Source organism: Aliiglaciecola sp. 3_MG-2023 (assembly GCF_030548205.1).
Classification (GTDB): domain Bacteria; phylum Pseudomonadota; class Gammaproteobacteria; order Enterobacterales; family Alteromonadaceae; genus Aliiglaciecola.
Genome location: NZ_JAUORV010000003.1, coordinates 1 through 230,686 on the forward strand (window position 1 = coordinate 1; position 230,686 = coordinate 230,686).

General features: G+C 40.0%; 188 protein-coding genes and 2 tRNA genes (1 of these 190 cut by a window edge). 121 read left to right on the forward strand and 69 right to left on the reverse strand.

The window, feature by feature from the left end:
• Nucleotides 1-77, forward strand: a tRNA-Asp gene (locus tag Q4574_RS03760).
• 157 nt (nt 78-234) lie between these two features.
• Here the strand turns inward: Q4574_RS03760 and Q4574_RS03765 are convergent.
• Entirely contained in the window at nt 235-1,077 is an 843-nt protein-coding gene (locus Q4574_RS03765) for a D-hexose-6-phosphate mutarotase (protein ID WP_303471696.1), read from the reverse strand.
• Nucleotides 1,078-1,222: 145 nt separating this feature from the next.
• The gene (gene gap / locus Q4574_RS03770; RefSeq protein ID WP_303471697.1) at nt 1,223-2,218 is read right to left on the reverse strand and encodes a type I glyceraldehyde-3-phosphate dehydrogenase; all 996 of its coding nucleotides are present in this window, start codon (nt 2,216-2,218) and stop codon (nt 1,223-1,225) included.
• Nucleotides 2,219-2,665: 447 nt separating this feature from the next.
• Here gap and malQ point away from each other — a divergent pair, with 447 nt between their 5' ends.
• The 10 genes from malQ (at nt 2,666) to Q4574_RS03820 (ending at nt 17,893) form a co-directional block, all read left to right on the forward strand.
• On the forward strand, nt 2,666-4,858 hold the full coding sequence (malQ, locus tag Q4574_RS03775) for a 4-alpha-glucanotransferase (RefSeq protein ID WP_303471699.1): 2,193 nt from the start codon (nt 2,666-2,668) through the stop codon (nt 4,856-4,858).
• A 75-nt stretch (nt 4,859-4,933) separates the two neighbouring features.
• Nucleotides 4,934-7,117, forward strand: a complete 2,184-nt coding sequence (glgB, locus tag Q4574_RS03780; RefSeq protein WP_303471702.1) for a 1,4-alpha-glucan branching protein GlgB — start codon at nt 4,934-4,936, stop codon at nt 7,115-7,117.
• Nucleotides 7,118-7,121: 4 nt separating this feature from the next.
• Nucleotides 7,122-9,206, forward strand: a complete 2,085-nt coding sequence (gene glgX / locus Q4574_RS03785) for a glycogen debranching protein GlgX (protein WP_303471705.1) — start codon at nt 7,122-7,124, stop codon at nt 9,204-9,206.
• Nucleotides 9,207-9,236: 30 nt separating this feature from the next.
• Nucleotides 9,237-9,623, forward strand: coding sequence for a peptide-methionine (R)-S-oxide reductase MsrB (msrB, locus tag Q4574_RS03790; RefSeq protein ID WP_303471708.1), 387 nt, complete (start codon nt 9,237-9,239; stop codon nt 9,621-9,623).
• Between the two features lie 254 nt (nt 9,624-9,877).
• Nucleotides 9,878-11,323 (forward strand): glyceraldehyde-3-phosphate dehydrogenase, encoded by a 1,446-nt coding sequence (locus Q4574_RS03795; protein ID WP_303471710.1) that lies wholly within the window; start codon nt 9,878-9,880, stop codon nt 11,321-11,323.
• Between the two features lie 204 nt (nt 11,324-11,527).
• The gene (locus Q4574_RS03800) at nt 11,528-12,655 is read left to right on the forward strand and encodes a M14-type cytosolic carboxypeptidase (protein WP_303471712.1); all 1,128 of its coding nucleotides are present in this window, start codon (nt 11,528-11,530) and stop codon (nt 12,653-12,655) included.
• A gap of 66 nt (nt 12,656-12,721) precedes the next feature.
• Nucleotides 12,722-14,395, forward strand: coding sequence for a sodium:alanine symporter family protein (locus Q4574_RS03805; RefSeq protein ID WP_303471714.1), 1,674 nt, complete (start codon nt 12,722-12,724; stop codon nt 14,393-14,395).
• A gap of 84 nt (nt 14,396-14,479) precedes the next feature.
• Nucleotides 14,480-14,806: a hypothetical protein gene (locus Q4574_RS03810; protein WP_303471717.1), complete on the forward strand. Its 327-nt coding sequence runs from the start codon at nt 14,480-14,482 to the stop codon at nt 14,804-14,806.
• The gene (locus Q4574_RS03815; RefSeq protein ID WP_303471720.1) at nt 14,806-15,087 is read left to right on the forward strand and encodes a YeaC family protein; all 282 of its coding nucleotides are present in this window, start codon (nt 14,806-14,808) and stop codon (nt 15,085-15,087) included. Before Q4574_RS03810 ends, Q4574_RS03815 begins: the two co-directional genes overlap by 1 nt.
• Nucleotides 15,077-17,893 (forward strand): DUF349 domain-containing protein, encoded by a 2,817-nt coding sequence (locus Q4574_RS03820; protein ID WP_303471722.1) that lies wholly within the window; start codon nt 15,077-15,079, stop codon nt 17,891-17,893. Before Q4574_RS03815 ends, Q4574_RS03820 begins: the two co-directional genes overlap by 11 nt.
• Before the next feature lie 25 nt (nt 17,894-17,918).
• On the opposite strand, the gene ansA is transcribed toward Q4574_RS03820, so the two are convergent.
• Nucleotides 17,919-18,932 carry an asparaginase gene (gene ansA / locus Q4574_RS03825; protein ID WP_303471724.1) on the reverse strand — a complete coding sequence of 338 codons (1,014 nt, stop codon included), beginning with the start codon at nt 18,930-18,932 and terminating at the stop codon, nt 17,919-17,921.
• A 211-nt stretch (nt 18,933-19,143) separates the two neighbouring features.
• On the opposite strand from ansA, the gene Q4574_RS03830 reads away from it, so the two are divergent.
• From Q4574_RS03830 to Q4574_RS03855, 6 genes are all read left to right on the forward strand, one after another.
• Nucleotides 19,144-20,454: a M24 family metallopeptidase gene (locus Q4574_RS03830; protein WP_303472317.1), complete on the forward strand. Its 1,311-nt coding sequence runs from the start codon at nt 19,144-19,146 to the stop codon at nt 20,452-20,454.
• Nucleotides 20,455-20,575: 121 nt separating this feature from the next.
• A complete protein-coding gene (locus Q4574_RS03835; protein ID WP_303471726.1) occupies nt 20,576-22,423 on the forward strand; it encodes a DUF885 family protein in 1,848 nt (615 codons plus the stop codon).
• A 152-nt stretch (nt 22,424-22,575) separates the two neighbouring features.
• Nucleotides 22,576-23,703: an exonuclease SbcCD subunit D gene (locus Q4574_RS03840; protein WP_303471729.1), complete on the forward strand. Its 1,128-nt coding sequence runs from the start codon at nt 22,576-22,578 to the stop codon at nt 23,701-23,703.
• Nucleotides 23,704-23,713: 10 nt separating this feature from the next.
• Entirely contained in the window at nt 23,714-26,776 is a 3,063-nt protein-coding gene (locus tag Q4574_RS03845) for an SMC family ATPase (RefSeq protein ID WP_303471731.1), read from the forward strand.
• 97 nt (nt 26,777-26,873) lie between these two features.
• Nucleotides 26,874-27,158 (forward strand): putative quinol monooxygenase, encoded by a 285-nt coding sequence (locus Q4574_RS03850; RefSeq protein WP_303471734.1) that lies wholly within the window; start codon nt 26,874-26,876, stop codon nt 27,156-27,158.
• 18 nt (nt 27,159-27,176) lie between these two features.
• Nucleotides 27,177-27,608 (forward strand): MarR family winged helix-turn-helix transcriptional regulator, encoded by a 432-nt coding sequence (locus tag Q4574_RS03855; RefSeq protein ID WP_303471736.1) that lies wholly within the window; start codon nt 27,177-27,179, stop codon nt 27,606-27,608.
• A 92-nt stretch (nt 27,609-27,700) separates the two neighbouring features.
• Here Q4574_RS03855 and Q4574_RS03860 read toward each other — a convergent pair whose 3' ends face one another.
• The 14 genes from Q4574_RS03860 to leuS all read right to left on the reverse strand — a co-directional run bounded on the left by Q4574_RS03860 (nt 27,701) and on the right by leuS (nt 42,028).
• The gene (locus Q4574_RS03860; protein ID WP_303471738.1) at nt 27,701-28,552 is read right to left on the reverse strand and encodes a peptidylprolyl isomerase; all 852 of its coding nucleotides are present in this window, start codon (nt 28,550-28,552) and stop codon (nt 27,701-27,703) included.
• Between the two features lie 85 nt (nt 28,553-28,637).
• On the reverse strand, nt 28,638-29,600 hold the full coding sequence (lipA, locus tag Q4574_RS03865) for a lipoyl synthase (protein ID WP_303471740.1): 963 nt from the start codon (nt 29,598-29,600) through the stop codon (nt 28,638-28,640).
• On the reverse strand, nt 29,593-30,243 hold the full coding sequence (gene lipB, locus Q4574_RS03870; RefSeq protein ID WP_303471743.1) for a lipoyl(octanoyl) transferase LipB: 651 nt from the start codon (nt 30,241-30,243) through the stop codon (nt 29,593-29,595). Before lipB ends, lipA begins: the two co-directional genes overlap by 8 nt.
• Nucleotides 30,244-30,261: 18 nt before the next feature.
• Nucleotides 30,262-30,525, reverse strand: a complete 264-nt coding sequence (gene ybeD / locus Q4574_RS03875) for a DUF493 family protein YbeD (protein ID WP_303471745.1) — start codon at nt 30,523-30,525, stop codon at nt 30,262-30,264.
• A gap of 45 nt (nt 30,526-30,570) precedes the next feature.
• Complete coding sequence (locus tag Q4574_RS03880) at nt 30,571-31,743, reverse strand: serine hydrolase (protein WP_303471748.1); 1,173 nt, start codon at nt 31,741-31,743, stop codon at nt 30,571-30,573.
• Between the two features lie 287 nt (nt 31,744-32,030).
• A complete protein-coding gene (locus Q4574_RS03885; RefSeq protein WP_303471751.1) occupies nt 32,031-32,849 on the reverse strand; it encodes a septal ring lytic transglycosylase RlpA family protein in 819 nt (272 codons plus the stop codon).
• Nucleotides 32,850-32,851: 2 nt separating this feature from the next.
• On the reverse strand, nt 32,852-33,853 hold the full coding sequence (gene mltB, locus Q4574_RS03890; RefSeq protein WP_303471754.1) for a lytic murein transglycosylase B: 1,002 nt from the start codon (nt 33,851-33,853) through the stop codon (nt 32,852-32,854).
• 46 nt (nt 33,854-33,899) lie between these two features.
• Nucleotides 33,900-35,018 carry a rod shape-determining protein RodA gene (gene rodA, locus Q4574_RS03895; RefSeq protein WP_303471757.1) on the reverse strand — a complete coding sequence of 373 codons (1,119 nt, stop codon included), beginning with the start codon at nt 35,016-35,018 and terminating at the stop codon, nt 33,900-33,902.
• Nucleotides 35,019-35,027: 9 nt separating this feature from the next.
• On the reverse strand, nt 35,028-36,941 hold the full coding sequence (gene mrdA / locus Q4574_RS03900) for a penicillin-binding protein 2 (protein ID WP_303471760.1): 1,914 nt from the start codon (nt 36,939-36,941) through the stop codon (nt 35,028-35,030).
• A 2-nt stretch (nt 36,942-36,943) separates the two neighbouring features.
• Nucleotides 36,944-37,414, reverse strand: coding sequence for a 23S rRNA (pseudouridine(1915)-N(3))-methyltransferase RlmH (gene rlmH / locus Q4574_RS03905; RefSeq protein ID WP_303471763.1), 471 nt, complete (start codon nt 37,412-37,414; stop codon nt 36,944-36,946).
• Nucleotides 37,415-37,444: 30 nt separating this feature from the next.
• Nucleotides 37,445-37,762, reverse strand: a complete 318-nt coding sequence (gene rsfS, locus Q4574_RS03910; RefSeq protein ID WP_303471766.1) for a ribosome silencing factor — start codon at nt 37,760-37,762, stop codon at nt 37,445-37,447.
• A gap of 120 nt (nt 37,763-37,882) precedes the next feature.
• The gene (gene holA / locus Q4574_RS03915) at nt 37,883-38,905 is read right to left on the reverse strand and encodes a DNA polymerase III subunit delta (protein WP_303471768.1); all 1,023 of its coding nucleotides are present in this window, start codon (nt 38,903-38,905) and stop codon (nt 37,883-37,885) included.
• Complete coding sequence (gene lptE / locus Q4574_RS03920) at nt 38,905-39,420, reverse strand: LPS assembly lipoprotein LptE (RefSeq protein ID WP_303471770.1); 516 nt, start codon at nt 39,418-39,420, stop codon at nt 38,905-38,907. Before lptE ends, holA begins: the two co-directional genes overlap by 1 nt.
• A gap of 4 nt (nt 39,421-39,424) precedes the next feature.
• Nucleotides 39,425-42,028 carry a leucine--tRNA ligase gene (leuS, locus tag Q4574_RS03925; RefSeq protein ID WP_303471772.1) on the reverse strand — a complete coding sequence of 868 codons (2,604 nt, stop codon included), beginning with the start codon at nt 42,026-42,028 and terminating at the stop codon, nt 39,425-39,427.
• A gap of 246 nt (nt 42,029-42,274) precedes the next feature.
• Here leuS and Q4574_RS03930 point away from each other — a divergent pair, with 246 nt between their 5' ends.
• The 3 genes from Q4574_RS03930 (at nt 42,275) to Q4574_RS03940 (ending at nt 46,179) form a co-directional block, all read left to right on the forward strand.
• A complete protein-coding gene (locus tag Q4574_RS03930; RefSeq protein WP_303471774.1) occupies nt 42,275-44,662 on the forward strand; it encodes a Lon protease family protein in 2,388 nt (795 codons plus the stop codon).
• 27 nt (nt 44,663-44,689) lie between these two features.
• Entirely contained in the window at nt 44,690-45,172 is a 483-nt protein-coding gene (locus Q4574_RS03935; protein WP_303471777.1) for a peptidylprolyl isomerase, read from the forward strand.
• 203 nt (nt 45,173-45,375) lie between these two features.
• Nucleotides 45,376-46,179: a peptidoglycan-binding protein gene (locus tag Q4574_RS03940; protein WP_303471778.1), complete on the forward strand. Its 804-nt coding sequence runs from the start codon at nt 45,376-45,378 to the stop codon at nt 46,177-46,179.
• A gap of 10 nt (nt 46,180-46,189) precedes the next feature.
• On the opposite strand, the gene Q4574_RS03945 is transcribed toward Q4574_RS03940, so the two are convergent.
• The 5 genes from Q4574_RS03945 to yhbY all read right to left on the reverse strand — a co-directional run bounded on the left by Q4574_RS03945 (nt 46,190) and on the right by yhbY (nt 50,136).
• Nucleotides 46,190-47,935, reverse strand: a complete 1,746-nt coding sequence (locus Q4574_RS03945) for a GGDEF domain-containing protein (RefSeq protein ID WP_303471781.1) — start codon at nt 47,933-47,935, stop codon at nt 46,190-46,192.
• Nucleotides 47,936-47,937: 2 nt separating this feature from the next.
• Nucleotides 47,938-48,159 (reverse strand): hypothetical protein, encoded by a 222-nt coding sequence (locus tag Q4574_RS03950; RefSeq protein ID WP_303471787.1) that lies wholly within the window; start codon nt 48,157-48,159, stop codon nt 47,938-47,940.
• Nucleotides 48,160-48,271: 112 nt separating this feature from the next.
• Nucleotides 48,272-49,078 (reverse strand): SAM-dependent methyltransferase, encoded by an 807-nt coding sequence (locus Q4574_RS03955; RefSeq protein ID WP_303471789.1) that lies wholly within the window; start codon nt 49,076-49,078, stop codon nt 48,272-48,274.
• Nucleotides 49,071-49,619: a GNAT family N-acetyltransferase gene (locus tag Q4574_RS03960; protein WP_303471791.1), complete on the reverse strand. Its 549-nt coding sequence runs from the start codon at nt 49,617-49,619 to the stop codon at nt 49,071-49,073. The genes Q4574_RS03955 and Q4574_RS03960 overlap by 8 nt, the downstream gene beginning before the upstream one ends.
• 220 nt (nt 49,620-49,839) lie before the next feature.
• Nucleotides 49,840-50,136, reverse strand: a complete 297-nt coding sequence (gene yhbY / locus Q4574_RS03965) for a ribosome assembly RNA-binding protein YhbY (RefSeq protein ID WP_303471793.1) — start codon at nt 50,134-50,136, stop codon at nt 49,840-49,842.
• 531 nt (nt 50,137-50,667) lie between these two features.
• On the opposite strand from yhbY, the gene ftsH reads away from it, so the two are divergent.
• From ftsH to Q4574_RS03995, 6 genes are all read left to right on the forward strand, one after another.
• Nucleotides 50,668-52,611: an ATP-dependent zinc metalloprotease FtsH gene (gene ftsH, locus Q4574_RS03970; protein ID WP_303471795.1), complete on the forward strand. Its 1,944-nt coding sequence runs from the start codon at nt 50,668-50,670 to the stop codon at nt 52,609-52,611.
• 93 nt (nt 52,612-52,704) lie between these two features.
• Nucleotides 52,705-53,532: a dihydropteroate synthase gene (gene folP, locus Q4574_RS03975; RefSeq protein ID WP_303471797.1), complete on the forward strand. Its 828-nt coding sequence runs from the start codon at nt 52,705-52,707 to the stop codon at nt 53,530-53,532.
• A 4-nt stretch (nt 53,533-53,536) separates the two neighbouring features.
• Nucleotides 53,537-54,877 carry a phosphoglucosamine mutase gene (gene glmM / locus Q4574_RS03980; protein ID WP_303471800.1) on the forward strand — a complete coding sequence of 447 codons (1,341 nt, stop codon included), beginning with the start codon at nt 53,537-53,539 and terminating at the stop codon, nt 54,875-54,877.
• A gap of 97 nt (nt 54,878-54,974) precedes the next feature.
• Nucleotides 54,975-55,721 (forward strand): triose-phosphate isomerase, encoded by a 747-nt coding sequence (gene tpiA / locus Q4574_RS03985; RefSeq protein WP_303471802.1) that lies wholly within the window; start codon nt 54,975-54,977, stop codon nt 55,719-55,721.
• Between the two features lie 9 nt (nt 55,722-55,730).
• Nucleotides 55,731-56,078 (forward strand): preprotein translocase subunit SecG, encoded by a 348-nt coding sequence (gene secG, locus Q4574_RS03990; protein ID WP_303471804.1) that lies wholly within the window; start codon nt 55,731-55,733, stop codon nt 56,076-56,078.
• A 23-nt stretch (nt 56,079-56,101) separates the two neighbouring features.
• Nucleotides 56,102-56,186 (forward strand) — tRNA-Leu (locus Q4574_RS03995).
• A gap of 668 nt (nt 56,187-56,854) precedes the next feature.
• Here Q4574_RS03995 and Q4574_RS04000 read toward each other — a convergent pair.
• Complete coding sequence (locus Q4574_RS04000; protein ID WP_303471806.1) at nt 56,855-58,126, reverse strand: O-acetylhomoserine aminocarboxypropyltransferase/cysteine synthase family protein; 1,272 nt, start codon at nt 58,124-58,126, stop codon at nt 56,855-56,857.
• Nucleotides 58,127-58,317: 191 nt separating this feature from the next.
• Entirely contained in the window at nt 58,318-59,052 is a 735-nt protein-coding gene (locus Q4574_RS04005; RefSeq protein WP_303471809.1) for a hypothetical protein, read from the reverse strand.
• A 317-nt stretch (nt 59,053-59,369) separates the two neighbouring features.
• Here Q4574_RS04005 and pnp point away from each other — a divergent pair, with 317 nt between their 5' ends.
• The 7 genes from pnp (at nt 59,370) to Q4574_RS04040 (ending at nt 68,564) form a co-directional block, all read left to right on the forward strand.
• On the forward strand, nt 59,370-61,481 hold the full coding sequence (gene pnp, locus Q4574_RS04010) for a polyribonucleotide nucleotidyltransferase (RefSeq protein ID WP_303471811.1): 2,112 nt from the start codon (nt 59,370-59,372) through the stop codon (nt 61,479-61,481).
• A gap of 85 nt (nt 61,482-61,566) precedes the next feature.
• On the forward strand, nt 61,567-61,875 hold the full coding sequence (locus tag Q4574_RS04015; protein WP_303471813.1) for a DUF1244 domain-containing protein: 309 nt from the start codon (nt 61,567-61,569) through the stop codon (nt 61,873-61,875).
• A 120-nt stretch (nt 61,876-61,995) separates the two neighbouring features.
• Complete coding sequence (locus tag Q4574_RS04020; protein ID WP_303471815.1) at nt 61,996-63,333, forward strand: M14 family zinc carboxypeptidase; 1,338 nt, start codon at nt 61,996-61,998, stop codon at nt 63,331-63,333.
• 172 nt (nt 63,334-63,505) lie between these two features.
• Nucleotides 63,506-65,560 (forward strand): S9 family peptidase, encoded by a 2,055-nt coding sequence (locus Q4574_RS04025; RefSeq protein WP_303471817.1) that lies wholly within the window; start codon nt 63,506-63,508, stop codon nt 65,558-65,560.
• Between the two features lie 4 nt (nt 65,561-65,564).
• Entirely contained in the window at nt 65,565-66,623 is a 1,059-nt protein-coding gene (locus Q4574_RS04030) for a CNNM domain-containing protein (RefSeq protein ID WP_303471819.1), read from the forward strand.
• Nucleotides 66,624-66,633: 10 nt separating this feature from the next.
• Complete coding sequence (lolD, locus tag Q4574_RS04035; RefSeq protein WP_303471822.1) at nt 66,634-67,326, forward strand: lipoprotein-releasing ABC transporter ATP-binding protein LolD; 693 nt, start codon at nt 66,634-66,636, stop codon at nt 67,324-67,326.
• Nucleotides 67,323-68,564: a lipoprotein-releasing ABC transporter permease subunit gene (locus Q4574_RS04040; RefSeq protein ID WP_303471825.1), complete on the forward strand. Its 1,242-nt coding sequence runs from the start codon at nt 67,323-67,325 to the stop codon at nt 68,562-68,564. Before lolD ends, Q4574_RS04040 begins: the two co-directional genes overlap by 4 nt.
• 36 nt (nt 68,565-68,600) lie before the next feature.
• Here the strand turns inward: Q4574_RS04040 and Q4574_RS04045 are convergent, their stop codons facing one another.
• Nucleotides 68,601-69,962 (reverse strand): dicarboxylate/amino acid:cation symporter, encoded by a 1,362-nt coding sequence (locus Q4574_RS04045; protein WP_303471827.1) that lies wholly within the window; start codon nt 69,960-69,962, stop codon nt 68,601-68,603.
• Between the two features lie 123 nt (nt 69,963-70,085).
• Here Q4574_RS04045 and Q4574_RS04050 point away from each other — a divergent pair, with 123 nt between their 5' ends.
• Complete coding sequence (locus Q4574_RS04050; protein WP_303471829.1) at nt 70,086-72,269, forward strand: Ig-like domain-containing protein; 2,184 nt, start codon at nt 70,086-70,088, stop codon at nt 72,267-72,269.
• Nucleotides 72,270-72,342: 73 nt separating this feature from the next.
• Here the strand turns inward: Q4574_RS04050 and astB are convergent, their stop codons facing one another.
• A complete protein-coding gene (gene astB, locus Q4574_RS04055) occupies nt 72,343-73,683 on the reverse strand; it encodes an N-succinylarginine dihydrolase (RefSeq protein ID WP_303471832.1) in 1,341 nt (446 codons plus the stop codon).
• A gap of 333 nt (nt 73,684-74,016) precedes the next feature.
• Between astB and topA the strand changes: the two genes are divergently transcribed.
• The 3 genes from topA (at nt 74,017) to Q4574_RS04070 (ending at nt 77,796) form a co-directional block, all read left to right on the forward strand.
• Nucleotides 74,017-76,653 carry a type I DNA topoisomerase gene (gene topA / locus Q4574_RS04060; RefSeq protein WP_303471834.1) on the forward strand — a complete coding sequence of 879 codons (2,637 nt, stop codon included), beginning with the start codon at nt 74,017-74,019 and terminating at the stop codon, nt 76,651-76,653.
• A 77-nt stretch (nt 76,654-76,730) separates the two neighbouring features.
• Nucleotides 76,731-77,294 (forward strand): DUF2058 domain-containing protein, encoded by a 564-nt coding sequence (locus Q4574_RS04065; protein ID WP_303471836.1) that lies wholly within the window; start codon nt 76,731-76,733, stop codon nt 77,292-77,294.
• A gap of 46 nt (nt 77,295-77,340) precedes the next feature.
• The gene (locus tag Q4574_RS04070) at nt 77,341-77,796 is read left to right on the forward strand and encodes a YaiI/YqxD family protein (protein ID WP_303471838.1); all 456 of its coding nucleotides are present in this window, start codon (nt 77,341-77,343) and stop codon (nt 77,794-77,796) included.
• Here Q4574_RS04070 and Q4574_RS04075 read toward each other — a convergent pair.
• The 5 genes from Q4574_RS04075 to Q4574_RS04095 all read right to left on the reverse strand — a co-directional run bounded on the left by Q4574_RS04075 (nt 77,793) and on the right by Q4574_RS04095 (nt 83,476).
• Entirely contained in the window at nt 77,793-79,037 is a 1,245-nt protein-coding gene (locus Q4574_RS04075) for a DEAD/DEAH box helicase (RefSeq protein ID WP_303471840.1), read from the reverse strand. The genes Q4574_RS04070 and Q4574_RS04075 overlap by 4 nt on opposite strands.
• 184 nt (nt 79,038-79,221) lie before the next feature.
• Nucleotides 79,222-80,412, reverse strand: coding sequence for an amino acid aminotransferase (locus Q4574_RS04080; protein WP_303471843.1), 1,191 nt, complete (start codon nt 80,410-80,412; stop codon nt 79,222-79,224).
• An 83-nt stretch (nt 80,413-80,495) separates the two neighbouring features.
• Entirely contained in the window at nt 80,496-81,263 is a 768-nt protein-coding gene (locus Q4574_RS04085) for an NRDE family protein (protein WP_303471845.1), read from the reverse strand.
• Nucleotides 81,264-81,266: 3 nt separating this feature from the next.
• Entirely contained in the window at nt 81,267-82,232 is a 966-nt protein-coding gene (locus Q4574_RS04090) for an FHA domain-containing protein (RefSeq protein WP_303471847.1), read from the reverse strand.
• Entirely contained in the window at nt 82,223-83,476 is a 1,254-nt protein-coding gene (locus Q4574_RS04095) for a serine protease (protein WP_368411632.1), read from the reverse strand. Before Q4574_RS04095 ends, Q4574_RS04090 begins: the two co-directional genes overlap by 10 nt.
• 370 nt (nt 83,477-83,846) lie before the next feature.
• Here Q4574_RS04095 and Q4574_RS04100 point away from each other — a divergent pair, with 370 nt between their 5' ends.
• Both Q4574_RS04100 and Q4574_RS04105 read left to right on the forward strand, forming a co-directional pair.
• A complete protein-coding gene (locus Q4574_RS04100) occupies nt 83,847-84,335 on the forward strand; it encodes a 1-acyl-sn-glycerol-3-phosphate acyltransferase (RefSeq protein ID WP_303471851.1) in 489 nt (162 codons plus the stop codon).
• Nucleotides 84,325-85,566 (forward strand): cystathionine gamma-synthase family protein, encoded by a 1,242-nt coding sequence (locus tag Q4574_RS04105; protein ID WP_303471853.1) that lies wholly within the window; start codon nt 84,325-84,327, stop codon nt 85,564-85,566. Before Q4574_RS04100 ends, Q4574_RS04105 begins: the two co-directional genes overlap by 11 nt.
• A 282-nt stretch (nt 85,567-85,848) precedes the next feature.
• Here Q4574_RS04105 and Q4574_RS04110 read toward each other — a convergent pair whose 3' ends face one another.
• Nucleotides 85,849-86,391 carry a glutathione peroxidase gene (locus Q4574_RS04110; protein ID WP_303471856.1) on the reverse strand — a complete coding sequence of 181 codons (543 nt, stop codon included), beginning with the start codon at nt 86,389-86,391 and terminating at the stop codon, nt 85,849-85,851.
• Nucleotides 86,392-86,543: 152 nt separating this feature from the next.
• Here Q4574_RS04110 and Q4574_RS04115 point away from each other — a divergent pair, with 152 nt between their 5' ends.
• Complete coding sequence (locus tag Q4574_RS04115; RefSeq protein ID WP_303471859.1) at nt 86,544-89,048, forward strand: prolyl oligopeptidase family serine peptidase; 2,505 nt, start codon at nt 86,544-86,546, stop codon at nt 89,046-89,048.
• Nucleotides 89,049-89,061: 13 nt separating this feature from the next.
• On the opposite strand, the gene rrtA is transcribed toward Q4574_RS04115, so the two are convergent.
• Nucleotides 89,062-89,718 carry a rhombosortase gene (gene rrtA, locus Q4574_RS04120; protein ID WP_303471861.1) on the reverse strand — a complete coding sequence of 219 codons (657 nt, stop codon included), beginning with the start codon at nt 89,716-89,718 and terminating at the stop codon, nt 89,062-89,064.
• A gap of 101 nt (nt 89,719-89,819) precedes the next feature.
• Between rrtA and ggt the strand changes: the two genes are divergently transcribed.
• From ggt to Q4574_RS04140, 4 genes are all read left to right on the forward strand, one after another.
• Complete coding sequence (ggt, locus tag Q4574_RS04125) at nt 89,820-91,568, forward strand: gamma-glutamyltransferase (RefSeq protein ID WP_303471863.1); 1,749 nt, start codon at nt 89,820-89,822, stop codon at nt 91,566-91,568.
• A 252-nt stretch (nt 91,569-91,820) separates the two neighbouring features.
• On the forward strand, nt 91,821-92,438 hold the full coding sequence (locus Q4574_RS04130) for a hypothetical protein (RefSeq protein ID WP_303471866.1): 618 nt from the start codon (nt 91,821-91,823) through the stop codon (nt 92,436-92,438).
• A 170-nt stretch (nt 92,439-92,608) separates the two neighbouring features.
• Nucleotides 92,609-92,893, forward strand: coding sequence for a pyrimidine/purine nucleoside phosphorylase (locus Q4574_RS04135; RefSeq protein ID WP_303471869.1), 285 nt, complete (start codon nt 92,609-92,611; stop codon nt 92,891-92,893).
• Nucleotides 92,894-92,973: 80 nt separating this feature from the next.
• Nucleotides 92,974-93,333, forward strand: coding sequence for a Fis family transcriptional regulator (locus Q4574_RS04140; RefSeq protein WP_303471872.1), 360 nt, complete (start codon nt 92,974-92,976; stop codon nt 93,331-93,333).
• A 24-nt stretch (nt 93,334-93,357) separates the two neighbouring features.
• Here Q4574_RS04140 and Q4574_RS04145 read toward each other — a convergent pair whose 3' ends face one another.
• From Q4574_RS04145 to cysK, 3 genes are all read right to left on the reverse strand, one after another.
• The gene (locus Q4574_RS04145) at nt 93,358-93,996 is read right to left on the reverse strand and encodes an NUDIX hydrolase N-terminal domain-containing protein (RefSeq protein ID WP_303471874.1); all 639 of its coding nucleotides are present in this window, start codon (nt 93,994-93,996) and stop codon (nt 93,358-93,360) included.
• Between the two features lie 12 nt (nt 93,997-94,008).
• Entirely contained in the window at nt 94,009-94,473 is a 465-nt protein-coding gene (locus Q4574_RS04150) for a hypothetical protein (RefSeq protein ID WP_303471876.1), read from the reverse strand.
• Between the two features lie 111 nt (nt 94,474-94,584).
• The gene (cysK, locus tag Q4574_RS04155; protein ID WP_303471879.1) at nt 94,585-95,553 is read right to left on the reverse strand and encodes a cysteine synthase A; all 969 of its coding nucleotides are present in this window, start codon (nt 95,551-95,553) and stop codon (nt 94,585-94,587) included.
• A 245-nt stretch (nt 95,554-95,798) separates the two neighbouring features.
• On the opposite strand from cysK, the gene Q4574_RS04160 reads away from it, so the two are divergent.
• From Q4574_RS04160 to Q4574_RS04205, 10 genes are all read left to right on the forward strand, one after another.
• On the forward strand, nt 95,799-96,635 hold the full coding sequence (locus tag Q4574_RS04160; RefSeq protein ID WP_303471881.1) for a MoxR family ATPase: 837 nt from the start codon (nt 95,799-95,801) through the stop codon (nt 96,633-96,635).
• Nucleotides 96,635-97,813 (forward strand): VWA domain-containing protein, encoded by a 1,179-nt coding sequence (locus Q4574_RS04165; protein WP_303471883.1) that lies wholly within the window; start codon nt 96,635-96,637, stop codon nt 97,811-97,813. The genes Q4574_RS04160 and Q4574_RS04165 overlap by 1 nt, the downstream gene beginning before the upstream one ends.
• Before the next feature lie 17 nt (nt 97,814-97,830).
• The gene (locus Q4574_RS04170) at nt 97,831-98,901 is read left to right on the forward strand and encodes an RDD family protein (RefSeq protein WP_303471885.1); all 1,071 of its coding nucleotides are present in this window, start codon (nt 97,831-97,833) and stop codon (nt 98,899-98,901) included.
• A gap of 10 nt (nt 98,902-98,911) precedes the next feature.
• Nucleotides 98,912-99,922 carry an XdhC family protein gene (locus Q4574_RS04175; protein WP_303471887.1) on the forward strand — a complete coding sequence of 337 codons (1,011 nt, stop codon included), beginning with the start codon at nt 98,912-98,914 and terminating at the stop codon, nt 99,920-99,922.
• Entirely contained in the window at nt 99,919-100,530 is a 612-nt protein-coding gene (locus Q4574_RS04180) for a nucleotidyltransferase family protein (RefSeq protein ID WP_303471888.1), read from the forward strand. Before Q4574_RS04175 ends, Q4574_RS04180 begins: the two co-directional genes overlap by 4 nt.
• Before the next feature lie 15 nt (nt 100,531-100,545).
• Nucleotides 100,546-101,028 (forward strand): (2Fe-2S)-binding protein, encoded by a 483-nt coding sequence (locus Q4574_RS04185; RefSeq protein ID WP_303471890.1) that lies wholly within the window; start codon nt 100,546-100,548, stop codon nt 101,026-101,028.
• Nucleotides 101,025-103,268 carry a molybdopterin cofactor-binding domain-containing protein gene (locus tag Q4574_RS04190; protein ID WP_303471892.1) on the forward strand — a complete coding sequence of 748 codons (2,244 nt, stop codon included), beginning with the start codon at nt 101,025-101,027 and terminating at the stop codon, nt 103,266-103,268. The genes Q4574_RS04185 and Q4574_RS04190 overlap by 4 nt, the downstream gene beginning before the upstream one ends.
• A 265-nt stretch (nt 103,269-103,533) precedes the next feature.
• Nucleotides 103,534-104,244: a sulfotransferase family 2 domain-containing protein gene (locus tag Q4574_RS04195; protein WP_303471893.1), complete on the forward strand. Its 711-nt coding sequence runs from the start codon at nt 103,534-103,536 to the stop codon at nt 104,242-104,244.
• Nucleotides 104,245-104,371: 127 nt separating this feature from the next.
• The gene (locus Q4574_RS04200) at nt 104,372-105,124 is read left to right on the forward strand and encodes a rhomboid family intramembrane serine protease (protein ID WP_303471895.1); all 753 of its coding nucleotides are present in this window, start codon (nt 104,372-104,374) and stop codon (nt 105,122-105,124) included.
• Complete coding sequence (locus tag Q4574_RS04205; protein WP_303471896.1) at nt 105,125-105,580, forward strand: thioesterase family protein; 456 nt, start codon at nt 105,125-105,127, stop codon at nt 105,578-105,580. It abuts the gene before it with no gap.
• A 122-nt stretch (nt 105,581-105,702) separates the two neighbouring features.
• Here Q4574_RS04205 and rne read toward each other — a convergent pair whose 3' ends face one another.
• Nucleotides 105,703-108,783, reverse strand: a complete 3,081-nt coding sequence (rne, locus tag Q4574_RS04210; RefSeq protein ID WP_303472319.1) for a ribonuclease E — start codon at nt 108,781-108,783, stop codon at nt 105,703-105,705.
• Between the two features lie 724 nt (nt 108,784-109,507).
• On the opposite strand from rne, the gene rluC reads away from it, so the two are divergent.
• Nucleotides 109,508-110,467, forward strand: a complete 960-nt coding sequence (gene rluC, locus Q4574_RS04215; RefSeq protein WP_303471898.1) for a 23S rRNA pseudouridine(955/2504/2580) synthase RluC — start codon at nt 109,508-109,510, stop codon at nt 110,465-110,467.
• 9 nt (nt 110,468-110,476) lie between these two features.
• Here the strand turns inward: rluC and Q4574_RS04220 are convergent, their stop codons facing one another.
• A complete protein-coding gene (locus Q4574_RS04220; RefSeq protein ID WP_303471900.1) occupies nt 110,477-111,055 on the reverse strand; it encodes a nucleoside triphosphate pyrophosphatase in 579 nt (192 codons plus the stop codon).
• A 109-nt stretch (nt 111,056-111,164) separates the two neighbouring features.
• Here Q4574_RS04220 and yceD point away from each other — a divergent pair, with 109 nt between their 5' ends.
• From yceD to Q4574_RS04305, 17 genes are all read left to right on the forward strand, one after another.
• Entirely contained in the window at nt 111,165-111,698 is a 534-nt protein-coding gene (yceD, locus tag Q4574_RS04225) for a 23S rRNA accumulation protein YceD (protein ID WP_303471902.1), read from the forward strand.
• A gap of 10 nt (nt 111,699-111,708) precedes the next feature.
• On the forward strand, nt 111,709-111,879 hold the full coding sequence (gene rpmF / locus Q4574_RS04230) for a 50S ribosomal protein L32 (RefSeq protein WP_216046542.1): 171 nt from the start codon (nt 111,709-111,711) through the stop codon (nt 111,877-111,879).
• A gap of 2 nt (nt 111,880-111,881) precedes the next feature.
• Nucleotides 111,882-112,913: a phosphate acyltransferase PlsX gene (gene plsX / locus Q4574_RS04235; protein WP_303471909.1), complete on the forward strand. Its 1,032-nt coding sequence runs from the start codon at nt 111,882-111,884 to the stop codon at nt 112,911-112,913.
• A 3-nt stretch (nt 112,914-112,916) separates the two neighbouring features.
• Nucleotides 112,917-113,876, forward strand: a complete 960-nt coding sequence (locus Q4574_RS04240; RefSeq protein ID WP_303471910.1) for a beta-ketoacyl-ACP synthase III — start codon at nt 112,917-112,919, stop codon at nt 113,874-113,876.
• Nucleotides 113,877-113,911: 35 nt separating this feature from the next.
• Nucleotides 113,912-114,841, forward strand: a complete 930-nt coding sequence (gene fabD, locus Q4574_RS04245; protein ID WP_303471912.1) for an ACP S-malonyltransferase — start codon at nt 113,912-113,914, stop codon at nt 114,839-114,841.
• Between the two features lie 12 nt (nt 114,842-114,853).
• Nucleotides 114,854-115,594: a 3-oxoacyl-ACP reductase FabG gene (fabG, locus tag Q4574_RS04250; protein ID WP_303471913.1), complete on the forward strand. Its 741-nt coding sequence runs from the start codon at nt 114,854-114,856 to the stop codon at nt 115,592-115,594.
• A 178-nt stretch (nt 115,595-115,772) separates the two neighbouring features.
• Complete coding sequence (gene acpP / locus Q4574_RS04255; protein WP_008844663.1) at nt 115,773-116,012, forward strand: acyl carrier protein; 240 nt, start codon at nt 115,773-115,775, stop codon at nt 116,010-116,012.
• A gap of 77 nt (nt 116,013-116,089) precedes the next feature.
• A complete protein-coding gene (gene fabF, locus Q4574_RS04260) occupies nt 116,090-117,328 on the forward strand; it encodes a beta-ketoacyl-ACP synthase II (protein ID WP_303471915.1) in 1,239 nt (412 codons plus the stop codon).
• A gap of 86 nt (nt 117,329-117,414) precedes the next feature.
• Nucleotides 117,415-118,248 carry an aminodeoxychorismate lyase gene (pabC, locus tag Q4574_RS04265; protein ID WP_303471917.1) on the forward strand — a complete coding sequence of 278 codons (834 nt, stop codon included), beginning with the start codon at nt 117,415-117,417 and terminating at the stop codon, nt 118,246-118,248.
• Complete coding sequence (gene mltG, locus Q4574_RS04270) at nt 118,241-119,254, forward strand: endolytic transglycosylase MltG (RefSeq protein WP_303471919.1); 1,014 nt, start codon at nt 118,241-118,243, stop codon at nt 119,252-119,254. The genes pabC and mltG overlap by 8 nt, the downstream gene beginning before the upstream one ends.
• A 4-nt stretch (nt 119,255-119,258) precedes the next feature.
• Complete coding sequence (tmk, locus tag Q4574_RS04275; RefSeq protein ID WP_303471921.1) at nt 119,259-119,897, forward strand: dTMP kinase; 639 nt, start codon at nt 119,259-119,261, stop codon at nt 119,895-119,897.
• Nucleotides 119,882-120,778 (forward strand): DNA polymerase III subunit delta', encoded by an 897-nt coding sequence (gene holB, locus Q4574_RS04280; RefSeq protein ID WP_303471925.1) that lies wholly within the window; start codon nt 119,882-119,884, stop codon nt 120,776-120,778. Before tmk ends, holB begins: the two co-directional genes overlap by 16 nt.
• A 14-nt stretch (nt 120,779-120,792) precedes the next feature.
• Nucleotides 120,793-121,566, forward strand: a complete 774-nt coding sequence (locus Q4574_RS04285) for a TatD family hydrolase (RefSeq protein ID WP_303471928.1) — start codon at nt 120,793-120,795, stop codon at nt 121,564-121,566.
• Nucleotides 121,567-121,635: 69 nt separating this feature from the next.
• Nucleotides 121,636-122,421, forward strand: coding sequence for a glycoside hydrolase family 75 protein (locus tag Q4574_RS04290; RefSeq protein WP_303471929.1), 786 nt, complete (start codon nt 121,636-121,638; stop codon nt 122,419-122,421).
• 46 nt (nt 122,422-122,467) lie between these two features.
• Nucleotides 122,468-123,319, forward strand: a complete 852-nt coding sequence (locus Q4574_RS04295; protein WP_303471931.1) for a 5'-nucleotidase, lipoprotein e(P4) family — start codon at nt 122,468-122,470, stop codon at nt 123,317-123,319.
• Nucleotides 123,320-123,554: 235 nt separating this feature from the next.
• Nucleotides 123,555-125,009 carry an amidohydrolase gene (locus tag Q4574_RS04300; protein WP_303471934.1) on the forward strand — a complete coding sequence of 485 codons (1,455 nt, stop codon included), beginning with the start codon at nt 123,555-123,557 and terminating at the stop codon, nt 125,007-125,009.
• Between the two features lie 84 nt (nt 125,010-125,093).
• Nucleotides 125,094-126,977, forward strand: a complete 1,884-nt coding sequence (locus tag Q4574_RS04305; RefSeq protein ID WP_303471937.1) for a DUF885 family protein — start codon at nt 125,094-125,096, stop codon at nt 126,975-126,977.
• 387 nt (nt 126,978-127,364) lie between these two features.
• On the opposite strand, the gene Q4574_RS04310 is transcribed toward Q4574_RS04305, so the two are convergent.
• The 11 genes from Q4574_RS04310 to Q4574_RS04360 all read right to left on the reverse strand — a co-directional run bounded on the left by Q4574_RS04310 (nt 127,365) and on the right by Q4574_RS04360 (nt 141,583).
• The gene (locus Q4574_RS04310; protein ID WP_303471940.1) at nt 127,365-129,896 is read right to left on the reverse strand and encodes a TonB-dependent siderophore receptor; all 2,532 of its coding nucleotides are present in this window, start codon (nt 129,894-129,896) and stop codon (nt 127,365-127,367) included.
• Nucleotides 129,897-130,338: 442 nt separating this feature from the next.
• Nucleotides 130,339-130,809, reverse strand: a complete 471-nt coding sequence (locus Q4574_RS04315; RefSeq protein ID WP_303471943.1) for a YchJ family protein — start codon at nt 130,807-130,809, stop codon at nt 130,339-130,341.
• Between the two features lie 279 nt (nt 130,810-131,088).
• A complete protein-coding gene (locus Q4574_RS04320) occupies nt 131,089-131,469 on the reverse strand; it encodes a hypothetical protein (protein ID WP_303471946.1) in 381 nt (126 codons plus the stop codon).
• A 62-nt stretch (nt 131,470-131,531) separates the two neighbouring features.
• Nucleotides 131,532-132,155 carry a protein-methionine-sulfoxide reductase heme-binding subunit MsrQ gene (gene msrQ, locus Q4574_RS04325; RefSeq protein WP_303471949.1) on the reverse strand — a complete coding sequence of 208 codons (624 nt, stop codon included), beginning with the start codon at nt 132,153-132,155 and terminating at the stop codon, nt 131,532-131,534.
• On the reverse strand, nt 132,156-133,157 hold the full coding sequence (gene msrP / locus Q4574_RS04330; RefSeq protein ID WP_303471952.1) for a protein-methionine-sulfoxide reductase catalytic subunit MsrP: 1,002 nt from the start codon (nt 133,155-133,157) through the stop codon (nt 132,156-132,158).
• A gap of 94 nt (nt 133,158-133,251) precedes the next feature.
• On the reverse strand, nt 133,252-134,571 hold the full coding sequence (locus Q4574_RS04335; protein WP_303471955.1) for an anti-phage deoxyguanosine triphosphatase: 1,320 nt from the start codon (nt 134,569-134,571) through the stop codon (nt 133,252-133,254).
• Between the two features lie 285 nt (nt 134,572-134,856).
• Nucleotides 134,857-135,504: a response regulator transcription factor gene (locus tag Q4574_RS04340; protein ID WP_303471958.1), complete on the reverse strand. Its 648-nt coding sequence runs from the start codon at nt 135,502-135,504 to the stop codon at nt 134,857-134,859.
• Nucleotides 135,504-136,814 (reverse strand): sensor histidine kinase, encoded by a 1,311-nt coding sequence (locus Q4574_RS04345; RefSeq protein ID WP_303471960.1) that lies wholly within the window; start codon nt 136,812-136,814, stop codon nt 135,504-135,506. Before Q4574_RS04345 ends, Q4574_RS04340 begins: the two co-directional genes overlap by 1 nt.
• Before the next feature lie 337 nt (nt 136,815-137,151).
• Nucleotides 137,152-139,320, reverse strand: coding sequence for a TonB-dependent receptor (locus Q4574_RS04350; protein WP_303471962.1), 2,169 nt, complete (start codon nt 139,318-139,320; stop codon nt 137,152-137,154).
• A gap of 231 nt (nt 139,321-139,551) precedes the next feature.
• Nucleotides 139,552-140,154, reverse strand: coding sequence for a 5'-deoxynucleotidase (yfbR, locus tag Q4574_RS04355; RefSeq protein ID WP_303471963.1), 603 nt, complete (start codon nt 140,152-140,154; stop codon nt 139,552-139,554).
• A 211-nt stretch (nt 140,155-140,365) separates the two neighbouring features.
• The gene (locus Q4574_RS04360) at nt 140,366-141,583 is read right to left on the reverse strand and encodes a pyridoxal phosphate-dependent aminotransferase (RefSeq protein WP_303471965.1); all 1,218 of its coding nucleotides are present in this window, start codon (nt 141,581-141,583) and stop codon (nt 140,366-140,368) included.
• A 187-nt stretch (nt 141,584-141,770) separates the two neighbouring features.
• On the opposite strand from Q4574_RS04360, the gene Q4574_RS04365 reads away from it, so the two are divergent.
• From Q4574_RS04365 to rmf, 33 genes are all read left to right on the forward strand, one after another.
• Nucleotides 141,771-142,298 (forward strand): hypothetical protein, encoded by a 528-nt coding sequence (locus tag Q4574_RS04365; RefSeq protein ID WP_303471968.1) that lies wholly within the window; start codon nt 141,771-141,773, stop codon nt 142,296-142,298.
• A gap of 219 nt (nt 142,299-142,517) precedes the next feature.
• Nucleotides 142,518-143,312 carry a DUF2189 domain-containing protein gene (locus tag Q4574_RS04370; RefSeq protein ID WP_303471971.1) on the forward strand — a complete coding sequence of 265 codons (795 nt, stop codon included), beginning with the start codon at nt 142,518-142,520 and terminating at the stop codon, nt 143,310-143,312.
• Nucleotides 143,313-143,688: 376 nt separating this feature from the next.
• Complete coding sequence (locus Q4574_RS04375) at nt 143,689-144,882, forward strand: thiamine pyrophosphate-dependent dehydrogenase E1 component subunit alpha (RefSeq protein WP_303471974.1); 1,194 nt, start codon at nt 143,689-143,691, stop codon at nt 144,880-144,882.
• Nucleotides 144,875-145,852 carry an alpha-ketoacid dehydrogenase subunit beta gene (locus Q4574_RS04380; protein ID WP_303471980.1) on the forward strand — a complete coding sequence of 326 codons (978 nt, stop codon included), beginning with the start codon at nt 144,875-144,877 and terminating at the stop codon, nt 145,850-145,852. Before Q4574_RS04375 ends, Q4574_RS04380 begins: the two co-directional genes overlap by 8 nt.
• Before the next feature lie 14 nt (nt 145,853-145,866).
• A complete protein-coding gene (locus tag Q4574_RS04385; protein ID WP_303471982.1) occupies nt 145,867-147,495 on the forward strand; it encodes a dihydrolipoyllysine-residue acetyltransferase in 1,629 nt (542 codons plus the stop codon).
• Between the two features lie 111 nt (nt 147,496-147,606).
• Nucleotides 147,607-148,473 (forward strand): 23S rRNA (adenine(2030)-N(6))-methyltransferase RlmJ, encoded by an 867-nt coding sequence (locus tag Q4574_RS04390; protein ID WP_303471984.1) that lies wholly within the window; start codon nt 147,607-147,609, stop codon nt 148,471-148,473.
• 15 nt (nt 148,474-148,488) lie between these two features.
• Nucleotides 148,489-150,315, forward strand: a complete 1,827-nt coding sequence (locus Q4574_RS04395) for a protein kinase (protein ID WP_303471986.1) — start codon at nt 148,489-148,491, stop codon at nt 150,313-150,315.
• A 25-nt stretch (nt 150,316-150,340) separates the two neighbouring features.
• On the forward strand, nt 150,341-151,201 hold the full coding sequence (gene tesB, locus Q4574_RS04400) for an acyl-CoA thioesterase II (RefSeq protein WP_303471988.1): 861 nt from the start codon (nt 150,341-150,343) through the stop codon (nt 151,199-151,201).
• A 21-nt stretch (nt 151,202-151,222) separates the two neighbouring features.
• Nucleotides 151,223-151,741 (forward strand): gamma carbonic anhydrase family protein, encoded by a 519-nt coding sequence (locus Q4574_RS04405; RefSeq protein WP_303471990.1) that lies wholly within the window; start codon nt 151,223-151,225, stop codon nt 151,739-151,741.
• Between the two features lie 466 nt (nt 151,742-152,207).
• On the forward strand, nt 152,208-153,341 hold the full coding sequence (locus Q4574_RS04410; protein ID WP_303471993.1) for an alanine--glyoxylate aminotransferase family protein: 1,134 nt from the start codon (nt 152,208-152,210) through the stop codon (nt 153,339-153,341).
• Nucleotides 153,342-153,474: 133 nt separating this feature from the next.
• A complete protein-coding gene (locus Q4574_RS04415; RefSeq protein ID WP_303471995.1) occupies nt 153,475-154,704 on the forward strand; it encodes a nucleoside recognition domain-containing protein in 1,230 nt (409 codons plus the stop codon).
• 39 nt (nt 154,705-154,743) lie between these two features.
• Nucleotides 154,744-155,001 carry a DUF3862 domain-containing protein gene (locus Q4574_RS04420; protein WP_303471997.1) on the forward strand — a complete coding sequence of 86 codons (258 nt, stop codon included), beginning with the start codon at nt 154,744-154,746 and terminating at the stop codon, nt 154,999-155,001.
• A 1-nt stretch (nt 155,002) separates the two neighbouring features.
• Entirely contained in the window at nt 155,003-155,686 is a 684-nt protein-coding gene (locus Q4574_RS04425; protein WP_303471999.1) for an SIMPL domain-containing protein, read from the forward strand.
• A gap of 210 nt (nt 155,687-155,896) precedes the next feature.
• Nucleotides 155,897-156,367: a GAF domain-containing protein gene (locus tag Q4574_RS04430; RefSeq protein ID WP_303472001.1), complete on the forward strand. Its 471-nt coding sequence runs from the start codon at nt 155,897-155,899 to the stop codon at nt 156,365-156,367.
• Nucleotides 156,364-156,666: a hypothetical protein gene (locus Q4574_RS04435; RefSeq protein WP_303472003.1), complete on the forward strand. Its 303-nt coding sequence runs from the start codon at nt 156,364-156,366 to the stop codon at nt 156,664-156,666. Before Q4574_RS04430 ends, Q4574_RS04435 begins: the two co-directional genes overlap by 4 nt.
• 12 nt (nt 156,667-156,678) lie before the next feature.
• Complete coding sequence (proQ, locus tag Q4574_RS04440; RefSeq protein WP_303472005.1) at nt 156,679-157,329, forward strand: RNA chaperone ProQ; 651 nt, start codon at nt 156,679-156,681, stop codon at nt 157,327-157,329.
• 4 nt (nt 157,330-157,333) lie between these two features.
• Entirely contained in the window at nt 157,334-159,379 is a 2,046-nt protein-coding gene (prc, locus tag Q4574_RS04445) for a carboxy terminal-processing peptidase (RefSeq protein ID WP_303472008.1), read from the forward strand.
• 257 nt (nt 159,380-159,636) lie between these two features.
• Nucleotides 159,637-160,974 carry a sodium-dependent transporter gene (locus tag Q4574_RS04450; protein WP_303472009.1) on the forward strand — a complete coding sequence of 446 codons (1,338 nt, stop codon included), beginning with the start codon at nt 159,637-159,639 and terminating at the stop codon, nt 160,972-160,974.
• A 13-nt stretch (nt 160,975-160,987) separates the two neighbouring features.
• Entirely contained in the window at nt 160,988-162,475 is a 1,488-nt protein-coding gene (nhaC, locus tag Q4574_RS04455) for a Na+/H+ antiporter NhaC (protein ID WP_303472010.1), read from the forward strand.
• 51 nt (nt 162,476-162,526) lie between these two features.
• Nucleotides 162,527-165,115 (forward strand): aminopeptidase N, encoded by a 2,589-nt coding sequence (gene pepN / locus Q4574_RS04460; RefSeq protein ID WP_303472012.1) that lies wholly within the window; start codon nt 162,527-162,529, stop codon nt 165,113-165,115.
• A 6-nt stretch (nt 165,116-165,121) separates the two neighbouring features.
• Nucleotides 165,122-165,343, forward strand: coding sequence for a DUF2835 family protein (locus Q4574_RS04465; protein ID WP_303472014.1), 222 nt, complete (start codon nt 165,122-165,124; stop codon nt 165,341-165,343).
• Nucleotides 165,344-165,521: 178 nt separating this feature from the next.
• A complete protein-coding gene (locus Q4574_RS04470) occupies nt 165,522-167,600 on the forward strand; it encodes a DUF1302 domain-containing protein (protein ID WP_303472016.1) in 2,079 nt (692 codons plus the stop codon).
• A gap of 12 nt (nt 167,601-167,612) precedes the next feature.
• Nucleotides 167,613-168,980, forward strand: coding sequence for a DUF1329 domain-containing protein (locus tag Q4574_RS04475; RefSeq protein ID WP_303472017.1), 1,368 nt, complete (start codon nt 167,613-167,615; stop codon nt 168,978-168,980).
• A gap of 60 nt (nt 168,981-169,040) precedes the next feature.
• The gene (locus tag Q4574_RS04480) at nt 169,041-170,072 is read left to right on the forward strand and encodes a YCF48-related protein (protein WP_303472019.1); all 1,032 of its coding nucleotides are present in this window, start codon (nt 169,041-169,043) and stop codon (nt 170,070-170,072) included.
• Nucleotides 170,069-172,384, forward strand: coding sequence for an RND family transporter (locus Q4574_RS04485; protein WP_303472022.1), 2,316 nt, complete (start codon nt 170,069-170,071; stop codon nt 172,382-172,384). Before Q4574_RS04480 ends, Q4574_RS04485 begins: the two co-directional genes overlap by 4 nt.
• 252 nt (nt 172,385-172,636) lie before the next feature.
• Nucleotides 172,637-177,475, forward strand: a complete 4,839-nt coding sequence (locus tag Q4574_RS04490) for an NAD-glutamate dehydrogenase (RefSeq protein ID WP_303472024.1) — start codon at nt 172,637-172,639, stop codon at nt 177,473-177,475.
• Nucleotides 177,476-177,557: 82 nt separating this feature from the next.
• Nucleotides 177,558-178,568: a quinone-dependent dihydroorotate dehydrogenase gene (gene pyrD / locus Q4574_RS04495; RefSeq protein ID WP_303472027.1), complete on the forward strand. Its 1,011-nt coding sequence runs from the start codon at nt 177,558-177,560 to the stop codon at nt 178,566-178,568.
• 59 nt (nt 178,569-178,627) lie between these two features.
• Nucleotides 178,628-179,182: a cell division protein ZapC domain-containing protein gene (locus Q4574_RS04500; protein WP_303472030.1), complete on the forward strand. Its 555-nt coding sequence runs from the start codon at nt 178,628-178,630 to the stop codon at nt 179,180-179,182.
• Nucleotides 179,183-179,294: 112 nt separating this feature from the next.
• A complete protein-coding gene (rlmKL, locus tag Q4574_RS04505) occupies nt 179,295-181,394 on the forward strand; it encodes a bifunctional 23S rRNA (guanine(2069)-N(7))-methyltransferase RlmK/23S rRNA (guanine(2445)-N(2))-methyltransferase RlmL (RefSeq protein WP_303472032.1) in 2,100 nt (699 codons plus the stop codon).
• Between the two features lie 19 nt (nt 181,395-181,413).
• Nucleotides 181,414-181,647, forward strand: a complete 234-nt coding sequence (locus Q4574_RS04510; RefSeq protein ID WP_303472034.1) for a glutaredoxin family protein — start codon at nt 181,414-181,416, stop codon at nt 181,645-181,647.
• The gene (locus Q4574_RS04515; protein ID WP_303472035.1) at nt 181,644-183,533 is read left to right on the forward strand and encodes an ABC transporter ATP-binding protein; all 1,890 of its coding nucleotides are present in this window, start codon (nt 181,644-181,646) and stop codon (nt 183,531-183,533) included. Before Q4574_RS04510 ends, Q4574_RS04515 begins: the two co-directional genes overlap by 4 nt.
• 68 nt (nt 183,534-183,601) lie before the next feature.
• On the forward strand, nt 183,602-185,356 hold the full coding sequence (locus Q4574_RS04520; RefSeq protein ID WP_303472036.1) for a DUF3466 family protein: 1,755 nt from the start codon (nt 183,602-183,604) through the stop codon (nt 185,354-185,356).
• Nucleotides 185,357-185,667: 311 nt separating this feature from the next.
• Nucleotides 185,668-185,844, forward strand: coding sequence for a ribosome modulation factor (rmf, locus tag Q4574_RS04525; RefSeq protein ID WP_303472038.1), 177 nt, complete (start codon nt 185,668-185,670; stop codon nt 185,842-185,844).
• A 68-nt stretch (nt 185,845-185,912) separates the two neighbouring features.
• On the opposite strand, the gene fabA is transcribed toward rmf, so the two are convergent.
• A complete protein-coding gene (fabA, locus tag Q4574_RS04530) occupies nt 185,913-186,431 on the reverse strand; it encodes a 3-hydroxyacyl-[acyl-carrier-protein] dehydratase FabA (protein ID WP_303472040.1) in 519 nt (172 codons plus the stop codon).
• Nucleotides 186,432-186,567: 136 nt separating this feature from the next.
• Here fabA and Q4574_RS04535 point away from each other — a divergent pair, with 136 nt between their 5' ends.
• The 4 genes from Q4574_RS04535 (at nt 186,568) to Q4574_RS04550 (ending at nt 193,332) form a co-directional block, all read left to right on the forward strand.
• The gene (locus Q4574_RS04535) at nt 186,568-186,822 is read left to right on the forward strand and encodes a hypothetical protein (protein WP_303472042.1); all 255 of its coding nucleotides are present in this window, start codon (nt 186,568-186,570) and stop codon (nt 186,820-186,822) included.
• A 185-nt stretch (nt 186,823-187,007) separates the two neighbouring features.
• The gene (locus tag Q4574_RS04540; protein WP_303472044.1) at nt 187,008-187,649 is read left to right on the forward strand and encodes an ABC transporter substrate-binding protein; all 642 of its coding nucleotides are present in this window, start codon (nt 187,008-187,010) and stop codon (nt 187,647-187,649) included.
• 311 nt (nt 187,650-187,960) lie between these two features.
• The gene (acnA, locus tag Q4574_RS04545; RefSeq protein ID WP_303472046.1) at nt 187,961-190,690 is read left to right on the forward strand and encodes an aconitate hydratase AcnA; all 2,730 of its coding nucleotides are present in this window, start codon (nt 187,961-187,963) and stop codon (nt 190,688-190,690) included.
• A 611-nt stretch (nt 190,691-191,301) separates the two neighbouring features.
• On the forward strand, nt 191,302-193,332 hold the full coding sequence (locus Q4574_RS04550; RefSeq protein ID WP_303472048.1) for a metallophosphoesterase: 2,031 nt from the start codon (nt 191,302-191,304) through the stop codon (nt 193,330-193,332).
• Nucleotides 193,333-193,414: 82 nt separating this feature from the next.
• On the opposite strand, the gene Q4574_RS04555 is transcribed toward Q4574_RS04550, so the two are convergent.
• Both Q4574_RS04555 and Q4574_RS04560 read right to left on the reverse strand, forming a co-directional pair.
• Complete coding sequence (locus tag Q4574_RS04555) at nt 193,415-193,714, reverse strand: chaperone modulator CbpM (protein ID WP_303472049.1); 300 nt, start codon at nt 193,712-193,714, stop codon at nt 193,415-193,417.
• 1 nt (nt 193,715) lies between these two features.
• On the reverse strand, nt 193,716-194,663 hold the full coding sequence (locus Q4574_RS04560; protein WP_303472051.1) for a DnaJ C-terminal domain-containing protein: 948 nt from the start codon (nt 194,661-194,663) through the stop codon (nt 193,716-193,718).
• Between the two features lie 250 nt (nt 194,664-194,913).
• Between Q4574_RS04560 and Q4574_RS04565 the strand changes: the two genes are divergently transcribed.
• Nucleotides 194,914-196,008 (forward strand): glycerol dehydrogenase, encoded by a 1,095-nt coding sequence (locus Q4574_RS04565; RefSeq protein ID WP_303472053.1) that lies wholly within the window; start codon nt 194,914-194,916, stop codon nt 196,006-196,008.
• 4 nt (nt 196,009-196,012) lie between these two features.
• Here Q4574_RS04565 and Q4574_RS04570 read toward each other — a convergent pair whose 3' ends face one another.
• Nucleotides 196,013-197,635 (reverse strand): Na/Pi cotransporter family protein, encoded by a 1,623-nt coding sequence (locus Q4574_RS04570; protein WP_303472055.1) that lies wholly within the window; start codon nt 197,633-197,635, stop codon nt 196,013-196,015.
• A gap of 318 nt (nt 197,636-197,953) precedes the next feature.
• Here Q4574_RS04570 and Q4574_RS04575 point away from each other — a divergent pair, with 318 nt between their 5' ends.
• Nucleotides 197,954-198,148 carry a CsbD family protein gene (locus Q4574_RS04575; RefSeq protein WP_303472057.1) on the forward strand — a complete coding sequence of 65 codons (195 nt, stop codon included), beginning with the start codon at nt 197,954-197,956 and terminating at the stop codon, nt 198,146-198,148.
• 1,060 nt (nt 198,149-199,208) lie between these two features.
• Here the strand turns inward: Q4574_RS04575 and Q4574_RS04580 are convergent.
• The 4 genes from Q4574_RS04580 to Q4574_RS04595 all read right to left on the reverse strand — a co-directional run bounded on the left by Q4574_RS04580 (nt 199,209) and on the right by Q4574_RS04595 (nt 202,094).
• A complete protein-coding gene (locus Q4574_RS04580; RefSeq protein ID WP_303472059.1) occupies nt 199,209-199,670 on the reverse strand; it encodes a hypothetical protein in 462 nt (153 codons plus the stop codon).
• 116 nt (nt 199,671-199,786) lie between these two features.
• A complete protein-coding gene (locus tag Q4574_RS04585; RefSeq protein WP_303472061.1) occupies nt 199,787-200,194 on the reverse strand; it encodes a hypothetical protein in 408 nt (135 codons plus the stop codon).
• Between the two features lie 85 nt (nt 200,195-200,279).
• A complete protein-coding gene (locus Q4574_RS04590; protein ID WP_303472063.1) occupies nt 200,280-200,729 on the reverse strand; it encodes a hypothetical protein in 450 nt (149 codons plus the stop codon).
• A 123-nt stretch (nt 200,730-200,852) separates the two neighbouring features.
• A complete protein-coding gene (locus Q4574_RS04595) occupies nt 200,853-202,094 on the reverse strand; it encodes a trans-acting enoyl reductase family protein (protein WP_303472064.1) in 1,242 nt (413 codons plus the stop codon).
• A gap of 560 nt (nt 202,095-202,654) precedes the next feature.
• Between Q4574_RS04595 and Q4574_RS04600 the strand changes: the two genes are divergently transcribed.
• The 4 genes from Q4574_RS04600 to Q4574_RS04615 all read left to right on the forward strand — a co-directional run bounded on the left by Q4574_RS04600 (nt 202,655) and on the right by Q4574_RS04615 (nt 208,757).
• Nucleotides 202,655-205,132 carry a YdbH domain-containing protein gene (locus tag Q4574_RS04600; RefSeq protein ID WP_303472066.1) on the forward strand — a complete coding sequence of 826 codons (2,478 nt, stop codon included), beginning with the start codon at nt 202,655-202,657 and terminating at the stop codon, nt 205,130-205,132.
• Complete coding sequence (locus Q4574_RS04605; protein WP_303472068.1) at nt 205,129-205,308, forward strand: YnbE family lipoprotein; 180 nt, start codon at nt 205,129-205,131, stop codon at nt 205,306-205,308. The genes Q4574_RS04600 and Q4574_RS04605 overlap by 4 nt, the downstream gene beginning before the upstream one ends.
• Nucleotides 205,309-205,317: 9 nt before the next feature.
• Nucleotides 205,318-205,635 carry a YdbL family protein gene (locus Q4574_RS04610; protein ID WP_303472069.1) on the forward strand — a complete coding sequence of 106 codons (318 nt, stop codon included), beginning with the start codon at nt 205,318-205,320 and terminating at the stop codon, nt 205,633-205,635.
• Nucleotides 205,636-206,042: 407 nt separating this feature from the next.
• Entirely contained in the window at nt 206,043-208,757 is a 2,715-nt protein-coding gene (locus tag Q4574_RS04615) for a cation-transporting P-type ATPase (RefSeq protein ID WP_303472071.1), read from the forward strand.
• A 120-nt stretch (nt 208,758-208,877) separates the two neighbouring features.
• Here the strand turns inward: Q4574_RS04615 and Q4574_RS04620 are convergent, their stop codons facing one another.
• The 7 genes from Q4574_RS04620 to Q4574_RS04650 all read right to left on the reverse strand — a co-directional run bounded on the left by Q4574_RS04620 (nt 208,878) and on the right by Q4574_RS04650 (nt 218,810).
• Nucleotides 208,878-209,831: a universal stress protein gene (locus Q4574_RS04620; protein ID WP_303472073.1), complete on the reverse strand. Its 954-nt coding sequence runs from the start codon at nt 209,829-209,831 to the stop codon at nt 208,878-208,880.
• A gap of 15 nt (nt 209,832-209,846) precedes the next feature.
• Nucleotides 209,847-211,535, reverse strand: a complete 1,689-nt coding sequence (locus Q4574_RS04625) for a cation:proton antiporter (RefSeq protein ID WP_368411633.1) — start codon at nt 211,533-211,535, stop codon at nt 209,847-209,849.
• Between the two features lie 277 nt (nt 211,536-211,812).
• A complete protein-coding gene (locus Q4574_RS04630; protein WP_303472076.1) occupies nt 211,813-213,555 on the reverse strand; it encodes a potassium/proton antiporter in 1,743 nt (580 codons plus the stop codon).
• A gap of 153 nt (nt 213,556-213,708) precedes the next feature.
• Nucleotides 213,709-214,833, reverse strand: coding sequence for an ABC transporter permease (locus tag Q4574_RS04635; RefSeq protein ID WP_303472077.1), 1,125 nt, complete (start codon nt 214,831-214,833; stop codon nt 213,709-213,711).
• A 3-nt stretch (nt 214,834-214,836) separates the two neighbouring features.
• On the reverse strand, nt 214,837-217,608 hold the full coding sequence (gene rbbA, locus Q4574_RS04640) for a ribosome-associated ATPase/putative transporter RbbA (protein ID WP_303472078.1): 2,772 nt from the start codon (nt 217,606-217,608) through the stop codon (nt 214,837-214,839).
• Nucleotides 217,608-218,633: an HlyD family secretion protein gene (locus tag Q4574_RS04645; RefSeq protein ID WP_303472080.1), complete on the reverse strand. Its 1,026-nt coding sequence runs from the start codon at nt 218,631-218,633 to the stop codon at nt 217,608-217,610. Before Q4574_RS04645 ends, rbbA begins: the two co-directional genes overlap by 1 nt.
• Before the next feature lie 39 nt (nt 218,634-218,672).
• Complete coding sequence (locus Q4574_RS04650; protein ID WP_303472083.1) at nt 218,673-218,810, reverse strand: hypothetical protein; 138 nt, start codon at nt 218,808-218,810, stop codon at nt 218,673-218,675.
• A 429-nt stretch (nt 218,811-219,239) separates the two neighbouring features.
• Between Q4574_RS04650 and Q4574_RS04655 the strand changes: the two genes are divergently transcribed.
• Nucleotides 219,240-219,767 carry a GNAT family N-acetyltransferase gene (locus Q4574_RS04655; protein ID WP_303472085.1) on the forward strand — a complete coding sequence of 176 codons (528 nt, stop codon included), beginning with the start codon at nt 219,240-219,242 and terminating at the stop codon, nt 219,765-219,767.
• Between the two features lie 120 nt (nt 219,768-219,887).
• Here the strand turns inward: Q4574_RS04655 and glgC are convergent, their stop codons facing one another.
• The 4 genes from glgC to Q4574_RS04675 form a co-directional block, all read right to left on the reverse strand.
• A complete protein-coding gene (glgC, locus tag Q4574_RS04660) occupies nt 219,888-221,195 on the reverse strand; it encodes a glucose-1-phosphate adenylyltransferase (protein WP_303472087.1) in 1,308 nt (435 codons plus the stop codon).
• Nucleotides 221,196-221,801: 606 nt separating this feature from the next.
• Complete coding sequence (locus Q4574_RS04665; RefSeq protein ID WP_303472089.1) at nt 221,802-222,410, reverse strand: response regulator transcription factor; 609 nt, start codon at nt 222,408-222,410, stop codon at nt 221,802-221,804.
• Nucleotides 222,403-224,829: a PAS domain S-box protein gene (locus tag Q4574_RS04670; protein ID WP_303472091.1), complete on the reverse strand. Its 2,427-nt coding sequence runs from the start codon at nt 224,827-224,829 to the stop codon at nt 222,403-222,405. The genes Q4574_RS04665 and Q4574_RS04670 overlap by 8 nt, the downstream gene beginning before the upstream one ends.
• Before the next feature lie 241 nt (nt 224,830-225,070).
• Nucleotides 225,071-225,484, reverse strand: coding sequence for a hypothetical protein (locus tag Q4574_RS04675; RefSeq protein ID WP_303472093.1), 414 nt, complete (start codon nt 225,482-225,484; stop codon nt 225,071-225,073).
• 292 nt (nt 225,485-225,776) lie between these two features.
• Here Q4574_RS04675 and Q4574_RS04680 point away from each other — a divergent pair, with 292 nt between their 5' ends.
• The 3 genes from Q4574_RS04680 to bfr (Q4574_RS04690) all read left to right on the forward strand — a co-directional run bounded on the left by Q4574_RS04680 (nt 225,777) and on the right by bfr (Q4574_RS04690) (nt 228,436).
• Nucleotides 225,777-227,351: a cation:proton antiporter family protein gene (locus Q4574_RS04680; protein WP_303472095.1), complete on the forward strand. Its 1,575-nt coding sequence runs from the start codon at nt 225,777-225,779 to the stop codon at nt 227,349-227,351.
• A 137-nt stretch (nt 227,352-227,488) separates the two neighbouring features.
• Nucleotides 227,489-227,965, forward strand: a complete 477-nt coding sequence (gene bfr, locus Q4574_RS04685; RefSeq protein WP_303472097.1) for a bacterioferritin — start codon at nt 227,489-227,491, stop codon at nt 227,963-227,965.
• Nucleotides 227,966-227,968: 3 nt separating this feature from the next.
• Nucleotides 227,969-228,436, forward strand: coding sequence for a bacterioferritin (gene bfr, locus Q4574_RS04690; RefSeq protein ID WP_303472099.1), 468 nt, complete (start codon nt 227,969-227,971; stop codon nt 228,434-228,436).
• A gap of 11 nt (nt 228,437-228,447) precedes the next feature.
• On the opposite strand, the gene Q4574_RS04695 is transcribed toward bfr (Q4574_RS04690), so the two are convergent.
• The gene (locus Q4574_RS04695) at nt 228,448-228,714 is read right to left on the reverse strand and encodes a hypothetical protein (RefSeq protein ID WP_303472101.1); all 267 of its coding nucleotides are present in this window, start codon (nt 228,712-228,714) and stop codon (nt 228,448-228,450) included.
• A 491-nt stretch (nt 228,715-229,205) separates the two neighbouring features.
• On the opposite strand from Q4574_RS04695, the gene ccoN reads away from it, so the two are divergent.
• Nucleotides 229,206-230,651, forward strand: a complete 1,446-nt coding sequence (gene ccoN / locus Q4574_RS04700) for a cytochrome-c oxidase, cbb3-type subunit I (RefSeq protein ID WP_303472103.1) — start codon at nt 229,206-229,208, stop codon at nt 230,649-230,651.
• A gap of 11 nt (nt 230,652-230,662) precedes the next feature.
• On the forward strand, nt 230,663-230,686 hold the beginning of the coding sequence (ccoO, locus tag Q4574_RS04705) for a cytochrome-c oxidase, cbb3-type subunit II (protein ID WP_303472105.1). The gene runs 582 nt beyond the window's last position; the window shows 24 of its 606 coding nt (coding positions 1-24); the start codon lies at nt 230,663-230,665; the stop codon falls past the right edge of the window.

The following is a 230,686-nucleotide window of genomic DNA, read 5'->3' on the forward strand; positions in this document are numbered from 1 at the left end:
GGAGTGGTAGTTCAGTTGGTTAGAATACCGGCCTGTCACGCCGGGGGTCGCGGGTTCGAGTCCCGTCCACTCCGCCATTTAAAACGAAAGTCATTTCCTATGAGTCTTTACCCAAGTGTGTTGTTACGGCTCTGTATTTCCCAACTTGATTCATTTTTTAAGACCCTTTCTAAATAGTTTTTATGATTGTTACCTCTAACCTTTCCCAATACATTGTTTGCTAACAGCAGATAATTAAATTATCTGCTGTTTAACGATTACCTCTTCCTTGCTTTTGACTATCTTTCCTTGAGTGATCGCTGTTTCAACACAAATCATGCTTTCAAAACTATCTTCGTGCATATCTTTCATTCTTAGACAGTTGTCTCTCCATGGGTTCCAAACAACGATGCTGTCATGTCCTGTAGAGCGTACGCTAATATTACGACCATTGTTAATCTCAACTAGCACCGCTGGATGCAAGTGTACACGATCGGTTTCTTGTTGAATTTTATACGTCTCAGGGGGTTCAAATTCTTCGTAACCTTTGGTTTTATCTAAATATGGCCCCGTCAAACCCACCAAGGAAACTTGATCAATATCATCGATACGAAAGTAACTATGCAAAGCACAGCCAAGATTCATATCCTGAGGGTCTAAATTGCGCGTGATCAACTCCACGACTAATGTTTTACCCACAGTAACCCTTAGCTTTAATGTGCTCTTATATGCCCAACCTGGTCCTTGCGTGCTTTTGGGGCTTAATACCAATTGGGTGCCCTGATTACTTTCCTGTGCTGAATCTAGGGACCAGGTTTGGGTTCGAACAAAACCGTGTGAGGGGAGGTCATCGCGATCTTGCTTATGTCCATCGCCAAACCATGGCCAACAAATGGGAATACCACCTCGTATTGCCGTTTTATTATCAAATATTGCTGCATCACTCACCCAAAGCCTGTCAATGTTATCTGTTTTTGGGATGAAACTTAAAATATGCCCACCGAATAAAGAAATTGTAGCTTTCGCAAAATCATTGTTAATTTCTAATATATCGTTCTCACCTCGTTTCGCAGTGGAGATACTAGATGGTGTGTTCATATTCAGATACCTATTTAAAAGTGGGTTAATTAAGAAGTCTGGAGTAGCTAATATATGATCGAAAAATCATAATTACTAAACTTGATTGGAATAACATAAAAAAAGCGACCCTAAGGTCGCTTTATGTGAACAATTGCAAGTGTATTTATTGACTAACGTGAGCGACTAAATCCAGAACTTTGTTGGAATAGCCAATTTCGTTATCATACCAAGACACAACTTTTACAAAGGTGTCTGTTAAGGCAATACCTGCTTTGGCATCAAATATAGATGTTCTCACATCGCCAATAAAGTCTTGGGATACCACTGCATCTTCGGTATAACCTAAAATGCCAGCCAATTCGCCTTCTGACGCTTCCTTCATTGCAGCACATATTGCTTCATAAGTAGCAGGTTTTTCTAAATTAACAGTCAAATCAACGACAGACACGTCTGCTACAGGCACTCTAAATGCCATACCGGTTAATTTGCCATTTAATTCAGGAATTACTTTTCCTACTGCTTTTGCTGCACCTGTTGAAGATGGGATGATATTTTGGCTTGCCCCTCGGCCGCCTCGCCAATCTTTATGGGAAGGTCCATCTACGGTTTTTTGTGTCGCAGTCGTTGCATGCACTGTCGTCATTAATCCGTCAACGATACCAAACTTATCATTCAGTACTTTAGCCAGTGGCGCTAAGCAGTTGGTGGTACAAGACGCGTTAGAAACGATGTCTTGACCAGCATAAGATTCGTGGTTAACACCCATAACAAACATAGGCGTAGCATCTTTAGATGGGGCAGAAAACACCACCTTTTTTGCGCCTGCTTGAATATGTTTACGGCCAGTTTCATCAGTAAGAAATAAGCCTGTACATTCAACGACCACATCAACATTCACCTCATCCCACTTCAAATCAGCAGGATCACGCTCTGAGGTAACACGTACTGTATTGCCATTTACGACTAAGTGACCGTCAACGACTTCAACCGTACCTTTAAATTTTCCATGAGTAGAATCATATTGAAGCATGTAAGCCATATAATCCGGATCTAAAAGATCATTGATTGCTACAACTTCAATATCAGAGCGTTCGCACGCAGCTCTAAATACAAATCGTCCAATGCGGCCAAAGCCATTAATTCCAATTTTGATTGCCATGAAGGTTCCTCAATTTTACATTTGGTTGTAAGATAATTACAAAAATTATGGATCATTATTGCCTATAAGGCAAAAAAAACCCGAATATTTGTTGTTTTATTACGATATATTCACTGCAAACGTATTCAATAACGATTTATTAACATTCTGAAGGATAATGTAGCTACCATCATAGCAAAGTTTGCGGTTAAAATTACTACCAACTTGGTTGTCAGTTTTATTTTTGTTGTGAAACGCGACGCCATTTATTAGCCTAAAAAGGTCAATCAAAAAGATTTGTGACCCTATGAGGGTAAGTCTTTCAATTCCTTAGGTAGGTTGTAGGTAACTACTCAACAACATAATTATAGGTAAATTTACCACCTGTCAGGTAAAATTTCAGTTTCATATGAGACGAGTTTTTCTAAAAACTCGTTAAAGTACTATATTAATAGGACATAAAGCGACATGACTTCTCCTCTTATCGATAAGCTTGTAGATATAAAAGGTGTAGAAACGAACTACATTGATGCTTGGGGCAACCCCGAAATTATTAGCGAACAAAGTAAATGCAAATTATTAGGCGCGATGGGCTACCAAGTTGACAATGAAGAATTGTTAATTAATCAGGTAGAAAAGGAGTTTCAACAGGTTTGGATGTCGCCACTTAATCCAGTACAGGTAAATCGAGAAAGTGATGAATTATTTATTACAGTTAGGCTCCCCATCGAGTTAGTCAATGACGATTTTGTTATCAACATTGAGTGTGAAAATAACAATTTTTTAGAACAGAAGTTTGTTCCTATTGATGGTGATTTAATTAATGCGACCATTATTGAAGATATCGAATTTCAAGAATACCTGATCAAAATTAATCACACTTTACCTCTTGGTTATCATCAACTTAGGTTGTTGGCAGATGATGGTGATCAAATTGCATCCATGCGAATGATAATGGCACCAACGTCATGTTATCATCCCCAGTCCATTTTAGATGGCAATAAAGTGTGGGGGTTAAGCGTCCAACTTTATTGTCTGCGAAGTCGGAATAATTGGGGAATCGGCGATTTTTCTGATTTGGCTCAGCTGGTTGAATCTGCAGCCAAAAATGGCGCTCAATTTATTGGTTTAAACCCCATTCATGCCCTTTATCCTGCTAATCCAGAGGCTTGTAGCCCTTATGGACCATCTTCCAGACGATGGCTTAATTTTATTTATTTAGATGTTACTGCGATTGACGGTTACCACACTCATGACGTTCAATCATTGGTGAATGATGTGGAATTCCAACGTAGTTTAGATAACGCGCGTAATGTCGAATACGTGGATTATGAGGTGGTTACTCGCTTAAAGTTACAGGCACTTGATCGGGTTTTCGCCTATCAAAATTCGAAATTCTTAAGTAAAAATACTAAGCAAAATAAAGCATTCAAAACCTTTGTCACCCAAGGGGGCGAGAGTTTGCAAATGCTAGCAACCTATGATGCTTTACAAGAGCATTTAGCCAGTGAAGGGAAACCCTCTTGGGGCTGGCCGGTTTTTCCTAAGGAATACGCAGATTTTCAATCTCCTGCGGTGTCCAAGTTTGTTAAAAAGCATAAAAATAGAATTAAATTTTATTTGTTTCTACAATGGCAGGCTGCTTTGCAACTAGAAGCTGCGAATCAGGTCGCGAAAGAAAATAATATGTCCATCGGGATTTATCGTGATTTAGCAGTAGGAGTGAGTGAAGGTAGTGCAGAAATTTGGGGAAATAAAGATTTATATTGCACCCAAGCAAGTGTGGGAGCTCCGCCTGACGTACTGGGTCCCTTAGGTCAAAACTGGGGCTTACCGCCCATGGATCCAGAAAAACTGTATGAACAGCAATATCAGCCAATTATCGATTTGTTTGACTCAAATATGAAGTCTGCCGGTGCTTTACGTATTGATCATGTGATGGCGTTACTGCGTTTATGGTGGGTTGCCAAAGGTGACGATGCTAAAGAAGGTGGCTACGTTTATTATCCTGTTGATGATCTTTTAGGTATTTTAGCCCTTGAAAGCCAACGCCATAGAAGTTTGGTAATCGGTGAAGATTTAGGCACAGTGCCTGAAGAAATTCGAGTTAAGTTGGCGGAAAACGGTGTCTATTCATATAGGGTGTTCTTTTTTGAGCAAGCCAAAGACGGCGGTTTTTATTCACCTTCCGATTACCCAATTCAATCGATGTCAACCTTAACCACCCATGATATGCCAACCCTATCTGGATATTGGCATTGCTACGATTTAGAACTGGGCAAAGAGCTAGGATTGTATCCGACTGAGGAGATTTTGTCGGGATTGTATGCCAGTAGACATAATAACAAGCAGCAAATTCTAGATAGTCTACATGGGCATCATGCGATTCCAGAGTGGATAGATCGCAAGGTAGATAATCTTGGTATGAGCAAAGAGCTAAACTATGACATGCAAATTCATATGGCTACCGGGTCTAGTGCTTTACTCAGCCTACAACTTGAAGACTGGTTACAAATGAATAAACCTGTCAACATACCAGGAACCTTTAAAGAATACCCAAATTGGAAGCGCAAATTAAACCAAGATTTAGAACATATATTCTCTGATCCGGAAATGACGCTTTTGGCGAAAAAATTAACTGAGGCAAGAGACAACGCATAGTAATTCTGTAATTATACTTTACTTAAACGGTTAAGGTTCTATATTTGAACTGACGTTAACCCAAAAGGCGAATCAATGTTGATAGAAGAAGAATTAAAGCAAGCGAATTGTACGGAACCATTTGAGTTTTTAGGTAAGAAAACCATTGAAGATTTAACCCAATTTAATGTGTGGTTACCGGGAGCAAAAAATGTCAGCGTGTTTGATTTAGATTCTGGAAAAAACATTGGTAAGCTTAAAAGGAAAAACAAAACAGATTTGTTTTGTGGGCAATTTAAACAGGTTAAAGATAACCTAGTTTATGCTTTGAAAGTTGAAACCAAAGAGACCACTTACGACCTTATCGACCCTTACCAATTTCAAGAACAAGCGTTTCATGCCGTGCATTACGTTGATCACGCTCCAGAAAATGTCTATCAACAATTAGGTGCACAGCTTGTTTCTTTAGAGGTTGGATTAGACGAAAAAATAGAAGGCACACGGTTCGCCGTTTTCGCCCCTAATGCTAAGGCTGTTTCAGTCATCGGTGACTTTAATTATTGGAATGGTAGTTGTCATCCAATGCAGAAAACGTCCATGGGATACTGGGTTTTAATTATTCCCGGCTTAACTGCTGGGCAAAGATATAAATATCAAATTAAAGACTCCCAAGGCAACCAACTACCTCATAAAGCCGATCCTGTCGGCTTCAGTGCAGAACAGTATCCATCCCATGCGTCTATTATATTCAATCAAAATGATTATCAATGGAGCGATGCTGATTGGTTGGAAAAATCGAAGGCAGATAAATATTCGCAGCCAATGAGTATCTACGAAGTGCATCTTGGGTCATGGAAACGACCATCTGATCCAACTAAAACCTATTTAACCTATCGAGAATTGGTCGATGATCTCATTCCTTATGTAAAGGACATGGGATATACCCATCTTGAAGTTTTACCCATTTCTGAATTTCCTTTCGACGGCTCATGGGGCTATCAGCCTGTCGGTCTGTTTTCACCCACAAGTCGTTTTGGCGATCCAGACGACTTTAAGTTTTTTGTTGATCAATGCCACCAAAATGACATTGGTATCATCATCGATTGGGTGCCAGCTCATTTTCCTGAAGACGGTCATGGATTGGCGCGTTTCGATGGTACCCATGTTTATGAATATGAAGATCCTCGAAAGGGCTGGCATCCTGATTGGAACTCTTGTATTTATGATTTTGGTAAAGATACGGTGCGACAGTTTTTGGTGGCAAACGCGTTGTTCTGGATAGAGCACTTCCACGTAGATGGTTTGCGTGTTGATGCCGTTGCATCCATGTTGTATCTCGATTATTCACGCAAAGATGGGGAGTGGATCCCGAATGTTGATGGTGGCAATGAAAACTATGAGGCCATTAGCTTTTTACAATGGATGAACAAGGCAGTCTATGAGAAATTTCCTCGCGCCATGACTATTGCAGAAGAATCCACTTCGTTTCCTAAAGTCTCTAAACCTGTATTTGAAGGTGGTTTAGGTTTTGGCTTCAAGTGGAATATGGGGTGGATGCACGATTCGTTACATTACATTAGTAAAGACCCATCCTATCGCCGTTATCATCACGGTGAAATTACCTTCAGTATGGTTTATTCCTTTAGTGAAAGTTTTGTCTTACCCATCTCCCATGATGAGGTCGTTCATGGCAAAGGTGCTCTACTAAGAAAGATGCCCGGCGATGAATGGCAACAAGCGGCTAATCTTCGTTGTTATGCAGGGTTTATGTATGCTCACCCAGGTAAAAAATTAAACTTTATGGGGAATGAAATTGGCCAAAGTGCCGAATGGAATCACGATGGGTCGTTGCAGTGGAATTTATTGGATTTCGAAAAACACCAAGGTATTCAATCTTTGTATCGAGATTTAAACCATATTTATCGCAATTATCCCGCGTTATACGAAAGTGATCATGAGCCCGGTTGCTTTGCATGGATTGATCATGGCAATGCTGAACAGTCCATACTTTCCTTAATGAGAACCTCTAAGGATGGAAAGCAAACAGTGATTGCCGTGAGTAATTTTACTCCGGTACCAAGGAGTGAATTTAGGATTGGTGTTCCTGCACAAGGTGAATATCATTTAATCATGAATTCCGATGATAAAAAGTACTGGGGAAGCGATTATAAGGTACTTAAAAAAGTACAATCTGAAGCAGTAAAATGGAATAATCAACCTTATTCCATTCTCGTCAATATGCCTCCTTTGGCGACATTGATGTTACAAATAACAGAGTAAAGATTTGGCTAATTCACTAAAACACGATTTTTCAGTAACGGAAGGTAAGTGCCTTCCTTTGGGCGCAACGTTAACAAAAGACGGCTGTAATTTCGCCGTACACAGTCCAAATGCCCAGCAAGTTTTACTCTGTTTGTTTAAATCAGATACTGAAGAACCATTTGAGTATATTGAATTAAAAGCAAAAACCGGTGAAGTTTGGCATGGGCACGTTGAGGGTATTAGAGCGGGGCAGTTATATGGATACCGTACCCAAGGCGAAAATAAACCCTGTAATGGTAATGCTTTTCATCCAGAAAAATTATTAATTGACCCTTATGCTAAGAAGCTAAACCGTGCACTGCATTGGAATCGTAAAAAGTACCAAGGTGATAGTGCATTGATGATGCCCAAGTGCGTTGTGGTGGAAAATAACAATCCTCCTTTAACAGACGACCACAATAGACCTCATACACCATTAAGTGACACCATTGTTTACGAGGCCCACGTAAAAGGTTTAACCCAACTTCATCCTGATGTACCTAAGAATATCAGAGGAACTTACCTAGGTGCGTGTCATCCAGCGATTATCCAACACTTAAAAGATCTCGGTGTTTCAGCCGTACAATTCTTGCCTGTAATGGCATTCATGCCAGAGCCATACATAACTGAGAAAGGCCTTACGAATTATTGGGGTTATAACCCAATTAATTATTTCTGCCCCGAAATGCGCTATGCCATTGACGATCCCATTGCTGAATTTAAAACCCTAGTAGAAAAGTATCATGAGGCTGGTTTAGAGGTCATATTGGATGTGGTCTTCAATCACACAGCGGAAGGGGGGCACGATGGTCAAATCTTATCTTTTAAAGGCTTTGACAATAGCAATTTTTATCTCTTTGAAAAAGATCAGCATGGCCTCAGGGATTTTGAGCAATATGTTAATAATTCAGGATGCGGTAATAGTGTAAACACGGCTTCCCCATATGTCATGAAAATGGTGATGGATGCACTACGTTATTGGGTGAGCTTTATGGGGGTGGATGGTTTTCGATTTGATTTGGCAGCCGGTTTAGGTCGTGATCCTTATGAGTTTTCTAGTTCTTCTGGTTTTTTAACTACCCTTAGACAAGATCCAATTTTATCAGGGGTTAAATTAATCGCGGAGCCTTGGGATATTGGTTATGGTGGCTATCAGTTGGGGCAATTTCCTGCTAATTGGCAAGAAGTAAACGACAAGTATCGGGATACGGTTAAAGGTTTTTGGCGTGGAGACGTAGGTTTAACCGGCGACTTTGCCACACGATTATTAGGATCTAGAGATATATTCCCAAAAGGGCGACGTTCTATACAGTCATCGGTGAATAATGTGACTTACCATGATGGTTTTACCTTGCATGATTTAGTGTGTTATTCGAGTCGTCATAATGAAGCAAATTTAGAAGATAATAGAGATGGCCATGGCCATAATCTTTCAGCCAACTACGGTGTTGAAGGCCCGACAAAAGATGAAAATATTAATATTTTGCGGGAGAAGCAGAAACGGAATTTGTTTGCGACCTTAATTCTCTCACAAGGTATTCCACATATATTGGGTGGAGATGAATTGAGTCGAACGCAGTTAGGAAATAACAATGCGTACTGCCAGGACAACGAAGTTAATTGGTCAAAGTGGACATTAAATGAATCGCAACAAGATTTCTTAGAGTTTTGTAAGCAGGTTATTGCGTTACGTAAAAGCAGTGTTATTTTAACCGATTTATCCCTAAAAGATGATGATTATAATCTTCATCACAACGTTGATGAAGTGAATTGGTATCGACCAGACGGTGAAAATAAATTGGACTCAGATTGGCAAGATCCCCATAAACAATCTTTCGCTGTTGAGTTAAAAGGCTGCCCTAAACATACTGATGAACATTTGTTAATGATTTTTAATACATACGATCACGATGTACGCTTCCACCTACCCGAACTTAAATCGGGTTATTGGTCGTTAGAATTAGATACCCGTTATAAAAAAATATCGTTACAACCCAAAACCAAAATAGCTAACGTGTTCCTGCAAGCCTATCGAAGTGTTACTGTATTTAAACGGACCTACGATTAAACCTAAATGAAGTCAACTTGGGAGAGGGTAATGAAATTAACTGATGAACAATGGCGAGAAAAGTTAACCGATGAAGAGTACAGAGTTTGCCGACAGAAAGGGACAGAACGACCTTTTACCGGTGAGTTACTGCATAATAAAGAAACGGGAAACTACACTTGCACATGTTGTGGCAGTATTCTTTTCTCATCCGAAGACAAATTTGACTCTGGTTGTGGATGGCCTTCATTTTCTGCACACACAAAACATGATAATGTCGCGTTTCATGAAGATAACTCCTTGGGTATGCAGCGAATTGAAATAGTTTGCAAAAATTGTGATGCCCACCTTGGCCATGTTTTCCCTGATGGTCCAGCACCGACAGGCCAACGTTATTGCGTTAATTCTATTTCTGTTAGGTTTTCCCCACAAAATTAGCCTTAAACAGGCCTTTATATAAAATAGTTTAAAATATTTTTTGTAATATACTTACAGAAAATCCTATCAAAATTAGCGCAATAATGATTGTTCTCCCTAATAAGCCAATTTTATGGGGTAAAATTACATTCAATATCAGTGTTCATTACTATTTTGTCTAAAAGATGAAACTTTATACCAGTTTGGTGATATGGATAACTGCCTTTAGAATAGCCGCGTTTTTTGATGCTATTAACAAATTAGGGTAGTAAAGAATGAATCAGCAGTTTGAACAGGAACTCATGGGCAGTTGGCAGGAGCGTCAAGAATACGCTGAATTGATGCAGCCAGTACTGGGTAAATTATATCGTGATTGTGCTGTTGAAATCTCAATTTTTGGCAGACCTATGTTAGGGGCCAGCGCAATTGATATTATCAAATCACATCGCAAAGTTAGACGCCATACTGGTGACAAACTTAGACTAAGAGAAAGTTGGCCAATTCTAGAAGAAATGAGCAAACTTCAATTAGCACCAGCTCACATTGATTTAGGTAAGTTAGCTTACGCTTATCACCATGATGACAAATTCAAAAATATGGACATCAAAACCTATCTTGCTGAACAACTTGCGACTATTGCTGGTAAGCAAGATAATCATCCCGTGCAAGATGTGGTGCTTTACGGTTTTGGTCGTATCGGCAGACTCCTGGCCCGTTTACTTATCGAACGCCAAGGTAAAAACAATAAATTACGTCTTAAAGCAATTGTTGTTAGAGGCGGAAAAGACGGTGACCTAGAAAAACGTGCAAGTTTGTTGCGTAGAGATTCTGTCCATGGTCCATTTAGTGGCAGTATTACTGTTGATCATGAGCGTAACGCGATAAAAGCTAACGGCTCATTTATTCAAGTTATATACGCAGACTCCCCAGACAGCGTTGATTACACCCAATATGGTATTGAAGATGCGATTGTCATTGATAACACGGGGATATGGCGTGACCGCGATGGTTTAGGGCTGCACCTAAAAGCCAAGGGGACTAAAAAAGCCATATTGACCGCACCAGGTAAAGGCGACGTTAAAAATATTGTTTACGGTGTGAATCACAACGATATCACCAGTGATGATACTATTCTTTCCGCTGCGAGTTGCACAACCAATGCGATTACACCTGTTCTTAAGGCCCTCGATGAGCAGTTTGGTATTGAAAATGGACATGTTGAAACGGTTCACTCATTTACCAACGACCAAAACCTTATCGATAACTTTCACAAAGCAGAACGTCGCGGCCGCAGTGCAGCATTGAATATGGTGATTACTGAAACCGGCGCAGCAAAAGCGGTTTCAAAAGCCTATCCCCAATTAGAAGGTAAATTAACTGGTAATGCGATACGGGTGCCAACCCCCAATGTATCCTTAGCCATTTTGAATTTAAACTTAAATAAGTCATCTGACAAAGAAGAAATGAATAACTTCCTGCGAGACTTATCTTTGTTTTCATCCTTGCAACACCAGGTTGACTTTACTTCTTCCATTGAAATTGTATCTACTGATTTAGTTGGTTCTCGTGCTGCTTCTGTGGTGGACTCTCAAGCAACAATTGTTGCTGGTAACCGAGCAACCTTGTATGTATGGTATGACAATGAATTTGGTTATAGCTGTCAGGTAATGCGAGTTGTACAAGCTATGGCTGGTCTCGTTTATCCCACCATTCCTGCTTAAAAAATAAACCAATGGATTCGCCGCTTTTAGTACTTAAAAGCGGCAAACTATGTTTCCCCATTCCATTTCTACTATTACCTGCTTTTACTAAGTTATATTTATAAGCTAATTTAATTTTTTTATTTAAATTAGTGACTCATGCTGACCCATTTTTTATGAGATTATGGTAGATTGAACTCGGTTAAAATATCAGTGAGTCTGAATGTGAAAATAAGCAGCAATTTTGATTCTGGCAATATTGTCGTAATCAATGCAGAAAACCCCAAACAAATCGAATTACAAATACGCAATGACAACCAGTCTGATTTTTATCAATGGTTTCATTTCAAACTAGATTCCACACCTTTCGTAGAGCATAAAATTAATATTGGTGACTTGGCCAACTCAGCATACCCAGAAGGGTGGGAGGGCTATCGAGCTGTTGCCTCGTACGATCGACAAGAATGGTTTAGAGTGGATAGTGTTTTTGACGGTGATAATCTCAGCATTTCCTTTACGCCTGAACATAATCACACGTATTTTGCTTATTTCGCGCCCTACGGTTACGAAAGGCATTTAGATTTATTGGCAAGTGCGCAAGTTAACGACCATTGTCAACTGCACCATTTAGGTGAAACCTTGGATGGTCGTGATATGTCAGTGCTAGAAATCGGGCAACCTGAAACGGATAAACCGGTAATTTGGATAACCGCACGGCAACATCCCGGTGAATCCATGGCTGAATGGTTAGTCGAAGGGTTATTAATCCGCCTTTTTGATGCAGATGACGGTGTGGCCAGAAGTTTGCTTGATAAAGCCGTGTTTTATGTTGTTCCTAATATGAATCCTGATGGTTCAGTTCGAGGTCACTTACGCACTAACGCGGTTGGTACGAATCTAAATAGAGAGTGGCAATCGCCAAGTATGGATAAAAGCCCTGAAGTATTTTTAGTTATGCAAAAAATGCAAGAAACAGGGGTAGATTTGTTTTTAGATATTCATGGGGATGAGTCTTTGCCCTATAACTTTGTCGCGGGTTCAGAGGGCAACCCTGGTTATAATGAACGTATTGAAAGATTAGAGAATGCGTTTAAGTCTGCTTTGTTAACCGTGACGCCCGAATTCCAAGACGAATTTGGATACGATAAGGATGCGCCAGGTAAGGCGAATATGACAGTGGCAACTAATGCTGTAGGCCAATTGTACGATTGTTTAGCCTACACCCTGGAAATGCCATTTAAAGACAACGCGCTATTGCCCGACGATGATTATGGCTGGTCTCCTCAAAGGTGTAAACAGCTAGGTGAAGATTTATTAGTCGCAGTCAACGCGGTATTAAAAGATTTACGTTAGATAAAAGAAAAACACAATTAGAAACTTGTATTAAACACCATATAACAATAAAAAAAGGGGAATCGTTTGGAAGTTTTTCATGATTTTTTAAAGCTATTAGATAGCTATTTAGGGGGCAATGCCCTGTTTCCATTTATCTTACTGGGAACAGGTTTGTTTTTTACGATTTTTCTAGGGTTTCCACAGATTCGTTACTTTAAACACGCGTGGAAAGTGGTTACTGGCAAGTTTGATAGCGATGATTCCCCTGGTGATACTAGCCATTTTCGGGCATTAACTACGGCGTTGTCAGGTACAGTGGGTACCGGAAATATCAGTGGTGTGGCCTTTGCCATTTTTCTTGGTGGGCCTGCAGCGCTGTTTTGGATGTGGGCTACTGCATTTTTTGGTATGACCACAAAGTTTGTTGAGGTCACCTTGTCTCACAAATACCGCGAGAAGACCGAAGATGGAACTATGGCCGGTGGCCCCATGTACTACATGGATAAACGTTTAAATATGAAGTGGCTAGCAGTGGCATTTGCCATTGCAACGGTCATCAGTTCTTTTGGTACAGGAAACTTACCTCAAAGTAATGGTATTGCAACTAGTATTGAAGAAACTTTTGGCTTTGAACCTTGGATTGTCGGTAGTGTTTTAGGTATTTTGCTTGCCTTAGTCATTTTAGGTGGGATACAGCGTATTGCTGCAGTGACATCTAAAATTGTTCCTTTTATGGCCTTAGTTTATTTAATTGGTGCCTTAGCCGTTATATTTGCCAATTTAGAAAATATCGGTCCTTCATTTACCTCAATATTTGCAGACTTATTTACCGGTTCAGCGGCAACAGGAGGCTTCCTTGGCGCTTCAATTGCGTACGCCTTTAATCGTGGTGTGAATCGAGGTTTGTTCTCCAATGAAGCGGGGCAAGGTTCTGCTCCCATTGCCCATGCTGCAGCTAAGACCAAAGAACCTGTTTCTGAAGGTATGGTTTCCATCCTAGAGCCTTTCATCGATACTATTGTCATTTGTACGTTAACCGGTTTAGTGATTCTCTCTTCCGGAGTTTGGAAAGATAAACATATCAATGAATTTGAACGCTCCAGTCTTGAAATAGTTGCCGGTACTTATTCTGAAGATGATCAACAGGATCGTGAAAACCTTTATCATTATTTAAACCATATCGGTAATTCAAATGTGGAAAAATACACTGGTGATATTCAGGTTGTGTCAGGTAAAGCCGTGAGTAGCGGATTTACTATCATCCATGCCCGATCATTAGCTGAAGATGTGGTCTTTACTGTTGGTGGTAATGAAGATTTATTCACCGGATCCGTTAAAGTTGTAGATGGCGGCATCGTAAAAGACAATTTAATTTTAACCGGTAAATCCTTAGTCCACTCTGCCCGTTTAACGACGATAGCCTTTACCAAAGGATTTTTTGGTGACTTTGGTCAGTATATCGTTTCCATCGGTTTACTATTGTTTGCTTTCTCAACGGCAATTGCTTGGTCTTATTATGGTGATAGGGCAATGACCTATCTATTAGGTTCACGTTCGGTTATGCCTTATCGAGTCGTCTATGTTGCAGGTTTTGTCTGGGCTTCATTTTCTGACACAGAATTGGTCTGGACCTTAGCAAGTGTTGCTATTGTGGTTATGACCTTACCAAACTTGTTCGGCATTTTGATGCTAAGCAAAGAAATGAAAAGCTCAGTAAAAGATTATTGGGAAAGATTTAATAAGGAAAATAAATCTTAATCCAGTACAATATTCTTAATAATTAATTTGTGTAGCGTTGACGCTAGGAAACTAGCGTCAACGTTTTGTATTTGGAGTTTGAATATGGCACTAATAGAATGTCCAGCATGTAATAAGAAAATTTCTGACAAAGCGGATTCGTGTTCTCATTGTGGTTTTGCTGTTGGGGATGCTTCTGCAGAAGATCTCCTGCGTAAAAAGAACCTCAACAAATTTAAAAAACAACACAGTATTCAAAATCAGTCGATGTTAGCCATGCTGATGTTTGTGGCTGGCTTTGGTTTTATGTATTGGGGTGGGGCACAGCCAGGCGATCTTCAGCATTCCATTGCAATAGCGGTCTCAGTGACAGGGTTTGTTTGGTATGTGGTCAATCGAATTCGATTAATTTTTATAAAGCGAGCTAATTAGTGAGTATCGATGCATTAGTGTCTTCAATGACAAAAGAAACCTATGAAAAGTTGTTGCAAGCAGTAGAAACAGGTAAGTGGCTTGACGGTTTGCCCTTGACAGAAAGTCAACGAGAGAGCAGCATGCAAGCGGTTATGATGTATCAAGCGAAAGTTTTAAAACTTGATCAACATATGACCTTAAATGCTGATGGCCAAATTAATCATAAAAGCCGTCAACAACTTAAAGAGCAGTTCGCTCCACAAAACAGCATAGCACGGTTTAAGCAGGATGATTTTTAAACACTTTTTTCGACCCAAGTATCAAGATCCTAACCCGCAAGTTAGAATTCAAGCGATTGCGAATTTAATTCCAGAAGAATCACAACACAAATCTCAATTGCATGAACTAGCATTCAATGACGAAGATCCTAACGTTAGTCTTGCGGCTTTGACTCGCCTGAACAGTTTTGCACTGTGGTGTAAAATGGCAGACACCGCTAAATCAGAGCGGGTTAAAAAACGTGCTCAGACAATGGTTGAAAATGCCTTATTTGATCAAGGTGATTTGGTCATAACAGATCAAGAAAGAAAACGATTTATTGCCGAATGTAAAAGCAATTCACTGTTAGAAAAATTACTGCAATTACCCTCAGTCAAAAATGATGAATCTGGTTTGTTGTTGACAGTGTTAAACAAGCTAAATAAGCCCCATGTAACCAAACAGCAATTTATCAATAGTAATAATGAGAAAGTGCAGTTGAGTTTATTAGCTTATATAGAGGACGAATCGACCTTGAGCAAAGGGTTAAAAAGAACCTCGTTCTCTGTCGTTGAAGAGGCTATTCGTCTCAAGCTTAAACAAATTGAAGAAGCTAAACTCAAACCAATAGAAATTGAGAAAGATGCGAAGTTAGTGTTGTCTCAATTGTTGGCATTAAAAGATAAGTCTGACTTTGTGCAAATCAAACAGCAAAATGAAGCGTTAGTTAAGTCATTTTTGTCACTTCAACCAGAATTCACTTACCTTAAAGACGAAACTGAAAAGCAATTAAACGCTAGATTTGACGAAATAAAACAAAAAATTTCTCATTTAATTCAACAGTTAGCGCCACAGTTTGAAGCAGCTGAGCGAGCTAATGGGCTTAATAAAGGGCTTAATGAAATCCAACAGAAAGTTAATTCAATATTAGCTGAAGTGAATTTAGAACTTGCACAAGATGTTGAAAAGGTAACCTTAGGCGCCGTTGAATCCTATGAACACGCGCTGCAAGATTGCCAACAACAATTGGCGGGTATATTGCCTGAGTTAACTGACCTCCATTCATTGAAAGAAGTGTGGGATGATATTTCAGCGCAGATTATTCAATGTCGTTCGACTTTAGAGCGGTTACCTGAATTTAAAAAAGCGGTAACCTTAGGTAAAGAATTTATTGAAAAGTTTAAGCGTTTGGAATCGCCTACGGACATTAGTCAGATCAATGCCGCTAAAGAATATTTAGCCGAACAAACTGCTTACTGGCAAGATTTATCTTCCCCCTATGGCTCAGGTTGGCCAAAAGAACTTAATACTCAGTGGCAAGCGTGCCGTAAAGAATTTAACGCAGGTTTAAATAAGCTAATTGCTGGCGTAAAACAAAATGAGAATCGCTGTAAAGCTAAGTTGCGCGCTATAGACAGTTTAATTTCTCAAGGTAAATATAATGCTGCTATGGGCTTGTACTCAAAGGTAATAACTTGGTATGAGCAATTACCTGAGCGAAATCAACAACATATTAGTCGCCAACTAGAATCAATCAAAGAGCAAATTGAAAACCTTAAAGACTGGCAACATTATATAGCTCAACCGCGTAAACCGGCAGTGTTGAAAGAAGCTGAAACCATTGCATTGCATCCTTTGGAAATTGATCAACAGGTTGCCAAGGTGAAACGTTTGCGAAGCGCTTGGAATAGCCTTGGAAATACCGGTGCCGAAGCGGATACTCTTCTTAATAAAGCCTTCGACATGGCGATTGAAAAAGCATTTGAACCCTGCCGTTTGCACTTTGCGGAAATGGAAGCTCAACGCAAAGAAAATGAACAGCTAAAGTTAGGTTTAATTGAACAATCAAAATTACTGCAAACATCAGATAAACCTATTAGTGACATTGCTGACGAGGTTATGCAGATTCAACAGCGTTGGAGACAGGTTGGTAAAGTAGATTACAAGATTTTAGACGCCATTAATCAGGCTTATGCAAATGCACTTAAGCCCCTAAAAGAGCGGGTTCAGAAATTTCATCATGAAAATGCAGAAGCGAAGCAGCTACTCATTAACAAGGCGCAGCTTTTACTTGAAAATGAAGAAATCAATGATGCTGTAGAGCAAGCAAAAAAGCTACAGCTTCAGTGGAAGGAAATCGGCAACGCTGGTCGAAAACAAGATTCATTATTGTGGAAAGAATTTAGAAGTATCAATGATAGTTTATTTGCTAAACGTAATGATCTTCAAGCGAATACTAAACTCGTTCAGCAAAAACAAACTGAAGAAGCAGAGCGTAAACTAGACGATATACTAGGGCTGGCGAACACAGTTAACAGCTTAGGGGAAATTGAGCACGCGTCTGAGCAATTGCAGCAGTTTGCTGCTACTTTTGATATTGGTAACGGAAATAAGGTTTCAAAATCCATTCATCATAAGATCGCTAAAATTGAAAAACTGTTGCTCAGCAAAAAAGATTCACTACATAACGACAAAAAACGGAAAGTGTTAGTGGAGTTGTTTGAGTTGCTGGCAGGTTCGAACACCGAAGGTGAGACGAATGAGTTGCTTGAGCATCTTCCCCAGGCATGGAAACAAGCCTATCTTAACCAAAAAAACAGCGATTTCAATCGTAATGAAATAGCCGTATTATTAGAGATACTCGATTCTCAAGACAGCCCCCAAGAGGATTCGCAGTTACGCAAAAATCTGCAATTACAAATGATGACTGACAAATTGCAACATGGTGAGCAGATTGATAAAGACAATTTGCTAATACAGTTTATTCAGCATGGAAAATTATCATCTGATGCCCCAGACAAAGAGCGTCGGTTGATTGAACGTGTGAAGTCTCACTTTATCCAATAATTACACTATCAAAACGCGCGTTGAATTAACTTAATTCACCGCGCAGATTGGTTATTAATTGATGCTTAATCTCGTCCACTGAAAGATCTTTACTTAATAAATAATGTAACTTGGCTAAGGCAGCTTCTGGCGTCATGTCGTTGCCAGATACCACGCCGACTTCACGCAGCACATGGCCATTAGCATATCCACTCATATTCACTTTACCACTAACACATTGAGTGCAGTTGAGCACAATTATATCGTTCTGTTGGGCTGCTTTTAGTTGCGCCAGTAAGGCTTTATTTTGCGGCGCGTTACCAACGCCATAACTCAGTAGTACCAATGCTTTGACTGGCTGTTGTATGGTGTTTCTGATCACTTCGGCACTGATCCCTGGATATAAGGTAACCACGCCTATAGGTTGCGCATTGACCGGGCTGACTCTCATGATTTTTTGAGTTGGTTGACTGATTTTTCCGGCAATGAGTTCGATATCAATTCCGGCTCTAAGCAATTCAGGATAATTGGGCGAGCCAAAAGCCGCAAAGCCATCAGCGTCTACTTTACGACTACGATTTCCTCGAAAAAGGCGATTGTTGAAATACAGTGATACTTCGGAAATCGGGTAATTTGCAGCGATGTACAGCGCATTCAACAGGTTTACCTGTCCATCTGAACGTAATTCGGCAAGGGGGATTTGTGAGCCCGTCACTATTACCGGTTTACCTAGGTCTTCCAACATAAACGATAAGGCAGATGCGGTATATGCCATGGTATCGGTTCCATGCAAGATAATGAATCCATCATAGTCAGCGTAGTTAGCGCTAATATCATCAGCGATATTTTGCCAATCCGTAGGGCTCATGTCGGAAGAATCAATCAAGCTTTGATACTCATGAATCTTAAACTCTGGCATTTCGGGGCGGTGAAATTCAGGCATATTGTTCAAGGTTTCAGTTAAAAAGCCTGAGACTGGAATATAACCCTGATTAGAAGGCCGCATACCTATGGTCCCTCCGGTATAGGCCACATAAATACGTTTTTTAGTCTGAGTCATCGTTTTTGTTGTCTATTCATTTAATCGCGTCATTCTAACCCAAAAAATTTTTAAATTGATGATATATTCTTGAAATTGGTTTGAATAATCTCAAAAATAATTTAAACGGACTCGTCGCCATTAATCACTAATTGAAGGGACGGGTTGATGGAACTGCTTGTTGGAAAATAAAGGATCAATTTTGGTAAATATAAAAACAATCGCGCCATTACTGCTAATCCTCGCTAGTACACTGTTTGCAGGCTACTCCCAGGCTGAAGTGCTGAGTATGCGGGAGCGCGCTACAGTAATAGATGACATTCTCAAAGATCGCTTGGAAAACATCCTTCCTCAGTTAATGGAGCGGGAAGGAATTGACATGTGGATCCTGATATCCAGGGAATACAACGAAGACCCTGTGTTAAAAACCATGTTGCCAGCGACTTGGTTGTCAGCTCGTCGCAGAACGATATTAGTATTGTTTAACCCCGGGAAAGGGCAACCCATTGAACGTCTTGCGGTGAGTCGTTATGACGTTGATAGTATGTTTAGAAAGGGCTGGAATAAAGAACAACAACCGAATCAATGGCAACGACTCGTTGAGCTAATACAGCAAAAAAATCCACAAAAAATTGCCATCAATAAATCTGATCATTTTGCCTTAGCCGATGGGGTCACTGCGACTGAATACCAAGAGTTAATGGATGCACTACCTAGTGAGTTGTCGAGCAAGGTGGTTTCATCACAAAATTTAGCAATTGCATGGTTAGAAACCCGCAGTCCTAAAGAAATGCAAATATATCCAGAGTTAATTAAAATCGGTCATAGTTTAATCGCCGAAGCCTTTTCTAATCAGGTCATTACACCGGGTAAAACCACTACTGAGGATGTGGTTTGGTGGTTGCGAGAAAAAAGCAGAGAACTAAAATTAATAAATTGGTTTCATCCCTCAGTATCCATTCAGCGTTCAAGCTCTGTAAAATTTGACCACCTAAAAGCGTTTACCGGCACTAATGTTGAACAAGTAATTCAACCTGGAGACCTTTTACATGTGGATTTTGGTTTGGTCTACCTGAGGTTAAATTCTGATCAACAACAACACGCCTATGTACTTAAACCAGGGGAAACAGATGCGCCTAGCTACTTAAAAGAAGCCTTTGCAAAGGCCAATCAATTACAGGATATATTCACCCAGAACTTCAAAGTGGGTAGAACGGGTAATCAAGTTCTTAAAATGTCGCGTCAGCAGGCTATTGCACAAGGCATTAAACCTTCCATTTATACTCACCCTATTGGCTATCACGGACATGCAGCTGGTACCACATTAGGTATGTGGGATTCCCAAGGTGGTGTGCCTGTTACTGGTGATTACCCATTGCATTACAACACCGCTTATTCCATTGAACTGAATGCGGCTAGCTTTATTCCAGAATGGAAAAAAGAGATTCGCATTATGTTAGAGGAGAACGCGTTTTTTGACAAAGCAGGGGTACGTTATTTAGATGGGAGGCAGACAAGGCTTCACCTTATTCAGTCCCAGTAAATTAAGGGAAGTCGAATAAGCATAAAAAATGTTACAGAGTTTGTTTTAACAAGCTAGATGCAAAGTGCTTTGTTATGCTTAACCTTCAATAATAAAAATATGCACTTACACAGGAAAATATATGAAATTCACAGTTAGTAATTTAGCCGTTAAACAGGCTCTGATTGCAATGTCTGTATCTATTGCTTTAGTCGGTTGTGCCGCAAACAATAATGTAAGCAAGACTACTAGTCCAGTTGCTGCGCCACAAGCATCACAGTTAACCGAGTCACAAAAAATTCAAACCTTAGCTGAAAATTATTTTGATGAGAGCATGGCGCTTAACCCGGTCTACTCGACTTTTATGGGAGAAACCAAATATAACGATCAATTTAATGAACCTCTTAGCGATAAAGTTCTAGCTAAACATTTGGCGTTGGATAAAAAATATTTAGCAGCAGTTAATCAAATTGATCCTAGTAAATTGAGAGGTCAAGATTTGCTCAGTTATGAGATTTTGAAACGTGATCTTGAAGTGGATATTCGCGGCTATGAATTACCTGAACACCTGATGCCCATTAGTCAGTTCGGTGGCGTCCATAGTTATTTTGCCATGTTAGGCTCAGGTAGCAGCGCGCAGCCTTTTAATAATGCACAAGATTATCGTAACTTTATGAAACGTTCTGAGGGTTTTGCTGCTTATATGGACAGCGTGATCACCACCATGCAGGAAGGTATCAAAGCAGGGGTAGTGCACCCTAAGCCTATTATTAGAAAGCTTGTTCCCCAATTGAAAGCCCATGTAGTTGATGATGTGAGCAAGAGTGTATTTTACGGTCCTGTTGCCGCATTAGATGATAATGAAAATATTTCCGAAGAAGAGAAAGCCACACTAAAAAGTGAGTATATTGCCGTTATTGAGCAGATTATTATCCCTGCCTATGACAAGGTTGCAACATTTGTGGAAGGTGAGTATCTAGAAAATGGACGAGATAGCGTAGGCTTATCGGCCCTTCCTAATGGCAAAAAGTGGTATGAATACCGTATCGAAACCAACACCACTTTGCCCCTAACTGCTCAAGAAATACATGAGTTTGGTAAACAAGAAGTGGCCCGTATTTTATCAGAAATGGTTAAGGTTAAAGAAACGGTTGGTTTTGAAGGCGATTTACCTGCATTTTTTGAGTTTTTACGCACAGATGACCAATTCTATTTCGACTCTAAACAAGGGATCATTGATGGCTACACAGAAGTAAAAGAAAAAATTAATCAAAAATTGCCATTATTGTTTGAAGTCTTTCCAAAAGCCGATTATGTGGTGAAACCGGTTGAAGCTTACCGAGAAGCCTCAGAAGCCGGAGCTAGTTACATGCCTCCTTCTCCGGATGGCTCCAGACCAGGGATTTTTTATATTAATACGCGAGATCTTAAAGGTCAGCCAAAATTTTCATTGGAAACTTTGAGTATTCATGAAGCTGCCCCGGGGCATCACTTCCAAATTGCCATTCAGCAAGAAGTGGAAGGCTTGCCTAAATTCCGTAAATTTGGCGGTTATACTGTGTTTGCAGAAGGGTGGGCATTATATGCCGAAAGCTTAGGAAAAGAGTTAGGTCTGTTTACTGACCCATACATGTGGTACGGCCGCTTAAGTGATGAACAACTTCGTGCGATGCGTTTAGTTGTAGATACCGGCTTGCATGCGTTTGGCTGGACACGTGAGCAAGCAATTGACTTTATGCTAGAGAATTCATCCATGGCTAAAAGCGATGTGGTGGCAGAAGTTGAGCGTTATATTTCTATCGGTGGGCAAGCCCTTGCGTATAAAATTGGTCAGCGACATATCCGTATGTTGCGCAATAAAGCTTCTGCTGCCCTTGGTGACAAGTTTGACGTACGAAAATTTCATACCCAAGTGTTGATTGATGGCGCGTTACCTATGCCAATTCTAGAAGCTAAAATTGATCGTTGGATTGAGAGCCAAAAAAGTTAATCAAACTCACTACAGGCACAGTAAACAAGGTTTATTTAGCAAACTGCGTTTTTAAGCCCATCGATGATGGGGTAGTATCATAGACGAGACTTTGGTCTCGTCTTTTTGTTGTAATTACATTGTTTCTAACTGCTTTAATTTATAGGATATTCGTGAAGTTTTTACATACCTCAGACTGGCATATTGGCCGCCAATTCCACAACGTCTCTTTGCTTGAAGATCAAGAATATGTCTTAAATCAGTTAATTGATTACATTAAGCAACACGAGGTTGATGCACTCATTATCGCTGGTGATATTTATGATCGCGCTTTACCGCCGGCCAGCGGAGTTGAATTATTAGACACTGTGCTAAGTACCATTTGTATGGACCTAAACATACCTACAATTTTGATCCCTGGTAACCATGATAGTGCCGAAAGAGTCCGATTTGGCGCGAATCAGATGAAACAGTCGGGTTTACATATCCTAGGAGATTTACAGCAGATTACGCAACCAACCGTCATCCAGGTCAAAGGCGTGGAAGTGGCGTTTTACGGTATTCCTTATTGTGAACCGGCGATGGTGAGAAATACCTTTGGTGTGGACGTGGCTAACTATGATGAAGCCCATACTTTCTTGGTTGAGAAAATAAAAAAGGTGATGTCAGAGAAGCAAAAGAATGTGCTTATCAGTCATTGTTTCATTGATGGGGCAACTGAATCTGATTCCGAAAGACCATTGCAAATAGGCGGTGCCGACCGTGTTAGCTATCAGCCTTGTGTCGACTTTGACTATGTGGCTTTAGGGCATCTGCATAGCCCACAGTTTAAAGGTCAAGAACATATTCGTTATTCAGGTTCAATTATGAAGTATAGCTTTTCTGAGCAAAATCAGAAAAAGGGCGTGACCCTTGTTGAGGTGGGCAGTGGTGAATCAGTCTCGATGCAACATTTACCTCTCATTCCACTTAGGGACATGCGTATTATTGAAGGTGAATTAAACACTATTTTGCAGCAGGGAAAAATCGACCCCAATAACGAAGATTACCTTTTAGTTAGGCTATTAGATAAACACGCCATATTAGATCCCATGGGTAAGTTAAGAGAAGTCTATCCTAATGTTTTACACCTTGAAAAACCTGGCATGCTTGAATCTAACGCGACTCAATTGAAACAAGAATCGTTAAAGCAGGGAGAACTCGAAATGTTTCGCGATTTCTACTCACAAATTGCCGGCCAAGAGATGTCAGAAGATCAGGACAAGCTGGTTACTGAATTGATCAATAATCTAACTAAATAAAGGGATAACGATGAAGCCGCTTAAACTCACTGTGCACGCTTTTGGCCCGTTTTCAGGCACTGAAAGCATCGATTTTGCTGATTTAGGTGCCAACCCTTTATTTTTAATCAATGGCCCCACGGGGGCTGGAAAAAGTTCAATATTAGATGCTATTTGTTTTGCGCTATATGGGCAAACAACGGGGGCTGAGCGCTCTGCTTCGCAAATGCGTTGTGACTTTGCAGAGATTAATTTACTCACCCAAGTAACCTTAGATTTCAGCTTGGGCAATAAAGCCTATCGAATATCCCGTATACCCATGCAAGAAAGAGCTAAGAGTGTAGGGGAAGGCACTACGTCGCAAAATTCAAAAGCAACCCTGTGGGAGTTAGATGGTAGTGATAATCATAAACTCTTAGTGTCATCAAGCGTAAAAGAAGCTGATCAGCAAATTAAACGCCTTATGGGTTTAGATGTTGAACAGTTTCGACAAGTTATGGTTTTACCCCAAGGCAAATTTAGAGAATTGTTGTTAGCCGACTCTAAAGATCGCGAAAAAATATTTAGTCAGCTATTTCAAACTTCCATTTATAAAAAGATTGAAGATGCATTAAAAGTCAAAGCTGCAGACATTAAAAAAGCGGTAGAACAACATCAGAATCAAATAAAAGGCATTTTGCAAAGTGCTGATGTCAACTCACAAGAGCAGGTTGATACCAGTATCGCTCAAATCAAACCAGAACTTGAAGTAGCCTTGACTCACAAGCAAGATGCGGAACAGTTGGTTAGACAAACTGAAAAAGCCTTAGATGCAGCCAATCAATTAGGTAAAAAGTTCGTCGATTATGAGCTGAAAAACAAACAATTAGAACAGCACAAAGAACTGACGCCCGAAATAGACAAGCAGAAACATCAACTTAAACTAGGGTTAAACGCGCAAAAGTTATCGCCTTACTACAATGGGAAAAGGGTTGCAGGGTTAAAGTTAACCCAAGGGAAGCATAAACTGAGGGATAGTCAAATTGAATTGGGTAAATGCGACACTTTATTAAAACAAGCGTTAGAAGGTTTTAACAGTGCTCAGATTGAGCAACAACAAGTCGAATCAAAACAAAAACAGCTGTCGGAACTTGAACAATACTTAAACTTAGCACGCAATCTAGAGGTTGCCAAAAAAGTAAAGTCTAAAACCGAAACACAAGCCGCCGAAAGTAAAATGAAGCTTGATGCACAGCACGGTCGAATTCATGCAATCCAATGTGAAATTCAGCTTTTAGAACAACAATGGCATGAACTATCTGAACAGGTTAGCTCCATTGCTGATGAAAAGCTGTTACTTGAAAAACAAACTCAGATATTGACTAAGGCTAAAAAATTACAACGTTTATTTAGTGAATTGAAACAGTTACAACAGCTAAGTGCCAATGGAAAAAGTCGCTACGATTCTGCCCAAAACCATTTATTAGAAAGCTCAACCTTGGTTAAACAAACCGAGATGTCTTGGCATGCTAGCCAAGCGGCCATTTTAGCTAAAGAACTTAGCGATGGAGAGCCTTGTCCTGTTTGCGGTAGTTTACAACATCCTAATATTGCTACCACACAATCGGATATGGAATTTACCAGCAAAGATAAAGTCGAAGAAGTCAGAAATATTGAGCAACAAGCACGTCAAGCCCTGGATATTGCTAAAGCTGAATTTGATACTGCAGTAGCGAATGAAACCGTTAAACAAAGTCTAATTGATAGTTTACAAAAGGAGTTAGGAGAAGTTGCGGTTAAAAAGGTAGAAGTGCTGCAAACTGAACATAATACCCAGCAAAGCAAAGTCACTGAGTTGTTATCGGTGCAAGCAAGATTAAAGGGCGTGGCAGAAAGCCTGCAACTGAATAAAAACAAACTTAAAAAAGAACAAGATAAAAACGCGGCTTTACAGGAAAAATCAGCTCTGGATGAGAAAAACTTAATTACAGCTAATGCGAATGTAGAACAGTTAGAGCAGCAAATACCAGAATCCCAACGCAATATTCCTGAACTTGAATCTCGTATTGATATTTTCAAACAGAAGATTGCTCAGCTTAATCAAACTTTGGTCTCGGCTCGTCAAACCAAAGACAATGCCCAATCTAACTTTGACCAAGAGCATGCTAAAAATAAAGCGTTGCAGGCAAATGTATTTGTACTTGAAACGGAAAGTCACGATGCGGAAAGTGTGTGGAAAAAAGGCTTAAGTGCAAGTGAATTTGTAAATGAGGAGGCGTTTTTAGAGGCACTGCTAAGTGAACAACAGCAAAGTGAGTTACAAAGCAATATTGATGATTTTCAAACTAAGCTAGATACCTTAACAGGTGCGGTTTCGCAACTTCAATCTGAGTTAAAAGATCAATCCAAACCTAACCTAGCATTGATTAACCATGAATTAGCCCAAGCTAAAAGCGTTCTCAATGAAAAAGATACTAAATGGCGTGAATTAGAAGAGCGTAAAAATCAACTCATTTCCGTGCAAGCAAAGTTAATTGCGGCACATAAAAAGAATCAAGCCCTAGAAGTAGAATATCAAACTGTCGGCACCTTATATGAGGTATCCAATGGACTCACAGGGGATAAAGTGAGCTTGCAGCGCTTTGTATTGAGCGTGTTGTTAGATGATGTATTAATACAAGCTTCCCAGCGACTGTCGCTAATGAGCAAAGGACGCTATCAACTTATACGCAAAGAGGAACGTGCTAAAGGTAATAAAGCTTCTGGACTAGAGTTGGAAGTAAATGACGCCTATACAGGTAAGTCTCGACCAGTGGCTACGCTCTCAGGTGGGGAATCCTTTATGGCTGCTTTATCTCTTGCTCTGGGGCTATCTGATGTAGTTCAGTCATATTCAGGGGGAATTCGCCTTGATACATTATTCATTGATGAGGGATTTGGCAGTTTAGATTCTGAATCCTTAGATTTGGCCATACGCACCTTAATCGATTTACAATCCACTGGTCGCATGATTGGTATCATTTCTCATGTCAGCGAATTGAAAAGTCAAATGGCGCTGCGTGTTGACGTGAAATCAGGTAGAGGTGGCAGTCAAATTGAACTCGTTTGTGCATAAATTGACTAACATTAAGTGTTGCTAGTCAATATCTAGGATTGACAATTCCCAGTATATAGTTACCATGGTAACTATATTGTTTATTAAGGACATCATAATGCACTGCATCTTCGCTAGTATTACGCCAAAACCCGAGTATTTTACATCCGCCGAGAAAGCCATTTTGGATATAGTGGAAAGCACTCGTAAAGAAGAGGGGTGTGTGCGATTTGATGTGCACACCAATCAAGGCCTGACGCAGCTCTTTTTATACGAGCAATGGCTAGATGAAGCAGCCCTTGAGCAGCATTACCAGCAAGATTATACAAAAAAGGTATTTTCAGCTTACCAAGAGTGGTTAGCTGAACCTGTTGACATAAAAGCTATGACTTTACGTAAATAGTGGTTTGAGCGTAACAATATGTTTTTCTTAAAAGAGTTGCCTACCCAATCTATGATAAAGCAATATAGTGAGGCGTATTTTCCCGGGCAAACAGAAGAAGTGGCTAATCAGTTACAAGGGTTACGAGAATTCAGCATTTTGCTGCGTAAATTAGAAGACTATTTTGCGTCCCACAACCTGTCTCAACTGCGGTTTTTGGTGTTAATGGTGATTGATCGAGAGCCGGAGCGGAACTACCTTTATGCTCATGAAATAGCAGAACGCTTAGATGTATCTAAGCCTGTGTTGAGCAGAGCAATCAAGACCCTTGCAAAAGATAGTTTATTGACTTCCAAAAAAGATAATCAAGATGCAAGGGCGCTGGTATTATCTCTGACGCCATCCAGTAAAACATTACTGAAGTCCATATTGCCAGGCTATTTTCAAATTCTTAAGAATAAACCCACTTAACTAAACTGATGTTGTTTTACCGTTGGGGCGTTACTTGTTAGTGCTGAGCTTTTAGCCCCTGTGTTTTTATTCTATCTGAATTTATCCGATATTTATTCGTGAATCTGAGCTTTTGGCTTGTAGTAGCACATATCTAAGTTTCCATTGCCTTTAAAATGAAAAAACTCATTTTCTAAATTTCGAGAACTGCGTAAACGCTCTTGAAAAGCTTTTGAATCTTGTTTTTGTATTTCAATTTTGATGCGTTGGTCAGGGGCGATATTCTCAGCCATTTTAATCCATTGTATTTTACTACGTTGCCCACTTTTTTCGATTAAGCCAGTGGCTACATTAACATGTGCGCGTTTTAATGATTGAACAACGTGCATGCCGTAAATGACTTGACCAAAAGAGCTCATATTGCGGTCGAGGTGCCGCGTGGCTTGACCTATGACAATGTAAAAGTGCGTGCTAGCAGAGTCTTTATCTACCTCTCTGGCCATAGCTACATTTCCTGGACAATGCAGCAGCCACTCTTCTTTGGTTTGTAAATCTCGGCCAGCTGGAAATTCATGTAAGTAACCCGTTTCAGGGGCCATGAAATCATTCTTTTGTTCCAATTGAAACGCACTCATTGGCGGGATCGATCGAGTAAACTCCGCCGCTAACTGACGATTAAACTGAGTGGGCTTTTTTTCGTCAACATCACCTGCCTGAGCAACAAAACCATCTATCACTCGATAAAAGTCCAAGCCATCGTAATACCCTTCATTAACTAAGTTTTTAAATCGTTTCACATGATTAGGAGCAATAAAGGGGGCTAGCTCTATGATCACTAAGCCTTCGTCAGTCTGCATATACACTTGATTTTCTAATCGCGGTGCTCGCCATTCAGTTTGTACTTTACTTAAAGCGGAATACGAAAAAAAGGTGAAAATGACGAAGATCGCGCTGAATGTTTTCAATGTCGTTCCTTAAAATTAAAAAGCCCGTTAATGATTACATTAACGGGCTTTAATTCATCCGTAAACTAGTTAGTGCCGTAATTAATTATTTTACTTCAACACCAGCCGCTTGTTTATCTGCATGATAGCTAGAACGAACCATAGGGCCACAGGCCGCGTGAGTAAAACCAATGCTATGAGCATAATCACCCAATTCGTCAAATTCACTTGGGTGTACGTAGCGCTTTAATGGGTAGTGATGTTTACTTGGTTGTAAATATTGACCCAAGGTGAGCATATCAACGTTATGGGCGCGTAAGTCATCTAACACCACACTGATTTCTTGCTTGTCCTCTCCCATACCCATCATCAAACCCGACTTCGTAGGGATTTCAGGGTGCTGCTCTTTGAATTTCTTAAGAAGATCTAAGGACCACTGATAATTTGCTCCTGGACGACATTCACGATAAAGGCGCGGGATAGTTTCCAAATTATGATTAAACACATCTGGAACGCCTTGCTTAAATATCTCTAAAGCACGGTCCATACGTCCACGGAAGTCGGGCACAAGCACTTCAATTTTTGTGGTAGGGCTGTGCTCACGGATAGCATTGATACAATCAACAAAATGTTGAGCACCACCATCGCGAAGGTCATCACGGTCAACAGAGGTGATAACCACATATTTTAAACCCATCTCAGCAATGGTTTTTGCCAGTTTAATGGGTTCTTCTGCACTAGGAGGTAAAGGTTTACCATGGGCAACGTCACAAAATGGGCAGCGACGAGTACAGATATCGCCTAAAATCATAAAAGTAGCCGTACCGTGATTAAAACATTCTGCCAGGTTAGGGCAACTTGCTTCTTCACATACTGAGTACAGGTTATTTTTGCGCAAGGTTTGTTTAATGTGATCAATTTTTTCCGTTGTACGGGGTAATTTAATTTTGATCCACTCAGGCTTACGCAACATTTGCTCCTTTTCTGTAGGAACAATCGTAATGGGAATGTGTTTTACTTTCTCATCATCGCGGAGTTTAACTCCTGCTTGTGGTCGTGCGTTACTCATCAAAACCTTCTTTATATTCTTTGTGATCGATATTTAACAAATTGCAAAAATGCTCAACTAATTTAGTTCCAGCTTCATTCACCGTTTGCGGTCCACCTATAGTTGCGCAATTTATCATTTCAAGCCCCGCATAGCCACAAGGATTAATACGGTTAAATGGAGACAAGTCCATATTTACATTTAAGGCTAAGCCATGAAACGAGCATCCTTTACGAATACGCAGCCCCACTGAACAAACTTTTTTATGGTCAACATATACCCCTGGTGCATCCGCTTTAGGGTAGGCGTCTATTGAATAATCTTGCAACGTATTTACCACACTATTTTCAAGGGCAGTAACTAAGTTTCTAACCCCCAGCTTACGTCGTTTAATATTTAATAGAACATACATGGTTTGTTGGCCAGGACCGTGATAAGTCACTTGACCACCTCTGTCTACTTTTACCACGGGGATATCCCCTGGTGCCAGTAAGTGTTCTTCTTTACCCGCTTGACCTTGGGTAAATACCGGCAAATGTTCAACTAGCCAAATTTCATCTGCAACTGAGGTGTCTCGATTGTCAGTGAAATCTTGCATTGCTTGCCAGATTGGGTGGTAACTTTGTTTACCAAGTTGACGAACAATTAGAGACATATTATACAAAACATCCCACTGCTTTCATTACAGAACAACTCTTACTAATTCCAGATTAGATAGTTCAGTGTAGATGGTTTCCATATGTTCTTTGCTCGTGACTTTTACGCTAATGGATAACGAATGATATGTACCTTTAGAGCTTGGTTTTACCCTTGGACTATAATCACCCGGCGCGTGATTTTGCAAACAAGAAATTACGTCATTAGGGAGTCGCTCATGAGCGACTCCCATTACTTTAAATGTCTGTAAACAAGGAAAATCCAACAATTGATCGAATTTAGTATCCACTTTTATCTCTTAACTATTTTGGGGATTTGAAAATGAGTAGATAAACTACTCATCAAATCCAAGTTGTAATTTTATATAATCGTACGCTCGGTCAAACAAGCCACCTTCTTGCACTTCTTGTAAAGCGACTAAAGGGTATTCAGCAATATCTTCCCCTTCAAGTTGTAAAAATAGCTTGCCTACCACTTCACCTTTGGCGAGGGGAGCTTCCAAGCTTTTTTCCAATTCAAAGTTTGCTTTAAGGTTTTTGACCTGACCTCTAGGTATAGTTATGGGGGTGTCTTGGTTAATTCCCAAGTCTACGGTTTCTTTATCACCCATATAAATGCGATGAGAAACGAAGCTATCTCCAGCTTTATAAGGCGTGATAGTTTCAAAGAAGCGGAAACCATATTTTAGAAGTTTTTTATTTTCATTCTTACGGGCTCTTTCGCTATCGGCTCCCATAACCACCGCAACCAAGCGCATATCACCTTGGGTAGCGGAAGTCACTAAGCTATAGCCTGCATCTGAAGTGTGGCCAGTTTTAATTCCGTCTACATTTAAACTTTTATCCCAAAGCAAACTGTTACGGTTGTATTGTTTTATATCATTGTAAGTGAATTCTTTTTCTTCATATAAGGCGTATTCTTCCGGCACATCATTAATTAGCGCACTGGCTAGAATTGCCATATCCCGAGGGGTGGTATAGTGATCTGCATCATGTAAACCATGGCTGTTTACGAAATGAGTTGAGGTCATTCCTAACTTTTCCGCATGGGCATTCATTAGGCTGACGAAGGCGCCTTCTGTTCCTGCGATGTGCTCAGCCATGGCAACACAGGCATCATTGCCAGATTGAATAATAATACCGCGATTTAAATCGTGCACGGAGACTTGTTTACCTACTTCGATGAACATCTTTGAAGAGTCTGGAAAGTTTTTCGCCCATGCATTTTCAGACACTGTGACCATATCGGATTCTGAAATATTGCCTAGCTTAAGCTCATTTCCAATCACGTAACTGGTCATCATTTTTGTTAAGCTTGCAGGTGCTAGTTGAATATCCGCATTTAACTCAGCTATCACGTGACCCGTATTATGATCCATCAACAAGAAGCCCTTAGCGGCTACGGTCGGAGGAGGGGGGATAACCACTGCTGAGAAGGCACTAACGGAAAATACAGCTGTGCTAACTGAGCAAAATAACCCGAATAAAATAGACTTAAAATTGTTCATTGACCTACCATTTTTATTTATCTTTTGAAAAGTGTTTCGTGAGCGCTGCGTAATATATCATTTCTGACATTTACTTTCGTGAAAAATATCATCAAGTTCGTTTAATCGTTCAGATTTTATGGCGGACGACATCTTTGCAACCAATATAAATATATTGGCTTCAACGTAGAATCAGTAAATGGGCAAATTACTCTGCTTAGTATGACAGTTAAAACCTAAGAAAAGTTTATTGGTCTTTCGGTTTATTCGACGCTACCGGTTTAGAAAGGTTGAATGTGGCTTAGCATTTAAGGGGGAGTTGCCTGACTATAAATGCGAAAAGCACTGCTGTAACCATCTACTTTCAGTTGTTGTAACAGTTGTTCCGCGTGGCTTTCATCATTGAGCGGACCTAAATGCAATCTAAATAGTCCGTTTTCGTTAGGTGTGTTAACGGATACCTGATATTGGCTTTGTAAACCTTGTGCTAAAGCTTGTACTTTTGATTTATCTTGCAAAGCGGCAACCTGGATAAACAACTGTTCTCCGGTGTTATTCGCTACTAAGGTGGCCGGCGGAGGTGTTGGAGTATTACCCACAGTCAAAGTACCCGCTTGGTCCATGTGCAAGACTTCTACTTTCACTTTAGCCGTACCTGTATCTAGCACACCAATTTTCATCGCCGCGGCATAAGATAAATCAATAATTCGATTATGGTGAAAAGGTCCCCGATCGTTGACTCGGACCACTGCAATTTTCCCATTTTCTAAATTTGTTACTTTAGCGATGGATGGAAGGGGTAAGGTTTTATGGGCGGCACTCATGGCAAACATATTGTAAACTTCGCCATTGGCAGTTAAGTGACCATGAAACTTTTGTCCGTACCATGAAGCGATACCTTGTTTAGCGTAGCCTTTACCGGTTTTTAACGGTTTATAGTATTTTCCTAATACGGTATAAGGTCGCATGGATGCAGATAAATAAGGCTCGTAGGCAGGCTTCACATCGCGAAAATCAATATCCTGACTAATTGATTTTGGTTTTGAATCTGAATGTTGGCTATAACGACCCGTATTGCTACACGAGGCAATTAAAATACACAGTATCAAACATCCAATTCTTTTCATGGTTATTCCATAGCTTGCTTTAATTGTTGGCTAAACTGAAATACCGCCATGGCGTACAATGGGCTATGATTGTATCGAGTTATGGTATAAAAGTTAGGTAGGCCTACCCAATATTCGCTATTTTCGGGTTGTTGAAATGCCAGTAGTTTAACACTTTGCTGAGGGCTTAACGTTATGTTTTCATTAAGGCTTACACCTGCAACCTCTAAATCTTGCCATGTATGGGTGTATTTTAAGCTTTTACTGAGTAGATCATCAATATTACTATCAGATGTTAGTACATTAGCCTTATAAGCTACGGGCTCGTTGGGTTTCCAGCCATGGCGTTTAAAATAATTGGCGACACTTCCAATGGCGTCAGTTGGATTATTTAATAAATCGCGAACACCGTCGCCATCAAAATCCACCGCATAATGTCGGTAGCTAGATGAGATAAATTGTCCCCAACCCATAGCACCGGCATATGAGCCTTTTACATCTTGTAAATTAAAGCCTTCTTCTCGCGTAAGTAGGAAATATTCAGCTAACTCACTACGAAAAAATGTCGCGCGGGGAGGGTAGTAAAACCCCAGCGTATAAAGAGCGTCTAATACCGAATATTTACCTTTATAGGTGCCATAAAATGTCTCTACGCCGATGATTGCGACAATGATCTGAGCCGGTACTCCTGTTTCTTGCTCTGCTCGCTGTAAATCTTCTTTATGTTGTTGCCAAAATTCAATACCTTTAGCGAGACGCTTTTCAGTCAAAAAAATGGGGAAATACTGATGCCAAGGTTTCGCTTCCCAAGGCCGAGCAATAGCATCTAAAATTGTTTGGTTTTTATGGGCACTATCCAAGGTTTGTTTTATGACGTCTGGATTAAATTGATGTTTTTCAGCCATCATTACCACGAACTCTTCAATCTGGGCGTCTATCTGTGAGGTATTTGCCGTTTCGGCGGTTACCTTGCTCACGTTAAGACTTAACGCTGAAAAGAATAGAAATTTCGCTAACACTCGCATTCTCTCTCCATGGCCATTCCCGTCGGATTCGCCTCTTTATTTTGTTTTATTGTCTGGAAAGCAGACGTTTTTGTGTACTGATTGCCATTAGAATGCCAAATCCGGCTAATAAAGTCACCATTGAAGTGCCTCCATAGCTCACTAAAGGCAAAGGCACCCCAACAACGGGCAACAAACCAGAGACCATCCCCATGTTAACAAATACATAAACAAAGAATGTTAACGTAATACTACCAGCCAATAGTTTTGCAAAAGCATCTTGGGCACGCATCGCAATCATTAACCCTACCACTATGATGTAACAATATATGGCCAATAACGCTAAAATGCCAAAGAGTCCAAACTCTTCACTAAACACCGCAAAAATGAAGTCGGTGTGTCGTTCAGGTAAAAATTCCAACTGAGACTGTGTACCTTGCAACCAGCCCTTACCACTAACGCCGCCAGAGCCTATTGCTATCTTTGATTGAATAATATGATAACCCGAGCCCAAGGGATCGCTCTCAGGGTTGAGGAAAGTTAATACTCTTTGTTTTTGGTATTCCTTCATCAGGAAAAACCACATGACAGGAGCGAAGGCTGATACTAAACAGGTAACCATCAAAATAAGGCTCCAGCTCATACCGGCAAGAAACAAAACGAATACCCCAGAGCTGGCAATCAATAAAGAGGTACCAAGGTCAGGTTGTTTAGCAATGAGTAAAGTTGGTACAACAACAAACAAAAAACCGATGCAAATATTCCAGATTTTTGGGGGCAGATTGAAACGACTAATATACCAAGCAACCATCATAGGCACGGCTAACTTCATTATTTCGGAGGGTTGAAATCGAACTACGCCTAAATCTAGCCAGCGTTGCGCGCCTTTCCCCGAGACCCCAAAAAGTAACACGGCTAACAGCATAAGCACGCCCGCAATGTAAAAGTAGACCGACATACGTTGATAAGCTAACACCGGAATTTGAGCTAGTATTAGCATTACAAACAAGGCTACACCTAGGCGAATTACCTGCCGTTGTATTAATGCCATGTCCTGACCACCGGCGGAATAAATGGTGACTAGACCAACAGCCATAAGAACTAAGAGTCCAATTAGTAAAGTCAGGTCTATGTGTATTTTAGTAAAAATAGACTGTTTATTGGGTTCTAGTTTGGTTCTTAACATAGGCGCGGCTTATTGTGTTTTCTGATTATCAGTTTCTGGTTCTTCGGCTTTAGCCTTAACCAACTGATGCTGTTTATCTTTAAAGTAAAAATCCATCACCTTACGCGCAATGGGGGCGGCCTGTGAGCTTCCGCCTCCAGCATTTTCTAGGGCAACCGCAATACTTATTTGCGGGTCTTGATAGGGTGCAAAGCCAACGTACATAGCGTTGTCCCGGTGTTTCTCAGCTAATTTTTCAGCATCATATTTTGCGTCTTGAGCAATGGATACCACTTGAGCTGTACCGGTTTTACCTGCGGGCTCATAATTCACATTTTTAAATGCTCCTCTTGCTGTTCCATGAGGCTCATGAATAACACCGTACATAGAGGACAAAACTAAATCCCAATTTTCACTATTTTTAATGGCTATGGGTTGCAATTCTTTTAGAGGATCTAAAATCATTTCGTTATGTACAATTCGGCCCCGTAAAATTTGAGGAACAATTCTTTTACCTTTGTTCACTAGGGTATTCACCGATTTGACTAATTGTAGTGGTGTTGCCGTCCAATAACTTTGACCAATTCCCACTGAAATCGTATCCCCTATATACCAAGGTTCGTTGTACCGTGCTTTTTTCCAACCGCGACTTGGCATATTGCCATCGGACTCTTCGTAAATATCTACTCCAGTGTAATCACCAAAGCCAAATTCAGTCATGGTTTCATTAATACGATCGATACCTAAATGGTAAGCTAAGTCGTAAAAGAAGAAGTCGCAGGAGACTTCAACGGATTTTTTGACATCTACCCAGCCGTGTCCCCATGGGATCCAATCTCGCCACACATGACTGACATTTTTGAGTTTGTAACGTCCATTATCAAATAAGCGAGTTTCACTATCGATGACACCTTCTTCTAAACCTGCAAGGGCTAAATGGGGTTTTACCGTGGATGCTGGGGGGTATTGACCTTGGGTTGCTCGGTTTATTAAAGGTCTGTCTGTTGATTGCAATAATTTGGCGTAGTTTTTACTACTGATACCATGAACAAATAAATTGGGATCGTAACTGGGATTGCTATAAAGTGCTAAAACGCCACCGGTTTTTGCATCCAGTGCAACCACTGAACCTCGGGTATCACCCAAAACACTTTGAATTTCCAATTGCATTTTAACGTCAATGTTGAGGATCAAGTCTTGCCCTGGTTCGGGTGGTTGAAAGTTTAAAGTGCGAATAATGCGGCCCTTGCTATTCACTTCAACTTCTTGATAACCCACAGAGCCATGTAACAATTCCTCATGATATTTTTCAATGCCTAGTTTGCCGATATCATGGGTGGCAGCATAGTTGTCTTCTTGACCGGCTTCACTGAGTTTCTGCAGATCCTTTTTATTGATCCTCGCCACATAGCCTAATGCATGAGTCAGGGCACTGCCAAACGGGTAATGGCGTGTTAATCTAGCCTCAATAGAAACTCCAGGGAATTTGTGTTGACTCGCTGAAAACAGAGCAACTTCATTATTACTCAGTCGATTCCGCAGGGATACCGGCTTAAATCGTCTGACCCGTTTCATATTCTCTTTAAAATCGGTAATTTCATCTTCGCTAAGGTCTAACAGTTCGGTTAGTTCAGCGAGGGTACCATCTAGATCGTCAATTTCTTCAGGAATAAGCTCCAACGAGAATACCGGGCGATTTTCAGCTAACAAAATCCCGTTTCTGTCATAAATTAAGCCGCGGTTGGGCGCAACGGGGAGAACTTTTATGCGATTTCCGTTAGAACGGGTTTGATAATCAGAATGTTTAGATACTTGTAAGTAGTATAAGTTACTTATGATTAAGATCATCGCCACACAAACTAACACCATTGCAATAAAACTTCGTCTTGCAAATAGGTTCGCTTCAGCGGAATGATCTTTAATGGTAACGCGGTTAACTGGCAAAATTACTCTCGGTGATATGGATGATTGGCATTCACCGACCAAGCGCGATACAAGCTCTCAGCAGCTATTATTCGAACCAAAGGATGGGGCAAGGTGAGAGCAGATAACGACCACTTTTGTTCACTCGCTTGAATACATTCTGGTGCAAGTCCTTCAGGGCCGCCAATTAATAAACTGACGTCTCTACCATCCATCTGCCAAGCGGCAAGATTTTTTGCTAATTCAGTTGTGGTCAACGCTTTTCCGGTTACTTCAAGGGTGACTATTTTATTACCTTTGGGTATTGAATTTAAGGTAAGTTCCCCTTCTTTTTGTAAAATACGTTTGATATCCGCATTTTTACCCCGTTTACCCGCGGGTATTTCCGTTAAGGTTAATGCTAAATCGCCATTAAACCGACGTTCATATTCTCGGTAACCTGCGTCTACCCAAGAGGGCATTTTTGTGCCGACCGCAATTAGCTGAATGCGCATTGAAACTATTATCCTAAATAAGTTTAGTCGTTATGCCCAAAGCTTTTCTAATTGATAGAAGTCTCGGGTTTGGTCCTGCATTACATGAACCACAATGTCACCTAAATCCACCAGCACCCATTCTCCCTCGGCTTGGCCTTCAACACTAAGTGGAGGATGGCCCGCTTTTTTCGTTTCATACACCACATTTTGTGCTATTGAAGCCACGTGGCGTTTTGAATTGCCAGAGCAAACTAGCATAGTATCGGTGACTGTAGATTTACCTTTGACATCAATATCAACAATATCTCTGGCTTTAAGATCTTCGATTTTATCGATTACAAATTTTTTAAATTCGTCGCTTTCCAATTGTGTTCCTCTTAACCTGTTTTTTCGAAAGTGAATTGTATCAGAAATAATGACAAACTAGGATAGCTATCTATCACTTCTAAACTAAAGGGATTGAAAGGTTATGCATAACCTTTCATGTTACTCAAGGGGGATGCCATTGAGGTCAAAGGGGACGAATAACAAACACAAATGGCAGAGTTCTACATAAGGACGCATAACTTGCGATTGTTTGATACGTTGATCTAGAACCTGCAGTTTTTGCTGAATATTATCCAAAGTCTTAAAGGACAGTCGTTGCATCGCACCAAGGTAGATATTCTGTCTGGCTTTCCAAATCCTATATTGGTTCCAGTTAATACTTTTTCCTGCTTGTTTATCGGCCAGTAGCGAACTTAATATTTGCCATTCTCGTGTTAGTGCCCAGCACACAATAGTGGGCTCAACCCCTTCAGCCTCTAAACGATAAAGCATTTTAACCATTTTAACTGCATCACCCGATAACATGACATCGACTAACTGAAATACGTTGTATCTCGATTGATCGACCACTGACTCCATTATTTGTTGTTCGGATACCACACCATCAGGAAATAATAATCCTAATTTATCAATTTCTTGCTTAGCTGCGAGTAAGTTACCCTCACTATAATCACTGAGTAGTTTGATAGATTCAGGTCCAGTTTTTATGCCGCTTTCATTCAAATAACCAGCAATCCATTGTTGCAGGTTATTGCCTTCTAATGGAAAGCATGGAATATAAATACCTTGTTTATCGAGGGCTTTAAACCACTTAGCATTTTGTACATCACGACCAATTTTTTGACCATGAATAAGTACGATAGTGTCGTTATGAGAATTTTCTGCTAGCTCGCATAAGGTTTTACTGCCTTCAGTACCGGGTTTCCCTGTGGGTAGTTCCAATTCGATAAATTGCTTCGCGCTAAAAAGGGATAGGGTTTGTGTTGCTTCGATGAGGCTTGACCATTGAAATTGATTATCTACAGATAATTGCTGCCTTTCATCAAAACCTTGCTGTAACGCTTGCTTACGTATGGTTTCAATGCTTAGCATTTTTTGCAGTGGCTCATCCCCAAACACTAAATAAAACGAATGATTATTTTGTTTTACATGTTGTGCTAACCGATTGGGATATACCTGCATTAAAGTTCTCGGCTATCCAAACTAGGCAACATTCTAACTATTCGGTCTGCGGCTTGACTACGCATTTCCCTTAACACTAAATCGAGTTCACGAGACTTCGCCAAAATAGCGTCAGGGTCATCTTGGTATTCACGGGTAACATCAAACTCAACCATTTGTGGCTCTTTATTGGGTAAGATGAATTGCAGTTTAATGGTTAATACCAGTTCATATTCTGCAACTTGCCCGGTACTAAAAAGTGACAGTAGCCGTCTATCCAAGGAGTCTGGATATAAATAAATAGCTAGGGTAGTGTCTTTTTGTTGAATAGGAATATTCGCGACATAGGGAATTTGGTATAGATCAAAGTGTTCCTTCACCGTGCGATTTAACGGTAAATATTCCTGTGAGCCCGCAAGGTATACCTGTTGGATACCTGCGGGTAACGGCTGTGAGCCCCTAAGTTTGAAACCACAACCTTGAATACCAAAGAGCAACAGAAATATTAAAAAAGCACGGTTTGAGAATATTTTCATTAACTTAGTTTGCCACTATGTTTACGAGCTTACCGGGTACATATATGACTTTTCTAAGGGTTTTCCCTTCAGTAAATTGAGTTACGTTGGGTTGTGCCAAAGCATGTTCTTTCACCTCTGCTTCAGGCAGGTCAGCGGCCACTGTCATTTTAGCGCGAACCTTACCGTTAACTTGCACGATGATCAGTTTTTCATCTTCAACTAGTGCCGATTTATCTGCTTGTGGCCAAGCTTCAAAAGCGATTTCTGTGGAGTGACCAAACTGTTGCCATAATTCATGGCAAATATGTGGCGTTATCGGATTCAACATCAGTACCATTGATTGCAAACCTTCGTCTAATAACGCGCGATCTTGAGCAGATTCTTGCGAAGCTTTTTGCAAATGATTTAAAAGCTCCATTATTGCCGCTATTGCAGTATTAAAGGTTTGGCGACGTCCAATATCATCACTCACTTTATCAATGGTTTTGTGAATATGACGACGCAAGGCTTTTTGTTCAGAGGTAAGGTTAGACAGGTCTAAATTCTCTACCGATCCCAACGCCAAGTGTTCTTGGACTAGCTTCCAAAACCGTCTTAAAAAGCGGTTAGAACCATCTACACCTGAATCAATCCACTCAAGTGTTTGCTCCGGTGGCGCGGCAAACATGGTAAACAAGCGGATTGTATCTGCACCATAAATATCAATGACTTGTTGAGGGTCGATTCCGTTGTTTTTTGATTTAGACATTTTCGTCATGCCACCAAATTCAACTTCTGCCCCGTCACTTGCTAACTTAGCACTTACAATGCGACCTTTTTCATCCTTTTCGGTTTCCACATCTGCTGGCGAATACCAATGCTTTTTGCCTTTTTCATCTTCTCGATAGAAGGAATCGGCTAGCACCATCCCTTGGCAGAGTAAACGCTTGTAGGGTTCGCTAGATTCAACTAAACCTTCATCTCTTAACAACTTATGGAAAAATCGCGAATAAAGTAAATGTAAAATGGCATGCTCAATGCCGCCTACATATTGATCAACGGGTAACCAATAATTCGCCTCAGTGGGGTCGAGCATAGCTTGATTATTTTGCGCGCTAGTATAGCGTGCGTAATACCAAGATGATTCCATAAAAGTATCGAAGGTGTCGGTTTCACGCAGGGCTGGTTGCCCTTGATATTCAGTTTTAGCCCATTCTGGATCGGCTTTGATTGGCGAAACCACGCCATTCATAACAACATCTTCCGGTAAAACAACGGGTAAATCTTTTTCAGGAACAGGTACAGACTCACCATTTTCAAGGTTTAACATAGGGATGGGTGACCCCCAGTAACGCTGTCGTGAAACGCCCCAATCACGTAAGCGATAATTGACTTTGCGCTGACCTTTACCGTGGCTTTCCAATTCTTGGCTTATCTTTTCAAATGCCTGTTCTGAGGTTAAACCGTCAAATTGTCCTGAATTAATTAGTTTCCCTTTTTCAGTAAAAGCGGCTTGGCTTAAATCACAAGGTTGCGAGTCGCTATCAATAGGTTCGATAACTTGAGTGATATTTAATTTATATTTAGTGGCAAATTCATAGTCTCGCTGATCGTGACCAGGCACCGCCATAACCGCACCCGAACCATAATCCATTAGGACAAAGTTAGCGGCCCAAACCGGTACTTTTACGCCAGAAATTGGATGGATTGCATATAAGCCTGTAGCACACCCTTTCTTCTCCATGGTCGCCATTTCAGCTTCTGCTACTTTAGTATTTTTACATTCTTCAACAAATGCTGCTAATTCCGGGTTGCTATTTGCTGCTGCAAGGGCAATTGGATGAGTCGCTGCAATACCCACATAAGTGACCCCTAAAAGGGTGTCTGGACGGGTTGTATAAACCTCTAATTGATCTATGTTATCGATTGCTTGGGCAAGTTCAAACTTGATATCAACACCTTCAGAGCGACCAATCCAATTCTTTTGCATGGTACGAACTTGTTCAGGCCAGTCATCCAACTGTTCCAAGTCTTGTAAAAGTTCTTCTGCATAATCGGTGATCTTAATGAACCATTGGGGAATTTCTTTTTGTTCTACCAATGCTCCTGAGCGCCAACCACGGCCATCAATAACCTGTTCATTGGCTAGCACTGTATGATCAACGGGATCCCAGTTTACCGTTGCATTTTTTTTGTAAACTAAGCCTTTTTCATATAAACGAGTGAAAAACCACTGTTCCCAGCGATAATAATCCTGTTTACAGGTAGCTACCTCACGATTCCAATCATAGCCGAAACCAAGAGATTTGAGCTGCTGCTTCATATAATCGATATTGGAGTAAGTCCAATTCGCAGGGGCTGTGTTATTGTTGATTGCAGCGTTTTCCGCCGGTAAACCAAACGCATCCCATCCCATAGGCTGCAAAACGTTTTTACCTTGCATACGATGAAAACGACTGATTACATCGCCAATGGTATAGTTTCTAACATGGCCCATGTGTAATCGACCACTTGGGTAGGGAAACATCGACAAACAATAAAACTTTTCCTTACTGGCATCTTGTTCAGCGCGGAATATGTCATTTTCTTCCCAATGGGATTGTACCTTTGATTCAATTTGTTGCGGGTCGTATTGTTTGTCAGCCATTAACACGGAATTCCAAAAAAATAGTATAATTATCTGTTAAAAGAAGTGAAAAGACCTTCTTAATGTTATTCATGCAAGAATACCTTAGCTAGCCATATGCAAACAACCTGAAATGCAATTTAGAGCAATTAAAAGCGTTTAGTCTGATTATTATTTAGTCGAAACTCAATTTTGCGGTGTGTTTGCCTGTTGACACAATTCAACTTAAAGGGTTCACTGTGGCCAAATTAACTTCAAAATAGTCGTATGCTGGAACATAAATCACTGAGCGTTGAACAATTAACTGCAATCCCGAGCCGTCGTTTAATCAATGAGGCGCTGCGTGATGATGACGCATTATTGGCCACTTTTATTGGCCAGCAGCGAGCCAAGGAAGCGTTGTCTTTCGGTCTGGGTATTCAAGCTAAAGGTTATAATTTGTATGTTATGGGTGAGCATGCCACTGGCCGGTTTACGCTAGTTCAGGAATATATTGCTAAGACGGTTGATAAGGTTCCCACACCAGACGAGTGGTGTTATATCAATAACTTTGAAGAAGAAAGAGAACCCTTTGTTCTGCGCCTAAAACCTGGTGAGAGTAAATTACTGCATAAAGATATGGAAGGGTTAATTGATGAACTTTTAGATACCTTTCCCGCGGCCTATGATAACCCTGGATACCAGAGAAAAAAGGCAGCGATTGGCAGAGCGTTCGATCAACGTTATGACATGGCAATCGATAAGGTTGAGCAATACGCGCAATCTAAACAAGTCGCCTTATTTGAAGAAAATGGCACGATTAGCTTTTCCCCCATTTTAAATGATAAACCTATTACTGATGCCGATTTCGCTAAATTAGACGATCAACAACGTCAGCATTATTATCAATTAATTGATCATTTAGAAGATTATCTAAGTGAAGCATTATTAGAGTTGCCCAAGTGGAAGCGTCATTCTTCTGAACAATTGCGAAAATTAAAACGAGATACCGCTGAACAGGGTATTAAACCTTTACTCAAAGACTTAGAACATAAATATGCTAACGAATTAGCTATTCTGAAGTTTCTAAGGCAATTAAAGTCGCATCTGGTCGACACCATTGTTGAATTACTCGCCGGTGATCTCAAAGATGACAAGCAAGATGAGTACGATAAGCGGGATGTGTTAGAGGAGCAATACTTACCGAATATTTTGGTATCGCATAAAATTCATGATGGTGCACCAGTGGTTTACGAACCTAATCCTACCCATCAAAATTTATTCGGTAAGATAGAATATACCAATGTGCAAGGTTCCATGTTTACCAGTTATCGAATGATACGCAGTGGTGCGCTGCACAAAGCCAATGGAGGGTACCTTTTGCTCGATGCTGATAAAATGATTGATCAGCCATTTGTGTGGGAATCCTTAAAGCTAGCCTTGAAATTTGGTCAGTTAAAAATGGAATTACCACAGCTTGATGTTGGAATGGTTAATTCCATGACATTAATACCCCAGCAAATCCCTCTGAACGTCAAAGTAGTATTGTTAGGCTCAAGAGATTTATATTATTTATTACAAGATTACGATGAAGAATTTGATGAACTGTTTCGGGTTTTAGTGGAATTTGACCATGAGATCCCACTTAATAAACAAACACTTTACGATTTTGTTGGCAGGGTACGTAATCATGTGATTTCCATTGGTTTAAATGGTATTTCCAATAAAGCGATGTACCGATTAGTGGAATATAGTTTACGCCTTGCTGAGCACCAACAGAATTTTTCGGCTCGTTTTTCAGATGTTATTGAATTAATCAATGAAGCCCATTACTTCTGCGTAGTGGAAAATTTAACTGAAATTCAAACAGATCACATTGAAACAGCGTTAAAAGCTAAAATTGAACGGACCGGCCGGGTCAGCCAAGCGTTATTAGAAGACATTAAGCAAGGGCAAATATTAATTGCTACCCAAGGTACATCAATTGGACAGGTTAATGGTTTAACAGTACTTGAGGTTGGGGATAGCGTGTTTGGTACCCCTGCTAGAATTACTTCAACGGTATATGCCGGTGCCAACGGTGTGGTGGATATTGAGCGTGAAGTGGAGCTAGGCCAACCCATACATTCTAAAGGTGTTATGTTGCTTACAGGTTACTTGGGAAACAAGTACGCACAATATTTTCCTTTAACCTTATCTGCTAATATCGCGTTGGAACAATCCTATGGTCATATTGACGGTGACAGTGCCTCACTAGGTGAGCTAGTTGCTTTAATTTCCGCCTTGACCGAAGTTCCCGCTAGACAAGATTTAGCCATTACTGGATCAATAAATCAATACGGTGAAGTGCAATCTATTGGTGGCGTTAACGAAAAAATAGAAGGCTTTTTCACGCTTTGCCAACATCGCGGATTGACAGGTACGCAAGGTGTAATTATTCCCCATTCGAATAAAATCAACTTGATGCTAAACAGTGAAGTCATCAAAGCAGTTAAGGCTGGTGTATTTCACATTTACACAGTGGCCACTGTGGATCAAGCCTTGTCTTTATTGACCGGTAAAGAAGCTGGTGAGTTAAATTCGCGAGGACGATATCCTAAGGGCAGCATGAATTATCTGGCCGTTAATCGCTTGTATAATATCGCGTCTATAGTCAACGGCGCAGACGGTGATTAATTCCTAAACTAAATGTAAGAGTGCAATATGACAATCAGTAAAAACAAAGTAGTCCAGTTCCATTATCGTATAAATGATCTTGATGGAAACGAGTTAGAAGCTAGCGAAGCAGACGCGCCAGTCGCTTATTTACATGGCCACAATAATATGATGGTTGGGGTCGAAAACGCCTTAGAAGGCAAAAGCGCTGGAGATGAGTTTAGTGTCGAACTTCCACCTCAAGAATCCTTTGGTGAAGTGATAAAAAACGCGGAGCAGCGGGTTTCTGTTAAACATTTGCAAGGGGCTAAGAAATGGAAACCTGGCATGAGAGCAGTGTTGCAAACCGAAAATGGGGCTAGGGAAGTGACTATTGTGAAATTAGGAAAGTTCATGGCGACTGTAGACATTAATCATCCTTTAGCGGGCCAGACCCTCAAGTTCGATTTAAAAGTGGAACATGTTCGAGATGCCACTGACGACGAGTTGTCCCACGGCCATGCTCACGGTGTGGGTGGGCATCATCACTAGTTTCTATTGGCAGCATGTTCGCCTTATCGCCACTGGTTTAGGCTAAAATCCTAAAATTTACCCTAAAAATTTAATCATTTTTGAATAATGCGCTATCTTCATTAAGTGCAAAATAGAGAAATCAGCAAAATTTTGTACGAATGGGTAATGCCGCATCGAAGTTTGAATGCACATTTTGTTTTCATAACTTAAGGATATCAAAAATGATTCCAGTGGATGGCGATTTCATACTAGCAGTAGCACCAAGATTTTCAGGTGAAAAAGCAGAAGCACAAATGCGAATAGTCGGTCAGATTTCGGCAATATTTGCTCCAACCTTAGCAAGCTATCAAATTAACACCAGACTGCGAATCGCCCATTTTATGGGACAGGTTACCCATGAATGTGCAGGTTTTCGAACAACAGAAGAGTTTGCCTCCGGTGCGGCCTATGAAGGCAGAAGTGATCTGGGTAATGATCAAATAGGGGACGGTAAACGTTATAAAGGGCGGGGATTGTTGCAATTAACAGGAAGAGCGAATTATCGCCTTTACGGTAAGAAACTCAACTTGCCATTAGAGGATGATCCGGAAATTGCTGGTGATCCTGCGATTTCTCTTAAAATTGCCTGTGAATATTGGAAATCTCGAAATATTAACAGGTTCGCTGATTTAGACGATTTAATTAAAGTAACCAAATTAGTGAATGGAGGTCGACGTGGTCTTGATGATCGGCGAAAATATTTACAGAAAGCTAAAAATGCACTTGCAGCAATTGAAGGAATTCGCGTCGCTTTAAATGAAGGTGAAAATGCAGTTGTTTTAAGGCGTGGCTCTTTCGGTGATAAAGTGGGGGAACTCCAACAATTGCTAGTCGATAAGGGGTTTGTAATCTCCATAGACAACGACTTCGGGGCAGGAACAGAAGGCGCTGTTATTATGTTTCAAAAACAAAATGGCCTTAAAGTCGATGGGATTGTTGGTAAATCTACTTGGGACAAATTAGCTGCGGCAAACAATAGTAAATAAAATCTGCTTATTAGATTGCTTGAGCCTGGTGAGGAGCCGTTTTGTATAAATATACTCGGTTTCTACCATTTTCTTTGGAGTCATATAAAGCCGTATCCGCCCCTGCAAATAGTTTTTCCAAACTGTAGCCGCAGGTCTTAGCATCTGAAACACCAAAGCTTGCGGTTATTTTAAACTGATGCTCGGTTGCCCGAGTGTCGATTTTTTCAATGGCACCTCGGCAAATTTCAGCGACTTTACAAGCTTCATCAACACTGCAACCAGGCAACACAAGACCAAACTCCTCACCTCCCATGCGGCCAATAAGATCGATTGATCTGCACACTTGTTTGGCGGCTTTTACCGCTTCTCTGAGCGCCCAATCTCCTGTTTGGTGTCCGTAGGAATCATTGACTTTTTTAAAGTGATCTAAGTCAAATAAAACAAAACTAATGGGTAGTTGCTGATTTTCAGCATTTTCAATGATGTTTTTTGCTCGATCATTAAAAAAGTGACGGTTGCTGATCCCAGTTAACTCATCCGTTTCAGCCATTTTTCTCAGTTTTAATTGGATTTTTCTGCTGCGGTATAAGCCAACAAATAGCAATATTAGCAATAAAACCGATAAGGATAACGCAAGTTTGTTGTTACTGGATTGCTCGGCGGCCAATGCAGCTTGGGTACGCAAAAGGGCATTTTGCTTATCTAAAATAACGATTTTGTTATCTTGTTCTAGCTTTTCATACTTAGCTTGTTGAAACGCCAGTCCTCGTGCTTTAGTGTCATCTATATAGGCTTTTTCTGCTTGATTGTATCGTTTTAAATAATCAACGGTTTGCTGATAGTCACCCTGAGCTTCGGTGGCTTTATATAAAACTTCTAAGGATTTGACTAGGGCTTTTGTCAAACCAAAGTTTTGGATACTATTGTATGCTTTGAGGCCATATTTTATTGCCAAATCTGGTTGATCTAAGAGCAAATAATTATTTGCCAGCAAACTATAAAAAATACCAATTAATGGCGGATATTTGCTGTCAACAGTTTGTTGTTCTGCACTTTGCAATAACGCTATTGATTCGTTAAGACGACTTTCATTGGTTAATGATTCAGCCATGGTCATAACAATGATATTGGCAACCAGAATTTCATTGTTTTCCCGGCAAAAATCGATACTTTGTTGAGCGTATTGATAGTCAGAAAGGCTTTTAGCCAGTTCAAACTCTGATTCAACTTTAATTTGGCGAGCAAAACAATGGGTTCGATTAGTAATATTTCTTTTAAGAAGCTGATTGGCAACTTGTAATCCGAGTTCATATTGTTGCGCTTGATTGTAAAATATTGCTACAACCCCAAAACTCGTGTTTAGGGCTTCTTCATCTTGTACTTTTTCACGTTGGTCAAATAAACGGTTAATGGCTTTTGCACCAAGGTAAAAGTCGCGTTTAACCGCATAATTGTTTACTAAAGAACTTAGGGCGCGTAATTTTAACGTTTCAGAAGCATTACTGCTTTCGATATTCTGATAAAGCTCGATGGCCTCATCCACCTTTCCGTTGAAAGTAAGTTGATAACCTTTAAGAAGGTGATAGAAATGCGTCTGCTGCTCGCTAAATGTGTCTTCACTTTTTTCAAGTTCAGTCATTAAAATTTCAAAAGCATTAAAATCGGCGCTCCTAATTTTATCTGCTTTGTGCAGTAAGGTCGTAACATCAGCATACGACACAAGAGGAGTGATTAAGCACACTAAAAACAAAGCAGAAATAACGATAAAACGCATGTTTAATTCTCTTTTGGCGCTTCTTCCTGCTCTTCAGGCTCGTCTTCTGTTTGCTCGTCATCTTTTGCTGGCATCAATGCACACCAAAACTTACCCTGTTTTTGACGCATTTCTTGCATATCTTTTTTCGCTTTCAAGGCTAGGGGATGTTGCCCACCTTCGGTCATTTCTCTTTTAAAATCGGGGTTAACCGCCAGTTTTTCCATTAGTTCTAACGCAGCCATGTTGGTTCCTTATGTTGTTTTAAAAAATTAGACGTCGAAACATTTTTAACCGGCAGTATTATTAAACACTTAGGGTCGGTGTGGAAAGGACTATCCGTTGTTTTTTGACATTTTATTGATTTCTCGAAAGCTGATTCATTTTATGCTGCATGAAAAGGTCAATTTTTTTAACTTCACAAGGGGGAATGATAAGGGTTGAATAATGCTCAACATGCACTTTGCTTAATTCATCTAAGAAAAACCAATCGATTCTGGCCGTTTCTGTGGGAAGCGTCGGTGACTCGTAAATGGCTACTTTATGCTTAGCTGGAAAATATTCAATCAATAACTGTTGCAAAAGGAGTCGATAAGCACTGTCGGTTTGATATTTAGACATACTAAGGTCACCAACAAACCCAAGTTGCCACAAAATCAAATATGCAGTGTTATCAACCTTGCGCTCGTATAGCATAAATTGGCTAGCCTCTACATGCACAGCTCCGTTTCGTCCAGGATCTATGCCCATGTCGGAATATAGGCAATCTTCGGCAGATATACCTGGTTCCATATGGCCGTGATATCCCTTTTCTTTCGCTAACTGGATTAATTTATGAGGTGCCCAGGCAAACACACCTGGATGACCATAAAAAGCGGCAACAACTTTTTTACCTAATTCAACCTGAGCCATTATGGCGTCTACCATTTCAGCATAGCTCTTTCTTCTGTCTTTGCCATCAGCATAGAATCTTTGCAAACTATGACAGTTAGGGTTCATCTTTTCCACCCAAGCTTCTGTTAGGGGGTCAGTTACACTCATAAACACGACGTCTGCTTGTTCGATAAACTGTCGCGATAGCGGGGCAATATGAGACCCTAGTACCATTCCCAAACCGACACAAACGATACTGCCTGTTTTTTGAGTCGAATTATTTTCAGGCATAGATTGCTTGTCCATTATGGCTTAGAAAAGTTTTTTGGGAGATACAACACCGCATCTTATTGGTTTGTTGATTATCACTGGTTATCTCAAAGTTGAGTTTTTCAGCGATTTTTTGAATGGCAATATTGTCAGCGTCAAAAAACGCATGTGCAGTTGCTAAGTTAAGGTATGTAAAACCGTGGAACAACATGGCGGTGACAGATTCCGTTGCCACATGATTGCCGTAGAAGTCCGGTCTAATTAAAATCCCAAATTCAGCATCGTTACGTTTCTGTTGCTCAATATTGCTCATAAAGCCTTGTATACCTACGGCTTTTTCAGAATGGACACATTCAATACGCCAATACACATTTAAACTCTTTTGCTGCTTATTCAGTATATTTGAAAAAAGGGAGCTGGCTTGCTTCCTTTCAAGCTTAGGCATAATTTTGCCCATAACGACATCGTTACAATATAGTTCGCAGAATAAATCTCGATCATCGTCTGTTAAAGGTTGGAAGCGAAATCTTTGAGTTTGGTATTGTGATGTAACACTTGGCATATTCATTCCATCAAATAGTTACATAGATTGTTACAGATTAAGTCTTTGCCTAATTACAATTTGACGTAAACTTAATTTTAGAAATTCCGACACCCCAAATTACATGCTAATAGCTGTGTTATGAAAAGGGGAATAGGTAAAGGTTTCTATCAATAGGGTTAAATCTATTATTCCGTATAGAAACCTAAAAAAGGTGAGAGATTGGACCTAAGTTTTCTATTTAAACTTTTGGAATACTGATTTTTTTCTCATCACTTTGTCGGTACATTATTAGGGTGTGTCCAATGACTTGCAACTGAGTTGCCGAAGTTTCACGAATTATCGCATCCATAATAAGTTGTTTTTCTTCGCGATCATCAGAAGGTACTTTAACTTTGATTAACTCATGAAAACTCAAGGCATTGTCAATTTCTGCTAACACACCTTCAGTGAGACCATTGTTACCCAATTGCACTATGGGTTTTAAAGGATGGGCTAGGCCTTTTAAATATTGTTTCTGTTTATTCGATAACTTCATTTAGATTATTCTTACAATTTTAATAATAATTGATGGTTGAAAATCGCTATTCTAACGCCATCTTACTTTTATACCTAATAAGAAACGACAAACTAGGTAAAAAAGACCTATAAATAGTGTAGAAAGTGGTCGTTTGATGAATTTCAAATTGCATTTGAACAAAATGAAGGTATTTAGCGTATCTATGCAAGGTCATTCAGCTTTAGGAATAAATGTTCCTTCCAGGACGTTTTGACAGCAAATTTATTTTGTATTGGCCAAGGTTAAAACTTAATGGAGATTTAGTAGTCATAAGAAAAGCAGGTTTTAACAATTTCGTGAGTGAGTTGTATTTGCCATTATTTGTGGTGGAATCCAGAGAGCTGATTTATCTGAAGGCAAAACTGAACAAGCTTTATCTGGTAGCGGCAGGATTTAAACTGTAGTACCCTTGATGTACTGCTAACCGGGCGGAAGACTTGGTTGATTATTTAGTAATCTTCCTAGTGACTAGCCTACAGACAGAATTTTACTTTTTAGAGGTTAAAAGCGTTGAGCGATATGGCAAAAAATTTAATCTTATGGTTGGTCATCGCCGTTGTGCTGATGTCCGTGTTTAATAGTTTTACGCCTGGCGAAACAAGCAAGGCTAAAATTGATTACACCACGTTCGTGCGTAATGTTGATCAAAAAACTGTGCGACAAGCAACCATAGACAGGCAAACAGGCGAGATAACTGGTACTACAACCAGCGGTGATGCGTTTTCAACGTATATTCCTTACGCAGATCCTGATCTAATGAATGATTTAATTAGTAATGGTGTTGTAGTTGAAGGCAAGCCACCTGAAACACCTTCTTTCTTATCTCAGATTTTTATTTCTTGGTTCCCAATGTTATTGCTTATTGGAGTATGGATATTCTTCATGCGTCAAATGCAAGGAGGCGGCGGTCGTGGCGCAATGTCGTTTGGTAAGAGTAAGGCTCGTTTATTAGGTGAAGACCAAATAAAGACAACTTTTGCTGACGTTGCCGGTTGCGATGAAGCCAAAGAAGATGTGTCTGAGCTCGTTGACTTCCTAAGAGATCCTTCTAAGTTTCAAAAACTAGGTGGTAAAATACCTAAAGGTGTTTTGATGGTCGGTCCTCCAGGTACGGGTAAAACCCTTTTAGCTAAGGCGATTGCTGGCGAAGCCAAAGTGCCATTTTTCACCATTTCCGGTTCCGACTTCGTAGAAATGTTTGTTGGTGTAGGTGCATCTCGTGTGCGTGACATGTTCGAACAAGCTAAAAAGTCTGCGCCTTGCATTATCTTCATTGATGAGATTGATGCAGTAGGTCGCCAGCGTGGTGCTGGTCTAGGTGGTGGACATGACGAACGCGAACAAACTTTGAACCAAATGTTGGTTGAAATGGATGGCTTCGAGGGTCACGAAGGCATTATCGTTATCGCCGCGACTAACCGCCCAGATGTACTTGACCCCGCGTTACTGCGTCCTGGCCGTTTTGACCGTCAAGTGGTCGTTGGTTTACCTGATATTCGTGGTCGTGAGCAAATTCTGAAAGTTCACATGCGCAAAGTGCCTATTGGCGACAATGTTGAAGCCTCTGTTATTGCCCGCGGTACACCAGGATTCTCTGGTGCCGATTTAGCTAACTTAGTTAACGAAGCGGCTTTATTTGCAGCGCGTTCCAACAAACGTGTTGTTTCAATGGAAGAGTTCGATAAAGCTAAAGACAAAATCATGATGGGCGCTGAGCGCAAAACCATGGTTATGTCTGAAGAAGAGAAAACCAATACAGCGTATCATGAAGCTGGGCACGCCATTGTTGGCCGTGTAGTGCCAGAACATGACCCTGTTTACAAAGTCTCTATTATTCCTCGTGGACGTGCGCTAGGGGTGACAATGTATTTGCCTGAACAAGACAAATACAGTCACAGCAAGCAACACTTGGAAAGTATGATTTCTAGTTTGTTTGGCGGTCGTATCGCTGAAGCCCTTACGTTAGGTGAAGAAGGTGTTACAACCGGAGCATCTAATGATATCGAAAGAGCAACCGATATCGCCCGTAAAATGGTCACCCAGTGGGGACTTTCAAATAAAATGGGCCCTATGTTGTATTCTGAAGAAGAGGGCGAAGTGTTCCTTGGACGCAGTATGTCGAAAGCTAAGCATATGTCTGACGATACAGCTCGGGCAATAGACGCTGAAATTAAGTCTATCATTGACCGCAATTACGAGCGTGCTGAGAATATCCTTAACGAGCATATGGATGTGTTGCATGCCATGAAAGATGCGTTAATGAAATACGAAACTATCGATGCGAAACAAATCGATGATTTAATGGCTCGTCGCCCTGTGCGACCACCAGCGGATTGGGATAGTCGGGACCCTGGTTCCAATGACAAACCTACCGGTGGTGCAACAGTAAGTGCTGATGATGATAAAAGCACACCTCCACCTACTGTAGGTAAGCCTGGCGATTTGCCGAGCTAATTTGCTCCTGATTAAATTAGGTCGATTCAGACGAGCGCTGATTCGACCTTTTTTGTATTTACTATCCTATTATTTCGTGTCCAAAATTATTGTATGCAGTTTAAAAACAAAAGTATTGATTTAACCACGCCCAGAGTTATGGGGATTTTAAACGTTACCCCAGATTCATTTTCTGATGGTGGTAAGTTTGAAGGTCTCGATAAAGCCCTTGGGCAAGCTGAAAGAATGGTTTTAGATGGGGCTGACTTTATTGATGTTGGTGGAGAGTCGACTCGTCCTGGTGCCGAAGATGTGAGTGTTCAGCAAGAATTGGATCGCACTATTCCTGTTATTGAAGCCATTCATGCCAATTTTGATGTGGTGATTTCAATCGATACTAGCAAACCCGAGGTCATGGAGCAGGCTGTTTCAGCTGGCGCTGGGCTTATCAATGATATTCGTGCCTTAAATCAAACTGGTGCCTTGTCAACCGCCGCAAAAAGTGGGGCCGCTGTTTGCTTAATGCATATGCAAGGCCAGCCAAAAAGCATGCAATTGGCTCCCCATTATCAAGATGTGGTCAACGACGTCATCGAATTTTTACAAGCAAAAATAGCGTTATGTACCCAAGCTGGTATTCCAAAATCTAAGCTAATGATAGATCCTGGTTTTGGCTTTGGGAAAACTTTACCGCATAATTATCAATTACTTGATAGACTGGATGAACTACAATCATTAGCTTTACCCATGTTGATTGGTGTCTCTCGTAAATCTATGATTGGAAACTTATTGGATAGGAAAGTGGACGAACGGTTGGCGGGCAGTTTAGCTGCAGCGACAATTTCGTTAACTAAAGGTGCTTCGATTTTACGAGTGCACGATGTAAAACAAACCGTTGATGCCGTAAAAGTCGTATCAGCGTTGAGTGCGTATAAGGATTAGTGTGATGAACTCAAGAAAATATTTTGGTACAGATGGTATTCGTGGAAAAGTTGGCGAAAGTGTCATTAATCCTGAGTTTGTAATGAAACTGGGTTGGGCCGCAGGAAAAGTGCTTGCTGGACAAGGCACTAATAAGGTCCTTATTGGTAAAGACACCCGAATATCTGGCTACATGCTTGAGTCTTGTTTAGAGGCGGGGTTATCCGCAGCTGGTATTAATATTGGTTTATTGGGGCCGATGCCGACGCCAGCTATTGCCTACTTAACCAAAACCTTTCGTTCTGAAGCGGGGATAGTAATTAGTGCTTCCCACAATCCATTTTATGACAATGGTATTAAGTTTTTCTCAGCTAATGGCTATAAATTGGATGATGAAATTGAACTGGCCATTGAAAAGGAAATGGAAAAACCTATGGTTTGTGTTGCCTCAGATAAGTTAGGAAAAGCTTACCGGATTGAAGATGCAGCAGGAAGGTATATCGAATTTTGTAAAGGTAATTTCCCGTCCGATCTTAACCTTAAAAGCTTAAAAATCGTTGTCGATTGCGCCCACGGTGCGACCTATCATATAGCCCCCAATGTTTTAGAAGAACTAGGTGCCGAGGTCATCGAAATTGGTACTGATCCTGATGGTTTAAACATCAATAAAGGGGTAGGGGCAACGTCAATGAAAGCGATTCAAGAAAGTGTGTTAGAACACCAAGCAGATCTTGGTTTTGCTTTAGATGGTGACGGTGACCGAATTATGATGGTCGATCACAAAGGCAACCTTATCGATGGCGATCAACTAATATATATTATTGCTCGAGACTGCCTCAAATCCGGCCGTTTGAACGGTGGCGTTGTTGGCACTTTAATGAGTAATTTGGGCTTAGAAATTGCCTTAAATAAACTGGGAGTAGCGTTCGTAAGAAGTAATGTTGGCGATCGCTATGTAATGGAGTTGCTACAAGAGCGCGGTTGGGCAATTGGAGGCGAAAACTCTGGTCATGTACTTAATTTAAATGTTACTTCAACAGGGGATGGTATACTTGCTGGGTTACAAGTCATTACTGCCATGCTGCGGTCGCAAATGACGTTGCATGAACTATGCTCAGGCATGGATATGTACCCGCAAACATTAGTTAATGTTCGCTTTGAAGAAGGGGAAGACCCGTTAGACAACCCTAAAGTGAAAGAAGCGGTCATTGAAGCGGAGACCAATTTAGGTAAAACTGGTCGGGTGTTGTTGCGAAAAAGTGGTACTGAGCCATTAATTCGTGTCATGGTCGAAGCAGAAAAACAAGAAGACTCGGAGAATTGGGCTGAATTTATCGCTGACGCAGTGCGTAAATTAACCAAATAGTCATTTAGCATCATAAATTAACGCTAGCCCACTTGTATATTTTACTCGGGTTAGTTAATATCTCGCCCGCTTTTTCGCTGGGTTAAGGAAGATTAAAGTGCAGAACAAACGTCGCCCTATAGTTGCAGGCAACTGGAAAATGAATGGTAGTGTCGAACTTGCTAAGCAAATGATGGATACTATTAATAGTGCTAGTTTGCAGGATGTCGATGTATTAATATGTCCTCCTTTCCCATTCTTAAGTGCGTTTGCCCCGTTTAACGGTGCTATTGGCGGACAAAATTTAAGTGAATTTGATTCTGGTGCCCATACAGGTGAAGTTTCAGGTTCAATGCTAAAAGCCTTAAATTGTGATTTTGTCTTAGTTGGTCATTCCGAAAGAAGAACTGACAATGGCGAAAGCGATTTGCTCGTTGCTGAGAAGGTTCGTGTAGCATTAGAGCACGGCTTAACACCCGTGTTATGTGTTGGTGAGCCAGAGTCGGTACGTGACAGTGGTGAATATTTTAATCACATTCAAGGGCAAATTGATGCGGTTATTAGTGTTATTGGTATAGCCAGTTTTGAAAAAATTGTCGTTGCTTATGAGCCAGTTTGGGCTATCGGAACGGGTAAAACAGCAAGCCCAATACAAGCGCAAGAAGTACATGCATTCATTCGCGAATACGTGGGTAAATTAGATGCAGACGTCGCCAATGGGTTACGTATTTTATATGGTGGCAGTGTTAAAGCGGCGAATGCCAATGAATTGTTTTCACAACCTGATGTTGATGGCGGGTTGATAGGTGGAGCCAGTTTGGACCCACAGGAATTTTTAAATATTTGCTTAGCGGCAAAAGGTTAGAGACATAACATGACGTATTTTTACGAGATTTTGATAGTAGTTTACTTAGTAGTTGCTTTGATGTTGATAGGTATGGTCCTTATTCAACAAGGTAAGGGTGCCGATATGGGAGCATCTTTTGGCGGTGGTGGTTCAAACACTGTGTTTGGTTCTACGGGTTCTGGTAACTTTATGACCAGAACAACAGCCATACTTGCCACCTTGTTTTTTGTGATTAGTTTAATTTTAGGTAATCAAACTGCTGACAAAGATCAATCTATAGATGAATTCGAAAATCTAGGGGTAGTAGAACAAACTATCGATTCAGATATTCCTAATCAAGAAGAGACTCCTGAATCCAACGAGATCCCTAACTAAGTATTTGATAAAATAAAAACATCGCGGATGTGGTGGAATTGGTAGACACGCAGCCTTGAGGGGGCTGTGGCTTAGGCCGTGGGAGTTCGAGTCTCCCCATCCGCACCATACAATAAAAGGCTGTAACATTGGTTGCAGCCTTTTTTCTATTTATGGCTACCTTATATTTTCAATCATCAACATGTTTGTTAAACATCGATTGTTGCTTAGAGTACTTGTATTCAGAAGGCCTGTGGGGTAAAGAGTGAACTTCCCATTGAGCAGCTTCCATTCTATAAAATAAAACTACTCGACAGTTCTTGCTGCAGCAAATCAGTGGGTAAGCAGTGTTTTCGCTGTTGCATAACGATGATAGAAAATTTCATATTAGGGAACCACAGGACAAATTAATTAGGCTCTAGGGTTTTACGAATAGCAGCATCTGCATGTTTGACATTGAGAATAGTGACTAAATAGCTAGTACCAGTGAATGTGAGTTGAAGGTTCATATCTTTATATTGCCAGATAGTGCTTTATCATCTATTTCAGGCTTGTCGTATTTTTCGGTAAACAGGGTCGTAATTTCAGCTATTTCCCCAGGTTTATCGATGTGTTTAGTGCGTAGTAGGTTGCCGGCAATCAATTTATTTGCAGATATGATAGGTTGCGCAGAAACTTTTATTTCATTCCGTGCATTAAAGGGGCTTTAAATCTTATCATTAAAGCCCCTTAAATTAGTTTATAAGTGTATTTATCTTACTACTCAAAACAAAACTTCCAGTGTTTTAATTGAGTACTCATACCTTATCTAGCGCTTGACTCACATCGGCAATAATGTCGTCGATATGCTCGATACCCACAGAGATCCTAACCAAATCGGTACTTACTCCAGCAGCGGCTAGTTCTTCTTCGTTTAATTGACGGTGTGTGGTTGATGCCGGGTGACAAGCCAATGATTTAGCATCGCCTATATTCACTAGACGTAAAATCATATTTAATGCATCAATGAATTTTGTGCCAGCTTCAAGCCCACCTGTTATGCCAAAGCTCAATACGCCTGAGGCTTTGCCTGAGGTGATGTTTTTGCAGTTTTCATGGTACGGGCTATCAGCAAGAGCAGCATAGTTTACCCATTCAACTTTATCGTGTTGCAATAAATATGCGGCTAATTTTTCAGCATTTTCACAATGACGGTCCATGCGCAGACCCAGGGTTTCTAGTCCCTGTAGAATTTGAAATGAATTTAATGGGGAAATCGCTGCCCCTGTGTTTCTTAGCGGTCCTACACGACAACGCCCAATATATGCAGCTTCTCCTAGGGCTTCGGTGTAAACAACACCGTGATATGAAGGATCCGGTTCATTTAGTATTGCAAAACGCTGTTTGTTTTTAACCCAGTCAAACTTACCAGAATCAACAATCACACCGCCTACTGACGTACCATGACCACCAATGTATTTCGTTAACGAATGCACAACAATGTGAGCACCTAACTCAAATGGTCTGCATAGATAGGGGGTGGCAACGGTATTATCCACAATTAACGGGACCCCGTGTTTGTCAGCTATCTGTGCTAAGCGCTTTATATCAACAACGTTACCTGCGGGGTTACCAATAGATTCACAAAAAATAGCTTTGGTTTTTTCATCAATAGATTCTTCGAACTTATCAAAATCATCATGGGAAACCATACGGGTTTCAATACCTTGGCGAGGCAATGCGTGGGCAAATAAATTATAGGTTCCACCGTACAGTTGACTGGTACTAACGATATTATCGCCGGCCTCACAAATACATTGAATCGCGTAGGTAATAGCGGCCATACCTGAAGATACACAGACTGCCGCAATACCGCCTTCCATTGCTGCCACACGTTTTTCAAGAACGTCAGTGGTTGGATTCATTATGCGAGTGTAGATATTTCCTGCAACTTTAAGATCAAATAAATCTGCGCCATGCTGTGTATCATCAAACGTGTAAGATGTGGTCTGATAGATTGGAACTGCAGCAGCTTTAGTGGTTTCTTCTGATTTGTACCCTTCATGTAATGCTATTGACTCTAATTTCATTATTTTTCTCTGTAAGGTTTGAGTTAACGAATTATTAACTATTGCAAAAGCTCATGATAGTTAAGGAATTATAATCCGTAAAATCAATTTAGTTATTAATCATACAAAAGGGTTAGAAGACGCAACAATGCATGTTTAGCCATACAATACAAATTTAACAAATGACCAATTACCAATTACGAAACATATCCTTAAAACGCTTTTTTTACGAAAAATCGAAATACGTTATCCCTCGCACCATTGGTAATGCCTCTTAGATAACTGATTGAATAAGAAAGGCCTTGATATTTGCCCGAGACTGAAGGGCCAATTTGGTGGCTTTGTTCATTGCCTTTTCCAAAGTCGCCTATTTTCCCTAGATTATTGAAGGAGTCGAGGCCCAGAGTAACCTTGTTGGTTGTATATGCAATCCCAGTTCGTGATTCTAAATAGGTACCAGTGGCAGGGCTCTCTCCTCCAACATTCCAACTAAAGGACAATACCTGCGTAATAGACCATTTGTCTGCAAATGACCATCTATTGCTCCATTTAAACGATAAGCCTTCACTGCGATGAGCCTTACGTGTTTTTATATCAAATCGAACTGCGCTATCCCAGATACCATCTTGTCTGTGTTGAAATTGCCATAATAGATCGGCGCTAAGGGCATCATACTCAAAATTCCCAGTGGTATCTTTTACTTGACCGACCAAACGAATACGTACGGATTCAAGAATGGACTTTTGAACATTCATTCTTACCACTAACTGTTCTCTATGATTATTTTCACTTGGGGTATAAGCCGTTCGAAATTGAAAAGACTGATCTTTAGGATTGACTATAGGACTGGTTACACCACTGGTATTGTTAGCATGTGCCTTGGTGTAGCTAAAAGAAATACATAGTATGAGACTAAATTTAACGACAAAGTTATTTTTTATAATCACGGTTACTGTTACAGATTTGTTTCATATTTATGACAGGCGGGAGATTCTAATCCAAATCATTGTAAGTGCAAAAAACTATTTTCTTTATTTATTGTTTCGCCATTCAATTTGCCTTACTTAAACCTTACTTTGCCATGAATTTTTGATGTAGATATTGTTTGCAATATACAAATCGAAACAGATTAAAAGAAAAAAACAGTAAAAATATTCAATTAACCTTGATTAAATATAAATTTCACTGTCGATTTGCCAATCATATAGCTATACTATGCGCCGCATTTGAAAGCGATATAAGAAAATATTAAAAAGGATAAATAGTGACTCCTATTACTAAAACATTTCAGTATGGACAGCATACTGTAACGCTAGAAACGGGTGTAATTGCTCGTCAAGCAACCGCCGCGGTTATGGCCAGCATGGACGATACATCTGTATTAGTCAGTGTTGTTGGTAAAAAAGATGCCAAAGCAGGGCAAGACTTTTTCCCATTAACGGTTAACTATCAAGAAAAAGCATACGCAGCTGGTAAAATACCAGGTGGCTTTTTCAAACGTGAAGGTCGTCCTTCTGAAAGTGAAACGCTTATTGCACGTTTGATCGACCGTCCCATCCGTCCTCTATTTCCAGACGGATTCATGAACGAAGTTCAAATTATTATTACCGTTGTTTCTGCTAACCCAGAAATTCCTACCGATATCATCTCTTTAATTGGTACTTCTGCTGCTCTTGCTATATCAGGTATTCCATTCAATGGACCTGTTGGCGCGGCACGAGTTGGTTATAAAGAAGGTGAGTACATTCTTAATACATTGACTTCAGAACTTGAAACAAGTGAATTAGATTTGGTTGTAGCGGGTACTGAAAGTGCGGTACTGATGGTTGAATCTGAAGCGAGTATTCTCTCTGAAGAAGTGATGCTTGGTGCTGTAATGTACGGACACGAGCAAAGCCAAGCAGTAGTTAATGCTGTAAGTGAATTTGCCGCTGAAGTTGCTACGCCTAAGTGGGAATGGTCTGCCGTTGCAGAAAACACTGATCTTAAGAGCAAAATCAAAGAGCTTGCTGAAGCTGGCATGACTGAAGCGTACCAGATTTCTGATAAAATGGTTCGTAAAGATGCGGTAGTTGCTGTTACTGAGAAAGCGGTTGAAGCTATTTTAGAAGCGGATCCTGAACAGGATCCTAAAGAAGTATCTGAAATGCTACATGACCTTGAAAGTGATGTTGTGCGTTCTCGTATACTTGCTGGTGAGCCACGTATTGATGGTCGTGAACCTGATATGATCAGAGCGCTACACGTTAATACTGGCATTCTTCCTAGAACTCATGGTTCCGCACTTTTCACTCGTGGTGAAACACAAGCTTTAGTTGCTGCTACCCTAGGTACAGAACGTGATGCACAGATGATTGATGAATTAGGTGGAATGGCAAGCAGTCGTTTCATGTTGCATTATAACTTCCCTCCATACTGTGTAGGCGAAACTGGTTTCGTTGGTTCTCCTAAGCGTCGCGAAATCGGCCATGGTCGTCTTGCTAAACGTGGTATTCAAGCGGTTATGCCTTCTGAAGCTGAATTCCCATATGTGGTACGAGTGGTTTCAGAGATTACTGAATCAAATGGTTCTTCATCTATGGCATCAGTTTGTGGTACCTCGTTAGCACTTATGGATGCAGGTGTACCGATCAAAGCTTCTGTAGCGGGTATTGCTATGGGCTTAGTTAAAAATGACGAAAACTTTGTCGTTTTATCGGACATCTTAGGTGATGAAGATCATCTTGGTGATATGGACTTTAAAGTTGCTGGTACTACTGATGGTATTACTGCACTTCAAATGGATATCAAAATCGAAGGTATTACCAAAGAAATCATGCAAAAAGCCCTTAAGCAAGCTAAAGAAGCTCGCTTACATATTTTGGGTGTGATGGATGAAGCCCTTGGTGGTCACCGTGATGAAATGTCTGAATTCGCTCCGCGTATCTATACTCTTAAAATCGACCAGGATAAAATCCGCGATGTTATCGGTAAAGGCGGCGCAATGATCCGTGCTATCACTGAAGAATCTGATACTAATATCGAAATCGAAGATGACGGTACTATTAAGATTTTTGCAACTGAATTAGCGAAAGCGGAAATTGCTATTGCTAAGATAGAGCAAGTGACTGCTGAAGTTGAAGCGGGCAAAACTTACCACGGTAAAGTAACTCGTATCGTTGATTTCGGTGCATTTGTTGAAGTGCTACCTGGTAAAGAAGGTCTAGTACACATCTCTCAGATTGCTCACGAACGTGTGAATAAAGTTTCTGATTACCTTTCTGAAGGCCAAATGGTTGACGTGAAAGTAATGGAAATTGACCGTCAGAATCGCGTACGCTTAAGTATCAAAGAGTTGTTAGAAAAACCAGCTGCTGAAGCACCATCTGAAGATTAATCTTTAGCATTAACTGACATAAAAAAGGAGCGCTAAGCTCCTTTTTTGATTTTTACTACATTGATTATCATTTTTGGAATTCATAATGGATAAACAAACAGAAATTGAAATACAAGCCGCGACTTTTAGACGTTTATTAAAACACCTAGATGACAATAAAGATGTTCAAAACATCGATTTAATGATTTTGGCTGACTTTTGTCGCAATTGTTTAGGTAAGTGGTACAAGGCAGCGGCGGAGGAAAAAGGAATTGATATCGACTACGAACAAGCACGAGAAAAGATATACGGTATTCCCTATGCTCAATGGAAAGAACAATACCAAGCCAAAGCTACGCCTGAACAATTAGCGGCATTTGATGCCAGACAAGCTCAAAAAGGAGGGTGCAGCTAAGGGCTAACTGAATTGTTAAAAGGAGAATTGCGATAATGATTATTAATGGCTAAAGTTATTAGAATTATTTAGTAAAACGTTAATCCAGTTCAGCATTAATTATGACAGTTCGGAGTAGGCATGTTCCCTGAGAACAACGTATTAGAACAGCTTTATAGCAACGCCAAAATTAATCACTTAGACCAATCTCATATTTATCCAGAGGATGTTACTAAACATCTTGATGAGCATATTATCTCTGCCCCAGGTTTTATACAAAAGCGGGTTATTGGTTATTCCTATTTAGCACTGCCCATTCATATGATTTCTGTTGGAAAGGGCAGTAGCACAATCTTATGTTGGTCGCAGATGCATGGTGACGAACCAACGGCAACGGCAGCAATATTAGATCTACTGCAATTTTTTCAGCAAAATAAAACCACGGCATGGTTAACAGACTTATTCGACAAGGTCACTTTACACCTAGTTCCTATGCTCAACCCGGACGGTGCTAAGCAACGTACCAGAGAGAATGCCCAAGGCATCGACATAAATCGAGATGCTGCTGCTTTACAAACCCCCGAAGGAAAATTACTTAAATCATTGTTCGACAATATTAAGCCAGATTTCGCTTTCAATCTGCACGACCAATCTCGTTTTTATCGAATCGAAGATACTTTAGATCCCGTTGAAATGGCGTTTTTAGCGCCACCTGGCGATCCCAACGAAAGTGTGCCTGAGCACAGATGTAATGCAATGAAGCTCATTGCCGCAGTGTTAACTGATATGTCTGAAGAATTATCTGGAAAAGTTGCAAAGTATCAAGATAACTTTTCTCAAAGAGCCTTTGGCGATCTCGCCTGTAGTCAGGGAATAGCATGTATTTTGATTGAATCGGGTAGTAAAGCCAATGATGCCAATAGACAAAACGCCAGAAGACTAAATTTTTTGTTTTTAATCAAAGGGTTAAAACATATATCTGCGGGCTCTTTTAGGCAGGTAAACGAGCTCGCTTATCTGGCTTTACCCTACAATATTGAAAATGGTTTATGCGATTTAGTCATAAGAGGACTGAACGTTGACAGCGTAAAAGGGCATTTCAATGTTGATATTGCCCTGAAAAATCAGATAAATAATCGGATGCTAATTAGTGAATTAGGGGACTTAAGACAATTAGGTGCTTATACAGTGCTCAATGCACATAATTTTAGTTATGCCCCTGGGAATACATTTGAAGTAACCGAAGCTATCGATCTCAATGAAGAAAAGTACTTAACGCTTTTGCGTGATGGTTTTTGTCGTTTTAGTGGTGACATTTCTTTGATCAATCAATTAACCGATTGGCCAATTATTAAAGTCCCTGGTGAGTCAGAGCCAGCAGGTTTTTGGCAAAAAGACATGCCACCAACTTGGTTGATGTTGTTCAATGACCAGGTGAAAGCTGCTCTGTTAGAGGGAAGGTTAATCGTTTTAAATTAAGTCTCAGTTTAATATTCTTTTTAATAAACGGAAGAATCCCAATACAAATCCAGTAAGCACTCTTGAAATGATTCATAATCGATGAATTTCTCAATCCAATCGTCGGAATTGCAAGGCATTTTTCAAAAAATGCGATAAGCTATTTGTTCGCCCACTAAATTAGGGATAAAAAATGAAAAAAGTAATAGTTAGCGTTATGTTGATTGGAGGATTAATCTCTCCAACAATCAGTGCGAAAACTGAAATGGATGTGCTCAAATCTGAAAATATCTTTGATATTGAGTATGCGGCAGATTTAAATATTAGCGCTGACGGCAAAACCATCTATTTTGTACGTCATTTTATGGATATTCAAAGTGACAGAAAGCTTGGCAATATTTGGTCTGTAGATAGCAAAACTGGCGATATGCTTCCCGTCACGACAGGGGATCATTTGGATTATAACCCTGTATTGTCCGCCGATGGTAAAAAGCTGGCTTATATTTCAACGCAAAGTGGCAAGCCTCAAATTTATTTGACTTGGTTAGCTACAGGCAAAACGGCAAAACTGACGAATTTAACCTCCTCTCCCAGTGGTTTGAGCTGGTCTCCAGACGGTAAATACATTGCATTTAGCATGTTTGTGCCAGGTACACCTAAATCTCCCGTATCTCTTTCAGGTAAGCCTGCTGGCGCAAAATGGGCGGATCCTGCTATTTATATTGATGATGTTTATTATCGCTTTGATGGTGGAGGTTATCGCACCCCGGGTACTAGTGAGATCTTTATCTTATCCGCAGAAGGTGGAACACCAAGACAATTAACCCATGATGAATTTGACAATGGCGGTGAGCTTAGTTGGGGGCAGAATAGTCAACGCATTTATTTTTCTGCAAATCGTTCAGAAAATCGGGATTTCACTCCTCTCAATAGTGATATATATGCTATCTCTATAGATGATAATTCCATCACTCAATTGACGGACAGAGATGGCCCTGATGATAGCCCTAAGGTTTCCCCAAACGGTAAATACATTGCCTATATTGGTTTTGATGATGCCCGCAAGAATTACGATAATGCCAAAGTCTATGTGAAGCAACTTTCGGATGGGGAGACCATCATGGTGTCCGACGGCTTAGACCGCAGCATCGACCGAGTTGAGTGGGATCATAAGAGTCGAAACCTGTATATTCAATATGATGACAAAGGTAAAACCATTTTGGCGTTGCAATCAGCAAGGACAGCGGATAAACGCACTATATTGTCAGATAAATTGGGTGGCCAATCCTATGGTCGACCTTATACTAGCGGTGAATTTTCGGTCAGTGAAAATGGCAAAGTTGCGATTACCTATTCAAATCCATTACGGCCTGCCGATGTCGGTATCATTGATAACAAAAAAAGCAAACAATTAACCCATTTAAATGATGATGCTTTAGGCCATAAAAAGCTGGCTAAGATAGAAGAGTTTTGGTTTACATCCAGTGCCGATGGCAAAGATATTCAAGGTTGGATAGCTTATCCACCAGGATTCGATGCAAATAAAAAGTACCCAATGATATTGGAAATACATGGCGGTCCAGTCACTGCTTATGGACCTCATTTCTCCATGGAAATTCAATTGTTTGCTGCTGCTGGAAACGTGGTTTTATATCTCAATCCTCGTGGAAGTTCTAGTTACGGAGCAGATTTTGCTCATACAATTGATAAAAACTATCCCAGCCAGGATTTTGATGACTTAATGAGCGGTGTCGATAAACTCATTGAGAAAGGGTTTATAGATACTGAACAACTATTTATTACTGGTGGGTCAGGCGGTGGTACTCTGACGGCTTGGTCCATTGGTCACACTCAGCGATTTACAGCGGCAGTAGTGGCAAAACCGGTTATTAATTGGTTTAGCTTTGTGTTAACCGCTGATTTTTATCCATTCTTTTACCAATATTGGTTCAATGGAAAACCTTGGGATAATTTAGATGAGTATATGCGGTATTCCCCCATTAGTTATGTAGGTAATGTCACCACACCTACAATGTTGTTAACTGGCGAGTCTGATCATCGAACGCCAATATCCGAATCGGAGCAATTTTATCAGGCTCTAAAAATCCAAGGTGTTGATAGTGCAATGGTACGAATTCCGAATGCGTCACATGGGATCTATCGTAAGCCAAGTAATTTGATGGCTAAAGTGGAATACATTTTATGGTGGTTTGAGCAACATAAACCAAAGAAAGAGGGAGATAGCTAACTGTATGTTGCTATTAATTATCTATGTAGTTGTTGCACTGGGTTTTTCTTTTTTATGTTCAGTGGCTGAAGCGGTTATTTTGAGTATCTCTTCGGCTTATATATCAGTTTCCATGAACAATGGCGAAAAATCTGGAGAGATTTTGCATGACCTAACAACGGACATTAACAAACCCTTGGCCGCCATCTTAACCCTAAATACGATTGCGCATACTATGGGGGCAGCAGGAGCTGGCGCACAGGCGGCTGTGGTTTTCGGCGACGCTTACCTAGGTGCAGCTTCAGCAGTATTGACGTTGTTGATCTTGGTGTTTTCTGAAATTATACCGAAAACCCTAGGCGCAACTTACTGGCGGCAACTAGCGCCAATTACGGCTTATTTCTTAAAGTACTTAGTTTGGGTTTTGTATCCGTTTGTACAAATGGCCAATGCGTTAACCAGTAAATTCACTGAAGAAAGCCCACTAAAAGGCCTGAGCCGTGGTGAACTTCAAGCCATGACGGAATTGTCGAAACATGAAGGCTTACTTGATCATCAAGAAGCCAATATTTTACAAAGCCTGTTGAGTTTAGATGATCTTAAAGTACGTGATGCCATGACCCACCGAACCGTGGTGTTTAAAGTGTCTGAAAACATAAGCGTTGAAACTTTCTACCATAAACACGCAACCGTGGCTTTTTCGAGGATCCCCGTTTATGAAGATGAAGAGCCGGAAAAAATCAGTGGTTTTGTTTTAAAATCTGATTTGATTTTAGCTCAGGCCAGGGGCAACGGTAACAAGTTACTGGCTGAATATCGCAAAGACATGGTAGCTTTATTGAGCAGTACCAGTCTGGCTGAAACTTTCCCGCACTTTTTACAATCGCGTTCTCACATGCTGCTGGTCGTGGATGAATACGGTGGTATGGATGGCATTCTGACATTGGAAGACTTGCTAGAAAGCCTGTTAGGGTTTGAAATTGTCGATGAAAAAGATAAACACGTGAGTATGAAAAAAGTGGCAAGACTGATGTGGAAACGACGTGAGCGAGAATTGTTTAAACAACAGCAAGATGAAAAATAAAGAAGAGATTATGTCACAGTTGTTAATCTGTAAAAATGTAAGTAAAACTTATCAAGAAAATGACGCAGCCTTAGTGCAAGTGCTAAATAAAGTAAATTTTGAGATCAATAAAGCAGAGCAAGTTGCCATATTAGGGAGTTCAGGCTCGGGAAAAAGTACGTTATTGCATATTTTAGGCGCATTAGATACACCCACCTCAGGACAAGTATTGTTCAACGGACAAGACATTTTCCAGTTTACTGAAAAGCAACAAGCTGACTTTCGAAATAAGTGTTTAGGGTTTGTTTATCAATTTCATCATTTATTGCCTGAGTTTACAGCCCTAGAAAATGTTGCGATGCCACTGCTTATTGGCAAGTGCAAAACTGAATTGGCTAAACACAAAGCAGAAGAAATTCTAAAACGAGTAGGTTTAGGTCATCGATTAGATCATAAGCCATCTCAAATGTCTGGCGGAGAGCGTCAACGTTCAGCCATCGCTCGGGCACTAGTCACTCAACCTGACCTCGTTTTAGCGGACGAACCCACTGGCAATTTAGACCATACGACCGGGCAGAGTATTTATCATTTATTGAACGAGTTAAGAGAGCAAATCTCAACCAGTTTTATCGTAGTTACCCATGATATTGAGTTGGCTGCAAAATTAGATAGAACCTTACACATTACAGATGGAAAACTCGTTGAGCAGGGCGCAACGGTATGAATTTAGTTGCACAACTGGCTTGGCGTTTCCGTTCAGGTAAGCGTCAAAATGGTTTTATATCCTTCATTTCAGCGTCATCAACCCTGGGTATTGCATTAGGATGCATGGTGCTAATATTGCTGCTATCTGTTATGAATGGTTTCGAACGTGAGCTCAAAAATCAACTGTTGAGTTTTATTCCTCACGCTGAAATATACGCTTATGAGGGCAGCGGATTAGAGGATTGGCAACAACAACTCGACCGCTTGTCTTCTGATCCAAGAATTAGCGCCATTGAACCCTATATTAAAGCCGCTGGATTACTGCAAAAAGGCAGTAAAATGAAAGCCGTGCCTGAGCTGGTTGGAATTAACCTAAATTATTCAAAAAATAACCGATTAGTGCAACAAGTGGGGGAAAGTCATTGGCAGAATTTTAAGGCAGACCCAAATTCGGTTTTACTAGGTCGGGCGATTATGCAGCAATTAGCGGTAAAGGTCGGAGATAAAGTGCAGCTTGTTTTACCGCAAATATCTGATGATCTTTCTTTCTCAGCGCCAAAATCTGTATGGTTAAACGTTGCTGGTGAAATTGCCATAGGCGGAGAGCTCGATGGTCAGATTGGATTTATGCATATTCAGCTTGCGGCGGATACCTTAGGCACGAAAACCGGCGCCCAGGGTTTGCGCTTTCGCTTTGACGATCCTTTTATAGCGAATAGTGCTATTCGTGAATTTGGCTTTTCATTTTCACAACATGTTTTTATGTCAGACTGGATGCGGACGCAAGGACATCTATACCAAGATATTCAGTTAGTAAGAGCGGTAGTGTATGTGGCCCTTACGTTAGTCATTGGTGTAGCTTGTTTTAATATTATCTCAACCTTAGTGATGGCGGTGAGTGAAAAACGGGCTGAAATCGCCATGCTTAAAACTATGGGAGCACGAGATAGGTTAATTATCCAAGTGTTTATTCTGCAAGGTGCGGTGAACGGTGTTATCGGTACCTTCGTTGGCGTCATATGTGGGGTGTTGTTGGCGGAGTATCTTACCCAGATTGCCAGCCTAATTGAAACCATCAGCGGTGCGAAGTTTTTATCGGGAGATGTCTACTTTATTGATTTTTTGCCGTCACAATTACGTTGGAGCGAAGTATTATTTACCGCCTTAATCGCAGTAACGTTAAGTTTGTTAGCTACAATTTATCCTGCCATTAAAGCAACGCAAATAAATCCAGCCGAAGCCCTAGGTCAGCATTAGCAACTAATTTTTAGCTGCTAATGCCTGTTATTACAATTAATCCTTAGTTTCAGTGGCCGTGGATTTAAAATCATCTAAGTCAACTTTTTCAAAGTCTTCGCCAGCTTCCATATCATAGTATACTGACTCATCTAGCTCATTTTCGCTTTTTGCCACAACACAAGAAACCATACAGTCACCGGTAATATTCACCGCTGTTCGGGTCATATCCAATAACCTGTCTACACCTAATATTAAGGCAACACCTTCAACAGGTAGCCCAACTTGTACTAGTACCATAGATAACATGAGTGTACCGACGCCGGGGACTCCCGCAGTGCCTACCGACGCCAATGTTGCGGTTACTACCACCATCAACATGTCTGATGTGGAGAGGTCGATACCATAAACTTGAGCGATAAACACGGTAGCCACCCCTTGCATTATCGCTGTGCCATCCATGTTAATTGTAGACCCTAAAGGAACCACAAAAGAGGCTACGGATTTGCCAATACCTAACTTTTTGGTGGCGGTTTCCATGGTAACAGGCAAGGTTGCACTACTACTGGCGGTACTAAAGGCAAATAATACAGCTTCGCGCATTTTTAAGAACAAATACTTTGGATTTAATCCAGTCAATAGTTTCAGAATAATGGAATAGTTAACAAAGGCATGAATTAACAGTACGGCAAATACCAAGACAAAATATAAAGCCAATGATGCGATTCGCCCCTCGTCTATAGTGGTGAATAATTTTGCTAAAAGGGCAAACACACCGTAAGGAGCCATATTCATTAAGATAGTGACTAACTTCATGATGACCGTATTTAAATCTTCGAAGAAAGCCGCTACTCGTCTACCTGCATCACCTACCATTGCAATGGCTAATCCGAATAAAACGGCGAAGGTGATAACCTGCAACATTTTACCTTCAGTAAAGGCTTGAAATGGGTTAGAAGGAAAGATGTCGATAATCACTGCCGCAAGGGTAGGTGGCTCTTTAGCCGCAAAGACCGCATCGGAAGGAATGGGGATCCCCGAACCAGGTTGTACGATAATGGCTGCAATCATTGCAACGGTTATTGCGATAGCCGTGGTGCCAATGTAGAGCAAAACAGACTTTCCGCCTAAACGTCCCAATTTGCTAGGCTCAGATAAATTTGCCACACCACAAACCAAAGATACAAATACCAGGGGCACAATTAGCATTTTTAAACTGTTGATAAAGATCTGACCAATAACGTTAAATATACCATTGACTAAAACATCATACGTAGAAACCGTTGTCCCGAATACACTAAATGCTAAATCTCCGCTATCATCAAATGACCATTTTAAAATAACACCGGTAATTATCCCGGCAATCATGCCGATAAAGATTTTAGCGGTGAGACCAAGTTTTTTTGGAGATTGCTGCATTGTTTGTCCTAAATTTATTATTGATTTTTGGATAGCGTAGCAAGTTTAGGTCTCTAGCAAAACAATAAAAATGATTTAGAACGGGTACTTGAATTGAAAAACATTATTTGTGGGAAAAAATGCATGGCTTCACGTTTGAAGATGTTATTCGCAGTTATACTAATTTTTACACTATCCGCGTGTGGCGGAGGAGGCTCAGTTGAGCGTGATTCTACAGCAACAGATAGCGATGGCAGTGATACTTCGGTAACCTATGAGGTTAATTTGAGTATCGCCGATCAAAACGGCGCGGCAGTGAATGAGCTGACTTCAACGTCTCCATTGGTAGTGACTGCCACCGTTACTAGCTCCGACGGTGACGTGGAAGACCAGCTAGTCACCTTCACCTTTAGTCAAGATGGCTTGGCTAGCTTTGATAATGATACTGGCACAGCCCTAACCAACGCACAGGGCGTTGCTACTATTGGGTTAATAGTAGGAGCAAGTTCCGGAGATGGCCTGGTCACAGGTGCGCTTTCAGATGGCACAGAAGGCCAGATAGGCTTCAGTTCTTCAGGTACTTCTCAATCTGGTGTAACACCAGCTTCGTTGGAGCTCTATGCCAGCTCAATTCAGCTTGCCTCTAGCGGTTCTGATGAAATAGAACTTATTGCGGTAGTGAAAAATGCACAAAATATCTTACTTTCTGGTGTTGATGTATCCTTTGCTGCAAATAACGGGGCGGAATTGCAAATAGTACAAGGGACCTCTGCGGATGATGGTACTGCCAGAGCCACCTTAACCAGTCGCAACAATCCCGAGAATAGAACGATTACAGCGACAGTTTCTTCGGGTACCCTAAGTGAAACCATTGATGTTGAAATTGTTGGCACAGAAGTCAATGTTGATGGCCCTATTTCCGTGGTGTTAGGGGATACTGTAGATCTCACCATTAAAGTCGTTGATTCTGATGGTACTGGCTTAGCCAATCAAAGTGTGCAACTAAGCACAACACAAGGAAGTATCGTTTCTTCAGCAGTAACAGATAGTGAAGGGCAGGTAGCCATCCAATATGTTGCTACTACTTCTGGTGAGAATCTCATTACCGCCAGTGCACTTAATGCCGAAGGAAGTTTAACCTTTACCGTACAAGAAGACAGTTTTAGCTTCAGTTCAGTACCAACGGAGGATGTGCCTCTTAATACCAGCACAACATTGGAAGTCACTTGGTTAAAAGACAATATCGCTTATGCTGGCGGTGAAGTGACCTTAAGTGCCTCTCGGGGAGACTTTGTATCTTCAACAGTGGTAACGGATGCTAATGGTGTTGCTGCGTTTTCCATTCAATCTAATAACGCCGGCTTGGCTTCCGTTACTGCCAATGGCGTAGATGCTAACAATCAAACTGTTAGTGCCAGAACCCAGTTTGAATTTATTGCTACGGTTCCAGATACTATTATTGTTGACGCATCTCCGGATCTGATTGGTCCTGATGGCCAAACATCAACGATTACGGCTATCGTAAGAGACGTGACAGGAAATCTAGTTAAAGGAAAAGTGATTAATTTTAGAGTAGACGATGTCAGTGGTGGATATGTTTCGCCCAATTCAGCTACAACGGACAGTAATGGGATTGCCTCTACTGTGTATACCTCTAATGCGGTGAGCAGTGAAGATGCGGTTATAGTGCATGCTGAGGTGGCTGATAATAATTCTATTACTGACTTCACTACCCTTACTGTAGGTGATAGAGCTTTTGATATTTCATTAGGAACGGGGAATTTACTGTCGTCACCAGATGATTCTAGTTACTCAAAAGAATTTTCAGTGTTTGTCAGTGACTCTGTGGGTAGACCAGTTGCGAACGTTGCGTTAACTGCTTCTTCAACACCAATAAAATATGCAGATGGTGAAGCTTTTTATCAAGGTTTTTGGACTTACGATATTGTGTCTGGTTTTTGGTATACAACCACGACAAAAAATTGTCGTAACGAGGATATTAACGGAAATGGTTCTTTAGACATAAATGAAGACATTAACGAAGACGATAAATTAACTCCCGGTATTATTGGTACAATAAGTTTTGTAGATGGAATTAATGAAACTGATGAAAATGGTCAAGCTAAAATTGAGATACGCTATCCAAAAGCTTACGGTGCGTGGACCAACGTAAATATTGCAGTATTCGGTCAGTCTTCTGGTAGTGAATCGTTTGAAAGCCAAACATTTTTATTACCTGTTGCATCGGAAGATTTACAAATTGAAACGGCTGCACCACCAGCTAATCCTTTTGGTTTTAATGAGATTTGTAATGAGATTACGCCTTAGTAAAACATGAACTTAAATTAATTAAAAAGGCCCTTAGATTTTAGAGGGCCTTTTAAGTTCTAAAAGTTACTTTTTACTGACGTTGGAAAGGATAAATTGAACCTAGATTTAAAATCTGAGTTAATTCATCCAAGGCACTGCGGGTTTCATCTAGCAACTGCGCATCCCGTAAATCGTTAACACTTAATTGATCACGATAATGTTTGTTCACCCATTTATTCAGGCGTACAAATACCGCATCAGACATCAAGGTGTGCTGATTGACTGCTTCGAGTTCTGCACCTGTCATGGCTACTCTGAGTCTCAAACAGGCTGGTCCGCCACCATTTCGCATACTTTGTTTTACGTCAAAGTAATGCACTTTCTTAATAGGGGTATTTAGGCTAGTCAATTCCTGTAAATAATTAGCGACGATAGGATTCTCTTCACATTCCGTAGGCGCAATGATTGTCATTTCACCGTTGGCCATGGTAATAATTTGGGTATTAAATAAATACGTTTTAATGGCATCTTGAACCGGAACAGTCTTTGTATCCACTTGGATAAAATGGAGTTTTTGCTCGCCAAATTTACGTTGAATTTCATCTAAGGCATTTTGCGTATCAAGAAAAGCTTGCTCATGATAAAAAAGCACATTCTGATTGCCCACTGAGATCACATCGTTGTGAAACACCCCTTGGTCTATTAGATCTGGGTTTTGTTGCACAAACACAGTCGTATCATCACTTAGTCCATGTAAACGAGCCACTGCCTGGCTGGCTTCTAAGGTTTGTCTAGCAGGAAATTTCTTCGGAGCAGGTTTACTGCTGTCAAAAGCATAACGACCGTAAACAAACATCTCGATGCCTGCATGACCATAGTCACTGCAAAGTCGGGTGTGGTTAGCCGCGCCTTCATCACCAAAATGTTCATTCTCTGGCAAGTGCTGGTGATGCTGGAAATACTTGTCATTATCAAAAGTGGCTTGCAAAATTCGGCCAGTCACCTCTGGCTCTAATGAACGATGAAATTTATTGGTTAAATTTGCAGGTGTAAAATGAACTTTGCCATTGCTCGTATCGGCACTAGGAGAGACGGTAGCAGCATTTGCCGTCCACATGCTACTAGCAGAGCAACAGGCGCTGAAAACTTCAGGAGCTCGCTTTGAGGCCTGTTCAAGCACGTTTGAATCACTGCCAGTAAAGCCAAGTCGTCTGAGAGTGTCAATATCCGGTCTCGCTTGCGGGGCTAATACGCCTTGTATCATTCCCATATCATGTAACGCCTTCATTTTTTGTAGGCCTTGTAGCGCAGCTTGTTTAGGACTACTAAACGCGTTTGCATTGTTCAGAGACGCCACATTTCCAATTGAGAGCCCTGCATAGTTATGGGTTGGACCGACTAGACCATCAAAATTAACTTCAACTTGTTTCACTCACTCACCTCATTGCAATTAAAATGCACAAAAACTTGCCCATTAGGTTTAGTCTCACCTAATTTTTTGATAAAAAACTAGGTGAATTGGGCTTACTCTGTTTATTATTCGTGGCGATTATACGTCTTTTAATGTGCTTGCCAATGTGCCTGTACATATTTTGAACATATTTAGAGCGGCTTTACAGATAAAAAGTAGATAAGTATTAAGAAGAACTTGTTTTCTATTCACTTTGCCGATATATGTTAAAAAAGCAATATGCGACAGGAAGTTTACGTAAACTCCTTATAAATGGCATAAAACCCATATGAATCAAAGGTTAATGAATAATTTATGGCAAAATCATTGGTTATTGTCGAGTCGCCAGCTAAGGCGAAAACAATAAATAAATATCTCGGCAAAAATTTTATTGTTAAATCTAGTGTTGGACACGTTAGAGATTTACCAACAAAAGCATTAGGTCAAGCTCCGGCTAAAAAACCAGCTAAAGAGCTTAAAGAATGGAGCGAGAATAAACGCGAAAAGTACCTAAGAGAATTTGAATATCAAAAGTTAGTCGATCGCATGGGTATAGATCCCAAACACGATTGGAAAGCTCATTACGATATCCTGGCTGGTAAAGAAAAAGTAGTAAATGAATTAAAGAAACTGGCAAAAGACGCCGACACTATTTACCTCGCAACGGATTTGGATAGAGAAGGGGAGGCCATCGCGTGGCACCTGCAGGAATTGCTAGGTAGTAAAGGTAAGACCTACCAAAGAGTAGTGTTTAACGAAATTACTAAAAATGCAATTCAAGAAGCGTTTGCGCATCCAGGCCAATTGAATATCGCCCGGGTGAATGCCCAGCAAGCCCGTCGATTCCTTGATCGGGTTGTGGGTTTTATGGTTTCTCCGTTACTTTGGAAAAAGGTAGCCAGAGGATTATCTGCAGGACGAGTGCAGTCTGTTGCTGTGCGTCTTGTGGTTGAGCGAGAGCGCGAAATTAAAGCGTTTGTGCCTGAAGAATTTTGGGATATTCACGCAGATTTAAATGCTAAGCAAACTCCATTGCGTATGCTTGTCTCTAAACATTTAGGCAAAGGATTTAAACCGGTTAATAAATCCCAGGCTGATACTGCGTTAGAGGCTTTAAACAAAGCTGATTATGAAGTTATCAGTCGCGAATCTAAACCGACACAAAGTAAACCTTCAGCGCCGTTTATCACCTCTACGTTGCAACAAGCTGCGAGTACCAGATTGGGTTTTGGGGTGAAGAAAACCATGATGATGGCCCAGCGTCTTTATGAAGCAGGTCATATCACCTATATGCGTACTGATTCAACTAACTTAAGTAAAGACGCCGTTGATAGTTGTCGTGGCTACATCGAAGATAATTTTGGCAATAATTACCTTCCAAATGGTCCTATATCCTATGGCAGTAAAGAAGGCGCACAAGAAGCTCACGAAGCAATACGTCCTTCAAATGTCATTGTGAAATCGGAATCATTAACGGAAGTTGAACGGGATGCCCAGCGTCTGTATGAGTTAATTTGGCGACAATTTGTAGCCTGTCAAATGGTGCCAGCCAAATACGATGCAAGCACCATTAAAGTTAAAGCCGGTGATTACGAACTAGTCGCTAAAGGTCGCGTGTTAAAGTTTGATGGTTGGACCCGGGTGCAAACTCAAGTGAAAGGAAAGGGTGATGGAGACATTAATTTACCTGATGTAAAAGAAGGTGAAAAACTTGATCTCAAAGCATTGGATCCTAAGCAACACTTTACTAAACCCATTGCCCGCTTTAATGAAGCATCATTGGTGAAAGAGCTGGAAAAACGTGGTATTGGCCGTCCATCAACTTATGCCAGTATCATCTCGACTATCCAAGATCGCGGTTATGTGAAATTGGATAATAAACGCTTTTATGCAGAGAAAATGGGAGAGATAGTTAACGATCGCCTAGTTGATAATTTCTCTGATTTAATTAATTTTGATTTTACTGCAAACATGGAGCAGCAACTTGATGATGTTGCAAATGGTATCCGTGATTGGAAAGACGTTTTAAATGAATTTTATGAAGACTTTTATCAGCGCTTATTAAAAGCTGAATTACCTCCTGAAGAAGGGGGCATGCGCCTTAATCAAGCCATCGAGACCGATGTGGAATGTCACTTATGTGGCCGACCTATGAACGTAAGAACGGCATCGACAGGGGTGTTCTTAGGCTGCTCGGGCTATAATTTACCACCTAAAGAGCGTTGTACCGGAACTAAAAACCTGACGCCAGGTGATGAAGTTGTAAAAGTTGATGATGAAGAAGAACTGGAAACAGAAGTATTAAGGGCTAAGCGCCGCTGCGATATTTGCGGTACTGCTATGGATAGTTATTTGGTAGATGAAACCCGCAAGTTACATGTGTGTGGTAATGCGCCAACTTGTCCAGGTACCTATGTGGAAAAAGGGACCTTTAAAATTAAGGGATATGATGGACCTATTATCGAATGTGATAAATGTGGTTCGGATATGGAACTTAAAAATGGTCGTTTTGGTAAGTACTTTGGATGTACCAACGACGAGTGTAAAAATACTCGTAAATTATTGCGCAACGGAGAAGCCGCGCCGCCTAAAGAAGATCCAGTTGATTTACCAGAATTGGAATGTGAAAAATCCGATGCGCACTTTGTGCTTCGTGATGGGGCTGCGGGTATCTTTATGGCCGCCCATAATTTTCCTAAATCCCGTGAAACGCGGGCACCTATGGTTCACGAGTTGGCAAGGTTTAGGGATCGCATTTCACCTAAGTTTTATTACTTGGCCGATGCCCCTGCAAAGGATCCTGATGGCAACCCGACTATGGTGAGATTTAGTCGTAAAACAAAACAACAATATGTCACCTCTGAGAATGCCGAAGGCAAAGCAACAGGCTGGTCAGCTTGGTATCAAGATGGTAAATGGGTTGTTGAAGACAAACGTAAGAAAGCCAAGTAGTCGGCTTTACAATTCAGTTGTAACGGCAGTGTAATACTGCCGTTTTTATTTCTAGAATATTCAAAGAGTATTTTATTATGGCGTTATCATTACAAGAGCAATTATTGAAAGCCGGTTTAACCGATAAGAAGAAGGTTAAGCAAGCTAAGAAAGAAAAGCATAAACAAGTAAAACAACAACAAAAACATAAAGTTGTAAATAAAAATGAATCGCAAATTGCGGCGCAAAATGCACTTCGTGAAAAGCAAGAAAAAGACCGAAAGTTGAATCAGGAAGCCAAGGCCTTAGCCGAATCCAAAGCGGTAAAAGCGCAGATCAAGCAGTTGATAGAACTGAATAAACAAGCCAAGGATAACGGTGATATTCCGTGTAATTTTACCCACGATAATATTATTAAACGTCTGTACGTGAATCAACAAACCCGCAATCGAATTAGCCAAGGTAAATTAGCCATAGTGGTGCTTGATGGTGCATATGAAATTGTGCCTATGCCAGTTGCCGATAAGATTAGTTTACGTGATAAAAATGCGGTGGTTTATCGGGCCGACGCCGCCGAGCAAGCGGAAGCTAAATCAACAAGCACGGCAGAAGAAGATGAATGGTATGCCGATTATGAAATTCCAGATGATTTAGTATGGTAAGTCCGTTAACGATACGATTTATATTCTTTTCGAGGAGCGTTACAGTTTGAAGATTTGGGTTGATGCAGACGCTTGTCCGAACGTAATAAAAGATATTTTATTTAAGGCTGCACAACGCACTGGCGTAGAAATGACGTTAGTGGCGAATCAGTTTATTCGAGTGCCTGGCAATAAAAACATTACATCATTACAGGTATCTTCCGGTTTTGATGTAGCCGACGATGAGATTGTTGCGCGCTGTGAAGCCGGTGATCTAGTCATTACTAGCGATATTCCACTCGCGGCCGAAGTGATTGAAAAGGGGTGTAACGCCTTAAGTCCTAGGGGAGAGTTGATGGACAAAGAAAATGTTCGCTCACGCCTAAATATTCGCGATTTTATGGACACCATGCGCGCCAGTGGGGTAAACACTGGCGGGCCTCCTGCTTTAAATCAAACTGACAGACAAAACTTTGCTAATCATTTGGATCGGTTGTTAACCCAGTTTCACCGTTCAAGTTAATTTTGCGGTTTTGTTTGGGGGGCCGAGGCAGGTTTTCTAGGTCTTCTTGGTTTTTTAGGTCTGGGTGTCTTTTTCGGCTGTGGTTTCGCTGGCGTTTCTGATAATTTCTCAGTTGGTTCGAATCCCTTCACTTCAATACGATTGATTTTTTCACCAATTACACGCTCAATATCTTTGAGTAATTTAACATCTTCAACCGTCACTAGTGATACAGCATGGCCTGTTGCTCCAGCGCGACCTGTTCGTCCAATACGATGCACATAATCTTCAGCTACATGGGGGAGATCATAGTTTATGACAAAAGGAAGTTGATGGATGTCTAACCCTCTGGCTGCAATATCTGTTGCAACCAACACTTGGATCTTTGATGACTTAAATTCTGCTAACGCCTTGGTACGAGCTCCCTGGCTTTTATTACCATGAATGGCAGATGACACAATGCCTTTGGCCGTCAATTGCTTGGCAAGGCGGTTAGCGCCGTGTTTAGTGCGACTAAACACCAATACCTGATCCATATTTTGTTGTTTGATAATGTGAGATAACAGCGCCGACTTTTTACTTTTATCAACGGGGTGAACACATTGTTCAACTTTATCGGCCGTTTTGTTGGCTGGGGCCACGGAAATTTCTACCGGATTGTTGACAATGTTTTTGGCAAGTTCACGGATTTGCGTTGAAAATGTTGCAGAAAACAGTAGGTTTTGACGTTTAGCGGGTAGTAACTTCATTACCCGCTTGATATCGTGAATGAACCCCATGTCTAGCATGCGATCCGCTTCATCCAGCACTAATATTTGCAAGTTATCAAACTTAACCGCTTTTTGGTTATATAAATCCAACAAACGTCCAGGTGTGGCAACTAGAATATCGACACCTTTGCGCAAAGACATCATTTGTGGATTAATACTCACCCCACCAAATACCACGGTATGTCTAATATTTAAGTTTTTACTGTAGGCTGTTACATTATCTGCTATCTGTGCCGCCAGCTCCCTAGTCGGGGTTAAGACTAAGGCGTTGACTTGATTTGCTTTAGGACGGGGTTGATGACTAAGTTTTTCTAAAATAGGTAGTACAAAGCCAGCTGTTTTACCTGTTCCTGTCTGGGCGGCCGCCATTACATCTTTATTGTCTAAAATAGCGGGGATGGCTTGTGCTTGAATTGGGGTAGGCTCATTGTAGCCTTTTTCAATTAAGGCATTAGCAATGTTTTGGCCTAAACCAAGGGAATTAAAATTCATTAAAGTTTCTCTATTAAGTAAAATACGGTGATATGTTCATTGCTTAATATCTAAGTATTAAACGCAAGAAAATACAAATAATTTGAGCCATGATACTTTGATATGTTTGTGTTTATTCACATTAAGGCATATTGGCTAACAAGAGGAGAAATGCGCCCATCACTGAGCGCATTTTGAAGAGTGCTTATAAAACATCTACCAAAGCGGTAGCTAACGCATCGACATTTTTTAAACTAATACCAGCTATGTTGACTCGACTTGAATCCACAAAGTATACACTATGTTTGGCTCTAATAGCTTTAACTTGTTCAGGACTGATACATAAATAAGAAAACATGCCTTTTTGTTGAGTGACAAAACTAAAGTCTTTTGTCGCGCCTTTCTCGGCCAGTTTGGCAACTAATAACTGTCTTAAAGACTGCATACGGACACGCATATCTTCAACTTCGCCTTGCCATTCTGTTTTCAACAAAGGATCGTTTAATACGATATCTACCAAGGCACCACCGTAGGAAGGAGGCATTGAGTAAATAGCTCTAGCAATGGATTGAATTTGCGTTTGAACAATTTGTCTAGTTGCACTGCTGTTGGTTACAGATACGGCAAGACCAACACGTTCACGATACAAACCAAAGTTTTTGGAGCAAGATGCAGCAATAATGACTTCAGGTAGGTTTGTGGTTAATAGGCGAACCCCATAAGCATCATCTTCGAGACCATCACCAAACCCTTGGTAGGCCACATCGATAAAAGGAATAAAACCTTGTTGTTGCGCTATTTCCAGTACAGTTTGCCATTGTTCTTTGGTCAAATCTGCTCCAGTTGGGTTATGGCAGCAACCATGCAACAACACAACATCGCCTTTTTTAACTTGTTTTAAGCAGTCAGCCATTTCATCAAACTTTATGTTTGCGGTTGCCTTATCAAAATACGGATAGGTTTCAATATTTAAACCAGCGCTGCCGATTAAGGGGATATGATTTGCCCAAGTAGGATCACTCACCCAAACTGTCGTGTCAGCATTACAACGTTTAAGTAATTCAGAAAGTACTCTTAACGCACCGCATCCTCCAGGAGCTTGAACGGCCGCTACACGGTCTTCAATCACTGCAGGGTGACCTTTACCCAAAAGCAGTTCCAACATGCCATTAATATAACCCTGCACGCCTTGGGGTGTGATGTAGGTTTTTGAGGTTTCTTGGGCTAAAAGTATTTTTTGCGCTTTTGCAATAGAACTAAGTATTGGCGTATTACCGTTTTCATCTTTATATACGCCGACACCTAAATCAATCTTGTTAGGATTCGGATCTTCACGATAAGCAGCAGACAGACCTAGAATAGGATCGGCGGGTAATTTCGGTAACACTTCTAACACAGCAATTCCTCAATAAATAACGGGCGAAAAAAACAAGCCGCTATTATGCCAGTAATTAGAGATATTTCGAGTAATATATGAGCTTATTGAATGTTAAATTGAAACTCTCGTTGCTGGACGTTAGTTCCTGCTGGATCGAATGTGTGTTCTAGCCATGTTACCTGCTTGTTTTTATTCACTAATAACAGGGTGGAAGAGCGAGTGCCATATTCAGGAGATTGGATGAATATGGACGATAATCGGCGCTCCCAATCAATTGGAACCCCCGTCTTTGGGAGCTGTTCGTCTTTTGCTTTGGTTTGATCAAGTAGAATTTCAAACAATCTATCGGTATCAATCGTTTTAGCCTGTTGGCAGTGTTCTCTTAGCTTATCCACACCTTGGTTTATTTTAGGCCAGGGGCTATCCAAATCTGCATTTGATAATCCATACACTCCTGAGCCTAAGCGATTCACATTATCGGTGTGATTATTGTAAACAAAAAGGTCGTTCCATTTTCCAAATAACAGATTATAGCCATTGTATTGCTGTTTGCTTTGCCGCAATTTGCTTAAATAGTCCTGGGGGTTATTTTGCTCAATCAAAAATTCACTTACCAAATGCCCCCTTGAAATAGCATTACTTAGCAGTTTTTGAGGATCTCGCACATTGGTTAATGCGCAAATACGGCCATGCAAATTTGCGCCCATCCAAGTCCCACCCGCTTCCAAATCTCGTCCTGCTAATAGCTTAGGGTGTGCTTGCCAGAACTCAGATTGAGCAGTAGGGCGTTGATGAAACTCATCCCGATTAGCCGCGATTATTAACGGATAGTCAGGATGCTGTTCCACAGCGATAAAAAGAATGCACATTAGTTATTTGTTGTCCTCTTCAACTTCTTGCTTTAAACCTTCAATTAAATTTTCGGACCTCTCTACAAACGCTTCTGTACTTTCAGGCGCTGTGATCCTAAAAATAGGAGACAGCACTTGTGAAGTGTAGCGGGGCGCTGCAACGAAATTTTGGGTATTGAAAAAGTGTGGAGCTAAAACGTACATGGCTAATAAAGCCGTTCCTGCAATGCTAATACCATTGCGCATAGCCCTTGATTGATGGAAAGCTATAAACAACGTAAACCACAAGAATGCGAAGAACAAGATCCCTTTTAACAACAATATGAACCAATAAATAAATTGCACAGAACTTAAGTTAAACTGCAATAGCGCCTGTAAATAACTCATTAATTCGTGACAAATTAAAAACAGCCAGAGCAAATTAAATTGGGTTACGATGTGGGCATCTTTTTTCGCCAAAATGGATAACAACGCAAAACATAGAGGCCAAATGCAGGCTACTGCTGTGGCGCTTAAACTCACTTTCATAATTTGCGAAATATTGACTTCAACAATACTATTAAAATAGAAGTTAGCGGATACAAGCCCTATAAAGATAAAGGCTAAAAGTGCGCATATTCTGCGCATTGAAAGCCATTCCATTTTTTCTTCTAGTTTACTTAAAATCACGGCAGGTGCGACGTTTTGACTATCTTTGAATATTCTAAGTCGCGTTCGGCCTATGGTAACGATATCGTCAAAACCTATTAAGGCGTTTTGACCCGATATTCCATTGATTTTGACGCCATTTAATGAATCAACATCATTTAAGATGAGTGTATTACTATCGTCTTGTGAACTAACAGATAAGTGGCTAGGTTCCACATAGGGGTCGTCTATGCGTACATCATTATCGTAGGCTCTGCCAATGGAAATAGTCTCTTTTTCGAAAGCTTGGTAGCTTAAAACTTTGCCGCTTCTCGACAGTACTTCAACAACTATTGCCATGACATGGAATCCATAAATTGATTAGAAAATTGTTTCATAGAATCAGCACTTACTCCTGCAAGCGTGAAATGGCTAATTAAACTTCCATCTGAAAAATCATTACTGGCGGAGATAAATAAAACATCATACAAATCGTCAAAGTCTTTATAAGCGCGAGCACACAAAATACTTTTCTGCGAAACTTGGTGTTGGTTGGATACGATATCTTGTTGGCAACGATAATTTGTCACATCGTTTTTACCCGCTTGGTTTCCAGGGCGCGTAAAGGCAATTTTTTGAGTCAGAAAGTTGTGAAATTGAAAGGTGTTGAGTTGTTCGCTAGTGAGCCACTCGAATTCAATTTCAATTTCTCCAGTTTGTAATCTACCGTTTAAAAAGATGGCTTCACCAATTCGGCAGCGACTGGAGACGGATAAAAATTTCACATCCTTTTCACTGGCATTTGAGCCTCCCCAGCAAGATATAAAGTCGGATATTTTTTCAGGGACACTGGCTTTACCTAAAGGGGCGTGGGACCAAGGGGTGGATAAAATCTGAGCAACCATTTTCCCTTGGTTTTGTTGCAATTGTTTTTGTATGTGCGATTTGTAATCTTTTGCATCAATTTGTTGTTGTGAATAAAACAGCGCTTTTACTTTCGGCAAAGGGATTAAGAAACCTATTTGATTGCCTGCTGTGGCCACATTAACGCCAACGATTTGACCCAAGCCATTGACCGCCGGACCACCACTCATTCCAGGGTTAATTGAACCGGTAAAATGAATTCGTTGGTAAAAACTATTCTTTTTTAATCCATTGTAGGTGCCAGGCACGACTATCATACCTAAATCATGTGGGTTGCCTAATGAATATATATTTGAGCCTTGCAATGGTAAGTTATCTGCTAGCTTAAAGGGTAAGCCGCTGGTTTGTGCAGGATCAATTTGCAACAAGGATAAATCGTTAATTACATCAAAGTTTTTAAGCTGCAAATTACCGGTATTACCATCTGCATCTAAATACTGAATGCGGTATTTATCGGGAAAGTAAACAAAGTCAGATATCACGTGATAATTGGAAATAATATCCCCGTTTTCACTCACTCTAAATCCGGAACCAATTGACGATTTGTTTCCAGACTCTTTATCAATCATTTGAATTTGATATAAAGAGCTTCGATATTGGCTAAACAGGTTTTGCGCTGTTTGTTGGCTAAAAGTATGTTGGCTATATAGTAAAGATATAAAAATTATAATTCTTAGCACTAAAAATCCCATTAAAATACTGACGATGGTAACAAGGGGTTATTTGAGACCGGTTTTCATACAACTTAGATTGGTAAACTACGGTTTTAGGTAAAATAATAAGAGTGATTATTTTTCCATGGTTATTTACTTGACCCTAGAAGTTATAAAAAGTTGCAAACCCGTTCGTTTGTCTAATCCGAGTGTATAATAAGAGAATCTGAACGCAAATAATATTGTAAATATTATTAATTCATTACAACAGGATATAAAACTGAAACTTTCTGCAAATATACCAAGATTAGGAAATGCCTTAAGTGAGAGTTTAGGCTGCATTATTTTAAAAATATTGGGATGGAAATTTGAAGGGGAGTTTCCTGAACAAAGTAAAATGGTAATTGCAGTAGCTCCCCATACCTCAAACTGGGATTTCGTGATTGGCATGGCTGCGGTATTTCGTTTACGACTCAAAATCTCATTTTTTGGCAAGCATAGTATTTTTGTTCCTCCTTTCAAATCTTTACTGATCCGATGGGGAGGCATACCCATTGAACGGTCTCAATCCCATGGTGTCGTCAATCAAATGATTGATAAAATTAAACAAAAGGATAAAATACTATTAGCTGTTGCCCCTGAGGGTACTCGTAGCAAAATTTATCCTTGGAAAAGTGGTTTTTTACATATTGCTAAACAAGCGAATATTCCGGTGTTTTTAATTGGCCTAGACTATCGCCGTAAATCCATCGTTTTAGGTCCTATTTTTCATCCTAAAGAAGATAACTCTTTAGAAATGCAAAAAGTTTATGCGTTTTATGCTAAAGTGCACGCAAAATTTCCTTCCCAGGTAGCCTTTCCCGCGGAGAGTTCGATTGAAAGATAAAGGTTTTACAACACGACTTGTGCATGCTGACCGCATGTTTAACAAGCCCCAAGATGGTTCTGTTCATTCACCCACAAGTAATTCAGTCCTTTTTGAGTACCAAGACGTCAATGATTTAGTCGAGGTGTTTCAAGGTAAGAAGCTTGGGCATGTATACGGACGCTCATCTTCTTCCTCTAATGCAGCTTTGCAAAATATATTGGCTGATATTGAAGGCGGTGTGGCAGCTGTCACTTTTGCCACAGGCATGGCAGCTATTTCTTCTATGTTTTTTGCATTATTGAAGCAAAACGACCACATTATTGTTAGCCAATTTTTATTCGGCAATACCAGCAGTTTAATGGTCACATTAGAAAACTTAGGTATTCAAATAAGCTATGTGGATAGCACTAATATCAATTCCATTGCTAAAGAATTGAAAGACAATACGCGAATGGTATTCACTGAAACTATTGCAAATCCAGTGACTCAGGTTGCTGATTTACAGGCCATTGGTGAGTTTTGTGAAGCAAACAAGCTTTTGTTTGTTATTGATAATACCATGACACCTGGTTTTATTTTCGATGCCAAAACAGTCAAAGCATCCTTAACGGTTACGTCATTAACTAAATACATCGCTGGCCATGGCAATGTTTTAGGTGGTGCTGTGGTGGATACTGGCGTTTATGATTGGTCTGAATATCCAAATATTTTTGACTTGTACCGTGTGGGTGATCCAGCCACATGGGGTATGACCCAAATTCGTAAGAAAGGTTTACGTGATTTAGGGGCAACTTTATCTCCGCAGTCGGCACAACAAATATCCATAGGCTTAGAAACCCTGGCTTTACGGCTCAACAAAACCTGTGAAAATGCACTGAGGTTAGCCACTTACTTGCATGGTCACGAAAAAGTGGCCAATGTTTACTATCCTGGGCTCGCTGATCATCCCCAACACTATATTGCCAGAGAACTGTTTAAAGGTAATTACGGCGGAATTTTTAGCATGGATTTATCCCCGGGGCTAGATGTACACAAGTTTATAAATTCACTCAATACAGTGGTAATTGCTACTCACCTTGGGGATACACGCACATTATGTTTGCCGGTAGCGTCTACTATCTTTTATGAAAACGGTGCCGAGCAGCGTGCGCAAATGGGGATCAACGAAAGCATGATACGATTTTCGGTAGGCATTGAAGATATCGACGATATTGTGGCTGACTTTGAGCAAGCCTTTGCACAAATTTAATGGGAGTGATTAGCCGCACTGTTTATTCTCGAAGGTGTATTAATAAAAATATCACCCAAAAATTCACTAAAATTCAATCACTTGAATAGATACTTTGAAATAATTTAAAATTTTATGAACTAATAGTATTTAGCATTGACTAATAATTAGTTGTAAAGATGTTTTATTGCTAATAACAGTAAAACATTTCATTGTGTGTTCCAAGTGATGTGTGTTTATAGCCCCGTTTATCGGGGCTTTTTTTTGCTTTCGAATTCAAACTATCTATTTCAAAGTCAGTTATTAACGGGCTATTGCGTCTAGAATATCTTTCCTAAACTCTTTATCTGAAGGTTTGATGGAGGATTTATATGCGTTTACCACCTCACCATTTTTATCAACCAAATATTTATAAAAATTCCAACCTGGTTCAATACCACTTTGTTTGCTTAACTTGCGGAATAAGGGATCGGCGTTTTTGCCTTTTACGTTTGTTACCTCAAACATGGGAAATTCCACACCATAGGTTAATTCACACAACTCAGCGGTTTGACTTTCATCACTAAATTCTTGTTTAAAATCATGGGAAGGAAAACCTAGAACTACAAAATCTTTATCTTTAAGTTCACTATATAAGGCTTCAAGGCCTTCAAATTGAGGGGTATACCCACATTTACTTGCGGTGTTAACAATTAGCAGGGTCTTTCCACGATACTCTTTGCACATGTTAACGGTTTCTTGTGAGTTCAGTTTGCGTTTCATAAACTTTAAAACATCTGGGCATTCATTTGCTGATGTGAATAGGGGGGTGAATACTAAACTGCAAAGTAAGACTAATTTTTTCATGAAAACTCCATTGATATGACGATCTACTATTTGGCATGTAAACGTTACTATCTTCAAAAAGCAATTTTAGATCATTTGTTTACCTAAATAAGCTCATGGGTTTTAATACCATCCTAGGTTCTAACGACTATAACAAAAGCAGAGACTCAAAAATGCAAAAAAGCTTTAAACTGCTCATTATTTCAACTTTTACGTCTAGTTTACTTGCCTGTTCTGGGCTGCAAACTTCGGAAACTCCTCCTGAATCTAATTTAGTACAAGAAAATAGTGTCAGTACTATAATCCAGCAAAGAGTAAAACAAAAAGCGCCATACCTCGGTGATAACAATGAAACGCTTACGTTAAAGAAAATAATGGCGGATCCTGATTGGATCGGAAGACAACCGGAATCTCCTTATTGGTCACTTAACGGCGAAAGTTATTTTTATTCTCAGAAACGAGAAGGGTCAGTGGTACGAGACTTGTATCAACAATCACTGACATCAAACACGGCGACGTTAGTCCCTTTGGCTGATTACCACCAGGTTTCCTATCAAGATAAGGTGTTCAATCAAGGTCGAACGATAACGGCTTGGTTATTTGAACAAAATATTTATATACAAGACCTTCAGTCTGGAAAGGTGACTCAACTCACCCGCAGTGATCAATATAGAAGTAATTTACAGTTTCTGGTTGATGGTAGGTTAAGTTATCGTAGTTACAACAAAATATTTGCCATAGATACAACCTCAGGCATAACAGAACAATTGGTCAGCTGGGAATTTAAAGAGGCTCCGAGTGCCAACGAAGCGGCTAAAGATTACATTGCTCAAGAGCAATTGAAGTTAATTGCGGTGCTAAATGATCGTCGAAAACGTACTCAAGATAAGTTTGACTTCAACGCACAAATTTCAAAACAGAATCACACAACCACTCCCGAACCTTTTTATCTCCCTAAAGATCATAAAACCGCTTCGGCCAGTCTGTCTCCTAACGGCAGATACCTAATATTAGCCATTGAAAAAGATACCCCAAGCAGAAGTAAAGGCGACATTATGCCTAATTACATCAAAGACAACGGGCGTATTAAGGCGGAGAAAGTGAGACGTCGGGTTGCGGACGCTAAGCCAGAAAGTCAATATCTGTGGCTACTCGATTTACAAAGCGGCGCGCAGAACAAACTTTCATATCAAAATTTACCCGGTTATAACGAAGACGTATTAGCTTCTGTTAAACAAGAAAATGCTGAAGCAAAAGGGGAGACCTATGAAAGCAACCGTCTGCCAAGGGATATCGCATTGTTGCAAGATTGGGATTGGGATCAAAGTGCGATACAATGGCAAAGAAATGGCGAAAACGTCGCCATTATGTTGGAAGCCTGGGACAATAAAGATCGTTGGTTAACCACAGTCGATTTCAGCAATCAGACTTTCGTTACCCAAGATAGACTGCATGACGATGCCTGGATTAATTATAACTTTAATAGTTTTGGTTGGTTAAATCAGTCTACAACCCTTTATTTTCTGTCTGAAAAAACTGGTTACTCTCACCTTTACTTGAAATCCTTGAATGCTGCAGCCAAACAACTTACCCGTGGTGAGTATGAGGTGGGTTCATTAACCTTAAGTGCAAACGATGAGTATATTTACTTTAAAGCAAATAAAAAACATCCCGGTATTTATGAGATTTATCGCATTGATTTAAACAGTGGTGATATAGAAGCTTTAACCGATTTGAATGGCGTAACCGACTACGTACTTAATGATCAGCAAACTAGTTTATTGTTAACCCACTCAAAGTTAACCATGCCGCCAGAACTTTTTGTTAAATCAATTGGCACCGAAAGCTCAGCTGAGCAGGTTACATTCACCACCAGCGACGCATTTAAACAAATTAACTGGTCAATTCCAGAAATTGTGCCGATAAAATCTTCCCACGTAGCACAACCTATTTATGCCCGTTTATACGTGCCTGAAAATGTCGCAGAAGGTGATAAAAAGCGTGCAGTTATCTTTAATCACGGCGCAGGTTATTTACAAAACTCCCATTTGGGATGGTCTGCATATTTTCGTGAGTTTATGTTTCACAGTTTGCTGGTTCAACGAGGTTATGTGGTGCTAGATATGGATTATCGTGCTTCAGCAGGATATGGCAGGGATTGGCGTACGGCAATATACAGACACATGGGGAAACCTGAAATTGAAGATTTAGTGGATGGCGTTAATTGGATGGTAAATAACGTTAACGTGGATAGAAATAGGATAGGGACTTATGGCGGATCATACGGTGGTTTTATGACGTTTATGGCACTTTTCACTGAGCCAGATCTATTCCAAGCCGGTGCGGCATTGCGTCCTGTATCTGATTGGGCCCACTATAACCATCCGTACACCTCAAATATTCTTAATACCCCTGATGTAGATCCCATTGCCTATGAGCGCAGTTCTCCCATCTATTTTGCTGAAGGTCTTGAAAAGCCCTTGCTTATAAATGCTCCTATGGTGGATTCAAATGTGTTTTTTGTTGATACGGTACGTTTAGTTCAACGTTTGATTGAGTTAGAAAAACAGGACTTTGAAACCGCTATTTACCCAGTTGAATCCCATGGTTTTATTGAGCCAAGTTCGTGGTTAGATGAATACCGCAGGATTTATAAATTATTTGAAGAAAACTTGTAAGCTTATTAATGCACTATTTGCCTCGGTGATCCTGAGGCAAATAGTTACCTTTGACTAAGTTCAGAACTATACAGCCTAGCCCAGCCACAGCACCATATAAATGGGCATCAACGGCCACATTTGCTGCAATCAGATCCTTAATCATTTGGTCTGCCCCATAAAGTTGTTCATAGCTCACTTTTAACCAAACCCCAAACATCAACAGCCAGCCAAACTTTACTTTGTTACGGATATCTAAATACGCTCCGTAAACAAAAATGCCATGTAAAGTTCCAGAAAGACCTGCATACCAAAGCAAATTGTTTGAAAACAGGTAAATACCAATAGTTACACCTATGCTTAGAAGCACAATGTTAATGAGATAGATTTTTACATTGTAGTATTGACCATGGACTGCCCAAAGTAATGTGACGCCGGTTAAATTAAGCAGCAAATGGGTTGTATTGGTGTGCACAAAATTGGCGGTAAGAAATTGCCAAAGGTAACCTTTGGCAACTAAGTCTCGCTGTAAGGCGAAATATTCTGAGGCGGTAGGTTCAAATAACCACAACAAACAACAGATAAGCGTAATTAAAATAGGCCCGGTTATTTGTTGTTGTTTTAACGGTAAATTTAACAAGTTGCCAACACAATATTTATAAAAAGTAATGAACACCTTAACTAAATCCATGATTTATCACAAGAATGCTTTAATAAACAGATTTTCGGTTGCATCCAATTCTAGGGATAGTTATCTTTCTAACATCCCTTAGCCGTTTAGTGAGTTAGTCTGTGAAGTTATTGTATAAAGTTGTGTTTGTCTTTTGTTTAATCTCGTTTAATCAAGTTAATGGGAAACAAACGACTAGGGAAGATCGCGAGCCAGAGGCCGCAACGGGCGTAAGTCAGAAAAAGGCACGGATTGCCCAAGAATACATGGTGGTATCTGCCAACCCATATGCATCTTGGGCGGGTAAAAATATTATTAATAATGGCGGCAGTGCCATTGACGCTGCCATTGCTGTTCAAGCCATGTTGACCTTAGTTGAGCCTCAATCTTCCGGTATTGGTGGCGGAAATTTCATTTTATATTGGGATAATAAGGCTAAAAAGTTACATACCTTTGACGGTCGTGAAACCGCTCCATCAAAAGCAAACGCCTATTTATTTGTACAAGACGGCAAACCGATGAAATGGCGAGATGCAGTGGTAGGAGGGCGTTCTGTTGGGGTTCCTGGGGCCTTAAAAGCGCTCGAAAAAGCCCATTCACAATTTGGCAAGCTACCCTGGAATGCGCTGTTTAAGGATACGATTAATACGGCTGAAAAAGGGTTTACTGTTTCCCCTCGTTTAGAAAAATTGCTTTCCTTAAAATTTCATCCTGGACTAGAGGCATTTTTGATCCCCAAGACCTATTTTTATCCTAATGGAATTGAGTTAAAACAGGGAACCAATAAAACGAATGTTAAACTCTCTAACGTATTCAAAAAGATTTCACAACAAGGCGCGGACTACCTTTATAAGGGAGAATTAGCAGATAAAATCGCTAAAACTGTGCAGTTTTCCACTATTAACCCTGGTGCGTTAAGCGTTGAAGATCTTGAAAATTATCAAGCTAAAGAGCGCGATCCAATTTGTGGTTGGTATCGTAAATACAAGGTTTGCGGTATGGCTCCTCCTAGTTCAGGTGGAATAAGTGTATTGCAAATACTTAAAATGCTTGAAGATTATGATATGGCTAAGATGGGACCGGATTCAGTAGAGTCTATTCATATTTTCACCCAAGCATCCAGACTCGCTTATGCTGATCGGGATAAATATATCGCTGACAGTGACTTTGTGCAGCTTCCTTTTGCCGCGTTAATCAATCAAACCTATCTTTCTGATCGTGCTGAGTTAATCCAAGCGGAAAAGGACATGGGTAAAGCCATGCCCGGAGAGCCCCATATTAATGCATCTTTGATTGGCATGGATACCTCCTTTGAATTACCCAATACCAGTCATGTTTCTATAGTTGATAAGGAAGGGAATGCACTAGCAATGACCACCAGTATCGAATTTGGTTTTGGCTCAGGATTAATGGTAGAAGGATTTTTGCTAAATAATCAATTAACCGACTTTTCATTGAACCCAAGTCCTAATGGTCAGCTAGCCCTTAATCGAGTCGAGCCAAACAAACGCCCACGCAGCGCCATGAGTCCAACGATGGTATTTGATGAAAATGGTCAATTGCTATTAGTGGTGGGCTCGCCCGGCGGAAGTCGAATTGTCAGTTATGTCGCACAGACTATCGTAGGCGTAGTGGATTGGGGCTTAGATATTCAAGAAGCTATCAATTTACCCAAAGTGACCAATCGAAATGATTATACTGCCCTTGAAAAAGGGACGAGTGCTGAAAAATGGGCAGATCAACTAACTGCCATGGGTCATCAGGTGAAGGTTATCGATTTAAATAGTGGTCTGCATGGCATTCAATTTAAAAACGGCAAAATAATTGGTGGTGCGGATCCTAGAAGAGAAGGGGTTGCCGTTGGCGATTAGCGTCTCTGCTAGGCCTATTTGTTAATACTTGGGGTAATATTCCTCCTAAGTGAAAGCATATTAGAATTAAAGAGCCAAGGTGATACCTTGGCCATCTAAGTATCATAAATTTTTACAAATCTCATGTTGATAATGATGCTTTAAAACAAGACTACTTGGGGCAATCGTTGTAGCCTAGAACCCAATTCTAACCTTAATCAATGTCGTAATTTTTATTGTAAATTAGACATAAACCCATCAAACGGATTGATAATGAACTCAAAATTTAACCTGTTCGCTGTATTTACCTTTAGTGTTTTTTTAACGGGCTGTATGAGTATGCCCATATCGACAATGTATAAAATGTCACAGTTTTCTCCTTTTGATATGGAACCTAAGGATATTCGTATAGCCCTTCGAACTAATCAAAGTATTGAAGTGAAAAGTGGGGCCGCGCAAATATTCATGAGTTACAGTTCTGATGGAAATGAGCGTCTGCCTGCTTTTTACGAAGAGCACAAATTTAATGTGCAGGTGCAGAAAATTCAAAATGCTGAAATACCAGAGATTTTGTTAGATGATCTAGAAGATAATGAAGCCGTTACTATTCTTAAACTATCGGATAGCGACGCTCAAACAATGAAAAATTTATTGGCTAAAGCAAAAGAGTACAAAGCACAAGAAGCTAGGGGGAAAGGCGAATTTGCTATCTCCACTGAAAATAATTGTTTTGGAAATTTAAATAACTTTACTTCTTTAGAAGTGGATGTCTTTTTACAAGCAGTAAAAGAAGATGGATACATGCTGTTTTTAGAAGATATTGACGTAATCGAAGAAGCTAACAATAACGATATTGACCTGCAGCAAACAAACCGCTGTGAAGTCGGTTAACTGCGCTATACCCGTGCAAGCACTTAAATTTTTATTTTAGGCTTTGCAGTTAGATCGCAACATGGTGAATTATTTAGTGCTAGGAAATCTAAATTAGCAGTTTTTGATAGGGTGTTTCTGCTCAAAAGCTGTTAGATTGTCCGCCATTTAAAATGAGATAAAGGCGTAATATGTTTAAAGTAAACGAATATTTCGATGGTAAAGTTACCTCTATGGCGTTTCAAACCGCAACATTACCTGCAACTGTGGGTGTAATGGCACCAGGCGAATATGAATTTGGTACCAGTGAGTTTGAAACAATGACGGTGGTGAGTGGGGCGCTTACAGTGCTGTTGCCTGGTCAAACAGAATGGCAAACGTTTACCAACAGTCAGGTATTTACTATTGAAGCGAATGTTAAGTTTCAAGTTAAAGTAACTGTCGATACGGCCTATCTTTGCACTTACGGAAAATAGTCTCTTTGTCGGGAAGATTAACCTAAACCCTCACGGTTGTTTTTAAACGGCAACCGTCTCTTAACTGATTAAAGTGTGTTATGTCTTCAGCGAAATCCACCGTTAAAAAACTAGATGAAAATACTATTAAAGCACTGACCAAAGTGTGTGAGATAGGGAAACAAAAGGTTAAAGGGTTCGACTGGCTTACCCATAGCGCCGATTACAGTAACTTTCCATCTAGTTTAGTTATTACCTGTGTGTTTATTACTGAGCAGCAGATAAGCGATGCAAAAGAGCAGCAACAGGACGCTTACTTACGTAAATTAATTCATCAACATCTATTGAAAGTTGGAATTTTATTGAAAAATCCCAAACAGAATGTCTTTTTTGATAGTGAAGAAGCTTGCCAATTAAGTCATCAAGGAAATTGGGATAAACGTTTAACTTTACTCCACTAATATAAAATCTTAGTACTAGAGCCGTTAGTCAATGCTAGTGAGTTTTTGCTGGTCGGCAAAGTAAATAAACGCGTCTTGTAAATCCCGCATTATTGTTCTACCAGTAGATAGGGGAGGTATCTCATCTAAGGCAAAAAAGTCTGCTCCGCATGTCTCCATACCCGCCAAAGGTTTAACGGGTTCTATAGGGTCACATAAAAACAAAATTTTATAGAATTCTCGTATATCAGGATCATAATCCCCTGATGCTTTGTGACGTAAGGAAATTAAACGAGGGTGGCTAACCTGAACATTTGCTTCTTCTTCAATTTCTTTTTTAATATTTTCTACTGCCGTTAAACCCACATCGGCGTAACCACCAGGTAAAGTCCATTTCTTATCACTTTTTTCTTGTACCAAAAGGATTTTGTTGTCTTTTATGACTGCGCCACGGACTTCAACTTGTGGGGTGACATAACGGCGATGGAAAGGCGTGACTAAGTCGGAGATTTGGTTAACAGGGACAGAAGCTAAATCACTCATCATTTGTCGTGCTATTTGGGAAATTTCTTCAAATCTTTCCCTATCGAACTCTTCTGGCGAAAAAGCTAAACCGGATTCAGCAATAGCGTGAAGTCGTTTAACGTAGGAAAGCCAAATCGTCGAATTGACTAGATTAGACATATTAATATTCCGCTATAAATATTTATCTGGCTGAATTTTATCTACCAACCATTCTCCGTCTTTGCGGATCATTTCAATGACGCGAATATCTTCAACTCGTTCGTCATATAAGGTACCTGTAAAAAATAAAGTCACGACCGCAGTCTCTGCAAATTCACTTCGTCCAATACTATTTCCCGTATCAGGTTGGATGTCGACTTCATCATAGACGAGATCAAAAACGTGTCTCTGCACATTCCTGTTCGTACGGTAAGAGCGTAACAACCTAGCCATACGTTCGGTACTCATGGCGATTGCTTTATTTAAGTTCTTATCGTTATACACATGTTGAAAAAACTCAACGGCAGCATAATCTGGTGTATTGGTGTCCATCATGCCATATTTGCCAGCGCCTTTTTTATTCTCACTGTCGCAGGCTTGCAGGAATAAAACAAAAATACATAAAGAGAAGAATCGTAGGTAAGGGTGATTTATCATGATGAATTGTAAAGGTTAGATTGAAAACCCATACAGTCTGCGTTTTCTGCTATTAAAAGTAAAGAGCAGGCTGAATGCCTGCTCTTTTTTATCGTAGAAATGCGCTGCTTTCTATTGAACTTCTTCGTGGTCAGTGAATTCACCAGCAAACATAGCACTACTTAAGTAACGCTCTGTAGAACTTGGGAAAATAACCACTATCATTTTGTCTGCAAATTCGGGTTTTTCAGCAATACGTTTCGCTGCAACCATAGCTGCGCCCGTTGAAATACCAGCTAATATGCCTTCTTCTTTCAATAGACGATGAGCCATTTCTATTGCGTCATCATTTGATACTTGTTCCACCTGATCAACAATATCTAAATCTAAATTGCCAGGAATAAAACCTGCACCGATACCTTGTATTTTATGAGGACCTGGTGTGAGTTCTTGGCCGGCTTTTGCTTGAGTAATAACCGGTGAATCCGTTGGCTCTACTGCTACGGTGAGAATATCTTTACCCTTGGTATTTTTCAGGTATCGACTTACCCCCGTGATAGTGCCGCCAGTACCAACACCTGCAACGAAAACATCCACTTTTCCATCGGTATCTTTCCAGATTTCAGGACCGGTAGTTTTTTCATGGATTTCAGGATTCGCTGGGTTGTCAAACTGTTGCAACAAAATATATTTACCCGGATCTGAGGCCACAATTTCTTGTGCTTTTGCAACTGCGCCCTTCATACCTTTAGGTGCTTCTGTTAGCACCACATTTGCCCCTAAGGCTTTGAGCAGCTTACGGCGTTCTAAACTCATGCTGCTTGGCATCGTTAAGGTTAATTTATAACCTCTAGAGGCCGCCACAAACGCGAGTGCAATACCCGTATTACCGCTGGTTGGTTCAACTAACTCTTTGTCTTTTGTTAAGATGCCACGTTTTTCAGCATCCCAAATCATATTTGCGCCAATACGGCACTTAACACTAAAGCTGGGGTTACGTGATTCCATCTTAGCAAAAACGTTGCCAGTGGAAACAACACGATTTAATTTAACTAATGGTGTATTGCCAATAGCCAGAGAATTATCATCATAAACTTGCATACTATATCCTTGCATAGGTTTAGGTAACTTTCAGTGATACCCTTTGATGTGTTTTTGTTATTTGAATAACTATATTAGGCTGTTAATGTTGTACATAACAAGCACTTGTTTTCATGAAAATAGCAAATTTTATAAGTTTGCTTAACGTTGTACTCTAGTATGATTGTGCTCAACGGTTATTTTTCAAAGTGCTTTTTGCTATATCTTAGTTTTATATTCACATTTTTTCATTATTGAGGTGATTGATGCCATTTAGTAGTACCGGAAATTATATTGCGAGTAAGGAATTGCAACTTGCAGTGAATGCTGCCATTACATTACAAAGACCTTTATTAATAAAAGGTGAGCCGGGCACGGGTAAGACCATGTTGGCAGAAGAGTTAGCGAATAGCCTGGGAACTGATTTAATCCAGTGGCATATCAAGTCGACCACAAAAGCTCAACAAGGGTTGTACGAATACGATGCAGTATCTCGTTTACGAGATTCGCAACTGGGCGACGAAAAAGTTAAAGATATCAGCAATTACATTATTAAAGGTAAGCTTTGGCAAGCCTTTGATGCGCAAACGCCCCCGGTTTTATTAATTGATGAAATTGATAAAGCAGATATCGAATTCCCAAATGATCTGCTCTTAGAATTAGATAAAATGGAATTTTTTGTCTACGAAACTAAGCAAACTATAAAAGCAGAGAAGCGTCCAATCGTGATCATTACGTCGAATAATGAAAAAGAGCTGCCTGATGCATTCTTACGTCGTTGTTTTTTCCATTACATTCAGTTTCCCGATAAAGAACAAATGCAAGACATAGTTGACGTGCATTTTCCGAATTTGAAAAAAGAACTTCTTGCACAAGCCTTGGAAACCTTCTTTGATTTAAGAGAAATGCCAGGTTTGAAGAAAAAACCGTCAACTAGCGAACTAATTGATTGGTTAAAATTATTGGTCGCCGAAGACATTCCTCCCGAAGCTTTGCAAAATAAGGACGGCAAAAATAGTATTCCGCCATTGTACGGAGCACTTATTAAAAACGAGCAAGATATTCATTTGTTCGAGAAATTGGCTTTTATGGCTAGACGCTAATGTTAGTCGATTTCTTCTTTAAAGTTCGAGAATACAAAGTTCCTGCAACAGTTAGAGAATTATTAGATCTGTTGAACGCATTAGAGCAACAGGTTGTATTTGCCGATACTGAAGGCTTTTATTATTTATCAAGAATGTGCTTAGTCAAAGATGAAAGCCATTTTGATAAATTCGACAGAGCATTTGCAGATTATTTTGAGGGTGTTCAGTCTATTGATTTGTTCGGTAAAGATATCCCTGAAGAATGGTTGAAAAAACAATTAGAAAGACATTTCAGTGAAGCTGAAAAAGCCGAAATTGAGGCCATGGGTGGGTTAGACAAACTTATGGAAACCCTCAAGAAACGTTTAGAAGAGCAACAAAAACGTCATCAAGGGGGCAATAAATGGGTAGGTACAGGAGGCACCTCACCTTTTGGAGCGCACGGATATAACCCCGAAGGGATTAGTATTGGCAATAAAGGTAAAGGTCAATCTTCCGCTGTTAAGGTTTGGGAAAAAAGAGAATATAAGAATTTAGCCAGTGACGTTGAGCTTGGCACTCGTAATATTAAAGTCGCCTTACGCAAGTTGCGACAATTTGCCCGTACTGGAGCGAGTGAAGAATTAGATCTCCCCACAACCATTGGAAAAACCGCAAAAAATGCTGGATGGTTAGATATTCATATGGTGCCTGAACGCCATAACGCCATAAAAGTCTTGATGTTTTTCGATGTAGGTGGTTCTATGGATGAACACATTAAGTCTTGTGAGGAGTTGTTTTCAGCTGTACATTCCGAATTCAAGCACCTTGAATATTTCTACTTTCATAATTGTGTATATGAAGGGGTTTGGAAAGACAATAAACGCCGAAGTAATGAAGTCATTTCTATCTTTGATATCATTCATAAATATGGCAGTGATTATAAATTAATATTTGTAGGCGATGCGACTATGGGGCCATATGAAATTACCTATCCCGGTGGCAGTGTCGAGTATTGGAATGAAGAACCCGGGTCTGTGTGGTTAAAACGATTAACCGATCACTTTCCCCATGCCATTTGGTTAAATCCACAAATGGAAAAGCATTGGCAATATTATGCTTCAATTCAAATACTACAAGATCTTATGCAAGGAAAAATGTTTCCATTAACGATAGAAGGACTCAGTGAGGGCATCAAAGCGCTCACCAAAAGATAAGTAGAAAGGGTAAGCATATGGACGCCAAGGATACGTTGACAGAACAATCCGAACACCACACTTCTAAACATCAACAACGGCAAGAAACGAGGGATGTAGTTACCCCATACGCATTTGAGGTGGCCCCCGACTTGTTCGGTACACCTTTGGCCACTCCTTTTCGTCGCGGATTAGCGCTGGCTATCGATTTAATCTTGGTGGCAATACTCTCTAGTGTTACTGGTAATGCACTGGCAATAATAGTGGCGATTCTACTGTGGGTAACCAGTCGAAGATTAAAACGTGAGAAACGACTGCCATGGGTTATTAATTTGGTGCGCATAACGGCAGGGATTTTAGTCATTGGTGGTATATTTGGTTTATTTCGTAACGATCCACCAACTTGGATGACAGAGCAAGAGCAGCCAAGTGTGAGCTCGCGAGATGTGGTTGATGCGGTGATGTATACTGCTGCCTATGCAGCCTTAGTCAGTACAATTGATGAACAAATTGAACGAAAAGACTGTGCTGATTGGCAAGATTGTTGGAACGAAATAGGTAATAATTTGGTGGAAGATTTAGTTCAATTGGCCATCCCCAAACCTAAGAAAGTCGAAATGTTAGATGAATTTTTGCTGCAAAGTCAGCCTGGTTTAGATGATATTCAATATCAAGAATTAAAAACAAAATTACATGCAAAATTCGAGTTACTGCAATCTGAAATTGATCAACACGAGGCAGATGAAAAGGCCATTGTTGCTGCCACGCCAAAACCCAAATCGTTTCAGGATTACAGCATTGTCAGATTTTTTAATGATGTCGCTAAAGATTTAGGTTTAGGGTTTGGTTGGGCGGCAGTCTATTTTACTGGAACTATGGTGCTATTTCGTGGGCAAACCATTGGTAAAAAAGTATTTGGTATAAAAGTGATTAAACTCGACGGTAGTCGTTTAAATGTGTGGGAATCCTTTGGTCGTTATGGGGGATATGGCGCTGGTTTTGCCACCGGATTATTGGGATTTTTACAAATTTATTGGGATCCTAACCGACAGGCGATACAAGACAAGATCTCCGAAACCTTGGTGATTAGATTAAAAGCAAAACAATAAGCGACGTTGAATGGCAAATGCATTTTCTAGCATTCTGAATATTTGGTATCCAAAAAAAGACGAATGTAAATGGGTCTTAGCCACCATTTTTGAGACTCAAGGCTCGTCGTATCGTAAGTCTGGCGCGCACATGTTAATCAATGACGTTGGTCAATATTATGGGCTGCTTAGTGGCGGTTGTCTGGAGTCCGATATAATGCTCCAAGCCCGCAGATGTTGGGATAACGACCAAGGTCGTATTGTTGAATACGATATGACCGAAGAACAGGATTTAGCTTGGCAACTAGGTATAGGCTGCGGAGGTTTGGTTAGAATTTTACTGCAACCAATCAGTGAAGATAATCGTTATTTGCAATTGCACAAAGTCTATCATCGTTTGTCAGACAATGGCTTTTGCCTATATTCCCAGGAAATATCCAGTGGTCTACCGAATGTTGAGTACACAGAATTACCTCGCACTGCGCAAGCTAGTGTGGAGAAGGTTGAAAAAAATGGCAGGCTATTGTTACAACAAATCCTAAGACCGCCTATCAACTTATGTATTGTCGGTGCCGGAGTCGATGCCCGTCCCGTTGTTGATATAGCAGCCAAATTAGGCTGGCGTGTTAGGTTAATCGATCCCAGAGCTAGCCATGGAAGAAGTCATTACTTCCCCAGTGCATTCGCGATAATAAAACAACCAATGGCAACGCTAATCGAAAATGCTAATGAAGCAAGTTGGTTGGCGCAAACTGATGCTATCATCATTATGAGCCACAATATTAGTATTGATGCTCAGGCTTTAATATTGTCGTCAAAAAGTTCTGCTAAATATGTTGGTATGTTGGGACCTATTCATCGTACCGAACGGGTATTTGAACAAGCAGGGTTGAAGCGGGAGGATTTTGAGCTTCCGTTTGCGAACCCTATCGGATTGCGCTTAGGTGGAGAATTGCCAGAATCCATCGCCTTGTCTATGATTTCTGAAGTACACAGTTTTATGGCTCAACAAGATGCAAAGTCAATAAGCGGTATTGTGTGAATATTGTCAGTTTAATACTTGCTGCTGGTGAAGCTAAACGTTTTGGTAGCCTAAAACAATTAGCGGTCATTAACGGTCAATCAATGTTGAATACGGCGATAACACAACACAGACTCGCTGGAATAGATAAAATAGTGGTTGTATTAGGTGCCAAAGCGAATCGAATACAACAACAAATTGATCCCTTGGTTGATGTTGTCTTAGCTCCAAATTGGCAATTGGGCATGGGGGAAAGTATTCGAGTTGGTGTGGATTTTATTAAACATCGAAGATATCCAAAGACGAGCAATATCTTAATTGGCTTAGGCGACCAAGTTGCAGTGAAATCAGCGCAGATTTTGAAATTGTGTAATGCGGTGAAATCTAACTCGACATCCATTGTCGCCGCAGACTATGGGGATAATATAGGTGTTCCAGCTTGTTTTCCTGCCCATACTTTCAATGATTTGCTAAATTTAAATAGTACAAATGCTAATTTACAAAAAGGCGCAAAGACGATTCTAAGCGCTTATAGACAAAATGTTGTCACGGTTAACATGCCTGAAGCACAACTTGATATAGATACGACTGAGGACTTGCGTCGCTGGTGCAACTTTTCCTCGCAATAACTTAGGAGCAATAACGTGATTAATTTCAGTGTAAACGGTAAGCAGCAACAAGTGGATGTTGATCCGAATATGCCTCTTTTATGGGTGCTTAGAGATTCTTTAGGGTTAACGGGAAGTAAGTTTGGGTGCGGTATGGCTCAATGCGGCGCTTGCACTGTGCACATTGACGGTCAACCCGTACGTTCCTGCGTTATGCCTATATCAGCTGTTGCAGGTAAGCAAGTTACTACCATCGAAGGATTATCCAATACCGGAGATCACCCAGTGCAAAAAGCCTGGATTGAACACAATGTTCCCCAATGTGGTTATTGTCAATCGGGGCAAATAATGAGTGCAGTTGCATTGTTATCCCAAAACGAAGCGCCTAGTGATGAGGATATCGATAATTACATGCAGGGAAATATATGCCGTTGCGGAACTTACCCGCGAATTAAAGCGGCGATTAAAAGTGTCGCAAAAGGAGCAGATCTTGCTAAAAATGTAGGAGATGACGCATGAGCCATAAAATAGAAAATGTCAGCCGTCGACAGTTTTTAAAAGTGTCAGGGGTGGGGGCAAGTAGTTTTGTCTTGGCGAGTAGTTTAGGCTCTTTTGCTCCGGTTTGGGCGCAACAAAATCAAAATGATGTAGAGCTTAATCTTTTTGTTAGTATACATGCTGACAATAAAGTGGACATCATATGCCACCGCAGTGAAATGGGGCAGGGAGTGCGTACTTCGATTCCCCAAGTTGTGGCGGAAGAATTATGTGCAAAATGGGATCTCGTCTCTGTAGTACAAGGTCAAGCCAACAAGGAATACGGTAGTCAAAATACCGATGGTTCGCGCTCTATTCGGCGATTCTATACAACATTGAGGCAAATGGGAGCCTCTGCTCGAGCCATGCTTGAACAAGCGGCAGCAGATTTATGGAAAGTCGACGTCAATAGCGTGTACGCCGAACAAAGTTATGTGCATCATAAAGACTCAAACCGTAAAGTGAGTTTTGGATACATCGCTGAAGCCGCCGGCAAGCTATCTCCCCCTAATCCTGACTCCTTAACTTTCAAATCTAAAAAAGACTTTAAACTCATTGGTAAACCTGTTACAGGGATAGATTCAACCGAAATAGTCAGTGGTCAGGCTGAATTTGGACAAGACATTCGTTTGCAATCAATGGTGTATGCCAGTATTGAACGAGCGAAAGTGTTAGGGGCGAAAGTAACCTCTTATGATGCTGATGCGGCCAAGTCCGTAAAAGGGGTTATCGATACCTTTAAAATGCCTGAACAGCCAATGCCAGTTGTGTTCCATCCCATGAATGGTGTGGCTGTGATTGCCAATAATACTTGGTCAGCGTTACAAGGCCGAAAAGCGCTCAATATTGATTGGGAGCTAGGTGACAATAGTCAACACAATACTCAGGAATATATCGCTGATCTAAAAGCCAATATAGTGAATAAAGGTAACCCCATCCGCGTGGAAGGAGACGTTTACTCTGACTTGGATCAGGCTACGGATACTCACAGTGCTACTTACAGTGTGCCTTACCTTTCCCAGGCGCCCATGGAGCCCTCAGCCGCTACTGCTGTGGTCAAAGATGGTAAGTGTGAAATTTGGGCGTGTACACAATCTCCCCAGGTGACTCAGCAAAATGTTGCCCAAGCCCTTGGTATCGAGCCTGAAAATGTCACTGTCAACGTGACGTTTTTAGGAGGGGCATTTGGTAGAAAAGCAAAACCTGATTTTTCCATAGAAGCGGCTTTGTTAGCAAAGCAACTCAAGCGACCTGTAAAAGTTGTTTGGAGTCGTGAAGATGACATTCAACAGGGCTTTTATCACGCAGTCAGCGTACTACATGTAGCTGCCGCGATGGATGCCAAAAAACAGGTAACCTCTTGGCTGCAACGCACTGCTTTCCCGAGCATAAGCTGGACATTTACTGGCACTGTGGATGAACCCCAAACGGGCGAACTTTCCCTTGGATTTGGTGATGTGCCATTTAATATCCAAAATTTATCTTGTGAAACCCATAAGGCAACTGGCCATATTCGAATCGGGTGGATGCGTTCAGTAAGTAATATTCAACACAGTTTTGCCATAGGCTCTTTTGTCGATGAATTAGCGAGCAAGGCCGGTATATCGACCCATAAAATGTGGCATCAGTTGTTGGGTGAAGATCGCTTGCTTAATCCAAAAACGGATGATTTTGATTATCAAAACTACGGTGAACCCCTGGAAGTGTTTCCCGTGGATATTAAGCGAATAAAAAAGGCACTGGATTTAGTTGTTGAAAAATCTGGTGCAAATCAGCCAACTCAAGAAAATGAAGGATGGGGGATTTGTGTCCACCGTAGTTTTGTCAGTTATTGCGCGGTAGCGACAAAAGTAAAGGTAGTGGATAACAAAGTAACGGTTTTAGAAGTTCACTCGGCTATCGATGCTGGTACTGTTGTCAACCCAGATCGTGTTCGTTCCCAACAGGAAGGCTCAATGATCTTCGGCTTATCTTTAGCCCTGTTAGGCGAGATTTCGGTAAAAGATGGTGCAGTCGAACAATCAAACTTCCATGACTATCAAGTGTTGCGGATGCACCAGTGCCCTAAAATAGAAACCTATATTATTGAATCAGACGCTCCTCCAGGTGGGGTAGGTGAACCAGGTACCCCACCAGTTGCGCCAAGTTTGGCCAATGCCATATACCATGCCAGCGGAAAACGTATTCGAGACTTACCCATTAAAAATCATATGGCGGTGTAAAAACACATTTAGTGTTTTAAACGTGTGATTTAGGGCGAGTATAACGTGAGTGATTGTCAAATATCATCGACAATCACTCACTCTGTTGTCCTACTTAAATAGTCATTTAAAATGAAACCTCCATTTCAATTTACATATACCTGAGTTAAACATGACAAGGCTATATCCAGAATACGATAAATGTTAAGGTGTTGAGTGAATCATTTGATTATTACCTTGCTGCCCAGCAGGAAAATTTAACACCTGTCGAAGGAAGTGTTGACGAATGTTGATTTCTCACCAATATAATTTCATTTTTATTCATATTTATAAAACCGCTGGTACGTCAATTATGAACGAGTTCGTACCTCATTCTCGACTCATTGATCGGTTGGCTTATCAAAATACCTTATCCAGACTGATATTTGGCCAGATTAACAATCTAATGGGGTGGAGCGATGATGGTATGAAGCAGTTTACCGGTCATCACAAGCACGCTAAAGCCCATGAAGTTGAAGATAAAATGGGAACTAAGGCATTTTCCTCATATTATAAATTCTCGTTTGTGAGGAATCCTTTTGATCTTATTGTCAGCAAGTACTTTTATATTTTGCAATCTAAAAAGCATGTTTCACACAAAAAGGTGTTGAATATGAGCTTTCTCGATTTTTTAAAATGGCACTTATCCAAAAAGCCGCCTCTTCAAATCGATTTTCTAATGAACCAACATAGAGATAGAAAGCTAGTTGACTATATTGGTCGGTTTGAAAACCTTACTGAAGATACTAGCAAGATTAAGAAAAACCTTGGCTTGGAGGTTTCAAACGGGATAGAACATAGAAACCCTTCATTGAATCGTAAAAGTAAAAATTATCAGGACTACTATGATGATGAAAGTAAATCCCTTGTATCAAATTACTTTCAATTGGATTTAGAATTGTTAGGTTATAATTATGATGGCGCCCAAGGCGATATGAAATTGATTACTCAATACTAAATACAGGTATGTAGTAAGAAAAATGATAGGGAGAACTTGCCTTTATAAAAGCAAATAAATGTCCAAAGAGATGTATTAACTGCACTCAGTCTCTTTTATTTGTTAACAATGACCTTATAACTTAACAATGACAGTCAAGCCATCTTTTAAATCAAGTATCATTGTAATCAGTTTTTTCATTGGTTTTTTATGGTGCATCAAATCATTTGAGTTACTATTTCATGTTGATCTTGGGTGGTTAGGAGTATATCCACACAGTATTCGAGGTTTATTGGGAATATTAACCGCTCCCTTAATTCATGGCTCAGTAGAACACCTTTTTAATAATACCTTGTCTTTATTGATCCTTGGCGTTTTTATCGTTTATGGATACCCGCGATCACGATGGCGAGTCATACTCTTTGTTTGGATTTGTTCAGGTATAGGCGTTTGGCTATTTGCTAGAGATGCTTACCATCTTGGCGCCAGTGGCTTAACCCACGGCTTGTTTTTCTTTTTGTTCGTTGTAAGCTTATTTCGGCGTGATAAAAGTTCCATCGCGATCATGATGGCTGCATTTTTTTTGTATGGTGGCATGACCATGACAATTTTCCCACGACAAGAAAGTATATCTTTTGAATACCATCTATTTGGCGCTATATCTGGCACTATTGCAGCGCTTTTATGGCATAAAGTCGACCCTAAAGCGGCAATAAAACGTTATGAATGGGAAGAGCCAGAATCTCCTGACGACCCTTTTATTGGTGATCAGTGGTTATATTCCAATGAATCTAATCTAAATCCCACTGAAAATGGCTCTGAATTAAATAACAGCGACGATAATAGTAAAGTCGATAGCCAACAAATAACAATATTACCGACTCGAAAGGAGAAAGACTGAATGTCTGAGCACAATAAGATGCAAGTGTTATTAAGAGTTCGTTATGCTGAATGTGACGCGCAACAAGTGGTATTTAATAGTCGGTATGCGGAATATGTAGACTTAGCTGCCACTGAATTTATGCGAGCTGTGTTGGGCGGTTTTGATAAGTTGCTGGAACAGGGGTTAGATAACCAAGTAGTTAATCTCAATATTAGTTGGCAAGGCCCAGCAAAATTTGATGATGTAATTAGCATGGACGTATTTGTTTCAAAAGTTGGTACTTCTTCATTTACCTTGGATGTAGAGATGTTTCATCAAACCACTAAACAAGCCATATGCACTGCACAGGTAATTTATGTCATGGTGGACGCCAAGACATTTAAAAAGGTTGAAATAAACCAAAAGTTGAAACATATATTACTAGCGGGCGCTCCTGACGCTAGCGTTAATCTTGCTGGTACTTTTGCCCCTTGAGTGGTGGTAGAACCTAATGGATGATAGCTAATAAGGTACCCTGAAAAAGCATAAAAAAACGCCGGTGAATGTTTGTTCACCGGCGTTTATCTTGGTTGACTTTTTTGCTAGCGGTTATCTAGTTAGGCAACCGATCCAGGTTTAGTGGCTGCGGCAGCCGAACTATTCGCAGTATTGGCCATAGACGCTGTTTTACCTGAAACTTTTAAACCAGCGCGCTTTTCAGCAGCGAGTGCTTTAATTTCAATTTCATTAAAATCCGTTTCAATTGCTTTAGGCTTTGCCATAGGATGAGACACAGGTGCTTTGGTTACCGTCACCTTTGGTCTTTTGGCTGCCTTTGGCTTTTTCGCAATTTCTTCAACCTTTTCAGGTTGTTCAGTGATTGCGTTTGAATCGGCAGTTTTAGGCGCTTCAGCTACAGGCTCAACGACAGTTTCTACTGCAGGCTTTTCATCGACTTCTTGCTCAACCGGCGTGTTAACGACAGTAGGGGAAGGAGTGGCGTCTGCAACTTTAGCTGTCTCTTCAGTAGTTGCAACATCAGCATTATCTGCATCCAACTGAATCTCTACTTGCTCAGGTTGAGCTGCCTTAGCTTTTGCTGGCTTAGCAGCTTTAACCGGTTCCTTTGGTTCAGTTGTCGTCTCAGTATTGACTATCACTTCGTCCTGTTTAGCCTCTGCATTTGCACTCTCATCTACAGTGGTAGACTCAGCCACATTTTCGTCGGCTTTCTTAGTACGTCTTCTCGCACGAGGTTTTGCTTTAGGTTTTTCTGCTTTTACCTCTTCATTAGCATCAGTGGCTTGCACACCAGGAGTATCGTGTGATTCAAACTTAAGTTCATCTTGAGCTAATTGTTCATTAGCCTTTTCAGTTGAATCAGTTGCATTGCCTTCTTCTGCCCCAGAACCTTCTTTTCTGCGCTTTTGACCTGCAGCACGAATATGTCGAGGAGAACGTCTGCTTCTGCTGCGCTCTGCTTGTCCTTCGTCTTTAGACTCGGTACTTACTGTTTCGGTTGCTGCTGTTTGGTTTTCAGTGGTTTGAGTTGCATTATTCAACTCGTCATTTTTGGTTTCTTCGCTTTGAACCTTATCGTTTTTAACTTCTTCAACCTTGGTTTTTGGTTGCGGAGTTTTCGTGACTTCAGTTTGAGCTTGAGTGACTACATTGGCATTTTCACCTTTGTCACCACGCACATTTCGACGGGTATCGCGTCTTTTTCTGCGTTCTGCAACTTTCTCATTTTTACGCTCGGGTTGGTTTTCAACCGATGCGTTCTCTTTAGTCGTTTGATTTGCATTAGGATCTTGCGTTTTATTACGATTATCACGACGCTGCTTAGGCTTCTTATCGCGTTTTTGCTCAGGCTTATCAGCTTGGCTTTTCTCAGTCCGTGTTGTCTTTTCTCTGCGTTCTGATGCTTTTGGTTTGCGATTGCCTGAACGCTCGTTGCGATTACGAGTATTCCGTTGTGGGCGTTTATTTTGTGAACTACTGGTTTCCTTTTTCGGCGCAGGCTCTGGTTCGCTTGCAAACAGAGTAGATAACCATTTAGAGACTTTAGTCAACAATGACGCTTCTTCAGTTTTCGTGGCTACCGGAGCTTGCTGTGGCGCAGATAAACCTTGTAACACAGGTTGCTCTTTTGGCTTGATTTCTTGAGTAGGATTATCAACCTCAGCAGACTGTGTATCCATCAACTCAATGTTATAGCTCGCTTCAGTGACAGTATCGTCCGGTCGTCTACGAGCAACATGGTAATGAGGCGTTTGTAAATTTGGATTTGGAATAATCAACAAATTTACCCCATGACGTTTTTCAATAGATTGGATTGAACGTCTTTTTTCGTTTAACAAGTAAGTAGCAACATTAACGGGTAATTGTGCTTCTATTTGCCCGGTGTTGTCTTTAATACTTTCTTCTTCCATTATGCGAAGAACTGATAATGCTAAAGATTCAGTACCACGAATGTTACCGTGGCCACTACAGCGAGGACATACAATATGAGCTGACTCACCCAGTGAAGGACGTAACCTTTGACGTGACATTTCTAACAAACCAAATCGAGAAATACGTCCCAATTGGATTCTAGCTCGGTCATGTTTGACTGCATCTTTAAGGCGATTTTCAACTTCACGCTGATGGCGCACTGGCGTCATATCAATAAAATCGATTACGACAAGGCCACCGGCATCTCGTAATCTCAATTGACGTGCAATTTCATCGGCGGCTTCAAGGTTAGTATTAAATGCCGTTTCTTCAATATCACCGCCTTTTGTTGCCCGGGCAGAGTTGATATCAATGGAAATCATTGCTTCAGTAGGATCAATGACTATTGAACCACCAGAGGGGAGGCGTACTTCACGTTGAAATGCAGATTCAATTTGAGTTTCAATCTGATAATGACTGAAAAGCGGTACATCACCTTTGTATTGTTTTACTCGGCTTGCGAAGTCAGGTCTTACTAATTGAATATGCTGCAGAGCTTTTTCATAAACCTCTACACTATCAATGAGGATTTCACCGACATCACGACGCAAATAATCACGTATAGCTCTGACAATGACGTTACTTTCCTGGTGAATAAGGAAAGGAGCTGGCTTAGTTTCAGACGCTTCTGAAATTGCGTTCCAATGACGAATTAGCACATTTAAATCATGCTCTAATTCTTCAAATGATTTACCAACGCCTGCCGTTCTGACGATTAACCCCATGCCTTCAGGCAATTCGAGTTTGTTTAAGGATTGTTTTAAATCGGTACGCTCATCACCTTCAATTCGGCGAGAAATGCCACCTGCACGAGGATTATTCGGCATTAAAACTAGGTAACTTCCAGCCAAACTAATAAAAGTCGTAAGGGCAGCGCCTTTTTGACCGCGCTCTTCCTTATCAATTTGGATAATAACTTCTTGGCCTTCTTTAATCACATCTTTGATGCTAGGGCGGCCATCAAACTTATAACCTTTAGGGAAATAAGTTTTCGCTATTTCTTTAAGGGGTAAGAAACCATGTCGGTCTGCACCGTAATCAACAAACGCAGCTTCTAAACTGGGTTCAACACGGGTAATAGTTCCTTTGTAAATATTGGCTTTTTTTTGCTCGTGTCCAGGGCTTTCGATATCAAGATCATAAAGCTTTTGTCCATCGACCAATGCAACACGCAACTCTTCTTGTTGAGTAGCGTTGATTAACATTCTTTTCATTGTATAAGACTCGGTTTTAGTACCGAATGCGGAATAATGTAGAACTGAAAAACGTGGCTTGCAAGCTGCACCAAGCTGAAATTACCTTCAGTCTCACGACTGTAAAAAACAGATCTTGTGCGCGTTTAGATGTGCCAAGGATTAACCTTAAGCATATGATTTCATTAGGGAAGTGAATTATTACGTGTGGTAATTTTTACTTCAGACCCTTGGGTGAAACGCCTCACCCCAATAAATTTTTTGTCTATCTTTCAAACTGACGTGATGTTAAACAAAACACATCAGTTTGTTGCCAAATTCAATTCTTACTATTCTGCGATTGGTACTTTTTTATTGTATATCGCATGATGATTTGTAAATTTGCTTGCCCAACCAATCGAAAAAATACTCACTTCGACAGCGGCAATGCATCATTGTGTGTTACGAAATTTATTTCGTTGATGCCATACAAATTCTAATTTTCATCGCATTATTTACTGCTTTGCAACAGCAAAGCCAGCTAAACGGTCGGATTATCACATTAAAACTAACACTCTGGCAAGCAAATAAAAATTATAAAGCTAATTTAAATATTTAAGTTAGAATAGCCCTTTGGGCCACAGAACTTTCGTTGATAAATGAAAACGTCTAAACACTTGGCTTTTAACTTAATTTTGCATTCAAATGCGTTTAACCCAACACTAAATCCAATTAGTAAAACTCTACAGGCTCGTTAATGACCGATTCAAACTTCAATAAAGTACAATTTTTAGCCATCGACTCTGACCATGAAGGCCAAAGAATTGATAATTATTTACGTACAATATTGAAGGGCGTACCAAAAAGTATGATTTATCGGATTTTACGTAAAGGTGAAGTTAGGGTTAATAAAAAGCGTATTAAGCCAGAATACAAATTAGTGAGTGGTGATGAAATTCGCCTGCCGCCTATTCGCGTGTCTGAATCCAGCCAACAAGCACCCTCCACTAAACTAGATAAAGTGGCCACTTTAGAATCTCACATTTTATTTGAAGATGATGTATTAATTGTGGTTAATAAACCCTCAGGCATGGCTGTACATGGAGGCAGTGGTTTGAGTTTTGGCGTAATTGAAGCTTTACGTGCACTGCGTCCCACAGCAAAGTTTCTCGAGTTAGTGCATCGTTTAGACAGGGATACCTCAGGTTGTTTGCTGATCGCTAAAAAACGTTCAGCGCTAAAGCACTTGCACGAACAATTACGTAACAAGACCATGGACAAACGCTATCAAGCACTAGTTGATGGACATTGGCCTGAAAACCGCTTTAAAGTAAAAGCTCCATTATTAAAAAACATCGTTAAATCTGGTGAGCGCATAGTCACTGTCTCTGCGGAGGGTAAAGAATCTGAAACGCGCTTTCGGATCCTTGAATCCTTTGCCCAAGCGACTTTAGTGGAAGCCTCTCCAATTACCGGGCGGACCCATCAAATTCGAGTGCACTGTCAGCATGCAGGACATCCCATTGCCGGAGACAGTAAATATAAAGATGAAGATTTTAATCATTACATGGCAAAACAAGGATTAAATCGGTTATTTTTGCATGCCTATCGAATTTTATACGTGCATCCGGTGACGGGAAAGCAAATGAGCCATACCGCAAATTTGGATAATTCATTGAATCAGACACTCAAGGCGTTAAGAAAACTTCAGGCCTAATATTCTTTGTTAGCTCAACACGTCAAACTTAAACTCAGCCAATACATCACAAAGGGCAATAAGAGGTAAGCCAACTAAACTATTTGGATCTCGCCCCTGTAATTGGCTGAACAAACTAATTCCCAAACCTTCACATTTAAAACTGCCTGCGCAATCTAATGGACTTTCTTTGGCAATATAGTTTTCTATTTGTTGATCGGTTAAGTTGCGGAAACAGACAGTGTACTCTTCCACCAAGGATATACATTTATTGCTATTTGCATCGACCACACTTAACCCCGTATAAAAGACGACTTCTTTACCACTGCATTGTTGCAACTGCATTTTGGCGTTTTGAGGGGTTCCAGGTTTGCCTAGTATATCGTTATGTAAACTGGCTGTTTGATCAGAGCCTATTATCAAACCACTTTTATAGTGACGCGCCACGTCTTTTGATTTTGCCTCTGCCAGTCTTAATGCCATGTCTTTAGCTGACTCGTTTAAACGTCGGCTTTCAACAACGTTGGGTTTATGACAAATGAAATCGAGTTGCAGTTTATCGAGTAGGGCTTTACGATATTTAGAAGTGGAAGCAAGAACTATTTTCACAATTTTCCGTTAAGTTAATAAAAAGTCTTCATTATTATTAGGGAATAGGGGGCTTTTGGCTATATTTTCCTTTGACTAACGGCTTCAGTATCTATATTATGCGCGCCCTATGCAGAAAGTGAAATTGCCCAAGTTTATCGAACCAGTCAAAAGTGCTACAAAACGCTCTGATTATAAGGGTGTGATGATGACTTCTGACATGGCGCGTTTTCTTAGTGCAGTGGCCACCGCTGCTGATACTGTTGAAGCTGAAGTAAGATTCGATAAAGACGAGCAGGGTCTGAATTTTTTTCAAGGACAACTATCAACATCAGTGGAGCTTGTCTGTCAGAGATGTAATGAGCAATTTGCTCATTCAATTCACACATCATTTTGTTTTAGTCCGGTGAAACGGAAAGCAGTTGAAACAGATGATGAAGTTGAATTGCCGGACATTTACGAACCGGTAGAGGTCAATGACCATGGAGAAATCAATCTACTGCAATTGTTCGAGGATGAACTAATATTGTCTTTGCCCATTGTCGCCCTTCATGCAGAGGAGGATTGCAATATCAAGCGGGATGAAATGCAGTTTGGTAAGATTGAACCGGCCGATGAACGTCCAAACCCTTTCGCGGTTTTGAAAGAACTTAAGCGAGACTAGGAGTAATGTAATGGCTGTACAAAAGAACAAGAAAACTCGTTCAAAGCGTGGTATGCGTCGTGCACACGATTCTTTGACTGGAGCGACTTTGTCTGTAGATTCAACTTCAGGTGAGACGCATCTTCGTCATCACGTGACTGTTGACGGTTACTACAAAGGCAAAAAAGTTATCGCTGACTAGCAATGACTTTTAGCCGTCTAACCATTGCGTTAGATATTATGGGGGGCGACAACGGCCCCCATGTAACTCTTCCTGCAGCGATAAAAGCACTGCACGAAATCCCACACCTATATTTTATACTTTGCGGTGATGAACAAATCATTTCAAAGGTAGTCAGTAGACAACCCTTATCCATTCAAGAGCGCGTAGAGATCCAACATTGTTCAGAACATGTTGCCATGGATGAAAGGCCGAGTTCTGCCCTGCGCAATAAAAAAGATTCTTCCATGCGTCGTGCTTTAGAGCGCGTAGAGTGTGGTGATGCTGATGCGTGCGTGAGTGCCGGAAACACCGGAGCGCTGTTGGCGATAGCTTATCATGTCCTAAAAACGTTACCGGGTATTGACCGTCCCGCCCTCGTATCTGCATTACCTACCGATGATCATCACAAACTGTTTCTGTTAGATTTAGGGGCAAACGTGAATTGTGATTCAGAAACCTTGTTTCAATATGCGGTAATGGGTTCGGTTTTAGCTGAAGAGGTGGCAGGGGTGACTCATCCACGAGTGGCGTTACTCAACGTCGGAGAGGAACAAATCAAAGGCAATGACCAAGTCAAATTTACCGCGCAACTGTTACAGCAAGCTAAAGGAATAAACTATACTGGTTTCGTTGAAGGTAATGACATCTTTACTAATTGCGCTGATGTGGTGGTTGCTGATGGATTTGTGGGTAATATTGCCTTAAAAGCCTGTGAAGGTCTTGCCACATTAGTTTTAGAAGAGGCAAAGCGGGTTTCAAACGAAAATTGGTTGACGAAATTATTGGCGAAAATAGCGTTGCCATTGTTAAGAAAGATTTATCGAAGGGTGAACCCCGACCAGTATAATGGCGCGAGTCTGATAGGATTGCGCGGAATTGTGGTCAAGAGCCATGGTAATGCTTCTTCAGATGCTTTCTTATTTGCAATTAGGGAAGCGGAACAAGAAGTACAACGACAAGTTCCGAAAAAAATAAAAGATAAAATTGAATCCGTTTTAATGGAGCGCTCTTAAAATATGTACTCAAAAATAATAGGTACTGGAAGTTATTACCCTGCAGAAGTCCGTAGCAACGCAGATCTAGAACAAATGGTTGATACGACTGATGAATGGATAACAGATCGAACGGGAATTAAAGAAAGAAGAATTATTGGCGCAGATGAAACTGCTGCCACTATGGGATACGAAGCGTCTCTAAAAGCCATTGAAGCAGCCGGTATAGATAAAAAGTCTATTGATATGATTGTATGTGCTACTACAAGTGGCCGATACGCGCTGCCCAGCACGGCCTGTGAAATTCAAAAAGCGTTAGAAATTGACGGTATACCCGCGTTTGATGTTGCCGCCGCTTGTGCTGGTTATTGCTATGCATTAAGTGTGGCAGATCAATATATAAAAACCGGCATGGTGAAGCGAATTTTAGTTATTGGCACAGATTGTTTATCTAAAATGATCAATCCTGAAGATCGCTCAATGGTTATTCTATTTGGTGATGCTGCCGGTGCAACGCTTCTTGAAGCAAGTGAAGAGCCTGGTATTTTGTCGACTCATATAAATGCTGCTGGATCCTACGGAGACTTGTTACAAATTGGTCACGTTGAGCATGGTAATGAGCAATCGGTACATGAAAACTGGGGCAGCATGAAAGGAAACGAAGTCTTTAAAGTGGCAGTGACTAAACTCAGTGAAGTTGTAGAGCTGACTTTAAAAGCAAATAACATGCAAAAATCAGATTTAGATTGGTTGGTTCCTCATCAAGCAAACTTTCGCATTATCAAAGCAACCGCCAAAAAGTTAGAAATGTCTTTGGACCAAGTTGTTCTAACCTTAGAAGATTATGGTAATACATCGGCTGCAACTGTGCCCACAGCACTCGATAAAGCAATAAGAGATGGACGTATTCAACGTGGCCAAAACTTGTTGTTAGAAGCATTCGGCGGCGGATTTGCTTGGGCGGCAGCCCTCGTTAAATACTAATTTCTTTTTGTTTACAGTTACCCAAGGTATGATTTATGACTAAACAAGCTTTTGTGTTTCCCGGTCAGGGATCTCAAACAGTTGGAATGTTAGCCGATCTGGCTGCGAATTATCCACAAATTCAGACGACATTTAGCGAAGCCTCAGAAGCGTTGGGCTATGATTTGTGGGATTTAGTGCAAAATGATGAAAATCAGCAACTCAATCAAACTCACATCACTCAACCAGCGCTATTAACCGCAAGTGTAGCGATTTATCGATTACTTTTAGACTTAGGTTGTGACAAACCAGATTATATGGCTGGTCATAGTCTCGGTGAGTATTCTGCTTTAGTTTGTGCAGAGGTTATCAGCTTAAAAGAGGCGGTAAAATTGGTTGAAGCAAGAGGCCAATTTATGCAACAAGCTGTGCCTGCAGGTGAGGGGGCAATGTATGCAATTATTGGCTTGGCAGATGACCTGATTTTAGCTGCTTGTGAAAAAGCGCAGCAACAAACAAGTGAAGTTGTCTCAGCGGTTAATTTTAATTCTCCAGGGCAAGTTGTGATTGCAGGAACCACCGAAGCAGCTAAAGTAGCAGCAGAGTTGTGTAAAGAAGGGGGGGCAAAACGCGCACTGCCGTTACCCGTGAGTGTGCCTTCTCACTGTGCATTAATGAAGCCCGCAGCCGAAAAGTTATCAGCTTTAATAGAATCTATTACTTTTGCTGAACCCAGTGTTACTGTTGTAAATAACGTTGATGTTAAGTCTGCTAAAGATGCAGATAGTATTAAAGATGCGTTGGTGCGACAACTTTATTGTCCAGTTAGATGGACTGAAACAATTGAATATCTTGCTAGCCAGAACGTTGAAAAAATGTACGAAGTAGGGCCGGGTAAAGTACTTGTCGGTCTTATTAAACGGATCAATAAAACAATTGAAACAGACTCTTTAAACACAGTGGAATCAGTCCAAAAATTACTGTAATAAGGTATTATAATGAACGATTTAAATGGAAAAGTTGCTCTGGTAACTGGCGCTAGTCGAGGTATCGGAAGAGCTATCGCTGAGTCATTAGCGGAACAAGGGGCTGTCGTCATTGGAACGGCCACTTCTGATAAAGGCGCTGAGTCTATAACAGATTATCTTTCTAAATTCGGCGGTCAAGGTTTAACCTTAAATGTCACTGATCAGAGCTCACTTGATGAAGTATTGACTAAAATTAAAGAAAATCATGGCGAAATTGATATTTTAGTTAATAATGCAGGTGTCACTCGCGATAATTTGCTGATGCGAATGAAAGATCAAGAATGGGAAGATATTCTAAATACCAACTTAACACCAATTTTTAAACTGACTAAAGCCGTTTTACGTGGCATGATGAAAAAACGTAGTGGTAGAATTGTTAATATAGGCTCGGTGGTTGGCACAACAGGTAACCCAGGACAAGCCAATTATGCGGCAGCCAAAGCTGGGGTGATAGGTTTTAGTAAATCTACAGCCCGTGAAGTTGCTTCAAGAGGCATCACCGTAAATGTGGTTGCGCCTGGTTTTATTGATACAGATATGACAAAGTCATTGACTGACGAGCAAAAAGAAGCCATTTTCAAAGATATTCCAGCTAACAGGTTAGGCTTACCAAAAGAGATTGCCGCGGCTGTTAGCTTCTTAGTAAGTGATAATGCTGCTTACATTACGGGTGAAACTATCCATGTAAACGGCGGTATGTATATGGGATGATAAACGTATTTAACAGTCATACCTTTTAAGGTTGATCGTTAATATATTGTTTATTAGACTAATTTGATTCGGTGGTTTGACCAGATGAAAAGTTAATTGTCTTACTTGCAAGACAGTGGCTAGCTGAATAAACTACCGGAAATTTAAACTCTAGCTACTTATAGGGAAAACTAGAATCATGAGTAACATCGAAGAACGCGTTAAAAAAATCATCGTCGAGCAATTGGGCGTTAAAGAAGAAGAAGTAAAAGCTGAAGCGTCATTTGTTGATGATTTGGGAGCAGATTCACTAGATACTGTTGAATTAGTAATGGCTTTGGAAGAAGAATTTGATACTGAAATTCCAGATGAAGAAGCTGAAAAAATTACTACAGTTCAGTCTGCAATAGACTACGTTAACGCAAATAAAGACGCGTAAGATACTCCTATAAACGGCTCTATCTGAGCCGTTTTCTTCTTTATACATAAAATAATAAACTTTATGCGGAGGCCTATGTGTCTAAACGTCGCGTAGTAGTAACGGGTCTTGGCATGCTGACCCCCTTAGGTGGTGACACCAATTCAACTTGGGAAGGCATTTTACAAGGTAAAAGTGGAATAGGTCCTATTACATCCTTTGATGCATCTGCTTTCAGTACTCGTTTTGCCGGGGAAATTCAAGATTTTGATGTGGAACGTTACATCCCCAAAAAAGAAACTAAAAAGATGGACCGTTTTATTCAATTAGGAATAGCCGCGGGAAAACAAGCACTTGCCGACTCAAAATTAGAAATTACAGCTGAAAATGCGAAACGAGTAGGCGTGGCTATTGGTTCTGGCATTGGTGGTTTAGGACTTATTGAAGAAAACCACAAAAAAATGTTAGCCGGTGGTCCAAGAAAACTCACACCATTTTTTGTTCCTGCCACTATTACTAATATGATTTCAGGCTTTTTATCTATTTTTGAAGGTTTGAAAGGCCCTAACTTAAATATTGTTACTGCTTGTACAACTGGCGTTCATAATATTGGTATTGCTGCTCGCACTATAGCGTATGGTGACGCTGATGCCATGTTAGCTGGCGGTGCTGAATCTTCCATTTCGCCGCTGGGAGTAGGTGGATTTGCAGCAGCAAGAGCTTTGTCGACACGCAACGAAGACCCAACTAAGGCAAGCCGTCCTTGGGATAAAGACCGAGACGGATTTGTAATGGGCGAGGGTGCTGGGGTTGTGATGCTCGAAGAATATGAGCAGGCAGTAGCCAGAGGGGCAACGATTTACGCCGAATTAGTGGGTTTTGGTATGAGTGGTGATGCATATCATATGACCTCACCCCCTCCTGATGGTGAAGGCGCTGCCGCGGCCATGGAAAATGCACTTAATGATGCTGATCTGCCAGCAAGTGAGATTGGCTATATCAATGCTCATGGCACTTCTACTCCCGCCGGAGACAAGGCGGAAGTGGCAGCGGTTAAACGTATATTTGGTGCTGCGGCTGAAAAAGTGTTGGTGAGTTCGACTAAATCGATGACAGGTCATTTGCTTGGTGCTGCAGGTTCAGTTGAAGGCATTTTCACGTTATTAGCGCTGCGAGATCAAGTAGCACCACCGACTATTAATCTGGATAATCCAGGTGAAGGGTGCGATTTAGACTTTGTTGCCAATTCTGCTCGAAAAGTCAGCATGGAATACGCACTTTGTAATTCCTTTGGATTTGGTGGTACTAATGGTTCTTTGTTATTTAAAAGAATCTAGACACAATTTAAATTGAATTATTGCTTAGCACATTCAATCGTTTAAGATGAAGCCCAGTTCTATCTGGGCTTTTTTGTTGGTAAAAAATGATTATCGAACTTTCCTCAAATGACCGTTTATTAAGTAATGATAGGATCAGCTCCTACGGAGACGGTTGTTTTACTACTATGTGTGTTAATCACAAAAAAATAGAACTATTAACGGCGCACATAGGCAGACTAAAGGCTGGATGCCATCGATTAAAAATTGATTTTGAACAATGGCAAGAGTTACGGGAAAGGCTACAGGAAATTGCCCTTAAACATGAAAAGCATGTCATTAAGGTCGTTGTCTCACGAGGTTTTGGGGGCAGAGGTTATGGTACTGCAGGTGTAAACACTCCCCATTGTTATATCAGCCTGTCTGAAATACCTCAGCAGTACGCAAGTTTGACCCGTACAGGACTGACGTTAGGTCTTAGTAGTATACAACTGGCTAAACAACCTTTGTTAGCTGGAATAAAACATTTAAATCGATTGGAACAAGTTCTAATTAAGCATGAAATGCAAAACATGGATGTCGATGACGTTATTGTATGTGATACTGACTCGAACATCATAGAATGTAGTGCGGCTAATCTGTTTTGGCGAAAAGGAAATCAGTGGTTCACCCCCAACCTCGATAATAGTGGCGTTAGCGGGGTTATGCGTAACTATATTGTTGAAGTGTTCGAGCGTCATAAGGTGCCTTTAGTGGTCGCAGAGTTTAAAATTTCGTCTTTACTTGATAGCGACGAAGCATTTGTCTGCAATAGCTTAATGAAAGTCATAAATGTGAAATCATTCGATGTCAACGGCCAACAAATGTCATTGAATAGCACTGAAAATGTATTTCCTGATTGGTTCAGTGCAAAGCAATTCGAGGTAGTGTTAAATGAGTAGGTGGTTAAAGCTTTTATTAGCGACCATAGTGTTATGTTTTGCGGTAATGATTGTTTTGGTCTATCAGATTAATACAGCCTTTAACAGTCCCCTGAACATAGTAGGCAGCCAAACGTTAGTGGTTGAAAAAGGACAATACGCCCATTCTGTGATCAATAAGCTATATGAACGTTCAATTATCAAACACCCGGTATTAATAAAAGCAGCGTTAAAACTCGAACCTGAGCTCAGCCAAATAAAAGCGGGTACCTACGAGTTAAGTTTGGGCATGAGTGCTCGGAACATGTTCGATAAACTGGCTAGAGGGTTAGAAAAAACCTATCAAATTAGTTTAATTGAAGGCTTACGCTGGCAAGATTGGATTGTACAATTAAACAATCACCCGAATTTAATTAAGTCTGCAAAAACCCACGAGCAATGGTTGCAAATGTTAGATCCTGAATTGCCAGGTCAATCTTTGGAAGGTTGGTTGTTAGCCGATACCTATCATTTTACCAGTGGAACCAAAGTCGAAGATATTGTGAAAACAGCCCATGTGGCCCTCAAGAGTTATCTAACAGAAGCTTGGCACTCTAGACAATCTGAATTGCCATATAGTAGCCCCTACGAGGCGTTGATTATGGCCTCTATCGTAGAAAAAGAGACAGGTGTGCCCATTGAGCGTCCACGAATAGCTGCTGTGTTTGTCAATCGGCTGAATCGAGGAATGCGTTTGCAGACAGACCCTACTGTAATTTATGGGATGGGTGAAGCATTTGATGGTAATATCCGGCGTAAAGATCTGAGGCAAGCTACTCCATACAATACATATGTCATCAAAGGATTACCTCCAACACCCATAGCAATGCCTAGCAAATTAAGTATTGATGCGGTAATGCATCCATTATATACAGAAGAATTCTATTTCGTTTCCAAAGGAGATGGCACCCATTACTTCTCTGAAACGTTACAAGAGCACAACCGAGCCGTACGGCAATATCAACTAAAAAGAAGTAAAAGTAACTAATTACATGTCTGGTAAATTTATTGTTATTGAAGGATTAGAAGGCGCAGGTAAAAGTAGCGCTATCGCCACAATTAAAACTCAACTCGAGGAATCGGGTTTGACGGTAATTTGTACCCGTGAACCTGGTGGAACGCCAATGGCGGAATCCATTAGAGAGTGTGTAAAGCATCCATGGCAGGAAAAGGTCACTATAGAGGCGGAGTTGCTCCTGATGTATGCAGCGCGTGTCCAGTTACTGGAAAATGTTATTAAACCCAACTTATCGCAAGGACACTGGGTAATTGGCGATCGTCATGATTTATCCTCACAAGCCTATCAAGGCGGTGGGCGAGGGATTTCAAGGCATAAGATGTCCACATTAAGTCAACTGTCATTAAATGGTTTCAAACCTGACTTTACTTTGTATATGGACGTTGATCCCAAAGAAGGACTAAAAAGAGCGAGGGGCAGAGGGGAGTTGGATAGAATAGAGTTAGAAGATATTTCTTTTTTTGAGCGCACCCGAGCACGTTATTTACAATTATGTGAACAAGACAACAGCATAGTGACCATCAATACCATGCAACAAATTGAAAAAGTACACATGGATATTAAAACCGCTTTAAGCCGTTATTTGAAGGATCATACGTGTACCCTTGGTTAGAAGAGTCTTTTTTACAACTCGGAGCGCGAGCACAGAATAGCAGCTTGCATCATGCACTTTTGATTAAGGGCCCAGTGGGCATTGGCAAAACCGATTTTAGTTATCAATTAGCCAAGTCCATTTTATGTAAAAGTGATACTCAAAAGCCCTGTGGCAAGTGCCAATCCTGTTTACTTTTTGACGCACAGTCACATCCTGATTTGCATCAAGTCGCTTCAGAAAAACAACTAGGTGTGGATCTTATTCGCGATGCGATACAGAAGTTATCCAGTAAGGCTCATCTTTCCGGTAATAAAGTGTTGATAATTGAGCAGGCTGAAAGCATGACCGAGTCAGCTGCCAATGCACTATTAAAGACCTTAGAAGAACCCACAGAAAATACCTTTATATTTCTAGTCTCCGCATTTCCTGAACGATTATTACCGACAATTATTAGTCGTTGCGAAAAAGTGAATTTATACGCCCCTAGTTTTACGCTATGTAAACAATGGCTAGAATCGCAAAATATCCCAGGAGTAAATGAGGATATCATTCGTATTTATGGACAATGTCCCCTCAAAATCAAGGAACAGCTTGCCACTAAAGACGGGATATCGTTTACAGATTTTGCCAATTCCATTGTCCAATTGAGACAAGCTCAAGTGTCTTCCCTGACCCTTGCTGAAACATGGCAAAAAGAAGCTGAGCAAGTGGTTTTATGGCTTCAATACGAATTATCTAAACTGGCCATGACTGGATTGGCTAATAATTCATTATGGGCGCTAGAGGATAAGTTGATCAAAGCATCCATTGCATTGCAAAACCCAGGGGTGAACCGTTTGTTAATATTGTCGGATATGTTAACGGATTTTGGTAGCTTAATGCGCCAACAAACCAATTAAAATAGGAGTTATCTTTGTTTGTAGATTCACATTGTCATCTCGACAAATTAGATAAAACCAGTGCTGAACTGCAAGAGGTTATTAACTTTGCTAAACAGCGTGGCGTAAACCACTTTTTGTGTGTCGCCGTATCAGTGAAAGACTTTCCGCAGATGTTAGCTAAGGTAAGTGAATTTAATGATGTATCGGTTTCCTGTGGTGTCCATCCTTTGCACCAAGAAGATGCCTGTAGTTATGACGACTTATACGCCATGGCATCTAGGCCTGAAGTGGTTGCTGTTGGCGAAACGGGATTAGATTATTTTTACAGTAGCGACACTAAAGATGTGCAGCTAGTTTCCTTTGTTGATCACATCAAAGTTGCCAATGCATTACGTAAGCCGCTGATTATTCATACTCGTGATGCCAGAGAAGATACCTTGTCGTTATTGCGGGAACATAAAGCGCAACACACTAAAGGTGTATTACACTGCTTTACCGAGTCGTTAGAAATGGCTGAAGCGGCTATTGAAATGGGCTTTTATATTTCCATTTCAGGTATCGTTACCTTTAAATCAGCTCAAGAATTGCAAGAGGTGGTGAAAGCACTACCTTTGGATAAGTTATTAATTGAAACTGATTCACCTTGGTTAGCTCCCATCCCATACCGTGGCAAACAAAATCAACCTGGTTACGTAGTTGAAGTGGCGGAATTTATTGCTGATTTAAAAGGCATTAGTGTAGAAGCGCTTGCGGCAGCAACAACCCAGAATTTTTATGATTTGTTTGATGGGATACAAGGCAGTTAAACAGAAAACGCGATATCACCAATATCGGCTATAGTGTATGTTTACATTCTGTTTTTTTAGGAGATTCAGATGAAAAGCTTGGCTAAAATTTTATTGGGTTATCTACCATTTCTATTATTACTACCTGCTTGCTTTGTACACTCTGTTGAATGTCAATTTGAACCTTGGCAAGATTACAAACACGAAAAATTGCTGCGTCACCCCTCAAAATTGGCTTACTTATTTCAAACTGAGCATAAAGCTATTGATGCGGATGGTGCACCCAATGCCTACCATCCCGATAACACGGGTTTAGATAACTACTTAAATGCAGGTTATCCAAACAGTAGTTGGTGGAATTCAGTTTTGCTTGAAGATCCCAATGACAGCACTAAGCCTTATATTCAAAAGGAAGGGGAGTATAAAGGTTATTTCATATCTAAGACGTCGTTGTTTGATAAAACCAAAGATGAGCTAGATGCGTCGCGTTATGTGGATGCAACAAAAATTCCCTATTTAGTTTATCCAGGAAAATTTTACAGTCAAAAAGGCACAGGAAAATTAGGCGATATAGGTGTGGCATTTAACCTAAAGTCCGGTGAAAGCAGTGCCTTTGTGGTGGCTGATATTGGGCCATCAAAGGCGAGTTTAGGTGAGATGTCGATGGCTTTAGCGGAAAACCTGGGAGGGAATAATGTAAATCCTAGAAATGGCGCAGGTAAACCCAAAGGAGATATTCTTTATCTGTTGTTTCCGTATTCATCTAAAACCTACCCATGGCCATTAGAATTAGATGAAATTCATGATATAGGCAGTGAGCTTATAGAGTCTATCGGTGGAAAACAAAGCATTTTGGCTTGTTCATTGCCAATGTGATGACACTATCAATTTAACATTAAAAGAGAGTTAGGAGTTTTTATAAATGGGATATTCAGTTCGATTGTGCAGTGTTTTGCTGGCTGTAAGCCTTAGTGGATGTGTAGTGGTTCATAAGGAATCCACTTCACCATCACGTGATACAAGTGAATTCATTAATGTAAATAGCACCTTATGGATGCAAACGTCCGCAGAATATAAGGCGAATGCATTACAAACGTATAAAGCCGCCGAGCTTCAGTTAGATAATGCATTAAAAGACAAAAGCTGGACTTCTGCTATCGAACAACAAAGCAATTATACTCACTTACCTCCAGCGATTATTTTGGATGTTGATGAAACTGTGCTGGATAATTCACAATTTCAAGCCGATATGATTTTAAACAATTATTCTTATGATCCAAAAAAATGGGATCAATGGGTGGCGAAGCAAACTGCGCCTGAGATCCCTGGAGCTGTTGCATTTATCAATAGAGCACGCCAAATGGGTGTGGAGATTATTTATATAACAAACCGTGAATGTAAGCCACGGAGTAGCTCTGCAGATAGTTGTCCTCAAAAACAAGAAACTATGAATAACCTTAAGAGCGTAGGCGTTCAAGGAGTGGACTCTGAGCATGTTTTGCTTAAAAAGCAAAAAGCAAACTGGAGTTCAGAGAAACAATCAAGACGCGAACTAATCGCAGAGTCTTATCGTATTATTATGTTGGTTGGCGATGATCTCGGTGACTTTTTACCCAACGTGAAAAAAGGTATTACTGCAACCGCTAGAAAAGAGTTAGTGGATGAATATCAAGATAATTGGGGAGTGAAATGGTTTATATTAGGCAATCCTACCTATGGATCTTGGTCACAGGTTTTGGATGCTCCAAAAAGCAAATTTCTAAGAGGGTTTTAAATCAGATTAAGATTTAAATAGACTCTTTATTTAGGCATTTTTTTAGTTTACTTAATTTCATAGGTAAACTAAAAAATGCTCCCTCCTTACCTTGAGCAAATTATTGTAATTGAAGTTAATGCGATAAGACTAAGCTAATATTGATTAAATAATGAAAAAGCTGTGTTCTCAGTACTGCTCGCCTTAAAAGAGCAAATAGCGTTAAATAACTATAAGCATACCGCGAGAAAAATATATGAAAATAAAATTTAAGCAAACACTAGCTGCAAGTTTTTTGTGTACCCTCACCAGCTTTTCGAATTTTGCCCAAGTGCAAAACCAAAATGAGTCGAGGTCATATAGCCAATCTCATCAGCTAGTGATGAAACAAATTGCTAAAACGATGTGGGAAACCCCTGAGTTGGGATTTCTTGAACATAATAGCAGTGCCTTAATGCAAAAAGTCCTGAGGGAACGTGGGTTTACCGTAAACGTCGGAGTTGCAGGAATGCCTACTGCCTTTGTTGCAGAATATGGAGAAACTGGTCCAGTCATTGGTTTACTTGCTGAAATGGACGCATTGCCGGGTATGGGAGTGCAAAATACGCCAGATAAACAACCCATATCCAGTAATGGAAATGTTCATGCTGGTCATGCTTGTGGCCATAATTTATTTGCAGGAGGAGTGGTGGGTTCAGCTTTAGCCCTTGCAGACTATTTAGATGAACATCCAAACCAAGGCAAACTAAAGGTGTTTGGTACGCCAGCAGAGGAGGGCGGTTCAGGGAAAGTTTACATGGTCAGGGAAGGTCTTTTTGATGATGTCGATGTAGCCTTACATTGGCATCCATCAGATAGTACGTCCGCCGCGCCTTATACTTCTTTGGCGAATAAAAGTGGTAAATTTCGATTTTATGGTGTTGCCGCTCATGCTGCAGCAGCTCCAGATAAAGGACGTTCCGCGCTGGATGCGGTAGAAGCTATGAATATGATGGTTAACATGATGCGTGAACACGTTCCTGATGGTACGCGTATTCATTATGTGATCACCCATGGCGGCACTGCGCCTAATATAGTACCTGAATTTGCCGAAGTTTATTATTACGTGCGGTCAGTGAAACCCGCACTGGTTTTATCTTTATGGGATAGGCTGATCAATGCCGCAGACGGAGCTGCTTTAGGTACACAGACTAGAGTGGAAGTCGAGGTTACGGGAGGAGTGTGGAGCGTATTGCCTAATGTCGTATTATCGAAATTAGCGAATCAAGCCATTTTACATGCACAACCCATCATGTTGTCAGAGGAAGAACAAAACTTTGCCAAGAATATAAGTAAGACTTTGAACCACTCGTTTGATTTGAAAGAGCACAGTGACTCCCTTCCATTTAGCGAAAATATTGCTACCTGGTCTGCCTCTACCGATGTAGGCGATGTTAGTTGGCAAGTTCCTACAGTCGGGATCTCTAGCGCAACATGGGTAAGAGGAACACCACCCCATACGTGGCAAGCTTCCTCTATGAGTGGAACAGGTATAGGATACAAAGGCATGTATTTAGCCAGTGATGTTTTAACCCAAACGGCTATCAGTCTGTATTCTGAGCCTGAAAATATCGAAGCGGCGAAAAAAGAATACCTTGAAAGAAAAGACGCGTTGAAATATAAGTCGATGATTGGTGATCGGGCTCCAGCTCTCGATTATAGAAAAAAGTAAGTGCTCATCTCTGGATTAATCTAAATAATTAGAATTGAGAAAATAAATAGCTCTCAAAAGTGAACCCAAAGCAATGGAAGAAATATGAAATTATTCAAAATATGCATCACAACAGCAATGACACTTAATTTAGTGGCTTGTTTTAGTAATCCTCAAACGCCAGAGAGTAAGCAAGAAGTTAAATTAGTACTTGAACAACAAACCAAGCAGAATGAAACCGCTGCGTTTTTAGCATTGATGGACCAACAAACCAAAGCGTTGTTGCAGCGTACACCAACAATGGCGACAACCTTAGGGGTTTCGGAAGAATATTTCGGGGGAAGATTTAACAACAAGCTTGAAGACTATTCCGTTGAAAGTATCGCCAAGTCAAAAGCATTACGTGATTCGATGGAAGCTGATTTATTAAAAATTGACCGTTCATTATTAACTGGTACAGCGGCAACCACTTATGATGTTTTAGTTAATGCTATTGGAATGACTAAACAATATGAACCTTATTTATTTGGTGGTTTTAATCCACTTTCCATTTATAGCCCTTATTCAATCACTCAGTTAACGGGAATACACATTGACTTACCAAGAGCCCTGCAAACTGAACACCCCCTCAACAATAAAGCCGATGTAGAAGATTATCTGTCACGCCTGAGTTTATTAGAAAAAGCATATACAGATATGGCTGATGTTGTGACCTTAGATGCCAAACACGGTGTCATTCCACCTAAATTTGCCATTGAAGGGGCGTTAAATGTTATCTCTGGCATGACAAGTGCCATGCCGGCTGAAAATCCACTAGTAGTGGTGTTAGACAACCGGTTAAAATCAGTCGCAGAGATTAGTGATGCAGAACGGGCAGACTATATTGAACGGGCTCAAAAAATAACGTTGGAAAAAGTCTACCCAGGTTATGCAAAACTTCAAAAAGCACTTACTGCCACTTTAGCTTCAGCACAAAGTGAACCCGGTATTTGGGCATTGCCCAATGGTGACAAACTATATGAATTGGCGTTACAAAATTTTGGCGCTGGAGATATGACCGCCGAACAAATTCATCAATTAGGCCTTGACGAAGTTGCTCGGATTAAGGCTGAAATCGATATATTGTTAAAGTCTATCGGTTATTCACAAGGGGAAGTCATCGATAGAGTCATTGCTTTGTCAGAAGATCCGGCCAATTTATATGAAAATACCGATGAAGGTCGCGATAAGTTATTGAACGATCTCAACTTACAAATGAGAGAGGTAGAATTATTACTGCCTAATATTCTAAACACGATTCCAAAAGCCGAAGTTGAAGTGCGTCGTATATCAATTTATGAGCAAGACAGTTCTCCCGGTGGGTATTATACCTCACCGAACCTTGACGGCTCTCGTCCAGGTATTTTTTGGATCAACTTAAAGGATACCGCTGACTGGCCAATCCTTTCGTTGCCGACACTGGTTTATCATGAAGCGAGTCCAGGTCACCACTTACAAGTGAGTATCGCTCAAGAAATTGAAGATATGCCTATGATTCGGAATATGTTGTGGTTTAGCGCATACGGTGAAGGGTGGGCGCTCTATGCAGAATTACTTGCTAAAGAATTGGGCTTATACGAAGACGACCCCTTAGGTGATATTGGTCGTTTACAATCAGATCTTTTTCGATCAGCGAGACTTGTGGTAGACACGGGAATTCATTACAAAAAGTGGAGTAGAGATTACGCTATTGATTGGATGCATAAAAATACGGGTCAAAGTGTCGCATCCTTAACCAGAGAAGTAGAACGTTATGCTGTGATGCCAGGGCAAGCAACCTCTTACAAATTGGGTCAAATTCGTATTCTTGAGTTACGTAAATTGGCTAAAGAAAAGTTGGGTGATAAGTTTTCTTTGCCAGAATTTAACGATCAAATACTCATCCATGGTTCAGTTAATTTAACTGTTCTGACTGATAATATACATGCATGGATAGATTCAAAAATTTAGATTTGCGAATCAAACAATTACAATTTCGTGGCTCTACAACGAAGACATTGGTCATTTCAGTTTGCTTGAAATGACCAGTGTCATTTTAAATCAACACCCTTACTCAAACTCCTACCGAAAGCGACAATACAGAATACCTTCATAGGCAATCTTCTGTTTAGAAAATAAGTTTAAGATTTGACGATATGCGCGAGGATTACATTGCTTACATAATGACTTAATGATTTGATGATTTGATGATTTGACTAGTAAATTAAAGTAGCAATGTTTTTGACATTATAGTGATTCAATTCCATAAAAAAGTGGATACAGTACTGACTGTATCCACTTGTATTCTAATATTAAATTCTCTTCTTGCTGGTTAAAACAAGTGACTGATTTAACACATTAGAACGTAACTGACACCTTTCCGTAAACGAAACGGCCTGTAAACCCAAATGGTGAAAAACCTGAATACGGGAACAATCTTGAGAATGTACCTACTTCTTCAACCAATGTGCGCGTCGTATCAGGGTAGACATCAAACAAGTTGTTCGCCCCTAATGTTAGGGTTAAGTTTTCTGAAACATCGTAACTAACATCTAAGTCTGTCACCCATTTTTCCGGTAATACTTCATTAGTCGCAGGATCGCTTGATGGTTCTTGGGTTTCGCCATAGCGAGTGGTACGCAAGGTTGCATGCCATTCATCCATATTCCACACTGCACTTAAATTCAATTTAGTTTTCGGTGACCCTACTTCAAAGCGCCTTAACTCAACGTCTGAAAACAAGTTATCTTGATCAAAACCTGCACCTGCTAATACTGCGGGGGGATCTATAATGTCGGTAACTTCATTCTTATTGTAGTTAAAGCCTGCATTAAAGGCGATATCTCCCCAATTTTGTATATCTGTGTTATAGGAAACGACAACATCAACACCTGAAGTCTCACTATCAATGGCGTTTAAGAAGAAACGTGCGCGATTAGCTCCCGTGCCTGCTAATAATGCTTCAATTTCCGCGCCTGATAAGTTGTTAGATAAGACGATACGATCATCAATCTTAATTTTATAATAATCAACAGATACGCTAATGTTTGAATCAGGTGACCATGTAATACCAGCTCCATAGTTAACAGACTCTTCAGCATCTAAACCAGGCGAACCCAGTGCTATTGCTACATCACTGCTAGGTGAGAAAGTACCGGTTTCGGTTGGTTCGCCATCCACAAAGACAGTAGCAATTGAAGTGAAATATTGTTGTTGTAACGACGGAGCTCTAAACCCTGTTGACACAGAAGCACGAAGAGCAATGTCTTCAGTTAGGGTGTAGCGAGTTGCTAATTTACCATTTACCGTAGAACCAAAATCAGAGTAGTCCTCATAACGCGCAGCCACGGTCAGGTTCAAATCATCGGTAACATAAGCTTCTAAATCCACATATAAACTAATGTTATGACGACTGTTGTCACCGGCTGATTCAGGGGTAAACCCTGGAAATACTTGTGAACCCGCTGCACCATCAAATTCACCCTGTATATAAGATGCTTCTTCGCCCGCTTTAATTTCATATCCTTCGTGACGGTATTCCGCACCAACAGCAACATTAACGCCACTTGCTAAACCGTCAACGTCAATTTCACGGCTGAAATCTAAGTTCAGGGTGAACTGATCATAGATTAAAGTTCCAGCGTCAAATTCCGTTTGACTCGTTGGACCAAGAGAAGTGTTTAAACTGTTTATCACCCCAAATTTAAACTCATCTTCGCCGTAAACCGCAGATACATCATAGTTCCATTCCTTCAAATCACCTTTTATACCAGTAGCTAATGAATAATCATTGATGTCAGACGTGATAATGGGTAAAAAGCCATCGGGGTATATTTCTTCTATATTACGACTGTCTTGTGCTCTACGATAAAAACCACCACCTTCACCTTCGCGGGTACTGTAAGAGCCAAATGCATATAACTCGGCTTCAGAAGTTAAAGTTAGACCAGCATTGACAAACACTGCCATATCTTCAACATCACCGTTTCCAAAGTTATGATTATAACGATCCCAAGTCAGTTCGCGGGGATCTAGAGAACCATCCTCCAAGCGAGCGTAGTTTTCTCGTGTGTCATAATCTGAACGGTTACTTGCACTTCGATCTCGGAACTCAGCAGAGATATTGATGAAACCATCATCACCAAGTTCTAAACCAATGTTGCCTCTTAATGTGGCAGTTTGACCATCGGTTAATTCACGATCGCCACCTTCTGTAAAGGTTAGGTTGCCATCTTCACCAATACCCACATCTTGTAACTCAGGTACGCCATCCATAGTAGTAACATTGGCACCATATGTCACAGAGGCTGAACCACCACTGCTAGCACTTTTTAATACAATATTAATGACACCCGCAATAGCATCAGAACCATATTGAGCGGCAGCACCGTCTCGTAAAACTTCAATACGTTCAATCGCGTTTGCAGGGATTGCATTTAAGTCAACGGCAGAAGAACCGCGGCCTGTTGAACCATTTAAGTTAAGTAGCGCATTAGAGTGACGACGTTTCCCATTAACCAAAACCAAAGTGTGATCAGGTGCAAGACCTCTTAGTTGGGCTGGACGAACGTGATCTGTCCCATCGGTCAATGAAGGTTGAGGGAAGTTAAAACTCGGTAACAAACTACCCAAAATCATATTTGTTTCAGTTTGACCTGTTGTATTTAAGGCATCGCTCCCAATGATATCGATAGGAACAGGGCTGTCTTCTACGGTTCTTCCTAAACGGCGAGAGCCGATAACACTGATCTTTTCCACCGATTCATTGTCTGCATCAGTTGATTGTTGTGAAAGTGCGGGTAAGGAAGTAAAAATTGCGGCTGAAGCACTCATCATCAAAGCGACTTTTAAGCAATGATCTTTGGCTTTAAATATAGGTTTATTATTCATGTATTTTGTGTCCTGATGTTAAAGTAAAATAACCCTGCACTGTATGTTGATATTTTTCTTGGATTTGTAAGATTCAACTTATTATTATTGTGGCAGTGGTTGCATATGATCTTAGACTGTTAACGCTTTTCTGCAAACTCATTGGCTAGATAAATCAAAAACAGCAAGATTTCATCGTTAATTCTTTCAAATTCCAGCTAAAAAACAATTAAAAACAATAAAATCAATGAGATAATATATAATAAAGAATACTAAGGACGGAGTTAATAAGGAAAAAAGGGCAGATTATCCGTTAGATTAAAACTTCTGAAAGCACGTTAAACTATTAATATGGGCAGTAATTTAACCCTCAAGGCCTGTCAGATAAGGGGGGAGTATTAATAACAGTAATATTAGTAAACGAGTGAAAATATTCGTAAAAAACTAATTTATTTTTATATCATTAACTTAAACAGCATTTTTTGTATTTTTTGCCGCTACCACACAAGCACTGATCATTTCGACTAAGCGTGAAAGGACCTGTGTCTTTTATTATTTTTCCGTCAACATAAACCCATTTTTCACTTTCAATTTGAAAATGAGATACTTCATGGAGTAAATAGAATGTATTGTCTACTTGAGAGTAAGCTTTAAATTCAACGCTGTTTTGATTTGCACAACTAACAACCTCCAAAGATAACCATTGAGTTCCTTTATCAGCTTGTTGCAGTTCATTCACGGAAAGGTTTTGGCGAGATTTAGTCGCGTAAGTATCCAATATGTATTGGTAGTTCTTTTTCACATATGCGCTAAATCGAGAACGCATCAACTGTTCGGCTGTTTGGGGAAAGTCACTTCTTGAAAGAAATGGTTCACAACAGTCTGCAAACAACTTATTACTGTTACAAGGGCAGTACCGGCTATTATGCTGCATAGTTTAAATAACTCTATGGTAATGATCAGCCTTAAATCTAATCTAGAATTGAATAACAAACAATAGCTTAAAACAAAGTATACCTATGATACTGAGTAGTATTAAATCGCAATTTAATAGAATGGTTTCAAATATTTACGACTAAGATAAATAATTATTTCTTCGCTTTTTAAATTTAACCGCTTTCCCGTGTTTTCGAATCTAACCGCATCAGCTTTAAACTCAAATACGATTTAAATCTCAAACATATAATTTAACACTAAGGTTAATACTATCAGACTAGTGCCAAGGCCCGATAACCAAGTTGTCAGGTAAAGAGCTATCTAAGGTTAAATTAATTAAGGTTATCAAGTTTTGTTCACAAAGGCCTTTGATTCTTGTCGTTCGGATATCATCAATGGGTAAATCTTCAACGAATAACGCTGAACATTGGCCACCAAGAATTATTTTTTCTAGCCAATTAAACAAAATATCGTGAGACGGTTTATTCAATTTTATAGCTCTTTCATATTTACCGGAAAAGCTCACACGGTCAGAAATTAAATACATCCATTTATCATCAGATAATTGATTTAGGCCATAATGCGCCTTGTAGTTTTGATAATGCAATTGATCGTTAATGGGTAAATATGCTTGCTGATTTAAATCTACCTGTGCCATGAATAGCCTCTACAGTGTTTATTTATACAGTGGTTATATATACAGTAGTACTGTATATCCATTCATGCAAGTGTTTTTTTACGTTTTTTAATCAATTGTTGTATCTTTTGTCTTCTAAAACTCAATAAAATTAGTAGTAGAGCCCAATAAATCAGCGGCTGAAGGACGTCAGACTTTACCGACCAAATGTAGTGGAGGGCGACTAAAATTGCAGCAAGATACACAAGGTTATGCAACGATTGCCAGATTCTACCTAATTTACGCTGCGCCCATGATGTGGATGTTAGTGCAAGGATCATCAAAATCACAAAGGCAGAAAACCCCACTGTGATGTAAGGCCGTTTAATAATTTCAGAAATTATTAGCTGCCAAGCTAGTTGTAGTTCAAAAAATATATAACTCAGAAAATGCGCCATTGCGTATACAAAAGCGTAAAGGCCGAGCAGCCTGCGTACTCTCATTAGCGGGGCTATCTTGAAACGTTTTGCTAAAGGAGCAACAAGAAGTGAAATTAAAAGTAAATTAAATGCGCTTATACCGGTAAAGTGCAGAATTTCTTTTACAGGATCACCGCCAAGTTGGTCAATCGCTCCTTGGTAAAATACCCATATTAACGGCAGCAAAGCAGTTAGATGAATAAACACTTTTAGTCCAAAAATGTGTTTATTGGTTAATCTCAACTTCATTTAAAAATAGCGCCTTAAATCCATGCCCTTGTACAGTTCGCTTACCTCATCATAGCCATTGAATGGCAAAGTAGGAATGCGCGATTGATTAAATAGACCGCCGCTAGTAATACGTCTTTCACTGGCTTGGCTCCAACGCGGATGCGCAACTGCAGGATTAACATTGGCGTAAAAGCCGTACTCATTCGCAGCTAACTTTTGCCATGTCGTCGGCGGTTGTTTGTCAGTTAACTTAATTCGAACGATGGATTTGATACTTTTAAACCCATATTTCCAAGGCACTACCAGTCTGATTGGTGCACCATTTTGCGGTGGTAAGGTTTCGCCATATAAACCAACCGACATTAACGTTAATGGATGTAGTGCTTCATCCAAACGCAAGCCTTCTACATAGGGGTAATCAATCCCACCACCGATAAAGGGATTTCGTTGACCGGGCATTTGCTTAGGATCTTCTAAGGTTTCAAAAGCAACATATTTAGCCGAGCTGAGGGGATTGGCTCGTTTAATTAAATTAGCTAAAGAAAAACCAATCCAAGGAATAACCATCGACCAAGCTTCAACACATCTAAGACGATAGATCCGCTCTTCCAGTGGAAATAACGTCGTTAAAGCGTCATAGTCTAAGGTGATGGGTTTTTCGACTAAACCATCTATGGTTAATGTCCAAGGGTCAACTTTAAATTGTTGGGCATTTTCTTTGGGATCTGATTTAGCCGTTCCGAACTCATAAAAATTATTGTGAGAGGAAACCTTGTCCAATGGTGTCAGTGTTTCTGAAGTACTAAACTCAGTGGTTTTAGTAAATGACAAAGGGGTTGTTTTGAACATCTCTTGATCATCAGAGAACCAACTTAATGCGCGTACAGGCTGGCTAGCAAGCAGGGCACTGGTACCCAAAAATCCCATAGCTTTCAACATACTTCTGCGCTGTTGGTAAACTGCCTGGGGTGTTACCTGGCTTTCAGATTCATCACTCTTTTTAGGGATTTTTATTAACATTAGCTATCCAATAAATTCAAAATACGCTGCACTTGTACGTATAGAAAGATAATTTGGATAAAAAGTTGCAATATTTTTAATTCATGTCACTTACTTAACCACTAAATTGGTCGTTAATACTGCCTGATTTAGGCAAAAATAGGCTGCTATAAAGTTTTGATGCAAAGCCATCTGTCATACCGGAAATGTAATCAGCTATAACACGATTACCATTGTTTTCTAACTCAGCTGCTCGCCATCTCTCCCGTGTATTTTCTGGCAGTAGACGTGCAGGATCAGACTGAATCGCTTCAAATAATTCCATAACAATTTGTTGACCTTTGTATTCTATCAACTGAATGTCTGGTTTACGGATTACGCGGTTAAATACAAACGTCTTAAACAACCCTAACGCGTTGTGACAAGAAGGTGGGAAGGCCGCATCGAAACGTAATAAGGGTTCATCGAAGTGTTCAGTTTTTTCAATAATCTCAATGGAGGTGATAAAGGCATTAACTAATGCACCAATTGCATCCTTTCTTTCATGATGAAATTCGCTGAACAGTTTGCTGGTGATTGACTCAATATTCTTTGATAAAGCAAAATCGTTTAGATCTTTAATTTTGGCTGTTACCTCTCGTTGGAATTGTTCCCGATGAATAATGCCCATGACGATGGCGTCTTCAAGATCGTGAATACCGTAAGCAATATCATCGGCTAATTCCATGATGGAACAATCAAAGGTTTTGAATCGTGTTTTACTGTGTTTGTCGTCAAACTGATTAAACTCAACAAATTTTAGCTTATCGTTATCGGATAAGGGCTCTAACAGCCAATTAAACATTGCTGAATCGCACGTGTATAAGCCTTTAGGGGGATGCCATAGATCAGCTTTAACTTGGCGATGAGGTACTTGTTCGGTTTCGATTGTATGATTAGTCAACTCATCGATAAAATTGGGGTACTTCACTAAACCTAACATGGTGCGGCGGCTCAGGTTCATGCCATGCTCTAATGTGTAGGGTTCTAATTTGCCAACAATTCTGAAGGTTTGACCGTTGCCTTCAAAACCACCATGTTGATACATTTTATAATGCAGCGCCACTTCGCCACCGTGACCAAACGGCGGATGGCCAATGTCATGGGCTAAACAAAGTGCCTCGATTAGCTGTTCATTTACCTCAAGTTGCTGAGTAAGTTCTGGATATTTATTGCGAAGTTGTGAGGTAATACCATGGCCAATTTGTGATGCTTCCAAAGAGTGGGTTAAGCGCGTGCGATAAAAATCGCTCATTCCTACGCCTAACACTTGGGTTTTGGCCTGTAGTCTTCTAAACGCAGCTGAATGCAAAATTCTTGCTTTATCACGTTGATAAGGATTTCGGTGATCCCCTGTACGAATAGATTGATTTGATTCTCTTCTTTGGGCCCACATCTACAATATCCTACTAATTTAATCCGTTTTGATACACCGAGTTTCTAATTATGAGATTAAAACTCATCATTTTTATCGATCCAAACTGCACACTTTTGACCGCAATTCTTCGATTTTTTATTCGCAAGTTACAAGATTAAATTAACCTATTTAACGTATAAAGTCACTTGCCTGTTAGTTGCACAGACTCGGGAGAATTATTTCGTTCCTCAAGAAGTGAGAATAGCTTTAACAGGATAAATAAATAACCCTGTAATTGAAGGTTTGTGACTCACTTTAAGGCATTCAAATAATATTGTGTACCATGGCAATATTAGCTAACTCTGCCGATGTACTGGCATTTAGTTTGGCTTTAATTTGTGTATTGTAGTTACAAATTGTTTTGTAACTTAAGCTTAATTCATTGGCGACGTTATGGGCGTTTAAGCCTTTAGATAGCAGCCTAAATACGTCAAATTCTCTTGGTGATAGAGCATTCAGTTTATGTGGTGTTTTTTTCGGCTCTTTAATACGTATCTCATTGTTCACAGGTAACAACCCTTTTTCGATGTACGCTTTGCCACTGGCAATTTTTGTAACTGCTTCAGCTAAGACCTCAGCGGCACTATTTTTAGTCACATAGCCTTTTGCTCCAGCTTCTAAAGCGCGCTCTACATAAATCTTTTCATCATGAATACTGTAAACTAAAATAAGTGCCTCAGGATAACATTTGCATAGTCGTCGTATGGTCTCAAGACCTCCAATTCCTGGCATAGATAAATCCATAACCACAACATGTGGTTGAAAGCGTTGATACTCTTTGGTGGCTAACTCTCCCCGATCAATATCAACAATACTGCCAATATAATCCTGAGAGGCAAGTAACATTCTAAACCCAGCTCTTACAACCGTATGATCGTCAATTAATAAGACTCTTAACTTATCTGCTTCCATTACTTGTCCTCTCGATAAGGCACTACGACGCTAACTTTTACCCCATAGTTTTCAATAGACTCAATATTGAACTGACCACCTAGGTTTTCAGCTCGCTCGCGCATACCTAATAAACCAAACCCAGCTGCATTGAGTTGCTTACCTTGTCCATCGTCCGTTACTGTTATTTTTACCTGATCAGCGTCCTTAAATATTAAGACCTTTACTTTTGACGCGTTTGCATGCCGTACAACATTGGTTAAACATTCTTGTACAATTCTGTATACATGAATGGTCACTTCGCCACTCAGTTTTTCCAATGATGGATCGTATTCCAAATCAAACAACAAACTTTCGTTTCGACGTTGCCATTCAGTGATCAATTCAGACAAAGTTGCGCCTAATCCAAGCTCCGAAAGGCTAAGAGGATGGAGAGTTTTCATCATTGAGCGAACAACTATGGATAAATGATCACAAATATCGACTATTGAACTACAAATCGTTTTGACATCTGTTTTAGGTTGCTGACAGGTAACCGCCATGGCTTTAATTGCGGTTAATGATTGCCCCATTTCATCATGTAGTTCGCGAGACATGTTTTGCCGCTCTGTCTCTTGTATCTTCATGGTGTGAAGGGCTAACGCTTGATTGTTGGTCTGAGCTACTCTCAACGCTTTAGTCATACCATTAATCTCCCTTGCGATAACATCAAACTCACTAATTTTAAAGTGGGGTAGTTGCAAATCGAAATGCCCATTTTCAACCTGACGCAAACCTGACAAAATTGCATTAACGGCTTTAAGCATGGAGTTGAAAACAAGATTTACGGTAATAAAAATAATCGACAGCATTAGCACAATTGACCAAAAGAAGGCTTTTGTTTCGCCCCAAGCTTCATTTATTTCATCCATGGGGTTTGCGGTAATGAAAATCGTTTTTACCGCACCGTTACCAATTTCAATGTCATAATTATGAGTTAGAAAGTCAGCCATCACAGACTTAATAAACCAAAGTGGTGTTGTATTGTTGTCATCGCTTTCATAAAGCGTTTCGTGTTGCCTTGCAGTACTTTTTGTATCCTCAATTGAAATGTTGAGGTGTCGTACCGACTGCATAGTTGCAATTTTATCAAACCAGGCATGTTTTTCTTCGCTACCCTCAGGTACTTGCTCAAAACCAAACGCAATCATCTGTACCGCTAGATGAATTGATGAACGCACTTCTTTTTCAACTGAGGTTCTTGCTTGCCAAACGGCAATAATGGCACTGAAAATAAGAATCACGATGACCGAAATAATAATTCTCAAGTTGATAAGAGCGCGCAAACTCATTGTGTAGAATTCCAATATTGGTTATCCAACTCTATAAAATGAATCATACCCATCATATAAACCATCGGCATTGGTCCTTGGGTTCATATTCCTTATACTTTGGAACTATAAGGTCCAATATCGAACAATTATGAATACAATGTGCAATGAATTAGCCTTTAATTTGCTATACAAGAGAGGATTGAAGTGACGAGGTTTTAACCTCAAAACGCTATTTGGGGGGCTGTTATGCTTAAGATAAAGGCAAGAGCTAAATTTTTAAAGTGAACACGCCCTATGAATCATTTTAGTGCGTATTCACCTTTTATATTTTAACTTGTTAGGTTAAAAGTTGAGATTAGAAATCGAAAGTGATACCACCGAAAAACAGGCGTTCCCGACCGGCTAATTTGCCTTCATTGCGGCTAACTAAATAGGTTTTATCAAATAGATTTTCAACACTGCTAAATAAAGTGACTCTGCTATTAGGAATAGTGTAGTTCAGTGTTGCGTTCCAAATGGTATAGCTAGGTATAAGCCCTTCAATGCCATTGCCACTTTCCAAAACAGTGTTTTCATCATCAACAAACTGTTCACCTACATGCTGAACACCAATTCGTCCATCAATGCCACTAGCATGTTCATACCCTATATCTAAATTGAACAACTGCTTAGGTGCGTACTGCATACGATTACCATCGTTATCTGGGTTAGACGCCTTAATATATTTAGCTGTCCATAGATTTGTATACGCAGCAGATATATAGAAATTACTTGCCTGATTGTAGATTTCACCGAAGTTAATTCTGCCAGACAATTCAACACCTTGTTGCTCGCTTTCACCGCTGTTATCAAATGTGGCTCCGTTATCTACAATGGTATTTTCAATATCATTATGAAATAGTGCCGCAGAAAGTCTAATTCCGTCGGCATAATGACTTCTCATACCAACCTCATACAAGGTACTTTCTTCAGGCACCGCACGCGCACCTGACGCATCTAAATCTCTATCAGCACGAGAGGGTGAAATACCTTTATGCACTCCTGCAAAGAACGTTGTGTTTTTTATGCCATTGTAGGCAACACTTAGGCTGGGTAAGAATTTGGTATAATTATCCGACGCGCTATCGGTGGAGAAGTCGTCAGTGTTTCTAGTACGGACATCTTCAAAACGAAACCCAGCAGTGAGAGCCCAATTGTCGATATATGTGGTATTTTGCGCGTAATACGATAGCGCATAAGCATCAAAACGTTCACCTTCTATATCATCACCTTCAACTAAAGCTAATTGATAATCTAATCGTTGTGCCGTTGTGGTTGCATAAACTTGTTGGCGATGTACTTTTTCTTTATGAAAGCGAACACCCATAATGGCATCATTTTCAAGACCAAATATGCTATGCCCAAAGTCAGCTCGACTTTCTGCACCCCAAGTGAAATACTGGCGGGGCGCATGACGACCGCCACATAAATTAATATCAGAACCCTCTACATCTGATACCGTTATGTTGCCATCTCCATTGTTATCGCCTATTGCGTCACAGTTACGTAAGCGTGACTCCCAAATGCCATCAACTTCTCGTCCACTATTGGAACCCCGTAAACCATTACGGAAAATGTCCGTATAATAAGCCTGAGAGCTTAATGTAACATTATTGTTTATCTCAAATTTGTGGGTTAGTTGCACGACATCTCTATCTTGTTGCCATTTATCGAGCGCAACTGTTGGATGAGAGTAGGGGTCAGTAGCGTATTCATCGCGGGTCAAATAGTTTTCAGTTTGATTGCGACGATCATGGGTATGAACCACTTTTAGCCCTATTACTTGGCTTTCTGAAAGGTTGTATTCACCTTTAATTCGATAATCTTTCATATCGAAGTCACTGTTCTCGAATATACCGCCACCTTTACTTTGTGAAACATCTAACACTACGCCACCACTAGCGTTGCCAAAGCCAATGCTCCCATGTAAACCACGAAAGTCTTGATTACCAAAGCGTGATGTTAAGCTCCCAACAATATCGCCATTTCTGGAAACCGGTTTTGTCACAAAATTTACTGCGCCAGCTAGAGTTTGCGGACCATAGAGAATTTGACCTGCACCTTTGACAACCTCCACACGTGTAATCGATGTAGAGGGTGTTGCATAATGATTTACAGGATCTGTATAAGGAGCTAATTGCAGAGGCATGCCATCTTCCATCACCATCGCTTTGGCACTTCGACGAGGGTTTTGGCCGCGGATACCAATATTTAAATCAAAACTCATACTGCCATCTGCTACCACCATTATGCCGGGCATGGTTCTTAACTGCTCATTGATAGACAGTGGTCGGCGAGCTTTTATATATTCTTCTTCAAGGGTATCAAATGACCCACCAACAGTTTCAATTCGGCTGGGTAAAATACCATTTACCACAAGCCTTTCAATATCGGCTATTGGTTTGTCTTGAGCTTCAGACGGATGAGTAGCGAGTAATAAAGATGACACTATGGCGGTGTTGATCAGTGTTGGTTTCAGAATCATGTTTTCTATTCACTTTTATTTAACAAAAAACACATGCTATACATCGTTAAATAAACTTCATATAGGAAAAATTCCTAATCCATCTGATGGGTAAACGTTTGATAATAACCATTAAAGATTTGCAACATTTTATCAGCTGAATCGCTGACATGAGGTTGATAAAAGTGACTCAACAAAAAATGTGTTAAGCCACTTTTGAAAGTAGAGTAGTTGGGACTATTGTTATCCCATTTATAACTGAGCTTCTGATAATTTATCTAAGGTAGTAGTACAACTATCTAAAAATATTTCTACAAAACATTCGACTTCAGGCATAGTAACAATAAGTTCTTGAATGGTTTTATCTAACTTGTCTTTAACATGTAAAAATTCATCGTTGTGAAAACGAAGTTCATTCATTGTTTTCACATAGGCCTGCAAAATATCCGCAGCTTTTACAATGGCTTTATATTCAGGATCAACTTCTGATTGCACCAGCAATGGTTCCATTTCACTACGAAGGTCTTCAGGCAACGTTGACAAACATTCTTTCTCAGCTAGGTCTTCTAGCATCTTAAATGCCTTCGTAAATTCAGGATTATGGTATTTGGTATTAGTGTTGATATCTTGTAATTTAGTTTCTGAAACTTCGTGATACAAGGCTAACGTGGCCGCTCTTTCAGGATTTAACTTTCCGTTAAAACGTTTATTTTTTATCACAGTTAGCAAATGCGCGATCACTGCTACTTGGTGACAGTGTTCAGATACATTTTCTGATTGAAAGCAATGCATTAGCGCCCAGCGCTCTAACAATGGCATTCTAATAATCCATGCCATAAATGTACTTTGGTTCATATTTAAGACCTTTGAATCTACGAAGTAATAATGCGTTTTTGATGAAGGGATAGGTTTACAATGACCTATCTACGTAAACAATCCGCTGTTAAGCTAAATGATACATTGAAGTGTTGAATTTTTCTGATGTTTGTAATGCAAACTACTGATTAATTTTAATAGTTAAACTATGAGAGTGTAGTTAATTACACTCTCACTTATTTAAATGAAGTTAAACTTGCTGATAGTAGGAGAAGAAATTACCAATACGATTAATAGCCGTTTCCAATTCATCTTTATGGGGAAGAAATACTAATCTAAAATAGCAGCCATCAGAAAAGTTAAATGCTTTACCGTGAACCAACAAAATCTTTTCTTTAGTCAGTAAGTCTAAAATCATTTGCTCATCATTGGTAATATTGAATTTTTCAGCATCCACTTTAGCAAAACAGTACATTGCACCTTTGGGCACGACACAACTGATACCATCAATGGAATTTAACATTCTGGTGGCAATGTCCCGCTGTGTTTTTAAACGTCCACCATCCACGATCAAATCATTGATACTTTGATATCCACCGAGCGCAGTTTGAATTGCATATTGGCAAGGGACATTGGCACACATACGCATCGAAGCTAGCATATTGATTCCGTCGATATAGTTTTTAGCTATTCGTTTGTTACCGCTAACCAGTAACCAACCTGCTCTGAAACCAGCAATTCGGTAATTTTTTGAAAGACCACTTAAGGTAATAAAAAATAAATCATCGGCCATAGCAGCAATGCAATTATGTTGTGCATCGTCGTATAAAATCTTGTCGTAAATTTCATCACTAAATACAACCAAGTTGAACTCACGGGCAACTTCAATGATGTCTTGTAGCACTTCTTTACTGTACACAGCACCAGTAGGATTGTTCGGGTTAATTAATACAATTGCTTTAGTGTTGGCAGTTATTTTACTGCGAATATCAGTAATATCAGGGAACCAACCAGCTTGTTCATCACATTTATAATGTACTGGGGTACCGGACGATAAGCTAACGGCAGCAGTCCACAATGGATAATCAGGACTAGGAATAAGGACTTCATCGCCATTATTCAATAATGCTTGCATTGCCATTACAATCAATTCGCTAACACCATTGCCGATGAATACGTCATCAACGGAAATGTTTTTAATGTTCTTTTGTTGGTAATACTGCATTACGGCTACACGTGCCGTATATATACCACTGGCATCAGAATAACCCTGCGCGGTGGGCAAATTATGAATAACATCTTTTAGAATATCTTCTGGTGCTGCAAATCCAAATGGGGCAGGGTTACCAATATTAAGTTTGAGGATCCTATGTCCCTCGTCTTCCATTTTTTTAGCCGCATCGAGGATAGGTCCTCTAATGTCGTAACATACGCCCTCTAATTTGTTGGATTTGTTAATTATTTTCATGAATGCCCACACCTTAATTTGATAACACAGAATAATACAACCAAGGGGTTAGTGTTAAGAGGGATCTAATAATTATTTTTATATATGACTCGTATTTTTTGCATAACATCTGTTTACAAACTTAATCTTGTCTAAAATCTTTAGATCTAGCACTCTAAGGTCGAAGTATATTTAGGAATACACCATTATGCCTGTTCCATTAATTTGGTTAGGAGCTGGAATCGCAGCTTTATATGCTAGTGATAAAGTACACCAAGCAAATAAAATTAAGCGTCAGTATGTGAAACATTATCCGGGTGAAGAACAAACTCTAGTTCATCTTCAAGACGGAGCTATTGTGTGTTGTGGCATATTTGGTGTGTTTGAACATTCTGGGATTTGGGTGGATGGCAATATAATTGAACTGAAAGGGAATGGGCTAATTCGGGGGATTTCTCCGCAGCGTTTTTTATCCAATAGAAGTGGTAAATGTATATACGTTTTATGTGATGATTTAGGTTTGCCACTCATATCTAAACATGCGGCTTCAATAGCCGCTTCTAAGCTATACACCTATAGTGACTATGATTTAATTAAAAATAATTGTCATCGTTTTGTGTGGAATTGTGTGTCTCATTCTGAAGAAGCGCTCACTAGTTTTTCTGATCTCAATAAAGCTCTTTTTGGTTATTTTGATTCCTCTTTAAGTTGGCGTCCTGCTAATTTTAACGCTTAACCCTTGCTACTGGCGATTAAATATTGTTTCTATATTGTTATGATTATGTTAATTATGGTTCTATTCATGTGGACTCCTAGTCTTTAGAAATTGTTAAGTTGAACAATATTTCAGCGAATAAATGGCAAACTTTCATTGCTTGCTTATACTTATTGATATGTCCAATTTGAATGATAAATGTGTTTCCAACCGAATCGATTTAAAATTTTGGAGTTAAGTATGTCACAGCATTTCCAAGAAGAACCCCATAATGCAATAACAGATAGCAGCATTGCCCGCGTTATTCCATGTAATGAACTAGCATTTTCAGACCCTTTCAAATGGCTCGCATTAGGATTTAGAGATCTGTTAAGAGCACCTATTTTAACCGTCTTCTTTGGTGTGTTTTTTGCTCTCATACCTTGGGTTATAACCTACTTAGTTGCACTGACTGGTTGGCACTTGGTTATTTTACCTGCGATGGTTTGCTTTATGCTTATTGGGCCTTTTTTGGCGGCGGGGTTGTACGATATTAGTTGGGAATTCGGAAAAGGACATAAGCCAACACTATGGCACGCGGTAAAAGCGGTGAAACGTAATGCGGTGAACGAGTGGGGATTTGGCATTTTGCTTATGGTGTTGATGATTTTTTGGTTACGAGTTGCCTCAATGATACATGCATTATACCCATCATACCTGGGAGACAACTTAGAAGAGTTATTACCATTCTTAGTGCTAGGAACCTGTGTCGGTGCGGTTTTCACTGGCATCGTATTTCTGCTCAGTGCATTTACCCAACCTATTTTAATGGAACGTAAAGTAGACTTGGCTACTGCAGTATTAACCACGGTTAACGCAGTTTGGTTGAATAAAGGCCCTATGTTTGTTTGGGCAATGATTATTTTTGTGGCCGTGGTCATAGGGTTTTTAACTGGTTTTGTTGGATTTGTGCTACTCATGCCGCTAATAGGGTATGCCACATGGCACGGATATATTGAAACAATTCAAACCAAACGCGAACGCAAATTTGAGTAATCCATCCCATTAAATAACGGGTCTAGCAACTAGATCCGTTAATTTATTCCTTAAGTAAGCAGTCAACAAAGACTTATTTGGTTTTGTTATCCTTAGATGTAAACTTCTATTACTTAACTATTTTCTCCATGAGTGATTAATAACCTCATTCACCTCTATATCCCGCAACTATGTATTAATTTTCCAGCTTACTTAAACAAACTTAATTGAGTGAATAATTAAATAGGATAAACATCCTAATTAGTTTGGTATTCTTAGAATACTTCTATCTCATCTGTATTTTGCACCATTCATTTTCGCAACACATCTCCCGTAATTGTGAACTAGAATTAACATATTAATAACAGTTTATTTAACTCCTAACATAGGTTCTTAAATGAAAGACAGAAATCACCTTTCCGATATCGGGATGATCCATGAAGTACAAATGATTACCAATGGATTAGTGGACATACCCATGCTGCAATTATTATCCCCTGAAGGTACGGAGCATAATCATCAACCTTGTCCTGAGTTAAACCAAGAAACCTCAGAAAAAATTCTAAAAACCATGCACTACATTAGAATTTTAGATGAGCGCATGATTGCTGCACAACGGCAAGGAAGGATCAGTTTTTACTTGGCTTGCACAGGCGAAGAAGCCGCTACAATCGGCAGTGCAGCAGCATTAGAACCCCAAGATATGATCATGTCTCAATACCGCGAGCAAGGCTCGTTAGCATACCGCGGATATACAACTAAACAATTTATGGATCAAATGTTTAGTAATCAAAAAGACCCAAATAAAGGTCGCCAAATGCCCATTCACTACGGCGATAAAGCATTAAATTTCATGACTATTTCTTCTCCTTTGGGAACGCAGATCCCACAAGCATCAGGTTATTCATACGGACAAAAAATGGCGGGGTTAGATGCGCTAACTATTTGCTACTTTGGCGAGGGAGCAGCATCCGAAGGCGATTTTCATGCCGGTTTAAATATGGCGGCAGTGTTAAATTGTCCCGTTATCTTCTTATGTAGAAATAATGGATACGCGATTTCCACACCAGCGGAGGAGCAATTTGCAGGAGATGGCATTGCATCGAGGGGGATTGGTTACGGCGTTCGCACGATTCGAGTCGACGGCAATGATGTTTTGGCCGTTTTTGCGGCAACCAAAAAAGCGCGAGAGGTTGCACTTAAAGAAAAATGTCCAGTATTAATTGAAGCTATGACGTATCGACTTGCAGCCCATTCGACTTCGGACGATCCCACTGGGTATCGCTCTAAAGAGGAAGAGGCTAAATGGAGATTAAAAGATCCACTGCTACGCTTTGAAAAATGGATGAAAAGTAAAGGCTGGCTAGACGAGGAGGCAATTAAACACTTTGCCAGTGAGTCCCGTCAGGAAGTATTGCAAACCTTAAAACAAGTGGAAAAAGAGCCCATCAATCCCATTGAAGATATCATAGAAGATGTCTATGACGCACCACCATGGCATTTAAAAGAACAACTTCAATCACTTAAGCAACATATTCGTCAGTACCCAGATGCCTATCCGAAGACTTCAGGGAGAATTAAAAATGACTAAAATGAACATGTTACAAGCCGTGAATAATGCATTAATTACGGCTATGGAAGCAGATAAAACTGCAATGGTTTTTGGTGAGGACGTGGGTCACTTTGGTGGAGTATTTAGAGCCACAAGCAATTTACAAGAAAAGTTTGGTAAAGCGCGTTGCTTTAATACACCGTTAACTGAACAGGGAATAATAGGGTTCGCCAACGGATTAGCATCGCAGGGATCAACGGTCATTGCTGAAATCCAGTTTGCTGATTATATTTTTCCTGCTTTTGATCAAATCGTAAATGAGACATCTAAATTTAGATATCGCTCCGGCGGACAATTTACCTGCGGAAGTTTAACCATAAGAACACCCTACGGTGGTGGCATTGCCGGTGGCCATTATCACTCACAATCTCCAGAGGCTTTTTTCGCTCATATTCCAGGTATGAAAATAGTCATTCCTCGAAATCCATACCAAGCTAAAGGGTTGTTACTCGCCTCAATTAGAGACGACAACCCCGTTCTATTTATGGAGCCTAAACGTCTTTATCGAGCCTCTGTAGGAGAGGTACCAGAAGAAGATTACGAACTCCCCCTAGGTAAAGCAGAATTGGTGAAATCAGGTACTGATATTAGCTTACTGGCATGGGGTGCTCAGGTGGAAATACTGCAAAAATCCGCAGAAATGGCAGAAAACGACGGTATTTCCTGTGAAATTATCGATTTGCGCAGCATATTGCCTTGGGATGTAGAAACAGTGTGCGAGTCAGTGGCGAAAACGGGACGTTTGTTAATTAACCATGAAGCACCGCAAACAGGTGGTTTTGCCAGTGAAATTGCAGCGACGGTTCAAGATAAATGTTTTTTACATTTAGAATCTCCCATCGCTCGTGTCTGTGGCTTAGATACTCCTTATCCTTTGTCACATGAAAAGGAATACATGCCTGATCATTTAAAAACCTATGAAGCCATTAAACGCTCAGTCAATTATTAATCAGGAGACATACCATGCACGACTTTATATTGCCTGATATTGGCGAAGGAATTGTAGAATGTGAACTCTTAGAGTGGCTAGTAAAAGAAGGGGATTTGATAGAAGAAGACCAACCCGTTGCAGAAGTCATGACAGATAAAGCCACTGTTCAAATTCCAGCGATGCACGCTGGAAAAGTGAGCAAGTTATATTACAAAGCGGGGGAAGTGGCTAAGGTTCATGAACCTTTATTTGCGTTAGATGGAGACATTGAAGATAAGCAAAATATTCAAAACAGTTCTAAGGATGACGCCCGTGAACAACCTAATACTGAAAATTCAACACCTAACAGCGAAAAGCTCACTCAGCAAACCAACTCCTCGGAATCTGATTTGACGTCTCAACAAATCATCGATTTTATTCTACCCGATATAGGTGAAGGAATAGTTGAGTGTGAAATCGTAAAATGGCTAGTTGAGGAAGGTGAAAAAGTAGAAGAAGACCAAGCCGTGGTAGAGGTTATGACTGACAAGGCTTTGGTTGAAATCCCAGCAAAATATTCAGGGTTCATTAATCAATTACACTATCAACAAGGTGACATTGCGAAGGTCCATAGTCCCTTATATTCACTTAACACCGCTGAGGGGGAAAAGACTCACCGTAATGTTAACGAGGATTCGAATAAAGCGACAAAACAGAATCAAAATGAGAAAAGCAGCGCGCCGGAACAACAAGCAATTAAAAAGAAAGCCTTAGCCAGTCCTGCCGTTCGCCGCTTAGCCAGAGAAAATAACATTGATATAGCCAGTGTATTGGGAAGTGGTAAAAAAGGGCGCGTGTTAAAACAAGATATTGCCGTTCACATGAATAAAATCAACCACAATGAAGAATCGAAACAAAACGATAACCCAACGGATAATAATGTAACCCAAGCCAATCTTAAAGAAAGTTCGCAACACAATAATAGGGTTGAGCCCATTCGTGGCATCAAAGCCATAATGGCTAAACAAATGACTGATTCTGTATACACTATTCCTCACTTTAGTGTGAGTGAAGAAATTGAAATGGATAGGTTAATGGATGTGCGTCGAGATCTGAAAAAAGAGTTTGCAGAAAAAGGCGTTAAGTTAAGTATGATGCCATTTTTCATTAAATCCCTCTCTTTGGCGTTAAAACAGTTTCCAATCATTAATAGCCAAGTTAACCCCCAATGCACAGAGATAACCTATTTAAAACAACACAATATAGGCATTGCTGTTGATTCAAAACTTGGTTTACTGGTGCCAAACATTAAAGGCGTTGAAAACCTCTCACTGTTTGAAGTTGCCCAAGAAGTTGAACGTTTAGTAGGCTTAGCTCGAGAAGGTAAACTGTCTAATCAAGACTTAAAAGGCGGGACGATTAGTATCTCCAATGTCGGCGTAATTGGAGGTACCACAGCAACACCGGTGATCAATAAACCTGAAAGCGCCATCGTTGCTTTAGGCAAAATACAACGACTACCCAGGTTTGATGCAGATGATAATGTGATCCCAGTGAATATTATGCACATCAGTTGGTCTGGAGATCACCGCATTATTGACGGCGCAACTATGCTGAAGTTTAGTAACCTGTGGAAGTCCTACTTGGAAAACCCAATCCGTATGCTGACTGAATTGAGTTAATTTTTTGGTTTGCCATATTTTACCAATATAGCAGATGGTTTTTAAACCTTGGTGGTAGCGCCTTATTTAAGTATCATTGACTGATGTACAGTTATAAAAGTAACGATTGAGATGTTAAGTTATCGTCATAGTTTTCATGCAGGTAATCATGCTGATGTTTTAAAGCATATTACCCAGATGTTGATCATCAAAAAACTGAAAATGAAAAGCAAACCTGCGATCTATATTGATACCCATAGTGGCGCAGGTTTATATGAACTAAAAGGTGAAGAGGCCCAAAAAACCCAAGAATTTAAAAGTGGTATCACGGCCATTCAAGATTATCAGTCGAAGCAACAGGGTATTGCAGAATATCAACAGCTCACAATTGAATTCATCACTGCTAATCAATACCCTGGTTCGCCACTTATCGCAGCCAATATGCTTCGTGAGCAAGACAAGATGGTGTGTATGGAATTACACAATACTGAAATTGACAACTTGCGAACCAATCTATCTGCTTATGGCAGTTTGGCAACCATTGGTGTTCATCACAGAGACGGATATGAAGGGTTGCTAGCCATTTTACCGCCAACTCCAGCAAGAGGTCTTGTCCTGATCGATCCCTCCTATGAAGTTGCCAGTGAATATCAGCAAGTTGTGACGACCCTCAAAAAGGCAATAACAAAATGGTCGGTGGGGATTTTCGCTATTTGGTATCCTCTTTTATCCAGTCGAGCAGGTCAGAAAGCTGGATTAAGTGAAAAAATGCTCGACGAAATTGCTCAGTTTGACTGTAAAAGTGTACTCAATGTTGCAATGCAGATTACACAAAATACAGGAGATGCGGGTATGTATGGCTCTGGTTTAATAATTGTGAATGCGCCATGGCAACTGGATTCTGATTTAAACGACCTACTGCCTGAATTATTAGCCCACCTAACTCCAGACAAAGTGCCTGGCAAAGCCTACGTTGAGTGGCTGAAAAAGCCTGACTAACTAAGGTCACCTAAGATGACGGTTGCTGATCTAAAACATTTTTATATTCCAGATGAACAATCGATTTATCTTTTGTCTCATAAAGATGCTCAAAAATTAAAAGATTGGATCAAATTATGTAAAGAGCAACTCGAGTTACTTGGTTACAGTAACATCGAGCTTATCGGTAAAGGCGCGTTTGGATTTGCATTTGCAGGAAGTGATCCTCGCCAAAATCAATTAGTGTTTAAGTTCTCGCGTATTAACCTGCCTCAACATGTTCAGGAACAGCTGGAAGACGAGGCATTTATGCTAAGTCAGGTTGAACATCCCAATGTACCTTCACTAATCGAGTTTCAGCGAATTAAAAAGCAAGCCATATTGGTGATGGAAAGAGCTAAAGGTGTTGACTTAGAAGTTTACTCCCTACAAAAAGGTCCATTGTCAGCGCGACTGATCACTAAAATTGCCGCTCAACTTTGCGATATTTTGTTATTTTTACGCCAACATCAAGAGCAAGGCACAACTAAACCAATCGTGCACGGTGATATTAAACCTTCTAATATTGTGTTTGATGAGCACACAGAAACCATCGGTTTAATCGATTGGGGATCCAGCGTGTTTGCGCAAATGGATCACCAAGGACAATATATTGCCAACAATGTTATGGATTTAATGTCTAGTGATTTGCAACAAACAAACGCACGTCTTGGAGATGTATATTTCATTGGTGACGAACAATTAAACGGTCAGTTATCTAGTCCGAGGTTTGATGAACAAGGTTTGGCGAGCACACTTTATGCGTTGGCGTCTGGCCAATCTAGTCGCTTTGGACGGCATATTATCACGCCTAACTCATTAGGATTGCCAAAAGAGTTGTCAGAGGTGCTAACTGCGATGTTAAGTGATGATGCTGATAAACGTCGATTGGGCGGTGACTATTTTATGAAAAATATGAAATTCATGAAAAATGTTGTGTTTGCCAAATCAGATGTAAATGAACATATTGCACTTATCCCCACTTGGAGTTTTGCCAAGAAAAAAGACATCGATACCGTCGTATATAGCTCAAGGCGTTCATTTTTAAAGCTTGAAAATAGTGATATTTCTACTGAATTACATTATGTAAACGATGCGCAATTCGAACGTTATTACAAAAATTACATGCAGGGAATGGGAGAGACCGAAAAAGCCTTTATCTCTGCAGTAGGGAGACTAGGTAAATATCCCGTTGTAGGTGGTTTAGTGCTGAGGTGGCAACCAGAGGGCGTTTATATTGACTCTAGTTTAAATTTGTATGATCCGACCTTGAAACGTTCATTTGATGTATCCGTAAACAATGTTATCACCTTAGCGAGGGCTATTCACAGAGTAGGGGTGTTTAAAAGCTGTATGTTCAATGCACGCGATACCTTGCACATAGAACGAGATAGTGAAAACATACCTTATCAAGCTGAAACTGACATGCAAATCCCCTATGAATTAAGTCACACCTCGATAACAGAGGATCAAAGTCGTAATCATTCTTACTTTGAAGATGGCGAAGACCCGGATGAGCTGCTAGTTCTACCTGACAAAATGATGGTCATTATTCGGCAATTAAATAATATTCATCATACTGGCTGTATAATATTTGAAGCATTACCAACGAATTTGAAAATACACAGTTATTACACCTTACTTGATCACAGTATGGAGAAGGAATTTAAAGCCTTATTAAAAACCATAATTGAGTTAGTGCCAGAAATAGAAGGATTAGGGATTTCAGGATTTATGAAATTGCCGTATAAAGACACGCGTTACTTTGAACATGCTTCGGGTTTACCAGAAAAATTTCATCCAAAAAAATTAAAAACAAATTAGCGCAATAAACAACGGGGAGTATTGCATGGCAGAAGTGACTTTAAAGTCTTTATTGCAGTTAGAAAAAATTGAAGATTCATTGTATCGAGGGCAAAGCTGGGATCTTGGTTTTCGCGCTTTATTTGGTGGTCAAGTTATGGGGCAAGCGTTAGCTGCCGCTCATAATACGTTGCCAGAAGGTAGGATATCCCATTCGTTTCATTCCTATTTTCTACTACCAGGAGATGCCAATTATCCAGTGGTGTATGAAGTTGAAAATGTCAGAGACGGTAGAAGTTTTTCAACTCGTCGCGTTAAAGCCATTCAAAATGGTAAAAACATTTTCTATTTAACGGCGTCTTTCCAAGCTCCCGAACAAGGTTTAGAGCATCAGTTCGCTGATATGCCAGATGTGCCTCCACCAGAGGAAGTGAAATCTGACTTAACCTTTTTTAAAAGTGCATTAGACAAGATTTCAGAGCGCATGCAAGAAGCAATTAGTTATCATAAGCCCATAGACAGCAGAACCGTACAAACCATTGATCCATTGCAACCTGTTAAAACAGAACCTAAGAGATATATATGGATGCGAGCTCAAGAAGTGGTTGAGAATAATTTAAATTTAAATCATGCCATGTTGGCCTATGCGTCAGATTACCATTTTCTGGCGACCTGTTTGCAACCCCATGGTATTTCAGTTAGGAACACACAACTTAGGATGGCAACTATCGACCACTCTATGTGGTTCCATCAGCCTTTTAAATTCGATGAGTGGTTATTGTACGTGGCTGAAAGTCCGTTTACCGGCGGAGTACGTGGTCTAGTTCGTGGTCAATTTTTCAATCAACAAGGCGTGTTGGTAGCTTCAACCATGCAAGAAGGTTTGATGCGACAACTAGATAAATAAAAACACAATAGGAGAGTCAATGTGATTTACTCATTAGGCGAACGCAAAGCCGTCGTTGCAGAAAGTGCGTTTATTGCGCCCGGCAGCCATGTAATTGGGTCTGTTAATTTGGCAGAAAATAGCAGTATTTGGTTCAACGTAGTCATTCGTGGTGATTGCGATCAAATAACTGTTGGTCCAGATACGAATATCCAAGACGGTTCCGTATTACACACAGATTACGATATCCCTTTAACAATAGGTAAAGGTGTAACGGTTGGCCACAAAGTGATGTTGCATGGGTGTGAAATTGGCGACTACAGTTTAATTGGTATTAATGCTGTGGTACTAAATGGAGCAAAAATTGGTCGCTACTGCTTAATTGGCGCAAATAGCTTGGTCACCGAAAACATGGAAATACCCGACGGTTCGCTGGTTATGGGCAGTCCAGCAAAAGTTGTTAAAACGTTGAGTGAAAAACAACAGGCAATGCTAAAAGGTTCTGCGGAACATTACGTCAATAACGCAAAGCACTATATATGCAATCTGATTAAAGAATAGCGTGGTTAAGATTGGCATTTAAAAAAGGCCCGGTACTATCTCTAGTGCCGGGCTTAGGGGAATGGCTCTTCAAAAGAGCCTTGCGCTAACTAAACTTCTTCAGGGAGAAGTCTTCAAAAATCAAAATATTTGATTTGAATATTTAGTTTAGAACAACTTTGCCGAAATATTAAACAAATTTACCAACTAAATTTAAAAATAGCTTAATATCAGTGATTTAGTCGTCCACTTTTCATAGTCAGTAGTTCATAATTATCACTTAACCCACACCTTATACCTTCCTTGTATACAGGTTATCCACAAGGGGGGATAAAAGATAATCTCTAGTCTTACCAACGTTTAAAGTAATTTAGGAAATGAAGAGCAGTGATTGCATTCTTTTTGTGAATGTTGGATATGCTGATCTTGTTGTTTCTTAAATCAACTGTAACACTATGGCCGTTTTAACCTAATGAGAATCTATTTTATGACTTCAAATGCTACATCATTTATCCCGACGGTTCGTACTCTCATGGGGCCTGGTCCTTCAGATGTTGATCCAAAAATTCTGACGGCCTTATCTAGACCGACAATAGGGCATCTAGATCCACAGTTTATTGACTTGATGGATGAGATTAAATCGCTCCTTCAATATGCCTTTCAAACAAAAAATCAACTCACCATGCCTGTTTCTGCACCAGGTTCTGCAGGTATGGAAGCCTGCTTTGCAAATTTAGTGGAGCCCGGTGACAAAGTGATAGTCTGCCAAAATGGTGTGTTTGGTGGCCGCATGAAAGAAAATGTCATTCGTTGTGGTGGCACTGCGGTCATGGTGGAAGATGAGTGGGGTAAACCCACTGATATTCAAAAGCTAGAGCGAGCCTTGGAAGAAAACAAAGACACTAAAATTGTCGCCTTTGTACACGCAGAAACCTCTACAGGGGTTAAAAATGATGCTCAAGCTTTGTGTAAACTGGCTAAAAAATACAACTGTCTAACCTTAGTGGATGCGGTTACCTCCCTAGGAGGATGTGAATTAAGAGTTGATGAATGGCAAATCGATGCCATTTATTCAGGTACTCAAAAATGCTTATCCTGCGTGCCTGGTTTGTCTCCGGTGTCTTTCAGTCAATTAGCCATTGATGCCATTAAAGCCAGAAAAACTCCCATTCAAAGTTGGTTTCTCGATATGGATTTAGTAATGGGGTATTGGGGAGCAGGAACTAAACGTGCATATCACCATACCGCGCCTGTGAACAGCCTGTACGCGTTACATGAATCCCTTATCATTCTTAAAGAAGAAGGCTTAGAGGCCGCTTGGCAACGTCATCAAGACATGCACAATAAATTAAGGGAAGGCCTTGAAGCGTTAGGTCTTGAATTTATTGTTGAAGAAAAATATCGCCTGCCTCAATTAAATACCGTTCGTATCCCTGATGGCGTCGATGATGCCAAAGTAAGGGAGATCTTACTCAATGAATATAATTTAGAAATAGGTGCAGGATTAGGTTCATTAGCTGGAAAGGTTTGGCGAATTGGTCTGATGGGCTATGGTTCGAATCTGAAAAACGTTAATTACTGTATTGAAAGTTTACAAGCCGTTTTAAAATCAGTTAGTTAATTTCGAGCTGATTTAAACCTTGCCCACGAAAACGATAAAAATCCTGTCTATTACCGAACAATAGGCAGGATTTTCTTTCATCATATTGATTCTATGGTAATTTACTTACTTTCAATCAACCTCATAAGTCAATATGTTACATCGAATTTGGTTAGCATTCATTTTGTCGGCATTTATCGCCACACTCTGGCAGGTTATCTTTAATAATAATATAGGTAGCTTTAAAGAGGTGATGGATGCCATTTATGCTATGGCCAAGTTAAGTGTCGATATCTCCATTGGTTTAATTGGCGTATTAGCTTTTTGGTTAGGTATTTTCCAAGTTGCAGAACGTTCCGGATTAGTCACCAAATTATCCATAGTGTTAGAACCACTTTTACGCCGTCTCATGCCTGAAATACCCAAAGGGCATCCCGCCATTGGCAGTATTACTATGAACATATCGGCAAATGTGCTGGGACTAGATAACGCTGCAACGCCTTTTGGCATAAAGGCAATGCAAGACATGCAAAGCTTAAATACAGCGAAATCCACTCTTACCAATGGGCAAATAATCTTTTTGGTCATGAATACATCTTCTGTGACACTGTTTCCCATTGCCGTATTCTTATATCGAGCAGAGCAAGGCGCAGCGAATCCAACAGACGTATTTATGCCGATTCTTTTGTCTACATTTGCATCAACCTTTATAGGATTATTAGTGACATCGTGGGTGCAAAAAATTAATTTATTTAACCGTGTGGTGTTTCTTTATGCCGCTGGGGTGATTTCGATTTTAGGTGCGCTGATTATTTATTTTTCCACTTTAACTGCTCAGCAAATGGCAAATCAATCATCTATTGCGGCCAATGGACTATTACTCACTTTTATTATCATAGTGTTAAGTGTTGGTGCTCAAAAGAAACTAAATTGCTATGAATTATTTGTTGAAGGAGCTAAAAAAGGATTTGAATTGGCTATTTCGCTGATCCCTTATTTAATTGCAATGTTGTTTGCCATTGGTATGCTCAGAGCCAGCGGTTTACTGGACATGGTAATGGGAATTATCGCCAACGGTGTAAATTTTATTGGGATAGATAATCGATTTGTTGATGCAATTCCCAACGCATTAATGAAACCTTTGAGCGGTTCTGGTGCCAGAGCATTAATGATTGAAACTATGCAACATCATGGCGCCGACTCATTTGCAGGTCGCCTAGCATCGGTGTTGCAAGGTTCAACAGAAACCACGTTCTACATTTTAGCTGTATATTTAGGAGCGGTTGGGATTAAACATAGTCGGTATGCTGTTGCATGTTGTCTTGCTGCTGATTTGGCGGGAATTGTTACAGCAATTTTGGTGGCTTATTGGTTTTTTGGTTAAACTAAGGGTTATGCTTTAGAGATTTTGGAAGGTAAAGATATGTTGCGTAAATTAATCATGTTTTCAAGTATTAGTATTTTGCTTGTAGGCTGTTCAAAAGTAACCCTGGAAAACTACGATAGGGTTGAAATGGGGATGGTCAAATCTGATGTAGAGATGATTTTGGGAAAAGCTGATAATTGCGAAGAAGTGATTGGCACCTATTCTTGTATTTGGGGCAATGAAGAAGAAAAGTATATTAAAGTCAGTTTTATAATGGATAGAGCCGCAATTATCACCAAAAAAGGATTAGATTAAAATGCGTAAATTACTAATTTGTCTATTAATGCTTAACAGCGTTATGTTATCGGCCCATGAGTCTCGCAGTGATATTATTACGGTGAGAGGGCAAGGAAGTATTTTTCAAGCACCCGATATCTTAAAGTTCACCATTGCCGTTGAGGAAAAAGGTGACAATTCGTCGGTGTTAAATGAATTGGTCAACGCTAAAACCAACAAAATATTGTCTGTCCTTGCTAAACACAAAGTGGCTAAGCAAGACATTCAAGCTATGTCATTAAGTTTGTATCCCTGGTATGAACGGGAACGACAATCAAATATTCAAAAAGGTTTTGTATTTAGTCGCAATATTAATGTGACCTTGCGAAAATTTGAAAATTATCCAGCTATTTTAGAAGAGCTGTTCACCTTAAAAGTCAACAGAATCGACGGATTTCGCTATGAAGTTGAAGATCAACAGCAGGCTTATCTAAATGCCCTAGAAGCGGCGATTTCAGATGGTCATCAACGTGCTAAGCATTTATCTAAAAACCTAGGTATTCAATTAGGTAGCGTTGTGAATGTTGAAGAAACATCGAGTTATCAACCTACACCGCAGCCGTCCGCACGTTCACTCTCTGTATTTAATGAAGCAGCACAATATTTACCTGGTTTAAACGAAATAAATGCGACTGTGACCCTGTCTTTTAGAATACTTAAGTAACGCTTTTGTACTTATTTTTTAGTTAGAACGACTTGAGTTCATCAATCTACTTTTGGAGAGATTAAGTGTCTTAATCTCTCCAAAAAATCATTTTAATCCGCCGAAAAAAGATAAATCGTAAAAAAATCGCTGAAATTCTAATGATTGAAGGTTAAAATCCAGTTAAATATAGACTCGTCACAAACAAAGGCGAATAGCCTGAAGGTAAAGATGACTACAGATCAAGAAAAAGCTGATTTTTATCAAAGCCTTGCAAAGCAAGCACAAGCGCTAATAGAAGATGAGCGTAACTTAATTGCTAATTTAGCAAACTTAAGTGCATTAATATTCATGAGTTTAGAGGACATTAATTGGGCTGGATTCTATTTAGTTGATGGTGACGAATTAGTATTAGGTCCGTTTCAGGGCAAACCTGCTTGCATTCGAATTCCAATGGGAGCAGGAGTCTGTGGAAGTGCTGCAGCCCATCGAACCACTCAAATTGTAACCGATGTTCATCAGTTTGAAGGACATATTGCTTGTGATGCGGCGAGCAACTCTGAAATCGTCATTCCCATTCTATCAGGGAGGCGATTAATCGGTGTATTAGATATTGATAGTCCATCGTTGGCGCGTTTTGACTCTATAGATGGCTTGGGCTTACAAAAGATTGTCGATCTTTTGCAAGAGACAATAGTGTGAAAAGTCTTGTAGATGTTCATGTTGTTTTAGCAACCCCCGCTGATCTTGAAAATTGGGATGACGAAGCTGAAGAAGCGGCAGAACGATTAAACACAATTTTACACATGGCTTATGATCTTGCCGATGAAGACATAGACACAAGCCGTTTGGAAAAAATACTACATCACATATGGGTAAACTGGCATGAAGACAGTTACCTTTTGGAAATCGACGACGCGGATTTGCACGACTGGGTTGACCAATTGTTGGCAACTTGGGATGATGCAGAACACGAAGAAGATTATGAACAAAATTATTAATTAGTAGATTGAATGGAAAACCAACAAAAATTTTCGAATAGCAAAGAAGTTATCACTTTTTTAGCGCAAACGTTCCCTAAATGTTTCTCATTAGAAGGTGAAGCGAAACCCTTAAAAATAGGTATATTTCAAGAACTTTCTGAACGTTTAAAAGAAGACGAGCGGATAAGTAAAACGTTATTGCGAGCCTCACTCCGACATTACACCAATAGCTGGCGCTATCTGCATAGTGTAAAAGAGGGGAGTTTTCGAATAGATCTTGATGGTAATCAAGGAGATGCCATAGAGAAAGAACATGCTGATCACGCATTAAAGCAGCTAACTGAAAGCAAAGCTAAAGTGGCTGAAAAGCGTAAATTAAACAACGCTTCTAAAGCAAAACCTGAGAAAAAAGGTGCTAAGGAAAAGCGTGATAAGCAAAATCAAGGGCAATTCAAGGGAACTAAATCGGCAAAACACAAACAAATTAAACAACCACCACCTGAAAAATTGACAGAATCACATTTAGTGGTAGGGACCGAAGTTACCGTTAAGGTTGGAAAGAGCCCACTTCCTGCGACCATTACCGATATCTCAAAAGATGAAGTTCACGTCCAACTGCAAACCGGTATGATAGTGAAAGTGCAAGCTGATAATTTGCGCTTAGCTCGACCTAAGAGGTAGTAAAATGAATAAATTTGTACGCGCTTCAGTTTATAGCGCATTGTTTTGTTTAAGTGCTAGCGCTATCGCAGTTAATTCCTCAAGCGAAGCTGTTGACATTCCTAGTCTAGTGCAAGAGTCTCAGCATTCTGCATCAGCTAAGCGAATAAGTTCGCATTTGTTACGTTCCCATTATAAGCCGATTAAAATTGACGATAACTTGTCTGCGAAAACATTCGACCGTTATGTCAGAACATTAGATTTCAATCGTAATTTCTTTTTGAAATCCGATATCGAAGCAATGGAAAAGTATCGATTAAATTTTGATGAGGCCATTGCCCAAGGCAACTTAAACGACGCGTACAGTATTTATTCTTTAAATTTAACCCGTCGATTAGAACGCTTTGAATACGCGATTACCTTACTTGATAAACCTTTCGATTTTGAGAAAAAAGGCGATTCATTAGAGTTTGATCGTGAAGATGCTCCTTGGGCAGCGTCGACTGCAGAAATAAATGAGTTGTGGCGTCAACGTGTAAAATACGATGCCTTAAATTTAAAATTGGCAGGGAAAACGGCGGAAGAGATTAAAGATCTATTAACCAAACGCTATGAGCGCGCGATTAAACGCCTTTCACAGACTAAAAGTGAAGACGTTTTTCAAACTGTAATGCACTCATTTGCGCGCAGTGTTGATGCTCATACAAGTTATTTGTCACCGCAAAGTACAGACCGCTTTGATATGGAAATGAACCTTTCCTTTGAAGGAATAGGCGCTGTTTTGCAAAGTGAAGATGACTATACGGTAATACGCAGTGTAGTGCCTGGCGGCCCTGCTGAATTATCGAAAAAAATCAAACCAGAAGATAAAATTGTCGGTGTAGCCCAAGGAAAAGATGATTTTGTCGATATTATCGGATGGCGTTTAGATGAAGTGGTTGACTTAATCAAAGGCCCCAAAGGAAGTGTAGTTAAGCTGCAAGTCTTAAAAGGCGCGTCAGAATCTAATGTACCTGAAGTGGTGAGTTTAACTCGAGATAAAATCAAGTTAGAAGATAGAGCTGCCAAGTCAGAAGTATATATACCGGAAAAGGGCACGCACGCTGGCGAAAAACTCGGTGTCATTACCATCCCTTCTTTTTACAATAATTTGCATACAGATGTTAAAAAAGAACTTGCTGATTTAAAAGAAAAGGGAGTTCGAGGTATTGTAGTTGATTTACGTGGTAATGGCGGTGGCTCGTTAACCGAAGCTACATTACTGTCGGGTCTGTTCTTTGATCAAGGACCCGTAGTGCAGATTCATGATGCATCAGGTCGCACCAGAACCGAAAAAGATACAGATGGCATCACTTATTATGATGGCCCGTTAACAGTGCTTGTTGATCGTTACAGTGCTTCAGCTTCAGAAATCTTTGCAGCCGCTATGCAAGATTATGGGCGTGCAGTAGTGCTAGGCGAACAAACCTTTGGTAAAGGAACTGTGCAACGTCACCGTCCATTAGGTCGTATTTACGACCTTTACAGCAATCCATTGGGCAGTATTCAGTATACTATTGCTAAGTTTTATCGTATCAACGGTGGTAGTACACAAAACTTAGGTGTCGTTCCTGACATTAAATTTCCATCAGCAATAGACCCTGATGATTGGGGTGAAAGCCAAGAAGAGAATGCACTCCCATGGGATAGCATTGAACGAGTGAATTACTCAACCTTTAGTGATACCTCAAGTGCATTGACCGTGATGGAACAGAATCACTTAAAACGTATTAAAAATGATCCTGAATTTGCGTATATTTTCGAAGATATTCAACGCTATCAAAAAGAAAAAGATAAAAAGACAATTTCTTTAGTTGAATCTGAGCGTATCAAAGAAAAAGAAGAGCAAGAAACATTGCGTCTTAAACGAGCAAATGAACGCTTAGTCAGAGCAGGAAAAGAAAAAGTTGAAAAACTTGATGATTTGCCGGAAGACATGGCGGAAATTGATCCATTCCTTGATGAAGCCGCGAGTATTACGTTCGATCTAGTTTCTACAGGAATGTATGCGTCTCATTCAGAAACCAAGTGATCTAAGATTTTATGATGAGGGCTATTTTTAATAGCCCTTTTTTTATAACATCAATACCGTGAGTTTTTAATTCGCAGGCTTTGAAACTTAACAAAAATACATATTTTGGATGAATCGTCATACACGACAACAGGCTAGTTTTAAACCAGTCAGTTAAACTCAAAATAGGATTATTTTGAGGTCGAGACGGTTTAGTATAGTATTCCTAAAATGGCTAAAAAAATTAGCTAAATACAATAATAATAAAAGGGTAAGGAATGAACGCACGTGGAGAGTTTTCTTCTCGACTTGGATTTATCCTCGCTGCAGCTGGTTCAGCTGTAGGATTAGGTAATATTTGGGGTTTCCCAACTCAAGTCGCTAGTAATGGAGGAGCAGCATTTGTATTAGTTTACGTTGTTTTAGCTTTTCTATTGGCCTATCCAGTTTTAATGGCTGAATTGATAATCGGTCGTGCCACTAGGGCAAATATGGTCGACGCATTGGGGCAAATATCCGGCAGTAAACTAGGCCGTGCAACGGGTGCGTGGGGTTTTGTTACAGTCTCATTAATTCTTGCATTTTATGCCATTGTTGCAGGTTGGATGTTGGCATTTTTTCTTGAAACCATAACCCACTTATTAGGGTTAGATGACTTATCTAGTTGGTTAACTAATCAGTCTATTCTCCGTAACTTATTATTTTCAGGTATATTTTTAATATTAACGGCGGCAATAGTAACCGGAGGCGTTAGTAAGGGAATAGAGCGCTGGTCTGTACGTTTAATGCCGACTTTAATGATTATCATTGTGCTTCTAATCGTTTATGTATCCCTGCAAGAAGGCGCGATTGAGGGCTGGAAAGCATACTTAGTACCCGACTTCAGTCGTATTATGGATCCAGCCTTATTAATTAATGCCATGGGGCAAGCGTTTTTCTCTATGTCCCTTGGCGTGGGCACTATGCTGGTGTATGGATCATATGTCAGTAAAAATGAACGCTTACCGTCCCTCGGGGCGTCGGTGGCACTCGTTGATATTGGTGTTGCTGTGCTTGCTGGCATGCTAATAATCCCTTCAATGTACGTCGCCCTAAATAACGGTGTACAAATTTTTTCCGATAGTGGGGCGCTCATAGAAGGTGACAGCTTAATATTCACTGTGTTGCCTGCGTTGTTCGACACTATGGGCTCTGTTGGCATTTTTGTCGCTTTTGCATTTTTTGCTCTTATGGTAATTGCCGCTCTAACTTCGTCTATTTCAATGCTTGAAGTACCTGTGGCCTATGTAGTTGAAAGTAAGGGAGTCAAGCGTACTAAAGCGGTTTGGTTATTAGCCCTTTGTGTCTTTGTGGCAAGTTCAATAATTGTGTTTAACTTTGCTAGCCTATTTGGCTTAGTGATTAGTTTGACCACGAAATACAGTCAACCCTTATTAGGCTTAGCCTTATGTCTTTTTGCTGGATGGGTCTGGAGACGGGATCAGATTTTAGCTGAACTAAAGCATGGGTATGACAATGCGGAGCATTCTTTATTCTGGAAAATTTGGCCTTGGTACGTGAAATTTGTTTGCCCTGTGGTTATTTTCATCATGTTTTATCGCTCAGTTACCGGATAGGGATATCAATTAAATGGACAAGAACACAAAACCAAAAGTTGTTAAAGAGGCAACTATTCTTGATGCGCTCATTCCAATCGTCATTTTAGTCTGTCTATTATGTTCGTCTGTATATTGGTATGGAAGTGATTCATCCTACGGACCAAACCAAATAGCATTGATATTTGCGATGTTTATCGCCTCTGCCGTTGGTATTAAAAATGGTTACACGTGGAAAGAAATCGAGGAGGGGATTGTTAGCGGGATATCCCTATCCCTTGGTGCCATACTCATTCTCTTAGCCGTGGGGGCATTAATTGGTTCTTGGATGCTATCCGGTACAGTGCCGACTTTAATTTATTATGGCCTAGAATTACTTAACCCCTCATTATTTTATACTGCCACCTGTTTAATTTGTGCTGTTGTGGCGATGAGCATTGGCAGCAGTTGGACCACAGCTGCTACTGTAGGTGTTGCCTTAATGGGGGTAGCCAATGGCATGGGCATGTCTGAGGCCATAGCTGCTGGGGCTGCGGTGTCTGGCGCTTATTTTGGTGATAAAATATCACCTTTATCAGAAACCACAAACCTAGCACCAGCAATTGCTGGTACAAACTTATTCGAACATATTCAGTACATGTTGTGGACAGTGGTACCGAGCATAGTACTAACATTAATACTCTTTACTTTCTTAGGCTTCAATTCTAGTCAAGAATCTTCAGCGCAAAGTATTTTGGATATGCAAAATCTATTGGCTTCGGAGTTTAATTTAGGCATACATTTGCTTATTCCATTGCTCGTTCTGTTGGGGTTGGCGTTGAAAAAGGTTCCCGCTTTCCCAGCCGTGTCTATAGGCGCTATTTTGGGTGGTATATGGGCAGCAGTATTTCAACCTGAAGTAGTACAAGACTTTGCCACAGATGGCCGTGATGGCATCGTTGCTAGTATCACCGTTGTTTGGACGGCTTTGTATGCTGGAGTAAACTTTAGTACACAAAGTGATGTACTAAATGACTTATTAAGTCGTGGTGGCATGTCCAGTATGCTAAATACAATCTGGTTAATCATGTGTGCACTGACTTTTGGTGCTGTTTTAGAGAAAGTAGGACTGTTAAAGCGAATTGTAAGTGCTATTTTAGTCGGCGCTAAATCTGCCGGTGACATGATATCCAGAACAATTTTAACTTGTTTTGCAACCAATGTGATCACCGCAGATCAGTACATGGCAATTGTGATGCCTGGTCGAATGTATAAAAATGAATACGAAAAACGAGGGTTGCACCAATTAAACCTATCTAGAAGTTTAGAAGATGGTGGAACCTTAACCTCACCGCTGATCCCTTGGAATACTTGTGGTGCTTATATGAGCGGCGTTTTAGGGGTAAGTGCGTTAGACTATCTTTTTTATGCTTTTTTCAATCTTATTAATCCAGTTTTAGCTATTGTGTATGCCTATTTAGGCATTAAAATTCTCAGAGTTCCAATGCCTGCATACGCAGAATCGGCTATCAACAAAGGTTAGTATAAGTACCTCAGATAGCTGATATTTTTGTCTTCTTAATTAGGTCTAAGTATGTCCGATAATCGTGTTATTAAAGCTAAGCGCCGTTTAGATTACCAAGCGCCCCATTTTTTCATTTCAACGGTGGATTTGTCCGTTAAACTCGAAGAACCAAAAACGCAAATTAAAAGTCAATTGCGCATTAAACGTAATGGTGAGCATCAGCATCCATTGGTATTAGATGGTGAAGAGTTAACTTTAATTGATGTAAAATTAAATGGTAATAGCCTTACAAAGTATGAGCAAACTGCAACATCCTTAATCATTGAAAACGTACCTGAAGATTTTTATTTAGAAATTTATACAGAACTTAACCCCGCTGAAAATAGTTCTCTGGAAGGCCTGTATAAAACGGCTAATGCTTACTGTACCCAATGTGAAGCTGAAGGTTTCCGAAAAATCACCTATTTTATTGACCGACCAGATGTATTAGCTGAATACACTGTAACTATTTACGCAGATCAAAAAGAGTATCCGTATTTATTATCAAACGGCAACAAAATTGATAGTGGTAAACTAGAAGATGGTCGTCATTGGGTAAAATGGCACGACCCGTTTAAAAAGCCGTGTTATTTGTTTGCGTTAGTTGCTGGTGACTTTGATTTGCTCGAAGATCATTATAAAACCACATCAGGCCGTAAGGTTTTGTTGCAGCTATTTGTAGATAAAGGAAAAGCAAACAGAGGTCATCACGCCTTAGCCTCTCTCAAAAAAGCCATGGAATGGGATGAACAAGTTTTTGACCTGGAATACGATCTGGATATTTACATGATTGTAGCAGTAGACTTTTTCAATATGGGGGCCATGGAAAATAAGGGACTGAATGTATTTAACAGTAAATATGTGTTAGCCGATAGTGCCTCTGCAACCGATGAAGATTTTTTCAATATTGAATCTGTTATCGCTCACGAATATTTTCATAATTGGACAGGCAATCGCGTCACCTGTAGGGATTGGTTTCAACTCAGCTTAAAAGAAGGTTTAACGGTTTTCCGTGATCAGCAATTTAGCGCGGATATGAGCTCTCCAGTGGTTAATCGAATTAAAAATGTCAAAGTGATGCGTGAACATCAATTTGCCGAAGATGCCAGTGCCATGTCTCATCCCATACGTCCCGATGAAGTCATAGAGATGAATAACTTTTATACGGTAACTGTCTACGACAAGGGCGCTGAAGTGATTCGCATGATGCACACGTTACTCGGTCAGCAAGGGTTTAAGAATGGTATAGATTTGTACTTTAAACGCCATGATGGACAAGCAGTGACCTGTGATGACTTTGTCAGTGCAATGCAGGATGCAAACCAGATAGACTTAGCACAATTCAAACGTTGGTATGGGCAATCCGGAACGCCCATAGTTAAAGTTAGAGAAAGTTTTAATGAGCAAGACGGTACCTATAGTCTTGAATTTGAGCAAGTAAACAACGCAACAGCGGATCAGAAACAGAAGCAAGACTTGCATATCCCAGTCCGATTAGAACTGCTTGATAAAAGCGGAGAAAGCGCAGTTGAACTTTTCAATCTCAAACAAAAACAGCAAACAATGGTTAAATCTGGGTTCAAAGAAAAACCTACGGTGGCACTATTGACGGACTTCTCTGCACCGGTGAAACTTGAGTTTGATTATACTGTTGAGGCTTTATTAGAAATTGCCTTGTCTGCCCAAGATGGCTTTTCTAGTTGGGATGCCACACAAACCCTGTTTAGCGAATATCTCCACGGTAAAACCCCAGCCAGCTCAAAGCTCAGTGTTAGTTCGAAATCCATCGACAAGCTAATCGATGGATTACTCAGCCAAATAGAACCTTCTTCTGACTTAGCGTTAATCGCTGAAATGTTAACCTTACCGAGTATCGAAACCCTTGCCCAACAAGTCACTCGTTATTATGTGGTTGAACTCAACCAAGCTAGAAAGGAATTAGAAAGCTATATCGCAGAAACATTTTCTGAGTTATTTTTAAAAGTATATGAGTCTACTCAACACTCTGGTTATGCTTATCAATCTGAGCAAGTGAATAAACGTAAACTAAGAAATTTATGTTTGTATTACTTAGCCAAAACAGAGCAGGGCAATTCCCTTGTTAGTAAACAATTTGATTCATCAGACAACATGACGGACTCCCTCGGGGCCTTAAAAGCGGCGCAAGCTGCTGTGTTACCTTGTTTCGAAATATTAATGGCCAAGTTTGAACAAAAATGGGCCGATGATCCGTTAGTTTTAGACAAATGGTTTGCATTACATGCAAGTTGCGAAATTCCTGATATTTTATCGCGTCTAGATTTACTCATGAGCCATAAACAGTTTAATCATGATAATCCTAACAGGGTACGTTCCGTTATAGGTACTTTTGCGTTTTACAATGCCATGGGTTTTCATGCTATTGATGGTTCAGGTTATAAATACGTGACCGATTATCTGTTAAAATTAGATGCCAGAAACCCGCAAGTTGCTGCGCGAATTGTGACTCCCTTAACACAATGGCAAAAAATGGATGAAATTCGTGCTGATTTAATGAAATACCAACTAACACGTTTGTTAGCTGTTCCCAATTTAAGTAAAGATGTATACGAAAAAGTAAGTAAAAGCCTCAGTTTCTAAAAAGCTATGCGAACCTATTACTTTAATTTAAACGCTTCTTACGAAATGTGTGAGAAGCTTTATTTGTCTACAAATAACTCAGTTATTTTATATTCTGAGAGTGGTGAACGTATCCAACTCCCTACCTTTAATTTACGGCCTTTTGTTACTAGGCTCGGGTTAAATGGCCGTTTTCGTCTTATAATTACCTCTGAAAACAAAGTCTTTTCATTTGAAAAAATAACCTAATAATTCGCAGTTATCAATTGTTTGAATTTTAACCTATTGATAATGGTGAGTTTTTACATTTTTTTAACTGGTACGATTTCTTCTTGCTATCGAGCCTAAATGATGTAATCATTTTGTGAATATTTTGATACTAAATAAAAGTCGCATGCATTTTTCGGCGACTAGGGAGAACTAAAATATGAAGTGTGGACCTTTGAAGTTTAAAAAGTCACCGCTTGCACTTAGCATAGCTGCCGTGTCTGTTATGACTTCCGTAAATCTAAATGCTGCATCCTGGGAGAAAGGAGATTGGTCGATAAACTTTGACTCAAACTTCTCGCTAGGAACAAGCATTCGAGTTGAAGAACGTGATTTTTCATTAATAGGAAACAGTAACCATCCCAATTTTGACTGGAGTGGTTACAATGCAGCGACCAACGTTACTTATGCTTCTGCTGATGTATGGGCAAACGCAGATGGCGCTTATTCAACAAATGGAGACTTAGGAAACTTAAACTTTGATAAAGGCGAAGCTTTTTCAACGGTTTTCAAAGGTACCCATGAATTAGATATCCGTTATGACAACATGGGCTTTTTTGCCCGTGGCTTGTATTTTTATGATTTTGAATTAAAAGATGGCACACGAGACTGGGCGAATCCGATTACAGGACAAACTCAAGATCCTTGTGCAGCATCTCAAGCATCTGATGAGTTATGCTCAGATGTAAGACTGCTAGATGCTTTTTTCTATGCCGATTTTGATATTGGTGATGTACCGGTAACCATACGCATCGGTGATCAGGTTGTTAGTTGGGGCGAAAGTACCTTCATTCAACATGGTATCAACACCACTAACCCTGTGGATGTCACCCGAGCACTAGCGCCTGGTGCAGAGCTAAAAGAAGTATTCATTCCTGTCGGAATGGTGTTTGCGTCTTTGGGGTTAACAGAAAATCTCAGTTTATCCGCATATTATCAATATGAGTGGGAACGCAGCAGATTGCCACAAGCAGGGAGTTACTTCGCCACCAATGATTTTGCAGGCGAGGGCGGTCAGGCACAAAATATCCAGTTGGGATTCACCGGTAACCCAGATATCAATTTAGACTTCTTACTCGATAGTTTAAATGGATTGCGTTCCGCATTGTTAGCCGGAGCGAACCCATCAGATATTGCAGCGGCTTATTTAGCCTATCCTACCAAGGTAGCCGTAAGAGGGTATAGCGATGCCGCCCATACGGATGCGGATGACCAAGGTCAGTACGGAATTAAGATGTCTTATTATGCTGCTGATTTAAATGATACGGAATTCAGTATTTACCATATTAATTACCATAGTCAGCGTCCGCTTATATCAGGAACTACGTCAGATTTTACTGCTGCTGGTATTGCCCAAGATATGGCCTTTTTAGCCGCAAATGAAATTGACCGCGACAATATTACGTCTTTAGAAGCGTTCACGGAAAGTCAGTTTATGTATCCTGAAGACATTAAATTGTACGGTTTTAGCTTTAACACCAATGTAGGTGAAACAGCCCTAGCCGGGGAAATCGCCTATCGTGTTGACGAGCCTTTACAAATTGATGATGTAGAACTGCTCTATACCGCAATGCCTGAGCAACTAGCAAATGCGGGTATACGTCCCGACTTTGCTGGTATTTCGCAAATGGGTAACATAGGTCGTTCAGTAGGCCCCGGGGAAACTGCCGAAGGCTTTGTGGTGTCAGATACCATACAGATGCAATTAACCACCACCCACGTATTTGGTCCTACATGGGGAACGGATAATTTAATCTTACTTGGCGAAGTAGGGTATGTAAGTATCGAAGATATGCCTGATCCTAACGTGATTAGGTTAAATGGCCCTGGTACATCTAGGACTGCTTCTTTAGAGCCTTTACGCGATGAAAGTGGTAATATTATTTCCACACGAGAAGGGTTACACATTGGTTTATCTAATGGACCTGAAACGAACCCATTCCCAACTGATTATGCTTGGGGTTATCGTATTTTAGCAGTAGCCGACTTTAACAATGTGTTTTCTGGTGTAAACCTCAGAACGCGAGCAACCTTCTCTCACGATGTAGAAGGAACAACACCTGATCCATTGTTCTTATTTACAGAAGATGTGAAATCAGCGAATTTAACCTTCGAGTTTGACTATTTAAGCAAATTTTCAGCCGCAGTGGGCTACAGTAGTTACTGGGGTGGTATTGGTAACTCGAATGCACTTTCAGATCGCGACTTTGTATCAGTTAACTTTAAATATTCGATTTAAGAGAAAAACGAAATGATAAAGAATTTAGTAGTAACAACCACTGCTTTAGCATTGGCACTAAGTGTTTCGTTTGCTCATGCGAAAGTATCTCAAGAGCAAGCAGCGAAACTCGGAAATGAACTCACTCCACTTGGTGGAGAAAAAGCCGCTAATGCCGATGGCAGTATTCCGGCTTGGAATGGTGGGATCACCACGCCTCCAGAAGGTTACCAACCGGGTGATTTTCACCCTGATCCGTTTCCTGGCGACAAAGTATTATTTACCATAACCGGTAAAAACTATAAGGAATATGCAGACTCATTAAGTGCAGGACAAGTTAAACTTTTTGAAACCTATCCTGATACTTATGAAATGCCTGTTTATCAGTCACGTAGAACGGCTTCCAATCCACAATATGTATATGACGCAGCAAAGGCGAATGCGACTCGCGCTGAGTTAGTTCAAGGCGGTAACGGCATTAAAAATGCGGCAGTTGGCGTTCCTTTCCCTATACCACAATCAGGTGTAGAGGCAATTTGGAATCATATCTTACGTTACCGAGGTGAAGGAATTAAACGCTTTGGTGGGCAGGCTGCACCCACTGCGTCGGGTGATTATACAGTTATAGGATTTGATGAAATTCTATTAGTTGAATATGCAAAACGCGATGCAACCCCTGAACAATTGCTCGAAAACAATATGCTCATGAAGTTTAAACAAAAGATTACTTCCCCAGCACGTTTAGCGGGTACCGCATTATTAGTGCACGAAACCATGGATCAGGTTCGCGAGCCACGTCAGGCTTGGACGTATAATACGGGGCAACGTCGAGTTAGACGTGCGCCTAACATTGCTTATGATGCACCAGGAACAGCATCTGATGGATTGCGTACTACCGATGATTTCGATATGTTTAATGGTGCTCCTGATCGTTACAATTGGGAATTGAAGGGTAAAAAAGAAATGTATGTTGCCTACAATAGCTATGCTTTGCACAGTGATAAGGTAAAATACGAAGACATACTTACCCTAGGGCACATAAATCCAGATTTGACGCGATATGAAAAGCATCGTGTTTGGGTAGTTGAAGCGACATTAAAAGAGGGCTTCCGCCACGTTTACTCCAAACGAGTATTCTTCATTGATGAAGATAGCTGGCAAGTACAAGTTGCTGATATGTATGATAATCGTGGAGAACTGTACAAAGTTGCCGTTGCTCATGGATTAAATTTCTACGATGTTCCTGCACATTGGTCTACTCTAGATGTATATCATGATTTAAATTCAAGACGTTATTTAGCCCTTGGTTTAGATAACGAAGATAAAGTCTATGATTTCTCAGTTAGACCAAAAGAAAAAGAATTTACAGCCCAAGCCTTAAGGCGAGAAGGGATACGCTAACTAGCAAAAAAACGGTTGGCTATGCCAACCGTTTTTGTAATTGAAGATGAAAAGAAGAAAATGAATCGAAGTAAAATTTTGACAATTTTGTTTATCAGTTCTTTCAGTGCATTCTCAGCGTCTTCTGAAGAGTCTTATATGGCTCCTTTAGCGAAAGAATCACTGTTACTGGATGTGGTAAAAAGTAATCAACACATAATCACCGTGGGCGAGCGGGGTCATGTGCTAGTGTCTAAAGATGGTGAAAATTGGCAACAACAAGAGGTTCCCACTTTATCAACACTCACGGCAGTCACTGCGCTCGAGAACCAGTTATGGGCCGTGGGACATGATGCGGTAATTTTACACCAGCAGGCTCAAGGCAAACCTTGGGAAGTGCAAATGTTCGCCCCTGAACTTGAAAAACCCCTTTTAGATGTGGCGTTTTTAGATATCAATGAAGGCATAGCTGTTGGGGCATACGGTACCTTTGTGCGCACGGTAAACGGCGGCGAGAGTTGGGACACTGAAGTTCATCAAGGTTTTCTTCACCCAGATGATATTGAGTATCTGGAAGAACTTCGTTTAGAAGATGAAGAATTTTATCAATCCGAACTAGTATCGATTTTACCTCACCTGAACAAAATTCTACTGGTTGACGATATTTTATACATAGCCGGTGAGGCTGGTTTACTGGCGATGAGTCAAGACAAAGGCATAACATGGCAACGCATGGATGTTGACTACTATGGTTCCTTCTTTGATATTCAAAAATTAAGTAATGGTGACATCATTGCTGTTGGTTTACGTGGAAATATTTTCAAATTATCCGCAAACGAAAACGAGTGGATGGCCATACAATCAGGCATAACGTCGTCGTTAAATATGGTTATCCCCCTGACTAATTCAAAATTTATAGCAATGGGAAATAGTGGCAATGTGGTTTGTGTCAACGACGAGCAAGTGGTAAATGCCCATTTCGACGACGGTAAAGCTATCAATGCGGGTGTTCTACATAAAGATAAAATTCTGTTAGCTACGGCCAAAGGAATAAAAAGCGTTTCGTATAGTGATGATCTATCCGTTTGTGAAGGAATGAATAAAGAGTTATGAATAAATTGATTGATTTTTGTGTCAGTATAATTTTTCGAAATCGAATTATTGTTGTTTTATTGTTTGTCTTAACGACAGCATTCTTGGGCTATCAATCCTCACAACTTAAATTAGACGCTGGCTTCACTAAAAATATCCCCTTGAACCATGAATACATGGTCAATTATATGAAGCACGCCAAAGACTTTGGTGGTGCCAATAGTATTTTGGTATCTGTTTGTGACAAAGACAGTAATATTTACAATACTGAATTTTTCGATACATTGAAAAATGTTCACGACCAATTATTTTTTATTAATGGCGTTGAACGTTCCCTTGTTAAATCACTATTTTCTTCTTCTACTCGTTTCACAGAGATTGTAGAAGGGGGATTTTCAGGTGGTCCCGTCATTCCTGCAGACTTTGATTCAAGCAACCCAGATGCGCTAGCTTTAGTGGCTCAAAATGTAGACAAGGCTGGCATCGTTGGGCAATTAGTGTCAGACGACTTTGAATGCGCAATGGTATCTGCCCAGCTGTTAAATATTGATCCAACCACTGGCGAAAAGCTTGATACCTTAGTACTAGCGGCTGAGTTGGAAGAGCAGTTACGTGGTCAATTTGAAAACGAAAATACCAGTATTCACATAATTGGTTTTGCTAAAATGATCGGTGATGTGGCGAATGGTGCGAAAGACGTTGTAATGTTTTTTGCCATCGCATTGGCCATTACCGCTGTGATGGTTTATTTCTTTTCCAAATCTATCATGCTAACGATATTGCCACTGTTATGTTCCGTAATAGCGGTTGTTTGGCAACTCGGTTTATTGACCATTTTAGGCTTTGGCCTTGACCCTATGTCTATATTAGTGCCGTTTTTAGTCTTTGCCATCGGAGTTAGTCATGGTGTACAGATGATCAATGCGGTTGGTAAGCGAGTGGTTGAAGGCGGAACTGCCTTGTTTGCGGCCCAGAGTGCGTTCAGAAGTTTGCTCATTCCTGGTGGTATTGCATTGTTGTCTGATACCGTGGGTTTTATGACCCTCCTGGTGATCGATATCGGTATTATTAGAGAGTTAGCGATAACCGCAAGTTTAGGTGTCGCGGTTATTATTTTAACTAACTTAGTTCTGTTACCCGTACTGATGTCTTATGTGAAATTTAGTGAGTCATATAAGAACAAATTTAAAAACAAGGAAAACCGGTCAGATAACTTTTGGAATACCATAGCTCACTGTTCAACACCTAAAGTTGCTTATGTCATCCTGTTGGTTACTGCAATACTATTCGTGTTAGGTTGGATACAATCTTCAAAAATGAAAATTGGCGATCTTCAGGCTGGAACACCGTCACTGCATGAAAGTAGTCGCTACAATCAAGATACCTTTTTAATTACTGACAAGTATGCGATCAGTGTGGATTACCTTTCTATTCTAGTGGAAGCAACACCTGAAGCATGTACCTCTTATGAAGTGATGAATGCCATTGATGAATTGCAATGGAAAATGGGCAATGTAGAGGGCGTTCAATCGACGGTGAGTCTTCCTTCAGTCGCGAAACTAGTGAACGCTGGTTATAACGAAGGAAACCCTAAGTGGCGAGTAATACCGCGTAACCAACAAACCTTAGTTCAAGCTATTGCGCAAGTCCCAACGTCTTCAGGCTTGCTCAATACCAATTGTTCTGTGATGCCAATCATTTTGTTTATGGAAGATCACAAAGCAGAAACCATTCAGCGAGTGGTAGAAGCGGTAAAAGTTTTCAGACAAGATTACGAAACAGATGAACTTAAATTTAATCTGGCGTCGGGTCCAGTTGGCGTTATGGCGGCGAAAAATGAAGCGGTAGATGATGCACAAAACCCGATGATGATGTACGTGTTTGGTGCTGTGATTATTTTATGCCTGCTTAGTTTCCGTTCATTGCGCGCGACCATGTCAGTGGTTATTCCATTGTACGTGGTTTCAGTTCTAGCACAGGCCTTAATGACTTATTTAGAAATAGGCCTAACCGTTTCTACGTTACCGGTAATTGCGCTAGGCGTGGGTATTGGCGTGGATTACGGTATTTATATTCTATCGACGATGAATATTAAACTAAAATCAGGCATGCCTGTCCGGCAAGCTTATTTTGAGGCTTTGAAAGAAAGAGGCAGTGCAGTGCTGTTCACGGGAATTACCCTCGCAGTTGGTGTGAGTACGTGGGTGTTTTCTTCTCTCAAGTTTCAAATGGATATGGGTATACTCTTAACCTTCATGTTTGTGGTAAACATGTTAGGCGCTATAGTTGTATTACCTGCGTTAGCAGCAGTATTCTGGCGCAAACAAAAATAATTTTTGCATAATTATTTGCTTAAACTTCAATGAAAGGGCCGTTCGGCCCTTTTTTAATTAGATTCCCTGCATATTTATATTTTTTGTAAATTTATAGTTAATTTAGTCCTTTAAAAGGCGCCAATTTTTAGCGAAAATAGCCCAACTAAATTATCAAAAACTGTATATATCTCAGCATTTTGACTAATCTAAAAAGAACTTACTTATGGTGTTGAGTAAAAATCAGCACATTTATTAAAACAAGGTAATAAAATGACGGTTGCTAATAGCCAACATTCAGTACTGCTAGAAAATGTATTTAAACTCATTAATAAAAAGCTCGATGAAACCAATGCAGAATTGGTAGAACAGTTTTCTCGTCTATTATTTAAGAATATTTCTGGCGATGACTTGGAAAATCGAAATGACAGTGATTTATATGGCGCGACGTTAAGTCTCTGGAATGAATTCGTTAAGTATAATGGTCAACAACCAAAGATCCGCGTGTTTAACCCTGAAATATCAAAACACGGCTGGCAATCTTCCCATACTATCGTAGAAATCATTGTCCGAGATATGCCATTTTTGGTTGACTCAGTCAGAATGACATTGAACCGGCTTAATATCACTGCTCATTTATTATTGCATAGCCCTATAACTCTGAAACGCAATGATAAAGGTGAAGTACACTCTTTTTTAACTAGTAAAAGCCGAGTGAAACAAAAACTTCGCGAAACTGTTTTCTTAATTGAAGTGGATAGGCAGGTAACTAAAGAAGCACTAAATAATTTAACCAGTGAACTCTTGTCAGTGGTTGATGAAGTATCTCTGGCGGTATCTGATTGGCAATCTATGAGTGATAAGTTAACCAGTATTATTGATAGTTTCCCGTCTACCAATTGTCCCGTTAGCAAAGAACTACAATCGCAAGCTATCGCGTTTTTAACCTGGTTAAATGATCATAATTTTACCCTAATGGGTTATCGTTACTACGATGTAAACGCAATTGAAGGAGATCACCGCTGGACGCCCAAAAACGAAACCAGTTTAGGGTTGATGAAAAATTCCATCAGTGACCGCGATAGAATATTATCCAATATGCCGCAATCGGCACAAAAAGAAGCGTTAAGTAAAAACCCACTTATTTTAACCAAAACAAATAGTCGTTCCAGGGTGAGTCGTCCGGCTTACATGGATTATGTCGGCATCAAGTGCTTTGACAAGGAAGGTAATGTCACTGGGGAACATCGATTTTTAGGGTTGTATGCGGCTTCATTTTACAATAGCAGTGCCACCCAACTGCCTGTCTTACAGAAAAAGATTGAACGAATTTGTGAATATTCTGGTTTTGATAAAAACTCCCATGCATACAAAGCGTTCGTCAATATTATCGAAACTTACCCTCGAGATGAATTGCTTCAGGGCGATGATGAAGAGTTAGGAAATATCATTTTAGGTATTTTCCAGATGCAAGAGCGTGGTATATCTAAGTTATTTGTTCGTAAAGACGCATTTGGGCGATTTATTAGTTGCATGGTTTATGTGCCACGGGAACGCTACAACACTCAGTTACGTAAAGAAACACAGGAATTATTGCAAAAGTCTTTTAACAGTACAGAACAGGTAGAGTTTACGACTTATTTTTCTGAGTCAGTTTATGCGCGAACTCACTATATTGCTCGGGTGCAAGATAATAATGCGGAATTTAATGTGAAGGAAATTGAAAAGAATATTGTAGAGTTAACCAAAAACTGGAGTGACAGGTTAGCCGCTTCCATTAGCGCGACTTATGGTGAAGCAGCCGGAAAAGAAATTGAACAGAAGTATGGCAATGCTTTTTCCCGTAGTTATACGGAGCAAAATTTACCCAGCGTCGCGTTAGTTGATATCAGCAAGCTTGAACAATTAACAGAATCTCATACTTTGGATATGTTGTTTTATCGTCCCCAAGAAGAAGCTCATGACTCCAAAGCAGTAAAACTCAAACTATTTCATCGCAAAGAGCCAATTCACTTATCTGCCGTATTGCCAATGTTGGAACATTTTGGTCTGCGTGTAATTGATGAGAGCCCTTATAAAATCAATTGTCAGAATGGTGATGTACATTGGATTATGGATTTTTCCATGCTGCATAGCAACAGCCAAAATTTGGACATGGAAGCCGCTCAAGCTCTATTTCAAGATGCATTCGCTAGGGTCTGGCATAACACCCTTGAAGATGACCCTTTCAACCGATTAGTCTTAGGGGCAGGGTTAACCGGTAGAAATGTCACCATTTTACGTGCTTATGCTAAATACATGCGTCAAACCGGTAGTTCATTTAGTTTGACCTATATGGCAAATACGCTAGCTAATTATCCTAATATTGCGAAAAAATTAATTGAATTATTTACCAATCGCTTCGATCCCAAGAAAAGACGAAGTGAGAAGAAAAACGAAAGTATTTTAAGTGATATTAAAGAGCGTCTCGATCAGGTCTCCAATCTAGACGACGATAGAATTATTCGTCGTTATTTAGATATGATTTTGGCTACCTTGCGCACTAACTTCTATCAACCAGATGAAGAGGGCAATGAAAAGCCCTATATGTCTTTCAAATTATTGCCGGAATTAATTCCGGATATGCCGCTTCCCTTACCTAAATATGAAATTTTTGTGTATTCACCGCGAATCGAAGGGGTACATTTACGCGGCGGTAAAGTCGCTCGGGGCGGCTTGCGTTGGTCAGATAGGCGAGAAGATTTTAGAACAGAAGTATTAGGATTGGTAAAAGCCCAACAAGTTAAAAACACCGTAATAGTGCCTGTTGGTGCAAAAGGCGGTTTCGTTTGTAAAAATTTACCTATTGATCAAGGCCGGGAGGCAATTCAAAAAGAAGGCCAAGCCTGTTACCGGATTTTTATCCGCAGTCTATTGGATATTACCGATAATATTATTGACGGCGAGGTAGTACCTCCGAAAAATGTGGTGAGAATTGACGAAGATGACCCCTATTTAGTCGTAGCAGCTGATAAAGGAACGGCAACCTTCTCTGACATTGCAAATAGCATCTCCGATGACTTTAACTTTTGGTTAGGAGATGCCTTTGCATCAGGCGGAAGTATTGGTTATGACCATAAGAAAATGGGCATAACAGCACGGGGAGCTTGGGAGTCGGTCAAACGCCACTTCCGCGAGATAGGGGTTGATTGCCAAACCACTGATTTCACCTGTGTTGCCGTAGGTGATATGGCCGGTGATGTGTTTGGAAATGGCATGTTGCTATCAAAACATACTCGACTCATCTGTGCTTTTAACCATTTGCATATCTTTTTCGACCCTAACCCCAACACTGAAAAAAGTTATAGTGAAAGACAACGTTTATTCGAAAACCCGTCGCTAACCTGGGATGACTACGACAAATCATTGATCTCCAAGGGAGGTGGTATTTTTAGCCGTGCTGCTAAGTCGATTAAACTCACCAATGAAATGAAAAAGTGGTTAGGCACAACCCAAGCTGCGATGACGCCTAATGAACTCATTCATAATGCATTAAAAATGCAAGTTGATCTGATTTGGAACGGTGGTATTGGCACCTATGTGAAAGGTAGCAAAGAAACCCACAGTGAAGTTGGCGATCGCGCCAATGATGATACTCGCGTAAACGGCAAAGAGGTCCGCGCTAAAATAATTGGTGAAGGAGGCAACTTAGGCTTAACACAATTAGGCCGTATTGAATATGCTGCACAAGGTGGTCGGGTTAATACCGATTTTATTGACAATGTTGGTGGCGTTGATTGCTCAGATAACGAAGTGAATATAAAAATCTTACTCAATGCATTGGTGAGAGCAGGGGATCTCACCAACAAGCAACGTAACGAACTATTGTATTCAATGACCGATGATGTTGCCGATTTAGTTATTCAAGATTGTTATCGTCAAACTCAATCTATATCTATCACTGAGTTTGGTGGTCCTACCTTGCTCAAAGAGCAGCTGCGATTTATACACGGCCTAGAAAGAGAAGGAGCGTTAAATCGCGAGCTTGAGTTTATTCCATCAGACGATGAATTGTCTGACCGACAAGCATTAGGTAAAGGTCTAACACGACCAGAACTTTCGGTAATGATTGCTTACGGTAAAATGGTATTGAAAGAGAAGCTGAATATCGAGCAGATCACCAACAATCCATATTATGCACAATTATTGGTCAGTGCATTTCCTAAGCAACTACAGGAAAAATTTGTTCCGCAAATGGAATTCCATCCATTACGTGCAGAGATTATCGCAACTAAATTAACCAATAACATGGTTAATGATATGGGGCTCAACTTTGTCTTTAGGATGCAAGAGGAAACAGGCGCTGCAGTTGAAGAAGTGGCTAACGCCTATTCTGTGGTTAAAGCGGTATTTGGTATCGATTCTTTGTGGCAAGAAATTGAAAGTTTAGATAACAAAGTATCTGCAAAAACCCAATTAGGCATGCTAGATTTAATGCGCAGAACCATGCGAAGGGCCTCTCGTTGGTTCCTCCGTCATGGTGAAAAGAACCTATCTATCGCCGATTCCGTTGACTTGTACGTTTCAACCTTTGAAACCTTAAGTGAGAATTTAGAAAATTACTTAGTTGACACAGAATATAGTCAATTAGAAAAATCCACTACAGACTATGTATCTGAAGGTGTGCCAAAATCAATTGCGTATAAAGTGGCGAGTTTGAGCAATATGTTCTGCGCCTTAGATTTAGCACAAATGATCAAGTCAGAAAATAGAAAGCTAGATGTTGCAGCGAGTTTATACTTCAATTTAGGTTCGAAGTTGCAGTTACATTGGTTCCTTGATCAAATTAACAATCAAACAGTGAGTAATCATTGGCAGGCATTGGCTAGAGCTTCTTATCGAGAAGAGTTAGACTGGCAACAACGTTCTTTGACGACCGTTTTGTTATCTGGCGCGCCAGATAACAATGATCCTGAAGATATTTTGAATAAATGGATGGACAACAATACCATATTGTTGGAACGCTGGTATCATATGATGTCAGAATTCAAAACCAGTAACTCACATGAATTTGCTAAATTCTCTGTGGCGTTGCGAGAATTAATGTTGCTTAGTATAAATGCGAGCAGTTAGTGGAATATTAGCAAGCTAATATTCAATAATTTTACAGATAAAAGCCCTGCTAATCAGGGCTTTTTGTTGAGGTCTTTATAGTATGTATCCAATTGTGCAAAAAGCACTGTTCCAATGTGATCCCGAATGGAGTCATGACTTCACGTTAGATTATTTAAAACGTACTCAACATAATGTATTGAAACTAACCTATCAACAAAGTGTGGCCGACCATCCTGTACAGTGTTTAGGTCTAACCTTTAAGAACCCCGTTGGATTAGCTGCAGGCTTAGATAAAAATGGGGAGTGTATTGATGCATTTTCGGCAATGGGATTTGGGTTTATCGAAGTGGGTACAGTGACGCCGCTTGCTCAACCAGGCAATGATAAACCAAGAATGTTTAGGTTACCGGATGCCAAATCGCTTATTAACCGTATGGGGTTTAACAATAAAGGTGTCGACTACTTAGTTGAGCAAGTTAAACAATCACAATATGATGGTATTTTAGGGATTAATATTGGTAAAAATAAACTCACTGAAGAACAAAATGCCCTTGATGACTATTTAATTTGTTTAAAGAAAGTATATGCGTATGCTGATTATGTAACAGTTAATATCTCTTCTCCTAATACACCTGGATTACGTTCTTTGCAGTACGGAGAAGCCTTAGAACATTTGCTTTTAGGATTAAAAACTGAACAAACTCAACTAGCTCAAATACATGGTAAATATGTACCATTGGTGGTTAAGATAGCGCCTGATTTAACCGATGAAGAGGTTAAAGATATTGCTGAATCATTAGTAAAAACTAAAATTGACGGAGTCATTGCGACGAATACCACCTTAGATCGCAGTGCTGTTGATGGTCTACGATATGCCAAGGAGGCGGGTGGCTTAAGTGGTGAGGTGTTAACCGATAAAAGCCTACATATCACCAAAAAATTAGCTCAATACTTAGACGGTGCGATGCCAATTATTGGTGTAGGCGGTATTCATTCTAGCGCGACCGCTAATGATCGAATAGAAGCGGGGGCGAGTTTAGTACAAATTTATTCCAGTTTTATTTACCAGGGCCCATCACTCATCAAACAAATAGTGAAAGGTCTAAAATAAGATTGCCATTGTGATAAATTTATCTGCATATAATTGCCTTTAAAAAAAGAGCTTAATCTATGTTGTTGCCGTCAGGTCATTGGAAGTGGTTTATAGATAAACAATCGCATTTTTTGATGATTGAAATGGATGCTGGGTTATCCTTTCAAACGGCTTATTTAGATTCTCAGCTAAAGTTAATCCCTGAGAATTTATACTTTGAAATCCAACATTCTCAGCATTACATCGAATCACTTGAAGCGATACATGATTCCAATGTTCCTTTTGAAAATAGCGTAAAAACCCAAATTGCATTAAACGCCACCGCGGCTAAAAGCTTCCATAAACCAGTTTTAAATAAAAGCTGGCTATACAGTAAGCATCCTTATAGTTTGCAAGGTAATGAGCAACAACTGGCTTGGCTAACCTGCAACGGTGAGAGTTACCTTATGCTCACCTTGAGCGCAGAAGGCAATTCGGTGTTGTGTTTAAATTTATCCGACGACTTTCAAACTTCAGATAATAAGATTCACCGTCAGTTTTCATTAATTAACGTCTTATCAGACCGTCTAACGGCCTTGGAGCAATTAGCAGACGACATCGACGAAACCCCCGATAATCTAACTCACTTTTAAGCTTTGAAATTGGGTAGATCTTAGATAAATTTATTCCGCTAATCAATAATACCCCTTATACCCACAGCCGTTATCCCGTATAATCGCCGAGATTTTATTTTCTGGTAAATACATGTTTGAAATTCTAGTTACTACCTCGAGGGGACTCGACGGGCTATTACTTGACGAGTTAACGTCTTTATTACCCAATTGCAGCTTAAAAATGCGACCGGGACAGGTCTATTTCAGCGGAGAGCTTAAAGACGTCTACCAAGTTTGTCTTTGGTCCCGTTTGGCCAACCGGGTACTTGTGCAATTGGCAGAAGGTAAAATAGATAGCGCAGAAGAACTTTACGATATTGTCGCCTCAGTACCCTGGCAAGAGCATTTTGATGTTACGAATACCTTTGTAGTTGATTTTGTGGGTACCAATAGAACTATTAATAATACCCAATTCGGTGCACTCAAAGTAAAAGATGCAATTGTTGATACGTTTACTCATCATTTTGGAGAAAGGCCTTCAATTAGCAAAGTTCAGCCTGACATTCGTATACATGCCCGAGTACGCAGAGAAAATTTTGCAGTGTATGTGGATATTTCTGGTCGTAGTTTACACCAACGTCATTACCGCCAAAATACAGGACAAGCTCCTTTAAAAGAACATCTGGCGTGCGCGATGTTACTACGTAGTGGCTGGTATAATGAACCTACAAAACCGCTTTTTGACCCAATGTGCGGTTCAGGGACCATAGTCATTGAAGCGGCGCTCATGGCCTGCAATATTGCGCCAGGATTAGGTAGACAGCATTGGGGATTCAGCAATTGGAAATTACACCTTCCTGAGCTTTGGGAAACCTTAGTAGCAGATGCCCATAACGCACAAACGCTACCTCAAGCAAAAATCTTTGCCAATGATCTCGATAGAAGGGTACTCAACAGTGCCAAACAAAATGCGGATTCTGCGAGAATGCTTGAGCACATTACCTTTTTTAATTCTGATGCCACTAAATTACAAGTGGACTGTGAGCCGGGATACATTGTTTCTAATCCACCGTATGGAGAGAGATTAAACGAGCTCACCGAACTGCTCCCAGTGTTTCAATCTTGGGGGGAACATTTAAAGCAACACTTCCAAGGCTGGCGAGTCAGTTTACTTACTGCAAATAGAGATTTATTCAAACAACTCAAGTTAATTGCCAACAAAGATTACAAACTAATGAATGGGGCAATTGACTGCCAGTTAGTTAATTATGTGTTAGATGAAAAAAATTGTGTAGTAAAACAAACCATTAGACCCGATTCAGATTTTGCCAATCGACTTGCCAAAAACATCAAGTCTTTGTCGCGTTGGTTAAAGAAACAAAACACCAATTGTTACCGACTGTATGATGCTGATTTGCCTGAATATAATGTTGCAATTGATCGCTACGATGATTGGTTAGTGGTACAAGAATACGCTGCACCTAAAGACATTCCAGAACAAAAGACACGCAAACGTTTGCACGATGTACTGTTGGCCTTGCCCGAAGTAACTGGCGTAAATTCTGCGCAAATCGTGGTTAAAACTCGGCAAAAGCAAAAGGGTAGCGAACAATACCAAAAGGTGGCCGAAAAGAAAGTCACATTAGAAGTGTATGAAAATGGTGCTAAGTTCTTAGTGAACTTGTCTGATTACCTTGATACCGGCTTATTCTTAGATCACCGCATTACCCGTGAAATCGTACAGCAACGATCACGCAATAAAGACGTATTGAACCTCTTTGCCTATACTGGCAGTGTTTCTGTGCACGCAGGTTTGGGGGGAGCGAAGTCGGTCACCACAGTAGATATGTCTAAAACCTACATAAACTGGGCAAAACAAAATGTACAGTTGAACAACATCCAATGTGCCAATGAGTTTATTCAAGCTGATTGCATCAATTGGTTAGCTGATCACCAACAAACCTATGATTTGATTTTTATTGATCCGCCTTCGTTTTCCAACTCTAAACGTATGGATTCAACTTGGGATGTGCAACGAGATTACTTACAACTTATTGAGCACGCCGCTAAGCGTTTGAATAATAATGGTGAAATTATTTTCTCTAACAATTTACGTAGTTTTAAGTTAGATACTAATAGCGTTAATGATCTTGGATTATCAGTGGAAAATATAAGTCAGAAGACCTTACCTGAAGACTTCAAACGTAATCCAAAAATCCACCACTGTTGGTTATTGACTAAACAAGCATAGAATACAAGAAGAGTACAAAATGCAGTTAATATTCTATTCTGGTAAAGATTGCCATCTGTGTGATTTAGCCATGTCTTTGTTGACACAGCTAGGATCAAATTACGACATACACCTGACTAAGGTAGACGTTAAAACAGATCACCAACTATTCCATTTATACGGGGCGCGTATCCCTGTTATTAAACGTGAAGATAACCAACAAGAACTTGGCTGGCCGTTTAATTTAATCCAGTTAAAGGAGTTTTTAGATTGAGCTTGTTACAACTAAAAAATGCTCAACTGTCGTTTGGACACCCTGCTATTTTGAACAAAGGTGAGCTGGTTGTTCATCCAGGAGAAAGGATCTGTCTAGTAGGTCGTAACGGTTGCGGAAAGTCTACATTATTAAAAGTATTAGAAGGTGAACAACCATTAGATGATGGTCAACGTATTATTTCACCTAATGTGAAGATATCCCGTTTACCTCAAGATCCACCAGAGAGTGTAGAGTCAACTTTGTTTGATTATGTCGCTGAAGGGATGGCGGAAACCGGTGAACTATTAAAAGCTTATTTTCATCAAATTAATTTAGTAACGACGGATCCATCTGAAAAAAATCTAAACCTTTTAGAGCAACTGCAACATAAATTGGAACACCAAGATGCATGGCAGTTTGAACAACAAATAAGCCAAGTGCTCACCTTGTTGGGATTGGATGGTAACCAACAATTATCCTCTTTATCTGGTGGTTGGCGACGCAAAGCTGCATTAGCTCGGGCTTTAGTTGGTAATCCAGACATTTTATTGCTTGATGAGCCAACCAACCATTTAGACATCCATATGATCAAATGGCTTGAAGGCATCGTAAAGGATTATAAAGGTGCGGTCGTCTTTGTTAGCCATGACAGGGCGTTTATTCGCGCCGTTGCATCAAGGATCGTAGATTTAGATCGCAGTAACCTCACTAGTTATCCAGGTAATTATCAAACCTATTTAGATAAAAAAGCCGAAGATCTTAAGAATGAAGAAAATGCTAACGCTGAGTTTGATAAAAAATTATCTCAAGAAGAACAGTGGATTAGGCAAGGGATTAAGGCACGACGCACCCGTAATGAAGGTCGGGTGAGAGCCCTCAAAGCGTTACGACAAGAGCACTCACAACGCAACAAATTACAAGGCAGAGCAAAAGCGACCGTTAGTAGTAGTAGTTCTTCAGGTAAAATTGTGTTTGAAGCCTTAGATCTACACTATGAAATCGATAATAAAACGATTGTTAATAATTTAGAATTAAGCGTATTTAGGGGCGATAAACTCGCTTTAATTGGTCCTAATGGTTGCGGGAAAAGTACCCTTATCCGATTACTTTTGGGTGATTTAGAACCCCAATCTGGCTATGTGAAACAAGGAGCAAATTTAAACGTTGCCTATTTCGACCAACACCGTTTAGCTCTTGATCTTGACAAAAGTGTGATTGATGTAGTGGGTGATGGTAAGCGTGATTTATTGGTAAATGGCCAATATAAGCACGTTATGAGTTATTTACAGGATTATTTATTCACTCCCGATCGGGTTAATGCCCCAGTACGGTCCCTTTCTGGTGGTGAGAAAAATCGTCTGTTGCTGGCCAAGTTATTACTGAAACCTTCTAACATTCTAATCCTCGATGAACCAACAAATGATTTGGATGTTGAAACCCTGGAATTACTTGAGGATCTAATCTCAAATTACCAAGGGACCGTTATTTTAGTAAGTCATGATAGAGAATTTGTTGATAATGTCGTAACATCTAGCCTGTTTTTTGAAGGCAATGGTGAGCTGAAAGAGTTTGTAGGTGGGTATACTGATATAGAAAACTGGTATCAGGCAGAAAAAAAACCCACAGAAGACGAAACTTCTGTAAAATCAGCGAGTCCTAAGTCTCAACCGGTAATAAAAAAGACAAAGAAATTGTCTTATAAGCATCAATTAGAGCTGGATTCTTTACCACAAGAAATTGAAAAGCTGGAGAACGAAGTTCAGCTATTACAAACTAAAATAAATGATCCAGAATTTTTTAAGCAGTCCCAAGACGATTTTAATCTTGCGATTAATAAGCTTGCTGAATATGAAAGTTCACTAGAAAAAGCATATGCAAGATGGGATGAGCTAGAAGGTATGTAAAACCTCATGGTTTCACAATATCAAAATACCGACATTAGCTAATTAAGCAGTAATTTACAGGATATGTAATGAAAATAAATCGGCTGGCCTCCGGGCTAACCCTTTGTGCGCTAACCGTTTGTACCGCGCAAGCAGCAAAGTATGAAGTTGTAGAATTACCTTTAAGAGATAAAGGCATTAACAGCTATGCAAGAGCAATTAATGATAAAGGGGATGTTCTGGCATCTATTGCTGACCCCTTTAACCCGCCTATAGATGTAGACTTAATTGATTTTGAAAACGAAATTTTGATAAATGCTCTCAGCGATGCTGACGGTGCATCTGTGGGCAATATCAACGATGATGACTTATTAATTTTATATAGTTTCATTACCTCTGATGCCACTACAACCAATACCTTTTTCCCTCAAAGTAACGATTCAACCAATCCCTTTTTTCAACAAATAGCAAGGGTACAAAGTTACGTTTTAGAAAATACAGAAGTGGAAGAAAAGATTGGGTTCGATGTCATCGAGCAAGATTTGCAAGGTTTAACCAAAAGCGCAGATACATTATCTACTGGCATTAATAACTTTTCAGCCACAGTAGGTTTTGGAGAGGCTCCATTTTATAAAATAAACTACCGTAATGAAAATGGTCTGAATCTAAGATATCACGTCCAAGATTTTCTCGTTCGGGGTTTCATGGATATTAATGGTGTCACCATTGAAGTTCCCCCCATTGAAGATCTAATGGGGGGTATTAGTGTCGCCAATGATATTAACGACAGTTTTGAAGTTGCTGGCTATGGTTCCGTCGATGTGCTCGAAGAATTCGAAGATGTAGTAGAAGTCTGTGACGATAAAAACGAAAGAGGTGATATTCCTAAAGAATATTGTATAAGACAACTCAGAGACCAATATCAGTCTAATATTCGCGGTAGACTTGCTAACTCAGTGTCAAATCGTTATCCAGTTGATCAAACCTTTAAGCGACGCGCTATTATTTGGGAGTTCACTTCCAGCGGTGAACTGCTCAATAGCAGAGAATTGGGTACGCTACTTGAACCTGCTCCAGGTGATGAGACGTTTTACGATAGTCGAGCAAATGCCATCAATAATAATGGTATAGCTGTGGGTGTATCCAATGATTATTATCAAGACTCACAAACCGTAGTAGTGAATAAAGCTGCAATTTTTGACGGCGATGACGTTATTGGTTTTATTAGTGACGAAGAGTACATTGAAAGCACAGCCTTAGACATAAACGATAACGATGTTGTGGTTGGCTATGCGAATAAAATCATCACCTCTGCATCGCGAAATAAGTTCTTCGTTTATGATTATCGTGGTGATGTATTGAGTTTCCCTGATGACTTCTTTGAAAGTTCATCAAGTGTAGCACGTGGGATTAACAATAATGGCTTAGTGGTTGGAGAAGGACAAGTTGATACTGACTTAATCGGCTCCCGTAGAAGCGAAGCATTTCTTTACGATATTAATACTGAAGAGTTTACCAATATTAATGAACTATTGAGTTGTGATTCGCCCTATACCATAGTGCAAGGCGTTGATATTAATGACAATGATGAAATTACAGCTACGGCTGTAGTTTATCGTGAACGCAGCGCTATCAATGGAGAATTAGCTTTAGATGACCGTGGTAACACCATATTTGAAAATATGTCTGTGGCGGTAAAACTTGTGCCAATTCCCGGTGGAAGCATTGATGATTGCCACTTAACCAATGAAACCATAGAGCGTAAAGGCGGCAGTTTATATTACTTATTAGGGCTTGTTTTATTCGTCTTTAGTGGCCGTGTGAGACAAAAACTAAAAGGGTAAATCCTCACTTAACCCTCAGTTAAAATAGTATAAAGCCTCGACTCTCATGTCGGGGCTTTTTTATATTTTTCCCTAAATGACCGCCAAACCCGCGCACCCATTGGTGTCACAAATTTGTAATATCAATTAGAAATTAAAAAGGGACGCTATATTCAAAATTGATGTAAAGATAAAAACCTAAAATAATCATATATTTATTGAAAAAGCGTAAATTTTTATGCAATAACGTATTGAACCCTTTTGTGGTTAAGATAGTCTCACTTATGTGGTTCGAATAATCACAAGTATTTTTTTCAATAAGAGGTCACTCAATGAAAAGACAAAAACGCGATAAACTTTCCCGAGCTCATTCAAAAGGCTATCAAGCAGGTATTTCAGGACGTTCTAAAGAACTCTGTCCATTTCAAACAACGGAATCACGTTCCGAGTGGTTAGGAGGATGGCGAGAAGCTATCGAAGACCGCAACATAGGTTTAAATAGTCGTTAAAAATGAGCCCCGTGAGGGGCTTTTGTATATTTGGAGGATCGTTAGAACTATCGAAAACGAGTCCTAGCTTAAAAATTGCTCGTATCTTGGAAAAGACCTACTTTAAGGTTGTCAGCAGCGTAAATTTCTCTACCATCAACTTCAACCACACCCTCAGCCATGCCCATAAACAATTTGCGTTTAATTACGCGCTTCATATTAATTTTATAAGTAACTTTTTTCGCTGTAGGTAGTATCTGGCCAGTAAACTTAACTTCGCCAACACCTAATGCGCGACCTTTACCAGGACCGCCACACCAGCCTAAGAAAAATCCGACTAATTGCCACATGGCATCAAGGCCCAAACAACCAGGCATAACAGGATCACCAGGGAAATGACAATCAAAAAACCAAAGATCAGGAGAAATATCTAATTCAGCCAAAATATAACCTTTGTCATATTTTCCGCCAGTCTCACTTATCGTTACGATACGATCCATCATCAGCATATTCGGAGCAGGCAACTGACTATTTCCTGGTCCAAAAAGCTCCCCTTGACTACATGCTAATAGATCTTCTCGACTAAAACTTGATTTAAAATTACTCATTTAGGCTTCTTCTAGTTTATAAAGTGTCTAATTTAGCGAACACTTGTAAGCTAAACAACTCTGAACAGTGAAATTTTCTCAACAAACTGGTATTTTATAATCATTCTAAGGACAAACTTAATTGAAAACTGATTAAATGCAAAAAAATCTTAAAAAAGTTGCTAATGCTGAAAAACAAAAGCGCTACCGACAGCGCCAAAAAGAATTGGGGCATAAGCAAGTTCGCGGATATGTCAGCAAAGATGCCATGGCTTGTTACGATGACATTCGTGAAAAAACCAATTGGACAGATAATGAAGTGTTGTCTAACGCATTACGCATTACCTACGCGGCTTATAAATGTGGTCAAATTAAATTGTTAAATGAGTGGCTCAAAGATCACAATCGTTAATACAAATAATATTTCATATTAATCAACTGATTTTTAAAGCATTTTTAGGTAAACTAGTTTTAGTAATTTATTTAGTAAGAAGATGTACGGGTAGTAAGGGGTTTCGTATTAAAGTTTTTAGGTTTTTTTGTATCAACTTATTAGTTGTCTTGATTACAACTGGGAATGTTGCTTCTAAGGAGGTTTTGTATTCTTCTGTTTCCCCAGAGTTTCCCAATGGATTGCACGCCCAATACCTAAGGTATTTAGCCGAAAAGCTAAATGCTGATTTGCACATTACACCTTTACCTTTTGCCCGTCGTGTTGTTGAACTTAAAAATGGGCACTTAGATTTAATTGTAGGCATTCATCATTATGCTGCGCCGAATGATGATTTCATTATCTTAAAACCGAGTTATGAATCCATTCAAAATACCGTGTTTGTGAAACAACAAGATCAATACAGATTAACTTCTTTAGAAACCTTCAAACAATCTACTTTTGCCGTTACTACAAGGGGAAACTATTTTCCAGAGTTACGTTTAGAAGAACGTCCTAAGACCGTGAGTGTATCGACTTTGAGACAAAAAATTGGATTGCTAGAAAAAGGCAGAGTAGACGGGTTTGTCCACTTTGCAGATAGTACCTATAAACTAATAGACGCTTTGCAAACGGAAATAACCATTGTTCCCGCCTTATACCAGCCTGAAGCGCAGCGTAATTATTTTGTTGGCCTGAGTAAATCATCTAAATTCACGGCAAGACAAACAGAAATCGAACAAATTATCATATCAGGTAAACGTAACGGCGATTTTAAACATATTAGAGAAGCGTATTATTCCGACTAAGTAGCTTATACCCAATGGTTGCCTATAATGTAATTTTTACAATTCATGCATAACTTCTATAAAATTTTTAATCCGTTATCCATCTTCCTCTTTTAAACATAGTGTTAGCGTAATTGGCTAATTAATTGCTTACTAAAAAACTAACTAATGAATGATTAGTTTGGACCTGTAAGTGTAAATAAATGCTATAGGCTCTTTAAAAAGCCATTTATTTCACGGAACTTATATCATCTAGACCACATCAAATGTCTATTAGGTTTATGTGCAGTCTCTCAGTGTCCTATTTTAATAACATATAAAAAGGAAGCATTATGGATTTATCTTCAAAGTATCAATCTACTCTTTCTGTCGATGGTCAAGATTACCTATTTTACGATATTAATAAGGCAGGCTCTCCCGAAAGTCTGCAACGACTGCCGTTAACCGCTAAGCTACTTCTTGAGAATCTGCTACGTCATCATAAAGATGATTTCGTGCAAGATGGAGACATTGATGCTTTGATCAATTGGGACAATAACGCCGCGTCGTCTACAGAAATCGCTTTTGTTCCTTCTCGAGTTATTTTACAAGACTTCACTGGAGTTCCCGCTGTAGTCGACTTAGCCGCAATGCGAGATGCAATGAATGATTTAGGTGGTGATCCGACTAAAATCAATCCCCTAAAACCTGTAGATTTAGTGATCGATCATTCCATTATGGTGGATGAATTTGGCAGTAAAGATGCGTTCAAACACAATACGGCTATTGAAGTAAAAAGGAACAAAGAACGTTATCAATTTTTAAAGTGGGGTCAAAAAGCCTTTAACAACTTTAAAGTTGTGCCGCCAGGAAAAGGCATAGTGCACCAAGTGAATTTAGAATACTTGGCTCGCGTTACGTTTGCCGAAGACAGCGATCCTGCTCAAGAGAACTGCAAGGTTTTATTTCCAGACACCTTAGTGGGGACTGATTCTCACACTACTATGATAAATGGCCTTGGTGTGATGGGTTGGGGCGTAGGCGGTATTGAAGCCGAAGCCGCTATGTTAGGACAACCGGTCACCATGCTAATTCCTGAAGTCGTTGCAATGGAGCTGACAGGTAAACTTGCTCCCGGGGTGACAGCAACGGATATGGTGTTAGCCGTCACACAACAATTGCGCGAATTTGGTGTAGTAGGTAAATTTGTTGAGTTTATTGGTGAAGGTATTAAACACTTATCCGTGGCGGATAGAGCCACTATTGCCAATATGTCACCAGAATATGGGGCAACCTGCGGCTTGTTCCCAATTGATGAACAAACTATTACCTATTTGCGTTTAACCGGTCGAAGCGAAGAACAAATAGAATACATTACTCAATACAACAAAGCACAAAATATGTGGGGCTCAGAAAGTCTAAACAAAGCCCAATACCATGCCAAGCTGCACTTGGATTTGGCAAGTATAGTGCCTTCCATTGCCGGTCCTAAAAGACCTCAAGATCGCATTGCCCTAGACGATGCAGCAAGCAGTTTTAAAAAGTGGGTGTCCGATCAATCAGATCTCAAATTGGCCCCCGAGGATACAACAGAAGGTCGCTATGAAAATGAGGGTGGGCAAGGGCAAGAGCCCATTAGTAAAAAAATAGAATGTCACTATAATGGCGAAACCTTTCATGTTGAAGATGGTGCCATTGTCATTGCAGCGATAACAAGTTGTACAAACACCTCAAACCCTTCGGTATTAGTTGCTGCAGGATTACTGGCTAAAAATGCTAACCGCTTGGGACTAAAGGTACACCCATGGGTTAAAACAAGCTTTGCACCAGGCTCACAAGTGGTTACCGAGTACTTAAATGAAGCGAACTTAACAGATGAACTTAACCTATTAGGGTTTAACCTTGTTGGCTACGGTTGCACAACCTGTATTGGTAATTCTGGGCCTCTTCCAGATCCCATATCTGACGCTATCACTACTGGAGATTTAACAGTTTCTTCCGTGCTTTCAGGGAACCGTAACTTTGAAGGACGCATTCACCCTGAAGTGAAAACGAATTACCTAGCTTCACCTCCCTTAGTCGTCGCTTATGCTCTGGCCGGTAACATGAATATTGATTTAACCACTGATCCTTTAGGTACAAGTAAAGAAGGTAAGCCCGTTTATTTAAGGGATATATGGCCTAGTAACGAAGAAATACACACCATGGTTGAAAAAGTCGTCAACAAAAACATGTTTAGTGAAAAGTACGGCTCAATTTATGAAGGTGGTCAAATTTGGGATGACCTAGAAGCCGTTGACTCGGATATTTATGACTGGCCTGATTCTACCTATGTAAAGCGTCCGCCATTTTTTGAGAAAATGACCGCTACCCCCAGTGAAATCAAACCTATTGAAGATGCAAAATGCTTACTTAAGCTAGGTGATAGTGTGACTACTGATCACATCTCACCAGCAGGGACCATCGGATTAGAAACACCGGCTGCCAAGTATTTACAACAACAAGGGGTAGATAAAACAAGTTTTAATTCCTACGGCTCAAGACGCGGAAACCACGAAGTCATGATGCGAGGTACTTTCGCAAATGTACGATTGAAAAATCAACTTGCTCCCGGGACGGAAGGAGGTTGGACTCGTTTGCAACCCGAATCAGATGAAATGTCTGTTTTTGAAGCTTCCGAAACGTATAAAAACAGACAGACCCCAACCATTGTTATTGCAGGTAAGGAATATGGTACTGGAAGCTCAAGAGATTGGGCTGCAAAAGGACCATTAATGTTAGGCATAAAAGCGGTTATTGCTCAAAGTTATGAAAGAATACATCGTTCTAATTTGATAGGAATGGGAATATTACCCTTGCAATTCAAATCAGGTCAAAGTGCTCAAACCTATAAATTAGATGGTACTGAAACCTTTAGTATTGACGCCATTACCGCAGACCAAAAAAGCGTTGTTGTTAATGTAAGGCGTTCTAATGAGCAACCCTTTAGCTTTGATGCCGATATACGTATTGATACGCCGAATGAATTTGAATACTTCAAACATGGCGGTATTTTGCAGTTTGTCATCAGAAAACTACTTTAACATCAACAAGGTTTAGCAGCGTCAACATGTAAGGTATTAATGGGGTCAGGTCCGATACAAATAAGCATTTCCTTCGGTAAATCAGCAACACTGACCTCATTTTTCCTATGCATAGTTGTTACGCGTAACTCTTGAAGAGCCTATTAATAAAGAGGTGCAGCGAAACACGACAAGAAATAAATGCAGTCAGTAGCTGTTTAGATTAAAACTATTTCAGTGCTCCATTTCCCATCAATCAAGCATATGATTCTAACCTAATTTGCTCATTGATTCGCGCTGCTGCTTGCAATGCTATGTAAGTGGGGGATAAGCATAAAGAATACTTTATTAGCATAGGGAAATACCTTTCCAATTGACGTAATCAACATCGTCAAACAGTATTGATTACCATTAATCAACTGTTCTCAACTAATTACCTTTGAGTTATTTTATTACCAATCAGTGAATTCAATTCTACTTTTTGTACATTTAAACCAATAATCAAAGGGTTAACTGTCATCTAAGCTTCATCTAAATAACACACTTCAATAACTCATTTGCAATAAAGCACAAATATAGTAGCCGCGATTTTTAACTCAATAAACCACTATAACGATAAAAGGAAGTGTAAGGTGATACGAATTAATCAGTTTATAAAAACAGGGACCTGCTTAGCGTTAGTTTTAGCTTTGTCAGCCTGTGAAGATGAGAAGACAGTAGTAGAAGTTGTTGAAGTAGAAGTGCCCGTCATTGTTGAGGTTCCCGTTGAAGAGCCTGAGCCAGAACCCATCGTAAAATCGACAAATCAATTCAAAATCGGTTTACTGCCTGATACTCAAGGGGGCTCTGATAGCGAAGGACAAGCCCATGTATCAATGCACCCAATGTCTGAATTACTCAAACATCAAGCAGCTGCTGATGTTGACATGGTTATCGCAGTAGGTGACTTAACCGACGGCGGCAGTGATATTGAGTTTGCCGAATGGCGATCAGTCGCCGACTCGTACTCTCAACAAGGGATTGAGTTTTTACCCTTAATGGGAAATCACGAGACCAGTTATGCCTATACGTATAACTGGATAAATAATATGAAGCATTTTATTCCAGAAGATGCCACTCATATGCCCAGTTATGAGTGGGTAAATTACTATGTAGTGCGTGAAAACGTGCTCATATTTGCTCTAGCATATTATAATTTACCGATAGCGTTTGACTGGATAAAAGAAACGGTTTTAGCCAACGAGGATAAGGTTGATCATATAGTGGTTGCCAGCCATGACGGTTTGGTTGGGGCCAAATACGGTCAAACTATCGAACAAATTGTTGATGGTACTAAAGATGATGATTGGGTTTACGACGTGCAACCGAAAATAAGAGACTTTTTCTCTGAATATGACGTGATATATGTACAAGGTCACGAGCATCAATACCAACGTTCGTTAATAACCGCAAAAACAACATTAACTACTTATCCATCTAGCTCAACACCAACTGGTGGTAACTATCGCATGGACATGTATACACAAATCATGACAGGCAATGCATCTTACAAAGGATATGAGTTCCGCTTTGGAGAACGTGATTTAGTTCAAATGATCGTTTCTCAGAAAAACCAAACCAATGCATCTGCTGAGGATAGCGGTTTTGATGTCAATTCTTCCATATTGACCTTCGAAAATGATCGTGTTGATTACCAATCCTATTTTGCCACTCACAATGCAACGTCTAATGATGCAGACCAAGCATTTACAGCTGAATGGAAACTCATGGATCAATTTTCACGCACCACTAACCGTTGTGAAATGATTGTTTATCCTAATGCAATTCACGAAGAAACTCGCCCGGTAATGGTTTTACAACCTAACTACATCAGCAATGAGTGTTATGCCGAAGATGGCTCATATGCCCGCTTAGCAGGAGGCACAAATGATACGTTTAATCGCACAGACACCCGCACTCGTGATATGAGTTTCACACCAGGTTTTACCCGTTCTGAAAGCTTAAATGATTTGGTTCGCCTTGCTTATCAATGGTTATTCCAAGTCCATGAACGATGGTCTCCAAATTTAAATGCGGCCTATCGTGTAGTGCCTGATTACGATAATGACGAAATGATCATTCCTGAAACCACTATAGACTTAAAAGAACACGTAACATTAAGTTGGACAGCAGCGACAGACGAAACCAGTTCAGATATTTTAATTATTAGTGGCACACAAAACCAAACCGGCATGTATCAAGATGATTATGGTCTTGAAAAAGACATCGAAGTTGATGCTGGACTTGCGTACTCGTTATCTGGCCCAGATTTAGGTAGTTTAGAAGAAGGCGAGGGTAAACCTGCTGTTTCTTTACCCGCAACAGCAACAAAGTCTTGGGATATTAGTGATGCTGTCTCTGATCAATATGCCGTAGAGTTCGTGGTACCAGAATCCATCGATGTTACGACAGTACAACTTGCAAGCAAATCCGATGCATGGGCGGCTATTGCACCTGCGGCGTGTGTTATTGAAGGAGGCTGGGACGATACCTTTTTAACCACACCGCCAACTCGTGAGACGGAATGTAGCGATTATCCATTAGTTGGGTTTGATGCTGATTTGGGGAATCTTTGGTGGGTTGTTTTAAACTCTGATGCAGAAATCGCATTAATTGCAAAATAAAACCAACTCTATATCGAGTGACCTAATAATAAAAAGCCAGCCTCTTCTTTTGAGGCTGGCTTTTTTATACAGTTGCTTGTCACTAAAGCAGTCTATCTAGTCTAGCCTTTAGCTGGCTATTTTCTTTTTTGAGTTGCTCTTTTTGCCGCATTAAATCAATGACCATAGCCGTCGCGACCCAATCAATTTGCAATTGCTGATTCAATCTAACTGCTTTTTTGATCCAATGGGCACTGTCTAAATCAAAAACCCATTCCGAGACAGCATTACCATCAACGGGATCAACTATGCCGTATTCAACCACCGCATATACTGAATCTTGGGTAATTTCTTCGTATTGGCATAGCTCCTGAATTGTGAGGTGAAGTGTAATTTCTGACATCTTACTTGCTCCATTCTGCTCTGGGATTAAAATTAGCTTCGTCTGCCAATTGTGACCATAACTTTTCTGTTTCAGCCGTCGTTTTATTAGGAATATCTATTTTAATGACAACTAATAAGTCACCCTGATTACCTTTGTGTTTTAAGCCTTTACCTTTCACTCGCAATTTTTGACCTGAATGACTATTAGGCGGGATATTTAGGCTAATTTTACCGTATAAAGTAGGTACTTCTAGCTTAGTACCAAGGGCCGCTTCCCACGGTGCTAAAGGTAAGGTAAGTAACAAATTATTACCTTGTACATCAAATAGAGGGTGGGGGATTAAACGGATGTGCAAATATAAGTCGCCGTTTAAAGAGCTTTCACTACCTGGTACACCTTGACCTTTTACTCTAATTCGCTCGCCATCACTCGTCCCTTCTGGAATTTTCACTTCCAATGACTTTTTAAGTTGCTCTACTTTGTTCCCCGTCAAAGCTGGAACACTATATTCCACGCGTTTGACGATGCCTTTAATCGATTCTTCTAAAAATAAAGGCACTTCCAATTCGACATCTTGACCTTTATACAAGTCAGATTCAGTTTGATGTGATTGTTGATGATGTCGGCTTCCACCCCCAAACACTGAATTAAAGAAATCCGAAAAGTCGGCACTTGCAGAACCACGAGCATGAGTATATCCATCACTAGATTGCCACCCTGGAGGAACATCAAAGCCTTGCTCATTTTGACCTCCATAACGCTTCAATTGATCATACTCAGCCCGTTTATTTTCGTCTTTTAGCACTTCATAGGCTTCAGCCACTTCACGAAACTTTTCTTCTGCATCAGGTGCAGCATTCATGTCTGGATGGAGTTTAAGGGCAAGTTTACGATAGGCTTTTTTAATTTGCTTTAGATCGGCGTCATCTTCAACACCCAAAACTTGATAGTAGTCTTTAAATTCCATACAAGTTCCTTCCTCGATAGTTTGTAGGTTTTATTAATGGGTAGGCAATTAGCGTTTTCATCCGTAATCAAATAGCTTCTCTCTATCAGACAAACAGAAAGAGCCCATTAGTGCTCTTTTATCAAGCCTAAACAATTACTAATAATAGTTTGAACCCCTGATAAACAAAAGTTGTTGATGTAGATCAACGTAAAACCCGTCTAATGGGGTAAATTAATAATCATCTTCGCACTAAAATAAGGCCACTAAAATGATTTCTACTTCTATATTTCCTGGGCGTTATGTTCAAGGTGATCAAGCACTCAATATTTTACCAGAAGAAATAGCTAGACATGGTAAAAGCGCTTTTATCATTGCTGACAAATTTGTAACAGATAATAGTAGCGGCCCATTCAAAGAGGTGTTGGAGCAACTTAACGATTGCAAAGTTCAGCTTTTCGGCGGTGAATGTTGTGATGACGAAATTGATAAACTCTGTGATCGCTTTGCCAATGACTCCACTGAGGTAATTATTGGCATTGGCGGTGGTAAAACCCTTGATACGGCAAAAGTGGTAGGCTATAAACAAAGTTGTCCAGTTATTCTAATCCCAACAATTGCCTCTACAGATGCTCCCTGCAGTGCTTTATCTGTTATTTATAATTCTGATGGTTCGTTTAACCGATATGAGGTGTTACCCCATAACCCCGATGTCGTCTTAGTTGACACCAATGTCGTTAGCCAAGCACCTGTCAGGTTCTTAGTGGCTGGCATGGGTGATGCATTTGCGACTTGGTTTGAAGCTGAAGATTGCCGCCTTAAACGCGGCACAAATATGACCGGAAGAGTAGGGCCATTGAGCGCATACGCTTTAGCTAAACTATGCCACGAAATATTGCTTGAATATGGGGTTTATGCAAAACGTGCTTGTGAAAGCAATATAGTCACACCGGCTCTAGAACATGTTGTTGAAGCGAATACACTGTTAAGTGGCCTTGGTTTTGAAAGCGGGGGTTTAGCTGCTGCTCATGCGATTCATAATGGTTTAACGACCATTGCGGCTACCCATAATTATTACCATGGAGAAAAAGTAGCAATTGGTCTCCAGGCAATGATGTTTTTAACCGATAGGCCCAGTAAAACCATCGATTTAGTATTCGACTTTTGTCAATCCATTGGGCTACCCATCTGTCTTGAAGATATTGGTATGATAGATCCCACTGAAGACGAATTAATAAAAGTGGCCAAACGTGCATGCGCTGAAGGTGAAACAATCCATAATGAACCCTATGAAGTGACACATAGGAAAGTGATGCATTGTATTAAAGCAGCTGATGCTGAAGGTAGACGCAGAAAAAGGTTGTGATCCTTTAAGTTTCGCCCGTTGTTAACGCGCTGGCTTCTGACAAGTGGCTAATACATCTTTCTATGTGTTTAGCCACATGAAGCAACCAGCGATATGTGTCTAGCATATTAGTTGCTTCGACAATATCAAACTCATCATTAGTAACCTGTGTTAAAACTAGCTGCCTAAAGGCTTGATGAGCATCGTTGAGTTTATCCGACAAATTTGAAACCTCTTTTACCGTCCCTGACCATTGATTATGTTTTATCCCTTCAATTAACCGAGTTATCACCTCACATAATTGACTTGCATAATTATCAAGTTCATCGGGCAGGGCGCTGTTCAACCCTGAGGTATGTGTAAACGATTGATTCGGCATTTCTTCACAACGCTCATGTAACCTTTGCATATGATCTAATGTATGAATTAAGTTGAGCAGGCGCAGTCGCGTTTGCTGATCATTTTTTTCAATGGGTATGCGGTCGATAAAGTCCCGTGCAACATCGATATCGATTTGTGATTCAACCAGTTTAGTTTCTACTTCTTCAGCAGGTTTACTCAGAATTACCGCTGTTGTTTGTAGCAATGTCATCAGTTGTTTTTTTAACGAGTCTAACGCCAAATCTAATGCTATTGATGGCTGACTCAGCAGACTGTCATCAAGTTGTTCTGAATTGGTTTCATGGGAACTACGAATGAGCCCTTCTATCAACTTTGCAAACACCTTGCTAAACGGTAAAACGATAATCACACCAAGTAAGTTAAACGCACTATGAAACGCGATCAATGCAACTTCAGCATTGTCTAAAATGGGCTGGGCGGTTAAGTATTCCCAAACCTTAATAAAGGGAGAGACAAATATTAACGCCGTTATCCCAGTAAACAGATTATAAATCACATGAGAATAACCGGTTCGCTTGGCGGCAACAGATGCGCCTGTAGCTGCCATTAAAGCCGTTACTGTGGTACCGATATCCATTCCAATTACAAGGGTAGCTGCTACTTCAAAATTAATTAAATCTGAATAAAGTGCAGTTAATGCAGCCGCCACACCGGCACTTGATGACTGGGTTACCAAAGTAAATAGAACTGCCAAGCCTAATACGGATAGTTTTTGCGGTAAAGTCGCAACGGATAGACCTTCGAAAGCAAAATATTCCCGTAATATCGCCATGCTGTCTTGAAGTTCGGTTATTCCAACAAAAATCAGCCCAAAACCCGCTATGGTTAATCCTAAGGCCCCTATGTTTGCTTTAGCGAATAAACGCAGTAACGCGCCTGCAAAAATAAGAGGAAACGCAATCACGCCTAATTTGAGTTTAAATCCAAATAATAAAACCAACCAGCCAGTGATGGTCGTGCCCATGTTGGCACCAAAGATTACCCCCAAAGAATGACTAAAGGTCATTAAACCTGCTCTAACAAAGCCAACAGTCGCCACTGTTACAGCGCTAGAGGATTGCAAAATTGCGGTACTAATCGCACCACAAAGCGCGCCGGAGTAGGGACTTCGCGTGTATTCCATTAAACGGAATCGAATAAGCTTACCAGCCAAAGACTTTAATCCGTCAGTCATTACAATCATACCGAGCAAAAATAGCCCTATGCCGCCTAAAACCTCAGCGATCAATATCCATCTTTCTGTCATTCAATACGCCCGCAATGTATGTGCTACCAAATCTTAATTGCTTAAACCGCAAATTATTCGATTTCAAATGTTCTAACATGAAATTTTGTCACAGTAGAGCTGTAATAATTTCAAACACCTTAGTACTAGATTAGTCTAGAAGCCGTATTTTTGGATCTTAAAAAAGAAAATAACGAAAAATATCCCTTTAAAATCAGTCAATTTGCTGCAAAATTTAAGGTAAAACTATTACTCACCGAAATGTGGTCTGGTGTTTGCTCCTTTATCTGTGCAATCAATTCGATTCTTAATTCACATTAATTTTATACGGAGAATTTTATGAACGATGACCAAGTAAAAGGCAATTGGAAAGAACTTAAAGGTAAAGTACAGAAAAACTGGGGAAAAATTACCGACGATGAACTAGACAAAATGGAAGGTACCCGCAAAGAGTTGGTTGGCAAAGTTCAACAATCTTATGGTAAATCCAAAGAAGAAGCAGAAAAGCAAGTTGATCAATTTTTAAATAGTTAACAGACTTTTCTAATCTGACCTTGTGCCTCAATTCCCATAAACTCATGAGGTGCAAGTTGCTATTATGTTGCAAGCACAGCGTGTATTATGTTGCAAGCACAGCGTGGTCAATAAATGTCGACCACGCTTTTTTATTTAATCAAACACATACTAAACACCACATACTCAATCCCAATCCAAGCTATTGTATTTTAAACGAGCTCACAAAAACAAAAGACATCTTTACTCTACAAGGTCATTTCTTAAATAAGCATTAAACGTGAATAGTCATCATGATGAAGTTAAGATTATCCAATAAAACTTAATCGAAAGCTCAGGCATAAATACTCCAAAAACTAAGTGACAGATTGCCACCAGCAAATTCATGTCACCAAAATAAGCTAGCAGTTCCTATCCAATATATCTAACCGTGCTGTACGTGAAATCTGATGAGGTTTGTGAGGTTAACTCTAAAACCAGACACACAGAGACGCATAAAAATGGAGAGTATTTACTGAAGAAAGTGCACCAAGCCCCTCCACGTGCATTAATACTAATATTCGCATAATGTATATTATGTTAAATTATATATTGTTTTATTAATAAGTACTCACTTTCGCTGGTAAACACTAGCAGTATGAAAAATACGAAGCCAAATGTGGTTTTGTTTTCCCCTCTTTTGAAAATTAAATGATTTGAATTCTTATTGGAGACTTATTGGGAAATGCATTACGCCATTAAATTTGGAGTAATCTTATTGAAAGATTTCTGCCTTGCTTGAAATGAACATAGATTGGTTTTGAGGAATTATTGTTGAGCTATTGGGTGCTTATCTTTGACCCTGTTATTTCATGAATGTTGGGTGTGAAAAAATGCACTTGCGGATATGGAGATGATTTTGAAGTTTATATTGAAATGGTTTAATGATGCTAATGAGTCAACTTTGAACGTTAATAAATGCATAATTAATTTGTAGGCGTGAACTTGGTCGAGTCACCGATAAAATTATTTTTCGCGCTGTAAAATGATCATCAAACAGCAAGCTCCCTCTAATGATCTTAATCAGTGCTTAATACAACCTTTACGACTCTATTTTGCTTTTATTCTTAAAAAACTTTTTAACGACATTACATACTTGTCCCGGCTTTGCCTGATGATTTTTATAGTGATATTCAGTGCTGTATTCTCCCTTGGGAATGAGCATATCGACAAAAAGTTCACTGTGATTGAGCTTAAGGACTTTATCTTGAATATGAAAAGCAAACTCCATAAAGGTGGTGGTGTTATGCAAGGTAGAATGAATAACACCGTCAATTAATTCCCATTTATTCCAGTACATATCAACCTCTAAGGAATTTACTAGGGAAAAGCTGATCTCACATTTATCGCCAGATTTTTCATATTCGATAAAACTGTAGTTCACCTCTTCAGTGTCATGATTAATGATCCAAGTACCTATAAGGTCTTGCTGGTTTTCCTCGATAGCGAAAGCACAAAAAGAAAAGAATAATAGCTTTAGGCTTAAGATGGTTAAAATTCTCAACGTTACTCCGGTTTAGTTTTATTAATAAAATTGAAGACCAAATTAATACCTGAGCGATAATCTAAAAATTAATTGGTATTTTTAACTACATAGACAATAAGCACAGGTTTTACTTGTTAGCTATGTTGCATATTTGGCCAGCCGTTTTCGTCTCTGACTATTTTGAACCTGGCATTAGATTTGGTAAAACACTTTGCTTGTAAAGAGGAAAAATCAATATTATGTCTTGGTGTTTCAAAATACTCTGTAACCTGATTGCCATTTACAGTGACTACAAGGGTGATACTGTCTAGAACACTAATCGCGCTTTTGTTTTCAACATCAAAATTGAAACCCAATAGTTGTTTAACTGCATCGTTATTGGTGTATGGGGTTATAAAGCAAACCTTTTCCCAGTTTCCCATTAATTCCCTAGATAAATCAATCACGCCAATAGATACATCGAAAAGTCGCGTCGGCGCGGTTTGTTGTTTAGTACATGACACTACGGCTAAAAGTATAATGAGTAGGCTATAGGGATTCATTGCTTACCCACCCAGTACAATATTATTTGGATATTTCGCCTTTCGTTCATTCATATACTTACATGAAACCCTTTCAAGTTTACCCTTAGGATTCAGCTTGCTCCACTGATATGGCACCACAACAGTGTAACAACCAGCGTAAATCGTCAAACCCAGAAATTGGCATCCCGGCTACCAAAATGGTTAATACCATTAGCTCCTCAGATACAGTCTTGCCCCCCCATAAGAACCAATCACGCTCTTCCCCAAAGTGACGCACCTTTTTAGGGTTTTGGCTAACATCGTCCCCTTCGCAAAACGGTAGTAAATCAGCCTCAAACCACTCTTCTAGTAGTTGATACGCGCCATCAACTAGACTTTCTTCGTCATTTTGACAGGTTATCTCAACCGACAAAATGAGGGCCATCGCTTCTCGAAAACGGGCTAAAATCTCTTCGGCATTGCCATTACAGCTCACATTCACTTTCATTGTGTTGTTGGGTAAAGTAGCTGAGCTGCCAGAAACTATCCGTCTTAATTCTTCAATGACAAACATCTTTCCCTCTTGAGCCTTTAACTCTCTAAATTCAAATATGCTTTAAGGCAAACAGACAAAAAGTCACTTCGCCCCTACTCTTTTTCTCATTGTATCAATGGGTGGTATTTACTTTTTTAATAGTCAGTTAAGGTATTCAAAAGTCATCCCAGCATGCTTTTCGAGTCGCTCGATCAAATCGTTGCCAAATACTGTTGAAGGCGTCCAAAAGCCACCTTTTACTTTGTTTGAACCAAGCTCTTCAACCAGTGCAAGAGCAACTTCACCTAACATTTTACTTGTTGAACCATAACCAGGATCGCGGTCTCCGGTGACTTGGGTTTTAATTGTTTTACCACTAGGGGTTTCACCGAAAAATAGCAGTGTGAAAGAGCCGTCTTCTTGCTCTTTAGGACTTGGCCCTTCACCAGGTTGAGGCAAATGCTTGGCAGCGAACTCACGCAAAAGATTGTATTCCAATGCTTTCATACCGGTTGCCATGGCTGAACATGACACTGCAGACTTTAACCATCCCATGGTGCCACGACCCACCATGACAGATTCATCATATTGAAAATCTTTACCCCAAGGATGACCTAACAGCGCATGACTGCGATGAACTATTCGCGTGTTAATTACAGACATAACAAAGGGAATCAACCAATTACCGCTTGCTTTGTGAAATTCAGGAGTCACTACTTGTGGTTGCTTGACTCCTTTTCGTTGAGATTTTGGCGCAATGGAATACGGATTTGTCATTTGAGCTGCAACAGAAGGATCTTTTGCTTGTTCTGCGATTGCATTTAGGCCACTGGCGACTGTGCCACCACTTGCACTTCCACGCATGCTTTTCACCAATAAACGGACCCTAGTACAGGGTTCACCGAATAACGCCAAAGCCTGATGCTGCGTATAATAAACACCTAAATCTGACGGAATGGAATCAAAACCACAACTGTGAACGATCTTAGCCCCAGTTTCTACTGATTCAGATTCATGGGCATCGATCATGCGTCGGATCCACTGCGCTTCGCCAGTTAAATCACAATAATGGGTACCGCTAGCAGCACAGGCTGCCACTAACTTAGATCCGAACAACGCATAAGGCCCTACTGTTGATACAACCACTTTGGTTAACGCAACCATATCATCCAAAGCCGCTCGATCACCGGAGTCTGCAATGATGGTAGGCAGTGACATTTCCCTTAGAGCAAGTTTTAGCTGGTTTAACTTGGATTGATTTCGCCCTGCGATTGCCCAACGTATGCGCCCTACTTCGTTTTTATTACCGTCTATGCCATGTCGATGGAGTAAATGCGCCACGACGAGTTTTCCAACAAAACTAGTCGCGCCATAAACGATGAGATCGTATTGAGACTGTGACATAGATACCCCTCTTAACTAATTATATAGGGCGTTTAAACCATGATTTGGATACAACGTTAGAAAAGCACCTTGTGTGAGTGTACTTTGCATTTTGTATAATACAACTAGTACTCTAATGGTTAAGTCAGTTTAATCAAGTCTATTTCTAACACTGCTATTTTACATTAGCCATGCATTAAGCCATCCATTAAGTACTCAAGTGCTTTGGATAGTCTTAGGGTTATCGACACAGTCTAAAATAAGAAATAACCTTGCAAACTGGACATTCTCAATCGCTATTCACTTTGTATCTTTGTCAAAGAATTTGCCCAAACGGCTTTTTCCCTATGATAGTATTTGTAGGTAATTTTTCACAATCGAACATACAGTGTGGATAGATCTAAACTGATCATTTTTCGTATTGAAATTTTATATCTGCTGCGTAAATTCAACTTTAACTCAGGAAGCGAATGTTAGTGAGATTTAATAAAACATTCCATTATGTATCCAAGGCCCTCCTCCCACGCCTAATTTTACTGATGTTTGCCATAACCCTTTGTGCTTTCGTATTGAGAAATAGCTTGGTTATTTGGTTAAGTAATTTGTGGTTAGCTGAAGATACATCAATTGTCTGTTTGGATTTCGATATTGGGTCAGATCCTTTTATTAAGGTTCAATCCCTGTGCCTCGAATCAGCGGATGTAGACATAAACATTAGCCATGGTCAGTATTTTATTGGCTCTGATTGGCTATCAAAAAGTAGCTATCTTAATCAAGCCAGTGTGAGTATAGATACCCTGGTAGTTAGCCATAAGCAAAATCTACAGCCTGCAAGCAATGAGACAGATCAAAATAGTGATTTAGGGGATCTTTGGACACTTCCAGAGAGCTTACCGTTAATCACCATGGATAACATTACGATTGACTCGTATCTTATGGAGCAACCTGTAAGCATACACATTTTCCAACCTGACCGTTCGCAATTGGCCATACGCGGAGATATTGAAGGGAACTTACTGATCAGTGAAAGCCAAGGAAAAGGCGTAATCAGTGGTGATTTAAATTGGTCTGCGGGTTTAATTTTATCAAAAAGCCAGGAGCTTGAAAATTTAGTTAAACCCTATAAAAACTTTATCAACAACTGGCAAAATTTAGTTGAATCGCCAATTTATAGTCGTTTTGAGTTCACCGGCTCAGTCCTAACTGGTCAACACAAATTAAGCCTAAACAATATTGTAAATCTCCAAGACTGCAAGCTCCCGGTTCAACTTAACGGTGAAATTGATACCGCTTTAGATTTTACATCATGGCTAATACAAGTTGATCTGAGCCGTTTAAAGTCAAATTTTGAAATCAATCAATGTGCCAAAATCGATGTTGTGAATGAATTCGTTAAACTAGATAGCTGGACGTTAGAGGTACCTAAAGTGAGCACCTTTAATGAGGGTTCTATTCATATACCAGAGATAAACCTAATATCGAATACTTTAGCAAATCCGTTATTACTGGCTATAAAGGATATTGAATTAAACAACCAATTGGAGGCAAGGTTAAATTATCACTTATCGTTGAATTCTAGTATCGCAGAGCTATTAATGAATGAGCAAAACGCCAATGGAAAACTGCAGATAGCTGCCACAGGTAGAATAATAAAGAAAACGCAAGAAACCCATATAAATGGGACGAATCTTCTGCAATTTTCTGACGTTACAACAGAATTTGGCACTGTTGAAAAGGCTAAAATTGCCTTTGATTTTAGTTTAAAAAAACTAGCCAACTCCCCTTGGCAAGCTAATGCAACAGGGAGTATTGAGGCCAATGATTTAGCGAAAGAAGCATTGGCGATCCACTCTATTTCCAGTGACTTGAAAATTGACGGTGACAGCATTGAACAATTGGCTGTTCAGGTTAAAAACAATCTTCAGAAGATAACCTATAACGACTTTGCAGCGAAATCATTAGGCAGTAATCTCAGCCTAAATATAAAAGACATACAAACACTGAGCGGCGCGGGAAAATCAAAATTACAGGGCATCACAAGCAGCGCATTCAACCTAAGCCATATTGACTTTAAACACGATGTAAATGGACAAAGACAGCCTTTCCAACTCACCGGTAACCATGAAATCACCATGCCCTCAGGCCTGTTAGCCAACCTTTTTCACAATGAACAAACCATTACTCTTTTGATGCCCGAACAATCGGTTACCTACCTCAACCCATTGGTACAACAATTTGCTCCTGAACTGAATTTAATCACAGGAAAAATAGGGGTTAACCTAACAAACGACAATGCCAACCGTGATTTCAACGGCCAATTAACAATTAACGGATTAAGTGGTGAATACCAAGACTATCAAATCATCAACGCGCAATTTGATGCGCCTTTTCGACTTGATTCATCTGGAATTCAGCTTAACCATGGCAAGATGACCGTTGAAGAGATTAATGTAGGTGTGCCAATGACCCAAATTGAAGCCAAAGTATCGATGCTCAATACTATCCCTAAACTCGACTTTGCAGAAGCTCGAATCATTGGCGGACGGGTAACCCTCACTGATTTTTGGCTGGATAATCGTAAACAACTGCTTAAACTCGATATTGATGATCTCGATTTAAATCAATTGGTTGAGTTACAAAATCAAGAAGGGATAGAAGTCAGTGGTGCAATATCCGGCGATCTTCCCATTTATTGGGATTCAGGATTTAGCACCATTAATCAAGGTATTTTACTGAATGATGGTCCAGGTAAATTAAAAATAACTAATAATGAGGCTTTCAATGCTATTAAAGAACAGCAAGATCAATTAGCCTTTCTAGAGAACGTGGAATTTAGTAAGCTTTCTAGCGAAGTTTCTTTATCAGATGATGGCTGGTTGGACTTAAAAATTGGTATTAATGGCGTTAATCCTGACAAACAACAGGAAATAAACTTTAATTATAGTCATACGGAAAATATCTTTACGTTATTTAAGTCAATGAGGATAACCAACTCAGTGCAAAACTCCATAGAAAAACGTATTCAACAAAGATTATCAAATAAGGATAAGAATCTGTGAAAAAATTGCTCATAATGCTTCCAGCAATGTTCATTGTCGCCTGTACTCACAAAGTGCAGGTGGAAACGAAAGAGCCCATAACCATCAATATTAATGTCAAAGTTGACCACGAAATACGAGTCAAAGTTGATAAAGAACTAGATGATATATTCAGTGACGACAGTGATTTATTTTAAGGAGTAATGATGAAAATTTTACGTATAACAATGTTAAGCGCCCTACTCTTTTGTAGTGCTGTATTTGCCCTAGAACTTGGTGAAGCCAAACAAAACGGTTTAGTTGGAGAACAAGAAAATGGCTATTTAGGCGCAGTAGTTAACCGTTCTGACGTTTTAGAGTTAGTCGGAGAGATCAATGTTAAACGCAAAGCTAAATACATTGAATTGGCGAAAAAAAATAATATCGCTTTATCTCAGGTTGAAAAATTAGCGGCCAAGAAAGCCTTCGAAAAAACCGCTAAAGGACATTACGTAAAATATGACGGCGATTGGGTGAAGAAATAATAATGAATCAGGCTTTGGTACGTTTAACCTAACAGGTTTAGGTTTCGAAAGTCTTCCTTCTCGGTGATCTCTAGGTCGCTGATTTACACCATTTGCTAGTTTTTCGAGGTAGCTGCATGGATGCACTACAACCTCTCGTTGAGAAAAACAGGCACCATCAGCTTAAATTTTAAGAAACTATCCCCCCACAACCGCTTTTAATTAGAAACGATAACGTATCGCCATGTTCATACAAATACTACGTACTATTCCCGATATCGAGTGAAATTAGGAACCACTATACTTGCTGTGTTTGATATGAACAAAGTCCCTAACTTGTGACATTTGATTGCCATAGAATCTTAAGTAAACACGCTACTCGCTAAAGTAGTTTGCAGTCATAGGGCATTAACTACAGGATCGTTTGAATGGCCGCATTTGAAGAGTACACATCCAACTTACCATGGCATACTATTTCCGCCCAAGAAACCCTTAAAAAACTGCACACCTCGGAGTTAGGCGTAACCCAAACTGAAGCAAATAAACGCTATGAAAATCATGGACCTAACCGTCTTGAGCAAGGGGTTGGACGTAATCCAATTGTACGTTTCTTGTCACACTTCCATAATATATTAATTTATGTATTAATCGCCTCAGCAGTGATTACCAGTTTACTAGGACATTGGATAGATAGCGGTGTCATCTTAACCGTCGTGGTCGCCAATGCTGTCATAGGCTTTATTCAAGAAGGTAAAGCTGAACAAGCAATGAGTGCAATTCGTCACATGTTGGCGCCACAGGCAAATGTCATTCGTGATGGACAGCGAATTACCATCGACGGTGAAAAGTTGATACCGGGAGATATGGTGTTACTAGAAGCCGGCGATAAAGTGCCTGCCGACTTAAGATTATGCAGTGCACACAATTTCTATGTTCAAGAAGCTATTCTAACGGGCGAATCGGTTCCCGTTGGAAAAAACACTGATGCAGTCGACGAAAATTCGTCCCTCGGTGATAGGTCATGTATGGCATTTTCAGGCACCCTAGTCACTAGCGGACAATGCAAAGGGATAGTCGTAGCAACGGGCTCAGACACGGAAATAGGACGAATTAGTGGCCTGTTAGATAAAGTTGAAACACTCACCACTCCCCTAGTGTCGCAAATGGGCGTATTTGCAAAATGGCTAACCATATTCATTTTAGTCATTGCTGCTCTGTTAGTGGTATTTGGCACCTTTGTTGCGAATTATGAGTTTACTGAAATGTTTATGGCCGTGGTGGGACTATCGGTGGCTGCCATACCTGAAGGATTGCCAGCGGTACTCACCATCACCCTTGCCATCGGTGTGCAAGCTATGGCCCGTCGAAATGCAATTGTGCGACGCTTACCAGCCATTGAAACCTTGGGATCTGTTTCCGTTATCTGTACCGATAAAACCGGTACACTCACCCGCAATGAAATGATGGTGTCATCGATTCTTACTCACAAACATCTATTTAACCTAACCGGAAACGGCTACGAACCTAAAGGCACGCTAACTTTAAATAATAATGCGATCACGCCAGATGAACATTCAATGTTAGAAGAAATAGCCCGTGCTTCAGCCTTGTGCAATGATGCCGCCCTTAATCAAAAAAACCACAAATGGTATGTTGAGGGCGATCCAATGGAAGGCGCTTTGTTAGCATTTGCAGGTAAAATGGAACTTGATGTCCATCAGGAAAGAGCATTATGGACACGCACTGATGCCATTCCCTTTGATGCAAAGTACCGTTTTATGGCGACTTTAAATCATGACCACCAACAACATGCGTTTGTTTTCATCAAAGGTGCCCCAGAACAGATATTAGCCATGTGTAAAAATCAACGAGCTGCCGATGGCTCGACAGAAACACTTGATAGAAATTACTGGGAAGCACAATCTGAAGCCATAGCCGCACAAGGACAACGCGTTCTCGGATTTGCGATTAAATCGTTACCCACTCAGCACACGGTATTAGAACATCAGGATATTTGCGACTCCGCCACTTTGCTAGGCCTGGTGGGTATGATGGATCCCCCTCGCCAAGAAGCAATTGAAGCGGTGGCACAATGCCACCGAGCCGGTATTCAAGTTAAAATGATTACCGGTGATCATACTAAAACAGCAGCCGCTATAGGCAAGCAAATAGGTCTTGAAAATGTATCAAAGGTACTGACAGGTGCAGATCTCGATAAACTGGATGATGGGGCTTTACAACAGGCCGTAAAGGAATGTGACATCTTTGCTAGAACAAGTCCCGAACATAAACTGCGTTTAGTTATGGCTTTGCAATCCCATGGTTTAACCGTTGCCATGACTGGCGATGGGGTTAATGACGCGCCCGCTCTTAAGCGAGCAGACGCAGGGATTGCCATGGGCCAGAAAGGCAGCGAAGCGGCCAAAGAGGCTGCAGATCTGGTCTTAGCGGATGATAATTTTACATCCATCGTTGCAGCTGTTGCCCAGGGACGTACCGTTTACGACAACCTTAAAAAAGTCATTAGTTGGACATTGCCTACCAATGCTGGAGAAGCCATGACCATAATTGTGGCGTTACTAATGGGAATGACTTTGCCTGTTACGCCTATACAAATTTTATGGATAAATCTCGTTACGGCCATCACCTTGGGAGTTGTTTTAGCGTTTGAACCCACAGAGGACGACACTATGCTGCGACTCCCTAGGAATCGCAACGAGCCCTTGTTAAATGCAGGATTGATCTGGCATGTGATATTTGTATCACTATTATTTTTGTGTGGGGTTTTTGGTATTTATCAATATGCAATTGATAAAGGTTATGCAATAGAGTTGGCCCGTACCATGGCCCTAAACACTCTGGTAGTGATGGAAATATTTCATTTATTTTTTATTCGCAATATTTACGGTACATCCTTAACTTGGAAAGCAATTCGGGGTACAAAATTTGTGTGGTTGGTGATCCTTGTAATTACCCTTGCACAATTTTCGATCACTTACATTTCGCCTCTACAAAAGGTATTTGATACTGAGTCGATCCCATTTTTGGATGGGCTAATCATCTTTGCTGTGGGCGTTGCGTTATTTACCATTATTGAGATTGAAAAACAGTTAAGGTTGGCGTTTAAAAATGCGGTTAAATAACCGCCTTAACCAAATTTCCCATAGTTATTCAGATTATGGATACTAAAGAAAATTGGTTAGACGGGGTTTCATTCACTAGTTAAACATATGTCACCCAATTTGATAGCTGAGTACCCACCTTTAAGATACTGGTGATACAAAGCCTTTGGGTTTAATTGCTAATACCGAACTTTGTAATTGATACAGAATTGTCTCTGCGGTGTTACCAATAACAAGCCCTGCAATTCCGGTTCTTGCTACAGTTCCCATTACCACTAAATCAGCGCCAATGCGTTTTGCTATTTTAGGGAGTTCTTGTCCTGGGTCTCCACGACTAATGTGGGAGCGAAGGGATAAAAAGTTGAACGACTCCTCGCCTAACCTTTCCTTTAATCCCGTTAAAATGGTTTCCATCTGAACTTTTCTGTTTTGATATTCTGATTCATACAGTTCTCTTTCAACTTTTTCGGGTTGCTCCACCCATAAACTGATAAAGCCGGCATCGGGCACTTCATAAGCATTTACAATATGCAGCGTTGCAAACTCTGATAAAGATAATGAACCAGCGAGTTCAATTATCATCTCATTTAGCTCTTCATTGCAGCTTTCATCATCGTCTGAATCAAAATCTATTGCTGCCATCACCTGCTTATACTCTAATAACTCATCTTTTTTCATTAAAAAAACAGGACAAGGACAGTTACGTAACAGTTGCATATCATCACTGCCAATTAACCTGTCTAGCCAACTCACTTTATCGGCCTCTTTAATCACCAGGTCAAATTGTTGCGACAATACAGCTCGGATGCTTTCTAGGTATCGTTTACCTACTCTTATCTCGGAATGGATTTGCAGGTTTTGATCTAACGTTGAAATTAATTTTTGTAGCCGTTGTTTTTCACCATTTAGTATATCTTGCTCAAGCTTTTGCTTATCAATGGTACTATTTTTGGGGATAGATAACTTCGGTATAACATAAAGAAGCGTTAAATCTGACTGATTATTTTTAGCAAGAGAAACAGCACGCATTAATGCATTTGATGGCTCATTAATGTGATTGCTCATTACGTATAGAAAGTTCTTAAACCTTTTCATATTGAGTATCTCCTATTAGATTTTATTTGGTTCAACATATAAACCATCAAGCAAAAAGTTGGCAGTCCGATCCGCGGTATCTTGAAAGGGTTCTAGAATGAGATCAAAGCCAAGTAATGCAAGTTCTTCAGTATCGTCACTGTTATGAGAAACTGCGCCCAATTTTCCATTAAAGCCTGCTGCTTGTGTCAATTGCGCAACGGTTTTACGAATATCTTCTGATGATAATCCGATATGATGGTGAGGAATGGTAGATAGCAACCATTGGGCATTTTTAAGGGGTAATTCGAGCATAAACTCTGCATCTGTTGCATCACCATATTCTGTATTTAACCCCAAGTAATTCCACCGTTTAATTGCCGTAGGATTGAAATCTACGCCGAGGACATTGACCCCTTTTTGCTTTAAGCGCATCGCAATTGCGGTCCCTAACCGTCCTAACCCCAAAATAATCACTGGAAAATTATCATCGTCCCGGTTTGCGGTTGTTTTTTCTCGTGGGGCACCGGGTCGTTCAAACAAACTAATAACAGGTTCAAATAACCCATATAGCTGATGAGAATATGTGATCATATAGGTGGAAGCCGCAATAGTGACAATGCCAACTAAGGTGACTAAACCCAAAATATCGGCAGTGACGTGGCCTAAACTGATCCCCATGGCGATAAAGATCAATGAAAATTCGCTAATCTGAGCAACCGTTAAACCGGCGAGAAATCCGGTTCTTTTTCGATAGCCTAGAATTCCCATGATCACCATGACAATCAATGGGTTACCAATGAGAACAAACAATGAAAATACGATTGCTCCTTGGAAATGAGAACCAAGTAAGGTCAGATCTAACGATGCACCAAGGGCTACAAAAAAGAATAGCAATAAAAAATCTCGTAAAGGTGCTAACCTAGCTGCAATACTTTCACGATAGGGTGTAGAAGCCAACGAAACGCCGGCTAACAAGCCCCCCACTTCCATGCCTAAACCGACTAAATCACCAATGGCGGCAAATAGTGCAGCTTGAGCTATTGCATAAATAACTAGCAACTCAGGTACTTTGGCTAGCATTTCAGTTAATGGGTTGGCAATATAACGAACAAAAATAACGACAAAAGCGACTAAACCAATACCTGAAATAGATACCTGCCAAACAGATGATTCACCGCCATGCCCCGACCCTATACCAATGGCTGCCAATACAATCATAGCCAACACAACCACTAAATCTTGAACAATCAAAAAACCTAAAGCGATTTGCCCATGAAGTGAATCTATTTCACGTTTATCCGATAATAATTTAACAATGATAATAGTGGAGGAAAACGTAAGGGCAACTGCAACATATAGGCTGGTCATATGATCTAGACCAATAGCGATACCTATGTAGTATCCAACAAAAGACGTGAAAGCGACTTGCCCAAGACCCGTTAAAACCGATACGCCACCAATGGATTTAATCAACTTTACGTCGAGTTTAATCCCCACTAAAAACAACAATATGGCGATACCTAATTCGGATAAAAGCGTTATTTGCTCTTGAGAATGAACGATATCTAACACAGATGGGCCAGCAACCAGTCCTACAGCAATGAAACTGACAATAAGGGGTTGCCGTAACAGTAAACCAATAAAGCCCAACAAAGCAGCTAAAACTAAAATAGCAGCAATTTCTGCAAAGGATGATCGAGAAATAATATCAAATATGTCCACAACAGCTTCCCTATTTTTTGTCGCCTTACTGATTTGAAGGTTTTGTGATCTAGAGGGATCCATATCCCGCTAATTAAAAACCCAAAGATCCCCTATCCTGTTGTTCTGGAATCCTATTCTTCTTCCTTAATAGTTAACATCCCACTGTGATTAAATAACCGTTATCTTCTTCTCCCTATGCAAGCGGAGAGTTTAGAAATTCCAAAAGTGCTTATTTATAGCTTAGTCAATAATTGAAATTATTTTTCCATTATCATTAGAATTCAGTTACCCAAAATCAGCTATTTTCCACTACCGATGATAACTTTAAGCCCACAGAGACAATGTGATCTCCATCAACTTCTCTTACGATTAGCTTCACTTCACCAAGTTTGACATGATCCCCCACCACAGGCTTTCCATGGAAATGATTAATCAGGTAACGCTCGATGGTGATCCCCTCTTGAGATGAGTCAACTTCAAACCCGTATAACTGTGCAATATCGGTTAAACGTGCTTCTGGGTTTAATACAAACTCACCAAAAAACCTATCAGACTCTAAAAATGGTGAATGGGCTGCTGATGCGAAAAAACGACCGAATGCTGATCGGGCACTACTCGTTGCCAAAATCATCACCTGATCATCACCTAATAATTTATCCTGCTCATCAACATCTGCCAGAATACCTCTGCGTATGACACCGACAACCTGGCTACCTTCAGTCGATGGTAATTGTCTGATGGTTGACTCAGCAGCGCGACTACCCGATAAAACAGGATAGATAAGCAGTTCTTTATCTTGCTCATGCTTTATTTTTAATTGTAAATACTCCGGTTCTTTGGCACTGGGTGGTAATTCAATTTGCAGCCACCTTGCCAGCGGTGCCATTGTCCACCCTTGGAGTACCAAGGAAATTAACACCACGAAAAAGACCAATTCAAAATAAGTTTGCGTATGCTCAAGCCCGGCTAAAGATGGGAACAAGGCAAGGATGATAGGTACCGCCCCGCGCAAACCACACCAACTGATAAAGGTTTGTTCGCGCCAAGGGAAATGAAATGGCAGCAACGAAATGAGTACTGCTAGCGGCCTAGCGATAAAAATAAGAACAACTGCAATGGCAATCGCAGGAATTATGATGGGGACTAAATTACTAGGAGTCACCAATAACCCCAACATTAAAAACATACCAATCTGGCTCAACCAGGCTATTCCATCATGAAAACGGTGAATATCATTGCTATAAGGCAACGAAGTATTACCAATCATCACGCCAGTTATGAAGATTGCGAGGAAGCCACTTCCATCCCATAGTGTTGTGAGGCCAAAGAGACTTATGCCGCCAGCCAAGGCTAGCAGAGGATATAAAGAAACTGGCAATGCAACCCGCCTTAACAATTGAGATAACACATAACCACCGGCAAAACCGATGGCCAGCCCTAATCCCATTTGTCGGAAAAGCTCGTTAAAAATGGTCCAACCTTGATTGCCCTCTCCACTTAATTGAATGATTTGTACCAAGGTAATGGTCAAGAATATAGCCATTGGATCATTGGATCCGGATTCAATTTCCAGTGTCGCGCCGGTGCGCTCTTTTAGTTCTAACCCCGCATTTCTTAACAAACCAAATACCGCTGCTGCGTCGGTTGAACCTACGATAGCGCCTATTAACAAACCTTCCTGCCAGGGTAAACCTAAAATGAGATGCGCCGCATAACCAGTTATGCCTGCCGTAATCAACACCCCCACGGTGGCTAACGATAACGCTGGTTTTAAACTTACTCTAAAGGTATCTCTGCGGGTCCCCAACCCACCGTCAAAAATAATGATTGCTAAGGCAACGTTTCCAAACAGGAAAGCTAAACTAAAATCATCAAACTTTACGCCACCTAGTCCTTGCTCACCAGCTAGCATGCCTAATAATAAAAACACAAGCAGAATTGGTGCGCCAATGCGACGGGTAAGAACAGTTGCCATCACACAAAGTAGTGCAAGAATAGCTGCGGCAAATATATTTTGGTAAATAATATCTATGGACATAAATTTCCTAAGTAGGCCAAACTTCAGATAAGTACTTTTGGGTAATAATACTTCCTAGAGTCAATTTACTAAAATTCGCTATCACTTACATACTTTTTAATTGCAGTGCTCCTTAAAATGAAAAGTAATTAAGCCTCTAAACACGCTGTAAAGCTAATGCTCAGTGGCAATACTTCTACGAAATAGGGCTAAGCTTGAAATAAAGAATACCGATCCTAGACCAACAATAAATAGCAATTGAGGCCATACAATGAGTAAATCAGCTCCTCGAAAAACCACAGCCTGCGCAAATGCCATATAATGACGAGAAGGTAAAAGCATGGTGAATGGTTGTATAATATCAGGCTGGCTTTCAATTGGGGTTAAACCACCAGAAAGTAGCATCATAGGAATAATTACAATCATTAATAGCAGCGCAAATTGCGCCATGGTTCGTGCGATGGTACCGAGAAAAATACCTATCGCCGCTGCAGCAAACAAATACAGAGTAGTGCCTGCCAATAACAACAAGTGGGAGCCAACAATGGGTACTTCCAATATATTGCTAACAATCAACCACATAGAAAGAGAAAATGCGACAAGAATAATCAATCCATTGGCCCATACTTTAGACATCGCTATTTGAAATGAATTAATTGGCATAACCAACAAATGCTCAATAGTGCCGTGCTCTCTTTCCCGCAATAGTGCCGCGCCCGTAAGGATAATGGTTAGAATCGTGATTTGATTAAGTAAGCCGTTGATCGCGCCGAACCACATGCCGGTTCCGTTTGGATTAAAAGAACGACGAGAGACTAAAGTGACCGCGTAGCTTGTATCCTCATCTGACCGGTTTACAAAATGATTAACTTCATTGTTTACTATGTTTTGGATGTAACTGTTTCCCAAACTAGCTTGGGAAACAGCTGTAGCATCCACATCTATTTGAATCGTCGGTTGGCGTTGATCTCGCACATCCTTTTCAAAATTAGGAGGAATACTGATGACAAAAATAAATCGATCGTGATCCATAGCTTCGTCAATCTCATTCGCTTGAATTAACTCAGGTTGTTTAAAATATGGAGGATATAATGCATTTGTAATTCTTCTCGACAATGCTGAATTATCTTCATCAACAATTGCCACTGAAGCATTATTGACTGATTCACTGACCGCCGTAGACTGTAAGTAAATATCAAGGCTAAAGGAATAAATAACTAATCCCACTACCACCAAGTCTCTTATGACCGTGCGTAATTCTTTAGTGCCAAGATAAAATATATTAGACCATTGTTTCATAGATTAGGCCTCTTGCTTCTTCAATAAAGCCGAAGCCATTAACACGAAAATGGGCCCAAATAAGGCGAGAATAAACAGATCTTTGGTTAAATCATTAAACCCCAGCCCTTTAGTAAAAGCTGCAACACTCATATGCATATAGTAAGTAGCGGGCCAAATTGAACCAACAAATTGACCAACGCCTTCTAAGGTTGATGTTGGTTGAATAATGCCTGAATATTGAATTGTCGGCATGACCGATAACACTGTAGTGGCAAAAATAGCAGCAACCTGAGATTTGGTCATAGAAGAGATCAGTAGACCGAATCCAGTCGACGCACAAACATAAAAGAATGCGCCTAGGGCAAGACCTAAGAAGCTACCTTTTAGGGGCACCTGCAACAAAAACACCACCATCATGGTTAGAATTAAAAAATTAATGAGTCCAATACAAACATAAGGAAGTTGTTTGCCGATTAAGAATTCTGTCGTGCTGGTGGGCGTAACATAGAAGTTCGTTATTGTACCAATTTCTTTTTCACGGGAAATACTCACCGCCATAAGAATCGCTGGAAACAACAATAACAACATTGCGGGTGTTTTGGGGCCGATGGAATAAATGGTTTCAAACGTTGGGTTATATCGATAGCGAGATTCCATAGTCACATTATAATAAGCATCAGCATCAATTCCCGCTTCAGTGGCAAGCACAGTCAGGTATTTAATATGTCCACCAGAAACATAGCCTTCTATGGTACCAGCTCGAGTGGTATTTGCGCCATCAATCCAGGCTGACACACTAGGTGTTTCGCCTTTTTTGAGATCTCGCCCAAAACCAGGCGGGATCACTATTGCTAGGGTTATATCATTAGATTTTAAACGTGATTCTAGTTCCGTTTGTGTTTGCAGTGCTTGTTTTTCAATAAAATAGCGAGAGCCTTGAAAATTACTGATGTATTGCCGGCTTTGGGGAGTTTGATCATGGTCAAGTACGGCAAATGTTAAATCTTCCACGTCTAGTGATATACCATATGCAATAACCACTAACAGAATTGCACTTCCTAAAAATGCGAACGCCAGCCGGATAGGATCACGAATAACTTGTTTAGTTTCTAAAAAGCTATAGGCAAGCAGTCTAAATAAACTAAACCTTTTGGGTGTTAGATCTTCGTCTTGAGTTGGGGTTGCCTGTGACAACCGCTCTTGACTTAGTGCTACATCTTGATGCTGACTATGTCCTTGATTTTCGCCCATTGCTGCTTGTATATAATCAACAAATGCGTCTTCCAATGAGTCTGCGTTTTTCTCCGCCACTAAATTTTTCGGGGTGTCACAGACTAGCACTTGTCCGGCATGCATCAGGGAAATACGGTCACAACGCATTGCTTCATTCATAAAGTGCGTTGAGATAAAGATAGTCACTTTATCGCGACGAGACAACTCAATTAGCAATTGCCAAAAACCGTCACGTGCAACGGGATCCACGCCAGAAGTGGGTTCGTCTAGAATTAAAATCTCGGGCTCATGAATAACAGCCACCGCCAGTGAAAGGCGTTGTCGAATCCCTAAAGGCAATGATGACGCAAGGGAGTGCTTAAATTCTTCAAGGGAAAATCGCTCAAGTAATTCTTCAATTCTTGTTTTCATTTTGGCAACGGATAAATGAAACAACTTGGCGTGCAAAGTTAAGTTTTCCAAAATACTCAATTCACCGTATAAGGAAAAACCTTGTGACATAAACCCCACTCGCTTACGGGTTTCTAAATCGGATGCATCTACCTCTTGACCGAAAAGTGAGGCTTTACCCTCAGACGCAGGCAATAGTCCGGTTAACATCTTCATTGTGGTCGTTTTACCACACCCATTTGAACCTAAAAAGCCAAATATCTCCCCTGCTTGAATATCAAAACTCACATTATTGACCGCTGTAAAATCGCCGAAACGACGGGTTAACCCCTCGGCAACGATGGCGGGTGTTGCTTTTGATTGTTCGAACGGCGGAATAACCAGCTCAATGTCTTTTTGCTGAATTTCTTTGGGAAGAAGTTTTACAAATGCAGCTTCAAGATCATCAGTATTGGTTTTCGATTTTAACGCTTGGGGGCTACCTGTTTCTAAAATAACACCGTTATTCATTGCCACTAAATAGTCGAAACCCTCGGCCTCGTCCATATAAGCGGTAGAGACAATTACAGTCATTGAAGGTCGATCTTCACGGATACTAGCAATGAGTTGCCAAAACTGTCGCCGTGATAAGGGATCAACCCCCGTTGTTGGTTCATCTAAGATAAGAAGATCTGGATTATGAATTAACGCACAACACAAGCCCAACTTTTGCTTCATGCCGCCTGATAATTTTCCAGCGGGTCTCTTTAAAAAGGCATTTAACCCAGTTGCCAGGGTTAATTTTTTAATTCTACTGTTGCGCTCAGCGGAATTTAAATCAAACAACTTGCCGAAGAAATCCAAATTCTCTTCAATACTCAGTTCAGAATACAAGTTTTTTCCCAAACCTTGAGGCATAAATGCAATGCGTGGACCGACTCTATTGCGGTGTGCTTGAGACCCCATATCCCCGCCGAGCACCTCGAGTTGGCCGTCCTGTAATTTTCTCGCGCCAGAAATTAAACTCAGTAAAGTAGATTTACCCACACCGTCAGGCCCGAGCAAGCCAATCACCAAACCTGAGGGAATATCTAACTCTATGCCATCTAAAGCTAGGTTCTTTTTATATTTGTGTCTAAGATTCCGAATTGTGGCAACGGAAGACTTAGTGTCTGCCTTAGCATAATCCATCAGTTAGCGCTTTCTTCAGATAGTGTTTTGCTAGGTGGAAAGTTTTGCAGCTCTTCAGGCCATTCCGAAGGCGAATCGTCACCTTCAGGGGCCAGACGTATATAGGCCACCCCACGCACACCTGTTTTTACTTGTTCAATATGGGACAACACTAATTCCTGAGGAATTTTCACTTTCACGCGAAACATTAGCTTATTTCGTTCATTTTGAGTTTCAACCTGTTTGGGGGTAAATTGTGATTCAGGTGAAACAAAACTGACAGTGGCTGGAATAGCGTAATCAATGATATCGAGCTTAACACGTGCCTCTGCACCTATGGCGACTCGATGAGCTTGATTGGAAGGTAAAAACACCTCCATGTACACATCAGCCAAATTAATAATGGTTAACACTTTACCACCGCTTCCTAAAACCTCACCCGGCTCTGCAAGGCGATAAAGTACCCGTCCAATCGTCGGTGACACTAGCGTCGCATCTTCTATTTGAGTTTTAATTTCATTCACTACGGCTTGCAACGCATCGACGTTTCTCTGACGAGAAATAAGCATAGCGTCTGCGGCTTCAACGGAAGCATCGGCAACCGCCAGAGCACTCACTCGGGTATCGTAAGTCTCCTTACTAACAGCTGACTTTTTAATCAAATCACTCGCTCGGGATAACTCTTGTTTAGCCAGCAACTGCTGGGCTTTTGCTTGTGCAATTGACGCGTTGGCTGAGGCAATTAAACTTTCTCCAGCTGCAACATCAGCTTCAGCACGTAATAATTGGGCTTCAAGTTGATCCGTATTAATACGAGCTAAAGCTTGTTGAGGTTGAACTAAGTCCCCTTCTGCAGCAATAACTTCCTGCACACGCCCTGCTATCTTAGTTGAAATATCAACCTGTACAGCTTCAATTCGACCGTTTCCCGAAGCGAAATCTGACGGTAAAGATGGTTGTTGAATAAAACGCCAAAGCATCCAAGTTCCTACCGCAACGATGACGACTAAAATAGCAATAAAAGGTAATTTGTTACCTTGCTTCATTGTGTATCCTTAACGTATTTTTAATGTTTTTTAAAATAATTAAAGGGCTTTATAAACGTTAGCTCTTTGCTGATTTGAATCTAAAAACCACTTTGTAGACTGCTCTATTTTGCCACTTAATAGTGCAATCAAATAATCGTATTTAACCTCATTTGGAATAGTTTTGACTGAATTCATTCACTCTGAACCCAAATAGTATTGTATTGAATGAAGTATTGTTGAGTAAAATTCGATATCAGTGGGCGGAAGGACTTTGTGGTAATTTTGCAACTGTGAAACCGAAAGTGTTTTAAGGATCATTTTTAATTCTTTTAACCTAATAATTTGAATTTTAATGCCTAGCCCTTTGTTTATAAATTCGCAATTCCGCTTATAAAAATGTGGAAACTACGTAGTCCAATAAATTTAACAAAAAAGTCTATAAATTGACTAACTTGCCCTTTAATTAAGCATATAGATTAACAAATAACGGCAGATTTTTAGTTATTGCTAAGTTTAGAATACGTAGAAACCACAATGTAGGTTGCGCTTTCCCTTATTGTCGTAATTAGCTTATTTACTATACTTAATTTTGGAGAGCGTTTAATTAATCAGAGAAAATCTACCATGACAGTTAAACTAACCACGGATCATTCCCATTTAAAAATTGGCGAATTAAATGTCACAGTTCGCCCCATAGAAATTGAAGATAAGCAAATTGAGGCTGAATTTGTTAAAAATCTATCTGCGCAAAGTAAACACAACAGATTTATGGAAGGCATCAGGGAGTTATCCCCTTCGATGTTGGATAGAATGTGTGAAATCGACTATGTCAATAACATGGCTTACATAGCAACCATCGAAGAAAACGGCAAGGAAAAACAAATTGGCGTATGCAGATATATGAAAGGGAACCAAAACGATGCTAGGGAAATGGCCATTACCGTGGCAGATGATTATCAGAATCTAGGTATAGGTACTGAGCTGTTTAATCACTTGTATGTCCATGCTAGGGCAAACTGTATTAAGAAGCTTTACTCTATTGATTTACGAAGTAACCGTAAAATGCATAAGTTCGCCCATAGTGTTGGTATGCAAATGGACGTTGATCCGGAAGATGCTAACCAAGTTATTTATAGCATTTCGCCCTGTTAATTCGGCTAACATCGTCACGCATAAAATGTACTAGTTCAGTTTCAGTGAAACGGGTAAATCACCCGTTTCACTTTTATTCACCTACTGTATATTTTATTAGGTTACTTTGATTCCCAACTTTTATGCTCTCAACTTTTTATGTTCATGATTTTGCGCATAAATTTCAGCTTTCTTGAGCGCCCTCAGCATATCGTCAGTGACTAAGACTACCCCACCCTTACTAATCCTAAACCCTCTGGCTTTATCTAATTCATGGTCAATGCCAATGTGTAAGTTATCAGGTATGCTGCACTGTTCATCAATGACCGCTGAACGAATTTTTACGTTTTTACCAATACTGACATTTGGAAGAATAACAGATTTTTCAACAACACTATTATTCTCCACCTGTACGTTAGAAAACAACAAAGACTGCTTCACTATTGCACCAGATATGATGCATCCCCCCGATACATTTGAATCAACCGCATAGCCAGTTTTAGTTTGTTCATTAAAGATAAACTTTGCAGGTGGAGATTGCTGTTGATACGTCCAAATAGGCCAATCTTTGTCATATAAATCAATATCAGGAGTGGCAGTCACTAAATCCATATTCGCACTCCAAAACGAATCTAATGTTCCAACATCTCGCCAATAGGGAGCGAAATTTGGATTTTCGGATCGAAATAAAAATGCCTCTACATGATCATTTTTAATCGCGTTAGGAATAATATCATGACCAAAATCATGCTGGGAATTTGGATTTTTGGCATCTTCAATAAGCTTTTCAATGAGGAAATCTGTACTAAATACATAATTTCCCATGGACGCTAACGTTGAACCCGGTTTGTTTTTCATCACCCATGGATTGATAGGCTTTTCTTGAAATTCATTGATCCTATTGTTTTCAGCAACAGACATGACACCGAATTTCCCAGCCGCTTCTTCGATGGGCATCTCAATACATGAAATAGTCATATCAGCACCACTTTGTGCATGTTGTGCAAGCATATCCGCGTAATCCATTTTATATATGTGATCTCCTGATAACACCACAATATACTTAGGGGCATTTTCGCGGATAAAGCCAATATTTTGATATAAAGCATCGGCAGTGCCTGCATACCAACTATCTGAGTATTGTTGTGATGCGGGTAATAATTCTACATACTCACCTAAATCTCTGTTTAAGTGCCCCCACCCTCTGGCGAGGTGACGCAAAAGACTATAGGCTTTATATTGAGTGACAACGCCTATTCTTCTAATACCTGAATTAATACAATTTGATAGTGGAAAGTCTATAATTCTAAATTTCCCGCCAAATTGAACGGCAGGTTTTGCCTGATGTTGGGTCAATTCGCATAAACGCGTGCCCTTACCTCCAGCTAGAACTAAAGCCAAGGTATCTCTGGTTAAATGACTCACATACCGACTATTTGAAATGACCATCTGCTTTCCTCTATTAATTAAATTATTTACTTAACTCAAGGTTTTAGAAAAATTGGTAAAACCATAAAAAGCTAGTTTTTACAGTTTCACTATTTGAAAATGATTATTTAAATTTTATTTCCGCTTTTACATTAGCTATTTGCGTTTTTATAAAAATTGAAGCTTTAGCGGTATTTTTTTGCGTTGTACTTATACAAATTAGTTTACGATTCTCACCAACTATAGGTTATTGGAGGTTTCTCGTAATTGATTGTGGAAAATACGTAATGTTTAGGAGGTATCTTTAAGGGGATTAAAACTTACCCGCCAATTTTGCATGAAAAAGGTAAGGAACAATGAATTAAACTATGTGAAAAATGATAGAAACTAACCCTTTCTTAGGATGATAAAAGGATTGCTTTCTTTAATAGAGGCTAAAATACGGGATTTCGGTTTATCACAGTTTTATGACAAGAATATTGTGGAAATCCCTAATATCTTTGAAAAGACCCTTTGGTTAGGATGATTGTGTGTAGACCCAGTCACACAGCAACTACCTGAAACATCAGTTTCAGTTCCTACTTGGAGTTCACCTATCCAACCATAGATGAACTCCGTTTTTTTTGCCTATTGTTCTGACAGTATTTTAATACGCACCAACTGTGCTAAGGTTTTTGCGCCTAATTTTTCCATCACATGAGATCGATGAACCTCAACGGTACGTTCACTAATGTTGAGTTCAGACGCTATCATTTTATTCATTGCACCATCGGCTACTAAGTCAAACACTTCCTTTTCACGGCTTGAAAGTAAATTGATTTTTTTAACTTCGTTTTGTTTGTTAAAAATACTAATGTTTTGTTTGGTATTTAATGCTAACGCTTCATTAATGCGATCAATTAAATTCTGTTCATTGAAAGGTTTACGAATAAAGTCTAACGCGCCATTTCGCATTGCTTCTACTGCCATAGGAATGTCACCGTGACCGGTAATGAAAATGATTGGCAACATACTGTTTAACTGTTTTAACTTAGACTGTAATTCTAAGCCACTCATTTTAGGCATTCTAATATCGAGTACGATGCACCCTTTCATGTCATGATTAAATACCTCTAAAAACTCATTACCATTGGCGAATGTTTTAGCTCTAAGACCAATGGATGCTAATAACATTTCCATACCATCCCGAATCCCTTCGTCATCGTCAATGATAAAAACCGTTTGTTGGTCAGTCATGCAATTTCTCTCCCGAAATAGGTAACGTAAAATAAAAAATGGTCCCGTAGCGTTCATTGTCTTTAAAATTTAACTGCCCACCGTGCTCTTCAATAATGGATTTTGATATTGATAAACCAATTCCCATACCATTCTTTTTAGTGGTACTAAAAGGTGTGTAAAGCTCATCTTTTAAAGCCTGAAACAAACCGCATCCAGTATCTTCGATGGATACCTGTAACGTACTTTGTGAAACTTGGGTGGTCTTTATCGCTAATATGTTGCCATTTTTAAACTCTATGGCTTGCATTGATTCCATGGCATTTCGCAGTAAATTAAGGATAACTTGCTGTATTTGGACTCTATCTACAAATACTTCAACATTTTCGCCAATTGTATCAACCTGAATAGTAATTTCATGTAAACGTGAGACAGGCTCTATTAGCTTAATCACCTCTTCTATTAATATATTACTCGCCACCGCTTCTTTTTGGCTATCCCCCTTTTTTGTCATTCTTTGCACACGCTCTAACACACTTCCGGCACGAAGAGATTGTTGCGTTAACTTATCAAGTAATTCTGGAAGCCCATCATAGTGTCGCTTTTCACACATATTTTTAGCTGTAGCAGAAAACAAGGCTATTGCTGTTAATGGCTGATTAATTTCATGTGCCACTGCAACGGCCATTTCACCCAAGGCATTTAATCGGTCAAAATGGGCTAATTGTTCAGTCAGTCGTCTGGTTTTATCTTCAGAAGCCAATTGCTGGGTTATATCTCTTATTAAACCAACAAATACCCTTCCCTCTGGGTTCACTATTTCACTTACCGACAAATGTATGGGAAACATAGACCCGTCTTTACGTTTCGCGGTTAATACCCGACCCGTTCCAATGATATGAGTTTCATTAGTTTCCATGTATTTAGCCAAATACTGATCATGTTGTTCACTTTGTTTGGGAGGCATTAGGATTTTAACGTTTTTGTCTAAAACCTCCTGCAAAGAATAGCCAAACATTTTTAACGCAGCATTATTAAAACTTTTTATTTTTCCCACTTGATCGATTGTGATAACAGCTTCAACAACAGAATTCACGATAGCCTCAGCAAAAGCATGGCTATGCACTAAATCTGCTTGGGCTTGCTTTATGGAAGTAATATCGGTAATAAACCCCTCGAACAGAATGTCTTCGTCAGAATTGGAAGAGTTGCTCAAAATGGCCTCCCCCCTTTCCCAAACGTATTTAATTTCATTGCTCTTGGTTATAATCCTATATTCAAACTCAAAACGTTCTTTTTGTTCAACAGCCTCGTCTACTAATTTTGCAATCCGCGGATAATCTTCAGGGTGTAAGATTTGTCCCCAAAAAATAGCACCGCTTTCAAACTCTTGTTTGCAATATCCTGTTAACTCCTCACATTCCTCATTCACTAATACAATGGGCCACCCTTCGGTATTCAGTGATTGATATGCCATGCCAGGTAACATTTTTAAAAAGTGTTCGTTTTTTTTGCGATCTTCTTTTAAAGACTTTTCTTTTTTTCTTGAAAGTAAAACAGCATAAAATGCGATTGCAACAAACAAGCTCAACAACACGCCCAACACCGTTAATACTTTAATCATACGATAATGTTTCGTCGCTAAAAAACTGTTACTGGGAGCAATATAAACCTGCCAATCTTGGTTTTGTAATTTGAAGGTTGCCGTTTTACTCCAAGGGTTATCCTTCAAATTTGCTTCATATTTTTCAGGAAAAATATACTCTCCGTTCACGGATATCAAAATTTGATGCTCAAATAGCAAATAAGATGGCAAAACCTCTTCAAAATAATGTTTAAAAAGAATCACACTACCAATAAACCCCTCTAAGTCTGTAGTCTCAGAGTCTGTGGCCTCATTTTTTTTATATACGGGAACGTATATGCCAAAGCCTGTTTTTCCATCTTCTGAGGTGATGGGGATAGTGATCATTGCAGTGCCATTATTCTTCGCCTCCATAGCGGCATGAAAGGAGTCTGGAATAGAATTTAAGTCAATATTTAATGCAGTTTCATTGCCTCTTAAAGGAATGATTTTTCTCACGTGAAATGAACTATCAATCCACCCAATACCGTGATAACCCCTTTGTGTGTCGTATAAGGTTTTACCAAGCAAGTTCCAATCCTGAACAGTGAGCTTGCTGGAAATGTTGGATAGCTGTGCAAACTCAGTCAAAGTTAACATTCGTTTGTGTAAATCGTCTTCGAGTAAAAGTTGTATTTTGTTTGAGGTATTTTGCGTGACGGTGTCGATATAATGTCGTTCTTCAGATTCAATATATAAAACTAATAACGCCATTAAAATTGATGTGATAACTCCAGCTACGACAGAATAGACTAAAATAGCGATTTGAGGAGGAAAGTTGAATCGCCACTTGTTGATGTCCAGTTTCTTTACCATTTAATTTCTAGCCTATAAATAGATAAGTAAAAAAGTGAATTTATCCATACAACACTATTCACACGTAGAACACTTTAAAGCAAGTTTGTAGATGGGCACTAAGGTTAAATTAACCCCCAATAAAATGGAATTATTTTACCGACACTAGAAAACGGTATAAAGACTCAATTAAAATTTTTTAAGCAACCATCATTTTATTGTGTGGCTGACTGCTGTATACAATCGTAAGAATACGATTTTTTTAAGAAATGTTTTTTATCGCGTTACTACTAGGTACTTTTAAACCTAATTCGTGTAAATAACTTAATGCATCATCCATGTTATCGAATCGTTGGGGTTTAAATGAAAAATCGGAGAAAAACGACATCAACTCTTCACCTTGAGTTGACGATTCTGTGATCCAACTTTCGCCAATTTGATTTCTGCGTTTTAACATTATTTTACTTTTGAACGGAGAGTCAAACACTTCCATTGGCATTATCCACTGTGTCATATCAACACAGACGCCCCAATGACGACTCCTCCTCTTTCCTATTAAAACCGACAATTCACTTATATAGGCGAGATCTGCTTGAATCGTCCAGACACCTTTCAAAACGATATATAAAATATCATCAATTGGAGTGATTTTAAAAAAGGCCGGAGTATCACTCATTCATTATCCCAAAATAGCAATCCATTATTTTCAGTTCTTTTCTAAAGTAGAAACATAGTTTAACTGAATATTAACCAAAATAAATGTAAGTAATTGAAGTTTTACTAAAACTCCTCCATAAACATAGGATTTCCCCCCTAACAAATTTGTGCTCTAATAATACAAATTGGACGTGTTGATAGCACTCCTCGGTACAATTCTAAATTAGAATAATAAATCTATTTATCCAGACACAATCTCTAAGTATATTACTGAATCAAATCAATTTTTATCAAAATGACATTGGAGTATTATGGAATTCGCTTTTATCCTAGTAGCATTTTTATGCGGTTTAACCATGAAAATCATAGGGTTACCTCCACTAATTGGTTTTTTGATTGCCGGGTTTAGTTTAAATTTCATGGGTTATGAGCCCAATGCATCTTTAGATACTCTTGCCAGTCTTGGCATTACGTTAATGCTGTTTACCATTGGCCTTAAACTCAACATTAGAGATTTAATTAAATCTGAAGTGTGGGCTGGGAGCAGCTTACATATGTTACTTTGGGTACTTATTGTAGCCTCTTGCTTTGTTTTTCTAACGGCTCTTGGTGTTGGTTATTTTGCAGATATTAATATTGTTACCGGGGCTTTAATTGCTTTTTCCTTAAGCTTTAGCAGTACGGTATGTATAGTGAAAATACTTGAGGAAAGCGGTGAAATTCGCACTAGACATGGAAAAGTTGCCATTGGTATCTTAGTCATGCAAGATATTTTCGCAGTAGTATTTTTAGTCATTGCTACCGGCAAAATTCCTTCTATATGGGCAGTATTGCTATTATTGCTGTTGCTGGCGAAACCAATTTGGTCGTTGTTGTTAGACAAAGCTGGCCATGGCGAGTTGCTTCCATTAATGGGATTTCTCATCGCTATTGGGGGCTATGAGTTATTTGAATTGGTCGGCCTTAAAGGAGACTTAGGCGCGCTTATCCTCGGTATGTTACTCGCTAATCAAAGCAAAGCCTCAGAATTATCTAAATCACTGATGAGTTTCAAAGATCTATTTCTTATTGGATTTTTTCTATCCATCGGATTCACCGCTCTTCCCACCTTTGAAATGCTAGCTACCGCATTATTGCTCTGTTGTCTTATCCCCCTTAAATTCGGTTTATTTTTCAGCATATTTACCCGACTGCGCTTGCGTGCCAGAACCTCATATTTAGCCAGTTTAGTGCTGGGGAATTATAGTGAATTTGGACTCATTGTGGTGGCTTTGTTAGTTAATGAAAACTTAGTAGAAAAACATTGGTTGGTGGTCCTGGCATTAGCGGTGTCCATATCATTTTTGTTTACCGGTTTTGGGTACCGTTCTTCCCATCAACAATATAATCGAATAAAACACAAACTAAAAAACTACGAACATCCCCAACGTCTAAAAGAGGATATCTATAATTTACCCAATAATGCGCGTGTGCTAATTATTGGTATGGGCCGAGTAGGTAAAGGCGCGTATAAAGCCCTCGAAAGTGTTATGAAAGAACAGGTTTGGGGTATGGATGCCGATCCGAACCGCATTCGCAAAATGCAAAAGCTAGATATGCAGGTGTTCGTTGGTGACGGTGAAGACGTCGACTTTTGGGAAAATTTCGATTTGCGACAAACAGATATCGTGATGCTCGCAGTCCCTTCTGTTGAAGATATTAGTAATATCACTCAACAATTAAGAAACGCGAATTACCAAGGTACCGTTGCCTCAATTGCCCGTTATGAAGATGAAATAGAACTACTGCAAAAAGCAGGGGCTGACAAAGTATTCAACTTTTTCACTGAGGCAGGAAGTGGCTTTGCTGAGGAAAGCCTGCAAATGTTATCCCTTTCAAATAAATAATGAGTATCGGCAAGTAATAACAGAATCAAAAATGATAACTATTACCATTGACTATCCATTTGTTTTTAAAGGAAAAACTTACAAACCATCATTCAATAGTCTATACTTGCCCTATTGTGTTCTGGGAGAATTTTAAGATGAAAGGTCAAGCAAATATAATAGCTGCTTTAAATGAGGTATTAACCACAGAATTAACCTCTATAAATCAGTACTTTTTACACGCAAGAATGTATAAAAATTGGGGCTTAGAAAAACTCAATTCAGTTTGTTACAAAAAATCCATCAAAGATATGAAACAAGCAGATGAACTAATTGAGCGTATTTTGTTCCTTGAAGGTTTACCTAATCTTCAAATGCTTGGAAAATTGTACATTGGCGAAGAAACCGTTGAGATGTTGCAGTGTGATAGTAAATTCCAATTAGAGCAAATTCCAAAACTTAAAAGTGTCATTGCCCTTTGCGAGTCTGAACAAGATTACGTATCGCGTGATTTATTGGAAGAAATATTGGAATACGAAGAAGAACATTTGGATTGGTTAGAAACTCAAGAGTATCAAGTTTCAGCATTGGGATTAGAAAATTACTTGCAAACGCAAGTCGGTTCGGGAGACTAAAAAATGAAAGGTAATCAAGTAATAATAGACGCCTTAAACGGCTTATTGGCGTATGAATTAGCGGCAATGGATCAGTATTTCATTCACTCTCAAATGTATGATGATTGGGGTTTGAGCAAGCTTCACGAACGAATCGCCCATGAATTCGATGATGAAAAAGGTCACGCGACTAAGTTAATCGAACGTATGCTTTTTTTAGAAGGCACGCCAGATATGACAGTTCGTTCTGGCTTCAAAGTCGGTGCTGATGTACTCGAAATGTTGGAAAGTGATCTACGGGTTGAATATACCGTAACGGAAGAGTTGAAAAAAACCATCGCTCTTTGTGAAACGGAAAAAGACTACGTCACTAGAGATATGTTAATGATCCTTCTCGAAGACACAGAAATGGATCACGCCCATTGGTTAGAGCAACAAATAGGGTTAATTAAACGTCTTGGCCTACCTAATTACTTACAATCTCAGATGTAGGTTGCATTAAACTAAACTTGAGTCTGGAAGAATACAAAAACAGAATGCAGTTTACCGCTTTGTATATCTTCCAACTCAATAGTTAATTTCCATCTCATATTAGGTTCACTGCAAGCACCAATAAATAATTCGGCATCAACTAATACTTGATTGTTTTGTTTATCTATTCTGCTCGCTCCTATGTACAAAGGTGTTTTGCCCATATACATATTCGTGCCTTCTAACCATCCGCTCCTAAGCACATATTGCGTATCGTAACTCAATTCAATATTGAGCATGGTTTCAATCTCTATTGGATATTCAGAAAAGTTTACCCGTATAACAGAATCATCTATTCCAATTACGCAGGATTCTGATTCTAAATAACAAAGATTTTTAGTTAAAATTGACTCATTTTTATTATTTAGGAAATAAACAACGGAAAGAATCAGAATTACAACTATAATAGGAAAGACACGTTTAATCAGAGTTTTATACCTATGAAATATATAATAATAGTGAATATTTGAAAGTTAGTTTGAATGATCACCACTATAAAAACAAGAAATGCCGAAAATCTGTTGATTGAGATCAACCTTATTGCGTTTATGCTATCTTTTTGAATACAAAAACTTTATGATCCTGTCTTCAAAATCTAAGTTTTGAAAATGAATTCATACACTTAGGTTAATGAAATGTAAAAACCGTGACAATAGCGTCACATACACATAACAAATCAAAAATAATCCGTTATTTTTGTCATAAATAATGATGTGGAAGATCCATTGATATGAGCGTAGCCAGCCAAGTACATCCGGAATACAACTATAAGGTCGTTAGGCAGTTTGCCATAATGACTGTCGTATGGGGAATTATTGGAATGGCGGTAGGTGTGTTTATAGCAGCACAACTTTACTGGCCAGCCTTAAATTTTGACATTCCTTACCTTACCTTTTCACGATTGCGTCCTTTACATACCAATGCAGTTATTTTTGCATTCGGTGGATGTGCTCTGTTTGCAACCTCTTATTACGTTGTGCAGAGAACTTCTCAAGTTAGGATTTTTAGTGATAAGTTGGCCTCATTTACGTTTTGGGGATGGCAAGCGGTTATCGTTTCAGCTGCAATCACCCTACCTCTAGGCTTAACATCGACTAAAGAATACGCGGAATTAGAGTGGCCCATAGATATTTTGATCACTTTGGTATGGGTGGCATACATTATCAACTTCTTCGGCACTATTGTTGTGAGAAAAGTTTCTCACATATATGTTGCTAACTGGTTCTTCGGTGCATTCATGCTGACTGTTGCTGTATTGCATATTGGTAATAGTATGGCAATCCCTGTTTCTCTGTTTAAATCCTATTCGATTTATGCCGGTGCAGTAGATGCAATGATGCAGTGGTGGTATGGCCATAACGCTGTAGGATTCTTCTTAACCGCAGGCTTCTTAGGTATGATGTATTACTTCGTACCAAAACAAGCCGGCAGACCGGTTTATTCTTACCGTTTGTCAGTTGTTCACTTCTGGGCACTAACTTCTCTTTATATTTGGGCAGGTCCTCACCACTTGCATTACACAGCGTTGCCTGATTGGACCCAATCTCTCGGTATGGTCATGTCAATCATCTTATTCGTTCCTTCTTGGGGAGGCATGATTAACGGTATAATGACCTTGTCTGGCGCATGGCATAAATTGCGTACTGACCCTATTTTACGATTCCTAATTGTTTCCCTTTCGTTTTATGGCATGTCGACCTTCGAAGGCCCGATGATGGCAATTAAAACCGTTAATGCCCTATCTCACTATACAGATTGGACAATCGGACATGTTCACTCTGGTGCTTTAGGTTGGGTAGCCATGGTGTCTATTGGTTCTATTTATCACCTTATCCCAGTGCTGTTCAATAAACCTGCTATGTATAGCATTAAATGGATTAATGTACATTTTTGGTTAGCCACAATTGGTGTGGTGTTGTACATAGTCGCAATGTGGATGTCAGGTGTATTACAAGGTTTAATGTGGCGTGCAGTTAACCCAGACGGCACTCTTACCTATAGTTTTGTAGAGTCTTTGCAAGCGTCTAAGCCTTTCTATTTTGTTCGCTTTATTGGTGGCGCATTCGTTGTTGCTGGTATGTTATTGATGGCATACAACGTTTATAAAACCGTTCGTACACCTAATGAAGAGTTTTCCAAAGATCCTGAAAACTCACCTCAACCTCAAGCAGCATAAGGAGATTTGAGATGAAAAACGTTCACGAGCTGGTT

Bases quoted from the DNA above. Each gene is read 5' to 3' on its own strand.
- Q4574_RS03765 (WP_303471696.1), bottom strand. From the start codon at position 1,077: ATGAACACACCATCTAGTATCTCCACTGCGAAACGAGGTGAGAACGAT.
- gap (WP_303471697.1), bottom strand. From the start codon at position 2,218: ATGGCAATCAAAATTGGAATTAATGGCTTTGGCCGCATTGGACGATTT.
- malQ (WP_303471699.1), top strand. From the start codon at position 2,666: ATGACTTCTCCTCTTATCGATAAGCTTGTAGATATAAAAGGTGTAGAA.
- glgB (WP_303471702.1), top strand. From the start codon at position 4,934: ATGTTGATAGAAGAAGAATTAAAGCAAGCGAATTGTACGGAACCATTT.
- msrB (WP_303471708.1), top strand. From the start codon at position 9,237: ATGAAATTAACTGATGAACAATGGCGAGAAAAGTTAACCGATGAAGAG.
- Q4574_RS03795 (WP_303471710.1), top strand. From the start codon at position 9,878: ATGAATCAGCAGTTTGAACAGGAACTCATGGGCAGTTGGCAGGAGCGT.
- Q4574_RS03810 (WP_303471717.1), top strand. From the start codon at position 14,480: ATGGCACTAATAGAATGTCCAGCATGTAATAAGAAAATTTCTGACAAA.
- Q4574_RS03820 (WP_303471722.1), top strand. From the start codon at position 15,077: ATGATTTTTAAACACTTTTTTCGACCCAAGTATCAAGATCCTAACCCG.
- ansA (WP_303471724.1), bottom strand. From the start codon at position 18,932: ATGACTCAGACTAAAAAACGTATTTATGTGGCCTATACCGGAGGGACC.
- Q4574_RS03835 (WP_303471726.1), top strand. From the start codon at position 20,576: ATGAAATTCACAGTTAGTAATTTAGCCGTTAAACAGGCTCTGATTGCA.
- Q4574_RS03845 (WP_303471731.1), top strand. From the start codon at position 23,714: ATGAAGCCGCTTAAACTCACTGTGCACGCTTTTGGCCCGTTTTCAGGC.
- Q4574_RS03850 (WP_303471734.1), top strand. From the start codon at position 26,874: ATGCACTGCATCTTCGCTAGTATTACGCCAAAACCCGAGTATTTTACA.
- Q4574_RS03855 (WP_303471736.1), top strand. From the start codon at position 27,177: ATGTTTTTCTTAAAAGAGTTGCCTACCCAATCTATGATAAAGCAATAT.
- lipA (WP_303471740.1), bottom strand. From the start codon at position 29,600: ATGAGTAACGCACGACCACAAGCAGGAGTTAAACTCCGCGATGATGAG.
- Q4574_RS03880 (WP_303471748.1), bottom strand. From the start codon at position 31,743: ATGAACAATTTTAAGTCTATTTTATTCGGGTTATTTTGCTCAGTTAGC.
- Q4574_RS03885 (WP_303471751.1), bottom strand. From the start codon at position 32,849: ATGAAAAGAATTGGATGTTTGATACTGTGTATTTTAATTGCCTCGTGT.
- mltB (WP_303471754.1), bottom strand. From the start codon at position 33,853: ATGCGAGTGTTAGCGAAATTTCTATTCTTTTCAGCGTTAAGTCTTAAC.
- rodA (WP_303471757.1), bottom strand. From the start codon at position 35,018: ATGTTAAGAACCAAACTAGAACCCAATAAACAGTCTATTTTTACTAAA.
- rlmH (WP_303471763.1), bottom strand. From the start codon at position 37,414: ATGCGCATTCAGCTAATTGCGGTCGGCACAAAAATGCCCTCTTGGGTA.
- holA (WP_303471768.1), bottom strand. From the start codon at position 38,905: ATGCAGGTATATCCCAATCGGTTAGCACAACATGTAAAACAAAATAAT.
- lptE (WP_303471770.1), bottom strand. From the start codon at position 39,420: ATGAAAATATTCTCAAACCGTGCTTTTTTAATATTTCTGTTGCTCTTT.
- leuS (WP_303471772.1), bottom strand. From the start codon at position 42,028: ATGGCTGACAAACAATACGACCCGCAACAAATTGAATCAAAGGTACAA.
- Q4574_RS03930 (WP_303471774.1), top strand. From the start codon at position 42,275: ATGCTGGAACATAAATCACTGAGCGTTGAACAATTAACTGCAATCCCG.
- Q4574_RS03935 (WP_303471777.1), top strand. From the start codon at position 44,690: ATGACAATCAGTAAAAACAAAGTAGTCCAGTTCCATTATCGTATAAAT.
- Q4574_RS03940 (WP_303471778.1), top strand. From the start codon at position 45,376: ATGATTCCAGTGGATGGCGATTTCATACTAGCAGTAGCACCAAGATTT.
- Q4574_RS03945 (WP_303471781.1), bottom strand. From the start codon at position 47,935: ATGCGTTTTATCGTTATTTCTGCTTTGTTTTTAGTGTGCTTAATCACT.
- Q4574_RS03950 (WP_303471787.1), bottom strand. From the start codon at position 48,159: ATGGCTGCGTTAGAACTAATGGAAAAACTGGCGGTTAACCCCGATTTT.
- Q4574_RS03955 (WP_303471789.1), bottom strand. From the start codon at position 49,078: ATGCCTGAAAATAATTCGACTCAAAAAACAGGCAGTATCGTTTGTGTC.
- Q4574_RS03960 (WP_303471791.1), bottom strand. From the start codon at position 49,619: ATGCCAAGTGTTACATCACAATACCAAACTCAAAGATTTCGCTTCCAA.
- yhbY (WP_303471793.1), bottom strand. From the start codon at position 50,136: ATGAAGTTATCGAATAAACAGAAACAATATTTAAAAGGCCTAGCCCAT.
- folP (WP_303471797.1), top strand. From the start codon at position 52,705: ATGCAGTTTAAAAACAAAAGTATTGATTTAACCACGCCCAGAGTTATG.
- glmM (WP_303471800.1), top strand. From the start codon at position 53,537: ATGAACTCAAGAAAATATTTTGGTACAGATGGTATTCGTGGAAAAGTT.
- secG (WP_303471804.1), top strand. From the start codon at position 55,731: ATGACGTATTTTTACGAGATTTTGATAGTAGTTTACTTAGTAGTTGCT.
- Q4574_RS04000 (WP_303471806.1), bottom strand. From the start codon at position 58,126: ATGAAATTAGAGTCAATAGCATTACATGAAGGGTACAAATCAGAAGAA.
- Q4574_RS04015 (WP_303471813.1), top strand. From the start codon at position 61,567: ATGGATAAACAAACAGAAATTGAAATACAAGCCGCGACTTTTAGACGT.
- Q4574_RS04020 (WP_303471815.1), top strand. From the start codon at position 61,996: ATGTTCCCTGAGAACAACGTATTAGAACAGCTTTATAGCAACGCCAAA.
- Q4574_RS04025 (WP_303471817.1), top strand. From the start codon at position 63,506: ATGAAAAAAGTAATAGTTAGCGTTATGTTGATTGGAGGATTAATCTCT.
- Q4574_RS04030 (WP_303471819.1), top strand. From the start codon at position 65,565: ATGTTGCTATTAATTATCTATGTAGTTGTTGCACTGGGTTTTTCTTTT.
- lolD (WP_303471822.1), top strand. From the start codon at position 66,634: ATGTCACAGTTGTTAATCTGTAAAAATGTAAGTAAAACTTATCAAGAA.
- Q4574_RS04040 (WP_303471825.1), top strand. From the start codon at position 67,323: ATGAATTTAGTTGCACAACTGGCTTGGCGTTTCCGTTCAGGTAAGCGT.
- Q4574_RS04045 (WP_303471827.1), bottom strand. From the start codon at position 69,962: ATGCAGCAATCTCCAAAAAAACTTGGTCTCACCGCTAAAATCTTTATC.
- Q4574_RS04050 (WP_303471829.1), top strand. From the start codon at position 70,086: ATGGCTTCACGTTTGAAGATGTTATTCGCAGTTATACTAATTTTTACA.
- topA (WP_303471834.1), top strand. From the start codon at position 74,017: ATGGCAAAATCATTGGTTATTGTCGAGTCGCCAGCTAAGGCGAAAACA.
- Q4574_RS04065 (WP_303471836.1), top strand. From the start codon at position 76,731: ATGGCGTTATCATTACAAGAGCAATTATTGAAAGCCGGTTTAACCGAT.
- Q4574_RS04075 (WP_303471840.1), bottom strand. From the start codon at position 79,037: ATGAATTTTAATTCCCTTGGTTTAGGCCAAAACATTGCTAATGCCTTA.
- Q4574_RS04085 (WP_303471845.1), bottom strand. From the start codon at position 81,263: ATGTGCATTCTTTTTATCGCTGTGGAACAGCATCCTGACTATCCGTTA.
- Q4574_RS04090 (WP_303471847.1), bottom strand. From the start codon at position 82,232: ATGGCAATAGTTGTTGAAGTACTGTCGAGAAGCGGCAAAGTTTTAAGC.
- Q4574_RS04100 (WP_303471851.1), top strand. From the start codon at position 83,847: ATGGTAATTGCAGTAGCTCCCCATACCTCAAACTGGGATTTCGTGATT.
- Q4574_RS04110 (WP_303471856.1), bottom strand. From the start codon at position 86,391: ATGAAAAAATTAGTCTTACTTTGCAGTTTAGTATTCACCCCCCTATTC.
- Q4574_RS04115 (WP_303471859.1), top strand. From the start codon at position 86,544: ATGCAAAAAAGCTTTAAACTGCTCATTATTTCAACTTTTACGTCTAGT.
- rrtA (WP_303471861.1), bottom strand. From the start codon at position 89,718: ATGGATTTAGTTAAGGTGTTCATTACTTTTTATAAATATTGTGTTGGC.
- Q4574_RS04130 (WP_303471866.1), top strand. From the start codon at position 91,821: ATGAACTCAAAATTTAACCTGTTCGCTGTATTTACCTTTAGTGTTTTT.
- Q4574_RS04135 (WP_303471869.1), top strand. From the start codon at position 92,609: ATGTTTAAAGTAAACGAATATTTCGATGGTAAAGTTACCTCTATGGCG.
- Q4574_RS04140 (WP_303471872.1), top strand. From the start codon at position 92,974: ATGTCTTCAGCGAAATCCACCGTTAAAAAACTAGATGAAAATACTATT.
- Q4574_RS04145 (WP_303471874.1), bottom strand. From the start codon at position 93,996: ATGTCTAATCTAGTCAATTCGACGATTTGGCTTTCCTACGTTAAACGA.
- Q4574_RS04150 (WP_303471876.1), bottom strand. From the start codon at position 94,473: ATGATAAATCACCCTTACCTACGATTCTTCTCTTTATGTATTTTTGTT.
- cysK (WP_303471879.1), bottom strand. From the start codon at position 95,553: ATGCAAGTTTATGATGATAATTCTCTGGCTATTGGCAATACACCATTA.
- Q4574_RS04160 (WP_303471881.1), top strand. From the start codon at position 95,799: ATGCCATTTAGTAGTACCGGAAATTATATTGCGAGTAAGGAATTGCAA.
- Q4574_RS04165 (WP_303471883.1), top strand. From the start codon at position 96,635: ATGTTAGTCGATTTCTTCTTTAAAGTTCGAGAATACAAAGTTCCTGCA.
- Q4574_RS04170 (WP_303471885.1), top strand. From the start codon at position 97,831: ATGGACGCCAAGGATACGTTGACAGAACAATCCGAACACCACACTTCT.
- Q4574_RS04175 (WP_303471887.1), top strand. From the start codon at position 98,912: ATGGCAAATGCATTTTCTAGCATTCTGAATATTTGGTATCCAAAAAAA.
- Q4574_RS04190 (WP_303471892.1), top strand. From the start codon at position 101,025: ATGAGCCATAAAATAGAAAATGTCAGCCGTCGACAGTTTTTAAAAGTG.
- Q4574_RS04195 (WP_303471893.1), top strand. From the start codon at position 103,534: ATGTTGATTTCTCACCAATATAATTTCATTTTTATTCATATTTATAAA.
- Q4574_RS04200 (WP_303471895.1), top strand. From the start codon at position 104,372: ATGACAGTCAAGCCATCTTTTAAATCAAGTATCATTGTAATCAGTTTT.
- Q4574_RS04205 (WP_303471896.1), top strand. From the start codon at position 105,125: ATGTCTGAGCACAATAAGATGCAAGTGTTATTAAGAGTTCGTTATGCT.
- rne (WP_303472319.1), bottom strand. From the start codon at position 108,783: ATGTTAATCAACGCTACTCAACAAGAAGAGTTGCGTGTTGCATTGGTC.
- rluC (WP_303471898.1), top strand. From the start codon at position 109,508: ATGACCGATTCAAACTTCAATAAAGTACAATTTTTAGCCATCGACTCT.
- yceD (WP_303471902.1), top strand. From the start codon at position 111,165: ATGCAGAAAGTGAAATTGCCCAAGTTTATCGAACCAGTCAAAAGTGCT.
- rpmF (WP_216046542.1), top strand. From the start codon at position 111,709: ATGGCTGTACAAAAGAACAAGAAAACTCGTTCAAAGCGTGGTATGCGT.
- plsX (WP_303471909.1), top strand. From the start codon at position 111,882: ATGACTTTTAGCCGTCTAACCATTGCGTTAGATATTATGGGGGGCGAC.
- Q4574_RS04240 (WP_303471910.1), top strand. From the start codon at position 112,917: ATGTACTCAAAAATAATAGGTACTGGAAGTTATTACCCTGCAGAAGTC.
- fabD (WP_303471912.1), top strand. From the start codon at position 113,912: ATGACTAAACAAGCTTTTGTGTTTCCCGGTCAGGGATCTCAAACAGTT.
- fabG (WP_303471913.1), top strand. From the start codon at position 114,854: ATGAACGATTTAAATGGAAAAGTTGCTCTGGTAACTGGCGCTAGTCGA.
- acpP (WP_008844663.1), top strand. From the start codon at position 115,773: ATGAGTAACATCGAAGAACGCGTTAAAAAAATCATCGTCGAGCAATTG.
- pabC (WP_303471917.1), top strand. From the start codon at position 117,415: ATGATTATCGAACTTTCCTCAAATGACCGTTTATTAAGTAATGATAGG.
- mltG (WP_303471919.1), top strand. From the start codon at position 118,241: ATGAGTAGGTGGTTAAAGCTTTTATTAGCGACCATAGTGTTATGTTTT.
- tmk (WP_303471921.1), top strand. From the start codon at position 119,259: ATGTCTGGTAAATTTATTGTTATTGAAGGATTAGAAGGCGCAGGTAAA.
- Q4574_RS04290 (WP_303471929.1), top strand. From the start codon at position 121,636: ATGAAAAGCTTGGCTAAAATTTTATTGGGTTATCTACCATTTCTATTA.
- Q4574_RS04295 (WP_303471931.1), top strand. From the start codon at position 122,468: ATGGGATATTCAGTTCGATTGTGCAGTGTTTTGCTGGCTGTAAGCCTT.
- Q4574_RS04300 (WP_303471934.1), top strand. From the start codon at position 123,555: ATGAAAATAAAATTTAAGCAAACACTAGCTGCAAGTTTTTTGTGTACC.
- Q4574_RS04305 (WP_303471937.1), top strand. From the start codon at position 125,094: ATGAAATTATTCAAAATATGCATCACAACAGCAATGACACTTAATTTA.
- Q4574_RS04310 (WP_303471940.1), bottom strand. From the start codon at position 129,896: ATGAATAATAAACCTATATTTAAAGCCAAAGATCATTGCTTAAAAGTC.
- Q4574_RS04315 (WP_303471943.1), bottom strand. From the start codon at position 130,809: ATGCAGCATAATAGCCGGTACTGCCCTTGTAACAGTAATAAGTTGTTT.
- Q4574_RS04320 (WP_303471946.1), bottom strand. From the start codon at position 131,469: ATGGCACAGGTAGATTTAAATCAGCAAGCATATTTACCCATTAACGAT.
- msrQ (WP_303471949.1), bottom strand. From the start codon at position 132,155: ATGAAGTTGAGATTAACCAATAAACACATTTTTGGACTAAAAGTGTTT.
- msrP (WP_303471952.1), bottom strand. From the start codon at position 133,157: ATGTTAATAAAAATCCCTAAAAAGAGTGATGAATCTGAAAGCCAGGTA.
- Q4574_RS04335 (WP_303471955.1), bottom strand. From the start codon at position 134,571: ATGTGGGCCCAAAGAAGAGAATCAAATCAATCTATTCGTACAGGGGAT.
- Q4574_RS04340 (WP_303471958.1), bottom strand. From the start codon at position 135,504: ATGGAAGCAGATAAGTTAAGAGTCTTATTAATTGACGATCATACGGTT.
- Q4574_RS04345 (WP_303471960.1), bottom strand. From the start codon at position 136,814: ATGAGTTTGCGCGCTCTTATCAACTTGAGAATTATTATTTCGGTCATC.
- Q4574_RS04350 (WP_303471962.1), bottom strand. From the start codon at position 139,320: ATGATTCTGAAACCAACACTGATCAACACCGCCATAGTGTCATCTTTA.
- yfbR (WP_303471963.1), bottom strand. From the start codon at position 140,154: ATGAACCAAAGTACATTTATGGCATGGATTATTAGAATGCCATTGTTA.
- Q4574_RS04360 (WP_303471965.1), bottom strand. From the start codon at position 141,583: ATGAAAATAATTAACAAATCCAACAAATTAGAGGGCGTATGTTACGAC.
- Q4574_RS04365 (WP_303471968.1), top strand. From the start codon at position 141,771: ATGCCTGTTCCATTAATTTGGTTAGGAGCTGGAATCGCAGCTTTATAT.
- Q4574_RS04370 (WP_303471971.1), top strand. From the start codon at position 142,518: ATGTCACAGCATTTCCAAGAAGAACCCCATAATGCAATAACAGATAGC.
- Q4574_RS04375 (WP_303471974.1), top strand. From the start codon at position 143,689: ATGAAAGACAGAAATCACCTTTCCGATATCGGGATGATCCATGAAGTA.
- Q4574_RS04380 (WP_303471980.1), top strand. From the start codon at position 144,875: ATGACTAAAATGAACATGTTACAAGCCGTGAATAATGCATTAATTACG.
- Q4574_RS04385 (WP_303471982.1), top strand. From the start codon at position 145,867: ATGCACGACTTTATATTGCCTGATATTGGCGAAGGAATTGTAGAATGT.
- Q4574_RS04390 (WP_303471984.1), top strand. From the start codon at position 147,607: ATGTTAAGTTATCGTCATAGTTTTCATGCAGGTAATCATGCTGATGTT.
- Q4574_RS04395 (WP_303471986.1), top strand. From the start codon at position 148,489: ATGACGGTTGCTGATCTAAAACATTTTTATATTCCAGATGAACAATCG.
- tesB (WP_303471988.1), top strand. From the start codon at position 150,341: ATGGCAGAAGTGACTTTAAAGTCTTTATTGCAGTTAGAAAAAATTGAA.
- Q4574_RS04410 (WP_303471993.1), top strand. From the start codon at position 152,208: ATGACTTCAAATGCTACATCATTTATCCCGACGGTTCGTACTCTCATG.
- Q4574_RS04415 (WP_303471995.1), top strand. From the start codon at position 153,475: ATGTTACATCGAATTTGGTTAGCATTCATTTTGTCGGCATTTATCGCC.
- Q4574_RS04420 (WP_303471997.1), top strand. From the start codon at position 154,744: ATGTTGCGTAAATTAATCATGTTTTCAAGTATTAGTATTTTGCTTGTA.
- Q4574_RS04425 (WP_303471999.1), top strand. From the start codon at position 155,003: ATGCGTAAATTACTAATTTGTCTATTAATGCTTAACAGCGTTATGTTA.
- Q4574_RS04430 (WP_303472001.1), top strand. From the start codon at position 155,897: ATGACTACAGATCAAGAAAAAGCTGATTTTTATCAAAGCCTTGCAAAG.
- proQ (WP_303472005.1), top strand. From the start codon at position 156,679: ATGGAAAACCAACAAAAATTTTCGAATAGCAAAGAAGTTATCACTTTT.
- prc (WP_303472008.1), top strand. From the start codon at position 157,334: ATGAATAAATTTGTACGCGCTTCAGTTTATAGCGCATTGTTTTGTTTA.
- Q4574_RS04450 (WP_303472009.1), top strand. From the start codon at position 159,637: ATGAACGCACGTGGAGAGTTTTCTTCTCGACTTGGATTTATCCTCGCT.
- nhaC (WP_303472010.1), top strand. From the start codon at position 160,988: ATGGACAAGAACACAAAACCAAAAGTTGTTAAAGAGGCAACTATTCTT.
- pepN (WP_303472012.1), top strand. From the start codon at position 162,527: ATGTCCGATAATCGTGTTATTAAAGCTAAGCGCCGTTTAGATTACCAA.
- Q4574_RS04465 (WP_303472014.1), top strand. From the start codon at position 165,122: ATGCGAACCTATTACTTTAATTTAAACGCTTCTTACGAAATGTGTGAG.
- Q4574_RS04470 (WP_303472016.1), top strand. From the start codon at position 165,522: ATGAAGTGTGGACCTTTGAAGTTTAAAAAGTCACCGCTTGCACTTAGC.
- Q4574_RS04475 (WP_303472017.1), top strand. From the start codon at position 167,613: ATGATAAAGAATTTAGTAGTAACAACCACTGCTTTAGCATTGGCACTA.
- Q4574_RS04480 (WP_303472019.1), top strand. From the start codon at position 169,041: ATGAATCGAAGTAAAATTTTGACAATTTTGTTTATCAGTTCTTTCAGT.
- Q4574_RS04485 (WP_303472022.1), top strand. From the start codon at position 170,069: ATGAATAAATTGATTGATTTTTGTGTCAGTATAATTTTTCGAAATCGA.
- Q4574_RS04490 (WP_303472024.1), top strand. From the start codon at position 172,637: ATGACGGTTGCTAATAGCCAACATTCAGTACTGCTAGAAAATGTATTT.
- pyrD (WP_303472027.1), top strand. From the start codon at position 177,558: ATGTATCCAATTGTGCAAAAAGCACTGTTCCAATGTGATCCCGAATGG.
- Q4574_RS04500 (WP_303472030.1), top strand. From the start codon at position 178,628: ATGTTGTTGCCGTCAGGTCATTGGAAGTGGTTTATAGATAAACAATCG.
- rlmKL (WP_303472032.1), top strand. From the start codon at position 179,295: ATGTTTGAAATTCTAGTTACTACCTCGAGGGGACTCGACGGGCTATTA.
- Q4574_RS04510 (WP_303472034.1), top strand. From the start codon at position 181,414: ATGCAGTTAATATTCTATTCTGGTAAAGATTGCCATCTGTGTGATTTA.
- Q4574_RS04520 (WP_303472036.1), top strand. From the start codon at position 183,602: ATGAAAATAAATCGGCTGGCCTCCGGGCTAACCCTTTGTGCGCTAACC.
- rmf (WP_303472038.1), top strand. From the start codon at position 185,668: ATGAAAAGACAAAAACGCGATAAACTTTCCCGAGCTCATTCAAAAGGC.
- fabA (WP_303472040.1), bottom strand. From the start codon at position 186,431: ATGAGTAATTTTAAATCAAGTTTTAGTCGAGAAGATCTATTAGCATGT.
- Q4574_RS04535 (WP_303472042.1), top strand. From the start codon at position 186,568: ATGCAAAAAAATCTTAAAAAAGTTGCTAATGCTGAAAAACAAAAGCGC.
- acnA (WP_303472046.1), top strand. From the start codon at position 187,961: ATGGATTTATCTTCAAAGTATCAATCTACTCTTTCTGTCGATGGTCAA.
- Q4574_RS04555 (WP_303472049.1), bottom strand. From the start codon at position 193,714: ATGTCAGAAATTACACTTCACCTCACAATTCAGGAGCTATGCCAATAC.
- Q4574_RS04560 (WP_303472051.1), bottom strand. From the start codon at position 194,663: ATGGAATTTAAAGACTACTATCAAGTTTTGGGTGTTGAAGATGACGCC.
- Q4574_RS04565 (WP_303472053.1), top strand. From the start codon at position 194,914: ATGATTTCTACTTCTATATTTCCTGGGCGTTATGTTCAAGGTGATCAA.
- Q4574_RS04570 (WP_303472055.1), bottom strand. From the start codon at position 197,635: ATGACAGAAAGATGGATATTGATCGCTGAGGTTTTAGGCGGCATAGGG.
- Q4574_RS04575 (WP_303472057.1), top strand. From the start codon at position 197,954: ATGAACGATGACCAAGTAAAAGGCAATTGGAAAGAACTTAAAGGTAAA.
- Q4574_RS04585 (WP_303472061.1), bottom strand. From the start codon at position 200,194: ATGAATCCCTATAGCCTACTCATTATACTTTTAGCCGTAGTGTCATGT.
- Q4574_RS04590 (WP_303472063.1), bottom strand. From the start codon at position 200,729: ATGTTTGTCATTGAAGAATTAAGACGGATAGTTTCTGGCAGCTCAGCT.
- Q4574_RS04595 (WP_303472064.1), bottom strand. From the start codon at position 202,094: ATGTCACAGTCTCAATACGATCTCATCGTTTATGGCGCGACTAGTTTT.
- Q4574_RS04610 (WP_303472069.1), top strand. From the start codon at position 205,318: ATGAAAATTTTACGTATAACAATGTTAAGCGCCCTACTCTTTTGTAGT.
- Q4574_RS04615 (WP_303472071.1), top strand. From the start codon at position 206,043: ATGGCCGCATTTGAAGAGTACACATCCAACTTACCATGGCATACTATT.
- Q4574_RS04620 (WP_303472073.1), bottom strand. From the start codon at position 209,831: ATGAAAAGGTTTAAGAACTTTCTATACGTAATGAGCAATCACATTAAT.
- Q4574_RS04630 (WP_303472076.1), bottom strand. From the start codon at position 213,555: ATGTCCATAGATATTATTTACCAAAATATATTTGCCGCAGCTATTCTT.
- Q4574_RS04635 (WP_303472077.1), bottom strand. From the start codon at position 214,833: ATGAAACAATGGTCTAATATATTTTATCTTGGCACTAAAGAATTACGC.
- rbbA (WP_303472078.1), bottom strand. From the start codon at position 217,608: ATGGATTATGCTAAGGCAGACACTAAGTCTTCCGTTGCCACAATTCGG.
- Q4574_RS04645 (WP_303472080.1), bottom strand. From the start codon at position 218,633: ATGAAGCAAGGTAACAAATTACCTTTTATTGCTATTTTAGTCGTCATC.
- Q4574_RS04650 (WP_303472083.1), bottom strand. From the start codon at position 218,810: ATGAATTCAGTCAAAACTATTCCAAATGAGGTTAAATACGATTATTTG.
- Q4574_RS04655 (WP_303472085.1), top strand. From the start codon at position 219,240: ATGACAGTTAAACTAACCACGGATCATTCCCATTTAAAAATTGGCGAA.
- glgC (WP_303472087.1), bottom strand. From the start codon at position 221,195: ATGGTCATTTCAAATAGTCGGTATGTGAGTCATTTAACCAGAGATACC.
- Q4574_RS04665 (WP_303472089.1), bottom strand. From the start codon at position 222,410: ATGACTGACCAACAAACGGTTTTTATCATTGACGATGACGAAGGGATT.
- Q4574_RS04670 (WP_303472091.1), bottom strand. From the start codon at position 224,829: ATGGTAAAGAAACTGGACATCAACAAGTGGCGATTCAACTTTCCTCCT.
- Q4574_RS04675 (WP_303472093.1), bottom strand. From the start codon at position 225,484: ATGAGTGATACTCCGGCCTTTTTTAAAATCACTCCAATTGATGATATT.
- Q4574_RS04680 (WP_303472095.1), top strand. From the start codon at position 225,777: ATGGAATTCGCTTTTATCCTAGTAGCATTTTTATGCGGTTTAACCATG.
- bfr (WP_303472097.1), top strand. From the start codon at position 227,489: ATGAAAGGTCAAGCAAATATAATAGCTGCTTTAAATGAGGTATTAACC.
- bfr (WP_303472099.1), top strand. From the start codon at position 227,969: ATGAAAGGTAATCAAGTAATAATAGACGCCTTAAACGGCTTATTGGCG.
- Q4574_RS04695 (WP_303472101.1), bottom strand. From the start codon at position 228,714: ATGCTCAATATTGAATTGAGTTACGATACGCAATATGTGCTTAGGAGC.
- ccoN (WP_303472103.1), top strand. From the start codon at position 229,206: ATGAGCGTAGCCAGCCAAGTACATCCGGAATACAACTATAAGGTCGTT.